Below are 186,547 nucleotides of genomic sequence, written 5' to 3'. Positions count from 1 at the left end.
CGTTGCACGAGTTCGCGGGTGTTGCGGCATCCGTGCCGGGTGGTGATCCGGTCGCCATGCGCGGCCGACCCGTCACGGTCGGTGATCACCGCGACCGCCTCCACCATCACCCCTTCCGCGGACCGCCGGATGTGCCCGGCCGCGGCGAGCGCCGCCAAGACCTCGGGGTCGTCCGCGCCGCGCAGCCCGCCCTCCGCGATCGCCGCAGCGGTCACTCGCGCGAGCGCGTCGCCGAGCTCGTCCAGAGCGTCGGCGAGGCTGGTCATACCTCCATTTTGGCGAGGGCCACCGACATCCAAACCCCCAGATCAACCGATCAATCCACCCTGTGGACAACCGCAGAAGCCGCCACCCGGATCACCCCTGTGGAGGAACCGGCGCCCTCAGCGTCGACGCGACAAGGTCGGAGCAGAGACGCGCCGTGGGAAGATTGATAGTTGATAAACTCAACCATCAACTTTTATGATGTTCTTGTGGTCACCCGGCCACGACCCGATCTGCACAACGATGTGGAGTCCTCATGCGCACCAAGAGCATTGCCGCCCTCGCCCCCCTTCTCGTGATCGGCCTCATCGCGGGCTGCTCTTCGTCCTCGACTCCCGACAGCGAGCCGGCAGAGACGGATGCCGCGACCGAGGCGCCGCTGTACGACCAGCTGCCCGACGCGATCAAGGAGGCCGGTGTCATCAAGATCGCCGGTGACACCCACCCCCCGTACCGCACGATCGAAGAGGGCGGCGAGATCACCGGCATCGACCCCGATCTGCAGGCCGCGCTCTCCGAGCAGCTGGGCGTGCCGTTCGAGATCATCACGTCGTCGGGTCTGGACGCCATGCTCACCGGCATGCTGTCGGGTCGCTTCGACGCCTTCAACGGTCCGGTGCGCACCACCCCCGAGCGTGAGGCGGACTTCGACGCCGTCGTCTGGATGACCACGCGCACCTCGTACGTCTACCTCGCCGAGCGCGCAGACGAGCTGGGAGACCCCGAGGCCCTGTGTGGCGCGCGGGTCGCGGGAGTCACCGGCTCGGTGACCGAGAGCCAGCTCGCCCGGTACAACGAGTGGTGCGCTGCCGAGGGTCTGGACCCCGCCGAGTTCATCGGCCTGGAAGACAGCAACGCGACCTTCCTCGCGGTCAACTCCGACCGGGCCGACTACGCCGGTACCACGCAGTCCGCCGCGATCGACCTGCAGGCCTCCGATCCCGACACGTACGAGTTCATCATCCAGTCCGACGAGCAGGGTGCGGGCGTCGACCAGCTCGCGATGTTCATGCCCAAGGGCAACGGCCTGGCTGAGCCGATGCTCGCCGCGTTCGAGGCGATCTTCGAGAACGGCGAGTACGAGCGGATCATGACCGAGTGGGGCATCGAAGACGCCGCCGTCGACGCACCCACGCTCAACCCGATGACCAGCGAGTGACGATGACAGACCTCACCACCCAGCCGGTGCGCAACCCATCGGCCGACAGATCGATCGACGCCGCGAGGGCACGACGCCGGATCCATCCGTGGCGGGTGGTGGTCGGCATCCTGCTGGCGCTCGTCACGGTCCAGATCGCCGTCTTCCTCGTGACCAACGAGCGGTTCGACTGGCCCGTTGTCGGCGAGTACCTCTTCAATCCGAGCGTGCTCATGGGGCTGGGCATGTCGATCATGCTCACGATCGTGGGCATGGTTCTCGGGTCGCTCCTGGGGACCGCGCTCGCCGCCGGGCAGTTGGCCGAGTTCGCACCGCTGCGGTGGGCCTGCATCGTGTTCGTCGGGGTGTTCCGTGGGGTTCCGCCGCTCGTGCAGCTGATCTTCTGGTACAACCTCGCGTACCTGCTGCCGCGCCTGGCGGTCGGAGTGCCGTTCGGGCCGGAGCTGTTCAGCTGGCCGACCAACGATCTCATCACGCCGCTCACCGCCGCGATCATCGGACTCTCTCTCCACGAGGCGGCGTACATGGCCGAGATCATCCGCGCCGGCATCCTGTCGGTCGACTCCGGACAGCGGGATGCCGCGGCCGCCATGGGCTTCAGTCGCTGGCATTCGTTCACCCGCGTCGTGCTGCCGCAGGCGATGCGGGTCATCATCCCGCCGACGGGCTCGCAGGTGATCGCGCTCCTGAAGGGAACGTCGCTCGTGAGCGTCATCGCGATGGGCGACCTGCTGCACTCGGTGCAGGTCATCTACAACCGCACGTATGAAGTGGTGCCCATGCTGCTCGTCGCCGTCATCTGGTACCTGGTCGTCGTCACCGCACTGACGCTCGTGCAGCGCAGGGTGGAACGGCACTTCAGCAAGGGCATGTCGCGAGCCGCCGTCGCCCGCCGCGTCGTCGAGCGGACGGAGGCGGTGGCATGACCGGCCAGAACACGAGCGTGACTCCGGTGCTGCAGGTCGTCGGGGTGCGCAAGGAGTACGGCGACAACGTCGCCCTCGACGGCGTCGACTTCGAGGTGCACGCACAGGAGGTCGTCGCGGTGCTCGGGCCGTCGGGCTCGGGCAAGTCGACTCTGGTGCGCTGCATCGACCAGCTCGAGTCGATCGAGGGCGGCGCGATGTACCTCGACGGAGAGCTGCTCGGCTACGAACGCCATCGTGACGGCATCCGTCCCCTCACCGACGCCGATGTGAAGCGGCAGCAGCGTCGCATGGGCATGGTGTTCCAGCAGTTCAACCTGTTTCCGCACTGGACGGTGCTGCGCAACATCACCGAGGCGCCGATCAAGGTGCACGGCGTGCCCGCGGGTGAGGCGAAGGCCCGCGCGCTGGAGCTGCTGAACCGGGTCGGCCTCGCCGACAAGGCAGACGCCCACCCGCGCCAGCTGTCGGGCGGCCAGCAGCAGCGCGTGGCGATCGCCCGCGCGGTGGCCACGAACCCGCGCATCCTGCTCTTCGATGAGCCGACGAGCTCGCTCGACCCGGAGCTCGTCGACGAGGTGCTGCAGGTGATGAAGGACCTGGCAGAGTCCGGCATGACGATGATCGTCGTCACGCACGAGCTCGACTTCGCCCGCCACGTCGCCGACCGGTGCGTGTTCATGGCCGACGGACAGGTGATCGAGGACCGCCCGTCGACGGAGTTCTTCGACGCCCCGCGGTCGACACGACTGCGGACCTTCCTGACGCGCACCGCGGCGACGCCCGCGCGCGAGGTGGGCGCGTGACGACGATCCGCGCCGTCGGCGACCTGGTGCTCGAGCGCGAGGACGCGCGACCGCTCCTGGCGCCGGCCCGAGAGCTGCTGCGCGAGAGCGACCTGCTCATCGGGCAGCTCGAGATCCCGCATCTGGACGTCGAGGCCGATGGGGCGGTGGTGCAGACGACGGATGTCCCGGCGCTGCCGGGGCCGCCGTCGGCTCTGGACGCTCTCGCCGAGGCCGGGTTCGGCATCCTGACCCTCGCCGGCAACCACGTGTACGACTTCGGGCCCGAGGGCATCCGCGACACCGTGCGCCACTGCGCCGAGCGCGGCCTGCGCACGGTCGGCGTCGGCGAGAATCTCGACGAGGCGTTCACGCCGGTGATCGCCGACGTGGACGGCACTCGTGTCGCGGTGCTGAGCGTCAACTGCGTCGGTCCGCGCGAGACGTGGGCGTCGAGTCTCAAGCCGGGCGCCGCGTACGTCGAGGTCATCACGCATTACGAGGTGCGAGGCGCGAACCCGGGCGGACCGCCGCGCGTGCGCACGTATGCGGAGCCCACGAGCCTGGCCCGACTCCGCGAAGCCGTCGAGGTCGCCGCCGCCCACGCGGAGATCGTCGTCGTCGCGCTGCACAAGGGCCTCGTCCACGTCCCCGCCGACATCGCGGACTACGAGATCGAGGTCTCGCATGCGGTGGTGGATGCCGGAGCCCACGCCGTGATCGCGCATCACGCGCATATCGCGAAGGGCGTGGAGGTCTATCGCGGTCGCGCGATCTTCCACGGCCTCGGCAACTTCGCGACCGTGACGAGCGCCCTCTCGGTCTCGCCGGAGGGGTCGCCCGAGCGCGTGGCGTGGGCGCGGCAGCGGCGGCGTCTGTTCGGTTTCGAACCGGATGCCGCGATGCCCGAGTATCCGTTCCACCCCGAGAGCCGGCAGACCGCGATCGCCGAACTGGTGATCGAAGGCGGCGAGGTGCGCGCGGCGCTCCTGCCGTGCTGGATCGACGACGAGGCGCGCCCGGTGCCCGTCGGGCGCTCCGAGCGCGGCGAGCAGGTCGCCTCTTACCTGCGCACGATCACGGCACACGCCGGTTTCGCCACTGATCTCGCGTGGGACGGCGATCGACTCGTCGTCCGCGCGGGGGAAAGCACACGATGAGCAATCCTGACGCCCCCCTTGCGGGCAAGACCGTGATCGATCTGACCACCGCGCTCGCGGGCCCCTACGCGACGCTGCTGCTCGCGAGCCTCGGCGCACGCGTCATCAAGGTCGAGAACCCCGAGCGCGGCGGGGACTCGTCGCGCAACAACTCGCCGTATGTCACCGCCGACGGGCTGCAGCTGCGCCGCACCGGGCCCGACGACATGTCGGTGTCGATGATGGCGCGCGGCCGCGGCAAGGAGAGCATCACGCTCAACCTCAAGCACGCCGCCAGCCGCGAGGTGTTCTTCGATCTCGTGCGCCACGCCGACATCGTCGTCGAGAACTACAGCGCCGGCGTCACGCGGCGCCTCGGCATCGACTTCGCCGCCGTGCAGCAGATCAACCCACGCATCGTCTACACCTCGATCAGCGGGTTCGGCGCGCAGGGCGTACCGGGCGAGGGCAAGGCGATGGACACGATCATCCAGGCCTTGAGCGGCGTCATGATGACCGCCGGCGAGCCCGGCGACGCTCCGGTGCGGTTCGGCCTGCCGATCGGCGACCTGGTGGCGCCGCTGTTCGCGGTGATCGGAACGCTCGCCGCCGTGATGGATGCCGAGCGCACCGGTGAGGGCCAGCACGTCGACGTCTCGATGCTCGGCAGCCTCACGTCGCTCGTCGCCTGCGAGCCGTTCGACGCCCTGGAGTCGGTCGGGTTCCCGCTGCGGACGGGCGCGGTCGTGCCTCGCCTGGCACCGTTCGGCACGTTCCAGTCCGTCGACGGGTGGTTCGCGATCTGCGCACCGACCGACGCCTTCGCCGAGGGCACGCTCGCCGCGATCGGCCGGCCCGAGCTCGTCGACGACCCGCGCTTCTCCTCGCGTGATGCGCGCGTCGACAATGCCGACGAGCTGCACGCGCTGGTGAGCGAGTGGGCACGTACCCGGTCGTCGGCGGAGGTGCTGTCGGCCTTCGAGCACAACGGCGTCCCCGCGGCCCCGGTACGCGACACGGCGACCGCCGTGCGCGACGACATCGTGACCGGCAGAGGCGAGGTCGTTCCGCTGGTGCACCCGCAGTTCGGCCACTTCGAGGGGCTGTACGGCACGGGGCTCCCCGTGGTCTTCTCGCGCAGCCGCGCCGACCTGTCCAAGCCCGCGCCCGGACTGGGCGAGCACACCGACGGGGTGCTCGGCGACCTGCTCGGCTATGACGCCGAGCGAGTGGCGCAGCTGCGTCAGGACGGGGTGCTGTGACCGCGAGCGCACCCGTGATCGGCGTCGTGGGCAACGATGTGCCACGGCAGCTGCTCCTCGCGCTCGGCGCCCGCCCGTATCGCCTGACGGGGTCATGGACCGGCGCCATCGACCCCGGTGCGCAGCAGCTTCTCGGCGCGACCGATGCGGCCGTGGCGCGCCTGCTCACCGAGCTGCGCAACGGCGCGGAGCCGCTGGACGCGTTGATCGTGTGCAACGACTCCCAGGCCCACCTGCGCCTCTTCTATGTGCTGCGCGCCACGACGTCGAAGGTCCCGGTGCACCTGCTCGACATGCCGAGAGAAGCCTCCGAGCCTGCGCGCCGGTTCGCGCGCTCTCAGCTCGAGACGCTCGCCGCGTTCTGCGGCACCGTGACGGGGCGCGCCTGGGACGACGCATCCCTCGCCGCCGCGGCGGACGCGGAGGCGGCCGTCGGCGAGGCGCTGGGCCGCTTGCGTTCCCGCCGGCGAGCCCACCCTTCGCTGTGCACGGGCGCCGACGCGCTCGCCGCGATCCATGATGCGGCGCGCCTGGCGCCCGCCGACGCCGTGACGCGCCTCGACAGCGCCGGAGCGCAGGCGGGACCCACCCCGCCGGGTGCGATCAGGGTCCACGTGACCGGCTCCTCCCACCCTGACGCCGCGTGCTATCGCGAGCTCGAGAGCGATGGCCGCTGCGTGATCGTCAGCGAGGACCACGACACCGGCGATGCGGCGTGGCTGGGCGAGGCGGTGCGCGGCGAGACCGCGGAGCACGTGCTCGATGGGCTCATCGAGGCGCACTCCGCCCGCGTCACCACGTCGGCAACCGCGCCGGCTGGGGTGCGCGCCGCGTTCACCCGCGACCTCGCACGCGAGGCGGGCGCAGACGCCGTGGCCGCGATCATCCGCGAGCTCGACGAGGCGCCGCTGTGGGACCTCGCCGATCAGCGTGATGCGCTCGAGGGCATACCGTTCGTCAGCGTGCGCGTGGCGCCCGGGGGCGAGACGCAAGCGACCCAGGACCTCGTGCGCGAGATCGTCGCGAGGGCGGTGCCGGCATGAGTGGACCTCACCCCGCGGGCCAGCCGCGGCTCGAGAGCGCCGCCGCGGCGACGGCGTTCCAGAAGGAGTGGTTCCTGGGCCTTGCCGACCGGGCGCGCGAAGGCGAGCCCATCGCGCTGGCGAACGCGGATGCCCCGCACGAGCTGCTGCGGGCTCTCGGAATCCCGTACGTCGTGAACCAGTGGTGGTCGTCGATCATCTCCGCCAAGCGCGCGGGGGCAGCCAGCCTCGCCGCGGTCGCGGCGCAGGGGCTGCCCGACGACAGCCGCCAGTACGACGTACTGCCGCTGGGTGCTCAGGAGCTGCCCGCGGAGCTCGCGCCGTGGGGAGGGCTGCCCGAACCCCGCTTCGCGATCGCCGAGCGCAGCGGCGACGTCACGCACAAGATCTTCGAGCGGTGGGGCCGCCGCCCGGGCACCGAGACGTTCCTGCTGTCGCGCACCGCCGCCGTGCCCGCCCCGGCGGGCTGGTGGGACCGTGTGGCGCACGAGTGGGAAGACGTCTTCGGGGCGGCCCGCGTCGATCTGCTGGAGGGCGAGATCCGGATGCTGGCCGCGACGCTCGAGCAGCGCGTTCGTCGCACCCTCGACCTCGACGAGCTGGCCGCGATCATGGCGCTGGCCAACGAACAGGCCGAGTGGAACCGGCGCACGCGCGACCTGCTGGCATCCGCCCGCCCTCTGCCCGTCGAGGTGACGGACATCATCCCGGCGGTCATGGTGCCGCAGTGGCATCGCGGCACTCCATGGGCTGTCTCCGCCGCGCGGCGCCTCCACGACGAAGTCGCCCGTCGCATCGACGATGGCCACGCCGTCTGCACCGGCGAGCGGCGGCGCCTGATGTGGATCGGCCGCGGCCTGTGGTCGGACCTCGAGATGTACCGGTCGTTCCAGGACGAGTTCGGCGCGGTCTTCGTGTGGTCGATGTACCTCGCGATCGCCGCGGACGGCTACGTCCGCTACGGCGATGACCCCGTCAGGACGCTCGCCGCGCGGTTCGTGGGGCTCACCGACCTGCTGTACGTGCCGCCGATGTCGTCGTCGTGGTACGTCAAGGAGGCGCTCGCCCACGGCGTCGACGGCGTGGTGCATCTCGTCGCCGACGACACTCCCGCCCCCGGTGTGATCACGTCGGCGCTCGAGGAGCGCGGCATCCCGGTTCTCGAGATCCGCGCGAGCAACGCCGACCCGCGTGCGACGGGCGATGTGCGGGAGCGGATCGCGGGCTTCGTGCGGGAGCGCGTGCCGGCCGCGCGATGAGCCGGGCGCCGCACCTGCGCGTCTTCGGGCCGTTCGGCAACGGACGCTTCTCGCTGTACTTCAGCGGCCAGGTGATCTCGAACACCGGCACGTGGTTCCAGAACCTCGCGCTGTCGCTGGTCGTGCTCGAGGCGACCGGGAGCGCGCAGGCGCTCAGCGGTGTGACGATCGCGCAGTTCCTGCCGCTCCTCGTGCTGAGCATCCCGGCGGGCCGTCTCGCCGACCGGGTGCGGCCGCGCACGATCCTGCTGGTCACGTCGCTGGCGTCGGCACTCGTCGTGGCGGGACTGGCCGTCGTCACGCTCGCCCCCGAACCGTCGATCCTTGCGATCTACGCCTTGGTCGGCGCGCTCGGCACGGTGCACGCGTTCGAGCGGGTCGCCGCGCAGGCGATCATCTTCGAGATCGTCGGACCGGAGCGCCTCGGGCGCGCCGTCTCGCTCAGCACCATCGCGCTCGCCTCGGCGCGCTCCATCGGCCCGGGGCTGGCCGGCATCGCCTTCCAGGCCCTGGGCCCGACCGCGTGCATGCTGATCAACTCGGCGTCGTTCCTGCTGGTGTTCGCATCGATCGTGGCGATCCGCCCCGCGCGGCTGTTCCCGCGTGCTCGGCGCGCGGATCGGCCGGGCGGCGGCATCCGTCCCTCGTTCTTCTCTCGCGAACTGGTGACGCTCCTCGTCGTCAACGCGGTCGTGGCGCTGCTCGCCCTCAACCTCATGCTCGTGCTGACGTCGACCGTCACCCTCACGTTCGCCGGCGACGCCACGGCTGTCGGGGTGACGCACACGCTGAACGCTCTCGGCGCGATCGTGGGCGGCGTCCTCGCCGCAGGACGTGATCGCGTCACGGTCCGCTCGCTCATCGTCGCGTGCGGGGGACTGGGTGCAGCGCTGCTGCTGAGCGCCGCGGCACCCACGCTCGCCATACTGCTCGCGGTCGGTCCGCTGCTCGGGCTCGGCGTCGGGTACTACCAGGGCATCCTCAACGCGGCCGCCCAGGTCAGTGTGACGCCCGATCAGATCGGCCGGACGATGTCACTGGTGACGCTCGGCAACTACGGCATGGTCCCCTTCGGCGCGCTCCTCATGGGCTGGGTCATCGACGCCCAGGGCGGCCGGATGGCGTTGGGGATCGGCGGCCTCGCCGGCCTCGCGTGCGCGACGTTCGTGGCCGTCCGGCTGCGCAGGCGATGACGGATGCCGTCGGCCCGGCCGTCCGCGACGGTCACGGCCCGTCCGAGCCGGCGTTTCAGGCCGGAGCCAGCCCCGATCCCCTGCTGGGACGTCGGCGCTTGGCGACCGCCTCGGCCTCGGCATCCGCATCCCCGAAGTAGCCGCCGGCGAGCGTGTCGGCCGCGCGGTCCAGCACCTCGGCGAGCGTGCCGCCCAGGTCGGGGCCGATGATCTCGGCCAACCGGTCCTCGCGCTCGCGGATCTCGGCCTCGCACTTGGCGAGCGTGTCCCAGCCGGTCTCGCTCAGGCGCACCAGCCGCACACGCCGGTTCGTGGGGTGCTCCACCCGCTCGATCAGACCCGTGTCGAGCAGTTCGGCCGAGACCACGTGCGCGGCCTGGGAGCTGACGAACGTTCGCCGAGCGACCTGCGCGTTCGACAGCGGGACCCCCTCGCCGAGCACCTGAAGAATGAGGAACTGGGGGAGGGTCACACCGTGTGCGAGGGCGGTGTTCTCGGCGGCGCGGTTGAGGGCGCGGGCCAAGCGGTAGGCGGTGTAGTTGAGCCGGTCGGTGGCGGGGGTCCCCCGCGGATCTCGGCTCTCCGTCGACACGATCCCAGCCTAGCCCCGCCCGGTACGGGCCGGCCGCGGCGCACGTCGCCGACGCGGGCTCACGAGACCGGCCGGGATGCAGAGCCGTAGCCGGCGAACGTGTGGTGCGACGCGAACGGTGCCAGCTCGGGGGCGTGGCGCTCGAGCACGCGGCGGAACGTGTCCTCGGCGGGCGCACCCAGCGTGTCGTACACTGCCGAGCACACCGCGAGCGCCTCGTCGAACGGGAACGACTCGCCGAGCACCTCGCGCGGAAGCATCGGATCGGCGTGGCGCAGCTCGCGCCAGTCGCGCATGATCGACGTGCGCTGCTGCAGAGCCTGCCCGTCGGTGTCGCCCGTGCCGCGCTCGATCTGCCTCGCGACCGGCGACCACTCGTCGATGAAGTCCCGGTACGCGGCCGCCACTCGATCGAGGCCGAACGCCTGACCCACCAGCTCCGCCTCGGCAGGAGACGACAGGCGCGCGCCGACGAAGACGGCGAGTCGGTCGTCGGCGACCTCTCCGCCGAGAGAGCGGCGGATGCCGTCGACAACGGATGCCGCATCGCCCGGGCGCAGCCAGAGCGCATCGTGCAGCGTCCCGAATCTCGCCTGGCGCAGGAGTTCGCGCAGCAGGTTGCGGGTGCCGCGCTGCTCTTCGGGGAGGGAGTAGCTCAGGACCGTCCAGGTCCCGTCCCAATCCGGACCGACGTGGCTCTGGAACAGCAGCCGCACGTGGGCGTCGACGCTGTCGCGACTCATCGGCGACACGGCGTACCGGGTGGTCCGGCCGTCGCGCACCGGCACCAGGAACCCGCGCCGGGCGAGCCGCTGGATCGCGGCACGCGCTCCAGCCGGTGTGACGTCGAACAGACTGAGCAGCTCGACGAGCGCGGCCGAGGGCAGCGGTTCGGGGCGCAGGTGCCAGTAGTCGCCGAGGAGCACCGTGAGCCGCTGCTGGGAGCGGGCCCCCTGCTGGTCACGGGGAAGCAGGCGATCCGTCATACCGCGATTGTGCCAGCCTCGATCCGAAGCGGAACCGCGCGGGGACCGTACTCGAGCCAGTTCATCATCCGCACCTCGCCGTCGAGGTGGAAGGCGGTGGTGCGCGCGAGGAGTGTCTCGAGGGCGATGAGCAGTTCGACGCGGCCCATCGTCGCGGCCGGGCATCGGTGCGCGCCGCGCCCGAATGCCAGGTGAGAGTTGTTCTTGCGCCGCAGCACGAAGCTGTCGGGGTCGTCGAAGACGCCGGGGTCCCGGTTGGCCGAAGGGAAGACGAGCGCGATGGGCTCGCGTTCGCGCACCAGCCGGCCGTGCACGACGGTGTCTTCTGTGGGCGTGCGGGCGAAGACCCGGTACGGCGCGTGCAGGCGCAGGAACTCCTCGATGGCGGCCGGAAGGTCCTCGGGATGCCGGCGCAGGTGGGTCTGCAGCTCTGCGTCCTGGGCGAGGTGGACGATGCAGCTGCCCAGCACCGCCTGCGGTGCGGCCATGCCGGCGACGATCATCTGGCGGATCGTGGCGATGGCGGTGCGCTCGGTGATGTGGTTGTGCGGATCGGTCGCCGCGGCGTGCAGGCTCGCCACGAGGTCGGTCGCCGGGTCGGGCTCTTCTGCCACGCGCCCGCGGTACACGCCCTCCGCGAGGTCGTACAGCTCGGCACTGCACTCGGCGATGACCGCGTCATCCATGTCCTGGATCGCGAAGCCGTAGCGCACGCCGATCTCGCGCACCCGTGCGGCGAGCCGGGCCGAGACGCCGAGATAGGCGGCGAAGCAGTCGACGACGAACGGAGCGGCGAAGTCCGCCACGCCGTCGCCGCGGCCGCGAGCGACCATCGACGCGATGTGCTCCTCGGCGCTCGCCCGGAAGGCGGGTTCGTGTGAGGCCACGACGCTGCGACGCATCACGGGGTCGATCGCGTGCCGATAGGCGGTGTGCTCGGGTGGGTCGAAGTGCAGCGGCGGGCGCCGTGACGAGCGGGGCACGTGGGGGACGACGTTCTGCACCGAGGTGATGAATCGCTCGTCCTGCGTGATCCAGGCGACGTCCTCGTAGGTGGTGGCCGCCCAGAACCCGCCGAACTCCTCGCTCCACGGGAACGGACTGGTCGCTCGCAGCTCGGCGTACTGGTGGTGTGCGCTGCCGAACGTCTCGTCCTGCTCGGGCGTCCATTCGCTCGCGCGCTCCGCGCGGATGCGAGTGTCGACGCCGTCGTCCGCACCGGCCGAGTAGGGGCATGCACTCATGTCAGATCACCTTTCTCCTCGCCCACCGCGCGACGGCCTCCAGGCCGACCACGACGATGATGAGCGAGATGAGGATGCCGGCCGTCACGTCGTACTGCAGGGTCGCGACGGATTCGTCCAGGAGGAATCCGATGCCGCCGGCACCCACGATGCCCAGCACCGCCGACTCCCGCAGCGCCAGGTCGGAGGTGAAGAGGCTGTTGCCGATGAAGCTCGGCACGAACTGCGGCCACACCCCGCTGACAAAGACCTGCAGGCGGCCGGCGCCGGTGGCCTCGAGCGCACGGAGCGGGGAGGGATCCACTCGCACCAGGGCATCCGTGAAGAACTTCGCCGCGAGCGCCGTGCACGAGATCGTGAGAGCGAGGAAGCCCGCGAACGGGCCCAGCCCGAGGGCGGCGACGAACAGCAGCGCGAAGATGATGTCGGGCACGCCGCGAACCAGGACCATGAGGCCGCGCAGAGCGAGTGCGAGCGGCTCGAAGCGGACGAGGTGACGGGTCGAGAGCACGGCGATGACGACGCCGAACAGCACGCCGAAGGTCGTGGCCGAGAGCGCCATGATGACGCTCTCGAAGATGCCGTACGCCATCTCGAGCGAGAACACCGGAGGGAAGAAGCCGGCAAGCACGCGGACCGCGTTCTCCCACACCGTGGCGATGCGGGGAGGATCGGCGAGCACCTGGCCCACCGACCACACGAACACGGCGCCGGCGACGATGCCCGACTCCACGCGCAGGGCGCGCGAGCGGTTCCAGCCCGGGGACGACACAGCTCGGCCGGCGCCGTACAGCTGCGCCGTGGTGTTCTCCTCGGCGTGCTCGGCGAGGGCCCGCTGCGCGAGGTAGGAGACGAGCTCGAGGATGAGCAGCATGCCGACGATGACGAGGATGATGCCCAGCGCCCGCTGGTAGTCCAGCGAGCCGATCGCCGTCTGCAGCGCGAGGCCGATGCCGCCGGCACCTACGAGTCCCAGGACGGCGGACGAGCGGATGTTGATGTCGAGGCGGTACAGCACGATCGAGATCATGCTCGGCAGGGCACGGCTCAGCGTCGTCGCGACGAAGTTCTGCACGCGGCCGGACCCCACCGCGCGGACGGCCTCGCCGGGTGCCGGATCCAGCTCCTCGAAGACGTCCGCGAACATCTTGCCGATCATCCCGATCGAGTGCAGCCCGATCGCCATGGCGCCGGCGAGGGGCCCGAGCCCGACGATGCGCACCAGGATCAGCGCGAAGACCAGGGACGGGATCGCTCGGGTGACCACGATGATGCCGCGCGCGAGCCAGCCGATGAACCGCGGTCCGGTGAAGTGGCGGGATGCCGCGGCGCCGAGGAACACCGACGCGATCGTCGCGACGCCCGTGCCCGCGATCGCGATCCACAGGGTCTCGATGGCCAGGGCGGCCAGCGACGCGGGCTCGCCGATCGTGGGCGGCACCATCCTCTGCAGCAGCCGCGCGATGTCTTCGAGCCCCGCGATCAGGGCGCCCGGGCGGATGTCGAGCCACCACAGCGCGAAGAGGGTGACGGCGAGATACGCGAGCGGGATGCCGATCGTCGCTGCCGCGGGCCGCGGCGGCCGGGTCGCGGGCCGACGCCGGCTCGGGGGCCGCTCGAGCGTCTGCGACATCATGCCCGCTTCGCCTGGGCGTACACAGCCCGGATGTCCTCCTGGCTGGTCTGCGCCGTCGGCGTGTCGAGGATGAACGATCCGTCGCGCACCGCGACGACGCGGTCCGAGACCTCGAGTGCCAGCTCCACCTGGTGAAGCGAGCAGATCACCGTGAACCCGTCCTCCGCCGCGAGCTTGCGGAGCGTGTGCAGGACCGACAGGCTCGCATTCGGGTCCAGCGAGGCCACCGGCTCGTCGGCGAGCACGAGCTCCGCCTCCTGCATCAGCGTGCGCGCGATGGCGACGCGCTGCTGCTGACCGCCCGAGAGCGTGTCGCATCGCTGGTAGCGCTGCTCGAGCAGTCCGACGCGCTCGAGGTTGGCCGCGGCCCGCTCGCGAAGCGCCCGGGGATACGTCGAGACGCCGTAGCGCGGCATCCGGAGCGATCCCAGCGCGCCCATGAGCACGTTCTCCATCGCGCTCAGCCGGCCCACCAGACCGAACTGCTGGAAGACGAAGCCGGTGCGCGTGCGCAGTCGACGCAGTTCGCCACGCCCGCACGTGGCGGGGTTCACGCCCAGCACCGTCAGTGCGCCGCCGGTCGGCCGATGGCTGCCGTTGATCAGCCGGAGCAGAGTCGACTTGCCTGCGCCGGACGGACCGACGAGCGCCACGAACTGGCCGGGGGAGACCGTCAGATTCACTGCGTCGAGCACGACCTTCTCGCCGAAATGCATGCTCACGTCGCGCAGGACGATGCTGGGCTGCGGCGGAACAGCGACGGTGTCGGGCATCACGGGTGCTCCCTGGACGGCGGTCATCGTGCGCGTCAGCCCTCGCTGCGGCACACGTCGGTGTTCAGGGCCTCGCAGATCGCGCCGATGACGTCGTAGTCCGAGCTGTCGGCGGGTTCGAAGGCGAACGCTCCGGTGCCGCCCCACAGGCATGCGGTCTCGCCGGCGTACTCCGAGCCCCACTCCGGGGGCGCTTCCCGGGTGAAGTCGTCGCACAGCCCGGCCTCGTAGGCGGTGACGGCGTTGTACCCGGTGACGGCCTCGACGATCTGGTCGCGAAGCTCTTCGCCGAGCCAGTCTCCGACGACGATCGGGGTGCCGGGAATCGGGTCGGACGTCCACACGGTCTCGGTGTCGCCCTCGGCGATGAGGCCGCGCTCGGGGAGGATCGTGGTGACGAAGGTCTCGGCGACGAAGGCGATGTCGCAGTCGCCGGCGATCATCTGCGTGACGGCGACATCGTGCGAGCCGACGAAGACCGGGTTGATGTCGTCCTCGGGGTCGATGCCCGCGTCGGTGAGATCGGCCGCGGCGGTGAGGTACCCCGTCGTGGAGGCCGGGTCGGTGAAGCACACGTTCTTGCCCGCGACATCCTCGATCGACGTGATGTCGGAGCCCGGCACCACGACCCCCACCGAGCGAACGGCACCCGAGCCCGGCTCGGGTGTGCGCTGGTCCTTGGCGACCGGCGTGACCTCGGCCACGTCGGATGCGAGGTAGTACGAGAACGCGCCATACGTCGCGATGTCGACTCGCTCGGCGACCTGCGCCTCGATGACGCCGGCGTTGTTCGTCACCGCCTCGATACGAGTGGGGATGCCGGTGACCTCCTCGATGGCCGCGACGACCGGGCGGAAGGAGTTCTCGAGCTCTTCGCTGTCGTCGGTGGGAACGACCGCGAACACCAGCTCGGACGGCGCCTGCGTCGAGTCGCCGTCATCCGGTCGGGCGTTCGGGCTCGCACCGCAGCCGGTGAGGAGTATGCCGGCGGCCACGATCGCCGCCGCCGCACGGAGCGCCTGCTTCATCACTGCACCTTTCGCTAGACCTCGACGTCCGTGTAGCGAGTGCCGTCTTTGGCTTGTCGCAGTTTTCATTACGTCCGTCGTTGGAAGTGTCGTGTATCGAGGACACCATGAACCGTTGAGAAAGTCAACCATTGATCTTCTCTCGATTAACCGTTGACAGGCGCGCCGGATCGATGCCAAGGTCATGCGCAACAGATGTCAGGTCGAACGCACTGAGAAGTGTCGCTCGTTCCTCGATAGCCGGAGTCGGCGGCACGCCCCGAGCGCTGATGCTCGGAACGTGAGCGCGCCACCAGGGAGGACGTCATGTCATCACGATTCACCCGCGCAACGATCGCGGTCGCAGCATCCGTCGCGCTCGCGGTCTCGGCCGCGCCCGCGGCGACCGCCGTCCAGGCCGAGACCGAGCACCGCGGCACCCTGCCCGGAGGCGGGTCGTACGTGCTGTACGAGCCCGCCGACTGGAACGGCACGCTGCTGACGTGGAGTCCCGGGTACGGCGGAGGGGGCGGGGTCGCCACAGCCGGCCCGTCCGCCGAGGTGGTCGAGTGGCTCACCGATCAGGGATACGCCGTCGCCGGGGCCGCCGCCGGCTCGGGCTGGGCCGTCGAGGAGCTCCTCGACGCACAGCCCGACGTCGTGGCGCAGGCATCGGGTCTGCTCGGCGAGCCCGAGCACGTGATCGCGTGGGGCTCGTCGATGGGCGGCCAGATCTCCGTCGCGCTGCTGGAGCAGAACCCCGACGTCTTCGACGGCGCGCTGCCGCTGTGCGGGTCGATCGCCGGCGCGATCCCGATGCTCAACGCGTCGCTCGACGGGACGTATGCGCTCAAGACGCTGCTCGCGCCGGGCGACACCGCACTCGAGCTGGTCGACGTCACCGACGAGCCGGCACGCCAGGCGGCGTTCCGCGCCGTCGTCGAGACCGCGCAGCAGACTCCCGAGGGAAGGGCGCGCATCGCGCTGGCCGCGACGCTCGCGCAGATGCCCACGTGGTCGCAGGCGGGTACCGAGCGCCCCGCGAAGCACGACATCCATGCGCAGCAGGAGCAGCTGGCGCGCATCTTCCTGTGGGGTGCAGTGTCCCCGCGCCAGCCGCTGGAGCAGCGCGCGGGCGGCAACTTCTCTTGGAACACCGGCGTGGACTACGTACGCGCCCTGCGTGATTCGGGCCAGCACGCGCTCGTGCGCGACCTCTACCGCGACGCCGGCCTCTCGCTCGAGGCGGACCTCGCCGCGCTGAACGCGGGGGAGCGGATCGCCGCCGACCAGGACGCCGTCGCCTACATGCAGCGGAACGCCACGCCGACCGGCGACATCTCAGACCCCGTGCTGTCGCTGCACGAGACGGGTGACGCCGCGCCGACGATCGGGCAGGCGGGAACCTACGCCGACCGGGTGCGTGCGCACGGCGGCCAGGACCTCGTCCGTCAGGCGTTCGTCGACAGGCCCGGGCACTGCGCCTACGCCGATGCCGAAGTGGCCGCAATGGTGACGGCTCTGCAGGAGCGCCTCGACACCGGCCGATGGGCGAACGTCGCGCAGCCGCGTGCGCTGAACGTCCGTGCGGACGAGATCTCCGCAGCGAGCGGCCTCGAGCGGGGCGGATCCTTCGCCCAGCTCAAGCCCGGCGTGATGCTCCGCCCCGAGCGAGAGCCCGCGCCGTGATTCATCCGTGACGCGCCGTGCCGCGTTCAGAAGTCGAGGCCGAACACGCGCCTCGCCGTGAGCTCGAAGAACGCGGACTTCTCGGCGTCGCTGATGGGGAGCGCGTCCTGCGCCGCGACCTCGGATTCCTCGAACTGATACGGGTAGTCCATCGCGTACATGACGCGATCGGCGCCGACCACGTCACGGGTGAACATGATCGCCGGCTCCCACGGCATGCCCGACGTCGTCAGCCAGATGTTCGTGGAGAAATACTCCGATGGCCGCTGTCGCAGGGGTTGGATCTGCTCATACCTTCCCGATGCGACCTGCTTGGCGTGCATGTGGTCGATGCGGAAGAGCCAGAAGGGCAGACCTTCGCCCAGGTGCCCCACGACCACGCGCAGCCGAGGGTGACGATCGAAGACGCCGGACGTGATGATGCGCAGGAGGTGCAAGCCTGCGCTCGCGCCGAACCCGTGGATCGCCCCATCCAGCCCCGCCTCGCGATACGGGGCGATCATGCTGTTCGGCGGGCTGTGGGGATGAAGATAGAGCGGCACGTCCAGGGCCTCGAGTTCGGCGAGGATCGGCGCGAACCGGGGGTCGTCGATGTACGAGCCCCTGATGTGGTCGTTCAGGATCAAGCCCTTCAGCCCCAGGTCGGTGACCGCGCGTCGCAGCTCCGCCACCGCCGCGCCGACGTCCTCGTACGACACCGCGGCCAGAGCGGAGAACCGCGTCGGGTTGGCCTGGCAGATCGCGGCAAGCCGGTCGTTGGCCAGACGCGCCACGCGGGATCCCTCGTCGGCGTCCAGCACCTGGGTTCCGGGCGCCGTCATGGCCAGGACCTGGTGGTCGATACCCGTCGCATCCATATCGGCGAGGCGGCGGGCGGCCGCATCCTGCAGCCGCTCCACGACGGACCGGGGCTGAGGGTGGGACGAACCGAGGAAGTACCCCATCAGGCTTTCGAACCCGACATCGTCGATGGTCCGCTCGGACAGGTGCCGGCGATAGAGGTCGATCAGCTCCGGCGGCGCCCACGCTTCTTCGGTGGCGATTCGGAGATACGGGCGGGAGGCGTCGGTGACGTCGATGATGGTCGTCCTTTCTAGAGCGCTGCAGCGTTGTTCTGAGCAGTGATGGCAGCTACCCGCACGGTGACCACTGCAGGAGTGCCTGCGGTGACCTGTGCGAGCCCCTCTCGGAGCGCACCGTCCAGCTCCTCGAAGCGGGTGACGGTCGCGCTCCACGCCTGGCCGGCGGCGGATGCGATCCCACCGAAATCCGCGCTCTGCTCGAGGTTGACCCAATAGCGATCGGCGCGCACCGCGGCGCCCTCGGGGTGGAGCCGCTCCACATTGCGCTTCGTCGCGTTCCACCCGCCGTTGTCCAGCACGACGGTGAGGACAGGCAGCCCGTAGCGACCTGCGATCCAGTAGGTCGACGAGGGCGCGCTGAAGAAGAACGTGCCGTCGCCGACGATGCTCACCACCGTCCGATCGGGCGTCGCGAGCTTGATGCCCAAGGCTCCGCCGCCGGACCAGCCCAGCGATGTTCCCCGATTGCCGTACAGCGTGCCCGGCCGATTTCTCGGGAGGTGCTTCCACACGGTCGGCGCTTCCGAGATCGCCTCATTGATCACGATGGCGTCGTCGTCGAGGAGTCGATGGAGGGCTGTCGCCACGCTCGCCGGAGTGAGACGCCGCCCGCGTGCATCGGCGTCGGACTCGGCTGACCACGTCCGTTGCAGCGACTCCCCGTCTTCGGCAGCGCGCGCGGCGCGCTGTGCGGCGGCGGCATCGGGCTCGGCAGGGCACCTGTCGCCGAGCTGCTGGAGGACGAGGCCGCTGTCTGCGCGGATGAAGCGATCGGCCGGCACATACCAGAGAGGAAGGGTCTGCTGCAGAGGGTCCTCGTTCACGACGAAGACGGCGGCGTCGTTCCGAGGGCGGCGGATCGAGTCCACCCACGGGACGTCGGTGTCGATCGCCACGATCACATCCGCGTCGGCGAGAAGTCGATGAGGGTCGTCGCCGCCGTGCAGCGGATGGTCGCGGGGGAAGTTCATCACCTCGGCGTTGTGCTCGACCACGGTGACCCCGAGCCGTTCCGCGAGCGTGACGAGGTCGGGAACGGAATCCCGCGACCTGCCGAGGTAGGTGGTGATGATCACGGGATGAGCGGCGGTGGAGAGCGCCGTGAAGAGCTCGTCGACGGCAGCCTCCGGCGCAGGGGAGGCGTCGATCGGCCGCCATTGATCCAGCGCGAGGCCTGGATCCGTCGACTGCTCTTCGAGCACCTCGCGCGCGGCCGTGACGTACACGGGTCCGGCCGGCGCACTGCGGGCGAGCTGCAATGCCCGGTAGACGATCTGCGGAGCGTTGACCGCGGTGCGGATGTCGTAGCTCCATTTGACGTACGGGCGCACGATCCCGTGCTGGTCGGGAACATCCTGGAGGTGGTTGACGAACGAGTTGCGGCTCCCGGGCAGCTCACCCTCCAGCGTGTAGGGCGTCAGCCCCGCGAAGACGAAGACGGGCACACGCGAGCGCGCCGCGTTGTGGACGGCGCCGCCGAGGTTGGCGGTGCCGACATCGGTGTGAACGAAGACGGCTTGCGGCTTACCTGTCACGGCGGCATAGCCGTGCGCCGCGCTCAGCGCGCTGTACTCGTGGGGGCACAGGATGACGGCAGGCGTATCGATGCCTTGCGCGCGGTCGGCCGCGAGGGCTTCGATGATCGCGGGGTGGTCACTGCCGAAGTTCACGAAGAAGTGGGTGACGCCCGCATTGCGCAGCGCATCGACGATCAGCCGGCCTGCCGAACGTTGGGAGCCGGTCACACCGTGCTCCGTGGTGTGACGGCGTGCACGTCGATGCTGTGGAACTGCAGATACTCGTCGATGCCGTACGGCGAGCCCTCCCAGCCGATCCCGCTCTGCTTCCATCCGCCCATCGGAATCTCGCGCGTCCCGGCCTCGGAGAACATCGCGCTGTTGATGAAGGTGACGCCCGCTTCGATCCGCTCAGCGGCGGCGAGTGCCCGCTCGTGGGAGCTCGACCACACCGATGAGCAGAGCCCGTACTCGGTGTCGTTCGCGAACGCGATCGCCTGCTCCTCGTCTTCGCAGACCACGACGGGGAGGATCGGGCCGAACTGCTCTTCACGAACGACCTCGTCGTCGTGCTGCGCGTCGAGAACGAGTGCGGGCAGGAGGAAGTGGCCGTCGGCCCACGTGGACTCGTCGAGCTTCGACCCCAGCACTCGGACATCCCGCCCGGCGGCGCGTGTCCGCTCGAGCAGACCTCGGACACGTTCGAACTGGCCCTCGTTGTTCACCGGGCCCATCGAGGCACGCTCGTCGGCAGCGTTCCCCACGACCATCCGATCGACCCGTTCCACCAGCAGGCGCCGGAACTCATCGGCGATGGCGCGGGGCACGTACACCCGCTTGGTGGCGAAGCAGACCTGACCCGCACGGCGGAAGGCGGACAGGGCGATGCGATCGGCCGTCTCGCGAAGGTCGGCATCCTCCAGGACGACGGCGGGATCGTTCCCGCCGAGCTCGAAATGCACCGGCAGGAGCGAATCGGCCGCCTGCCGCATGATGTGGCGCGCGGTGGCGCCGCCGCCGGTGAAGGAGACCTTCCGCACGCGGGGGCTGTCCACGAGCGCCCTCGCGATTTCCGCATCGCCGTTGACGACGTTCACCACACCCGCGGGGAGCTCGGCGGCGGCCAGAGCCGCGAGAAGCGTCACCGCGAGCGGGGCGAACGGCGACGGCTTGAGGACGACCGCGTTTCCGGCGGCGATCGCGGGAGCGAGCTTGTTCGCCGTCAGCAGGACGGGGGCGTTCCAGGGGACGATGCACGCGACCACGCCATAGGGGCGCCGCTCGATCCTCACCTCCTCACCCGCCGACGCGCCCGCGACGGTGCGCGACTGGAGGGATGCCGGCAGGTAGTCGGCAACGAGGCGGAAGGACTCGGCGGCGGCGGCGACCTCTCGGCGGATCGTCGAGACGATGCTCCCGTTCTCGCGCGTGGCGAGATCGATGAGATGATCCGCGTGGGCGTCGACCGCGTCAGCGATCCTGCGCAGGCGCGCGACGCGCTCGGGCACCGATGCCGCCGCCCAGGATGCCGCGGCTTCGGCCGCCGCGTCGACGGCCGCCCCGGCATCCGCTGCCGTCCCCTCTGCCACCATGCCGACCACGTCCTCGACGCGGCTCGGGTTGCGCACCGCGAATCTGCGGTCTCCGGCCGACCGGACGCCGGCGATGAGGTGGCCGACCACGGCCCCGTCTGTCATGTCGTCGATCATCGTCATCCCTTGCTCCGGACTGCTGGTGTGCACGGTCGCTCACGCATCCTTCGGCATCACCAGCGACAGCAGGTGCCGACGCAGCGACAGGAACTGCTCGCTCGCGCGCGTCTCGACCTGCGTGCGCTCGTCCCCGAGATCGACGTCGACCACTTCGCGCACGACGCTGGGGTTCTTGGAGAGCACCACGATCCGGTCGCTGAGATAGATGGCCTCATCGATGTCATGAGTGACGAGCACCACCGTGATCCCCAGCTCGCGGCGCACCTCGAGGATCAGATCCTCGAGGTCGAATCGCGTCTGGGCATCCACCGAGGCGAACGGCTCGTCCATCAGGAGCAGTTCCGGCCGATAAGACAGAGCCCGGGCGATGGCCACCCGTTGCTGCATGCCGCCCGAGAGCTCCCACGGATACTTCCGCTCGACGTGCCCGAGGCCCACGCTCTGCAGAGACTCGGCGACCCGGGCCGCCCGCTCGGCCCGCGGCATCCGGCGAGCAGAGAGCGGCAGCGCCACGTTGTCGCCGTTCGTGAGCCACGGGTAGAGCGACCGGCCGTAGTCCTGGAAGACCAACCCCAGCTGCTCCGGCACATTCGTCAGCGGTCGTCCCTCGAACGTCACTGCACCGGCGCTGGGGGAGGCGAGGCCCGAGATGCACCGCAGCAGCGTGGTCTTGCCGGCACCGCTGGGCCCGACGATGCAGACGAACTCGCCCTTGTCGACGTGGAAGGAGACCGCGTCGATGGCCATGTTGGCCTGATCGGTCCCCTCGTTGTAGATCTTGCGGAGCCCGTCGACGGTGAGAACCGTCTCGGTCGCGGTCGGAGTGAAAACGGCTGCAGAAGACATGCGATTCCTTAGGACGATCCGAGAGCGCGCGAGCGGTAGTACCAGCGGAGCACGCGACGCTCGACGAACACGAACAGATAGTTGAGCGCTGTCCCGATCAGGGCGAGGACCAGGATGCCGGTCCACATCTTCTTGATCGCGAACTCCGCCTGCGCTTGAAGGATGAAGAACCCGATTCCCGAGTTCGCCGCGACCATCTCGCTGACGACCATCAGCACGATGCCGACGGTGAGGCTGGCACGCATGCCGGCGGCGATCTGGGGCGACGCCCCCGGAAGCACGAGCCGCGTGTACGTGCGCCAACCGCCCAACCGCAGGCCGCGGGCCGTGTCGAACTTCACCGTGTCGATGCCGCGCATCCCGTCCAGCGTGTTCAGCAGGGTGGGCCAGATCGACCCCAGTGCGATCAGTGCGATCTGGCGCATGTCGCCGATTCCGAAGATCGCGATCATCGCCGGCAGCAGCGCCGGGGCGGGCAGCACGTAAAGGAAGTAGATGATCGGATTCACCGCGATCCGCAGATAGCGCAGTCGCCACAGGAGGGATCCGCCGACGATGCCGATCAGGACGCCGAACAGGTAGCCGATGAACAGATTCCGGAGGCTCACGACCGCGTTGGTCCACGCTCCGAGCACGACCCACTGGTTCCACGTCTCGACCAGGATGTCGCCGAGGGGCGGGAAGAACGGCGACGAGGAGTTCGCGGTGGCGAACCACCAGATCCCCACGAGCAGCACGGGCAGCCACAGCGAGGTGAGCACGGCTCCCACTCGCCGCATCCCGGTGCTGCTGCCGCGAGCGCGCACCGTCGGCACGAGGCTTGTCGTCACCCGGGTCATGCGGCGCCCACCTTGTTCGACTCGCGGATGTTCCGCTGCGACTCGTGCCAGTGCATGACCCTCTTCTCCAGAAGGAAGAATCCGCCCGTCAGTGCGACGCCCAGGATGCCGGCCACCATGATGTAGGCGTACATGGTCGGGTAGGCGACGACCCCGGTGTTCTCGGCCAGGAGGATGTTGCGGCCGATCCCCGCCGCGCCGCCTACGATCTCGGCCACGATGCACAGGATCAGAGCTTGCGCAGACGCGATGCGCATCCCCGTCACCAGATACGGCGATGCGCTGGGAACGCTGATCTGGAGGAACCGGCGTGCCCCCCGCACCCCGAGCGCCCGGGCGGTGTCCAGGACGATCGGATCCATCGAGCGCACGCCGTAGATCACCTGAATCAGGAACGGCCAGAACGCCGCGAAGCACACCAGGAAGACCTTCATCGGCAGGGTCGATCCCGCGATGAGGATCACCAATGGAAGGATGGCGATCGCCGGGATCGCCTTGAAGATCTCGATCACCGGGGCGGCGCTTCGCTGCGCGAAGTCGTTGAAGGCGAGCGCCGTGCCGATGATCACGCCGAGCACGATGGTGATCACCATGCCGATCAGCCACCCGATGAGGGTCGCTCCGATGGCCGGCCAGACCCGGCCGGTGGAGATCTCACGGCCGAGGGCCGCCATCGTGTCGGTCATCGTGGGGAACTGCGTCGCGCTGACCATGCCGCCCGCTGTCACGAACTGCCAGGCGAGCAGAACCACACCGACGGTGACGACCGGCAGCGCCCAGTTCAGCCACGATCGCGAACGGTCGAGCATCGCTTCTCCTCTCTTCGTCGTCGCGTCGCACGCATGAGCCGGCCGTTACAGCGCGCCCGGCCACACGACGGTGGAGACGTCGAGGTTCTCGAGCGCCGTCTTCGCCGATTCGTCGGTGCTGAACTTGACCAGGAGATCGCGTGCCACCTCGAACGCGTCGAGGTTCAGAGCCGGGTCGCCCCCGATGTTCCAGCGCGCGCCGGCGGCCTGCTCGGCCGTGATGCCGAGGCCCTCGATGAGCGACTCCTTCGCCACATCGGGGTTCTCCGTGGCACCCACGATCGACTCGGCCATCGCGTCGGCGAAGGCGCGTACCGTATTGGGGTTCTGATCGATGAAGGACTGCGAGGTGTTGAACAGCGTCGTGGCTGTATCGACGAACAGCTCGCGGTTGTTGTACCCGAGCTCGACGCCTCCGGCGGCGAGGGCATCGGCGGCGAACGGCCACTGCATGATCGCGGCGTCGACATCGCCGCTCGCGAGGGCAGCAGCCATCTGCCCGAACGGCAGCTGCACGAGCTCGATCGACTCGGTGTCGGCACCCGCGCGGTCGGCGAGCTCCCACATCGTCATCGTGTTGTGAGACGAGAGCCCGACCGTGGCGACGCGTTTGCCTTCCAGCCCCGCGAAGTCGGTGATGCCCGACTCGGCCGACGCGATCGTGACGGTGCCCTCGTCGTCCTCCTGGATCTGACCCTCGATCGTGGTGATGGCGCGGATCGGGATGCCGTTGGCGTTCGCCGTCACCGCGTGCACCACGGTGGCGAACCCGATGTCGTAGGTGCCGCTGGCCAGGCCCGACACGATCGCGGCGATGTCGGTCTGCGGCGTGATCTCCAGCTCGAGCCCGTGCTCCTCGAAGATCCCCTCCTGGATGCCGTAGTAGAGCGGCGCGAACTGCGTGGAGGGGTTGATCGCGACCGTGAGAGTGGATTTCTCCGGTGCGCCGCCGTCGCCCTCGCCGCCCGCATCGGCGGGCGCTCCTCCGCCCGAGCAGGCGACGAGTGAAGCGAGCACCGTGCCCACCGCGGCCAGGCCGCCCAGACGGCGTGCAATGGATTTCCTCATGATGAAACCTCCGATTCAGCGAGCGTGTTCAGCGCGGCAGCGCTGTCCAAGCCGAGCAGATCCGTGACGTTGCCGTGGTAGATGCGCGCGCGGTCGGCGTCGGTCAGGATGTCCATGTCGTTCAGGTTCGCGATCGTGTCGCGGATGTAGCCCGGTCCCTTTTCGGGATCGAACGGGGTATCGGACGCGAAGAGCGTGTGGTCCACGCCGAAGAACCTGATCGCGGTCCGCATGGCGTCGCCGGCACCGAAGTACGCCGTGTCGACATAGAACTTCTTGAAGTACTCGATCGGACGCAGGGTCAGCGGGTATCCCGCGATGTCCTCCGCCTGATCCGCCGGCGTCCGGGTGCCCAGCTGGTCCCATCCCTGCCCCACGCGTCCGGCGAAATGCGGGATCATCGCGCCGCCGTGGTGGATCAGGATCTTGATGTCGGGCAGTCGCTCGAAGACGCCAGAGAAGACGAGGCGGGACATGAACGCCGAGAGGTCGTACTCCCAGCCCAGCGTCCACCAGATCTCGAACTTCGAGCGTTCCTCGGTCTTGTAGTCCGACCAGCTGGAGTCGCGGCAGGGGTGGACCTGGATCATCTTGTCGCCGCGGCGCGCCACCGCCTCGTAGAACGGGAAGAAGCGCTCCTGGTCCATCGGTCCGCCGTGGACATGCGTGTAGATCTGCACCCCGACGGCGCCGAGCTCGTCGAAGGCACGATCCGCCTCGGCGATGGCGCCGTCGACGTCATCCAGCGCGACGGCGGCGCAGAACCCCGCGAAACGATCAGGATGGTCGGTCACGAGCTCTGCCATCCCGTCGTTCGCGATACGGGCCAGTTCGGCCGTCCGCCGGCGCGGCCCGAGATCGTCGAGCGGCGGTGCCGCTGTGTTGATGATCTGGCGATAGTCCGAGCCGAACTCGTCCATCCCTCGGAATCGCTCGTCGAGGTCGACGAGCGCGGGGACGCCGCTCACGCGTTTCTGGATGTTCCGTGCGACGGCACTGTCCGTGATCGCGAACAGACGCTCGGCATACGCCGCTGGCAGGAGATGGCAGAATGCATCGATCTTCATCGAGACTGTTCCCTTCGACTCGGCGCGCTTCGTCGCGGCGCGAGTGGGTCCGAGCCAATCAACGTGGCACCCGCCGGTAAAGACTCGACGACGCGTGATTCCGCACCGCGGAATCGGAGGGGATGCCGCTCACCGTGCGAGGTGCGATCTGATGCTCGCGGCGCACCTGCGCAGCTGCACGACGATGTCGCGCACCCGATGCGAGGACAGCCTCGAGCTGGGCGCCGACATCGCCACCGCGGCGATGGCGATCCCACCGCGATCTCGAAGCGGCACGGCGATCGCGCTGAGCCCTTCGACGCTCTCGTCCTGATTGATCGCGTACCCCTGCATCGACACGAGTGACAGCTCGTCGAGGAGCTGCGTGAACGTCCGTGTGTGCGGAGTCAGGCGATGCAGTGCTCGTGGGTAGAGCCTGCGCAGCTCTTCGCGCGACAGTTCCGCGAGGAGCACTTTCCCGCCCGACGTCGCGTAGGCCGGGAGCAGGGTGCCGGTCAGCACGTGGGTGCGGACACGCTGGTCCGCCTCGAAGCCGGCGACGAATCTGATCGACGACTCCTGCAGCACCATGAGATTCACGGTCTCGCCGAGGCTGATGCTCAATTCGCGCAGGTGAGGCTCACTCAGACTCCGCAGGTCGATCGCGCGGGTGCTGGAGAATCCGAGCTCGATCAGCGCTGGGCCCACTCGATATGCGCGTGTGATCCGGTCCTGCGTGACGAATCCTCTGTGCTCCAGCGTGCTCAGATGGCGGTGCGCCGTCGACGGAGCGACGCCGAGCGCATGTGCGACGTCGCTGACGCGCAACTCGGGCTGGGACCGCAGCAGAAGAAGCAGCCGCAGTGTCTGGTCGACAGCCCCCACAGGGTGGCGCGGGCCCGCCGCATCATCCTCGATGGTCATACGCTGAAGCTACTGGCGGGTCGATCACTCCGGACCAGGCTGCGTCGTCGGGGACAGCCCGCTACGCGTCGAGCCGGTCGACGAGGGCGAGGCCGCGCTCGGCCCAGGCGATCTCGATGCGGGCGCGCTCGACGAGGCCTTCGTAGGCGAATCGCTTGAACTCGATGGTGCGCTCGCGGTCGTCGTCGGGCAGGACTTCGAGCCGGCGTACCAGCATCGGGTTGCTCAAGTGCTCGATGTGCGTGAGCTCGCCCTCCCACTGCGCGAGCTCGCCGCGCCACACCTCGATGTGGCGCTCGAGGAAGGCTCGCGCGGCCTCGGGCGTCGTCGCCTCCAGGTAGGCGGCGCGCAGATGGGCGGGGTCGCGCACGCGCTGGTAGTCCAGGGGAGCGGCCATCCACTCCGCGAACGCCTGCTCTCCGGCATCCGTCACGTGGTAGATGCGTCGCGTCCCGCGCTCGCCGCGCGCCTGCTCCTCGCCCTCGATCAGGCCGGCCTGCTCCATCTTCCGCAGTTCGGGATAGATCTGCGAGTCGGGGGCGTGCCACACGTGCCCGACGGACTGGTGGAACTGCTTCTGCAGGTCGTAGCCCGACAGCGGTCCGACCCGCAGGATCGCCAACAGCGCGTAGCGCAGACTCATGCGACTCCTTTCGTTCCCGAGCGTACCGACCCGCCCGTTCGTCAGACGCCAACGGGGCGCCGAGACAGCGGGTTGTCGCTGCCTCGGCGCCCCGATGGTCATTCGCCGGTGAGGTGGGTCAGGACGCGGCCTGCTGGTACCCCGTGCGCCAGCCGCCGTGATAGGTCTGACGGGCGACCGTCGAGTACGGAACCGGGCTGACGACGACGCGGACCTCGGTCTGCTCGTGCGGCTCGACGGATGCCTTGCTGCTGCCGCCGTTGGGCTCGCCCCACACCACGCGCAGCTCGCTGCCCTCGGGGACGTCGGGGTTCACCGTCGCCAGCGACAGGCCGCGGCGCTCGTTGGCCGAGTAGCCGGTGAACATCGAGTAGCCCACGACGTTGCCGTCGGCGTCGATGATCGAGTCGTAGTTCGCCGAGCCGTAGTTCGCCAGCGGCAGGTCGAAGAACTTGTAGTTGGGGCCGTCGACGTTCAGCAGCGACGTCCACACCTTTCCGAGGTCTTCGGCGTCCCACGCGAGCGTGACCTTCTTGCGCTGCGTCGCCGGGTCGATCTTCTCGAGCGCGTCGCGGCCGATGAAGTCGTGATCGAACTTGACGAAGTTGCCGTAGCCGAGCTCCCACGGGGTGAGGTAGTAGTCCTCGATGTTGTCCGACACGAACGAGCCGGCGAGCGTCCCGGTCGCCTCGTAGCTGTCGATGCCGAGCCACTCGCGGTACCCGCGCTCAGCCTCGCCCGTGTAGATGGCGGGCAGCGGCGAGGGGATCCAGCCCGACTCGAGCGTGTTGGACGGGTATGCGCGCGACCCGACCGGCACGAGGCCGAACTCGGCGCCCGCCTCGACGATCGCGTCTCGGATCTCGTCGTGCTCGGCGTACGGACCCCAGATCTCCAGGCCCGGCGCTCCGGCCATGCCGTGACGGAGGGTGCGCACATCCTTGCCGGCGATCTTCATCGTCGACATGTTGAAGAAGCCGATCTTCTCGAGCGGGCCGCCGTTGAGCTTCTCGATGACGTCCCACGCCTTCGGGCCCTGGATCTGGAAGCGGTAGTACTGACGCGTCACCGGGTGACCGTAGGGCCGCGAGGGCGAACGGCGGTCGACCGTGACCTCGAGGTTCGAGTAGCCGCCGGTCTCGCCGTGGTACAGCAGCCAGTTCGACGCGGGCGCGCGGCCGACGTAGGTGTACTCGTCCTCGGCCTCGCGGAACAGGATGCCGTCGCCGATGACGTGGCCGGCGGCGGTCGTCGGCACATACTGCTTGGCCTTGTTCACGGCGAAGTTGGCGACCGAGTTGATCGCGGTGTCGCTGATCAGCTTGATGGCGTCCGAGCCCTTGAGGAACACATTGTCCATGTGGTGCGACTGGTCGTAGAGCACGGCCGTGTCACGCCACGCCTTCTGCTCCTTGATCCAGTTCTGGAAGTCCGCGGGGACGACCGGATAGATGTAGGAGCCGATCTGCGAGTTGCGCAGGAGCTCGACCGGGTTTATCTGGTCGAGCAGCTGCTGGAGATTGTCGGCCATGCGAACCTCTCTGTTCTGTGAGCGGATGCCTCGGCGAGGCGTCCTGGGTCTGGTCAGTCGGTCTGGTGAATCGGTCTGGTGCGGGTCAGCTGAAGACGATGGTGTGGTTGCCGTGTTGGATGACGCGGTCTTCGGCGTGCCATTGGACGGCGCGGGAGAGGACGGCGCGTTCGACGTAGGCGCCGCGGGCTTGGAGGTCGGCGGCGGTCATGGTGTGGTTCACGCGGGCGACGTCCTGCTCGATGATGGGGCCTTCGTCGAGGTCTTTGGTGACGTAGTGGCTGGTGGCGCCGATGAGTTTCACGCCGCGTTCTTTGGCTTTGCGGTAGGGCGCGGCGCCGATGAAGGCGGGCAGGAAGGAGTGGTGGATGTTGATCACCGGGACGCCGACCTGGTCGAGGAAGTCCTCGGAGATGATCTGCATGTAGCGGGCGAGGACGACGAAGTCGACGTTGCCTTTGAGCAGTTCCAGGATCTTCGCTTCGGCTTCGGTCTTGTCGGGGCCTTGGGAGTGGACGTGGAAGAACGGGATCCCGAAGGAGCGGACGTCTTCGGCGGTGTTGGTGTGGTTGCTGATGACCATCGGGATGGTCACGGGCAGTTCGCCGCGGCGGTGGCGCCACAGCAGTTCCAGCAGGCAGTGGTCGCTGGTGGAGGCGAGCACGGCCATCCGTTTCGGGATGGACTGGTCGGTCAGTGCCCACTGCATGCCGTAGGGGGTGAGGGTCTTGTCCAGGTCGGCTTCGATCTCGGGGATCGCGGCGGCAAGGTCGGGGCGGTGGAACACCACGCGTTGGAAGAACGCGCCGCCCTCGGGGTTGTCGGAGTACTGGTCGAGGGTGACGATGTTGCCGGCGTTGCGGGCGATCAGCGCGGTGACGGCGGCGACCAGGCCGGGCTGGTCGGGGCCGTGGACGATCAGGCAGGCCTGGTCGCGGAGGGCTTCGGTGTGCGGCGACATGGGTGTGGCCTGCCGTTCAGGACTGCGCGGCGATGTAGTCGCGGGTCCACTGGGACGTCGCGAGCAGCCCGCCGAAGGTGTAGAAGTGCAGCTTCACCGGACCCGATGCCGGGTCCTGGGCCAGCAGCTCGGACAGGTCGGACACGAACCGGTCGGGGCCGGCGGTGCCCATCAGGTTGGTGAGGGAGAACCCGTACTTCTTCACGATCATCGCGTTCGCGCCGACACCGAACCGGCGGGCGAAGTTGATCAGCCGCTTGATGCCGGCGGGGCCGGGAGTGCCGATACGGATCTGGGTGTCGATGCCACGGGCGCGGACCTCTTTGATCCACGCCATCACCGGGTCGGTGTCGAACGCGAACTGGGTGAGGATCACCGAGTCCAGACCCTGCTGCGCCAGCGACAGCGCCTTCTCGTCGAGGTGACGCCACAGCACGTCGCCGGGGATGTCGGGGTGTCCCTCCGGGTACCCGGCGATGGACACCTCCTTCACTCCGTACTTCTGCAGCAGCCCGGTCTGGATCACGCTCAGTGAGTCCGGGTAGGGCCCTTCCGGCTCTGCCGGGTCGCCGCCGACGGCGAACACGTGCTCGCTGGCACCGACCTCCTGCAGGCGGCCCAGGAACTCCTCCAGCTGACCCTGCGACGCCAGCCGCCGCGCCGAGATGTGCGGCACCGGGATGAACCCGAGATCCTTCACAGCCTTGGACGCCGCGACCCGCATCTCGAGGTCCTCGTTGCCCAGGAACGTCACATTGATCTTCGTCCCCTGCGGGATCACCGACGCCGCCTCCTGCAGACCAGGGACATCCTTCCCCGTCATCTCCAACGAGAAGCCCTCGACCAAATCGACGGCTGCGGCCTTGTTCATTGCGGGTGCGATGTGCGCCACGTGCGGATCCTTCCGGCTGACGGGGGAGTGCGGCTCTGCCCTTCCAAGAGGCACATTACCTATGGCCATAGGTAATGACAAGAGGGAATTCCGATCAAAAGAACCGGAGGATCGCCCGGCTTCCACAGCGTGGAAGCGCGGGTTGAGCGGTGCGTCCGGGGTGGGGATGGTTGCTCGACGCGGGCCGGGATCCCACCTGGAACGCGGCGGTGATCTCGCAGCAGAGGTCACCGTGACGACGATGTCGAGAGCGGAGAACGCCCGTGAAGTCCTACCTCCTTCACCTCGGCCGGCTGCTGCTGTCGTCGGTCATCCTCTTCCTCGTCGTGATCACCGTGCTGTTCTTCCTGCTCGAGCTCGCGCCCGGCGACCCGGTGCAGTCCCTCGTGGGCGACGTGCCGATCTCGCCCGAGTTCCGCGCGCAGATCACGGCGGCCTACGGACTGGATCTGCCCGCGTGGCAGCGCTACTTCGCGTACATCGCGAACGTGCTCACCGGCAATCTCGGGTACTCGTTCGGCACCAACAACGAACCCGTGCTGGATCTCATCCTCAGCCGCGCCGGCAACACGCTCGCGCTCGCGGTGCCGGCATTCATCCTGTCGACCGTCGGCGGCATCATCCTGGGTTCGATCGCGGCGCGCACGCGCCGCCGCTGGCTCGATGCCGGCATCTCGGGCATCGCCGTCGGGCTCTTCTCGGTGCCGAGCTTCTGGTTCGGGATGCTCCTCATCATGGTGTTCTCGCTGTGGCTGGGATGGTTCCCGACACAGGGGAAGGCGCCCTACGGAGAATCCGGCATCGCACTGCCGTACCTGGTGCTGCCGGTGATCACGATGGCCACGAGCGAGCTCGCGTACAAGACGCGGATCATGCGCTCGTCGATGATCGAGTCGCTCGGACAGGACTTCATCGACACCGCGCGCTCGAAGGGCCTGAATCCCCGTCGGGTGCTGTGGGGACACGCCCTGCCCAACGCGCTCCTGCCGATGGTCACCGTCGCCGGCTACAGCCTCGGCTTCATCTTCGCCGGCTCGACGCTCGTCGAGAGCGTCTTCGGCTGGCCGGGCATGGGCCTGCTGTTCGTCGACGCCATCAACTCGCAGAACAACATGGTCGTGCTGGGCGTGGCGATCGTGCTGACCGTGACCATCATCATCGTCAACTTCCTCACCGACATCGTGTACGGACTCGTGGATCCACGCCTGCGGGCGAGGTTCACCCGCAAGGCAGGAGCGCCCGCATGACGACGCAGAACAGCATCGACCGCGACAGCACCGACCGCGTGCGGGCCGACAGCGTCGAACTGCCCGACCTCGAGGTGCGCATCGACATCCCCGCGACCGAGCCCGTCGCCATCGCGGGCCGGCGCAGCCAGGCGTCGCCCTGGCGGGTCTTCTTCCGAAAGCCCTCCACGCTCTTCTTCGGCCCGCTGCTCGTGGTCATCGCACTCGTGTCGTTCGTCGGGCCGTTCTTCGTCGGCGACCCGGTCTCGACGGCGCACCCGGTGCTGGCGCCGCCGAGCCTGGAATATCCGCTGGGCACGGATCAGCTGGGCCGCGACTATCTCGCGCGGGTCGTCTACGGCGGCCAGGTATCTCTGCTGGTGGGCTTCAGCGTCGCCTTCCTCTGCATGACGTTCGGGCTGCTGGTCGGCGGGCTCGCGGGCTACTACGGCGGGGCCATCGACACCGGTCTGGTCAAGATCGCCGAGTTCTTCCAGGTGCTGCCGGGGCTGGTGCTCGCGCTGGTGGCTGCCGCGCTGCTGGGCTCGAACATGCTCATCATCGTGTCGATCCTGGCCATCACGATGTGGCCCGGTGTCGGACGCATCGTGCGCGCCGAGGCCATGCGCATCTCGCAGCTCGGATACGTCGAGTCGGCCAAGGCCGCCGGATTCAGCGGCGCGCGGATCATCTGGTCGGACGTCATCCCCAACGCGATGCCGCCCGTGCTGGTGGCCACGAGCATGACGGTCGGTCGCGCGATCCTCATCGAGTCGGGGCTGGCCTACCTCGGCATCGGCGACACCAATCGCCCGAGCTGGGGCGCTTTGCTGAACTCCGCGCAGTCCTACATGCAATCGGCCTGGTGGCTGGCGGTGTTCCCCGGCGCCCTCATCTTCTTGACCGTGCTGGCGGTCAACATGCTCGGCGACGGCATGAACGATTCCTTCAACCCGACAGCGGGGAGAGTCAAATGAGTGCGACAGTCCCCACGCCCCCGCAGCGAGCGCTGCTCGAGGTGACCGGGCTCCACGTCCGGCTGCCGACGGGGCCGCGCAGCGAGGTCGAGGCGGTGACCCGGGTGGACCTGGTCGTCCGCGACGGCGAGCGGGTCGGCATCGTGGGCGAGTCCGGCTCCGGCAAGTCGGTGACCGGGCGTGCGATCGCGGGCCTGCTGCCCACCTCGCCCCGCGTGAAGGTGAGCGGCTCGATCCGCGTGCGCGGCAGCGAGATGGTCGGGGCTCCCCGCAGCGCATGGGACGAGGTGCGCCGGCGCACCGTGGGCATGGTGTTCCAGGATCCGCTCACGTTCCTGAACCCGACGATGAAGATCGGCCGCCAGGTCGCCGAGGCCGTGCGGGTTCGCGACGACGACGAGCGGGCCGACATCGCGGGCGACGTGCACGGGCTCCTCACCTCGGCCGGACTGGACCGCGTCGAGGACGTCGCCGCCCGGTTCCCGCACGAGCTCAGCGGCGGCATGCGCCAGCGCGTGCTCATCGCGATCGCGCTGGCCAAGCGACCCGACCTGATCATCGCGGACGAGCCCACTACGGCCCTGGATGCCACGGTGCAGAAGCGCGTGCTCGACACGCTCGATCAGGCTGTGTCGGGAGCCGGTGCTTCGCTCGTGCTCATCTCGCACGACCTCGCCGTGGTGGCCGGCATGACCGACCGCATCTACGTGATGTACGACGGCTGCGTCGTCGAGGACGGCCCCACGTCCGAGGTGCTGCACGAGCCCCGGCATCCGTACACCCAGGCTCTCCTGCGCAGCGTCCGCAGTCTCACGGACGACGGCGTCGAGCTGTACTCCATCCCACCCGCGCTGCGGCGCGAGCTCACCGCGGAGGTGGCCCATGCTTCTTGAGGCCAAGAACGTCTCGAAGGTCTTCCGCGCCCGCCGTGGTGGCGGCGAGACAGTGGCGGTGAAGGATGCCACGCTCCGCGTCGAGCCGGGCAGGTTCATCGCCATCGTGGGCGAGAGCGGGAGCGGGAAGAGCACACTGGGCCGGCTGCTGCTGAACCTGCTCGCGCCGACCAGCGGGACGGTCGAGCTCGACGGCGCGCCCGTCGCCGGCATGGATCGGCGGGAGGCGTTCGCCTATCGGCGGCAGGTGCAGGCGGTGCTGCAGGATCCGGCCGGCTCGCTCAATCCGCGCAAGCGGGTCGACGAGACGGTGGGCGAGGTCATCCGTCTGCACGGCATGGCACGGGGACGCACCGCGGTGCGCGACCGCGTCGCCGAGGTGCTCGAGCAGGTCGGCATGACGCCCCCTGGACGATTCCTCGACCGCTATCCGCACGAGCTCTCGGGCGGTCAGCGCCAGCGGGTGCTCATCGCGCGGGCCATCGCGCTCAACCCCCGCATCATTGTCGCCGACGAGGCGGTATCAGCCCTGGACGCCTCGGTGAAGGCCGGTGTGCTCAAGGTGATGCGCGACCTGCAGGACCGGCTCGGCGTCGGCTACATCTTCATCACCCACGACCTCCCCGTCGTGCGCAAGGTCGCCGACGAGGTCTACGTCATGAAGGCCGGCGAGATCGTCGAGCACAACACCAAAGCGGCGATCTTCGCCGCGCCGCAGCATCCGTACACCCGTGAGCTGCTCGCCGCCGCACCGGTTCTCACCTGAACCCGGTCGCGCGGCATCCCACCCGAACAACGACAGACGCAGAGAGGCGGACGACCGTGAAGAACAGGAACGCAAGGAGGACGATCGGGATCGTCGGGGCGCTCGCCGCGGCGGCACTGGTCATGGCGGGATGCACCGGCGGCAACGCCGACGCCGCCGGCGAGGAGAAGGTCTATGTGCAGGCGATCGGCGACGATCCGATGGGCCTCAACGCCCAGCTGGTCAGCGGCGCGGCCGCGTCGATGTTCAGCGCGCAGATCTTCGACACCCTCATCCGCATCGACGACGCCGGCGAGCTCAGTCCCGGTCTGGCCGAGGAGTGGGAGCTCTCGGATGACGGCCTCGAGCTGACGCTGCAGCTGCGCGACGGCGTCACGTGGCACGACGGCGAGCCGTTCACCGCCGAGGACGTCAAGTTCAACCTCGAGGAGATCGTAGAGCTGCAGACGTTCGGCGCCGCGCTCGCCTCCCGCATCGCGGGGGTCGAGGTCGTCGACGAGACCACCGCCGTCGTGCGCTTCACCGAGGTGTTCGGGCCGGTGCTCGAGACGCTGGCGCAGCAGTTCATGATCCCGAAGCACATCTACGAAGGCACCGACTACGTCACCAACGAGGCCAACATGGAGCCGATCGGCACCGGGCCCATGGTGTTCGACTCGTACGAGTCGGGTCAGCAGGTCGTGCTGGTGAAGAATCCCGACTACTGGGAGGGCGAGGTGCAGGTCGACCGAGCCGTCTATCCGGTGATGACCGACCCGAACAGCCGCGCGTCCGCGCTCTTCGCCGGCGAGGTCGACCGCGCCGAGCTCGACCCGTCGCAGCAGAAGCGCGTGGAGCAGGACCCCGACCTCGAGCTGATGACCGAAGGGTTCTTCGCGCAGGCGATCACCGTGATGATGAACGGGCTCAGCCCCGAGCTGACCGACCCGACGGTGCGGGCCGCGGTGTTCGCGGCACTCGATCGCGAGGCCATCACAGACGTGGCGCTCTCGGGACTCGGCGAGCCGACGACGGGCTTCTTCCCGCCGTCGCTGGAGTGGGCGCTCAACACCGATGTCGACTTCGAGCGGGACTTCCCGCGCGACATCGACGCGATCAACGAGGCCCTCGACGAGGCCGGGTTCCCGCGCGGCAGCGACGGACTGCGCTTCACACTCGACGTGCGGTACATCTCCGAGCTGTCGGAGGTCGCGGCGACCGCCGAGATGGCCAAGTCGCAGCTCGAAGAGGTGGGCATCGGCCTGAACCTCGTCGGCACGTCGGCGAGCGTCTTCACCGAGAAGGTGTACACCACCAGCGAGTTCGATCTGTCGTTCCTGCGCTCGACGGTGGGTGCCGACCCCAGCACCGGAATCGTGCGCTGGTACGCGTGCAATCCGAACCGGGCCGCGGCATCCAACCCGTCGCAGATCTGCGACGAGCAGATCCAGGCGGCCGCCGACGGTGCGCTGGGCACGACCGACCGCGCACAGCGCGGCGAGCACCTGAAGGACCTGCAGCAGCGGGCGAGCGAGCTGATGTTCTACGCGCCCCTCAGCTGGTACTACGGGTCGTTCCCGACCGTGAGCAGCAAGCGCTGGGAGGGCCAGCTCGACGCCGTGTCGACCACCAACACGGTGCCGTGGACCACGATGACCCTCAAGTAGGAAACCGAATCCGGATGCCGGCCGTGGGGTGCCTCCGTGCACCGTGCGGCCGGCATCCGTCCTTCCGGTCAGCGAAAGAGTCGTGGATCCGGCCCGGCGCGCCGTTCTAACCTCGGGGCACGGTGACGCGGGGCTGCGCGCCGCGGACCCGTGCGAGCGGCGGGAGGAGTCGGGATGTCGATGCAGACGGTGGACGGCGAGCACAAGCTGACAGCGGCGGGCCGCGTGCTGGCGCTGCTCGGAGCCTTCGCGAAGGGCGACGGACGGCTGACGCTGTCGGAGATCAGCCGGCAGGCGGGGCTGTCGCTGTCGACGACGCACCGGTTGGTGCACGAAGTGCTCGCGTGGGAGGGGCTCGAGGTCGACGAGCGCGGGAGATACCGGCTCGGCCCGAAGATCCTCGAGCTCGCGTCGTCCTCGACCGAGGGACTGCGCCTGCGCGAGAAGACGCTGCCGTTCCTGACCGACCTGCATCGGCGCACCAACATGACCGTCCACCTCGCGGTGCGTGACGGCAGCGAGCTGATCTACCTCGAGGCGCTGCGCCCGCATGCCAACTACACCGGAGAGAACCGCATCGGCGGACGGCTGCCCATGCACGTCGGCGGCACGGGACTGACGCTCCTCGCCTTCGCGCCCGACGAGGTCATCGACGAGTACCTCAGCCGGCCGCTGTGCCGCTACACGCCGCAGACGATCGTCGAGCCCGACCGCCTGCGCGCCGTGCTCGACGATATCCGCCGGCAGCGGTACGCCATCACGCGCGGCCTGCTCACGACCCGGGCCGGGTCCGTGGCCGCGCCGGTCTTCGGCCCCGACGGCGAGGTGTGCGCCGCGGTCGGGCTCGTGTGCCTTCTCGGACGGCACCAGCCCGAGGACTATGCCGGACTGGTGCGGGGCGCCGCCGCGCGGGCATCCCACGCGCTGCTCGACCGCCCGGCGCCCCTGTCTCCCGGAGCGCAGGAGTTCCATCGGCGCCACGTCGCGCAGGCCTGACCCGGGCTTCCGTCGCGCAGCTCGACGCGGGCTTCCGTCGCGCGGAAGCAGGGGGCGACCGCAGGCGGGACGGCATCGCAGAGTGGTGCCACCACGAGACGCAGGAGGTCGCGATGACCATGACGATCATCGATCCCACCATCAGCAGCGCGCCGAGCCCTCGCGCCGGCCGTGCGCAGCGCGCGCCCCGCCCCTCGGGGCTGGACGGGCTGCGGGTCGGGCTGCTCGAGAACACCAAGCGCAACGCCGCCGTCATCCTCGACGCGCTCGGCCAGGGCTTCGTCGAGCAGCACGGTGCCGCCTCGCTGGTGCGCCGCACGAAGAAGCAGTTCGCGCTGCCCCTGTCGGACGAGCTCCTCGACGACCTGCGCGCCCACTGCGACGTCGTCGTGATCGGGGTGGGGGACTGCGGATCCTGCAGCGCGGCGGCCGTGGCCGACGGGATCGCGCTCGAGGCCGCCGGCGTGCCGACCGCCGTCATCTGCACCGACGCATTCGAGGCCACGTCCCGCGCGATGGCCGACATCAAGGGCGACCCGGACTACCCCTTCGTGCTCACCGCGCACCCGGTCGCCAACCTCTCGCGACCCGAGATCGACGTTCGCGCCGGGGAGCTCCTCGACGCGGCGGTGCAGCGCGTCACCCTGCGGCACAAGGCCGTCGCGTGACCGCACCGGCACCGGGGCTGCTCGACCCCGAGGTCGCCGAGGCCGTCGCCGAATACCTCTACGGCCGCGACTGGTCGGACGGCCTGCCGATCCTGCCTGCGACCGAGGCATCCATCGACCGCTTCCTCGCGCAGACGGACCGTGACCCGGATGAGGTCGTCGCACGGCACGCCGGGCTCGATCGCGCGGCGACCGTGCGCGACGTCGCCGTGCACGCCGTCATGGCGGGATGCCTGCCGGAGCACCTGCCGGTGGTCCTCGCGGCATGGGATGCGCTCTCGGCCGACCGCGCCGCGCGCGGAGGCGGCTGGCAGAGCACGAGCGGACCGGCGCCGCTGGTCGTCGTCAACGGGCCCGTCCGGTCCGAGCTCGGGTTCAATGCGACCGCCGGCGTGCTCGGCCCGGGCTTCCGCGCCAACGCCACGATCCCGCGCGCGATCGGACTGACGGTGCGCAACGGGTTCGGCATCCGTCCCCATGGGTTCGAACAGGCGACGCAGGGTCTTCCCGGTCGCTGGACGATGGGCATCGCCGAAGACGAGGAGAACAGCCCGTGGGAGCCGTTCTCGGTGGACGGCGGTCTTGCGGCGGGCGAGAGCGCGGTGAGCGTGATGCTCGTGCGAACATGCGAGTTCGTCGACAACCGGCACTTCACCGACCCGGTCGAGGTGCTGCGCGACTTCGCCGACACCATCCAGCGCTCCGGCTCGTGGATCTTCCGGCATTCTTCGGTCGGGATCGTGATGAATCCCGATCATGCCCGCATCTTCGCCGAGGCGGGGATGTCGAAGCAGGATGTGCGCGACTGGCTCGTGGCGAACTGCGGCAAGACCGAACGCGAGCTCGCCGCTGTGGGCAAGGGCCTCAGCCGCCTGCCCGAAGGGCCCTTCGAACCCGATCATTTCCATCCCGTGTTCGCCGACTCGCGGCCGGTCGACCTGCCGATCATCGTCGCGGGATCACCGAACGCCGCCATGTCGATGGTGTTCCGCGTGTTCGGCGAGTGGTCCGGCCGCGCCTTCACGCCGCGCTGAACCGCCGGCTTCCGCGGGGCGAAATCGGGGGGACGGATGCCTCGTCCCGTCGGCCAGAGTGGAGCCGAGCACGAAGGAGTCCATTCGATGAGCACTGACCCGACCACGTGGGAGTTCCCCGTCACCGACGCGCTGGCGACCGCCGGGCCGCCCTGGCTGAGCGGCAAGGTCGCGGTCGTGGCCGGCGGCGGACTGAGCGGGCCCGAGGGCGGCGTCGGGTTCGCGATGGCGTGGCTGTACCACCGCAACGGGGCCGCGGTCGCGGTGCTCGACCGTGATGAGGCCGCCGCGCAGCGCACCGTCGACGGCATCCGCGAGGCCGGCGGAGAGGCCGAGGTCTTCGTGGTGAACATGATCGACGACGAGGATGTCGCGCGCACGGTCGCAGCCGTCATCGAGCGCTTCGGGCGCATCGACGTGGTCGCCGACTCGATCGGCGGCGGGGGCGTCGAGGGCATCTTCGAGACGTCGGTCGACGCGTGGGATCTCGCCATGGAGGTCAACCTGAAGTCGGCGTGGTACCTGCTGCGTCACGCGCAGAAGCACATGACCTCGGGTGGCGCGGCGGTGCTGATCTCGTCCGGTGCGGCCGAGGGCCGCGGGCCCGGGCTGCCGTACAGCATCGCCAAGACCGCGCTCGAGAAGCTGACCACCGGAGCGGCCACGACGCTCGCGCCGCGTGGCATCCGGGTCAACTGCGTGCGCGTCGGCATGATCTGGGGTGCCTTCGCGGCCAAGGGCATGACACAGGAGCAGCGCGAGATCCGACGGCAGAACGTCGCGATGGGCGTCGAGGGCAACAACTGGGACATCGCGTCCGCCGCCCTCTTCCTCTCGACCGACCAGGCGCGCTGGGTGTCGGGCCAGATCCTCTCGGTCGACGGCGGCGGCATGGCGATGCGCAACTTCGGCCAGGCCGGCGCGAAGTAGCCCCCGCGCCGAGCAGCTGCGTTGCGCGCCGAGCCGGTGCCACCCTCTCGTGCGAGGGCTCAGCGGGTGTGCTCGGCGAACGGGTGCGCGTCTGCGGCTTCGGCCGGATCCTGTGCCTCGCGCACGCGGTCGATCATGCGGCGCAGGAGCGCGTTGAGCTGAACGATCTGCTCCGGTGTCAGCTCGTCGAGGATGATGTCCTGGCCGCTCATCGAGATGGGCAGCATCGCATCGTGCATTCGCGCGCCGGAGCGTGTGAGGTACATCGGGCGTGAGCCACGCGGACCGTCGACGAGCGTGATGAGTGCCCGGGCCGTGAGCGTGTAGACGCTCTTGGAGACCACGGCCTTGTTCACCCCGATGAACTCCGAGACCTCGGTGGCCGAGGCCCCCGGCCGGATCGCGAGCGCCGAGATCACCCGCCAGTCGTTGGTTCCGAGACGGAACTGCCGACGCAGTTCGTGGGATTCCCTCCACACCAGGGCATTCGACAGGAGCGCCAGCAGCCGGGGCGTGAAGTTCTCGGGGTCGATGGTGTCTCCGAGCGGTTCCGTGACGAGGTCTTCGTCGGCTCGGGCCGCGACCGGCATGTCATCGGTGGCCATGGCGTCTCCTTCGTGTGACGAGTGTCTCAGACATGGCAGGATCCGGCCGAGCGCCTCGGCCGGATCCTGCCTGTCTGCGTGCGAACGGGGGTCAGTGGGCCATGGCGGCGAGCGCCTCGGGATCGATGGTCGCGATGGAGCGGGTGTCCTGGAACGACCGGATGCCCTCGATTCCCTGCTCTCGCCCGATGCCCGACTGCTTCATGCCGCCGAAGGGGGCGCGCAAGTCGCACCGCGTCGCGCCGTGGTCGTTGATCCAGACGTAGCCGCACACCAGCTGCGAGCCGACCCGCTGCGCCGCTGCCGGCGAAGCCGTCCACACCGAGCCGCCCAGCCCTGCCCACGTGTCGTTGGAGGCACTGACGGCTTCATCCTCGGTGTCGAACGGGAGGATCGGGATGACCGGCCCGAACTGTTCCTGAGTGACGACACGCAACTGCGGGGCGGGGTCGATGACGATTGCCGGTCGCACGAAGTTCCCCTCCGCGAGATCTCCGCCCGGGAGCTCGCCGAACTCGCGGACATCGGCTCCGGCAGCCTTCGCCTCGTTGATGAGATCCTGCACGAAGGCCTTCTGGACGGGTGAATGCAGCGGACCCATCGTGGTGCCCTCATCGAGGCCATAGCCGAGCACCGTCCGCTCCAGCCGCGCCGACAGCCCGGCGACGACTTCGTCGAGCCGCGAACGATGGACGTACAGCCGCTTGGCGTTCATGCAGATCTGGCCCGTGGTGTCGTAGATGGCGGCGAACAGCCGGTCCAGGTGAGCGTCGTCGAGGATCGCGTCCTCGAGGATGACCGCGGCGTCATTGCCTCCGAGCTCGAGAGTCACGCGGGTGAGCGTCTTGGACGCCATCTCCATCATCCGCTTGCCGCCGTTCACCGACCCGGTGAAGCACACCTTCGCCACATCGGGGTTCTGGATCAGGCCGGCCATGTGCTGATCTTCACCGGCGATGACGTTCAGCACGCCCGCAGGAAGCTTCTCGGCCACCCGCTGCGTCAGCCGGGCGGTGGCGAGCGGTGCCGAAGGCGGAGCCTTGACGATGACGGTGTTGCCCGCCAGAAGAGCGTGGGGGAGGGATGCCGCCAGGATCGCGATCGGCCAGTTGAACGGCACGATGATCGTGACGACCCCGAGGGACTGGTACGAGACCTCGGTCGACACCGGGATCGCGCCCGGCACCACAGGCAGCGTCTTCGAGTCGTCGACCTCGTCGGCGAGCATCAGGGCGAGGTTCCATCGCAGTTCGAACACGAGAGCGTCGACCCACGCCTCCATGCGCACCTTGCCGTTCTCCTGCGAGAGGATCGCGGCATCCTCGTCCCGGTCGGCGGCGATCTCTGCGATGGCCTGGCTCATGTGCGCTGCGCGCTGTTGTGGTGTGAGCGCCGACCAGGCCGGATAAGCCGCCTTGGCTGCGGCGACCGCATCGGCGACGTCCTCCGCCGACGCGGCGGCGGCCTCTCCGACGATCACGCCCTTCTTGCCCGGATCGGCCACGCGGAGCACGTCTGTCGTGAACCGCTCCTCCCCGCCGATGAACAAGCCCGTTCGCACTTCTGTCGCGATATTCGACATCGTTCTGCACCTCTCTGTGAGCCGAGTCCGTGCGCGCACCCCTTGCGCATCACTTGTCAACAAGTTTACGTGCATTCCTGTTTACATGTAAAGCAGGCCGTGCTACGTTCACTCGCAGCCTTCCGCTCCGGCGGAGGGGAACTGGTCGAATCCGACGCGCGGAAGCATCGGACGAGGCATCCGTGTCATTCAATGAGGAGGCATGCGGTGAGTACGCAGACCCTGCACACCGGCGAGCGGCACAGCGTCGAGGAGCTGGAGGAACTCGCGTTCGAGTTGCGCGCGAAGCTCCTGCACCTGTGCGGCACCTACGAAGGAGCCGTCCACATCGGCGGTGACCTGTCGGCCGCCGACATCTTCACGGCTCTGTTCGGCTACGGACTGCGCGTGGACCCCGACGACATCGCCAATCCTGAGCGCGATCGATTCGTGCTCAGCAAGGGCCACGCCGCGGTGTGCATGTACATCGCGATGGCCATCCGCGGGTTCTTCTCCTACGAAGGCATCGTCGAGACATACGGCCAGCTCGACAGCGCCTACGGCATGCACCCGTGCAAGGTGCAGCTGCCCGGCGTCGAGTGCTCGACCGGCTCGCTGGGCCACGGGCTGCCCCTTGCGGTCGGCATGGCGCTGAGCGCTCGCCACCGCGGCGACGACCACCGCATCGTGTGCCTGCTCGGCGACGGTGAGACCGGCGAGGGCTCGGTCTGGGAGGCGGCGATGGCCGCCCGCAGCAACCGACTCGGCAACCTCGTCGCCTTCATCGACCGCAATCGGCAACTGATGACGAGCTTCGCCGAGGAGCGGGTCGTCTTCGAGCCCTACCCCGACAAGTGGCGAGCATTCGGCTGGAACGTCGTCGAGATCGACGGCCACGACATGTCGCAGCTCGTCGCAGCGATCGATGCCCTCCCTGACACGGACAGCGACCGTCCCACCGTCGTCATCTGCGACACCGTCAAGGGCAAGGGCGTCGACTTCATGGAGCACAACCTCGCGTGGCATGCCGGTTCGCTGGGTGCTGCAGACCTCGAGCGCGCGATGGTGGCGCTCGAGGCATCCCGTCAGAAGGAGACCGTCTGATGCCCGTCACATTCACGTTCGGAGAGATGCTCTCGGCCCGATCCGTCATCGGCACGACGCTCGCCGAGCTCGGCGAGGAGCACGAGAACCTGTGGGTGCTCACGCCCGACATCGGTGCGACGCTCGTCGAGTTCCGCGACCGGTTCCCCGACCGCTTCCTGGATGTGGGGCTCGCCGAACAGGTGTGCGTCGGCATCGCCGCGGGCCTCGCCTACGACGGGAACATCCCCGTGGTGTCGGGGATGCTGCCGTTCCTGAGCATGCGCGCGCTCGAGCAGGTGCGCACCGATGTCTGCTACCCCAACCTGCCGGTCAAGATCATCGGCACGCACGGCGGACTCGTCGGCAACGGCGGATCGACCCACTACGCGGTCGAAGACCTCGCTCTCATGTGCGCGCTCACCAATATGACGGTGACGTCGATCGGCGACCCGCTGATGGTGGGCGAGATCATCCGGCAGTCGATGACCATGCCGGGGCCGATCTACATCCGCCTGGCCGTGGGTAAGAAGGACAAAGTGCTCTATGAGCCCGGTGAGCACGATGTACGCATCGGCAAGGGCATCGTCGCGCGCGCCGGTGAGGACATGACCATCTTCACGCATGGCACGACGGTCGCCCAGGCGCTGGACGCGGCCGACGTCCTCGCGGAGGACGGACGGGCGGTGCGGGTCGTCGACATGTTCACCCTCAAGCCGATCGACGACGACCTCATCGTCCGCTGCGCCGAAGAGACCGACGGCCGGTTCGTGGTGCTCGAAGACCACCTCGCCTACGGCGGGCTGGCGACGCGCATCGCGGACGTGGTCGCCGATCGAGGCATCCGCCTCAAGGCCTTCGAAAGGCTCGGCATCCCGCAGGTCTACGCCGGCTTCGGCGAGGACGAGCAGCTGCGAGACAAGCACGGCTACGGGCTCGAAGCGACGATCGCGGCAGCTCGTCGCGCGATCGCCGCCCGGGCATGAGCTCCCGCAAGGACCGGAGGTCGACATGAGAACCGTCGCCGTCACGAGGATCGGCAGCCTGCGCGACCCGGACGAGGCAACCCGCGGCCGGATCGGAGTCGTGGATCTTCCCGAACCGCCGCTGGGCCCCGAGGATGTCCGAATCCGGGTCGCGTACTCCGCGATCTGCGGCTCGGATCCGCATCTGGCTGAGGGATACTTCGGCACCGACGTGCCCATCGGACTCGGCCACGAGCTGTCGGGAGTCATCGAGGCGCGCGGTGAACGCGCGACCCGCAACGGGCTGAAGGTCGGGGACCGGGTCGCAGGCAACTTCCTCCGCTTCTGCGGCACGTGCCGCCCGTGCCAGGCGGGCAAGCAGCAGTTCTGCGAGAACATCCAGGAGTACAACCGGCCCGGCATGGCCGAGACGGTCACGTGGCATGAGTCGCAGGTCTACCGGCTGCCCGGCGGCGTGTCGCTGCTGCACGGCTGCCTGCTCGAGCCGACCTCTGTGGCGGTGCGCATCGCCGACAAGACGAACGTGCGCGTGGGCGACCGGGTCGCCATCTGCGGCGGCGGACCCATCGGCCAGCTCGCACTGCAGGTGATGCGGATGCACGGAGCGACAGCGCTCACGATGATCGAGCCGATCGCCGCCCGTCGCGAGATGGCCGCGCGCCACGGTGCCGAGCACGTCATCGACCCGGTCGCGGAAGACCAGCGCGCCCGGGCCGCCGAGATCACCGAGGGTGGTGGCTACGACGTCGTGATCGACGCGTCGGGCTCCACGCGCGCGGTCTCCGGTCTGCTCGACATCGCTGCCAAGGGAGCGACCGTCGTCTACGGGGCCATGTACCCGGAGCGCTTCGAACTGCCGCTGAACCTGTCGGACTACCTGTACCTCAAGGAGCTCACGCTCACCGGCGTCTTCGTGTCGCCGTACGCCTTCCCCCGCGCGCTGCAGATCCTGCCGCGCCTCGAGCTCGACGAGCTGACCGCTGCCGTCTTCGACCTGGAGGACGCGCCCGCTGCCTTCGACGCGCACGTGAGCGGCCGGCATCCGAAAGTCCTCATCCGGTGCAACGACATCGTGGACGAAGGGGTGGCGTCATGACGCTCGCCGAAGGGCGCCCGGAGGTGGCGGCATCCGTCTCCAGCACGGCGCCGGCCCTCGAGGCGGTCGACATCGTCAAGAGCTTCGACGGCGTCCACGCGCTCAAGGGCGTGCGGCTCTCGGTCGCCCCGGGCGAGATCCACGCGCTCCTCGGCGAGAACGGTGCCGGCAAGTCCACACTCATCAAGATCGTCACCGGCCTGTACGCGCCGGACTCGGGCGAGATCCGCCGTGAAGGCCACGCCGTCGGCTTCGCCAACGTGCGGGCGGCGCACCACGCCGGCATCGTGGCGCTGTACCAGGAGCTCTCGATCGTCCCGACGATCTCGGTCGCCGAGAACGTGCTGCTCGGCGAGCAGCTTCCGGGGCGTGCGGGGATCGTGGACGGCCGCGCGCTTCGCCGTCGCGCCAAGGAGCAGCTCGAACGGCTCAACCAGCGGATCTCGCTGCGCAAGCTCGCCGGCGACCTGTCGCCCGTACAGCAGACGATGGTCGCGGTGGCGCGTGCGCTGGCGACGGATGCCCGTGTGCTCATCCTCGACGAGCCGACCGCATCGCTCACCGACACCGAGATCCGCGAAGTGTTCGCCGTCCTGCGCTCGCTGCGGAACGAGGGGGTTGCGATCGTCTACGTGTCGCATCGCCTCGAGGAGGTCTTCGAGCTGTGCGACCGCCTCACGATCATGCGCAACGGCGAGACGATCGTGACGAAGGATGTCGCCGACACGACGATCGACGAGGTCATCTCGACGATGGTGGGCAGGTCGGCCGGATCGCTCTACCCCGAGCGGGGCACGGCGACCACCGACGTCGTGCTGACCGCCGAGCACCTCGAGGGCCGCCGCGTCAAAGACGTCTCGTTCACCGCGCACGCGGGCGAGGTGCTGGGCATCGGCGGACTCGCGGGCTCCGGTCGCAGCGAGCTGCTGCGCCTGCTCGCGGGAGCGCAGCACTACCGCTCGGGCACCGTGACCGTCGACGGCGCGCCGCTGCGTCGTCGCTCGCCGGTCGGGCGGGTGCTCGATGCCGGCGTCGCGCTCGTGCCCGAAGAGCGTCGCAGCCAGGGCGTGATGCTCGGGGCCTCGATCCAGGACAATGTCGCCCTCGCCAACATCGCCACGATCAGCCGTGCGGGCTGGGTCTCGGGCAGCCGGATCGCTCAGATCGCGAAGCACGGCATGGCCGATCTGCAGATCAAGGCCCGCAGTGCAAGACAGCCGGTGGGGGAGCTGTCGGGCGGCAACCAGCAGAAGGTGGTGCTGGCGAAGATGCTCGCGCGACGGCCGAAGGTCCTGCTGATGGACGAGCCGACGCGCGGCATCGACGTCGGGACCAAGGCGGAGATCTACCGCCTGATCCGTGAGCTCGCCGACAGCGGCACTGCCGTGATCGCCGTCAGTTCGGAGCTGCCGGAGCTCATCGGCATGAGCGATCGGATCCTCATCATGCACGAGGGCTCGATCGCCGGCGAGGTGCCGGCCGACGGTGCCGACGAAGAGCTCCTCCTCTCTTACGCGTATGGAAGGTCCCACGAACATGAGCAGGCAGAGTGACATGACCGTTGAGAAGGAATCCACGAGGACCGCCGCGGTCGTCGTCCAGCAGTCGTCGAGGACCGCCGGGCGGGTGCTGCTCAGCGGCGGCACCGTCGTCGCACTCATCCTGCTCGTGCTGTTCTTCTTCCTGATGCGGCCGGATTCGTTCCTGTCGTTCGTGAATGTGCGGAACATCCTGTACCAGGTCTCGATCCTCGCGATCATCGCCGGGGCGCAGACCATCGTCATGGTCGTGGGCGATTTCGACCTCTCGGTCGGGGCGACATCGAGCCTCGCCGGATCGGTCGCGGCGGCGCTCATGCTCGACGAGCACTCGGTGGGCGTCGCGATCCTCGCCGGTCTGGCCGTCGGGCTCGCCGTGGGGCTGGTGAACGGGGTGCTGATCGCATACCTCAACCTGTCGGCATTCGTCGCGACGCTCGCCACGATGACCTCGGTGATCGGGTTGGCGTACCTGGTGACGGCAGGCACGACGCTGTTCGGGATGCCGCCCGAGTTCACGCAGCTCGGACAGGGGCGCCTGCTGACCATCCCGATGCCGGTGTACTTCGCGATCGCCATCTCGCTCGTCATCTGGGCCATGCTGCGCTTCACCACGGTCGGTCGTCGCTGGCACGCGATCGGCGGGAACGTCGAGGTCGCTCGGCTGTCGGGCGTGAACGTGCGTTTCGCGAGGCTGCTGGCGTTCACGCTCGCCGGCTTCGTGTCGGCGATCGGCGGCATCCTGCTCGCAGCGCGCCTCGGCAGCGCCAGCGCCGAGCAGGGCGGCGACAACATGATGTTCTCGGTCGCCGCCGTCTTCCTCGGCATGACCGTCATCCGATCCGGAGCGGCCAACCTCGGCGGAACGATGATCGGCGTCGCGATCATCGGCGTCATGAGCAACGGCCTGAACATCCTCGGCGTCAACGCCTACGTGCAGCAGGTGGTGACCGGACTCATCATCATCGCCGCCGTCACGCTGTCGTCCCTCAAGACGCGGGAGAGATAGCGGATCCCTCCCACGCCGACCATGCGGAGAGGCATCCGTACGGTCGCACACACCCAGTACCGCGATCACACAAACGACACAAAGGAGTAGTCACGTGCGTACCAGATTCAAGGTTGCGGCGGCCCTCGCCGCGGCGGCGGCAATCGCCCTGACCGGATGCTCGGGCGGGGACTCGGGCGGAGGGACCGGCGACGGCGACGAAGCCCTCAAGGTCATCGCCTTCACCTCTGGCAACCAGACGCCGGTCGGTGCCTGGTGGGTCAAGGCGGTGCAGGAGAAGGCCGACGAACTCGGCTGGGATCTGACGATGATCCAGGGTGACTTCGACTTCCAGAAGATGAACCCCGCGGTCGAGAGTGCGATCGGCCAGGGCGCCGACGTCATCCTCGACGGATACACCGACGTGTCTTCGATCGGCTCGATCGTCACGGCCGCTCAGGATGCCGGCATCCCGATCTTCTCAATCGATGCCGGCACGGAGCCGAGCGACGCGTTCGCCGTCAACATCACGACCGACCAGCAGCAGATCGTCGACCAGACGGTCGAGGCGCTCGACGAGTCGGTGGGCGGGCTGGACGGCAAGACGGTCATGGTCATCGGCCACGACCCGCACGCCGGCATCCGGATGCGGGCAGGGCTGGCCGTCGAGGCTCTCGAAGAGGCGGGCGCCACGGTCGTGGGCGGTGAACCGCAGCAGGTCACGAGCCCGGCGACGGGTCGCACCGAGGCGCTGAACTTCGTGTCGGACTATCTGTCAGCCAACCCCGATGGTCTCGACGCCGTGTGGGCCGGGTGGGACGACGCCGCGCTCGGCGCCGCGCAGGGCCTCGCCGAAGGCGGGTCGTCCGCGAAGGTGACGGGCGTCGACGCGTTGAGCGAGTCGATCGCCGCGATCGAGGCCGACGGCAACATGCTCGCCACGATCGAGCAGCCGTGGCCGAGCATCCTCGACCAGCTCGTGGAGCTGGTGCAGGCGTACGAGGCGGACGGGACGCTGCCGGACGAGAACTTCGTCGCCGTCGACGCGACGCTCGTCACGAAAGACAACGCCGCCGAGATCACGCCGTCCGACAAGTTGGGCTGATCCGCGAGACGGCCTTCGTGGGAGAGGTGCTTCCCACGAAGGCCGTCCCGACCAGCACCAGACACTCACCCACTACAAGGAGGAACACCATGCGTCTGCAAGGCAAAGTCGCGCTCATCACCGGCGGCGCGAGCGGAATCGGGCTCGCGACGGTACGCAAATTCGTCCGCGAAGGCGCGAAGGTGATGATCGCCGACATCAACCTCGAGCAGGCAGAGGCGGCCGCGGCCGAGATCGCGGGTGAGGGGCACGAGGGCTCCGTCGCGGCGGTGGGGGTGAACGTCTCGGTGTACGCGGAGGTCGAAGCCGCTGTTGCTCGCACCGTCGAGATCTTCGGGTCGTTGGACGTGATCTTCAACAACGCCGGCATCGCAGGGGGCAGGCCACTGCTCGAGCACGACCCCGCGGTGGACTACGAGCCGATCATCCGCGTCGATCAGGACGGGGTGTATTACGGCATCCTCGCGGCCGGCCGGCAGTTCAAGCAGCAGGGAACCGGCGGCGTCATCATCAGCACGTCTTCGATCTACGGCGAGCAAGCCGCGGAGCTGTCGTTCACGTACAGCGCGGCGAAGGCCGCGGTGATCTCCTTCACCCGATCGGCGGCGTACGAGCTTGCCGAGTACGGCGTGCGCGCCGTCGCGATCACGCCGGGACGAGTCGGTACGCCGATCATCAACCAGTTCAGCGAGGAGCTGAAGGCCACCTTCGCGGCCGAGCAGCTGCGCAACAAGCTCACGAGGCCCGAAGAGATCGCGGATGTCGTCGCGTTCCTCGCCTCCGATGAGGCGAACGCGATCAACGGCACGGTCGTGAGTGTCGACGACGGGTATTCGGTGTTCAAGCAGCGCCTGGATCTCCCGGTCTTCTGATGGCGGGGGATGAGCGCGTGAACCTCGATCTCGACCTGGACCTCGACGTGGCGTTCCACGTCAGCATCGCCCTGGCCGACGCGTCACCCGTCGCCCTCGCGCCGCTTCTGGGCGAGTTGCGTGGGGCTGGCTATCGGCGCGCTGTGTTGCCGCCCATGAATCCGCAGGAGGCGGATGCCGCCGGCCTGAGGCGCGTCTTCGACGAGGCGGACATCGTCCCCATCGCGATGACCGGTCAGCAGCCCGGCGCGGACGTCTCGTCAGAGGACTCGACGGAGCGCCGGGCGGGAGCGGACGCTCTGCGCGCGGCGGTGGAGTTCGCCGCGGCGATCGGTGCCGACCAGCTCAACGGGGTGCCGTACGGGCTGTTCGGCCCACCGGGTGGGCCGACCCCCTTCGCCGCAGTGGAGCGCGCCGCGCGCGAGGTCGGCGTGGTCGCCGACGAGGCCGCCGCGCGAGGCATCACGATGACCTTCGAGGTGCTCAACCGATACGAGACGTCCGCTCTCAACACGGCGGCGCAGGCACTGGACTTCGTGGTGTTGAGCGGCTCGGAGAATCTGCGCATCCACCTGGACACCTTCCACATGGCCGTGGAGGAGGCCGACATGTCGGCGGCGATCCGCGCCGCTCTGCCCAAGCTCGGGTATCTCGAACTCGGGCAATCGGGCCGCGGACACCTCGGCTCGGGTGCTGTGGATATCCCGGCGGTGGTGCAGACCGCGATCGACGACGGCTACACGGGGCGCTGGGGCGTCGAAGCCTTCTCCCGCGGGCTCGTGGGCCAACCTGCGGCCGACATACTCGCCATCTGGCGGGATCCGTTCGACGACGGTCTGGAACTCGCATCTGAGGCGATCCGCGTGATCAGGCGCGGCTGGGCCGAGAGCACCGCCGGTCGTCGCGCGCAGCGCCTGGCGCGCAGCGGCGCCGCCTGAGCGGGCCCGGAATCAGGGCGCGCTCGCGGCCGGCGGGGACCAGAACTGGCGCGGTGCCGACTTCACGGCCGCGACGACGGTCCGCTGGAACCAGCTCAGGGCCGGGCTCTCGTGACTGGTGGCGCGGGCGTACAGCCGCACCTCGATCGGATCCAGCTCGACGGGAAGCCGGCGGGCGACGAGAGGCCATGTCTGGACCCAGTTCTCGGCGAGGCTCGACGGGACGACCGCGACCCAGGGGCCGGTGTGCAGCAGGCCCGGGATGGTCGAGAAGTGGCCGACCACCAGGCTCGGCGAGTACCGCAGCCCGACGCGGTCGAGCGCGGTGCTGATGCCCGGCGCCGCGGAGTCGCCCGACGTGGCCAGGTGCTGAGCGCTCAGGAACGCCGCACGCGGGACGCGCGTGTGACGGGCGAGCGGGTGCGAGTCCGACATGAGCAGCACATAGCGCTCGGATTTGAGGATCTCGCCGACGAACTCGCCGGGTGGCGGCGTCGAGGCGATCGCGAGATCCACCTTTCCGCGAGAGAGCCACTCCGGCAGCGCCCGCACGTCCAGCGGCACCACTTCGAGCGTGATGCCCGGGCCGGTGCGGGCGAGCGCTTCGAGGATGGCGGGCAGGAAGCCGACCTCGCCCAGCTCGGAGAGGGCCAGCCGGAACCGATGCGTCGACGTACCGGGGTCGAACTCCGCCACTCCGGCGATCGCAGTCTCGATACGGGCGAGCGCGGCGTGGAGCTCCGGATAGAGGCTCTGAGCGGCCGGAGTGGCGCGCAGCACGCGGCCTTCGCGGCGGAACAGTGGGTCGCCGAGCTCGCGCCGCATTCGCGCCAGCGATTGACTCACCGCCGACTGCGTCACGAACAGCCGCTGCGCCGCTGCTGTCGCGGTCCCGGTCTCGTAGACGGCGACGAAGACTCGCAGCAGGTTCAGGTCCATCGGCGGAGCACCGTTCGGTCGAGTCAGCGCGGACTATTAGCGCAACTGATTCTAACTGTGACGAATGGTAAGTGCAGGTTCATCTCGACCTCGCAAGAATGGCACGAAGCCGGTCGGCAACGAGGCCGTCGGCGTCGATCAAGGAGGCTCGACCGATGAAGACGCGTGAGATGTGGATCCGGCGACTGGCCGCCCCGGCGTTCGCGGGAGTGGTTGCGGCCGGGCTGCTGGCCGGCTGTTCGTCGGACGCCGGGACCGCACCGTCGGAAGCCGCTGAGTCCGGCGCCGGCGGTGAGACCGAGGTCGTCGAAGTCGCGGTGCTGCCGACCTCGAACATGGCCGCCGTGCACCTCGGCGTGCAGGAGGGCTTCTTCGCAGACGAGGGCCTCGAACTGAACATGACCACGGTCGGCGGCGGCGCCGAGATGGTCGCCGGACTCCAGGCGGGCTCGTTCGACTTCGTCGCCGTCGGCTACGTGCCGCTCTTCACCGCCGCGGCCAACGGACTGCCGCTCGTGATGATCTCGGCCAACGATGTCGGCGGTGCCACGGCAGAAGAGGAATGGCAGACCGTCGTGGCCGGGGCCGACTCCGACGTGCAGTCCGTCGAGGATCTCGAGGGCGCGACGATCGGGGTGAACGCGCTCAAGGGCGTCGCCGAGGCGACGATCCGCGCATCGCTGCAGCAGCAGGACGTCGACGACTCCACCGTGCAGTTCGTCGAGGTTCCCTTCTCGGAGGTGCCCGCGGCGGTCGCGAACGGGACGGTCGACGCGGCGTTCGCGAGTGAGCCGTTCATCACGCAGACCCTCGCGGACGGAGGCCGGATCGTGGACACCCCGTCGTACAACCTGGGGGAGAACTTCCCGAACGGCGTGTGGGCGACCACGCGTGACCTCGTCGAGTCATCTCCTGACGTCGTCGATCGATTCGCCCGGGCGATCGCCGCATCGATCGATTACGCCGTGGAGAATCCGGATGCCGTGCGTGAGATCCTGCCGACGTACACGGCGCTGACACCCGAGCTCGCGGACGAGATCCGCCTCCCGATCTTCCGGTCCGAGCTCGACCGCCCGCAGCTGGAGAAACTCGGGGAGCTGCTCATGGACTTCGGGGTCATCGACGAAGCTCCGAACCTCGACGAGCTCACTCGCGACTGAGTCGCCGTCGTGACTGTGTCCGCACCGCAGCAGCGCGCGAAGGAGGACGTGCGCCCGCTGCGGGGGCCCACGGAGGCGGGCCCCGTCGCCCGGGCATGGCGCGGGATCTCATCGCTGGGCGGTGCTCTCGTGATCGTCCTGACGGTCGAGGTGCTGGCACGGCTCGATGTGCTGCCGTCCCGGTACCTGCCGCCGCCGAGCGTGGTGCTGACCCGCCTCTTCGAAGCGATGGCGGAGCCCGTGTTCTGGCAGGCCACCGCGATGACCGTGATCGGCTGGTTCCTCTCGCTCACGATCGCCACGCTGGTGGCGGTTCCGCTGGGCGTGCTGCTCGGCACGAGCGAGCTCGCCCACCGTGCGACCCGGCCGATCGTCGAGTTCCTGCGTCCGGTGCCCTCCGTCGCGCTGATTCCCCTGGTCTTCCTGCTCTTCCGGCCGGGCTCGATGGACGGGAAGGTGTTCCTCGCGGCCTTCGCGGCGACGTGGCCGCTCCTCATCCAGGTCATCTACGGGGTCCGGGCGATCAATCCGATCCAGCTCGCGACCGCGCGATCCTTCCAGATCGGTCGCGTGCGCTCGTTCTTCCGCGTCGTGATCCCCGCCGCCACCCCGTACCTGGCGACCGGCCTGCGCATCGCGTCGTCGGTGGCGCTCATCCTGACCGTCACCGGCGAGATCATCATGGGCGCACCCGGGATCGGGCTCGAGATCAACCGTGCACGCGAGGGCGGCGACGTCCCGCTGATGTACGCCTACGTGATCGTGGGCGGCGTGCTCGGTGTGGTGCTCAACCTGCTGTTCGCCGCCCTCGAGCGGAAGGTGCTGCACTGGCACGTCTCACAGCGGAGCGCGCGGCGATGAGACTCAAGAGCGGTGTCTACATCGCGGCCGAGGTGCTCACGCCCATCGTCGTGGTGCTCCTCGTCCTGTGGTTCACCAACGCGCAGTCGAACTTCTTCCTGCCGCCGCTGCAGGACGTCGTCGGCGCCTTCATCGACAACTGGCTCTTCACGCTCGTGCCCAGCGAGCTCCTCCCGAGCCTCTTCCGGCTGTTCACGGGATACCTCATGGCGGTCGTGCTCGGCGTGGGCGTCGGCATCCTGATCGGCAAGGTGCCGGCGATCCGGCGCCAGGCCACTCCGGTGATCGAGTTCCTGCGTGCGATCCCGCCGCCCGCTCTCCTGCCGTTCACGCTGATCGCCTTCGGCACCGGCGACGAGGCGAAGATCATCCTGATCGCACTCGTGTGCGTCTGGCCGATCCTGCTGAACACGGTGGACGGGATCACCGGCGTGGACGCCACGCTGCGCGAGACCGGTGCCAGCTATCGGATCGGCCGCTGGGACACGCTGTGGCGCATCGACCTCCGCGCCGCCGGCCCGCAGATCTTCGCGGGCATGCGGGCCGCGCTGCCGCTCGCCCTCATCATCATGGTGATCAGCGAGATGGTGGGAGCGACCAACGGGGTCGGGTTCTTCATCGTCCAGTCCCAGCGCACCTTCGCGATCCCGGACATGTGGTCGGGCATCATCCTGCTCGGCATCCTCGGCTACACGCTCAACCTGCTCTTCACCCTCATCGAACGCGGCGTGCTCGCGTGGCACCGCGGCTCGCGTGCCGAGGCCCGTTGACCCATGGAGGAACACTGGTGCTTGCTCTGAAGAACGTCTCCAAACGCTACGGGGATGCCGCGACCGGAACACTCGCGGTGAAAGATCTGACCTTCACCGTCGGTGAGAACGAGGTGGTCACGATCGTCGGTCCGTCGGGCTGTGGCAAGACCACCGTGCTGAAGCTGATGGCGGGTCTGCTCGAACCCAGCAGCGGGAGCATCACCGTCGACGGGCAGGAGGTCGTCCGGCCTCCGGAAGCGGTCGCGCTCGTCTTCCAGGACTACGTCAACTCGCTCTACCCGTGGATGACGGTCGGGCAGAACGTCGAGTTCCCGCTCACGCGCAAGGTGCGCGATCGGGCCGCCCGTCGCGATCGCGTCGCGACGGCGGTGGAGTCGGTCGGGCTCGCGGGCTTCGAGGACCGCTACCCCTGGCAGCTCTCCGGCGGGATGCAGCAGCGCGTGGCGATCGCGCGCGGGCTGGCGTACCAGCCGCAGATCCTGCTGATGGACGAGCCTTTCGGCGCGCTCGACGCCCAGACCCGCGCCGACCTGGAGGATCTCGTGCTGCAGGTGCGCCACGCCTTCAAGATCACGATCGTCTTCGTGACACATGACATCGACGAGAGCGTCTATCTCGCGGACAGGGTCCTGGTGATGGGTCCGCGGCCCACCTTCATCGAAGCGGATCTCGCGGTCGACCTCCCGTCGCCGCGCGACCAGATCGAGACCAAGGAACTCAGCGAGTTCGCCCGCGTCCGCGGCGACGTCTATCGCCGCATCCGTCGCTCCAGCGAATTGATGCGCACCGGGAACACGCAGGCCACGACGTGAAGGCGTCGTCGCCGAAGACCAGCCCACTTCGAGGAGGAGCAGAAGGATGATGGACACACTCACAGTCGGCGAGGCGGTCGGCCGAGCCCTCGCCGGGCGTGGCGTCGCCCACGTCTTCGGCGTCGTGGGCAGCGGCAACTTCATGGTCACGCACGGTCTCGTCGCGGCGGGCGTTCCGTTCACCGCGGCACGGCACGAGATGGGCGCGGCCTGCATGGCGGATGCCTACACCCGTCTGACCGATCGAGTCGCCGCGGTGAGCGTGCATCAGGGCTGCGGCCTGACCAACGCGATGACGGGGATCGGCGAGGCGGCGAAATCGAACACGCCCATCCTGGTGATCTCGGGCGACGCTGCGGTCGGTGACACGATCGGCAACTTCGCGATCGATCAGGACGCCCTGGTCGCGTCCGTGGGGGCGGTGCCCCGACGCATCCATTCGGCGAAGACCGCCGTCGCGGACGCCGTCGCGGCCTACGACTACGCCGTGCGCCACCGCGCCGCCGTCGTGCTCTCGCTACCGGTCGACCTGCAGGCGGAGCCGTGCCCCGAGATCCCGGAGATCGACGCGGCGCCCCGAGTGATTCCCGCCGGCGCATCCACGGCAGGACTCTCCGAACTGGTGGAGGTGCTGGCTCTCGCCGAGCGCCCGGTGATCCTCGGGGGGCGAGGCGCCCGCCACGCCGCGACGGAACTGAGCGCCCTCGCGGCTCAGACGGGTGCGATCCTCGCACCGTCGGCGGCGGCGCGAGGTCTCTTCGCCCACGAGGAGTGGGGCCTGGACGTCATGGGCGGGTTCGCCAGCCCTGTCGCACGGGAGTTGATCCGTGACGCCGATGTGCTCGTCGCCTTCGGCGTCGCGCTCAACCAGTGGACGGCGCACCGCGGAACGCTGACGGTGCAGCCCACCCTGGTGCAGATCGACGACCGGCCGGAGGCGTTCGGCAAGCACCGCGACGTGACGTTCGGCGTCATGGGAGACACCGCCGCCGTGGCCGCGGCCGCCACGGCGCTCCTCGCAGAGCGCGGACCCGCGCGCGTCGGCTACCGCACCCCGCAGACGGCCGAGCGACTGCGACGCGGCCGGTACTGGGTGCAGGACCTTCCCGAAGAGCAGGAGCACCCGGACCGGATCGGACCCGCCGCGCTCAGCGCTGCCCTGGACGCCATGCTGCCGATGGAGCGGGTCGTCGTCCCCGACGGCGGGAACGTGAATTTGTATCCCGGGGCCTTCCTGCGCGTGCCGGATGAGCGCGGGTTCGTCATGCCGCTGTCGTTCCAGTCGATCGGCCTGGGGCTGGCCAACGGAATCGGCGCGGGGATCGCCCGTCCCGACCGCATGGCCGTCGTGGGCACCGGGGACGGCTCGTTCCTGATGGGAGCCGTCGAACTCGATACCGCGGTGCGTGCCAGGCTGGGCATGGTCGTCATCGTCTACAACGACGACGCGTACGGCGCCGAGGTGCACATCTTCGCTGACCAGCCGGAGAAGCACGGCATCGTGCGCTTTCCCGAGACCGACATCGCGGCGGTCGCCCGCGGGTTCGGATGCGACGGCGTGACGGTGCGCACTCTGGGCGACCTCGGCGCGGTGCAGGAATGGCTCGACGGCCCGCGAGACCGGCCGCTCGTGATCGACGCGAAGATCGCCGGCGACCCGTCGCCGCTGATGGCCGAGCACGCGATGCACTGACGGACGCGCGGCCTCAGAGGACGGCGTCGAGGAAGGCCGTCAGGTCCGCGGCCCACAGTTCCGGCTCCTCCCACGGGCCGAAGTGGCCACCTTGGGCGACGACGGTGAAGTGCCGGACGTCGAAGAACCGCTCCGCGTACTCCCGCGGCGGACATGCGATGTCGTGGCCGAAGAGTGTGAATCCGGTCGGCGCGGACGGCCGACGCGTGTCGTCCCGGCGCTCGAGCGCGCCCTCCCGGTAGTGGCGCGCCGCCGACCCGGCCGTCTGGGTGAGCCAGTACAGCGAGACCCAATCCGCGATCTCGTCAGGAGTGAATCTGCGGAAGACGTCGCCGGAGCAGTCGCTCCACGCGCGCAGCTTCTCGATGATCCATGAGGCCAGGCCGATCGGAGAGTCGTTGAGCGCGAAGGCCAGGGTCTGCGGCTTGGTGCGCTGCAGTGCCGCGTAGGCGCCTTCGTCGGCGAACCACGACGCCATGCCGTCCAGAAAGGCACGTTCGGCCGGGGAGGCCCTCGCCGGGTCGACGGTATAGCGATGCCAGGCGGGTACGTCGCCGAGGTGCAGCGCCGTGACCCGATCCGGATGCCTCGTGGCGAGCGCTTCCGCGACGGTGCTGCCGAGATCGGCGCCGTGGACAGCGAAGTGATCGATTCCCAGCGCGGACATGACCGTGGCGAATCGGTCGGCGATCCGGCTCGGGCCGGCGCCGGGGTGGCGAGGGCGGTCGGAGAACCCGAAGCCGGGGAGCGAGGGGATCACGAGGTCGAACCGGTCGGCGAGCAGCGGGATGGCCTTCTCGAACCGGGGGAATCCGTCGGGCCACCCGTGGATGAGCATGAGAGGGGTGCGCCCCGGCGTTCCCGCGCGCATCACGTGGACCTGTCCTCCCTCCGTCGGGACGAGGTACTGAGCGAACCCGTTCCACCGTTCCTGCGATGCGCTCCAGTCGTATTCGTTCTGCCAGTGGGCCGCGAACTCGCGGAGCACGGCCGGCGGCGTGCCCCACGACCAGTCCGCCGCCGCGCCGGTGACGTCGTCCGGCCAGCGCGTGCGTGACACTCGCGAGCGGAGATCGTCGACGGCCGTCGCGGGAACCTCGATGCGGAACGGGATCACGGTGCCACCGTAGCGGTGGCACCCGAAGCGGCCCCGGGCGACGGCATCCGATATTCAACGATTTCATGACGGGCGTCACGAAACACTTGACAATTGGGAGGGTGTGGGCGCACCATGACTTCAGTCCGGCACGCCGTGGTGAGGACCCGACACACGTCGAGAGCACCCGGCGGCCGGTGAACCCGAGCACCGTCCCCGAGAGGCCCGTCAATGAAGAAGAGTCTTGCCGTCATCGGCGTCGTCGCAGCCGCCGCACTCGCCCTGGCCGGCTGCACCGATTCCGGTGCACCCGCCAACACGTCCACCGCTGAGCCGGACACCGACTCCGGCGAGCTGACGACCGTCCGCGTCGCCGCGCTGCCCATCGCCGAGACGGGGGCCCTGTGGGCCGCCATGGAGGAGGGGATCTTCGAGGAGCACGGACTCGAGATCGAGGTCGTGCCCGCCCAGGGCGGCGCGAACGCCATCCCGGCGCTCATCAGCGGCGACATCCAGTTCGCCATCGGCCAGCCCTTCGGGCCCATCCGCGCCGACCTGCAGGATCTCGGCGTCGTCATCGTCGGCAACTACGCCAACAGCCTCGCCGAGGGCACCGACGTCAACGCGGTCGTCGCCCTGGGCGACTCCGGCATCACGCGTCCCGCCGACCTCGCCGGCAAGAAGGTGTCGGTCAACACACTCGGCGCCGCGGGTGACCTGACCATCCGCAAGGCCGTGCAGGACGACGGCGGCGACCCCTCGACGATCGAGTTCGTCGAGGTGGCGTTCCCGGACGTTCCCGCTCAGCTCGAGGCCGGCACGATGGACGCCGCGTGGGCACCCGACCCGTTCCGCGGCATGATCGTCGGCGCCGGTGGCGTCGAGGTCGTCGCGCCGTACCAGGCCACCATCCCCGGTCTCACAGTGCTCACGAGCATCACGACGCAGGCGCTCCTCGACGAGGATCCCGACCTGGTCGCGGCGTACTCCGAGGCGATGGCCGAGGCGCTGGAATGGGCCGCCGGCAACGAAGAGGCCGTGCGCGCCGCGATCGCCACCAACCTCGAGATCCCCGAGGAGGCCGCCGCCGGCATCACCCTGCCGGAGTTCACGTGGGACCTCGCCGACGCGGGCATCGAAGAACTCGGCACGCTGGCCGTCGAGTTCGAGTACATCGACGCCGAACCGGAGTGGGACCGCCTGCTGCAGCAGCAGTAGGAGTGAAGACGACCGGTCCCCACACCCCTCCGAGGCGCCGCTGGCGCGTCGCCCGGAGCCTCCGGGCCGCGTGAGCCCAGCCTCGCGCGGACCGGAGTGTGAGGCATCCGGTCGCCCTCCCGCCCCCGATCGTGCTCCCGACGTAGCGAAACCGAACGGATCGACCTTCATGGCCACCGCTGACGCTCCGATGATCGTCGCCGCCCCGCCCGAGCCTCTGCCCCGCGGGCGTCGTGCCCGGCGCAACCGCGGCCTGCGCAAGCTCGCGCTCGGCGTCGCCGGAATCGTGGGATTCCTGCTGATCTGGCAGCTGCTGCCGATCCTAGGGATCGTGAACCCGGCGTACTTCCCGACGGCGACCGAGACGATCGCGCAGCTGTTCGTCGAGTTCCGCGATCTGGAGTTCTGGCGCAACGTCGGCCGCACGCTGACCTCGTGGGGCATCGGACTGCTGATTGCGACGGTGCTCGCTGTCGTGCTGGGCACGGTCATCGGCCTGGTGCCGTTCCTGCGGCGCGCGACCCACACGACGGTGGAGTTCCTGCGGCCGATCCCGTCGGTGGCGCTGATTCCGCTCGCGATCCTGATGTTCGGCTATCAGCTGCAGGCGGCGCTGCTGATCATCGTCTTCGCGAGCTTCTGGCAGGTGTTCATCCAGGTGCTCTACGGCGTGGCCGACGTGGATGCCGTCGCTCGCGACACGGCACGCAGCTTCGGGCTGTCGCGGGGTTCGCGCATCGTCAACCTGGTGTTCCCGACGGCGCTGCCGTACCTCATGACGGGTCTGCGCCTGGCCGCCACCGTCGCACTGATCCTGGCCATCACGGCGGAGATGTTCATCAACGTCCCCGGGCTGGGCCGCGCGATCATGTTCGCGCGCGAAGCCGGCCAGTGGACCACGGTCTACGCGCTGGTGATCGTGACCGGCATGCTCGGGCTGCTCGTCAACCTGGTGTTCCGCGCGATCGAGCGCCGTTCGCTGTCGTGGCACCAGTCGGTGCGAGGGGAGGAGGTCCTGTGACCCTTTACACGAGCACGGTCATCACCCCGCGCCGCCCGTCCCGCGCGTGGGCGAAGTTCGGCGAGAACACCGCCTACGCACTCGGGCTGCCGATCCTCCTCCTGGTGATCTGGGGGATCTGGTCGTCGGTCTCGCCGGCGCCGTTCTTCCCGAGCCCTCTGGTCATCGCCGAGGCCTTCGTCGAGACGTGGGTCGGGCCGGCGTTCTTCGCCGACGTGCTGCCGAGCCTCGGGCGCCTGGCGATCAGCATCGTGCTGGCGGTCGTGCTCGGCATCGCGGCGGGCACCGTCATCGGGCTGGTGCGCTGGCTGCGCGAACTGCTGGAGCCGATCTTCGAGTTCTTCCGCGCCGTGCCGCCGCCGGTGCTGATCCCCATCGTCGCGGTGCTGGTCGGAGCCAACGACACGATGAAGATCGTGGTGATGGTCACCGGCGCGGTGTGGCCGGTGCTGCTCAACACGATCGAGGGCGTCCGTGCGACCGACTCGGTCATGACCGAGACGGCGCGATCCTTCGCGATCACGTCGGGGGAGCGGCTGCGGTACCTCGTCCTTCCGTCGGCGAGCCCGCGGATCATGACGGGCGTGCGGCAGTGCCTGTCGATCGCGCTCATCCTGATGGTCATCTCGGAGATGTTCTTCTCCTCATCCGGACTTGGGTACCGGATCGTCTACTTCCAGCGCAACTACCTCATCGCCGAGATGTGGAGCGGCATCGTGCTGCTCGGGCTCATCGGCGTGCTGCTCGCGGTGATCTTCGGGTTCGCCGAGCGGCGCGTGCTGCGCTGGTACCACGGAATCAAGGAGGTCGAGCGTGCCTGAAGCGCTTCTCAAGGTCGAGCACCTGCGCAAGGTCTACGAATCCTCGACGGGCAACGTCGAGGCGATCGGCGACATCAGCTTCGAGATGGATGCCGGCGAACTGGTGTGCATCGTCGGTCCGTCGGGCTGCGGCAAGACCACGCTGCTGAAGTGCATCGCGGGGCTGCTGAAGCCCACGGACGGGCTGGTCGAGCTGGACGGCAAGCGCGTCACGGCGCCGCCGCCGAACATGGCGCTGGTGTTCCAGGAGTACGGCCGAAGCCTCTACCCGTGGTTGACCGTGCGCGGCAACGTCGAGCTGCCGCTCAAGCACAAGAAGCTCTCGCGCACCGAACGGGACCGGCTGATCGACGACGCGCTCACCGCGGTCGGGCTCGAACACGCCGCCCGCAGCTACCCGTGGCAGCTGTCGGGCGGGATGCAGCAGCGCGTCGCGATCGCCCGCGCGGTGGCGTACCAGCCCGAGGTGCTCATCATGGACGAGCCGTTCGCGGCGGTCGACGCGCAGACCCGCGCCGACCTCGAAGACCTCGTCCGCACCCTGCACCGCGAGCGGGGCATGTCGATCCTGTTCGTGACCCACGACATCGACGAGTCTGTCTACCTCGGCCAGCGCGTGGTGGTGCTGTCGAAGTCACCGACGTGGGTGCAGGAAGACCTCGCGATCGACCTCGCTCCCGAGCGCGACCAGATCACCACGCGTGCCCTGCCCCGGTTCACCGAGCTGCGCACGCACGTGTACGAGCAGATCCAGCGTGCGAAGCGGGGCGAGGCCATCCGCCCGGGTGCGGCGTGACTTCCTCCCTCGCATCGCAGATGCTGGGCGAGACGGATGCCGAGACCTCCGTCCTCACTCGCAAGCCACGCCAGCTGCTGCTCGCCTTCTTCGGCGAGTACGTGTGCGATCGCTACTTCGAGCCGCTTCGGGCGAGCGTCCTCATCGGGGCGCTCGAGAGCGCCGGCGTCGCGGCATCCGCGGTCCGCACCAATCTCGACCGCATGGTGCACAGCGGAATGCTCGAGCGGCGGCGGCTCGGCCGTGAGATCGGATTCGAGCTGACCTCGCACGGCAGCGAGGTGCTGCGTGAGGCATCCGGTCGCGTCAACGGACCGACCCCGTTCGAACCGCAGGGGGAAGGCTGGACCGTCGTGACCTTCAGCGTGCCCGAGCACATGCGCACGCTGCGGCACCGTCTCCGCGCGGCGCTCACGTGGTCGGGATTCGCGGTGCTGCGCGACGGTCTGTGGATCGCGCCCGGCGCCGTCGATCTGGCGAGCGCCCTCGACGCGATCATCCCCGATCTGCCGCCCGGATCGGTCAACGCGTTCGCCGCGTCCGAGCTCGACGGCTTCCCGATGGCAGAAGCGGTGCGCACGGCCTGGGATGTGGAGCGCATCCGCGACGCCCACCACGAGTTCATCGCGCACTGGGAGCGTGAGGACTCGGCATCCGATCTTCCCCCGCTCACCACGCGGACGGTCCTGGTCGCCGACTGGCTCGCGCTGCTGCGGATCGACCCGCGGCTGCCGCGTCAGTACATGGGCGAGGACTGGCCCGCCGATCGCTCGTACGAGCTGTTCACCCGCCGCCACCGCGAGTTCGCATTCCCCGCCGTGCGCGACTTCGCCGCCCTCGTCGGCTGAGCCGGCGCCCCTCAGTCGCTGCTGAAGCGAGCGCGCAGGTCGGCCTTGCGCACCTTGCCCGAGGCGGTGCGGGGCAGATCCTCGACCACCACGACGTTCTTGGGCAGCTTGTAGCGTGCAAGCAGGCCGTCCAGGTGGGAGCGGACCTTCTCGGTGTCGACGTCGGCGCCCTCCTTGAGGGTGACGACCGCCCACGGCACCTCGCCCCATCGGTCGTCCGGCACACCGACGACGGCGACACCCGAGATGCCCTCGATGTCGGAGATGAGGTTCTCGACCTCGGCGGGGTAGATGTTCTCACCGCCCGAGATGATCATGTCTTTCAGGCGGTCGGCGATGTAGAGGTAGCCGTCGGCGTCGAGGTAGCCCAGATCGCCGGAGCGGAACCACCCGTCGTCGGTGAAGGCCTCGGCCGTCGCCTCGGGCAGTCCGTGATACCCGAGGAAGACGTTCGGTCCCGTGATCTCGATCTCGCCCACGGTGCCGCGCGGAACCATGTCGCCGTGCTCGTCGGCGATCCGCACCTCGGTGAAGAAGTGCGGCAGACCGACGCTGCCCTGCTTCTCACGGGTCATCGCCGGAGAGAGCGAGGTCGCCCCGGGGGAGGTCTCGGTCATGCCGTAGCCCTGCGAGAACGACAGCCCGCGTTCCTCATAGGCGTTCAGGATGCGTGTGGGTACGGCCGAGCCACCGCACGTCAGCTTCTGCAGCGTCGACAGGTCGGTGCGGGCCCAATCGGGGTGGTCGGCCATCATCTGGTAGGTCGTCGGCACGCCGCTGAGCATCGTGATCCCGTGCTGCTGGATCAGCCCGAGCGCCCGGCCGGGTTCGAACCCCTTCTCGAGCACGAGCGTCGCGCCCTTGAGGATGACGGGCAGCGCACCCATGCCGAGCGACGCGACGTGGAAGAGGGGCGAGATCATGAGCGACACGTCCGTCGAGACGACGTCGTAGTCCACGATGCAGTTCAGCGCGACCCAGGTGAGGTTGCCGTGCGTGAGCACCGCGCCCTTGGGGCGTCCGGTCGTACCCGAGGTGTAGATGATCGCGGCGGGATCGTCGAGGTCGACATCGGCGACGGTGTGACCGGCGGTCGCCTCGGCGACCAGGCGCGCGAGGCCCGGGCTCTCGGGAACACCCTCTCCGGTCACGATGACCTGGGCGATCCGCCCGGCCTCGACGCCCGGCATCGCCCGGTCGAGGAACTCCGGGTCGAGGACCAGCGCTCGAGCGCCGGAGTCCACCAGCACGTGCTGCATCTCGGGGGCGGCGAGCCGGGTGTTGATCGGCACGAACACGGCGCCCAGCTGCGCCGCCGCGAACATGACCTGCAGGAACTGCGGGCTGTTCTCGCCGATGTAGGCCACCGCGTCACCCTTGCCGATGCCGCGGTGGGCGAGCACCGCGGCGACGCGGTCTGCGGCATCCGCGAACTGCCGGTACGTCAGCTGCGCGCCATCGAAGATGACGGCGGGCTTGTCGGGGTTGCGCAGCCGCCGCTTGGCGAGCCAGAAACCCAGTCCCTTGTTGTGCATCGTTGCGGGGTCCTCTCCTTCGAGGCGCGAGCGACGGTGGATCAGGCGTAGAAGCGGTACAGGCCTCGTGCCACGACCGCGGGCTTGTCGGCGCCCTCGATCTCGATGGTCTGGTCGACGGCGAACTGATAGCCCCCGCGGACCTCGGTGACCTCGGCGATGATCGCGTTCATCCGGACGCGAGCCCCCACCTTCACCGGGGAGACGAAGCGCACCTTGTCCAGCCCGTAGTTGACCCTGGTGCCGACGCCGGTCACATCGAACAGCTCGGACCAGAACTTCACGGTGAGCGACAGCGACAGATAGCCGTGTGCGATGGGTCCGCCGAACGGACCGGAGGCCGCACGCTCGGGATCGACGTGGATCCACTGGTGGTCGTCGGTGGCGTCGGCGAAGAGGTTCACGCGGTCCTGCGTGACCTCGAGCCACTCCGACCAGCCGAGGTCGGTTCCGGCCATTCCGGCGACATCGGCGTAGGCGACGGTGGTGGTCATGGGGTGTCCTTACTCTGTGGGGCGTGAGGTTTGCGGGGTGGCGGATGCTGTCAGCCCGAGCAGACGCGCGGCGTTGGCCTTGAGGATGCCGGGCATGACCTCGGGCTTGAGCGTCGTCTGCTCGACGTCGCGTCGCCAGCGGTCGGGGGTCAGCAGCGGAAAGTCCGAGCCGAAGAGGACGCGGCTCTTGAGGTAGGAGTTCGCCGCGCGCACGAGCTGTTCGGGGAAGTACTTGGGGCTCCAGCCCGACAGGTCGATCCAGGTGTTGTGCTTGTGGGTCGCCACCGAGAGGGCCTCGTCCTGCCACGGGACGGAGGGGTGGGCCATGATGATCTGCAGCTCCGGGAACTGCGCGGCCACCGGGTCCAGCAGCATCGGGTTCGACAGGCCGAGGCGGAAGCCCCGCCCTCCTGGCAGCCCGGCGCCGATCCCGGTCTGGCCGGTGTGGAACAGGGCGACGACGCCGGCCTGCTCCAGCGCGCCGTAGAGCGGGAAATGAGCCTCGTCCGACGGGTCGAACCCCTGCACGGTCGGATGGAACTTGAAGCCGCGTACGCCGTGGTCTTCGATGAGGCGCCGGGCGTCGTCGAGCGCGGACGCCTTGCGAGGGTCGACTGAGCCGAACGGGATCAGGACATCGTTGTTGCGTGCGGCGCCCTCGGCCACCTCGGCGCTCGAGATGGGTGCGTGCCCGAGGTTCGTCTCGGCGTCGACGGTGAACACCACGGCCGCCATACGGCGCTCGCGGTAGTAGGCCGCGATGGAGTCGAGGTCGGGGTTCGGTCCGTCGGTCGAGAAGTACTTCGCCGCTGCCGCCGACAGATCGTCGGGCAGCGACGCGTGGCCGTGCCCGTCGACCTCGATGTGCACGTGGACATCGATCGCGTCGATCGCGTCGACGTCGATGGCGGATTCGTACCGGGTCATGTCAGGATGCCGGGCGCTGCAGCTCTTCGGGCAGCGGCGGGAACTTCTCGCCCACGGTCTGCAGGTCTCCCAGGGCGTCGGCGAAACCGGTGATGAGGTCGTCGTACGACCAGCCGCCGTCGCTGTAGGCGGTGGCGACGGGCTCGGGGTGCGACCACAGCTGCAGCCTGTCGCCGCCGATGCCGATGGCCTGGCCGGTGACCGAGGCGGCGGCATCCGATGCCAGATAAGCGATGAGCCCCGCGACATCGTCCGACGTCCCGAAGCCCAGGTCGTGGCGGAAGAACGGGGGCATGGCCTCGCCCTTCTCGTCGGCCTCGACCGCGGCGGCGAAGTACGGGACCGTGGCCGTCATGGCCGTCGCGGCGACGGGGATGACCGCGTTCGCCGTGATGCCGGCCTTCTTGAGCTCGAGCGCCCACGTGCGGACCATGCCGACGATGCCGGCCTTGGCGGCGGCGTAGTTGGTCTGGCCGAAGTTGCCGCGCTGCCCGGTGGGGGAGCCGATGCAGATGATCCGCCCGGGGATCTCGTTGGCGCGCATATAGGTGGCCGCCTCGCGCACGCACGTGAAGGTGCCGCGCAGGTGGACGCCGATGACCGTGTCGAAGTCGTCGTCGCTCATCTTCCACAGCACCGTGTCGCGCAGGACGCCGGCGTTGGTGACGAGGATGTCGAGCCGCCCGTACGTGTCGACGGCGGTCTGCACGAGCTGCTTCGCGGTCTCGGTCGGACCGACCGGCGCGACGACGGCGACCGCCTTGCCCCCGGCGGACTCGATCGAGGCGACCGCGTCGGCGGCCGTGGCCTCGTCGACGTCGTTCACGACGACCGCGGCGCCCTGGCGTGCGAGTTCCTGCGCGTAGGCGAGGCCCAAGCCGCGACCCGAGCCGGTGACGATGGCGACTTTGCCTTCGAGTGACATGCGTGACTCCCTTGTGTCCTGCGCAGCGCGTCCTGTCTACGTGTCGGTGCCTATTGAAGTCGCAATGGTTGAGATTGTCAATCGTTTGCTTCATCCACGAAGTGGGCTACGATCTGTGCATGCCGAAACCCGCCGACGTCGCCGCGACCGGACTGCGCGCATCGGCGCTGACCGACGACCTGAGCTTCCTGCTCGCCCGCGCCAATGCGATCGCACTGTCGGCCGGCAACGCGGCGCTCGCCGAGCACGGGTTGAAGGCGCGTTCGTACTCCGTGCTGTCGCTCGCCGCCGACGGCGCGGGCCCCTCGCAGCGCGAGCTCGCCGAATTCCTCCGGCTGGATCCGAGTCAGGTCGTCAGCCTCGTCGACGATCTGCAATCCCGCGGCCTCGTCGAGCGTCGCCCCGACCCCGCGGACCGGCGTGCCAACGTCGTCATCGCGACGGACGCCGGCCGCTCTCTCGCCGCCGCCGCGCGCGACTCGGCCCGGTCGGCCGAGGAGCGCGTGCACGCGCAGCTCTCTGCCGACGAGCGTCAGACCCTCACCGACCTGCTGCGCGCCCTGGCCTTCCCCGACGCCTGAGGCCGCGGCATCCGTTCTCTCGGCTACCGGCTGTCGAGGACGTACCGGTCGCGGCCGGCGAAGACGCCCACCACCGTCAGCAACACGAGCACCGCGAGCAGGAGCGACAGCGAAGCGGTCCAGCCGCCGGTGAGGCTGTGCAGCCAGCCGAACACGACCGGTCCCATCGCGGCGATGACGTAGCCGACCGACTGGGACATGCCCGACAGCGCCGACGCGGCGTCGTGGTCCCGGGCGCGCTGCGCCATCAGGGTGAGCGACATGCCGAGCGTCGCGCCGGACGACAGGCCGAGCAGCGGCGTCCAGACGAGGATCGCGCCGGGCGCGAGCATGAGCCCGGCGGCGCCGACGATCGCGAGCGACGGGATGAGGGCCGGTGCGAAGCGCTCGATGCGCCCGCGCAGCACCAGCGGGAGCAGGAGCGATCCGGCCAGCGAGAACAGCTGGTAGACCATCACGTCGACGCCCGCGACGACCTCGCTGCGCCCGGTGGACATCGAGATCGCGGCGAGCCACGTGACGAGCATGTAGAACATGGACGCCTGCAGTCCCATGTACGCGGCGACGAGCCAGGCCAGCGGATCCGTCCAGATGCCGGTGCGACCGTGCTGCGACGCCGACCGCGAGTGCGCCCGGCGCCCTCGGTGCGCCCACCACCAGACCGCGATCGCGAACGGGAGCAGGATGCCGCCGGTCACGAGCAGTGCGATGCGCCATCCCGCCGGGTCGCCGCCCAGCTCGACGTGCGAGATCGGCACGACCACGCCCGACGAGATCGCTCCGAATCCCGCGAGCAAGGCGGTGTACAGCGCCGTGACGGCCGGCACGTGACCGGCGAAATCGCGCTTGACCACCGATGGCATGAGCACGTTGATGATGGCGATCCCGATGCCGATGACGGCCGTGCCGATCCACAGGCTCACGACGGGCCCCGGCAGGGATCGCACCACGGTGCCCGCCAGCAGCACCACCAGCGACCACAGCAGCACGCGCGGCTGGCCGAAACGGCGGCTCAGATCGTGTGCCAGCGGTGAGAACAGGGCCCAGGCGACGAGCGGCACCGCCGCGAGCACACCCAGCGTCGAGATTGTCATCCCGGTGTCGGCGCCGATCTGATCGAGCAGCGGGCCGAGCCCGGTGATCGTCGGGCGCATGTTGGCGGCCACGAGGCACACCGCGGCGATCAGCAGCGCGGCCGAGGTCGCACGCGATCCGGAGGGCGGCGGGATGATCCGCGACGGTGAGGCCATGGATACCGGACTATAGCCGAGCCCCATCGCCGCGCCGCGCGCGGTTCTCGCTGAGCGGCAGTGGGCGTCACCGCGGCCCCGCCGGCTCGATAGCCTGGCGCGATGCGACCGCCCCGCCGTACCCCGCACTCGTGGTACATGATCGGCGTGACGCTCACGATCCTCCTCACCGCGGCGGTGCTGCGCTCGCCCATCGTCGCGGTAGCGCCCGTCGCCCGTGAGGTGGGTGCAGACCTCGCCGTCAGCGCCGGAGTCGTGGGTCTGCTGACGAGCATCCCGGTGCTGGCGTTCGCGGTGTGCGCCCCGCTCGCGGTCGTGCTCATCCGCCGGTGCGGTGCCGACCTCGCCCTCACGATCGCCCTGGCGGGGTCGGTGACGGGATGCCTGGTCCGCTCGTTCGGCGGTATCGCGGCGGCGATGATCGGCACCGCGATGATCGGCCTGTTCCTGACCATCGGCAACGTCGTCGTGCCCATCATCATCAAGCGCGAGTACGCGCCGGGGCGCGTGGCCTTCATGACGGGCGTCTACACCTCGGCAATCAACGTCGGCACGATGATCGTCACGCTCGCCACCGCACCGCTGGCCGCCGCGACGGACTGGCGGGTCGCGCTCGCGGTGTGGGGCGGCTTCGGTCTTGCGGCGCTCGCGACCTGGATCGGAACGCATGGCGTGCGAGCCCTCGTGCCCGTCGCAGCTCCCCGCACCGCCGATTCCGCCGACGGCACGCGCTCGGGGGCCTGGGCGCCGAGCACCTGGTTCCTCGCCGTCGCGTTCGCCGGGCAGGCGTTCGCGTTCTACGCGACGACGGCGTGGCTGCCCTCGCTGCTGATGGACGAGGGGATGCCGGCGGCACAGGCCGGGGCCGTGGCATCCGTCTTCCAGCTCGCCGGGGTCGCCGGCGCCCTGGGCATCCCGCTGTTCGCGCACCGCACCTCACTCGCCACCGGCGCCGTCGTCATCGGCGTCGCGTGGCTCGCGATCCCGCTCGGCTTCTTGTTCGCTCCCGGGGCGTGGGTGGTGTGGTGCGTCGTCGGCGGCCTGGCGCAAGGGGCCGGCATCACCTGGGTGTTCATCATGCTCAACGCCCTCGGCGGCGACGAGCGCGCAGTCGCGGGCCGGTCGGGCACGGTCCAGGCGGTCGGCTACGCGGTCGGGGCGAGCGGTCCGATCGTGCTCGGGGCGCTGCACGAGGCGTCGGGCTCATGGGCCGCGCCGCTGCTCGTGCTGATGGTCGCGGTGCTGGCGCTGCTGGTCGCCGGGTGGGCGGCGGCGCGACCGTTGTCGCGCGTGCCGACGGAGTGACGCGAGGGCCGTCGACGCGACGGCGCCTCCGTCAGGAGAGCCCCTCGAGCGGCCACCCGGTGTACGCCTCGGCGAGGTAGGTGCGGCCGGCCTCCGACTCGACGACCGAGCGCAGCTCGCCGAGCTGCCGCTGCCGGTCGAAATCCGAGGCATCCGGTGCCACGTGGAGCATGTTCGTCATCCACCACGAGAAGTGCTGCGCCTTCCAGATGCGGTGCAGCGCCGTGTCGGGGAAGGCCTCGAGCAGGCGCTCGTCACCGTCGAGCAGCAGGGCCCGCAACGCGCGCTCGAGGACGATGACGTCGGCGACGGCGAGGTTCATCCCCTTCGCGCCGGTGGGGGGCACGGTGTGCGCGGCGTCGCCGATGAGCGCGACGCGACCCCGCAGCAGCTCGTGCGCGACGAAGCTGCGGAACCGCAGCACATCGCGCTGGAAGATCCGGCCCTCCTTGAGCGTCGTGCCGGGCACGCGGTCCTGGAGCTGCTGCCACAGCTGCTCTTCGGTGAGGGCCTCGGGATCGGCATCCGGATCGCACTGGAAGTACATGCGCTGCACCGTGGCGCTGCGCTGACTGATCAACGCGAATCCGTTCGGCGAGTTCGAGTAGATGAGCTCGTCGGCGCTGGGAGGCGCCTCGCACAGGATCCCGAACCAGGCGAACGGGTACTCGCGGAAGTAGCCGCCGGTCGGTGAGCCCGTGACCGCCTCGCGCACGACGCTGCGGGAGCCGTCGGCGCCGACCACGAAGTCGGCCTCGATCTCGAGACGACGGCCCTCGGCATCCGTCGCGATGACTCGCGGGCGAGCGGATGCCGCGTCCTCGACGCGTTCGGCCGTCACGCCGAATCGCAGGTCCTGGCCCTTGCCCAGGCGCACCGCGATGAGGTCCTTGAGGACCTCGTGCTGCGGGTAGAGCCACACACCGCGGCCGACCAGGCTCGCGAAGTCGATGCGGTGGCCGTCGCCGGCGAAGCGCAGTTCGATGCCGTCGTGCCGGTTGCCGACCGTGCGCACGCGGCTCGACGCGCCCGACGAGTCGAGGATCTCGACCGTGCCCTGCTCGAGGATGCCGGCGCGGATGGTGGTCTCGATCTCTTCGCGCGTGCGCTGGTCGATCACGACCGACTCGATGCCCGCGTGGCCGAGCAGGTGCGACAGCAGCAGCCCGGCGGGACCGGCGCCGACGATCGCGACACGGGTGCGGATCGTGGTCATGGCGTCTCCTTCGGCGGATGCGGATGCTTCGGCCCAGTGTGCCCCGCGGGCCGGGCTATCGCTCGACGATTCCCGTTCAACGAGAAGCGCCGTCCGGCTCGGTTCAGTGGCGGTGGAGGTTGAGAAACCATGCGCCGGTTGAGACATCACGACGGGCGCGGTTCCTCAACCTCGATGTGGTTTCTCAACCTCTGTGCGGTTTCTGGAGCTCGAGCGACGGGGACGGATGCCGCAGCTCGAGGTGCGCGCGGAGGCGCCCGGTCAGCGGCGGTCGGCGCGGAGTGCGAGCTCGATGTCGCGAACGGCGGCGCGGAGGGCGGTGATCGCAGGCTCGGGCGGGGCCTCACGAGGCAGCACGACCGAGAGGGCGGCGACGACTTCTCCGGCGTCACGGATCGGCACGGCCACGCCGGTCGAGACGGACTCGATCCAGCCCGGCGCGACGGCGACGCCGGCGCGGCGCACCTCGGCCAGGATCCGGCGCAGGCGCGCGGCATCCGTCACCGTCTCGGGTGAGACGGCGCGCAGCGGGCTCGCGAGCACGCGGTCGCGCAGCTCGCCCGGCGCGTGCGCGAGCAGCACGATGCCCGACGACGACGCATGCAGCGGCAGCCGGCCGGCCACGCGCGTGATGTTCGCGCCGGCGTCGGGGTGGGAGAGCCGTTCGAGGAAGAGCGCTTCGTCCTGCTCGAGCACCGCGAGCTGCGTGTGCTCGCGGATCAGCGCCTGCACCGCCTCCATGTGCGGCAGTGCCGCCTGGCGCAGGCGCAGCGCGGTCGAGCCGCGGAGCGCGAGCTCCCACAGCCGCATCCCGAGGTGCACGCGCCGATCCTCGTCGCGCTCGAGCAGTCCCGCCGCGACGAGCTCGTCGACGATGCGGTGTGCCGTCGACGACGGCAGCCCGGCGCGGCGGCCGATCTCGGACGCCGACTGCATCGACCGCTCGGCGGTGAACGTCTCGAGCACGCGCACGATGCGGTCGGTCATCGAGTCGCCGGAGGGCGAGTTGGCCATGCGCCCACTGTGCCACGCCCGGCCACGGCCCGGCGCCCCGTCCGGGCCGGTAGCCTCGCACGGGGAGGAGCCATGGGCGAGGGCGAAGGCGTGCTGGAGCGCACGCTGCGCGTGCTCGGATGCTTCAGCGACGACGAGCCGGCAGTGACCGCCGCGGTGCTCGCGGAGCGGACCGGCCTGGCATCCTCGACGCTGCACCGCCTGCTCGCCACGCTCGTCGCGGAGGGACTGCTGTCGCGCGGGCCGGGGCACACCTACGCGATCGGCCCGCGGCTGTGGGAGCTCGGCGAGCTCTCGCCGCTGTCGCTGCGCCTGCGCGAGACCGCGCTGCCGCACATGGTGCGGCTGTACGAGGCGACGGGCGAGAACGTGCATCTCGCCGTTCTCGACGGCGCGACGCCCGAGACGACGAGCGCGCTGTACGTCGGCCGGCTCACCGGCCGGCAGTCCATCCCGACCCTGAGCCGGATGGGCGGACGTGGCCCCTTGCACACGACCGGCGTCGGCAAGGCGCTCCTCGCGACCCGCGACGAACCCTGGCTGGAGCGGTACTTCCGCGCGCCGCTGGAGCGCGAGACGGTCCACTCGATCACGACCGAGTCGCAGCTGCGCGCCGACATCGCGCGCACGCGGGCCGTGGGCTTCGCGACGACGCGCGAGGAGATGACGCTCGGCAACGTGTCGGTGGCCGCCGCGCTGCCACGGGTGGAGGGCCTGCCGCCGATCGCGGTGGGCCTGGTCGTGCACCTGCAGCGCGCCGACGAGCGCCGGCTGGGTCCGCTCGTGGTGCAGGCCGCGAAGGACCTCCACCACGACCTGCGACACGGCTGACGGATCCCGGATGCCGGGCGCCCCGCATCCGTCGCCCCCGATGCGTGCGAAAACACGGGCCCGTCGCGCCACACGCCGGGGTGAGGTGTCCGTCGCCGGCGTGTCGCCGTCTTCGACTGGTGTTTTCGCACAGCGGTTGCCGGGGATGCCGGGCGCCCCACATCCGGCGCCCCCGATGCGTGCGAAAACACGGGCCCGTCGCGCGACACGCCGGGGTGAGGCGTCCGTCGCCGGCGTGTCGCCGTCTTCGACTGGTGTTTTCGCACAGGGGATGCCGGGGATGCCGGGCGCCCGGCATCCGGAATCCCACTGAGCGGGAATCCGCGGTGCCGGTGCGAGGCCGCGGTGTCACGCTGGACACGACCGTTCCGTGGTGAACACGTGTGTCGAAGGAGACCTCATGACCTCAGCCGAACCCGATCCCCGGGGCGAGGAGGCGTTCTCGTCCTCGGTCGTGCTCGAGCAGGCCGCCGCACCCGAATCGCTGCTCGCCTCGCCCGATCAGCTCACGCAGGGTGAGATCACGCAGGAGATCGTCGACTATCACGCCGCCGCGGCACGCCGCGAAGCGGCCGGCGAGAAGCTGAACATCAGCCTTCACGACTTCCCGCCGTACCGGTCGACGCTGCTGCGCCACCCCACCAAGAACCCGAAGCTCGTCGACCCCGAGACCATCGAGCTGTGGTCGCCGGCGTTCGGGCAGCGCGATGTCGCCGCGATCGAGTCGGATCTCACTCTTCAGCACATCGGCGAGCCGCAGGGCGAGCGCATGACGGTGGAGGGCCGCGTTCTGGACTCGTGGGGCCGCCCGGTCGCGAACCAGCTCGTCGAGATCTGGCAGGCGAATGCGGCGGGTCGGTACATCCACCAGCGCGACCAGCATCCGGCTCCTCTCGACCCCAACTTCACCGGCGCGGGGCGCACCGTCACCGATGACGACGGGTACTACAAGTTCACGACGATCAAGCCGGGCGCCTACCCGTGGAAGAACCACGTCAACGCGTGGCGGCCGGCGCACATCCACTTCTCGATCTTCGGTTCGGGCTTCACCCAGCGCCTCGTGACGCAGATGTACTTCCCGGGCGACCCGCTGTTCCCGCTCGACCCGATCTACAACACGATCTGGCGCCAGAAGGACCGCGACCGCCTGATCGGCCTCTACGACCACGACCTGTCGGTGCCCGAGTTCTCGATGGGCTACCGCTTCGACATCGTCGTCGACGGCCCGGATGCCACGTGGTTCGAGCCCGAGGAAGGGGAGCACTGATGGCTGCCAAGCGTGACCTGGGCCCCAAGACCCACGAACCCACGGGCGGGCAGACCGTCGGGCCGTTCTTCGCCTTCGGCCTGGACTATCCGAAGAAGCACGAGGTCGTCTTCCCGCACAGCCCCGGCGCGATCGTGCTCGGCGGCACCGTGTTCGACGGTGCCGGAGCACCGATCCCCGACGCCGTTGTCGAGATCTGGAGCGCCGACGAGAACGGCGAGATCCCGCGCGCGCACGGCGCGTTCCGCCGTGACGACCACTCGTTCACCGGCTTCGGCCGCGCGGCGACCACCGACGTCGGCCGCTACGAGTTCTGGACCCGCAACCCCGGCTCGGTCGGCGGCGGTGCGCCGTTCTACTCGGTCGTGGTGTTCGCGCGGGGCCTGCCCGACAAGCTCGTGACGCGCATCTACCTGCCCGAGAACGAGGACCTCCTCGCCGCGGATGCGCTGCTGTCCTCGCTCGAGGCCGATGAGCGCGCTACGCTCGTCGCGACGCGCCTGCCGAACGGACACCTGCACCACGACATCCACCTGCAGGGCGAGAAGGAGACCGTGTTCCTTGCCTTCTGACGCATCCGCCGGCCCTCCCTCCGTGGGGGATGCCGGACTGCTGTCGCCGGTGACCGTGGGTCACGACGAGGCTGTGACGGATGCCGCGATCCTCGACGCGCTCGTGACCGCCGAGGTGGCGCTGGTCCGCGCGTACGGTGCTGCGGGCCTGGCGCCGGCCGAGGTGGTCGACGAGATCGAGACCGAGTTCGGCTGGGAGGGCGAACTGCGCGGATGCCGCGGCCACGGCATCGACCTCGATGCGCTCGTCGCCGCGTCGGTGTCGGGCGGCAACCCCGTCATCCCGCTGGTGCGCGTGCTCAAGGACCGCGTCTCGGAACCGGCGCGCGTGTGGGTGCACCGCGGCGCGACGAGTCAGGACATCGTCGACTCTGCGCTCATGGTGGTCGGCCGGCGCGCCGCGATCCACGTGGCGGCGTCGCTGCGGCACACCGAGATCGCCCTGCGGGGCTTCGCGCGCTCGCGCCGCGACGAGGTGGGCGCGGCGCGCACCCTGACTCAGCACGCGGTGCCGACGACGATCGGCCTGCGCGCAGCGACGTGGCTGCGTGGCGTGCGACGCGCCGCGGACCGGCTCGACGCCGCATGGCGGCAGCTGCCCGCCCAGCTCGGGGGCGCCGGCGGAACCCTCGCCTCGTTCGTCGAGATCGCGGGGACGGATGCCGCGTCCACCCTGCCGGCGACTTTCGCGCATGAGCTCGCCCTGGCGGCACCCGACGCCCCGTGGCACACGACGCGCTGGCCGGTGACCGAGCTCGGCGACGCCCTCGTGCAGGCGATCGACGCCGTCGGCGTCATCGCCGCCGATGTCGCGACGCTCAGCCGCACCGAGATCGGGGAGCTCGCCGAGGGTGCGACCGGCGGATCGTCGGCGATGCCGCAGAAGCAGAATCCCGCGGCATCCGTTCTCATCCGCTCCGCCGCGCTGCGGGCGCCCCAGCTCGGGGCGACCCTGCATCTCGCGTCGGCGCTCGCGGTCGATGAGCGGCCCGACGGCGCCTGGCACGCGGAGTGGCCGACGCTGCGCGAGCTGCTGCGGCTCGCGCTCGGGGCGACCGCGAACGCTCAGCGCCTGGTCGAGGGGCTTCACGTCGACACGGTCGCCGTCGCCCGCAACCTGGCAGCCACGCACGGGCTCGTCGTGGCCGAGCGGCTCTCACTCGTGCTCGGTCCGCGGATCGGCTCCGACGGCGTCGCTGCCCTCGTCGCGGCGGCCGGCGCCGGCCGCGATCTGAGACAGCTCGTGGTCGCCCTGCCCGAGGCGGCAGACCTCGACGTGGACGCCCTCCTGGATCCCGCCTCGTACACGGGCCTCGCCGCACAGCTGGTCGACCACGCCGTCGCGGGGCGCAGCGCCGCCACACCCGCGGACGCGGATGCCGACGAGCGCGAGGAGGACGCATGAGCAGGCCGTCGATCGCGCTTACACCGCTCGGTCGTCCCGCTGCGGGAGCGGACACCGCGCCCCTTCTCGTGCTCGGCCCGTCGCTGGGCACGTCCGCGATCCTGTGGGAGGACGTCGCACCGGCGCTCGCCGGCGAGTATCGGGTCGTGGCATGGGACCTGCCTGGCCACGGCGCGTCGTCGCCCGCCACCGCTCCCTTCACGGTGGCCGACCTTGCCGACGCGGTCGCGGAGGCCGTGGACGGACCGTTCCTCTATGCCGGGGTCTCGCTCGGCGGGGCCGTCGGACTCGCCCTCGCCCTGAGGCATCCGGATCGCGTGACCGCCGCCGCGATCGTGGCGTCCGGAGCGAAGCTCGGCGAAGCCGACGCCTGGCGCGAGCGCGCCGCCCAGGTGCGCGCGCAATCGACCTCGAGTCTCATCGTGGCCTCGGCGCAGCGCTGGTTCGCCCCCGACTCGGTCGCGCGCCGCCCCGAGCTGTCGGGACGGCTGCTGCACGCGCTCCAGGATGCCGACGACGAGAGCTATGCGCTGTGCTCCGAGGCGCTCGCCGAGTACGACGTGCGCGGCGACCTCGGCCGCATCGACGTTCCGGTCCTCGCGGTCTGGGGGACTCACGACGCCGTCGCGCCCGAGTCGAAGGCGGTCGAGATCGCGGACGGCGTCACCCGCGGTGCCGTTCGCGAGATCCCGGATGCCGCGCACCTGCCACCCGCCGAGCAGCCCGAGGCCGTGGCATCCGTCCTCTTGGACTTCTTCAGCCAGCAACGACAGGGGACGCGCGCATGACCAGACCCGCCGGCGAGGGGCTCTCTGACGAGGAGCGCTACGACCAGGGCATGGCGGTGCGCCGCGAGGTGCTGTCGAACGAGCACGTCGATCGCGCGATCGCCTCCACCACCGGACTGACCGCGGACTTCCAGGACTTCATCACCCGTGTCGCGTGGGGCGACATCTGGTCGCGACCCGGTCTCGACCGTCGATCCCGGTCGGTCGCCGTGATCACGGCGCTCATCGCGCACGGGCACCACGAGGAGCTCGCGATGCACCTGCGAGCCGGCCTGCGCAACGGGCTCACGGTCGACGAGATCCGCGAGCTCATCCTGCAGTCGGCGGTGTACTCCGGGGTGCCTGCCGCGAATACCGCCTTCCGCATCGCGAACGAGGTCTTCGCGTCGGAGTGACAACGCCCCAGCCGCGTGCCGCCGCCGCGAGCTCGCGGGCTTGCCACGCCGCCTGGCCCTCCGTGGTCACGAGGTCACCGACGCGGTGACGGGCCACGGGCGTCCGCGAAGCTTCCGCTGAGGGATCCGCTCGCGTAGACTGGTCGCAGAACGTACATGCGTTCGCAGAGCGAACACGGAGGCACTGTGATCGACAAGACCGTGGCATCCGTCGACGAGGCGGTCGCCGGCATCCAGGACGGTTCGACCGTCATGATCGGCGGCTTCGGGCGCGCCGGGCAGCCGGTGGAGCTCATCGACGCACTCATCGCACAGGGAGCGACCGACCTCACCGTGGTGAACAACAACGCCGGCAACGGCGACACCGGACTGGCCGCGCTGCTGGCGAAGAAGCGCGTGCGCAAGATCCTGTGCTCGTTCCCCCGCCAGCACGACTCGTGGGTGTTCGACGAGCTGTACCGCGCCGGTGAGATCGAGCTCGAGCTGGTGCCGCAGGGCAATCTCGCCGAACGGATCCGCGCCGCGGGCGCCGGCGTGGGTGCGTTCTTCTCGCCCACCGGCGTCGGCACGCAGCTCGCCGAGGGCAAGGAGGAGCGCGTGATCGACGGCCGCACGTATGTGCTCGAGTACCCGATCAAGGCAGACGTCGCCCTCATCAGCGCGCGGCAGGCCGACCGATGGGGCAACCTCGTCTACCGCGAGACCGCGCGCAACTTCGGCCCGATCATGGCGTCGGCCGCGGCGACCACCATCGTGCAGGTCGACCAGATCGTGCCGCTCGGGTCGCTCGAGCCTGAGAACGTGGTGACGCCGGGCATCTTCGTCGATCGTGTCGTCGCGGTGGGCGAGCGCGCCTGGCTGCGCGGCGGCGAGTTCGTCGGCGGTGTGGACATCGAGGGGCGGCCGCTGGCGAGACCGGATGCCGCAGCCACAGCGGAGGTGGACCAGTGAGCACCCAGCAACCCAGCGCGGCGGCGACCCGCATCACCCGCGAGCAGCTCGCCGCGCGCATCGCGGCGGACATCCCCGAGGGCTCGTACGTCAACCTCGGAATCGGTGCGCCCACGCTCGTGGCCAACTTCCTGCCGGACGACCTCGAGATCATCCTGCACACCGAGAACGGACTGCTGGGGATGGGCCCGGCTCCCGAGCCGGAGCGGATCGATCCCGACCTCATCAACGCGGGCAAGCAGCCCGTCACCGCGCTGCCCGGGGCGGCGTACTTCCACCACGCCGACTCGTTCGGCATGATGCGCGGCGGCCATCTCGACGTGTGCGTGCTCGGCGCGTTCCAGGTGTCCGAGCGCGGCGACCTCGCCAACTGGTCCACCGGCGCCCCCGGTGCGATCCCCGCCGTGGGCGGCGCGATGGACCTCGCGATCGGCGCGAAGAACGTCTACGTCATGACCGATCTGCTCACCAAGTCGGGTGAGTCCAAGCTCGTCCAGGACTGCACGTATCCACTCACGGGCGTGGGCTGCGTGACCCGCGTGTACACCGATCACGCGATCTTCGATGTGACACCCGAGGGCTTCGCCGTACGGGAGGCGTTCGGCGACAACACCGTTCAGTCACTGTCCGAACTGACCGGCCTGCGCCTGCGCGATTCAGCTGCGGCATCCGGAGAAGGGAACTGACATGTCTGCCACCGTGATCTATGACGCGGTCCGCACACCGTTCGGCCGTGCCGGCGGCGCCCTGTCCGGCGTGCGTCCTGACGACCTCGCCGCCCTCGTCATGAAGGCGACCGTCGAGCGGACCGGCCTCGATCCGGCTCGCATCGAGGAAGTCGTGTTCGGCGACGCCAACCAGGCCGGCGAAGACAACCGCAACGTCGCGCGCATGGGAGCCCTGCTCGCGGGGTTCCCGACGAGCGTTCCCGGCGTCACCGTCAACCGCCTGTGCGGGTCGAGCGTCGAAGCTGTCATTCAGGGGTCGCGCGCGATCGAGGCAGGAGATGCCGACATCGTGCTCGCGGGCGGCGTCGAGTCCATGAGCCGTGCGCCCTTCGTCGTCGAGAAGTCGCCGAAGCCGTGGCCGGCCGTCGGCAACCAGACGCTGTGGAACACCTCGATCGGCTGGCGCATGGTCAACAAGGCGCTGCCGGCGGAGTGGACGATCTCGAACGGGCAGTCGGCCGAGAAGCTCGCCGAGATCTATGACATCTCACGCGAGGCGCAGGACGAGTTCTCGCTGCAGAGCCACACCCGCGCCGCGCAGGCGTGGGCCGACGGGGTCTTCGACGACGAAATCGTCCAGGTGCCCGGGGCCGAGTTGACCCGTGACGAGGGCATCCGCGCCGACACGACGCTCGAGAAACTTGCCGGCCTCAAGGCACTGTTCGCCGCGGACGGCACCGTGACGGCCGGCAACTCGTCGTCGATCAACGACGGCGCGTCAGCCGTGCTCCTCGGCCGGGAGGGGGCGATGGATGCCGAGCCGCTGGCGCGCGTCACCGGCCGAGGTGTGTTCGGCAACGCCCCCGATGTCTTCGGGGTGGCACCGGTCGAAGCCGCCAACCGCGCTCTCGCTCGTGCCGGCCGCACGTGGGCGGACGTCGACTTCGTCGAGCTCAACGAGGCGTTCGCGTCACAGAGCCTCGCGTGCCTCAAGCTGTGGACCGAGCTGGACCCGGCAAAGCTCAACGTGTACGGCGGCGCGATCGCGATCGGGCATCCGCTCGGTGCTTCTGGCGGTCGCATCATCGGGCGCGCCGCGCACGAGCTCAAGCGCCGAGGCGGCGGCGTCGCCGTCGCCGCGATCTGCATCGGCGTGGGCCAGGGGCTCGCGGTCGTGCTCGAACGGTAGATTTCTTCCGTGGTGGCCACGAGCGCGAGTGACGAAGACGGTCGCGCGTCGTCCGGCGATTTCGTGCAATCCCTCGCGCGCGGGCTGGCCGTCATCCGGGCCTTCGACGCCGAGCATCCCGAGCTCACTCTGAGCGACGTGGCTCGGCGCGCGGACATGCCGCGCGCCGCGGCCGGACGATTCCTCCGCACGCTCGAGCAGCTGGGCTACGTGCGCGCCGACGAGCGGCGGTTCGCGCTGACTCCTCGCGTGCTCGAGCTGGGCTTCAGCTACCTCAGCGCGGTCTCGATCCCCGAGATCGTGCAGCCGCACCTCGAGCGCCTCTCGCACGAGGTCGACGAGAGCGTTTCTGCCGCCGTGCTCGACGGCGCCGACATCGTCTACATCGCCCGCGTCCCGACGCGGCGCATCATGAGCGTCCGCATCACGATTGGCACCAGGTTCCCCGCCTACGCGACCTCGATGGGACGGGTGCTCCTGGCAGGCGTGCCGGATACCGCGCTCGACGCCGTGCTCGAGGCATCCCCTCTCCTGACACTCACCGAGCGCACCGTCACCGACCGGGCGGCGCTGCGTGCGGAGCTCGTGCGCGTGCGCGAGCAGGGGTGGTCGCTGGTCGACGGCGAACTCGAGCCGGGACTGCGGTCGGTGGCGGCGGCCGTGCACGACCGGCGCGGCGCGGTGGTGGCGGCGGTCAACGTCTCGACCAGCGCGACGCGCGACAGCGTCGAGCACGTGCGCGACGCCTACCTCCCGCGGCTGCTCGAGACGTGTCGCGCGATCGACGCCGAGCTGCGGCTCGTCTGATCCTCTTGCTCGCCCGCGCGCCGGGGCGACTGCCGGACCGCGCGGCTTCGGGTGGGGCAACACGCGGGATGACCCGTCCGATGCCGCGTGTCGCGACCCCGAAGGCCGGATCTCGAGGATACACGCGTAGCGATAGGGGATTCGGGAGGTTCCGGCCGACGGTCGCGCCGCCGCGGTCAACTCGTGTAGACACGTCTCGATGCCCGACGTCGATCGCACCCGGGCGAGCCGTGACACGAAGGAGAGTCATACGTGGCAAACCGCACAGCGCTCATGCCCGAGCCGTCGAGAATCGAGATCGTCGACCGCGAAGTGCCTGCCGTCACCGGCCGGCAAGCGCTCATCCGCACCGAGTCGGTCGGGGTGTGCGGCTCAGACACGACGTACTTCACCGTGGGGCGCATCGGGGATTGGGTCGTGCGCCAGCCGATGGTGCTCGGGCACGAAGTGGCCGGCTCGGTGATCGCCGTCGGCGGCGACGTGACTCGCGTGCGTGTAGGTGACCGTGTCGCGATCGAACCCGGCACACCGTGCCGCGACTGCGAAGACTGCACGGCGGGGGACTACCACCTCTGCGCGGATCTCGTATTCCTCGCGACACCGCCGCACGACGGCGCCCTCACCCAGTTCATGGTGCTCGACGAGCGGAACCTGTTCCGGATGCCGGACGACATGAGCTTCGACGAGGGGGCCATGCTCGAGCCGCTCTCTGTCGGGATCTGGGCGTGCCGTCGGGCGGGTATGCGGCCTGGCGAGCGCGTCCTGGTCTCAGGTGCAGGGCCAGTCGGCATCCTCGCCGCGCAAGTCGCCCGCGCCTTCGGCGCCGCCTCCGTGAGGCTCACAGACCTGTCCACGTATCGCCTGGATCTCGCAGCCGGGCTCGGCTTCGACGTCGAGACGGTCGGCTCCGGAGGGTCCCATCCCGAATTCGATGTGCTCCTCGAGTGCTCGGGTGCGCCGTCTGCGCTCGCCGACGGACTCTGGAGATTGCGCAACGGCGGTCGTGCGGCGATGGTCGGTATGCCGAAGCAGTCCGTGGAGCTGCCGCTGTCGCGGTTGAACGCGCGCGAGCTCTCGCTCGCGCTCGTCAACCGGTACGCCCACACGTGGCCCACGGCGATGTCCCTCGTCGCCTCCGGCCGTGTCGACGCGGCCGCCATCGTCACGCACCACTTCTCTCTGGACGATACGGCCGACGCGCTCATGCTCGCGAAGACCGAACCACGGTCCATGAAGGCCGTGATTCACCCGCAACACTGATCAACTCGTGTTGAATTGCTTCTTGCGATCGTCATTCAACTCGTGTTGAATGGCGCCGTACTCGATGATGAGGAGGGTTCGGAGTGGAACGAATAGTGCTGGACGTGGACCTAGCGATGGGCGCGCCCGGAAGTGACATCGACGATGGCTTCGCCCTGGCGCTGGCCCTGGCCGACCCCGGTATCGCGCTGGAACTGGTCACCACCGTGAACGGCAACACCGACGTCGACACCGCCACGGCGCTGACGCTCGAGTTGCTGCAACGTCTCGGTAAGCCGGATGTGCCGGTGGTGCGGGGAGCGACGAGACCGCTGGTCCGACCTCGTGCCCGGCAGGGCTCACTGCCCGCGGATGTGACAGTCCGAGAGCCTCGGGAGGGGTCGGCGGCCGTGGCGATGGTGGACCTCGTGCGCGCGAACCCTGGAGAGATCACCGTCGTCGCGGTCGGACCGCTCACGAACGTGGCGCTCGCGCTCCGGATCGATCCGGACTTCGCCGAGTCCTTGAAGTCGCTCGTCATCATGGGTGGTGTCTTCGAGGGCCAGACGAACAACGCAGCCATGCCGGGCGAGTTCAACATCTGGTGCGACCCGGAAGCCGCCGCGGCGGTACTCGACTCCGGGGTCAAGGCCAACTGGGTAGGACTCGACGTGACCCTGCAGGTGCGGATCGAGCGCGAGCAAGCGCTCAGGATGGCCGCCAGCGAACGCCAGTTCACCGCGTTCGCCGGCGAATACACCGCCGCGTGGATCGATCATCTGGCTGAGATCGATGAGCCGGGGATCACTTCCTGTGCCATGCACGACCCGTTGGCGGTCGCTGCCGTGACGCGTCCCGACATCCTCGTGTGGCGTGATGCCCACGTCGCGGTGAGCACGGCTGACGTCACGCGCGGTGTGATGGTCTGCGATTTCCGCTGCGCAGGCAGCGGACCGGACGGGACACCGCGCCCCGCCGAACCCAATGCCTCGGTTGCCGTCGGTGTCGACGTCGCCGAGTTCAACAAGCATTTCCTGGAGAATCTGGAGGCAATCGCATGACCCGTGCCACTCTCGGCAAACTCCTCGCGCTCGGTGCCGCCGCAACAGTGATGTTGGCCGGCTGCGCCTCAGAGTCGTCGGGCGGCAGTCCGTCCGATGACTGGAGCATCCCTGACGAGGACCCCACTGCCACCATCAACGTCGTCGGCATCGTCGATCCCGTCGCCGAGAATATGGACGAGGTCGTCGCCGCTTTCGAGGAGGCTCACCCGACGATCGACGTGAACTACCAATTCGTGCCGTTCGACGACCTCAACAGCGTCCTCGATACGCGCATCACGTCCAAGAGCGGCGATCCCGATGTCTTCTGGGTCGATCAGCCCCGGGTGCCCGCGCTCTCGGCCCGTGGCTACCTTGAAGATCTGACCGAGGCCTTCGAAGGTCGTCTGGACGGACTGGTACCCGCGACCGTGGAGTCGAGCTCTTACGACGGCAAGCTCTGGTCTGTGCCGATCGCGAACTCCACCCAGGTGCTGTTCTACAACAAGGACATCCTCGACGCGGCCGGCATCACCCCGCCCGGCTCGGCCGGGGAGCGGGTCACCTGGCAGCAGTTGAAGGAACTGGCGGCGCAGGCGCAGCAGTCGGGCGGCGCCGACCACGGGCTGATGGTCGGCCAGCCCAATCGCTACTACCAGCTGGAGCCACTTCCGGTCTCGGCGGGCGGAGGCGTTGGTGTGACCGGTGACGACATGCTCACGCCCGACTTCACGAACGACGGCTGGGTAGAGGCGATGACGTACTACGGGTCGTTGTTCGCCGACGGAGTCTCCCCGAAGGGGATCACGCCCGAACAGACGGATGCCACGTTCCTTGCCGGCAAGACTGCATTCTTCGTGGAAGGCAACTGGATGGTGCCGAAGATGCTCGATGCGACCTTCAACTGGGGCGCGGCCCTCAACCCGGTGTGGGAGGGCGGCGACCCCGCGACGCCGACTGGTTCGTGGTCACTCGGCATCAACCCCTTCTCGAAGAACAAGGAGGCCGCCGCGATATTCATCGACTGGATGGCCATCGACGGTGAGGGTGGGTATGGCGAGCATCGAGCCTTTGCCGAACTGCCCGCCAACACGAAGGGACTCGAGACCTACCTCGCCGGTCCAGCCTTCACCTCGTCGGAGGGCGGCGCGCAGGCGGCAGAGGTGATCGCCGAAGAGACCGAGAGCAGCGCTGTAGCGCGGGCGTCGACGGTCGGATATATCGAGTTCGAAGAGATCCTCGGGCGCGCGTTCTCGGACATCGCGAACGGTGCGGATCCCGCGGAGGCGCTCGCGGCCGCCGAGGCGGAGCTCACGAACGCATGGAAGCAGTACCAGTGAGGCAGGAGGTGGGGACCGTCGAAGCGGCGGCCCCCACCTCTCCCCGAGGGCCACGCTCTTCGGCGGCGTGGCTGGGAGCTCGTCGTGGCAAGGCCTCCGTGAGGCGAACGACCGGGAAGCATCGGCGCACATGGTTGCTGGTGACGGCGTTCCTCGCGCCGGCGCTCGTCACCATCCTGTTGATCCGGGTGATCCCGTTCCTCGGCGCCATCTGGTCCACATTGCATGTGCGAGACGGAGTGGGTCTGCTTGCAGACGAGCGGTTCGCGGGGTTCGAGAACTACATCGACCTGCTGTCGGATCCGCTGTTTCAGGCGACGCTCGGACGTACGCTCGTGTTCAATCTCGTCATCAACCCCCTCCAGATCGCGCTTGCGCTGGCGATCGCGGTCCTGTTGACGCGTCGTCTTCCCGCGCGCGGCCTGTGGCGGATGGCTGTCTTCATCCCGTGCACGATCCCGCTCGTCGGATCGTCGATCGCGTGGGGGGTGGCGCTCCGGGCCGACGGCCCGGTCAACGGCATCCTGGAGTTCCTCGGTCTCCCCGCGCAGCCGTTCCTCACGTCGCCCACTCAGGCCCTCGCGAGCATCATGCTCGTGGCCTCGTGGGTCGGAATCGGGTACTGGATGGTCTTCCTGGTGGCCGGGATCAACGACATCCCCGATGAGCTGTACGAGGCTGCCGCCCTGGATGGCGCTGGCGGCTGGCGCAGTTTCTGGTCGGTGACGCTCCCGATGCTGCGACGCCCGCTGCTGTTCGTCCTCGTCGCGGACACGGTGGCCAACTTCGTCCTGTTCGTACCGATGCAGATGCTCACCGACGGTGGGCCGCAGAACTCTACGACGATGCTGATGTTCGACGCATACCGGCGCACCTACACGTATTCGCAGCCGAACCAGGGCGCGACGGCGACCGTCATCCTGACAGTCATCATGCTCGTCATCGTGTTCGTGCAGTTCCGGCTGCTGAAGGAGGACAAGTGATGTCTGCGGTTGCCCTCGCCACGTCCCGCGGGTTTGAAAGGCGTCAGCGCACGCAGCGACTGATCCTCGGCGTCTTGGCCGCACTGGTCGGCATCCTGTTTCTGCTGCCCGCGATCTGGATGTTGTTCGGCTCGTTCCGTCCCGGCGGTGACATCATCGGCAGCGTCAGTCCGCTGAGCTGGAACACACTTTTCCCCGACGTCTGGACGCTCGACAATTACGCAGCGCTGTTCGGTCCGCTGCGCTTCGGCCAAGCCCTCATGAACTCACTCATCGTCGGCTTCGCGAGTGTGATCCTCGGACTCATCATCACGATCCCCGCGGCGTACGCACTGAGTGTCTTCCGGTTTCCCGGTCGCGAACTCGTCTTCGCCGTACTCGTCGTCGGGTTCATGATCCCCTTCGAGGCGATCGCCATCCCGCTGGCGCAGATCTTCACCCAGTGGCAGCTCGACAACACCTATGTCGGGCTGATCCTGCCCGGCATCGGCAACGGTCTGGCGATCTTCAACCTCCGTCAGTTCTTCCGAGGCATTCCCACTGAACTCCACGAAGCAGCCCGCGTCGACGGCGCGTCGGAGCTGCGCACGATGACTCAGGTCTACTTGCCGTTGAGTGTCACGCCGGTGATCAACTCCGCGCTCCTCATCTTCCTGGCGCAGTGGAGCGCCTACCTCTGGCCTTTGCTGATCGTGTCGGACGAGAATGTGCAGGTCGCCGCGATCGCGTTGTCGCGCACCTTCACTGACACCAGCTTCAACTTCGGCCAGATGTTCGGCGGGGCGCTGGTCATCTCGGTGGTGCCGGCCGTGATGTTGCTCCTTCTGCAGCGCTACTTCACGCAGTCGGTGGCGACGAAAGGATTGAAGTGACGGATGTCGTCGTCGTCGGCTCGGTCAACTACGACCTCGGGCTCCGCGTTCAGCGCCTGCCGTGGGCGGGGGAGACGGTCCTGTCATCGTCTTTCACGAGGAGTCCTGGGGGGAAGGGGGCCAACCAGGCCGCCGCGATACACGAGGCTGGCGTGTCGTGCGCGATGGTGGCGGCGGTCGGAGCAGACGGGAGACCGCTCGTCGACCAACTCCGGCAGCAGGGAGTCGACACCTCGCGTATCCGGGAGGACGCAGCAGCGATGACCGGCACGGCGGTGATCATGATCGACGATCAAGGTCAGAACTCGATCATCGTGTCACCGGGAGCCAATGAGTCGCTGACGCCGGGCGAGGTGCGGGCCGCGATCGAGGCCTTCGCCGAGGCTCGAGTGGTGCTGACTCAGGGAGAGTCGCCGGCGGCCGCCATCGTAGCGGCCGCGATTGCGGCGGAGGCGGCATCGGTCCGCTTCGTGGTGAATCTCGCGCCCGCGATCGACATTCCGAGGCACGTCATCGAGCTCGCCGATCCGCTGGTGGTCAACGAGATCGAAGCAGAGGAGACGGCTCTCGCCCTCGGCATTGCGGTCGACGGTGTTGCTAGCGCAGATCTCGCCCCGGTACTCGCCGGAGTTGCGCGATCCGTTGTCATTACACTGGGCGCCAGCGGGGCCGTGTGGTCTTCCCGCGGGAAAGGCGGCCGAGCAGATGCGGAACGAGTCGAGGTCGTCGACACCACCGGAGCGGGCGACGCCTTCGTGGGTGCCATGGTGGCGCAGTTGACGCGCGGCGGGGATCTCGCGAGCGCGGTCCGCAGCGGGGTCGCCGCGGGCACTCGTGCCGTCCAGGTCGTCGGCGCCCGTGCAGTCGGGCAGGCGGTGCGATGACGCAGGTCCGGCGTTCTGATGTGGCCCGCGCTGCAGGGGTCTCCCCGGCAGTGGTGAGCTACGTGCTGAACGGCGGTCCGCGTCCTGTCTCGACTGACGCCCGACGCCGGGTCGAAGCCGCGGTCGCCGAACTGGGCTACCGCCCGAACAAGGTCGCCCAGGCGCTGCGCGGCACGCGGACACACTCCATCGCCATGCTCATGCCCGATCACCTCAACCCGCATTTCGCCGAACTCGCCCAGGCGATGGAGGACGAGGCGCAGCGACGAGGCTACGTGTTGATCATCGGCACCGCCGCGAACGACGTGGAGCGCGAGCAGAGCTACTTGAGATCCTTTCTGGACCGTCAGGTCGATGGGGTCGTCCTGATCAGCGCATCAGCGAAGCCCGATGTGCACGAACTGGAGCGGGCACGGATCCCCTTGGTCCTTCTCGATCGAGCCGCCGGCGGCTCGTCCCATTCCAGCGTGGTCACCGATAACCGCGCGGCTGCCGCGCTAGGTGTCCGTCATCTGCAGGAGCACGGACGCACGCGGTTGCGGTTTCTGTCGGGGCCGGCCGATCTCGAGCCTGTCCGCGACAGAGACCGCGGATGGAGCGACACCACGGGCGATACCGGTCACGCGCGCATCTGGCGGAGCGACTTTTCGCGTGAGGCGGGGTACCGGGCGGTTCGCCATGCCCTGTCCGGCACCGGCCCGGACTTCGACGGACTCTTCACCGCCAGCGATGCTCAAGGAATCGGTGCGCTCAAGGCACTTCGGGAGGCGGGGGTGCGCGTGCCCGATGAGGTCGCCGTCGTTTCGCTGGACGGCACGGAAGCCGGCCAGTACACACTTCCGACGCTGACCGCAGTCGTGCAGGACGTGAGCAACCTCGCCGCCGAGGCCGTGAAGATCCTGGTGTCACATTCCAGCGATCCCGCGACCGGGCCGGTTCACCACATTCTGCAGCCGTCGCTGCGCCGACTCGATTCGTGCGGGTGCGGCTCGTCGCTCGCTTGACGCGCGGGATGGGTCCGCTGCAGGTGGCGCAACACGCGGGATCACCTGTCCGATGCCGCGTGTCGTAACCCCCGAAGGGCCGATCCCGCGGGATCAGAACACGATCGTGTGGTTGCCGTGGCGGATGACGCGGTCCTCGGCGTGCCACAGCACCGCCCGTGACAGCACCTGGCGCTCGACATCGGCTCCGCGACGGGCGAGCTCCGCAGCCGAGTCGGCATGCGTGACGCGCACGGTGTCCTGCTCGATGATTGGCCCCTCGTCGAGATCGTCGGTCACGTAGTGCGACGTCGCGCCGATCAGCTTGACGCCGCGCTGCTTCGCCTTCTTGTACGGCTCGGCGCCGATGAAGGCCGGCAGGAACGAGTGGTGGATGTTGATCACCGGCACGCCGAGCTGCGCGAGGAAGTCGCCCGAGAGGATCTGCATGTAGCGCGCCAGCACGACGAAGTCGACGTTGCCCTTCAGCAGCTCGACGATCTTCGCCTCGGACGCGGACTTGTCCGGCCCCGGGACCGACGGCACGTGGAAGAACGGCACGCCGAACGAGCGCACATCGTCGGCCGAGGTGGTGTGGTTCGAGATCACCATCGGGATCGTGACGGGAAGGTCACCGCGGCGGTGCCGCCACAGCAGATCGAGCAGGCAGTGGTCCTGCTGCGACGACAGGATCGCCATGCGCTTGGGCACCGACTGGTCGGTGAGCGACCATTCCAGGTCGAAGTCCCGGAGCACCCGACCGATCTCGGCTTCGATCGTCGGACGGTCCGCGGCGAACCCGGGCCGGTGGAAGACGACGCGCTGGAAGTACGCGCCGCCCGTCGGGTCGTCGGAGTACTGGTCGAACGCGACGATGTTGCCGCCGATCCTCGTGATCATGGCCGAGACCGCCGCGACGATCCCTGGACGGTCGCTGCCGTGGACGATGAGGCAGGCGTGGTCGGCGATCAGGTTCGGAGACGCGGGCATTGTTCGATTCTGCCGTGTCGCCGCGAGGGCCGCGCACCGGGCGTCAGACCCGCGGTGAACCGTCCCGCAGCGGCAGCGCTCGGCGCACGAGCTCCTCGGACTCGGTCCATAGTTCCGAGGCCCGCGCCCGGTCGTACGACTCTCGCGAGGAGGGCTTCTCCGACGCTCCGGCCACGTAGCGGCCCTCGGGTCGCTGAACGCCATCGGCCACCAGGTCGGCAAGCATGCCGGCCGCTGTCCGCGCCGAGCGGGCGCCTGGGACGAAAGCCGCGACCGCGGGTGCGAGCGCAGCGTAGAGGCGACGTATCGACGGCGGGTATCCGCGCGAAAGCCCGGTCGCTGGCATGAGGCCGGGATCGAACGCTTCGACACGAAGGCGCGGATGCCGACGCGCGAGCTCGTAGGCGAAGTACACGTTCGCGAGCTTCGACGTGGAGTAGCGCACCCGCCCTGCTCGTGGTGAAGGATCCGCCCGGTCCGGGTCTGCCAGGCGTGCCGGGCTCTGCCATGCAGGCGCGGGGAATCCGAGGGACTCCCGCGGGCCGGCGTGCGTGCCGCTGCTGACCACTGTCAGCGAGCCACCGTCGGGCAGCACGTCGAGCAACCCCGTCACGAGTGCGAAGTGGCCGAGATGATTCGTCGCGAATGTGAGTTCGAAACCGTCCGCGGATCGTCGCACACCATCGACGATCTGCACCCCGCCGTTGCAGACGACACCGGCCAGTCCGGCCGGTGCGAGTCGGCGGAGCTGAAGTGTGGCGGCGGCGACCGATCGCAGGTCGGCAAGATCGAGCTCGGCTCCCTGCACGCGGACTTCGTGCTGAGCGCTCAGTGCTTGCGCGACCTCCGCTGCCCTGCCCGCGTCTCTACCGGTCACGATGAGCGTGCGACCCCGTCCGGCGAGGGTGCGCGCCAGTTCGAGGCCGAGGCCCGACAGTGCCCCGGTGATCACGACCGGCCGGGTCATCGGACTGGCTCCGGTTCGAATGCAGACGTCGGGGGAGCCGCGCCGGCACTCTCGTGCCACCCGATGCGGCGGTGCAGGCGGCGCAGCGGCGCAGGCGCCCACCAGTTCGCGCGTCCGGCCAGGCGCATGAACGCGGGAACCAGGACGCCGCGGATCACGGTCGCATCGACAAGGACGGCCAGCGCCATGCCGACGCCGAGCTGCTGCAGGAACGACACCTCACTCGTGGTGTAGACGAGGAATGAGACCGCCAGGATGCCGGCCGCGGCGCTGACGAGCGGCGCAGAACGTCCGATGCCTCGCGCGACCGAGCCGATGGGGTCGCCGGTGCGATCGAAGTCCTCTTTGATGCGTGCCAGCAGGAACACCTCGTAGTCCATCGACAGTCCGTACGCGACGCAGAACATCAGCAGCGGGATGCTCGGCTCGATGACCCCGGTGGGCGTGAAGCCGAGCAGCCATGCGAGTCCGCCGTCCTGGAAGCCCCACACGAGGACGCCGAACATGACCGACAGCGAGAGGAGATTGAGCACCGATGCCTTCAGCGGCGCGATGACACTGCCTGTCATCAGGAACAGCACGATGAACGTCACGAGGAGGATCAGCCCGGCCACCAGTGGGAGTCGCTCCCCGACGCCGGCGCGATAGTCCGCCAGCTCGGCGGGGTACCCACCGACCAGAGTCTCGAACGGCGCCGGCTCACCGCGAATGTCGTCGACGAAGCCGATGGGCTCGGCGGCGAGCCGTTCGGATGTCGGCAGCACGGCGAGCCACGTCGAATCGGCATCCTGATATCGATCCGGCCCGCCGCGCGCCGCGTCTCCGGTGCGGCGCCCGTCCACGAAGGCGCCGGCCGCGGAATCCACCCTTTCCACACCCTCGATCCGTGAGAGCGAGGCGGCGTAGTCCGAGACGTCCTCACCGGCCGCGCCGGGCGCGACGACGTACACCGCGTCGGCGTCCTCAGCGCGGTAGTCCGCTCTGATCGTGTCGTACATGTCTCGCACCGACTGCCCGGCCGGGAGGATCCGGTCGTCGGGTGATCCGAACTGGGCGCCGAGTGCGGGGGCCCCGAGCCCCAGCAATACGACCAGCCCCAGAGACCCGGCGATGACGGGGCGGCGCATGACAGCAGCCGCCAGCCGTTCCCAGAAGCCTGCGGCCGGCAGCGGACGCTCGCGGCGCGGGAGGGCGCGCCTGCCCAGCACGCGAAGGGCGGCCGGCAGCAGAATCGTCGACGCGAACACCGCGGTCAGGACCACGCCGATGCCGGCGTAGGCGAAGGAAGACAGGAACGGGAACGGGAACACGAAGAGCACGGCGAGCGACGCCGCCACGGTCGCTCCGCTGAAGACGATGGTCCGCCCTGCGGCCCGCATCGCCGCGCGCGTGGCCGCCGCGGCATCGCTGCCCGAGCGCAGCTCCTCGCGAAACCGGAAAGTCATGAACAGGCCATAGTCGACACCGAGCCCGATGCCCATCACCAGCGCGATGTTCGACGCGAATGTCGAGACGTCCGTGAAGAGGCTCACCAGGCGCAGGATCGCCAGGGTGCCCGCCACGGAGAAGAGCCCGACCGCGGTCGTGACGAGCGCCAGCCGCAGGCGCCGGAAGACGAGCCAGAGGAGCGCGACGACGACGGGGAGGATGATGAGCTCCGCCCGCAGGAAGTCGGTGCGCGCCTGCGCCGCGACCACGCGGAAGATCTCGTCGCTTCCGCCCAGCGTGACCTCGATGGCCGGATCCGTGGACGAGTCGACAAGTTCCGTCTGCAGGAGCGGCAGCACCTCGCCGCGCACATGGTCGGCGTCCCCGGGCGCCCACGCCAGAATCAAGGCGGACGAGCCGTCCTCGGCTGCAAGGGTCTCGGGCGCGCCCGCGGACCAGTACGACCAGGCGTCGCCGATCCCCGGTTGCGAGGCGAGCGCCTCGGTGAGAGCTGCGCCGGCGGATGCTGCACGTGGGTCGTCCACACTGCCCGACGCCGGCCGCACGAGCATCGCGATGTTCGGACTTCCCGTGCCGAACGCCTCTGCGAGGACTTCCCTCGCCTGCACGGATTCCGAGCCCGGGGCGTCATAGCGATTGAGGGAGAGAGCCTCCATCGCCGTGGCTGCGACCATGATGAGCACGACGAAGAGGAATGAGCCTGCGATCAGGACGAGACGCGGGGAGTCGGATGTGAGCCGGGGGATCATGAATGCCTCCGCTAGAATGCGAGCAACTAGTCGTATTTAAAACGCGAGTAAATACTCGCATTCATGGGAGTGTTGCGCAACATGGCGGAAGTGCAGGCGCGCAGGCGTCAGGAGCGCGGTCGCGCGCGGATCGATCAGATCCTGGCGGCAGCGGCGACGAGCTTCGACGAGCTGGGCTACGAAGGGACCACGACCAACGCGATCGCGGCCCGAGCCGGGATGTCTCCCGGCTCGCTCTACCAGTTCTTCGCGAACAAGGACGACATCGCGCGGGCGATGGCCGAGCGCTATGCCGACGAGCTCGCACACCTCGACAGCGTGGCCGTGGTGCCCGAAGGTGAGGACCTCGGGGCGGCTGTGCGCGCGGCGCTCGAACCGATCGTGGCGTTCAATCTGCAGCATCCGGGATTCAAGGCGCTCTTCGCGCGAACCGATATGCCAGCGGCGATGAGGGATGCCGTCGCCCCCGTGCATCAGCGCATGGAAGCGCGCGTGGCGGCCTTGGTCTCAGCGCTGATCCCCGGCCTCGACGGCGCGGGCGTCTCGACCACCACGACCGTGGTCCTCCACATGGTGCGCGGGCTCATGCCTGCCATCACGGCGGCGGCGAGCGACGGGTCGCGGGCGACGCTCGCGCGCGAACTGGAGCGGAGTCTCACCGCATACCTCCAGGCCGTGGCCGCCGAGGTCCCGGCACGCTGACGACCCCGCCGACTTCCTGGGCGTGCTCAGGCGGGAGAGGATCGATCCGGATCGGCGATCACGTGGGCCCCGGCATCCACGATCCGTCCGGCCTCGACGAAGAGGTCGCGCATCCACGCGTGCTCGGGGTCGCGGCCGTGCACCGGATGCCACCACAGCGCGTTGGTCAGGGGTGTGGGCTCGAACGGGAGTCGTACCGTGCGTACGCCTCCGGTGCGCAGCGCCAGCGGCGCGATCGCGGTCTGGATGATGGCGATGCGGGAGGTGCCGGCCACGAAGTGGGTCATCGACAGGAAGCTCTCGACGACCACCTCGATGCGGGGCTCGATGCCCAGCTGCTGCACCTGCCGCCCGGCCGACGTGAAGGCCGAGCGGGACTGGTAGGTCATCGCCCACGGCAGCTCGGCCAGCTGCTCCATCGTCAGGGCGTCGCCGACCGCGTCGTTCGAGTCCGACACGAGCGCGACCCAGTCGTCGTGCCACAGATCCGCGTAGGGAAGATCCGACAGCGGCCCGTGCGGGATGATGATGCCGTCGGCCGACCTCAGGCGGGCGGCCGCGTCGTCGACGATGGCGGGGTTGTGCAGCATGAACCGGAACCGCACGCCCGGCGCCCGTTCCGCGGCGAGCCTCGACACCACGCTGCCGACGGTCACGAAGCCGTAGTCCGATCCGTAGATCGAGAACTCGCGGGTGGATTCCTCGGGCGACCACGTCGCCTGACTCTCGAAGACCCGGCGCGTGGCTTCGAGGGCCGCGGCGGTGTGGTCGGCGAGGTGCACGGCGAACGGCGTCAGCTCATAGCTGTTGCCGCGGCGCGCCAGGATCGGATCGTTGAAGTGCGTCCGCAGGCGCGCGAGCGACGCGCTCAGCGCGGGCTGGCTCAGATGCAGCCGCTCGGCGGCGCGGGTCACGCTGCGCTCGGTCAGCAGCGCGTCGAGCGCGACGAGCAGATTGAGGTCGAGTCGAGACAGAAGCGGTCGGTCGGACACGTCGGCGTGTTCCTCCGGGTCGGGCGCCGAGGATATAAACAGCGCTGATTGAGCATATAGCGGGAATCCGCTTTGCTGATAGACCGCGGATGATCACGATGGAGGGACAGGGCACAGCTGCCCGAATGGCTTCCGAAAGGATCGAAGATGATCAAACTCCTGTCCCATCTGTCGTACGTGGCGATCACGTCGCCCGATGTCGAGGCGTCCGTCCGCTTCTACGAGGAGCAGGTCGGGCTCACCGTGGTCGACCGGATCGACGGCGCCGTCTACCTCCGCTGCTGGGGCGACTACTACGCGTACTCGGTCGTCGTCGTGCCGGGCGACGAGCCGTCCCTCGAGACCATGGCCTGGCGCACCTCGAGCGCGGAGGCGCTCGAAGAGGCGGCGAAGCGCATCGAGGCCGCCGGCGTGCAGGGCGAGTGGCTCGAGAGCGTGCCGCACATCGGCCGGGCCTACCGTTTCGTCGGGCCCTTCGGCCACTCGATGACCCTGCACTGGGACGTCACCCGGCACCAGGCCTCGCCCGAATCGGCGTCGACGTACCCCGACCGCCCCGAGAAGCGGTCGAAGGTCGCGGGCGCTCCGCGCCAGCTCGACCACGTCACCATCGCCACCAGCGACGTCGACGCCTTCGTGCAGTGGTACGTCGATGTGCTCGGCTTCCGCTTCATGGCCCGCACGGTGCTCGACGAGGCGCCGATCTCGGTCTTCTCGGTGCTCACGACGAACGAGAAGTCGCACGACCTCGGGGTCGTTCTCGACGGCTCGACCCGCGCCGGTCGCGTCAACCACTACGCGTTCTGGGTCGACACCCGCGAGGAGCTGCTCATCGCCGCCGACGTGCTGATCGAGAACGGCATCCCCATCGAGTACGGCCCGTCGATCCACGGCATCGGCGAGCAGAACTTCCTCTACTACCGGGAGCCCTCGAGCCTGCGCATCGAGCTCAACACCGGCGGCTACCGCAATTACGTCCCCGACTGGGAGGCGAACACGTGGAAGCCGTCCCAGGGGTCGAACAACTTCTACCGCAACAGCAGCATGCCGATGTCGATGACCGAGTCCTTCCCTCCCGCCGACGGTCCGAGCGCGACCGAGGAGGGCGTGCCCGACGAGATCAAGGACGCACTGTTCAATCCCTACGCCAAGCACGGCCAGGGCTGACAAGACCCGGCGGGGGCGGCCGGTCGACCGGCCGCTCCCGCCGCACCACACTTCAGGAGATTCCATGACGACGACGTCGCACGGTCCGGACGCCCCCTTCGCCCTCGCCCGCTTCCGGCAGCGCGATTCGCCGCGTCTGGGCCTGGTCGCCCGTGACCGCATCCGCCCCTTGACGCCCGAGGATCTCGGCGCGGCATCCCTCAACGACTTCCTCGCCGATGCCGCCTGGGACCGCCTGGCTGCGTTGGCGGAACAGGACGGCGAATGGATGCCGCTGGCCGGCGTCACCCTGACGGCTCCGGTCGAGCCGCGCCAGGTGCTGCAGACCGGCGCGAACTACCGCCAGCACGTGATCGAGCTGGTCGCCGCGGGGCTCACCAACAGCACCGACCGCACCATCGACGAGGCGCGCGAGGCTGCGGCGAGGATGATGGACGACCGCGCGGCCCACGGCGAGCCGTACTTCTTCATCGGCCTGCCCGCGTGCGTCGTCGGCGATGACGTGCCGCTCGTCCTCCCCGGCTACAGCGAGGTGCACGACTGGGAGCTCGAACTCGCCGTGGTCATCGGCCGGGAGGCGTTCCGGGTCTCGCGCGAGGAAGCCCTCGACCATGTCGCCGGCTACACGATCGTCAACGACATCACGACGCGTGACCTGGTGTTCCGCAAGGACATGAAAGAGATCGGCACCGACTGGTACCGCGCGAAGAACGCACCCGGCTTCCTGCCGACAGGGCCCTTCCTCGTGCCCCCGCCGTTCGTCGACGGCTCGAACCTGAACGTGCGTCTCGAGCTGAACGGCGAGGTGATGCAGGATGCCTCCACCAGCGATCTGCTGTTCGACATCCCGGCGCTGGTCTCGGGGGCGTCGCAGACGATGCCGCTGCTCCCCGGGGACATGCTGCTGACCGGCAGCCCGGCAGGCAACGGCCAGCATTGGAAGAGGTTCCTGCGCGACGGCGACGTGATGACGGGAACCATCGAAGGTCTCGGCACTCAGGTCGTCCGCTGCGTCGCGGAGACCGGCTGACGGCCGCCCGGTACGAAGCAAGCATCCCGAAAGAACAGAGAGGTTCTGACATGACCGCCGTACGCAAGGTCGCCGTCATCGGCGCGGGAGTCTCGGGACTCGCCGCCGCCATCCAGCTCGCGAAGGCGGGCGTCGAGGTCGATGTCTTCGAAGCGAAGCCCGAACTGAGCGCGCTCGGCTCCGGCATCTCGCTGCAGGGCAACGCCCTGCGAGTCTTCGACGCCCTCGGAGCGTGGGACGACATCCGCGCCGCCGGGTACCCGTTCGAGGGGCTCAACCTGCGGGCTCCCGGCCCGGACGCCCCGATCGTCGCCGAGCTGCCCGACATCAAGACCGGCGGGCCGGACTACCCCGCGGGGATGGGGATGCCGCGTCCCGCGCTCGCGCGGATCCTGCTGGCACACGCACGGAACGCAGGCGCCGACGTCCGCTTCGGGTCGAAGCTCTCCGGCCTCGAGACCGGCTCCCCGGACGCGGTCGAGGTGATTGTCGACGGCCGGGGCGCGGGGGAGTACGACCTCGTCATCGGCGCCGACGGCCTGCACTCGACAGTGCGCGACCTCATCGGCATCGAGCAGAAGCCGCAGCCGACCGGCATGGGCATCTGGCGGACCTTCGTCTCGCGTCCGGCCGACGTCGTGCGCAGCGAGCTGTACTACGGCGGCCCGGTCTACATCGCCGGCTACACGCCGACCGGCGACGACACCATGTACGCGTTCCTCGTCGAGAAGGCGCAAGACCGCTTCGCCGTCTCCGCGGAGGAGGCCACTCGCATCATGCTCGACGAGTCGCGCGCGTACGGCGGCCCGTGGAACTCCATCCGCGCCGATCTCGAGAAGGGCGCGCGCGCCCACTACACGTGGTTCACGCAGCACCTGGTGACCGCGCCCTGGAACCGCGGCCGGGTCGTGATCGTCGGGGATGCCGCGCACTCGTGCCCGCCGACGATCGCGCAAGGCGCGGCGCAAGGTCTCGAGGACGCCCTCGTGCTCACGGAGCTTCTCACCTCGAGGGATGCCGTCGATCAGGAGCTGTGGGAAGAGTTCCACACACGGCGCCTGCCGCGTGCGCAGGCAGTGGTCGAGGCATCCGTCCAGCTCGGCCAATGGCAGATCGACGGCAACCGCGACGCGGACGCCGGCGGTCTCATCTTCGGCATCGCTCAGAAGATGGCGCAGCCGGCATGAGTGACAGCACGACGGCCAACGGCATCACCGACGTCCACGCCCATCTGCTGCTGCCTTCGGTGCACGCGGAGGTGGAGAAGCGCGCGCCCGAGCTGGTGGCCGAAGCCGCTGCCCTCGAACGCCGGCGCAGCGGTGCCGAGAGCATGAGGGTATCCGGACCCATGGTGGGGGCGCGCATCCCGAAGCTCACCGACGTGCGCGAGCGACTCGCCGCGATGGATGCCCAGGGCGTCCGGACACAGTGGGTCAGCGTCTCGCCGAACCACTTCTACCCGTGGGCGCCGGAAGGCCTCGCGGTGTGGGTCGCGGGTGAGACGAACCGGCTGATCGCCGAGCACGTCGCCCAGGCGCCGGACCGCCTCGTCGGTCTCGGCGTCGTTCCGCTGCAGCATCCGTCCCGCATCGTCGAGTATCTGGACGACGCGGTGCTCGGACGCGGCCTCGCCGGCGTCGAGATCTCGTCGTTCGCGGGGGACGTCGAACTGTCGGATGAGCGCCTCGAGCCCCTCTGGGCGCGCGCGGCCGAGCTCGGCTGCGTCGTGTTCCTCCACCCGTTCGGCTGCAGTCTCGACGAGCGGCTCGACCGGTTCTACCTCTCGAACACGGTGGGGCAGCCGGTCGAGAACGCTGTGGCGCTGTCGCACCTGATCTTCGCCGGGGTGCTCGACCGGCACCCGGGGCTGAAGATCGTGGCTGCGCACGGCGGCGGGTATCTGCCCACCGCGATCGGCCGTTCCGACCACGCGTGGCGTGTGCGGCCCGACGCGCAGGGCTGCGCGCACGAGCCGTCGAGCTACCTGAAGAAGATCTGGTTCGACACCGTCGTGCACGATGCCGGTGCCCTGCGGCATCTGATCGAGGTCGCGGGTGCGTCGCAGGTCGTGCTCGGCAGCGACTTCCCGTTCGACATGGGTCTGGACGACCCGGTGGCCTTCGTGCGCGCGGCCGGCCTGACCGACGAGGTGGCCGATCGCGTGCTGGCGGGCAATGCCGAGGCGCTGCTGCGCACCAGGGTGCGCGCATGAGGCTCATGCCGGACTGAGCTCCGCGCAACGAGAGAGGGCCGGATCCCGTCAACGGGATCCGGCCCTCTTCGTCTGCCTCAGTGGGTGGCGGGCGCCGGCTTCGCGGCGCGCCGCATGGTGAGCGCGAGCACCACGGCCACGACGGCCGCCGCGATCCCCACCGCGCCGACGGCGACGGGCAACGGGGCACCGGTCGCGCCGGTGATCACGCCCATGATGATCGGGGTGACGAACTGGCCGAAGAAGAACGACGCCGTCCACCAGCCGGTGGCGCGGCCGCGCTCCTCGAAGCGGGTGCGCGACACGACCCACGTGACCAGCGACGGCAGCAGGATGCCGGAGCCGAAGCCCACGATGATCGCGCCGATGAGCACGCCGACGAACCCACTGAACAGCCAGACCACGATCATGCCGACCGCCTGCAGACCGAAGGCGAGAGGGAGCAGCACCGCGGTACCTCGGCGTGCGATGCGCGGGAAGGTGAGCGCGCCGGCAGCCGTCGCGAGGGAGGCTATGGCCGCGACCAGACCGATCGTCGCCGTGTTGTCGGCGGCGACTCCGGTCGCGACGACGAGGTAGCTCACCTCGATCACCATGACATAGAACGTGAAGCCGCCGAAGACGGTGACCACGAGCGGAAGCCCGAGGATCCGCCACGGGACCCGTGCCTTCTCGCCGGCCGTGATGTGCGCGTCGGTGGGGTCGCCACGACCCGGTTCCCACAGCGCGAAGATCATCACGACCGCGATGGGAGCGGCGATCGCATAGATCCAGAAGGGCGCGTGCCAGCCGGCCGAGCCCACGGCGCCGCCGAGTGCGATGAACAGGGTCGCGCCGAGCGTTGTCGCGACCGTCTGCAGGCCGAGGTACTTGTTGCGCCGGCGCTCCTCGTGGAAGTAGTCGACGATGAGCGTCGTGCAGACGGTCATGATGGCGGCTTCGAAGACGCCGACGAACGCGCGGCTGATGAGGATGCCGGTGAGGCTGTCGATCCACGCCGGCACGGTGCCCGCGATGGCGTATGCGAGCATCGCGACGATCAGCAGGTTCTTGCGCCCCAGCCGGTCGACGATCTGTCCGGCGAACGGCGCGAAGATCGCGATCATGAGGGCCGGGATCGCCACGATCATCGGCACGAGCACGTCGGCGCCCGGCTGATCGCCGAAGTGCTGCGAGAGCTGGGGCAGGACGGGCGTGATGAGGACCGACCCCATCACGGGCATGCAGCTGCCGGCCAGCAGGAGGGCCGCCTGCCAGGCTCCGGCGCGTCGGGTGGACGTCTTCTCGACGTCGAGAATGGGCTTCGTCATTGAATCTCCTTCGACTCACCCTCATTGAAGGGCGTCGAAGGGCATCAGCGAAGACCGATTAGGTTATCGCGCTCATCGATGCCGGTTATGGCCGGGCCGCGGCATCCGCTCTCGCACACTACCTACTGGGGCCCCGCTCCGGACCTCCAGGCGCTAGCGCACGCCCTTCATGAGTGCGAGCACCGGCTTGACCGAGAACCACAGCGCGATTCCGAGACCGATCGAGATGAAGCCGAGGATCGTGAAGTACGGCACCTCGTTCTTGGGATCGTAGAACTGCGCGAGCCAGCCGGCGATCGACGTGCCGAGCGCGACCGACAGGAAGTACAGCGCCACCATCTGCGTGTGGAAGCGCTGCGGCGCGAGCTTGGTCGACGCCGACAGGCCAACGGGCGAGATGAAGAGCTCGGCGATCGTGAACACCAGCAGGATGCCGACGATCGCGAGGAGCGGCGTGGAGTTCGCGGCGCCGTTCGCCCACGGGAGGAAGAGCAGGAACGCGATGCCCATGATGATGGCGCCGAGGGCGAACTTCACGGGGGTCGAGGGCTGACGCGTGCCCATCTTGGTCCAGATCGCGGCGAAGACTCCCGAGAGGATGATGACGAAGATCGGGTTGATCGAGTTGACCCACGAGACCGGCATCTCCCACCCGAGGATGTTGCGGTTCAGCTGCTGGTCGGAGTAGATCGTCAGCACCGTGAACTGCTGCTGGTACAGCGACCAGAAGCCGACGTTCACGATGAACAGCGGGATGAAGGCGAAGAGGCGTGAGCGCTCGACCGCGGTGATGGCGCGGGATGCCACGATGACCGCGAAGTACGCGACGGTCGCGGCGAGCGTGACGATGATCACGATGCCGGCGAGGTTGTCGGCGCGGATGACACCCACCAGGACGAGGGCAGCGATGACGACGAGCCCGCCCACGGCGATGCCGACCACGAGCAGCCGGCGGTTCGCGGGCAGCGGGTTGGGCACGATCCGCGACGAGGCGGGGAGCTGCTTGCGGCCGAACGAGTACTGCAGCAGTCCGAGCGCCATCCCGACGGCAGCCGCGGCGAAGCCGGCGTGGAACCCGACGGACGACTGGAGTGCGCCGGTGACGATCGGGCCGAAGAACGCGCCGAGGTTGATGCCCAGATAGAACAGCGAGAAGCCGGCGTCGCGGCGTGGATCCTTCTCGGCGTACAGCGTGCCGACGACCGAGGTGGCGTTGGCCTTGAGCCCACCGGAGCCGACCGCCACCAGCACCAGGCCGACGCCGAGGACCCACACGTTGGGCAGCACGGCCAGCCCGATGTGTCCGAGCATGATGACGATCGCGCTGTAGAACAGCACGCGCTCCGAGCCCAGCAGGCGGTCGGCGACCCATGCGCCGAGGATCGTCGAGAGGTACACGGTGCCGCCGTACGCGCCGACGATTCCCGTCGCGACGGCCTGGTCGATGCCGAGGCCGCCCTCGGCGACCGTGTAGTACATGTAGATGAGCAGGATGCCCTGCATGCCGTAGAAGCTGAACCGCTCCCACATCTCCACGCCGAACACGTGCGCGAGCGCCCACGGCTGGCCGAAGAACCTGGTGTCGTGGTCCGACTCGTCATCGACCGCCGTGGCGGTGGTGGCCGCGGCATCCGTTCCGCTCGCCTCTGCCGCCCGCTGCCCGGCGCGCGTCGACGCGTACGGCTCGCCCGCCGCCGTGGCGCCTTCGGGCGGCCCGACCGGCATCTGCTCGGGCTCGCGCTCGTCGTGCCGATCCCCGTCGTCTCGCCGATTCATGCGCCGCTCCTGTCCCCCGTGACAATGACGTCAGGCTAGCGGCCCCATCGGTCCCACGTCAGTAGGGGGCTCGCCTGTCACGATCCGCGCCCGGCGCTCAGCTGATGTCCGAGGTTCGCGACGTCACTCCGGGAGGGACGGATGCCGCTCCTCCGGCGCGCGCCGGGACGGGATGAACAGGGCGATGACCAAGGCGATGATCGCCGCGGCGCCGCCGAGGATGAGCGACACCGTGAAGCCCGTCGACGTCGGAACCGGGACGCCCTCGAAGTCGATGGCGTAGCTGGCCAGCACCGCCCCGATGACGGCCGCAGCGGTGCTCGTTCCGAGCGAGCGGAACAGCGCGTTCAGCCCGTTCGACGCGCCTGTCTCACTCTGCGGCACCGAGCGCATGATCAGCATCGGCATCGACGCATAGCCGAAGCCGATGCCCGCCCCGATGAGGATGTTCGCGACCACGAGGTGCCAGACCTCGGAAGAGAACAGCAGGGTGAAGCCGTACGCCACGATGAGCGAGACTGCGCCCAGGAGCAGCAGCAGCTTGGGGCCCGTGCGCTGCGCGATGCGCCCGGCGATCGGGGAGAGCAGCATCATCACGATCCCCGACGGCATCACCACGAGACTCGCGGCGAGCAGCGACAGCCCGAACCCGGCGCCTGTCGCGACCGGCAGCTCGAGCATCTGCGGATAGACGACGTTCGATGCGAACAGCGAGAACCCCATCGCGACCGACGCGATGTTGGTGAGCAGCACCGCCGGTCGCGCGGCGACCCGCAGGTCGAGGAGCGGCTCGGGGATTCGCAGCTCGAACCACCCCCACAGCAGCAGCACCACAACCCCGCCGAGTCCCGACACGAGCACGGCGGGCGAGGTCCATCCCCACTCGTTGCCACGCGAAATCGCGAGCAGGACGCCGACCAGACCCACCGCCAGCCCCGCCGCGCCGATGAAGTCGAAGCGTCCGGCCGTGCGCAGCACGCTGACCGGCACCACCCACACCACGAGTCCGAACACCACGACCCCGAGGCCCGCGGCCAGCCAGAACAGCACGTGCCAGTCGCTGCGCTCGGTGACCACGGCGCTGATCGGCAGTCCGAGAGCGCCGCCGACGCCGAGCGTCGCACTCATGAAGGCGATGGCAGAGTCGACGCGGTCCTCGTGCAGCACGTCGCGCATGATCGAGATGCCCAGGGGCACGACGCCCACGATGGCGCCCTGCAGCGTCCGCCCCACGATGATGCCGACGATGCCGGGCGAGAACGCCGCGATGACGGAGCCGACGACCATGACGGCCACCAGCACCAGGAGGATGCGGCGCTTGCCGTACATGTCGCCCAAGCGCCCCGAGATCGGCGTGATGACCGCGGCCGCGAGCAGCGTCGAGGTCACGACCCACGCGGTGTCCTCCCGGCTGGCGTCGAGCAGCTCGGGCAGTTTCGACTGGATCGGCACCATGAGCGTGAACATGAACGACGAGCACAGCCCCGCGATCGCCAGGACCGCCACGATCGCGCCCTGCCGAGGCATCCGGGTGAGTCGTCTTCTCGCGTCCTCGTCCCGATCAGCCATCCGTCCAGGCTATCGGCGCCGTGAGGGAGAGGCTCTGCGGGTGCAGACTTGGGGGATGGCCGATACAGCGACTCCGCCGGGCATCGGGATCCGTCCTCTCGACACCGTCGAGGAGGTGTTCCGCGCCTCGGAGGTGCTCGCCGCGGTGTGGGGCAGCGACCGCGGCGGTATGCCGCCGAACCTGCTGCGGGCCCTCGCCCACGCCGGCAACTACGCCGTCGGCCTCTACGACGGCGACCGCATGGTCGGGGCATCCGTCGCCTTCTTCTCCGCGCCCGCCACGCGATCGATGCACAGCCACATCACCGGGGTGCTGCCCGACCACCAGTCGCAGGGGCTCGGGCGGGTGCTCAAGCAGCACCAGCGCGAGTGGGCGCTGGCCCGCGAGGTCGGGCACATCACGTGGACGTTCGATCCTCTCGTCGCCCGCAACGCGCACTTCAACCTGCGCGTGCTCGGCACGCGCGTGACCGAGTACCTCGTGAACCACTACGGCCCGATGGACGACGGCGTCAACCGCGGCGACGAGACCGATCGCATCATGGTGTCGTGGGCCCTCGCGGCGCCTCCCGTGCCGACCCCGGCAGCCGAGCGCGTGGTCGCGTCGGTCGAGATTCCGCACGACATCGAGGCCCTCCGGAGGGAGGCGCCGACGGATGCCGCGGCGTGGCGCGTCCGCGTACGCGACGAGCTCGGCGCGCACCTGGCGCAGGGCCTGCGGATCGGCGGCTTCGACGACACGCGCGGCTACCTGCTCGTCCGCGACTAGAGGGCCGGCTCAGGCCTCGGGATCCTTCGTGGGATCGCCCGGCCTCACGTCGGCGTCGTCGCGGATGTCGATCCGCGTCACGCCCGGCCTATGCGTCACGTCGATGCGCGGGTCGGCGTCGGATTCGACAGCGCCGGGCGCGGCCAGCAGCTGGTCGCGGCGCTTCTCCTCGTGCGTCATGCCGGTCGTGTCGTCCGGCGACTGTTCCTGGCCGGTCTGTCGCTCGCTGTCCATCGTCATCCCTCTCGCCACGAGTCGTCGGTCAAGTGCGACCCTGCCTGCGGTCCCATCTGCAGCATCCCGCCGTCCACACTCCAGCTCGCACCTGTGACATAGCTCGCCGCGGGCGAGGCGAGGAACGCGATGACGGCCGCCACCTCTTCGGGCTTGCCGGGCCGGCCGAGCGGGATGCCGGGGCGGTGGGTGTGCTCGGCATCCTCGGACTCCATGCGGTTGATGGGGGTCGCGATCTCGCCCGGAGCGACGGCGTTCGCGGTGATCCCGTGCTCGCCCAGCTCTTGCGCCATCGTCGCGATGAGTCCGCCCAGGCCGTGCTTGGCGGCGACATAGGCCGCCGAGCCGACGCGCGGCTGCGTCTCGTGCACGCTCGTGACCGCGATGAGGCGCCCTCCGCGGCCCGCACGGACCATGTGCCGGGCGGCGGCCTGCAGCCCGGCGAACGCGCCATCGAGGTTGAGCGCGACGATCTGCCGCCAGTCCGCGATGCCGACATCGAGGAACGGCCCGCCCGATCCGCCGCCGGCGTTGTTGACGAACACGTCGATGCCGCCCAGCCGCTCGATCAGCTCGTCGAGCGTGGGGCCGACGCGGTCGAGGTCGGTGGCGTCGAACCGCGCCACCTCGGCCGTGCGCCCGCGTTCGCGGACGGCCTCCGCGGTGCGCTGAGCGCCGTCTTCGTCGGAGTGCCACGTGATGCCGACGTCGAGGCCCGCGTCGGCGAGGGCGAGCGCGGTCGCCTGACCGATGCCGGAGTCCGAGGCGGTGACGATCGCGCGGCGGGGTGCGAAGTCGAAGGTCTCCATGGCCTCGACGCTAGGCGTGCCTCGCCGCCGTCGGCACGGGGTTGCCAACGCACCCTGGAGCGGCTATCGCGGGGCTCCGCCGGGCGGAGAAGTGCCGCTCCGCCGGGCGGAGGATGGCGTAGCGGGCGGAGGATTTCTGCCAGATGCTCCGGCATCGGCGCCAATGTCCGCCGGGCGGATGATCAGCGATCGCCCGGACCATAGTCTGGCGCCATGCCCGCCGACACCGACTACCGCGCCCACTTCGACTTCGACATCCGCTTCGCCAACGGCGGGGGCCTCGCCGGCACCGGCTTCCGGCTCGACCTGCCCTCGGCCGACCTCGGCGAGGCAGAGGTCGCGACCCTGCTGATCCAGCATCTCGGGCTCGCGCTGGTGGACGAGGTCGAGCTGCGCGGCCTGCGCATCGTCGAAGAGCCCCACCGCGGCAGCCGCGGGGTGGAGACGGTCCCGGGCGCGCCTACGGCATCGCGTCGCGTCGTCGATCTCAGCCACCCGATCCGCGCCGGGCTCGTGACCTACCCGGGGCTTCCCGCGCCCACGATCACGCCGCATCTGACCCGCGAGGACTCACGGGCGCGCTACGCGCCCGGCACGGAGTTCGCGATGGACGTGATCACGATGATCGGCAACACCGGGACGTACCTCGACTCGCCGTTCCACCGCTACGCGCAAGGCCCTGACCTTGCCGGTCTCGACCTGGCGTCGCTCGTCGGCCTGCGCACCGAGGTGTTCCACCTGGAGGACGCGTGGGATGCCGCGCGCCGAGGCATCCGTCCCGAGACGCTGGCCGATCGCGACGTGCGGGGCGCTGCCGTGCTGCTGCACACCGGCTGGGACCGCTGGTTCGGGCAGCCGGAGTACGGCACCGGTGCGCCGTTCCTGACGGGCGAGGGAGCGCAGTGGCTCATCGACGCGGGCGCGGTGCTCGTGGGCATCGACTCGCTCAACATCGACGACACCGAATCCGGGGGCGAGCGGCCCGCGCACTCGCTGCTGCTGGGCGCCGGCGTCCATGTCGTGGAGCACTTGACGAACCTCGGCGAGCTGCCGCCACGAGGTGCGCGCTTCACCGCCGCGCCGCCCGCCGTCGAGGGATTCGGCACGTTCCCGGTGCGCGCGTTCGCCGAGATCGACGGGCTCTGACCAGCCCGCACAGAACCTGCCATTCCGCCGACGTATCTGGCGGACATCATCGTGCTCCTCCACTCCGAACAGAGGAGGAGCGCCATGCGCGAGCACATCGAGACACTCATCGCCTCATTGGGCGGTGCCCGACCGGCAGCACGTCGCGTTCCGCGTCGGCGGCGGCCCCGTCGCGCCCGGTCGACCTACGTGGTCGTGCCGCGCGAGGGGACCGGCCTGCGGTTCGCACACTGACACGTCGGATCGGCCGCGTGCTTGCCCGGCCGGTGCGCCGGGACGATAGTGCGCGACTCGAACGGCCCGGCGTACGCTGACCGCATGCCCATCGCCCGGCCCGCCGCATCCGTCGCCCTCGAAGGGTTCGAGCTGCGCGTGCTGCACCTGCCGCTGGTGTCACCGTTCACGACATCGTTCGGCACCGAGACCGTGCGCGAGGTCATCGTCGTGCGTGCCCTGACGTCGAACGGGGACGGCTGGGGCGAGATCGTCACGCAGGCCGACCCGCTCTATTCGAGCGAGTACACGCAGGGAGCGTGGGACGTGGCGCTGCGGTTCCTCGCGCCCGCCCTGCTCGATCGCCGGCAGCTGGCGCCGGAGGACGTCGCCGGCGTGCTCGAGCCTTTCAAGGGGCACCGCATGGCGAAGGCGGGGCTCGAGCTGGCGGTCCTCGATGCGGCGCTGCGCGCAGAGGGACGCCCGCTCGGCGAGTACCTGGGCGCGGTGCGCGATCGCGTGCCGAGCGGGGTGTCGGTCGGGATCCAGCACGATCCCGCGGCGCTCGTCAACACCGTCGCCGGCTATCTCGACGAGGGCTACGTCCGCATCAAGATCAAGATCAAGCCGGGCCGCGACATCGCCGACACCGCCGCCGTGCGGGACGCGTTCGGCACGATTCCGCTGCAGGTCGACGCGAATTCCGCCTACACGCTGGCGGATGCTGCGACCCTGGCCGAGCTCGACCGCTTCGACCTGCTCCTGATCGAGCAGCCGCTGCAGGAGGACGACCTCGTCGACCACGCCGAGCTCGCGCGCCGGCTGCGGACCCCGGTGTGCCTGGACGAGTCGATCGTGTCGGACAAGGCCGCGGCCGATGCGCTGGCGCTGGGCTCGGCGTCCGTCATCAACATCAAGGCCGGGCGCGTCGGCGGGTACCTGGAGGCGGCGCGCATCCACGACCGCTGCCGGGACGCGGGCGTGCCGGTGTGGTGCGGCGGCATGCTCGAGACCGGGATCGGCCGCGCGGCGAACGCCGCCCTGGCCGCCTTGCCGGGCTTCACGCTGCCCGGCGATGTGTCGGCGTCGAGCCGCTTTTACACGCGCGACATCATCACCGAGCCCGCGGTGCTCGAGGACGGCCACGTCCGCGTGCCGACCGGCCCCGGCCTCGGCATCGAGATCGACCCCGTCGCGCTCGAGGACTTCACCGTCGCGCGCGAGACGCTCGCTCGGTAACGCCTCGGAGCCGTCGTCATGCGCCTGAGTCGTCCGCAATTCAGTCTCCGCGCGGGCAAGGTGCCGCGACACGCGGTCGTTCGGGCTCGTTGGCGTGCGAAGGGACTGAGTTGCGAACGGGGGATGCCGTGTGCCCGCGCGGGGCGCGGCGTCGCGGTGCTGCTCGCGGGCGCACTCCTGCTCGCTGGTTGCGCGGTCGGCCCGACCGGGACGAGCGGTGCCCGGGGGAGGGGGAGCCCCGAGGCGACGACCTCTGGAGTCGCACCGACGCTGCCCGCCGGGGTCACCGTGGAGCTGGTGCAGCTGCGCGCCGACGTCGCGCCGCGACAGGCGCAGGTGCATGTGACGAACGGGTCGAACCAGACGCTGACGATCGGCGACGTCCGCGTGGAGGATCCGCGGTTCGACGGTCCCGCGACGCGGGTGGTCGCCGGTCGCACGAGCACGGTGCCAGCCGGGCGCAGCGTCGACGTGCGGGTGCAGCTGCCCGCCGTCGACTGCTCAGCACCCGAGGAAGGCGAGCCCGAGGTCATGCTCGAGCTCGTCGGAGAAGGCGAGGTGACGGCATCTGCGACCGACCCGCTCGGTTTCGTCGCGCCGCTGCACGAGCGCGAATGCCGGGAAGAACGACTGACGGATGCCGCAGCCCTGGCATTCACCGGATTCCAGGAGTCGGCACCGGGCGAGGCGGCTGTGCTCGAACTGACCGTGACTCCGACGGGCAAGGGGGAGGCGACGGTCGCCGGAGTGCAGGCGACGAACCTGCTCGACTTCGGGCCGGCGAGCGTCGACGGCGCGTATCCGCTCGACCTCCCCATCGCGGCGATCGGCACCGAGCCGATCGTCGTGAAGCTGCCGCTCGTGCCGTTCCGCTGCGACCCGCACGCCGTGCAGGAGGACAAGCGCGGCACGATCTTCGACGTGCGCGTCGTCGTCGATGGCGAGCCGGGCGAGATCGAGCTGTTCGTCGGCGACGAGCTGCGCGGCCGCATCCTGTCGTGGGTCGCCGCCTGGTGCGGCTTCGGCTAGTCCCTCGCAACACCTCGCCGCCTAGGCTGTGCGCATGGCTCAGCGCAGCGCCGGAGGCAATGTCGCCCCGCAAGATCCCGTCGCGACGTCGCGGGGCATCTCGCGCCGGACGCAGTCCGACATCTACCGGGCCGGCATCAGCGGTGCGCGCCCTCGCGTGCCGGTCGACGCCGACGCGCTCGAGGCGGCGGCCCGCAAAGCCCTCAGCGCCGAGGCATTCGCGTACATCGCGGGCGGAGCGGGAGCCGAGCGCACCGTCGCGGCCAATCGCGCGGCGTTCGGTCGATGGCAGGTGTGGCCGCGTCCGCTCCGGGATGTCTCTGAGCGCGATCTGTCGATCGACTTCCTCGGCGCGCGTCGCCCGACGCCGTTGCTGCTCGCACCTCTCGGCGTGATGGAGCTCGCGCACGCGGGTGCCGATGTCGCGGTCGCCCGGGCCGCGGCGTCCCTCGGCGTCCCGTACGTGCTGTCGAACCAGGCCTCCGTGCCGATGGAGGATGTCGCGGATGCCGCGCCGACGGTTCCGCGCCTGTTCCAGCTGTACTGGTCGGCCTCGGACGAGCTGAACGCATCGCTGCTTCGCCGGGCCGAGGCATCCGGATGCGAAGCCGTCGTCGTGACGCTCGACACGCACGTGCTCGGCTGGCGCACGCGCGATCTCGACCTGGCCTACCTGCCGTTCACGCGGGGACTCGGCATCGCCCAGTACACGAGCGATCCGGTCTTCCAGCAGCTCGTCCGTGAGCGGGTGAAGTCGCAATCGGCGGCCCCGACCGACGCCGCACCGGCGGTCAGGCTCACGCCCAAGACGGTGGTGGCCGGCGTGAGCATCGCCCGCAAAGGCGAGGCGCTGACCGGGTCGAGCAGCGTCAGAGACAACCTGCGCTCCCCGTTGCCGCGCGCCGCCGTCGAGACGTTCCTCGACGTCTTCTCGACGCCCGCCCTCACGTGGGACGACCTCGCGAAGGCCCGGCAGTGGACGAGCCTGCCGATTCTGCTCAAGGGCATCGTGCATCCCGACGACGCGATCCGGGCGCTGGACGCCGGCATGGACGGCATCTGGATCTCGAACCACGGCGGACGCCAGCTCGACCAGTCCGTCCCGACACTCGAGGTGCTGCCGACGATCGCCGACCGCGTCGCGGGGCGGGTGCCGATCGTGTTCGACTCCGGCGTGCGCCAGGGGTCCGACGTGCTCATCGCGCTCGCGCTGGGCGCGACCGCCGTCGCCCTCGGCCGCCCTTACGCATACGGCCTTGCCGTCGCAGGGGAGGAGGGGGCGCGCGAGGTGGTGCGCAACGTCCTCGCCGAACTCGACATCACCCTCGGGCTGTCCGGCCACACCTCGGTCACGGAGCTCGGACGCGAGGCGCTCCGGCAGGTCTGAACCCCGGCGGGATCCGCCACGCCGTGTGGATTTCGTGAGGATGACCGGGGCAGTGCCGTGAGGATTCCGTGAGGGCACGCCGGCGCCATGCCTCGCGCACCTAACGTGTCGGAGTGACTCGTCCTGCTCCACAGCTGCCCGCTCGCCGGCGCGTCACTTCGCGACCGTTCCAGCTGAAGCCTGCGCAGGCGGTCGTGGGCGGCTTCGCCGCAACCATCGCCGTCGGAACGGCGCTGCTCATGCTGCCGATCTCGCGGACGGGTCCGGGCGGCGCATCCTTCGTCGAGGCGCTCTTCACCGCGACGAGCGCCGTGTGCGTGACGGGTCTGACGGTCGTCGACACGCCGGTGTACTGGACCGGCTTCGGCCAGGCGGTGATCCTCCTGCTCATCCAGCTCGGCGGTCTCGGGATCATGATCTTCGCGTCACTGATCGGCCTGGTCCTGGCGCGCAAGCTGTCGGTCCGGTCGCGGCTGTATGCGGCGACGGAGGCGAAGGCCCCCGGCCTGGAGGATGTGCGCGGCGTCGTGCGGGGCATCGTGCTCATCTCGCTGACCATCGAGGCGGCCGTGTTCGTCCTGCTGTTCCTCCGGTTCTCAGTGCACTACGGATACTCGATCGGCGACGCCGCCTGGCACGGGCTGTTCCACTCCGTCTCGTCGTTCAACAACGCGGGCTTCGCGCTCTACAGCGACAACCTCATGCCCTTCGTCGCCGACCCGTTCATCTGCCTGCCGATCGCGGCCGCGGTCATCCTCGGCGGGCTCGGCTTTCCGGTGATCATGCAGCTGCGCAAGGAGTTCCGGCGTCCGCTGCACTGGGCGATGAACACAAAGATCGTGCTCGCTGCGACCGCCGTCCTCCTCGTGGCGGGCACCGTGTACATCGGCGTCATCGAGTGGAGCAACCCCGCGACGCTCGGACGGCTCGACCCGTGGGCTCGTGTGCTGGCGGCCTTCTTCCAATCCGTGCAGACCCGTACCGCCGGCTTCAACTCCGTCGACATCGGTGCCCTCCACGATGAGACCTGGCTGGGCATGGACGTGCTGATGTTCATCGGCGGCGGCCCGGCGAGCACCGCAGGCGGGATCAAGGTCACCACGTTCGCGGTCCTCTTCTTCATCATGCTCACCGAGCTGCGGGGCGAGGGCGCCGTCAACATCTTCGGCAAGCGGCTCTCGCGTGCCGTGCACCGGCAGGCGATCACCGTGGTCCTCATCGCCGTCGCGGCCGTGGTCGCCGGAACCGGCGCCATCATGCTGCTCTCCGGACAGAACCTCGATCGTGCGCTCTTCGAGACGGTCTCGGCGTTCGGCACCGTGGGGCTGTCGACCGGTATCACCGCGGACCTGTCCGATCCCGCGCGGATCGTGCTCGTACTCATGATGTTCCTCGGGCGGCTGGGGCCGCTCACCCTGGGATCGGCGATCGCACTCCGAGAGCGCCGCATCCTCTACGAACTCCCGAAAGAGAGGCCCGCAATTGGGTAGGTTTTCGCACTTCGGTGCCATCGATCGGTCTCGGCGCGTCGCCGAGGCAGGCTCCGTCGCCGTGATCGGCCTCGGGCGGTTCGGACGTGCGCTCGCCCTGGAGCTGATGGCCGGTGGGACCGAGGTCCTCGGGATCGACCTCGACGAGGATCTGGTCCAGTCGCTCAACGGAGAGCTCACGCAGGTCGTGCGCGCCGACTCGACCAAGCGGGAGGCTCTCGAGCAGCTCGCGGTCGAAGAGTTCGACCGGGTCGTCGTGGCCATCGGGGGCGACGTCTCGGCCTCGATCCTGACCTGCTCGGTGCTGCTGGCAATGGACATCCCGGCGATCTGGGCCAAGGCCGTGACCGACCAGCACGGGCTCATCCTCGAGCAGCTCGGCGTGCACAAGGTGATCTACCCCGAAAAGGACATGGGGCGCAAGGTCGCGCACCTGGTGCGTGGCGCTGCGCTCGACTTCATCGAGATCGCCGCCGGATACGCGATGGTCAAGGCACCGGCGCCGTCGTCGATCCAGGACGTGCCGTTGGGTGAGACCGGCTTGCGGCGCAGCCACGGCGTCACGGTCGCAGCCTTCCAGCATGCCGGCGAACCGTGGGACAACGCCGACAACCGCACCGTGCTGCACGCGGGTGACACGATCCTCGTCGTGGGCAAGACGCGCGACGCGGAGGCTTTCGCCCAGCTTCTCTGAACCGATGGACGGCCGCCGGCTCTGAGCGCCCCGGCGCGGGAGCAGGACGCGGATAGAATCGACGGATGCCGCGCTCGCGGCATCCCGCACCTTCGTGCAGCCCCCACCCGACCATTGGAGCCACCGTGGCCGAGCAGTCCCGCCTCGACAAAGTCATCGCCCTCGCCCGTCACCGCGGGTTCGTGTTCCAAGCGGGTGAGATCTACGGCGGATCCCGGTCGGCGTGGGATTACGGACCCCTCGGCACCGAACTCAAGGAGAACATCCGCCGCCAGTGGTGGCAGACGTTCGTCCGCGGTCGTGGTGACATGGTCGGCCTCGACTCGTCGATCATCCTGCCCAAGCGCGTGTGGGAGGCATCCGGTCATGTCGCGACCTTCACCGACCCGCTCGTGGAGTGCCTGCAGTGCCACAAGCGGTTCCGCGCCGACAACCTCATCGAGGACTTCGAGGCGCGCAAGGGCCGCAAGGCCGAGAACGGGCTCTTGGATGTCCCGTGCCCGAACTGCGGTACGAAGGGCCAGTACACCGAGCCCAAGGCGTTCTCAGGGTTGGTGAAGACCTACCTGGGTGTCGTCGACGACGAGTCCGGCCTCTACTACCTGCGGCCCGAGACCGCGCAGGGCATCTTCGTGAACTTCGCGAACGTCCTCACCGCCTCGCGCAAGAAGCCGCCCTTCGGCATCGGCCAGGTCGGCAAGGCGTTCCGCAACGAGATCACGCCGGGAAACTTCATCTTCCGCACGCGCGAGTTCGAGCAGATGGAGATCGAGTTCTTCACCCCACCGGCCGACGCCGACGAGTGGTTCAAGGCGTGGGTCGAGGACTGCTGGAACTGGTTCATCGACCTCGGCATCGACCCGGCCAACATGCGCCGTTACGACGTGCCCGAGGATGATCGCGCGCACTACTCGGCGGGCACGATCGATGTCGAGTACCGCTTCGGCTTCCCCGGCAAGGAGTGGGGCGAGCTCATGGGCGTCGCCAACCGCACCGACTACGACCTCTCCAGCCACGCCGAAGCTTCCGGCCAGTCGCTGTCGTACTTCGACCAGGCATCCGGCGAGAAGTACGTGCCGTACGTGATCGAGCCGTCGTTCGGGCTCACCCGCGCCATGATGGCGTTCCTCGTCGATGCGTACCACGAGGAGGAGGCGCCCAACGCGAAGGGCGGCACCGACACCCGGACGGTGCTCAAGCTCGACCCGCGCCTGGCGCCGGTGAAGGCGGCGATCCTGCCGCTGTCGCGCAACGAGCAGCTGTCGCCGATCGCGCGCGAGGTGGCGGAGGATCTCCGCGGCGAATGGAACGTCGACTTCGACGACGCCGGTGCCATCGGCCGCCGCTACCGCCGTCAGGACGAGATCGGCACGCCGTTCTGCGTCACCGTCGACTTCGATTCGCTCGACGACCGCGCCGTCACCGTGCGCGACCGCGACACCATGGGCCAGGAGCGTGTCCCGCTCGAGGGCCTGCACGCCTACCTCGCGGAGCGTCTCAAGGGCGCCTGAGCCTCCGCGCCGCGGGAGCCGCCGCGCGGACGGCAGCCGCAGCGGCGCGGGCCGACGGGGCCGGCGCGACGGCTCCGTCAGTGCCGGGCGGCCGCGATCAGTCGGTGCCGCCCAGTGCGCCGGTCGCGGTCTTGGCGCCGTCGCCGGCGACAGCCTCGGCGCCCACGGCCTTCAATGCGAAGGCCTGCATGAGGGTGTTGAGGTCGAGCCCGGTGAGGTTCTTCACCACCTCGGTGCCCTCGCCGAGCACCTTGCCCACGGTCTTGGTCATCTCGGACGCGCCGTCGGTCGAGATGACGGTGAGCTTGTCGATCGACGCGATCGGCTCGGCGGCGGCGCGCACGATATCGGGCAGGCGCGAGATGATCTCCTGCGCGAGCGCGGCCTCGCCGTACTTCTGCAGCGCCATGGCCTTGGCATCCGTCGCCGCCGCCTCGGCGAGGCCCTCCGCCTGGATCGCCGAAGCGCGCGCCTCACCCTCGGCCTTGACACCGGCGGCCAGAGCGACCTGCTTGTCGCGCTCGGCCTCACCTGAGAACCGCACGGCGGTCGCCGCCGCTTCGGCATCCTGGACGGCGGCCACCTTGTTCGCCTCGGCGATCTTGGTGCGCTTGTAGGCGTCGGCCTCGGTCGCGGCGTTCGCGGCGTCGCGCAGTGCGGTCGCACGCTGGACCTCGGCGTACGCCTCGGCCTCGGCGGGCTTGCGGATCTCGATGTCGAGGCGCTCCTGGGTCACCAGCGCCTGCTCGGTGAGCGCCTCGCGCTCCTGCATGGCGACGAGCTTGTCCTGCTCGGCGGTGGCGAGCTGGCCGGAGGCCTGCGCCTCCGCGTTCGCACGGTCGGTCTCGGCCTTGATGATCGCCTGCTTCAGACTCAGTGCCTTCTGGCGCTCGGCGATCTGCTCGGCGGCCTCGATCCGGGCGAACTCGCTGGCCCGCGCGGCCTCGGCCTCGCTGATCTCGGCGACCTGACGGGCGCGTGCGGCTTCGGCGCGACCGAGGTTGGCGAGGTAGTCGCTTCCGGGCGTCGAGATGTCGCTGATGTTGAGCAGGTCGACCTGAAGGCCCTGCTCCACCAGGTCGGTCTTGGTCTCGGCGACGACGCGGTCCGACAGGCCCTTGCGGTCCGAGATGATCTGCTCGATGGTCATGTCGCCGATGATCGAGCGCAGCGAGCCTTCGAGCGACTCCTTGATGATCTCGGTCAGGGCGCCCTGCTGCGACAGGAATCGCTGGGCCGCGCGGCGCACACCGTCCTCGGTGCCCGAGACCTTGAAGTTGATCGACGCCTTGATGGCGATCTTGATGCGGTTCTTGTCGACGCCCTCGACGGTGATGCCGATCTGGCGCTGCTCGAGGGAGATCGAGAAGCCCTGCTGAAGGATCGGCCACACGAACGTGCGTCCGCCGATCACGACGCGCTGGCCGGTGCCCGTCTCGCCCGGCGCGGGCCTGCCGGCCCCGCGGCCGACGATCACGAGCGCTTCGTTGGGTGGAACGCGCCGGATGCGGCGCGCGATGAAGGTGATGAGGCCGAGCACCGCGATGACGAGGGCGACGACTGCGATGACCTGGATGAGGGTCGAATCGAGCATGGGTGACCTTCCGGATGCCGGGCGGCCCGGCGGATCGAGGGTGGAGGTTATTCGGCGACGACTTTGACGCGCGTGCCCGAGTGCTCGACGACGCGGATGCGGACGCCTTCGGGAATGGGGGCGTCCGAGTACGCGAGGCGCCGCTCGACCTCGCCGGGTCCGTCGAGGCTCACCTCGCCGCCGGCGGGCGAGATGTCGGACCGGGAGACGCCGCTGAGCCCCATCGCCGAGAGGGGGACGCCGTCGGACGAGCGCGTCAGCCGCTTCACGAAGAACACGGCGACGAGGTAGGCGAGCGCGGCCAGCACCGCCGCGAGGACGTACGCCCACACGGTGTCGAGCCCGGCCGTGTACGTCAGGACGCCGGATGCCCCGAACACGACGGCCGCGACGCCCAAGGCGGTACCCGAGATGGCGCCGTCGCCGATCTCGAAGTGGTCGAAGATGTCGCCGACGATGAGCGAGATCAGCAGGACGGCGAGGCCGATCCCACCGACGATGAGGAAGGGCAGCATGTGGACTCCACGGCGAGGGGCGGGTGCCCCCACCCTATCGACGGGCGCCGCTGCCGTGCGGACCTGTGGAGAAAGCGATCCGCCGCGCCGGTCAATCCGTGACGGTGAAGGTGACGTTCTCGACGTCTCCTTCGAGGACTCGCCGGTAGTCCTGCTCGATGATGTCCCGCAGGACTCGGGTGTCGACCGTCTCGAGATCCTTGAGGTACAGGCATCCGACGCCGGTCTCGTGCGGTCCGAGTTCCGCGAGCTGCGGCGAGTGCTCGGCGGTGCTGAGCAGGTACAGGGTGGTCGCCTGCTTGCGAGGCGCGAACCCGGCGATGGGCGCGTCCCCCTCGGTGCCGGTCGGGTAGCGGTAGTGGCATGAGCCGAACCCGATGATCGTGCCCCACAGCTCGGGATCGCGGCCGGTCACCTCCGACATGAGGGCGATCATGGTCTCGGCATCCCGCTGTCGTTTGGCGGGCGTCACTCCCGCGACGAACGCGGCGACGCTGCCACCGGTCTTCTTCATGCCTTCTCCTTCGCGGCGGCCTTCACCGCGCGCTTGTGCTCGCGCACGAGAGCGAGCGACTCGGGCGACACGATGTCGGCGACGCTGCGATGCGAGCCGTCCTCGCCGTACGGAGCGGATGCCTCGCGCCAGCCGTCGCCGGTGAATCCGTACTGCTTGCCGAGCAGCGCCAGGAAGATCTTCGCCTTCTGCTCGCCGAAGCCCGGAAGCGTCTTCAGCCGCTTGAGCACCGTCGGCCCGTCCGGTTCGTCACGGCGCCAGATCGCGGCGGCGTCGCCCGCCCAGTCCTGTTCGATCGCTGCGCACAGCGCCTGCACGCGACCGGCCATGGACCCCGGGAACCGGTGCACCGCCGGGGTCGCCTTGAACAGCTCGGCGAACGCGTCCGGATCGAACGAGGCCAGCGCCGAAGCATCCAGCGTCCCTGCGCGCTCCGCGATCTTGAGCGGACCGGCGAAGGCGGTCTCCATCGCGACCTGCTGATCCAGCAGCATGCCGATGAGCAGTGCGAGCGGGTCGTCGGTCAGCAGCTGATCGGCGGCGGCATCGCCCGTGATGTGCAGCGTCATGTGCCCAGTCTCGCACCGCCGCTGTGGGTAAGTCACGGCGCACGTGAGGCGGTCGGATAAGTTGGCAGGATCACGTCAGCGCCCGACGAACCGCGGAGGACCGAGCCCATGCCCGATCGCCGCGCGCTCTCGTCGGCCCGCCTGCTCGCGGTCCGGGCGCGTGCGCGGTCCGGTCTGCTGGCCAGTGCCGCTGCGACCGTCGCCGTCGCGATCGCCACCGTCTGCCTTGTGCTCGCCTGGCTCGCCCGGGCGGTCGCCGTCGCGGGCGATCCGCCCCCTCCCGGCGTGCCGGCCGAAGAGGTCGCCGCCCAGGTCGAGGCAGGCGCCACGGCGCTGGCTTCCGCGTCGCCGGCCCTCGTGCTCCTCGTCGTGCTTCTCGCGGGCACCGCCGTCGCCCAGCTGGCGGGCCTCATCGCCGCGGCGCGCGAGCACGAGACGGCCGCGATCCGCGCTCGCGGGTTCTCACGGGCGCAGGCGTGGCTGGCGGATGCCGCAGAGGGCGTCGCCCCCGCGCTCGCGGGCGCGGTGGCGGGGGTGATCCTCGCCGTCGTCGTCTCGCTTCTCGCGGGCGCGGCTGTTGCCGATGTGCTCGCTCAGTGGCTGTGGGCGACGGGGACAGCGCTCGCCCTCGCCGCGGTGTTCGCGGTCGCACTGCGTCGCGGCGAGCGCCGCCGCACCTCCGCCCGCGGTGCGCGGACGACCGCCGCGGCGCTCGTCGTGCTGGTGCTCCTGGCCTCCGCGCTCGTCGTCTGGCAGCTGCCGCTCGCGCGCGGCGCCGGCTTCGACCCGATCGTCGCGGTCGCTCCGGCGGTGGTGCTCATGGCCGGCGCGATCGTCGCGCTGGCGGTGTTCGGCGCCGCCGCCGTCGCGTGGTCGCGACCAGCCGCGGCGGCTGCGGGTCTGGAGCCGGGCTACCCGGCACGGCAGGTGGCCCGCCGCATCCCGATCTATGCCGCCGCCGTGGTGCTGGTGGCGCTCACTGTGGCGCAGGCGGTGTTCACGTCCGCCTACGGTGCGACGTGGCAGACGATGACCACCGACTCCGCAGCGGTGCGGGCAGGCGCCGACCTTCGCGTCGACACGGCGCCGCAGACGGTCGACTCCGAAGACGTGGCCGTCTCCAGCGACGTGGAGGGGGTGGATGCTGCCGCCTCCGCCCTCGTGACCCCGGTCGAGATCGGCTCGACCGAGGCGCAGCTCGTCGCGGTGCCGTCCGAGGCGATCGAGCCCGTGGTCGCCTCGGCGGGCGGGCTCATCGACAAGGAAGCGCTCGCCGCAGCGGTCACCGCCGGGGGCACGGAGGTCGTCGCGTCGGAGCCGGTGCCGCTCGGCGATGCCGCGACCGGGCTGGCGGTCACCGCGACGCTGATGTCCTCGTCGCAGACCGTCGGCGCTGTGTCACTCCACGCGCTGCTGCTCGACGGCACGGGCACGCCGGAAGCGGTCTCGCTCGAGGGCGAGCTGGCGGTGGACGGCGAAGGCACGGTGACACTCGCCGCTGATGCGGAACTGCCCGCCGGTGCCGCGCCGTGGCGTCTGGCCGCTCTTCTCGCCTCGTCCGGTCCGAGCATGGCCGGCGCCGAGGTCGTGGTGACGATCGCGGGCATCGAGGCGGTGGGCGCCGGTCCGCTCGAGATCGCGGGACAGACCGTGCTCGACGGGGGCGGCGACGATGCGGTCGTGTGGCTCGGCGACGGTGGCGTCCTCGCCGACGCGCCTGCGATCGAGGATGCCGCGCTTCCGCCCGTGGCGGCCGTGGTCACGTCGGCGCTCGCGTCCCGCCTCGGGATCGGCGTGGGCGATCCCGTCGAATTCCGCTACGCCGGCACCGGACGCCAGGGTGGCGCGGTCGTGTCGTCCGTGGTGGCGGCGGTGCCCGGGGCGACCTCGGAGCTCGCGCTGTTCGTGCCGATGGAGACGCTCCTGATCTCACAGCTGCAGCGCGGCACATCGATCGTGCCGCCGGGCTCGGTGTGGGCCGCGGGTGACCCGTCGGCCGACGACGAGCTGAGCGCCGCGCTGCGCGACCGGCCGGTCACGACATCCGCTCCCGGCGTGACCGCGAGCGTCGTGGGCGCCCTCGTTCCCGGGTGGTGGATCGCCACCGCAGGCTCGGCCGTGCTGTCGCTGGTCGCGGCGTTCGCGATCGTGCAGACGCTCGCCATCGCGCGGCGCCGCGAGCTCGGGGTCCTCCGCGCGCTCGGCGTCGGGCATCGACGCCAGGCCCGCATGCGCGCGGCCGAGCTCGGCGGGGTGTTCGGCGCGGCCGTGCTGCTCGGCGCGGCGGCCGGAGGGCTCGTGTCGTGGCTGATCGTGCCCGAGCTCGTGCGCGCCGTGACCCCCGGCATCCTGTCGATCGTGGGCGGGGTGACGATCGCGTGGGTCCCGCTCGCAGCGGCGGTGGCGGCGCTCGTCGCTGGTCTCGCGGTGATCGTGGCAGCGGCCGCGGCAGGCGTCGGGCGGGCGGCGCGATCGGCGACGGTGGGGGAGGAGTCCCGATGACCCGTCGCGTGTCGACCCGTGCTCTCGTCGCGCACCATCTGCGCTCCCGTGCGGGCGGCGGTGCGATCGTCGCAGCGCTCGTCTTCGTGCTCGCGCTCCTCGCGACGGCTGCGCCGATCGCGCTGGGACTGCTCGGGGATGCCGCGCTGCGCGACCGGCTCGACGGTGTGCCGGCGACCGAGCGTGACGTGGTGTCGAGCTCGGTGGGCGTCCCCCAGATCTCGGACGTGAGCGACCCGCTCACGACCGACGGCATATGGGACTCGTTCCTCGAGGCCCTCGACGGCATCCGGGAGTCCGCTGAGGAACCGCTGCCGGAGCTGCTCGGGGAGGCGCACGCCATCAGCCGTACGTCTGAGCACGGTCTCGAGGAAACGCAGACCCGGGAGCTGGAGGTCGCGTTCTCACCCCAGTACGAGGGCCACGTCCGCGTGGTCGACGGGCGGCTTCCCGAGCCCGCCCCGGGCTTCGAGAACCTGACGCAAGCCGAGGCCTCGGCGGTGCGCCTGGAAGTCGTCCTCTCGGTCGCCACCGCCGCGGAGATGGAATGGGCGGTCGGAGACACCCGTTCGATGCGCACCTTCTCGAACACGGTGGAGTTCCTCCTCACGGGCACGTTCGAGGCAGTCGACGCGTCGGGCGACTACTGGCAACACGTCCCCTCGGTGCTCGAACCCAGCATCTTCGACGACGGCAACCGCCCCCGCGTCGTCACGGCCACGGCGTTCGCGCACCCGGCATCGCTGCCGTACGTCTATCTCTTCTCCACGTCGCAGACCACCGACACGTGGTATCCGCTCGACACCGACCGGATCGAGGCGCGTTCGGCGGCGCAGACCGCTGCAGCACTGAACAAGCTCACGGCCGTCTCGCACACGGTCGCCTCGTCAGCCGGCGGTCCGGCCGGCATCCTCGGCGTGAAGTTCGACGCCGACATCACCGGAGAGATCGAGCTCGCCCTGGCGCAGGAAGCCTCGACCGCCGGCGTGATCGCGATGCTGATCGCCGGACCGGTCGGCGTCGCCGCCGCCGTGCTGATCCTGGGATGCCGGCTGATCCTCGAGAGCCGCCGGCCGAGTCTGCGCCTGCTGTCGGCTCGCGGGACGTCGATCGCCCAGCTGCGCGGGCTGCTCGCGATCGAGGGTGTGTTCGTCGGTGCCATCCCCGCGATCCTCGGTGCCGCGGTGGCAGTCGTCGGAGGCTTGCTCCTCTTCGGGGCAGCGCCGGGCCCGGCGGCCCTGATCCCGGCGCTGCTGCTCGCGCTTGCGCCGGTCTCGATCCTCGCGGCGCTCGCCCCGTCGGTCGCCGAGCGTCAGGTGCGCACCGACCTCGGGCGCCGCGGCTCGCGGCTGCGGCTCATCGTCGAGGGCGCGGTCACCGTGCTCGCGCTGGTCGCTCTCGTCCTCCTCTTCCTCCGTGGCTACAGTGCCGGGGCCGACCCGCTGCTCGCCGCGACGCCGCTCCTCCTCGCCCTGGTCGCGTGCCTGCTGACGCTGCGCCTGTATCCGATCCCGCTGCGGGCGGTGCTCGGACGAGCGCGCGCGTCGGCGGGACTCGACGCCTTCCTCGGCTCGGCCCGCGCACTGCGCGAACCGTCGATCGGTCTCACGCCGGTGCTGGCGCTCGTGGTGGGCGTGTCGGTGGCGGTGTCTTCCGGCATCCTGCTGTCCGCCCTGCAGACCGGGATCACCGAGGCCTCGAACGCCCAGGTCGGCGCGGACGTGCGGGTCAGCGGCGCGGGCTTCACCCGCGAGCAGCTCGACCAGGCGGCGGCCGTCGACGGGGTCGACGCTGCTGCCGGCATCTCGGGAGCCGAGCCCGAGACGCTCGACATCGGCGGCGTCAAGCGCGGCACGTCGGTGTTCGTCGTCGACGCGGCCGACCTGGCGGCCGCGCAGGGAGACGGACCCGGGATGCTGCCTCCCGGCGTCTCGCTCGAGCCCGTCGAGTCGGGCCCCATGCCGATCGTCGTCTCCGGATCGGTCGCCGACCTCATCGACGGCTCCGACGAAGTCGACCTGGGCGGAGTCGCGGCGGAGGTCGTCGGGGTGACGCGGGGACCGGTGCCCATCGGGACGAGAGAGAACTGGATCGCGATCGACTCCTCGTACGCCGAAGAGGTGCTCGGCCGGGATCCGTCCGACCGCACCCTCCTCGTCAGCCTCGCGCCGGGGGCACCGCGTGACGCGGTCGACTCCGAGCTGCGCGCCATCCTCGGTGCCGAGGTGCGCATCGACACCGCAGACGAGATCGCGGCCTCGATCCAGTCCAGCCCCGCCGTGCAGGGCGTCCGCGCCGCGTTGCTCGCGGCGACCGCGGTGGCGGCGCTGCTCAGCGCGCTCGCGATCGTCATGACCCTCACCCTCGCCGCCGCCCCGCGTGCGCGCGTGCTCGCGCTGCTGCGCACACTCGGCGCCCCGTCGCGCTCGGCCACGTCGCTCGCGCTGTGGGAGATCGGCCCGCCGGCCGTTGCCGCCGTCGTCGCCGGAACGGTCTTCGGCGCGCTCGTGCCCCTGGTCGTGCTGGCCGCCGTCGATCTGCGTCCGTTCACCGGCTCGTCCGTCGCGCCGGCGTACCAGGTGGACGGCGGGATGCTGGCGCTCACACTGGGCGGCTTCATCGCGCTCGCCGTGCTGCTCACCGCGATCGCCTTGCTGGTGTCGCGCCGTATCCGTGCTGCGGGCGCACTGCGCACCGTGGAGGAAGGATAGGACCATGGCCGCTCTCCCGGACGCCGACATCCTGTGCGTGGATCTCGTGCGCATCTTCAAGGTGCAGGCGGCGAACGGCGCCGGCGTCGAGGTGCAGGCGCTGCAGGGGCTGAACCTGCGCATCGACCCCGGCGAGCTCGTCGCCGTCGTCGGCGCCTCGGGTTCGGGCAAGTCGACGCTCCTGTCGATCCTGTCGAGCCTCGACCAGCCCACGGCCGGCGTGGCGTGGGTCGCCGGGCACGACCTGCTGACCATGAAGGAGAAGGAGCGCGTGGCGTTCCGACGCCGCAGCGTCGGGTTCGTGTGGCAGCAGACGTCGCGCAACCTGCTTCCCTACCTCTCCGCGAGCGAGAACGTGGCCGCGGCGCTCGCGATCACGGGCGAGGCGAAGGGTGCGGCAGCGCGACGCACGAGGGTCACGGAGCTGCTCGACCTGCTCGAGGTGTCGCACTGCGCCGACCGCCGTCCCCCGGAGATGTCGGGTGGCGAACAGCAGCGCGTCGCGATCGCGGTCGGGATCGCCAACCGCCCGCGCGTGCTCCTCGCCGACGAGCCCACCGGAGAGCTCGACGACACCACGAGCGCGCACGTCCTCGAGGCGATGCGCTCGGTCAACCGCGAGCTGGGCGTGACGACCCTCATCGTCACGCACGACCCGGCGGTCTCGGAGCACGTCGCCCGGACCGTGCAGATCCGCGACGGGCGCACGTCCACCGAGGTGCTGCGCTCCACGAGACTCGATGAGCACGGTGCCGAGCAGCACGTCGCCGAAGAGTACGCCGTGCTCGACCGCGTCGGCCGGCTGCAGCTGCCCGACGACTTCGTGGCGGCGCTCGACCTGCGCGAGCGCGTCCGCCTCGCGCTCGAGCCCGACCACGTCGGTGTCTGGCCCGGCCAGCAGGCCCGGCCCGAGGCATCCGTCTTCCCCGACGAACCGCCCACAGAGGAGCCCTCATGACCCTTGCCCTGCGCGGGGAGAAGCTCACCCGCACCTTCGCGTCGGCTGCCGGCGAGGTGCACGCGTGCGTCGACATCGACATCGAGGTCGCCGCGGGCGAGCTGGTCGTGGTGCGAGGCGCCTCGGGCGCCGGAAAGACGACGCTGCTGAACCTGCTCGGCGGCCTGGACCGGCCGACGTCGGGCAAGGTGTGGATCGGCGACGTCGAGGCCACCGCGCTCGACGAGGACGCCCTCGCCGAGCTGCGCCGCGAACGGCTGGGCTTCGTCTTCCAGTCGTTCGGACTCATCCCGATCCTCTCCGCCGCCGAGAACGTCGAGCTGCCGCTGCGGATCGTGAAGACGCCGCCCGCCGAGCGCGAGGAGCGCGTCGCCGAGGCATTGCGGCTCGTCGGTCTCGCCGATCACGCGGCGCAGCGCCCGACCGAGCTGTCCGGCGGCCAGCAGCAGCGCGTCGGCATCGCACGTGCGATCGCCGCGCGACCGCATGTGCTGATCGCGGACGAGCCGACGGGTCAGCTCGACTCCCGCACCGCCGCGACGGTCATGGATCTGATCAGCGAGCTCGTGCACTCCCAGGGCCTCGCGGCCATCGTCTCCACGCACGACCCGCTGCTCGTGCAGCGGGCCGATCGGGTCATCGAGCTGCACGACGGCCGCGTCACGTCGGTGGCCGGGGCGACGGCATCCGTCGCCGAATCCGCCGCCGTCGCGGAGACGGATGCCGCAGCCGAGCCCGCGACGGTCTCGGAGGAGCCCCCGCACGCTCCCCTCACCCGCGCCGAGGCGCGCGAGCAGCGCCGCTCCGCCGACTGACGCGGCGGCGCTCGACGCGCTCCGAGCGCGACCGGCACCGGTGGGAGGATGGATGCCGTGACCGGTGCGCCTGAACCCCTCGACGAACTGGTCGCCCACGCGCGTGAGACGCACGTCGTCGTGATCGGCGGCGGGATCGCGGGACTGGTGGCGGCGTGGGAGTGCGCCAAGCTCGGCATGGCGGTGACCCTGGTCGAGGCGTCCGGTCGTCTCGGCGGTGTCGTCGGCATGGCGGAGGTCGCGGGTCTCGAGCTCGAGACCGGCGCGACGTGCTTCTCGACGCGCGACGGCGTGGTGCGCCGGCTGATCGAGGAGGTCGACCCGGATGCCGTCATCGTGCGCCCCGGCGATGACCGCGAGTGGATCGCCGGGCTGCCGAAGGACGCCGCCGCTCCGCTGCCCCGCGAGAACGTGCTCGGCATCCCCGCGAATGCGTGGGATGAGAGCGTGCGGAACGTGATCGGCTGGGGCGGTGCGTGGCGTGCCTACCTCGACCGGCTGCGTCCGCCGCTCACGATCGGCTCGCAGCGCAGCCTCGGTCGCCTGGTGCGGGGCCGCATGGGCGCGCGGGTGCACGACCGCCTGGTCGCGCCGCTGAGCATCGACCGCTTCGGGCTGGCACCCGACGACGTCGACGTCGAGATCGCGGCGCCAGGTCTCAACCCGGCCCTCACCCGTACCGGATCGCTGGGCGCCGCGGTCTCGGAGCTGCGTCTCGGCGCCGACCGGGCGCCCGCGATCGAGGGCATCGACGGCGGAATGCCCAGGCTCGTCCACGCCCTGCACGAGAAGCTCGTCGGGCGAGGCGTCGACGTGCGCACCGGCACGCGCGCCGTCGGGCTCGAACGGTTGGACGCGCGCTGGACCGTGAAGCTCGAGCCGGACGCCGCGGGCGTGCAGGACGTTCAGGGGGCAGTCGCTGCGGGTTCGGGCGCGGGGTTGCCGCACGAGGTGCCCCCCGAAGCGCAGGGGCACGGCTCGGGCGCCGTTCAGGGGGCAGGCGCTGCGGGTTCGGGCGCGGGGTTCCCGCACGAGGTGCCCCCCGAAGCGGCGGGTGGCAGCGCGCGGGCGGCTCTCGTGGCCGACGCCGTCGTGGTCGCGACCGATGAGGAGAGCGCACGGATGCTCCTCGCCGGCCTTCTCGCGGACGAAGCCGTCGAATCGGCCGTGCCGGCGGGCATCGCTCGCGAGGTCGTGACCCTGGTCGTCGACGGATCCGAACTCGACGCGGCGTCGCGCGGCGTGCACGTGCACGCGGTGCCGGGCGCGTATCGAGCCGTCGGCGTGGCGCACGACACCGCGCGGTGGCCGTGGCTCGCGCAGGCGACGGGTCCGGGGCGTCACGTGGTGCGCGTCGCCTTCGGTGCCCCCGATGACCCGCCCGCGACGGCGGATCTGGACGACGCGGATGCTGCGGAACTGGCCCTGGCCGAAGCATCCGCCCTCCTCGGCGTGACGCTCGGCGCCGATCGCCTCGTGGGTGCGCACCGGGCACGGTTCACGCTCGCGCCGCCCGCGTCGGCGCGGGGCCGGCTCGACGCCGCCTCAGCGGTGCGGAGCCGGATCTCCCGCGCGAACGGAGTCGCGGCCGTCGGGGCGTGGCTGTCGGGCAGCGGGCTCGCGCAGGTCGTCTCCGACGCCCAGGACCAGGCCGATCGGCTGCGCCGCGCACTGCTCTTCGGGGCCGACGCGCGAGCGTGAGTGCGCTCTTTCCGCCCGTGTCAAGGGCGGATGCCGGAATCGGAATACAGGGCTACCCTGGGGAGATCGTCAGGTGCATCACCGAGTGTGAGGAGACCCCAATGAGGGGCAAAGCAGGACTCGTCGTCGGAATCGCCATCGGATACGTGCTCGGCACGCGCGCCGGCCGGGAACGCTATGAGCAGATCAAGGCCCAGTGGCTCAAGGTCTGGAACCTCGACCCGGTGCAGGAGCAGGTCGGCAAGGTCAAGGACTTCGCCAAGACGCAGGCGATGGCGCTTCCCTCCACCCTGTGGGACTCGGCAGTGAAGGTCGCGCAGGCCGCCGGTTCGAAGGGCACTCCCGGGCAGAAACTGGATGCCGCGATCAAGGCGGGCGAGGAATCGGCCGACGACGTCGGCCAGGCCGCCAAGAAGTCGGCGTCGGCCGTGAAGGACGCCGTCGACGAGGCCGTGGACGACGCCTCCGACGGTCGTGGCGGAGCATGACATGACGACGCCGCGTGGATTCCGCGACCGCGCGGATGACGGTCTGCTGACCCTGCTCGGCGAGATCCCGGAACTCATCCGCAACCTCGTCATCGCCGAGATCGACGCCGCCAAGGTGTGGCTCTCGCGCACCGCGAAGGACGGTGGCTGGGGTGCCCTGTGGGTGTTCGCCGCTCTGTTCGTGCTCTTCTGGTCGGTGCCCGCGCTGGGAACCTGGGCCATCGCCGGCCTGTCGTCGTGGTGGCCGGTGTGGCTGTCGGCGCTCGTCGTCTTCTTCGCGATGCTGATCGTCGCCGTCTTCCTGGCGCTGCTCGGCATCCTCCGCTTCCGCAAGATCGGCAAGCGCCAGAACCCCGCCCAGTCGATCGCCCAGGATGTGAAGGAGGTGCGCGATGAGCTCTGACGCGCCCGTGCCGGTGCCCCGCACCGCCGTGCCGCTCGGCATCGCCGACCCGGTCGAACAAGCCCGCGCCGAGCTGAAGGCGGCACTGGCCGCCATCGAAGAGAAGGCCAACGTGCCCAAGCGGCTCGGGATCGCCGTCGACGACGGCGTGACCAAGGCACGCGCGTTCCGGCGTCGCAACCCCGTCGCCGCCTCCGTGGCGGTCGTCGTCGGTGCCGTGGCGATCGGCGCCGCCGTCTGGGGAGTCGTCCGCCTGTACACACGCTGAACGGCCCCCGATCACACCTTTCGCGATGAGGGGTATGCTCGGGAGGCGAGGCAGTGCAATGGTGCGTATGCTGCCGACGCGCGAACCCGATTCAATCGCGCTTCGGCTGCTCGAACGTCCTGGGCGGCCGACTGAGCACCACGAGAGTCGACCCCTTCATGAACACCGCTACCCAATGAACGCCGGCGTGCAGCATCCCACCGCCAAGCCTTTGACCGGCTGGCGCGTTCTCGTGCCCCGAGGCGGGCCGTGGGGCGACGGCGTGGCCGCGTCCCTGCGGCGCCAGGGGGCGACGCCGGTGATCGCGCCGCTCATCAACTTCGCGCCCACGAACGACCAGGCCGCGCTCGAGCAGTCGCTCGCAGACCTCGCCGCCGGAGCCTTCGACTGGCTCACCGTCACGAGCGCCACGACCGTGGACGTGCTGTACGCCTACCGGGCGATCGTCCCGCCCAAGACGCGCGTGGCCGCGGTCGGCGAGACGACCGCTGCGGCACTGCTGGCCGTCGGCTACCGCGTCGACCTCGTCCCCGAGCAGGACAACTCCGCCGCCGGCATGGCCGAGCAGCTCATCGCCCTCGAGCCGGAGGCGCGCGACATCCTCACGCTGCGCAGCGAGATCGCCAAGCCCGTGCTGACCCGCAAGCTCTCCGAGGCGGGGCACCGGGTGCGCAGCGTCGTGGCCTACCGGACCGTGGGCGTGCCGGTCACCGAGCGCATCGCCGAAGATGTGCGCTCCGGCCGCATCAACGCGATCCTCGTCACGAGCGGGTCCGTCGCCGAGCAGGTCCACGCGCAGTTCCCCGACGTGCCCGAGACGACGCTGATCGCGGCGATCGGACCCCGCACCGCCAAGGACGCCAAGCGAGCCGGCCTCGAGGTCGACGTCGTCGCCCCGACGCAGACGGTCGACGCGCTGATCGATGCGGTCGCGACCTTCTCGCTGCCGCACGCGGCCGACGAGTTCGCGCCCCGCACCGGCGCGCTGCCGCTTCCGGGAGCCGACCGCCGTTGACCCGCCCGCCCCGCGTCGTCGTGCTCGCCGGTGGCGTCGGCGGCTCGAAGTTCGTCCTCGGCGTGCGCGGCGCACTGCGTGCCCGCGGCGACGACGACACGGCATCCGCCCTCACCGTGGTGGTCAACACCGGCGATGACCTCTGGCTCTCGGGTGTGCGGCTGCAGCCCGACGTGGACTCCGTGACCTACGCGCTCGCCGGCGTAAACGACAGCGAGCGTGGCTGGGGCCGCCGGGGGGACAGCGAGCGCGTGAACCACGAGCTCCAGCAGTGGGGCGCCGGCTGGCCCTGGTTCACCCTCGGTGATCTGGACCTCGGAACTCACCTGGCTCGCACCGGATGGCTGAGGGAGGGGCTGACACCGACCGCCGTGCTGGAGCGCATGTCGCACCGCTGGGACCTCGGCGCTCGCCTGCTGCCGATGACCGACGCCGAGGTCGACACGATCGTCGAGCTCGAAGACGGCGCGCGCCTTCACTTCCAGGAGTGGTGGACGCGGCACCGGGCGACCCTCCCGCCGGCCGGCTTCCACAACCCCGGGATCGACCGGGCCGCACCTGCTCCGGGCGTGCTCGAAGCCATCGCCGCCGCCGACGTGGTGCTCCTCGCGCCGTCGAACCCCGTCGTCTCGATCGGTCCGATCCTCGCGGTGCCCGGAATCCGCGATGCGCTCACCCGCACCCCCGCCCGCGTCGTCGGCGTCTCGCCGATCATCGGCGGCAAGGTCGTGCGGGGCATGGCGGACGTCTGCCTGACCGCGATCGGCGTCGAGACGTCCGCGGCCGCAGTCGCCGCGCACTACGGTGCGCGCGGCGCCGGTGGCCTGCTCGACGTGTGGCTCATCGCCGAGGAGGACGAGGCCGCCGCCGGCGACGTGGCCGGCCTCGGCATCCGTCCCCTCGTCACGCCGCTGTGGATGACGGATGCCGCGCGCTCCGCCGCCCTCGCCGAGACCGCGCTCGGCGCAGCCGACGTGTGACGTGCCCGAGCTGACCTGGTTCGCATGGGCGCTGCTCGCGCTCGCCGCGGTCATCGTGGGACTGTCGAAGACCGCCGTGCCCGGCGCCGGCACGCTCGCCGTCGCGATCTTCGCGGCCGTGCTGCCGGCACGGGAATCCACCGGCACACTCCTGCTGCTCCTGATCGTCGCCGACCTGTTCGCGGTGACGATGTACCGTCGGCACGCGAACTGGCGGGCGCTGCTGCGGCTTGCCCCGGCCGTCGTGGCCGGCGTGCTGCTGGGCGTCGTGTTCCTCGCGCTCGCCGGCGACATCTGGGTCAAGCGGACGATCGGCGTGATCCTGATCCTCGTCATCGCGATCACCCTGCTGCGCCGCCGCTTCGGCGCAGGGGTGTCGGACGACGGTCCCCACCGCGTCGCCGCCGCGATTTATGGTGCGCTCGGCGGCTTCACGACGATGGTCGCGAACGCCGCCGGGCCCGTCATGTCGATGTACTTCCTGGCGGCGCGGTTCCCGGTGAACGAGTTCCTCGGTACCGCCGCATGGTTCTTCGCGATCGTCAACCTGTTCAAGGTGCCGTTCTCGATCGGGCTCGGCATCATCACCCCGCCGGGCCTGCTGCTGGACCTCGTCCTGGTGCCGCTCGTGGTGGGCGGCGCGCTGGTCGGCCGGCGCCTGGCCGACCGGCTCGACCAGAAGCTCTTCGAGCGGCTCGTCATCGGCTTCACCATCGTCGGGGCGGTGTACCTGCTCGTCGCGTGACGACGCCGTGGGATGGGGCGAGGTCGCGGCCCCATCCCGCGAAGCGTCTCAGCTCCAGGGGGAGGGGCGTTCGGGCCCCCGTTCCCCGTCGTCGGGCAGGTGCGGCAGCTCGGTGCCGCCGGCGCGGATGCACAGCCACCGCAGCTGCTCGGGGCTGTCGGGCACCGCCCGCCACGTGCGCCACACGTCCTGACCCACGCGCACCACGGTGCCCGGGCCGACGTCGACGATGTCGTCGTCGAGGGCCATCTGGCCGCGGCCCGCGAGGAACACGTACAGCTCCTCGATGCGAGCGTGGCGGTGCCAGTAGCCGGCCTCCTCGCCGGGCTCGTAGGCGTTGGCCGTCATGCCGATGTACTGCATCGTGATGTCGTGATCGACGACCCGCCGTCCGTCGCGCGAGCTGTCGGGCCGGAACCCGCCGTAGTGCTCCCGCCACTCGTCGAGTCCGCCCATCTCCAGCACCTGGTAGTCGCTCATCCCGCCAGGCTATCGGCGGGCGGAGGGCGATGGCTCGATGATCCGGGCAAGCGCGGGAATGCCCGTGCGACGAATCAGCGGCGGGCAAGCAGGGCGGCGGTCCGGGGGCCGAGCCCCAGCGCCGAGGCCACGTCGAGCTGATCCGCGGTGTCCACGTCGCGACGCAGGGTCGAGGCATCCGGAATCTCGAGCGCCGTGCACCCGAGCGCGAGGTGCCGTGCGAACGACCCCTCGCCGAACGACGACTGCCACGCCGCACCAGGCGCCGCGGTGACCAGGGTCGAGCCGGTGCCCTCGGCGTCGGCGACCACGGAGCGGGGGACGGATGCCGCGGCCCGCAGCGCGTCGGCGAGGTCGGACGGTCGCAGCGCCGGCAGGTCGCCGAGGAGCGCGGCCCGCGGCATGCGCGCCGCCGGATCCATCGCGGCGACCCCGGTCGCGACCGCGGCGTCGAGTCCGCGGGCCTCGCCCTCGGGCACGAACCGCAGTGCCGGAATCGTGCCGGACTCACGAGCGAGCGCGGGATCGTTCGTCACGACCACGACCTGTGCCACCGCCTCGCACGCCGTCGCGGCCTCGAGGGTGTCCAGGGCGATCGCGTGCGCGAGTGCGGCGCGGTCGATGCCGGGCACGTCGAGGCGCGACTTGCCCCGTGCGGGCGGCTTCACGGGGACCACGACGATCCACCGCCTGCGCCATGACTCCGGATCGTCGCCCGTCCGCGCCGCCGACACGCCGGGATCGCGATGGCCGGGCGCCGTGCGATCCGGAGCCGCGACCCGCTGCGCCCGTCCGAACAGCCGCCTCACGCGCCGTACTTCGCGCGCAGTCGCGGCAGGATCTCCTCGCCGTACATGCGCAGGAATGTGGCCTGGTCGTGCCCGGGGTCGTGGAACACCAGATGGCGGAACCCGTGGTCGACGTACCAGCCGATGCGCTCGACGTGCTCGTCGGGATCGGTCGACACGATGAAGCGGGATGCTGCCCGCTCGATCGGCAGCTGCTCACCGAGGCGCTGCATCTCGACCGGGTCGTCGACGCCCATCTTCTCGTCGGGCGTCAGTGCGAGCGGAGCCCAGAACCGCGTCTTCTCGCGGGCCGCCTCCACGGAATGGTCGAACGAGACCTTCACCTCGATGAGCGTGTCGATGTCCTCGCGCGTGCGGCCGGCCTTCGCCAGGCCCTCGTCGAGCGCCGGAAGGAGCGTCTCGGTGTACAGCTCCGGCTTCTTGCCCGAGGTGGTGATGAAGCCGTCGGCGGTGCGCCCGGCCAGCCGGGTCGCGGCCGGACCTGCGGCGCCGATGTAGATCGGCACCGGCTCGTCGAGCTTGTCGTAGATCGTGATGTTGCGCGCGGTGTAGTACGTGCCGTCGAACGTGACGCGGTCCTCGGACCACAGCCGACGAATGAGCCCGATCGCCTCCTTCAGCCGCTGGAACCGCTCCGGCGGACCGGGCCACGCGATTCCGAGGTTCGCCTCGTTGAGCGCCTCTCCCGTGCCCACGCCGAGGATCACACGGCCGGGGTACAGCACGCCGAGCGTCGCGAAGTCCTGCGCGACGACGGTCGGGTTGTAGCGGAAGGTCGGGGTCAGCACCGATGTCCCGATCAGGACCCGCGACGTCTTGGCGCCCAGTGCGCCGAGCCAGGGAACGGATGCCGGGGCGTGGCCGCCCTCGTGCAGCCAGGGCTGCAGGTGGTCGGAGATGAAGACCGAGTCGAAGCCGACCTCTTCGGCGAGAACGGCGTAGTCGAGCAGCTCGGCCGGGCCGAACTGCTCGGCGGAGGCCTTGTATCCGAAACGCAGCGGGACGGTCATGCGACTCCTTCGAGCGGGGCGCGCAGCGCCGAGGGGACGGGAAGCGGAACGGGGCCGGGCAGGAACTCCGAGCCGTCCGCGCGGGACAGGCGCGCCCGGAACGCATCGACGGTACCCGGCCACAGCAGGGTGAGACGGCCGGAGCGTCCGTCGACGTACCAGTTGCGGCATCCGCCGGTCATCCAGGGGGTGGATGCCGCCGCCGTGGCGATCTCATCGGTGTAGGCGAGCTCGGCGACCGGGTCGACCCGCAGCACACCTCCCACCGCGGCGCGGCGGTCGAGCACACGAGCCACGTACGCCGCCTGCTCCTCGATCATGAGCACGGAGGAGGAGTGGCCGAGCGACGCGTTGGGCCCGTTGAGCACGAACAGGTTGGGGAATCCGGCGACGACGGTCGAGCCGAACGAGGTCATGCCGCCCGACCAGTGCGCGGCGAGCCGCTGGCCGCCCTCGCCCACGACGAGCTCGGCGTACGGCTGCTGCGTCGACGCGAAGCCGGTCGCGAGCACGAGCGCGTCGACCTCGTGGCGCGTGCCGTCTGCCGCGATGACGGTCGAACCGTCGACCGCGGCGAGGGCCGACGGCACGAGGGTGACGGCGTCGGACGCGACGGCGGGGTAGAAATCGTCCGACAGCAGAACGCGCTTGCACCCGAACGCGTAGTCGGGCGTGAGTGCCGCGCGCAGCGCCGGGTCGGTCACGTGCGCCTCGAGGTGGGCGAGCGCCTCCGCGGTCGCGCGGGCGGAGGCGACGGCGTCTCCGGACCGCGACGCGAAGCGCGCCTCGCCCTCGGCGTAGAGGTCGGCGCGCAGGCGCGCGAGCTCGTCGGGATGCGCGGTGAAGCGGTCGCGGTCGGCCGCGGAGTATGCGGTCCCGCCGCGGGGCACAATCCACGCCGGGCTGCGCTGGAAGAGCGTCACGTGCGCCGCGTCGTGGGCGAGCTGCGGCACGATCTGCACGGCGCTCGCCCCGGTGCCGACGACGCCGACCCGCAGGCCGTCGAGAGGGGAGTCGTGGTCCCAGCGCGCCGAGTGGAAGAGCGGCCCCGGGAAGGTCTCGAGCCCGGCGATCGCGGGGATCGACGGCTCGGTCAGGCGGCCGCACGCCAGCACCAGCGCGTCCGCGACGACGGTGCCGGTCGAGGTCCCGATGCGCCACACCTCGTGCTCGGCATCCCAGTCCGCCCATTGCATCGCGGTGCCCAGGCGCAGGCGGTCGCCCAGGTGCTCCATCTCGACGACGTGCTCGAGGTAGGCATGGATCTCGTCGCCGCGTGCGAACGTGCCCGACCACGACGGGTTCGGGTGGGAGGCGAAGCCGTAGAGGTGCGACGGCACATCGCACGCGACCCCGGGGTACGTGTTGTCGCGCCACGTGCCGCCGACGGAGGTGCCGCGCTCGAGCATGACGAAGTCGTCGCGGCCGGTGCGCCGCAACGCGAGTGCCATGCCGATGCCGGCGAAGCCCGCGCCGACGATCGCCACTTCGACCCGTGCCGCCGTGCCGGCGACGGTCATCGCCATGCCGCCTTGCGGTCGGGCGCAGGCTCGCGGTAGTCGGTGGTCCGCTGGCGGAACGGCCGGAACAGGCGCCCGACGAGGGCCGCGGCATCCGTCACCGGCAGTTCGAGGCCGTGCTCGATGCCGGCTTCGGGTTTCACGCGGCCGTCGAGCAGCGTGCCGCCGAGGTCGTCGCCCCCGGACTGCAGCAGGACGGCGGATGCTTCGCGTCCGACGCGCGTCCACGGGATCTGGATGTGAGGGATGCTGCCCGAGAGGAGCAGCCGCGACACGGCCACCACCGCGCGGTGCTCGTCGAGCGGGCTGCGGCCGGCTACGAGCGGCACGCCGCCCGCGGGTCCGGGCAGAGGGATCGGCACGAACTCCGTGAAGCCTCGCGTGTCGGACTGGATCGCGCGCAGCCGGCGCAGGTGCTCGACGCGTTCGGCGGCGGTCTCGACGTGGCCGTAGAACAGGACGCCGGTCGAGCGGAGCCCCGCGCGATGCGCGGCGGTGATCCCGTCGATCCAGCGGTCGATCTCGAGGTCGCCGGGGGCGACGAGGCCGCGAACCCGTTCGCTCAGCACCTTGACGCCCGTGCCCGGCACGGTGTCGACGCCTGCCTCGCGCAGAGCGCTGAGAGCGCCGTCGAGGCCGTATCCGCCGCGGTCGGCGAGGTCCCGCACGTCCTGCGGGCGGTAGGCGTGCAGGTGGATGCGCGGGGTGGCGGCCTTCACGGCACGGGCGATGTCGAGATAGCGCTCGGGGCCCTCGGTGGCCGGCAGCAGGCCCTGCACGCACAGCTCCGTCGCGCCCAGCTCCCATGCGTCGGCCGCCACGGCGGCGACGTCGTCCATGGTGAAGGTCTGCGGGTCGGGGGTGGGACCGGGCCGAAGGCCGCTCGAGGTGAGGTTGCGGTTGACGACGAGGCTCACGGCCTCGCCGACCGTGTACCGGCGCACGTCGTCGGCCGTCGCCGCGAGCGCGTCGAGGTCGTCGCCGGTGGCCTCGAGCAGCGCCACCCACTCCGCGTCGTCGAGCGCCAGCGGGTCGGCCGCCGCGGACTCCGCGAGCCGCCGGATCCCTCCATCGGTGGACCCACCCCGCGGTTCGTTCGTCACCTGTGTACGCGAAACGCCGTCCGCGGCGTACACAGGTGACGAATGAACGAGGGGCGAGGGGGCGGGGGCGGAGGGGGCGGATGCCGCGGCCAGGCCGGTCGCGGCATCGGCGAGCGCGGCGACGGCCGGACGTAGAGCGGGGTCGATCCAGGTCTCGGCGTCGAGGACGAACTCGGGCTGCGCGGTGAGGCGCTCGCGAAGCTCGAAGCCCAGCTCGGAGGTCATGCGCGCGAGGTCGTCGAGGTGCGGCCACGGGCGCTCGGGGTTGACGTGGTCCGCCGTCAGCGGCGAGACCCCGCCCCAGTCGTCGGCACCGGCGCGCACGAGCAGCCCGAACTCGGCGGGATCCGAGAGGTTCGGCGGCACCTGGATCCGCATGTGCGGGCCCATCACCAGCCGTGCGACGGCGACGGCGGCGACGTACTCCCGCAGCTCGGCGTCGGGTGCGCCCTGCATCGCCGTGCGGGGCTTCGCGCGGAAGTTCTGCACGATGACCTCTTGCACATGCCCGTGCCGCTCGTGCGCGTCGCGGATGGCGACGAGCGAGTCCGCGCGGTCGCGCAGCGTCTCGCCGATGCCCACGAGGATCCCCGTCGTGAAGGGCACGTGCTCGCGCCCGGCGGCGTCGATCACTTCGAGACGCAGGTCGGGGTCCTTGTCGGGCGAGCCGAAGTGCACCTGGCCGGGCTCCTCGAAGAGCCGGCGAGAGGTCGTCTCGAGCATCATGCCCATCGAGGGAGCCGTGGGCCGCAGCATCCGGATCTCGTCCGCACTCATGACGCCCGGGTTCAGGTGCGCGAGCAGCCCTGTCTCAGCCGTCACCAGGCGTGCGATGTGGCCGACATAGTCGAGGGTCGATGCGAAGCCGTGCTCGTCGAGCCACGCGCGCGCCTCGGGCCAGCGGTCCTCCGGACGGTCGCCGAGGGTGAGCAGCACCTCTTTGCAGCCCATCGCCTGCCCCTGTCGCACGACGGCGAGCACCTGCTCGGGCGACATATACGCCGGCTTGTGCTTCTTGAGCAGCTGACCGGGGGTGTCGACGAACACGCAGTAGTGGCACCGGTCGCGGCACAGCGTGGTCAGCGGCACGAAGACCTTGCGCGAGTAGGTCAGGATTCCAGGGCGGCCGGATGCCGCGAGCCCCGCGTCGCGGACGGCTCCGGCAAGCTCGAGAAGCCGCTCGAAATCGGCGCCCGAGACCCCCAGCAGCGCCTCAGCGTCCGCGGCATCCGGGCGCTCGCCCGCGGCAGCGCGCGCCAACGCCTCGGCGGGTGCGGGGGTCGTGGTGACGGAGGGGGACACGGCGGTCACCGATCCAGTCTCGCACCGCGCACGCTGTCCAGGGTCGCGGATCGTTGCCCTCCTGTAAGCAAATGAGCCCGGATCGGCCCGGCAGCGCTGGCAGACTAGTGCCATGGTGACGCTGCTGCTCGACTCGACGCAGCTTGAGGTCGTGCTGTCGGGAGCCGAGCGCGCCATGGCATTCCGCAAGGGGAATGTGGCGATCGAGCGTTCCACCATCACGAAGGTGCAGCTGACCGAGGACGCCTGGACCTGGTTGCGCGGCGTCCCGAGCCCCGGCACCCACCTGAAGGGCGTCGTCGCGATGGGCACCTGGCGCTCCGCCGGCGGCGACGATTTCGCCGTGATCCGCCGCCGTCGTCCGAGCGTCGTGATCGATCTCGAGGGCCACCCCGAGTTCCAGCGGGTCATCGTGACGACCCGTCACGGGCTCGCGCTCGTGCAGGCGCTGCGTCTCGAGGTCGACGAGGAACCGGCGGATGTCGCCGACATCGCGTCCGAGACCGGCTCGACGCCCACGGCCCCTGCGAAGAAGTCGCGGCCGCGCAAGGCGCCCGCCCCCGCTCCCGCCGTCTGACCTCCCCGCGCATCCTCCGCTCCGCGCCAGCTCCCGCCCCCGCCCCGCCCCCGCGCCCGCTCCCCGCGCTCGCTCCCGCGCCGCCCCCGCTCCCGCCCGCGCGGTCCAGGTTTCGCAGGTTCGGGATGCCGTGAACCTGCGTTTCCTGGACCGATGTCAGCTGACGTCGCGCCGCCAGCTCAGCAGTTGTCCGAGCAGGATCAGCACGACGGCGTAAGCAAGCAGCACCAGCGCGCCGACCCACCACTCGAGCTGCACCAGCGAGCCCTCGGGCACGCCCATGAGGAACACGCTCGCGCCGACCAGCGCGTCGCTCGCCGCGCCGGGAAGGTACTGCGTGACGTTCGCGAGGCCGTCCACGAAGGACGACGCCGCCCGGCCGATCGGCTCGAGGAACTGCGTGAACACGAGCACCCCGACGATCGCGCCGACCTGGTTGCGCACCAGAGCGCCGACCCCGACGCCGATGAGCGTCCACAGGACGTAGGCCAGCAGCATCCGCCCGATCATCGCCCACGTGTCGATCGAGTCGAGCTGCGTGTCGAGCCCGAATGCCGCGAGGAAGGCGGCCGACGCGCCGACGGAGGCGACCGTGCCGATCGCGCCGAACAGCGCGCCCATGAGGACGCCGACCGCGAGTTTCGCGGCGAGCACACGCCCGCGGCGCGGAGTCGCGAGGAACGTGGGCGTCAGCGTCTTGTGGCGGAACTCGGCCGTCACCATGAGCGTCCCGATGAGCAGCGGGAAGACATAGCCCACTGCGGTCGCCGTGCTGTAGAGCACGGGGGCGAGGCCCTCCTCCGCCATCGGCGGTCCGTCGCCCAGAGCGCCGGTCGCGGCGGCGGCGAACACGCCGGCGAGCACCGACGCGGTGAAACCCACGTACACGACGAGGACGATCGCGAGGATCCACCACAGCGATGTCGTGAACTGCTTGGTGGTCTCGGCGCGCGTGGCCGCTGTGAGGCTCATCGCTGCTCACCGCCTTCGGCGTCGTCGCGCTGGTCGTGCTCGGTGTCGGCATCGGCATCGGCGACGCCGGACTCCGGTTCGGGAGGGGATGCCTCGACGCGTTCGCCGTCCGGTTCCGGTTCGGCCTCCGGCTCCGCCGCCTCGGCTTCAGGCGCGGGGGCGTTCACGGCGCCGGGTTCGGGTTCGGGCTCCTGCTCCGCCGTGGGGTCTGTGCCGGCGCCCTCCTCGGACGGCTCGGGGACCGATTCCTCCTCGTCGTCGAACCGTCCGAAGAAGCGGTCCGCCTCGACATCCGATTCCGTCTTGACGTGGTTCTCCCACGGGCGCTCGGACGACAGCTCCTCGTCGATCTCACCGAGGGCCTCGACGTCCTCGTCCGGGTCGGGCGGCAGGTCGCCCTGGGGGACGATGTCGATGATTCCGGTGCTCGCGACCGCGAACGACGCGTGCGCTTCCGCCGGAGGGGCGATTCCGGATGCCGCGTCCGCGGCGTCGTCGGGATCGTCCGCGGGCTGGGGAACGGGCTCGGGCGACTCGGTCGCCGCAGACTCGTCGTCCGCGGGCGTCTCGTCGCCCGTCGGCTCGGCCGGGGTGGCTTCGGTCACCGGCTCCGGCTCCGGCTCCGGTTCCGGTTCCACCACGGCAACGGGGGCGGCGTCGGTCTCCGGCTCGACGTCCGGCGCCTGCGCGGGCTCGCTGCCGGCCACGGCGTCCTCGCCGGGAACGGGTTCCGGTTCCGCCTCGGTGACCAGGACCGGGGTCCCTGCCGCCACGCCCTCCTCGACCATCGCGAGACCACCCGCCGCGCTGGCGTGCACGCGGGTGCCGTTGACCAGGTCGAGGAACACCTCCTCCAACGCCGGCCCGCGCCGCTGCAGCGACGACAGCGCCACGCCCGCCGCGGCTGCGGCGGCGCCGACGGCCACCGGATCCATCCCGCGCACCGTCAGGCCGGAGCGCAGGACTTCGAACCCCACACCGGCGCGCTCGAGGGCGGCCGTCAGTGCGGCCCGGTCGGGGGCGTCGACCACCGTCGCGTGCTCCGTGGGGTCGGAGAGCTCGTCGATCGTCCCCTGGAACACCAGCTGACCGCGCGAGATGATCAACAGCGCGTCGGCCGTCTGCTGAACCTCCGCCAGCTGGTGCGACGACACCAGGACGGTGCGCCCCTCGCGTGCCAGCTGCTGCAGGAAGCCGCGCATCCACCGGATGCCCTCGGGGTCGAGTCCGTTGGCGGGCTCGTCGAGCACGAGCACGCCGGGGTCTCCGAGCAGCGCGTATGCGAGCCCGAGGCGCTGCCGCATGCCGAGGGAGTATCCGCCGACCTTCCTGCCCGCGGCATCCGTCAATCCCACCAGCCCGAGCACCTCGTCGACGCGCGCCTTGCCCAGCCCCGCGGCCTGCGCGTAGATCTGCAGGTGGTTCGCCGCCGTGCGGCCGGGGTGGAAGCTGGAGGCCTCGAGCACGGCGCCCACGGAATGCAGGGGCTTCTCGATGCGGGCGTAGGGCACGCCGCCGATCGTCGCCGTGCCGTCGGTCGCGCGCACGAGGCCGAGGAGGATCCGCAGCGTCGTGGTCTTGCCGGCGCCGTTCGGCCCCAGGAATCCGGTGACGCGGCCGGGCTCGACGCGGGCCGTGAGCCCGGAGACAGCCGTGACGGCGCCGAAGCGCTTGGTGACGTTCGAGAACTCCAGCGACTGTCCGTGGGGCATGCCGAACCTCTCGTCATCGTGAGCCGATCCTCCCCATCATGGCGGAACACGCATGCACAGCGCGAGACGCTCCCTGCTGCATGCCTTGCGCTCGGCGCGGGGAGCGAGGGCGGTAACGTGGCGCTCGTGACCGATGCCGACGCCGAGCCCACCGTCCTCGCCCGCGCGAGCGGGGGACTGGGACAACTCACGCTCAACCGCCCGCGAGCCATCAACGCGCTCGACCTCGGCATGATCCGGCTGGCGCACGAGGCGCTGGACGCGTGGGAGCACGACACCGAGGTCGACATCGTGCTGCTCGACGGCGCCGGTGAGCGCGGGCTGTGCGCCGGCGGTGACGTTCGCGGGCTCGCCGAGCGCGTCAACGACGGGCGTGCCGAGGAGACCGCGCAGTTCTTCCGTGAGGAGTACGCACTCAACGCGCGCATCGCCGAATACCCCAAGCCGTTCGTCGCCTTCGCCGACGGCATCACCATGGGCGGCGGCATCGGGGTCGCCGGGCATGCCGCGATCCGCATCGTCACCGAGCGCTCGCAGCTGGCGATGCCCGAGACCCGCATCGGCTTCACCCCCGACGTGGGCGGAACCTGGCTGCTCGGCCGCGCGCCGGGGCGAGTGGGGGAGTATCTGGGGCTGACAGGAGCGGTGATGGATGCCTCCGACGCGGTCTACGCCGGATTCGCCGACCACTTCGTGCCCTCCGAGAATCTCGACGGCCTGCGTGATGCGCTCGAGACGCGTGCCGATCCGTCGAGCCCGACCGAGCTCGTGCTGCTCTTCGACGAGACGCCGCCCCCGCCGAAGCTGGCCGAGGCCCGCGCGTGGATCGACGACGCGTTCGCCGCTGAGACCGTGCCCGAGATCGTCGAGCGCCTGCGGGCGCTCTCGGCGGATCGGTCGTTGAGCGAGCGCCAGCGAGACGAAACGCGCGCCACGGCCGACCTGCTCGGCGAGCTGTCGCCGACCGGACTCGCCGTGACCCTCGCCTCGGTGCGCCGCTCGCGTGAGCTGCCCGGTCTGCGCGATGCGCTGGCGCAGGAGTACGGGCTCGTGATGTGGTTCGCGACGACCCAGCCTGACCTGCCCGAGGGCATTCGCGCGCAGGTCATCGACAAGGACCGTTCGCCGCGCTGGACCCCCGCGACGCTGGCGGAACTGGATCCGGATGCCGCGGCATCCGCCCTCGCCTTCCAGCCCGAGACGCCGCTCTGGGACTGAGCATGATGGACGACGAGAACCGCTCGCAGGCCCGTCGCCGGCGCGCGTACTCGGTCGGGATCGCGATCGACTGGTTCTTCTTCGTCTTCGCCGGCGTCGCCGCGCTGTGGCTGGCCTACCTGAGCTTCACCGAGACGTTCCACGTCGGCTGGTGGGGCATCCCGTTCTTCGTGGCCTTCTGGGTGCTGCTGGCGTACCTGGTGCTGCCGCGGCTGCACCGGATCCTCACCACGATCTACGTCCCCGACTACTTCATCGGCCGCACGCGGACCAGCGACGGGCTGCTCGGCGACCCGGTGAACCTCGCGTTCCTCGGCGAGGGCGAGCAGATCGAGACCGCGCTGCGCGAGGCGGGCTGGACGAAGGCGGATCCGGTGACGCTGGCATCGTCGTGGCGCATCATCACGTCGACGATCCAGCGGCGCAGCTATCACCAGGCGCCGGTCAGTCCGCTGTTCCTCTTCGGGCGCCAGCAGGACTTCGCCTACCAGCAGGAGGTCGACGGCAACCCGGCGCAGCGACATCACGTGCGGTTCTGGAAGTGCCCGGACGGGTGGCTGCTGCCGGGCGGCCGCCGCGTCGACTGGCTCGCCGCGGGCACGTTCGACACCAGCGTCGGGCTGTCGCTGTTCACGCTGCAGGTGACGCACCGCATCGACGCCGACACCGACGTCGAGCGCGATCACATCGTGTCGTCGATCCGGGATGCCGATCCCCGCGTCGTCGTGGATGTCATCGCCGACTTCGCCACCGGTTACCACGCCCGCAACGGCGGAGGCGACAGCATCCGCACCGACGGCGACCTGCCGATCGTCGACGTCCGCGCGCTCTCGGCGGTGGACGCATGAGCGCCGTGCCGGGCGGTTCGGCGCCCGATATGCCCGGCGCGTCCGAGCCCGTGCAGTCCGCGTCGCCGTCGCCGCAGCCGATCGTGCAGCCGGAGAAGCGCCCGGCGTACGAGCCGGCCGCGCGGCTGCTCACCCCCACGGGATTCGCGCCCGACATGCCGCGGCCCGCCAGCACCGTCGCAGGTGCGGCGCTCGTGCTACTGCGGGTGCTGGCGGGTGTCGCCGTGCTCGTCGGGATCGCCACCGGCTGGGACGCGCTGCTGGCCGACCCCGACTCGGTGCTGGACGGCTTCGATCCCAGCCCGGAGGGGAGCCGGGCGGCACTGTGGTTCGTGCTCGCAGCGGGAGGCACGGTGCTGCTGGTCGATCTGCTGCTGGCGATCTTCGTGTTCCTCGGCCGCAACTGGGCGCGCGTGATCGTCATGGTGATCGCGGCACTGTCGATCGGCACGTCGTTCGTCGCGTGGTGGGCGCAGGGGCAGGAGATCGAGATCCACACCACATTCCTCTCCCTGAGCCTCGACATCCTCGTGCTGCTCGCGCTGTCGAGCCGCAGCGCGGCCGCATACGCCCGCCGGCACGAGCGGCGCTGAGAGCCACCCCGTCGTAGGTGTCGTAATCTGAACCTCCGGCCGCGTCCGCGTGGCGGATGGAGCCTGGGGAGGGTGCGTGTTCGACAGTCCGCTGTCCGCGTCGGCCTACGAGGTGCTCGCGGTCGAGCCGGGCGCCGACCACGAGACGCTGCGCAAGGCGTACCGCCTGCGGTTGCGCCAGACCCACCCCGACACCGGCGGTGACGCCGCCGTCTTCGTGCAGGTGCAACGGGCCTGGGAGCTCGTCGGCACACCCGAAGCGCGTGCCGCCTACGACCGCGGTCACGGATTCGGCGAAGCGCCCGCTCCGGAATGGTCGGGCTGGCGACCGCCGGCGGCGCGCACCGACACCCGGCCCCGCGCGCGGTCGTACGGGCATCCCGGAGGCTGGCGGCGTGAGCGGTACCTCGACCTCGTCCGCGAGTGGGTGGGCCGCGGAGTCTCGATCGCGGACCCGTACGACCCCGCGCTGGTGCGCTCGGCTCCGCACCATCTGCGACGACTGCTCGCCGACGCGCTCGCCGAGGAGGCCACGGCCCGCGTCGTCGCGGATCTCGGCATGGGCTACACGGTGTGGCACGACGTGCTGGCGGCGGGACGGGATGCCGACCCGGACGCCAAGATCGACCACATCGTGCTCGGCCCGAGCGGCCTGTACGGCATCCTGTCCGAGGATTTCGGGGGTCCCGTACGCCTGCGCCGCGGCGAGTTCGTGGGGGACGGCGTACCGGGTGCGCCCATCGCGGAGCTGCTGGCGAGCATGCGCTCGATCGCTCGCGCCGCGGGCGTGCGCTTCAGCGGGGCGATCGTCGTGCTGCCGGACGAGGACGTGCTCGAACCGATCGACGAGATCGGCAAGGTCCGCGGTGTGAGGGTCGCGATCGTCTCGCGCAGCGCGCTGGCCACGGTGCTGCGCCGCGGTGTCACCGGGGCGCGCGACATCGGCGGCAACGAGGTCTTCGACGTGCGCACGCGCCTGCAGCAGACCGTGCGCTTCGCCTGACAGCACGCCGGAATCGCGCCCCTTCGCCGAGAACAGGTGCTCTGGCCAGCACAGGCCGTGGCCGCGCGAAAGCGACCTGTGTACGCCAGAACACCTGTCCCGGGCGAACGGCCCTGCGGGGGAGCGTCAGCCGTTGAGGCCGAACAGGTCCAGCGGGTGCGTGAGGCGCCACCACGGCGACGGGTCGTCGATGTCGTCGGCGAGCTGCAGCTCGACGCTGGTCTCGTCGAGCGGGCCGGTGACGGTGAGCGAGCCGACCGCGTCGCCCTCATCGCGCTGATCGCCCAGGTCGTAAGTGATGCCGACGGTGCCGGCCCCGCTGTTCCACAGCACGACCGACGCGTCGCCGGCCGTGACGATGTCGGCCGCATCGCCCCACTTCGTCTCGACGCGCCCGGCGACCGTGCCGGCCGTCACCGACGGCTTGAGCTGCAGCTCCTGCTCGAGCTGGGCGTACAGAGCGCGGGATGCCGCGAGCCGGGCTTCATCGTCGGGCTGGCCGAGCACCGACGCGAACAGGCGGACGGTCGTGTCGCCGACGGTGATGTCCTTCGCTGAGAGCAGGTTCCAGGCATCCAGCGTGCCCGTCTTGATGCCGACGACGCCCGGATCGGCGAGCAGGCCGTTGGTGTTCTCGACCAGGCCCGCGCCCGGAAGCTCGACGACCGGCTTCGCGACGATCTCGGCGATGACCGGGTTCGCCAGCGCCTTCTGGGCGAGGGCGATGAGGGCCTCGGGGCTGGCGGTGTTGCCTTCGTCCATGCCCGTGGGCTCGACGACGGTGACGCCCGGCACGCCGTGGTTCGCGAGCCAGGTGTTCGCCGCCGACGCGAACACCGCGTCGGTCGGCCACAGGTTCTGCGCGAGGCGGTCGGCGTAGTTGTTGGCCGAGCCGATCAGCAGACCCTCGAGCATCTGGTACTGCGTGAGCGATCCGCCGACGGGAACGTCGAGCGCGGACTCGCCGTTGCTGCGGTACTGCCAGTAGCGCGTGCGGTCCGCAGCGGTGAAGCGGAACTCGGGACCCTGCTCGCCCACCGCGAGCGGCATCTCGTCGAGGACCACGAGCGCCGTGACGACCTTGGTGATGCTCGCCATCGTGTCGGGATCGGGAGCGGATGCCGGAGCCCCGGCGATGCCGCCCACCGAGATCGCCGCGCTGCCCTCGGCCGGCCACACCGGCGCGGTCGGGGGAGCCGGGATCGGCTGCACCTCGATCGCCGCCACGGTCGGCGCGACCGCGTGGAGCGGCCACAGGAGGGTCGTGGCCGAGTAGGCGCCCACGAGACCCGCGATCACGAGCGTGGGGACCACCACTCCCGCTCGCAGCGGTGAACGGCGTGGGGCGTCGGCGAGCAGGTCGGTGCCGACCTGGACGTACGGCGTCGAGGCGGCGCTGAGGTCGCCAGGGGCGGCGGTCCTGCCGATCGTCGTGTCGTCGACCCACGCGAGCGCGACCGGGCGTGTATCGTCGCCGGATGCCGCGGGCAGGGTCCCGACGGACGGAGCCGTCGTGAACGGCACGGCGGCGACGGTGGATGCCTCGGGGCCCGCGACGACCGGTGCGGTGCTGCTGGTACGGGTCGCGGCATCCGGAATCGAACTGTCGGTCACCGACGTGTCCGTCGCCGTGGCGTCGATGGTCAGGATGCCGCTTTCCGCATCTGCGGGCGGGACCACCGGCACGTCGCCGGTCTGCGTCCGGCGCGCGCGGCGCGTCGGGGCAGGAGCGTCATCCACAGTCACCCGCTCAAGATACCTTGCCGTCGCAGAGGTATACTCATCGCCACAACCACGGGAGTCCGGTGAGCCGGGCTGAGAGGAAGCGATCCACGCTTCGACCGTCGAACCTGATCCGGATCATGCCGGCGCAGGGAGGAGTTCACATGTACGCGTCCACGTCCGCACCCACGTCGCAGCAGACCGAGGAGCAGCGTCCCCGGCGCAGCCTCCGCTGGCGCGTCGTCGACATCGTCGTCGCCAGCGTCATCGGCGTCGCGGCCGGTCTCATCTTCCTTCTGTGGAACATCGGCTACCTGGGTCCCAAGACGCTCCTCGAGCCGCTCACGCCCGGTCTGCAGGGCCTCCTCGACGGACCGTGGCTCTTCGCCGGGGTCCTCGGCGCCCTCATCATCCGCAAGCCCGGCGCCGCGATCTACACCGAGACGCTCGCCGCGGTCGTGTCGGCTCTCGTCGGCAACACGTGGGGCGGCTTCCTCACGATCGAGGCGGGCCTCGTGCAAGGTCTCGGCGCCGAGCTGATCTTCCTGCTCTTCTTCTACCGCCGCTGGAGCCTGCCGGTCGCGATCCTCGCGGGCGCCGGCGCGGCGCTCGCCGGCGGCATCAACAACCTCATCCTGTGGTTCGCGGGCGCCGATGCGCTGTTCATCACGGTGTACCTCATCAGCACGATGCTCTCCGGGGCGGTCATCGCCGGCGCAGGGTCATGGCTCCTCGCGCGCGGACTCGCGGCGACGGGCGCGCTCGACCGCTTCGCGTCGGGCCGCGAGGCCCGAGCGCGCGTCTGATCCGTGACCCGGCGACCGTGAGCCCGCGCGAGTCCCCGCCTGCGGCCGTCGAGGCGCGCGGGTGGGGCTGGCGGCACGCGTCGCGGCGCGCGTGGGCGGTGACGGATGCCTCGTTCCGCATCGATCCCGGAGAGCGCGTGCTGCTGCTCGGCGCCTCGGGCTCGGGCAAGTCGACGCTCCTGCACGGCCTGGCGGGTGTGCTCGGCGGCGACGAGGAGGGGGAGTCCGCGGGGGCGCTTCTCATCGACGGGGCACTCGCGGCGCAGGCGCGCGGGCGGGCCGCGCTCGTCCTGCAGGACCCTGACTCGCAGGTGATCCTCGCGCGCGTCGGCGACGACGTCGCGTTCGGCTGCGAGAACCTCGGCGTTCCCCGCGACGAGATCTGGCGGCGCGTCGAGGAGGCGCTCGACGCCGTCGGGCTCGACGTGCCGCTCGATCGTCCGACCAAGGCGCTGTCGGGCGGCCAGAAGCAGCGGCTCGCGCTCGCGGGCGCCCACGCGATGCGGCCGGGGCTGCTGCTCCTCGACGAGCCGACCGCGAACCTCGACCCGGCCGGCGTCGCGGAGGTGCGCGATGCCGTGAGCGCGATGCTCGCGGCCACCGGCTCGACGCTCGTCGTCGTGGAGCACCGGGTGGACGTCTGGCTGCCGCTCGTCTCGCGGGTTATCGTGCTCGGCGACGGCGGTGTGATCGCGGACGGCTCCCCCGATGCGGTGCTCCGCGACCGCGGTGCGGAGCTCGCGGCCGCGGGTGTCTGGGTGCCCGGCATCCCGCCCGCCCATCCGGCGCCGCCACACTCGGCCGGTGGCGAGGTGCTGCTGAACGCTCGCGACCTCGCGGTCGAGCGCGTGAAGGGGCACCCCGTGGCGCGCGGGATCGATCTCGACGTACGGGCGGGTGCGGCGCTCGCGATCACCGGGCCCAACGGCGCCGGAAAGTCCACGCTCGGCCTGACCCTCGCCGGACTGCTGGCGCCTGCGGCGGGCCGGGTCGAGGCATCCGTCGCCCTCGCGTCGGGCGCCGGCGCGACACCGATCCGCTGGTCGTCCCGTCAGCTGCTGACCCGCATCGGCACGGTGTTCCAGGACCCCGAGCATCAGCTCCTCTCGCGCACCGTCCGGGAGGAGCTCGAAGTGGGGCCGCGCGCGCTCGGCCTCGCCGAGCCCGAGATTGCGCGTCGGGTGGACGAGCTGCTCGAGCGGCTGCGGCTCGACCGGCTCGCCGCAGCGAACCCCTACACGCTGTCGGGCGGCGAGAAGCGGCGGCTCACCGTCGCCGCGGCGCTCGCCACCGCACCGCGCGTGCTGGTGCTCGACGAGCCCACGTTCGGACAGGACGCGCGCACATGGGCCGAGCTCGTCGCGCTGCTCGCGCGGCTGCGCGATGAGGGCTCCGCGATCGTCACGATCACGCACGACCTCGACGTGGTCGAGGCGCTGCGCGCCGAGCGGTTCGAGCTGGCCGGAGGAGCGCCCGGATGACCCTGCTCGACTCGCACGCGCGGACCGGGACCGTGGCCCGTATCAACCCCGTCGCCAAGCTCGGCGCGAGCGCGCTCATCGCGATCCCGCTCGTGCTCACGCTCGACTGGCTGTCGGCGGCGATCGCACTCGTGCTCGAGCTCGCGCTCATCCCGTTCGCGGGCCTCGGCTGGCGCGAGTTCTGGGTGCGCACGTGGCCGGTGTGGCTGGCGGCGCCCCTCACCGGGCTCACGATCGCACTGTACGGCGAGGCATCCGGGACCGTGTACGTCGACTGGTTCGTCGTGCACGTGAGCGACGGCTCGCTCGAGCTCGCGCTCGCCACGATGCTGCGCGTGCTCGCGATCGCGCTGCCGTCGGTCGTGCTTTTCGTGACCGTCGACCCCACCGACCTCGCCGACGGGCTCGCCCAGGTCGTGCGCCTGCCCGCGCGGTTCGTGCTCGGTGCGCTCGCCGGGCTGCGGATGGTGGGGCTGTTCCTCGACGACTGGCGCGCGCTCGAGCTCGCGCGGCGCGCGCGCGGTGTCGCCGACCGGGGCCGGATTCGCCGGTTCCTCGGCATGGCGTTCGCGCTGCTCGTCCTCTCGATCCGGCGCGGCGCGAAGCTCGCGACTGCGATGGAGGCGCGCGGCTTCGGTGCGCCGGTGCGCCGCACGTGGGCGCGGGAGTCCCGCTTCGGGGCCCGGGAGTGGGCGCTCATGGCGCTCGGCCTCGGCATCGCGCTGACAGCGGTCGCAGCATCCGTCGTCTTCGGCACCTGGAACTTCATCCTCGGACCCGGCGCGTGACGACGGGCCGGCGGCCGGTTTCTGTCGCGGCGCACCAGATCCGTGCCGCGGCAGGGGAGTGCAGCCGTGGGACTCAGTCGGCGGCGACGAGCTTCTCGTATGCGGGCTGCAGCGCGGGGAAGTAGTCGTCCCAATCGACCGTGCCCGCGTCGAGACCGGCCTGCACCGCGACGAGCCGGTCGAGGTAGTACTCCCAGCCCGGCCCGATCGTGCCGACGTCCTCGCCGGGGTTCAGGCGCTGCCCGAAGGTCAGCACGGTGTCGCCCGGCGCCTCCTCGGCGAGCTCGAACCACAGGTGCCACGCACCGGCTCCCTGCGACGTGTCGCCTGCGAAGCGGCGGGGCCGGTCGCACTCGAGGATCGTGTACTCCTCAGGCTCGGCATCCGCGCTCTCCGACGTCATGAAGAACGTGACGTGGCCGGTCTTCGGGTCGCCCTCCCACCGGCCGATCCAACGCTCGAGCCGGTCGGACTCGGTCAGCTCACGCCACACCTCGTCGGCCGAGGCGGGGAATCGGCGCAGGATCACCAGATGCGGCGCGTCGTCGATCTTGGTCACGGTCCCGGTGATGCTGGTCATGTCGCGTTCCAGAGGTCTCGGTAGTACGACAGGCGCTCGCGGTCGGGTGCGACCCCGTACGCCTCGATGAGGGCGTCCTCCCATCCCTCGCCATAGTTCCACGCGGTCGACATCGACGCCACGGCTATGTCCGCCCACCGGTCGGCGACGCCGAGTCCACCGAGGTCGACGTGCCCGCTCCAGAGGCCGTCTTCGCCGATGAGCGTGTTGGGGCAGCAGGCATCCGCGTGGCACACCACGAGCCGCTCGACGGGCGGCGCCTCTCGCAGGGAATCCGGAACCCGGATGCCGCGGCCCGCGGCATTCGCGATGCGCGAAGGCACCGACCAGTCGAACGGGCAGTCCTCGACCGGCAGCGCGTCGTGCAGCGCGCGCAGTCCCTCGCCGACGGCGCGCACGGCGACCTCCGGCTCGGCCAGCCACCGCGGGTCGACCGCGGATCTCCCCGGCAGGGCCGCCGTCACCAGCCACTCGTGCGTCGCGTCGGCGCCGGCCTCGAGCAGACGCGGAACGCGCGCGAAGCGCGCCGCCCAGTCCAGCCGCGCCGCCTCGCCGGCGAACGAGGTTTCGGCGTTGAGCGGGCCGTACTTGATGTAGCGCTCGTCGTCGGTGCGGAAGGTCAGGCCGCCATAGTCATTGACCCACACCGGCTCGAGGGCGGCGCCGCCGGCGAGGCGCCGCACCTGCGCGGGCACCGCGACGGCTTCGAGCGGAATCGACACGCTCTTCATCCTGCCGCCTTCTGAGCCGGCCGGGCGCGAGCTGTGGGCGTCGTCGCGGGTCAGCGGCCGAGGGCGTCGAGCAGGAGGAGCGCGTGGTTGTGCTGCTCGTCGTGCACGCCGTACAGGAGCGTGGCGACGGGATGCCGCGCCAGTTCGTCGCGCAGCGCTTCGACGGCGGCGTGCGCCGGGCCGGCGAGCTCCGCGCGGTAGGCCTCGGCGAAGGAGTCCCACGGCAGGCCGTCGCGATGGAAGGCGCGGCGCAACTCGGTCGAAGGAGCGACCTCCTTGGCCCACAGATCGAGCGCGGCCCACTCCTTCGACAGCCCGCGTGGCCACAGCCGGTCGACGAGCACGCGGAATCCGTCCGCCGGCGCCGGGTCGTCGTAGACCCGCTTGGTACGCAGCTCCATGAGCCCATCCAACCCGCTCGACGGGGGAGACGCCACCGTGCGGGGCGGCAGCGCGGTGGGCGTGCAGTGGGTAGCGTGGGAGCGCACGCATGCGACGACGCTGACATGGGACGCAGTTCCACGTATGGTGGAACGCGATATCAGTTCGAAGGAGAACACATGGATCTGGGGGATGCTTCGGCCCTCGTCACGGGCGGTGCGAGCGGCCTCGGCCTGGCCACGGCCCGCCGGCTCGCCGCAGCGGGCGCCTCGGTCACGATCATCGACCTGCCCGCGTCAGCAGGCGCCGACGTCGCGGCGGAGCTCGGGGGAGCGTTCGCTCCGGCCGACGTCACGGATCCCGAACAGGTGGCCTCCGCGGTCGCGACGGCTGCGGCATCCGGTCCCCTTCGCGTCGTGGTGAACTGCGCCGGCATCGCGCCGCCGGCAAAAGTCCTCGATCGTGAAGGCGTGCCGACGCCCCTCGCGGACTTCGAGCGGATCATCCGGGTCAACCTCGTCGGCACGTACAACGTCATCGCGCAGACGTCGGCGGCGATGGCGAAGGCGGGCCCGACCGCGGACGGCGACCGCGGCGTCATCGTCAGCACCGCGAGCGTCGCCGCGTTCGACGGCCAGATCGGGCAGCCGGCGTACGCTGCGAGCAAAGGCGGCGTGCACGCGATGACGCTCCCGATCGCACGCGAGCTCGCCCGCTACGGCATCCGTGTCGTGACGATCGCTCCGGGCATCATGGAGACTCCGATGCTGATGGGCCTGCCGCAGGCGGCACAGGACTCTCTCGGACAGCAGGTGCCCTACCCGCAGCGCCTCGGCAAGCCCGACGAGTACGCCCGCCTGGTCATGTCGATCGTCGACAACGGCTACCTCAACGGCGAGACGATCCGCCTCGACGGAGCTATTCGAATGGCACCGCGATGACCGTCGGCTGACCCAGGACATTCCACGCTGCCATCCCATGTGTGGAGCACCGAAGTAAGGAACCCCATGACCGATTCGATCCTTCTGCACGTCGAGGGCGGGCTCGCCCGCGTGACGTTCAACCGTCCTGCGTACCTCAACGCGATGGACTTCGAGATGGGCGCGCGCTGGCGCGACGTGGCGCGCGAGGTCACGGCGGATCCGTCCGTGGGAGCCGTGATCCTGGATGCCGCGGGCCCGGCCTTCTGCGCCGGCGGCGATGTCGTCGCCATGGCGACCTCGGGCGCGTCCGGTGCCGACGTCACCGGTGCTGCCCACGTGATCCACGAGGGCATCCGCACGTTCGTGGAGTCGGACAAGCCCGTCGTCGCGGCGGTGCAGGGCGCCGTGGCCGGCGGCGGACTCGGCCTGATGCTCACCGCCGACTACATCGTGGCCGCCGACAACTCCAAGTTCGTCAGCAAGTACGCCAACATCGGGCTGACTCCCGACCTGGGTGTCTCGACCCTGCTGCCGGCCGCGATCGGCCAGCGCCGCGCGCTGCAGCTGCTGCTGCAGGATCGCGCGCTCGATGCGGCGACCGCGCTGGACTGGGGCCTGGTGACCGAGGTGGTCCCCGCGGCCGATATCGCGGGTCGCGCCGAGGAGGTCGCTCGATTCTGGCTCGACAACGCCACGGCGGCGTTCGGGCAGGCCAAGCGCCTGGTCCGCACCGGTGCCCACCGCTCGTTCGGCGAGAACCTCGAGGACGAGGCCGCCTCGATCGGCGCGCGCTTCGAGACGGACGAGTCCCGCGCGCGCGTCGCGGCCTTCGCCGCAGCATCCGCCAAATCCGCCGCCCGTTCGGCCGGTTCCTGAACGCGTGTCGCAGAAGCGCATGCGAACAGCCACCGAATCCTGCATTTTCGAGACATCACCCGAGGAGACACGATGAGTGACAAGCCGCTGGCAGGCAAGACCATCCTGATGTCGGGCGGCAGCCGCGGCATCGGCCTCGCGATCGCGCTGCGCGCCGCGCGCGACGGCGCCAACGTCGCGCTGCTGGCCAAGACGGACACTCCGCACCCCAAGCTCGAGGGCACCGTGCACTCCGCGGCCGAGCAGATCCGCGCGGCCGGTGGGCAGGCGCTGCCGATCGTGGGCGACGTGCGCAACGACGACGACGTCACCGAGGCGGTGCTCAAGACGCAGGGCGAGTTCGGCGGCATCGACATCGTCGTCAACAACGCGTCGGTGATCGACCTCTCGCGCACGCTGGACCTCGACGCGAAGAAGTACGACCTCATGCAGGACGTCAACGTGCGCGGCACGTTCATGCTGAGCAGGGCGGCGATCCCGATCCTGAAGGATGCCGCGAACCCGCACATCCTCTCGCTCTCGCCGCCGCTCAACCTGTCGCCGAAATGGCTGGGCGGTCACACCGGCTACACGCTGGCCAAGTACGGCATGACGATGGCGACGCTCGGCATCGCCGCGGAGTTCGCCGCCGACGGGATCGCGGCGAACACGCTGTGGCCGCGGACGACGATCGCCACGGCCGCCGTGCAGTTCGCGCTCGGCGGCGACCGCATGATGAAGGTCAGCCGCACGCCGGAGGTGTACGCGGATGCCGCGTACGAGGTCATCACCAAGCCCGCGCGCGACTACACCGGGCAGACGCTCATCGTGGAGGATGTGCTCGAGGCGGCGGGCGTGACCGACTTCTCGGGGTACGCCGCGGTTCCGGGAACCCCCGACGACCAGCTGTTTCCCGACATCTTCCTGGACTGACGCGGGCGGCGTAGGGTGGCCGCATGGCGGTGCGGAGTCTGTTCCCCATCCTTCTGTCCCGGGATCTGCCGGGACTCGTGCGGTTCTACGAGAGCGCGCTGGGCGGTCGCGTCGACTACCACTTCGGCAGCGGCGAGGGCGATGACTACGTCTCGCTGAAGATCGGCTCGGTGGCGCTGGGCATCGGGCGCGATCCGGACGCCCTGCCGCCGCTGGTCGGCGACCGCATCGCCCTGTGGTTCTACGTCGACGACGTCGACGAGGCGTTCGCGGCGTGGCTGGCTGCGGGCGGTCGCGCCGAGCAGGAGCCCGCCGACATGCCGTGGGGAGAGCGCGTCGCTCAGGTGCGGGATCCCGACGGCAATCTGGTCAATCTGGGTTCCGAGGCACCGGAGGCCGCCTGAGGCCGAGACGCCGCCTCAGAGCAGTCCGAGGCGGTCGAACGCGTTCCACACGCCGTCGTCGAGGACGGCGGTCGTGACGAAGTCGGCCATGTGCTTCAGCTCGTCGTGGGCGTTGCCCATCGCGACGCTCGTGCCGCAGACCTCGAACATCTCCACGTCGTTCCAGCTGTCGCCGATCGCGACGGCGTCGGCGGCATCCCGCCCCAGATGCGCCAGCAGCAGCTCGATCGCGGTCCCCTTGTTGGTGCCGCGCTCGCCGATCTCGCCGTTCGAGCCGCCGGGCAGCGGGATGCTTCCGGGCACGATGAGGAACTCGTCGCCGAGGTCGGCGCGCAGCACGTCCAGTCCGTCGGCGTGATCGCTCACGAAGACGGCCTTGGCGATGCGCGAGAGATCGGCCTCCTCGATGCCCGGGAATTCCCGGTCGGCCAGGCCCGCGAGAGAGTCCTCGGGGCGGAGCCCGCGGGTCGCGTCACGATCGCGGAGCTCCTGCGCGTACGACGCCATCAGCTCGGCCATGTCGTCGCTCGCGTAGACGCCGTCGTGGGTCTGCAGGAAGAACCGGATGCCGTGGGTGCGCAGCACCGCGAGCATCCGGTCGGTCGCGGCCGGGCTGAGCGGCCGGTCCGCGATCACCGTGTCGCCCGCGGTCACGAGCGCTCCCGAGTTCGTGATGGCGCCGTCGAATCCGATCTCGGCCACCCGCGGGTGGATGTCGAAGGCCGAGCGCCCCGTGCTCAGATACACCTCGTGGCCGGCCGCGCGAGCCGAGCGCACGGCCTCGCCGGTCGAGGGCGCGACGTGCGAGCCGTGCTCGAGGATCGTGCCGTCCACATCGAGGAACACGATGCGGCGCCGGCCGTCGCCGCGCGGGTGCTCGCCGGTCGGGGTCGAGGGAGCAGTCGCCATATCAGTGCTCGTTCCCGGTGAAGAGGAGGATGCCGCCCAGCCCGATCATGAGACCGCCTCCGGTCGCCGAGAGCGTCGAGATGCGACGCGGCGAGCGGCCGAACCATGACCGGGCGCCGGCGGCGACGAGCGCCCACACGCCGTCGGAGATCAGGGCGATGACGAAGAAGACCAGGCCGAGTTGCACCATCTGCAGGGGAACCGACCCGGCCGAGAGGTCGACGAACTGCGGCAGCACCGCGACGAAGAAGGCGATGGTCTTGGGGTTGGTGATGCCGACGACGAAGCCCTCAGCGAGCTGTCGCACGGCAGAGCGGGGCGCGGCCGCGCCGGCGTCGGCGGCCGCGCGCCCGCGGTGGCGGATCGCCTGCACGCCGAGATAGATGAGGTAACCCGCCCCCGCGATCTTGAGGATCGTGAACAGCACCACCGACTGCGCGACGATGCCGCCGACACCCAGCGCGACGAGCCCGATCACGGGGAGGAGTCCCAGCGCGTTGCCCAGTACGCTGAGCAGCCCGCCGACGCGGCCGAGTGCGAGGGCGCGCCCGATCGTGAAGAGCACACTCGGCCCCGGGATCACGATCAGCACGACGGCGGCCAGCGTGAAGGCCAGCAGATTCTCGGGAGGGACCACGCACCGAGCCTAGCCGCGCGCCCCCGCGAGGGAGCAGGTCGCGCTCACGCGCGGAGGGCCTTGCGCAGGAAGACCTGCTCGACCCCGTCGTCGCCGGGTACCCGCTGCGTCTCGACGTAGCCCTCGCGGCGATACAGCCGCAGGTTGGCCTCGCTGAGCGATCCGGTGAAGAGCTCGGCCTCGGTCGCCCCGAGCGCCGCGCCCCGCTCCTCGACGGCGGCGAGGAGCCGCGTGCCGATGCCGCGGCCCTGCTGGTCCGGGGCGATCGTGAGGCGCCCGACCAGCAGCAGGTCGCCGTCGTGCCGGGCCCGGACCGCACCGACGATGCGTGTGCCGTCCACCGCGACGCAGCCGAGATTGTCCGCCAGTTCGGCCTCGAGCTCGTCGAGGGTCTGCGTCAGCGGCGGCAGCTGTGGCGTGCCGTAGATCTGCGCCTCCTGAACGAAGGCGGCGCGCTGCAGGGTCAGCACTTCGCCCGCGTCTTCGGGCCGGATCGATCGCACCGTCAGGTCATCCATCGATCCCACGCTAACGCGAGCGGGCGACGCCCGGTCAGGCATCCGTCCAGGCGGGTCCCCTACCCTGGATCGCATGACCGAGTCCTCGCCCGTCCGCGCGACAACCCCAGCCGTGCGCACCACGGGTCCCGGGAAGCAGGTGCGTCCCGCGACCGAGGGATGGACGCAGAAGAAGGATGCCGAGGGCCGGCCGGTTCTCCAGTTCGCCAGCCCGAAACGGGGCAAGCCTCCCGTCCATCTCGCCGACCTCACGCCCGAGCAGCGCGTGGCTCGCGTCATCGAGCTCGGGATGCCCGGCTTCCGGGCGAAGCAGCTCGAGAAGCACTACTTCCAGCACTGGACGCACGACCCGGTCGACATGACCGACCTCCCGGCCGCGGGCCGCGAGGAGTTCGTGCACGGCATGCTGCCGCCGCTCCTCACCGAGGTCCGCCGCCTCGAGACCGACCGCGGCGACACGATCAAGTTCCTCTGGAAGCTGCACGACGGCGCGCTCGTCGAATCCGTGCTCATGCGCTATCCCGGACGCATCACGCTGTGCGTGTCGAGTCAGGCAGGATGCGGCATGAACTGCCCGTTCTGCGCGACGGGGCAGGCGGGGCTCACGCGCAACATGTCGGCTGCCGAGATCGTGGAGCAGATCGTCCGTGCCAACCGCCTCATCGCCGACGGCGGCCTCGGCGACCCGCGCCGCGTCGGACACGAGGGCGAGCGCGTCACGAACATCGTCTTCATGGGCATGGGCGAGCCGCTGGCCAACTACGCCCGGGTCATGCAGGCGGTGCGCGTCATGACCGACAAGCAGCACGGCCTGGGCATGAGTGCTCGCGGCATCACCGTGTCGACGGTGGGTCTGGTCCCGGCGATCACGAAGCTCGCGAACGAGGACATCCCGGTGACCTTCGCGCTGTCGCTGCACGCCCCCGACGACAAGCTGCGAGACGAGCTCATCCCGGTCAACTCGCGCTGGAAGGTCGACGAGGCGCTCGATGCCGCCCGCGCCTACTTCGACAAGACCGGGCGCCGGGTGTCGATCGAGTACGCCCTCATCAAGGACATGAACGACCACGCCTGGCGCGCCGACCTCCTCGCCGAGAAGCTCAACGCACGAGGACGTGGCTGGGTGCACGTCAACCCGATCCCGCTGAACCCCACGCCCGGTTCGATCTGGACGTCGTCCGACGTGCCGGTGCAGAACGAGTTCGTGCGCCGTCTGAACGACGCGGGCATCCCCACCACGCTGCGCGATACCCGCGGCAAGGAGATCGACGGAGCCTGCGGCCAGCTGGTCGCGACCGAGGACGATCAGGCCGTCGCCGCCGCGACGCCGCTCGAGGTCTGACGAGGACGGATGCCGCTGCCGAGGCATCCGTCTCTTCACATCACGCGATATATCGTGTTAGGGTATCCGGCGGGTGCCGGGTCTGCGGCATCCTGATTCCGTTCTTTCGCCCTCCGCGAAACCCCCTGACGGAATGTCGCCGGCTTGTGGGAAGGTTTCCATCGGCCTCACCTCGCGCGCCCTCTGGCGCCCTCGCTCCGGGAGAAATCCGTGCTGGCAAAGCTCCTCGTCCGCTATCTCAAACCCTCCGGGTGGCTGCTGCTCGGCGTGCTCGTGTTCCAGTTCGCGTCGGCGCTCGCGATGCTCTATCTGCCGAACCTCAACGCCGACATCATCAACAACGGCCTGGTCCAGGGCGACACCCAGTACATCCTGAACACCGGCCTGCTCATGCTCGCCGTGTCGCTCGGTCAGATCGTGGCCTCGATCATCGCGACGTGGTTCGCGGCCCGCGCCGCCATGCGCGCCGGGCGCGACCTGCGCGATGACATCTTCGCGCGGGTTTCGGGCTTCTCGGAGCGCGAGGTCACCGGGTTCGGCGCGGGGTCGCTGATCACGCGCAACACCAACGACGTGCAGCAGGTGCAGATGCTCGCGATGATGTCGGCCACCTTCCTCGTGTCGGCGCCACTGCTCGCGATCGGCGGGATCATCCTCGCGGTCACGCAGGGCCCGAGCCTCTCGTGGATCATTGCCGTCGCCGTGCCGGTGCTGCTCGTCGTGGCGGGCCTCATCATCGGCCGCATGGTGCCGCTGTTCCGCGCCTTCCAGGTCAAGCTGGACGGCGTGAACCGCGTGATGCGCGAGCAGCTCACCGGCATCCGCGTCATCCGCGCCTTCGTGCGGGAGCCGATCGAAGAGGAGCGCTTCGGCGAGGCCAACACCGAGATCATGGTCGTCGGCCGCAAGGTCGGCTCGCTCTTCGTCGTGCTGTTCCCGGCGGTGATGCTGATCCTCAACGTCACGGTCATCGGCGTGATCTGGTTCGGCGGCATCCAGGTCGATGCCGGCGACATCCAGATCGGCACGCTGTTCGCCTTCATGCAGTACGTCATGATCATCCTGTCCGGTGTCATGATGGCGAGCTTCATGACCATGATGATCCCCCGTGCCGCCGTGTCGGCCGAGCGCATCGGCGAGGTGCTCGACACCCGCTCGACCCTCGACCGGCCTGCGGACGCGCAGGCCGACTTCCCCGAGCCCGGGGCGGTCGAGTTCCGCGACGTGACGTTCACCTATCCCGGCGCGGAGCATCCGATCCTGTCGGCCATCAGCTTCCGCGCCGCCCCCGGCGAGACGGTGGCGGTCGTGGGATCGACGGGTGCCGGCAAGACGACCCTGGTCTCGCTGATCCCGCGCCTGTTCGACGTGACCGACGGTGCCGTGCTCGTCGGCGGCGTCGATGTGCGCGAGGCCGACCTCGACGCGCTGTGGCGCACGATCGGCCTGGTGCCTCAGCGGCCGTTCCTGTTCTCGGGCACCATCGCATCGAACCTGCGGTTCGGCCGCGAGGAGGCGACGGATGCCGAACTGTGGCACGCGCTCGAGATCGCGCAGGCGAGCGACTTCGTCGCGCAGATGGAGGGTGGTCTCGACGCGCGCATCGCGCAGGGCGGCACGAACGTCTCGGGCGGCCAGCGCCAGCGTCTCGCGATCGCGCGGGCGATCGTGCACAACCCCCGCGTGCTCGTGTTCGACGACTCGTTCTCGGCGCTCGACCTGACCACCGACGCGAGACTCAGGCAGGCGCTGTGGCGCGAGCTGCCGCACGTGACCAAGATCGTGGTCGCTCAGCGCGTGTCGACGATCACCGACGCCGACCGCATCGTCGTGCTCGACGACGGCGGGATCGTGGGCCTCGGAACGCACGAGCAGCTGCTCGAGACGAGCCAGACCTATCGCGAGATCGTCGAATCCCAGCTCGGAGCGGAGGTCGCGCGATGAGCGACGACAAGAAGACCGGCCGCCGCGCTTCGCGCGGGGCACGCAAGCCCGTCGCCGGGATGGAGGCGGCCGTGGCCGAGCTCAGCCCCGAAGAGAAGCTCGAGCTCGAGCTCGCGGAGCAGGCCCGCCTCGCGGCCGACGACTGGAGCGGTGGCGTCGCCCCCGGCAAGGCCGCGAACTTCGGGACCTCGTTCCGCCGGCTGCTCGGGCTGCTCAAGCCCCACGCGTTCGCCCTCACCCTCGTGACCCTCCTGGGCGCGATCGGCGTCGTGCTCACCGTGGCCGCCCCGAAGGTGCTCGGCGAGGCGACGAACATCCTGTTCGAAGGCGTCGTCTCGGCGATGGCGCCCGCGGGCGCGACGAAGGAGCAGGTCGTGCAGGGGCTGGTCGACGCCGGCCAGCAGGATCTCGCCAACATCGTGTCGGCGATGCAGAACTTCGTGCCCGGTGCGGGTGTCGACTTCCTCGCGCTCAGCCGTGTGCTCCTCTTCGTGCTCGCGCTCTACTTCGCGTCGTCGCTGCTGATGTGGATCCAGGGCTACGTCATGAACGTCGTGATGGTCCGGGTGATGTGGCGCATGCGCGAGCAGGTCGAGGCCAAGGTCCACCGCCTTCCGCTGAGCTACTTCGATCGCGTCCAGCGCGGTGAGCTCATCTCGCGCGTCACGAACGACATCGACAACATCACGCAGATGATGCAGCAGTCGCTGTCGCAGGCGCTCACGAGCGTGCTCACGGTGATCGGTGTTCTCATCATGATGCTGTCGATCTCGTGGCAGCTGACGCTCGTGGTGCTGGTGAGCTTCCCGCTCATGGGCGTGCTGTTCGGCGTCATCGGCCCGCGCTCGCAGAAGGCCTTCGGCATCCAGTGGCGCAAGGTGGGCCGTCTGAACGCGCGCGTCGAGGAGTCCTTCTCGGGTCACGCGCTCGTCAAGGTGTACGGCCGAGAGAAGAGCGCCCGCGAGGCGTTCCGCGTCGAGAACGAAGAGCTCTACCAGGCGTCGTTCAAGGCGCAGTTCCTGTCGAACATCATGCAGCCCGCGATGATGTTCATCGGCAACCTCACCTACGTCGGCATCGCGGTGTTCGGCGCGCTCATGGTCGCGGGCGGACAGCTGCGCCTCGGTGACGTTCAGGCGTTCATCCAGTACTCGCAGCAGTTCACGCAGCCGCTCGCACAGCTGGGCGGCATGGCGGCCGTCGTGCAGTCCGGGACGGCATCGGCCGAGCGGGTCTTCGAGCTGCTCGACGTGCCGGAGGAGGAGCCGGACGCCGCGGACGCGCCGGCCCCCGTGGACGGCGACGGCACCATCGAGTTCCAGGACGTCGCGTTCGCGTACTCGCCCGACCGTCCGCTCATCCACGATCTGTCGTTCCGGGTCGAGCCCGGGCAGACGGTCGCGATCGTCGGCCCGACGGGCGCCGGCAAGACGACACTCGTCAACCTCATCATGCGGTTCTACGAGCTCGACGGCGGGCGCATCCTCCTCAACGGCCAGGACATCGCGACGCTCACCCGCCGTGACATCCGCGCCAAGACCGGCATGGTCCTGCAGGATCCGTGGCTGTTCGCGGGATCGATCCGCGAGAACATCCGCTACGGACGCGCCGATGCGACGGACGACGAGATCCTCGCCGCAGCCCGCGCGACCTATGTCGACCGGTTCGTGCACTCCCTGCCGGACGGGTACGACACGCTCCTCGACGAGGACGCGTCGAACATCTCGGCCGGCGAGAAGCAGCTGATCACGATCGCGCGCGCGTTCGTGGCGCAGCCCTCGGTGCTGATCCTCGACGAGGCGACGAGCTCGGTCGACACCCGCACCGAGCTGCTCCTGCAGCACGCCATGGCGGCGCTGCGCGAGGGGCGCACGTCCTTCGTCATCGCGCACCGCCTCTCGACGATCCGCGACGCCGACCTCATCCTCGTGATGGAGAACGGCGGGATCGTCGAGCAGGGCACGCACGACGAGCTCATCGCCGCCGAAGGGGCGTACTTCCGCCTCTACAACTCGCAGTTCGAGCAGGCGGCGACCGATCTCGACGAAGAGGCCCGCCTGGCCGCGGAGGCGGCGGGACAGCCCGCCGAGGGCGCCTCCGAGGACGAGGCCGCGACCGTCTCCTGACGCTGATCCCGCTCGTCCCGCGCTGCACCGGCGCGGGGCGAGCGGGATCGTCAGGCGGGCGGCACGGGTCTGGGCATCAGGGAAGGATCGCGGTGGGCGCCTTGCGCTCCCGGCGTCAGTTCAGGGCGGCCTCCGCCACCAGCTCGGCATCGCGTGACTCCCGCTCCAGGGCGAGGATGTCGAGCAGCCGCCCGGCGGATGGGTCGGCCGTGGGCGCCACGATCGCCGAGACCACCCACTGGGGTGTGGAGTCCTGCGGGAGTGAGATTCTCACCAGACCCTCGGCCTGAGGCTTCGACGCCACGTGCTCGGGGACGAGCGCGATCCCCAGGCCGCGGTGGACGAGGTCGAGCAGCGTGTGAACGTCGTCGACGGTGCACCGCACCCGCCGGCGCACGCCATGCGACGCGAACGCGGCATCGTTGAGCGACCGCACACCCCACGCCGGGCGAAAGTCGACGAACTCCCGGTCCTTCAGCTGTGACCACGCGATCCGGCCCGACCCGGCCACGGGATCGTCGGGCGGCGTGAGCAGCACGAGCGGGCGGCGGCCGAGCTCCGTCGTGCGCACCGTCGAGACGTGCTCGGTCGTCGCGACGAACGCCACATCGAGCTCGCCGCCGCGCACCTGCGCGGTCAGCTCGTGGGAGCCCGCCTGTGTGAAGTGGATGTCGACGAGCGGATGCCGGCGGTGGAAGCGCTCGAGCAGCGGGGGGACGTCGACGAACCCGAGACACTGCTCGGCACCGACCCGCAGGCTGCCCGACAGCTGGTGCGTCGCACGGACCACGGCATCCCGGCCCGCGGCGGACTGCGCGAGCATGCCGCGCGCATGCGGAAGCAGCGCAAGCCCCGCATCGGTCGGCACCACGCGGCGCGTCGTGCGCGAGAACAGGCTCGTGCCCAGCTCCTCCTCGAGGCCGCGGATCGCGGCCGACAGGCCGGACTGCGTGACACCGCAGATCGACGCGGCGCGCGTGAACTGCTGCTCGTCGGCGAGGGCGACGAAGTACTCCATCTGACGCAGATCCATTCATACACCGTACTTCTGAATCGCATCGTTCGCAGTTGTTGGACTTGTGGTGGCTCGGATGCCTAGGGTGAGAAGCCCACCCACTCCGGAAGGAACGACTCTCAAATGGTCGAATATCGGTACCTCGGCAACAGCGGACTCAAGGTCTCGGAGATCACGTACGGCAACTGGGTGACCCACGGCTCGCAGGTCGAGAACGACGCCGCCGTCAAGACGGTGCATCGCGCCCTCGATCTCGGCATCACCAGTTTCGACACCGCCGACACCTACGCGAACACCGTCGCCGAGACGGTGCTGGGCGAGGCCCTCAAGGGGCAGCGCCGTGAGTCGCTCGAGATCTTCACCAAGGTGTACTGGCCGACCGGTCCGAAGGGCCCGAACGACACCGGGCTCAGCCGCAAGCACATCTTCGAGTCCATCAACGGCTCGCTGCGGCGTCTGGGCACCGACTATGTCGAGCTCTACCAGGCGCACCGCTTCGACTACGAGACGCCGCTGGAAGAGACCATGCAGGCGTTCGCCGATGTCGTTCGGCAGGGCAAGGCGCTCTACATCGGCGTGTCGGAATGGACCGCCGAGCAGCTGCGCGAGGGTCACGCGCTGGCCAAGAGCTACGGCATCCAGCTCATCTCCAATCAGCCGCAGTACTCCGCGCTGTGGCGCGTGATCGAAGGCAAGGTCGTTCCGGCGTCCGAGGAGCTGGGCATCTCGCAGATCGTGTGGTCGCCGATGGCGCAGGGCGTGCTCTCGGGCAAGTACCTGCCCGGCCAGCCGGCGCCGGCCGGATCGCGCGCGACCGACGAGAAGAGCGGCGCCAACTTCATCTCGCGCTTCATGCGCGACGAGGTGCTCGAGGCGGTCCAGAAGCTTCAGCCGGTCGCCGACCAGGCCGGTCTCACGATGGCGCAGCTGGCCATCGCGTGGGTGCTGCAGAACAAGAACGTGGCCGCGGCGCTGGTCGGGGCCTCCCGGCCCGAGCAGCTGGACGACACCGTGAAGGCGTCCGGCGTGCGTCTGGATGCCGACACCATGGCGGCGATCGAGGCAGCGCTCGCCCCTGTCGCGACCACCGACCCCGAAGAGACCTACTCGGTCTCGCCCAAGACGCGCCCGGCCTGATCCGTCATGCCCACGACCAGCGCCGGCATCCTGCTCTACCGACTCGATCCGCAGCCCCGCGTGCTCATCGCGCACATGGGCGGACCGTACTGGGCGAGCAAGGATGCCGGCGCCTGGTCGATTCCCAAGGGCGAGTTCGCCGAGGGGGACGAGCCGGCACTGGATGCCGCCCGCCGGGAGTTCCGCGAAGAACTGGGCGTCGACGCGCCCGAGGGACCGTACGCCGAGCTGGGCACGTTCGCGTATTCGTCGGGCAAGCGCGTCACGGTGTTCGTCGCCGACGGCGCCGGGCTGTCGCTCGAAGACCTGGAGTTCGGCGAGTTCGAGCTGGAGTGGCCGCCGCGGTCGGGTCGCACCGCCTCCTTCCCCGAAGTCGACCGGGTGGAGTGGATGCCGCTGCCCGAGGCACGTGAGCGGCTCGTGAAGGGCCAGCGCCCCGCGATCGACGCGCTCGAGGAGCAGCTCGCGCAGGCGGGCGGCGCCTGACGCCGAGCCCCTTGTGGCCGTCGGCCCGGCGGACCAGACTGGCCGCGTCGGACCGACGAGAGGACCTCACGATGGCTCACGGCGACATCACGCACATCGACATCCCGGTGACCGACTTCAACAGGGCGAAGGGCTTCTACTCGCGGCTGTTCGGCTGGGAGATCGCGGACATGCCCGGGTTCGAGGACTACCCGATGTGGCGGGCGCCGAACCAGATCTCCGGCGGTGCGCTCGCCCCGCGCGAAGACGGGTTCACCCAGCCGCGCTCCTACGTCGAGGTGGATTCGATCGACGACACGGTCGCCCCTGCGCGGGACGCGGGGGCCACCGTGCTCCGGGAGAAGAGCCAGATCTCGCCGACGAGCTGGTGGGCGGTCATCGCCGATCCCGACGAGAACGTGATCGGTCTGTACGAGGGAACCACCGAGGCCTGACCGGCGGCGTCCGCCGCTGCCGGAGTCTGCGCGGCGGCCCGGGCGTCAGCGGCCGTTCTTCGGGCGCTCCGTGACGTCGATCTTCTCGTGCGCTCCGAGTGACGACCACGCGCTGGCGACGCCCTTCGCGGCATGCTCCGACGCGCGCACCGCGCGTTCGTCGGCCCACGCGTTCAGGATGTGGCCGGAGTGGCCGCGCACGTGCTCGAGCACGACATCGGGCAGCCCGGCGGCCCGCCGTGCGTCCCGGGCGACGATGAGCTGCTCGAGCAGGTCGACGTTCTTCGTGGGCGCACCGGTCGACGTCTTCCAGCCGCGGCGACGGTGGCCGTCCATCCACTTCTCGTACGTGTCGATCGCGTACCGCGAGTCGGCCTGCACGACGAGGTGTGCGACGTCGGCGTGATCTTCGATGGCCTTGAGCAGTCCGGTCAGCTCGCCGATGTTGTTCGTCCCCACCGGGATCGAGCCGGCCGCCCAGTGTCCGTCCTCGCCCACCCATGCCCAGCCGGTCGGTCCGGGGTTGCCTTTGCAGGCGCCGTCGGTGGCCACGGTGTAGGGCGCCTCTGAAAGGCCGTCTGCGTCGGTCACCTGAAGAGGCTACCCGCGCCGGGCCCGCCATTCGTCCGCGAGACCCGGCATCCGCTCGGTCAGGTAGCGCAGGAAGTCGGCGACCTCTCGTGCACGGGCGACCGAGGTCGGAGCATCCGTGTTCTCGTCGGCGATGCGGTCCATCTGCGTCGCGAGCGCGGAGTACAGCGGGGCGTTGGAGGTGATCATCCCGGCCCACGCGTCGTCGACGAGGTCGTACCGGGCGCGCCGGTCGCCCGGCCGCGAGAGCCGCTGGATCAGCCTCATCGAGATGAGGTACCGCACCGCCCCCGACACCGCCGCCGGCGAGACGCCCAGCCGCTCGGCCAGCTCGGCAGCGGTGTACCCGTCATCCGGTGAGCCGACCAAGGCCATCATGACGCGCGCGGGCATGCGCGCCATTCCCGCCGCCGTGAGCATGGCCGCGGCCTGCTCGGCCGCCTCGATTCCCGGATGATCCACATCGCCCCCCATCGCTCGAATCTATCCGCCGGCAGTGAGCTCGCGCCGTCGCATCAGGACGAGGGCGGCGCCCACGCCGGCACCGACCGCGAGGATGAGCCAGCCGAGACCCTGGAGGTCGACGTCATCCCCCTGCATGACCGGCGCGGAGGCCATCGGCGACAGCTGGGTGAGCCACTCCGGGAATCCGAAGATCGGACCGAACATCCCGAGGACCATACCCAGGATCACGAGCGTCCATCCCAGTGGGATGGTCAGTCGCGGTGCGAGCACGAAGGCGAGCGCGGTGAGCGCGAGGAAGACGGATGCCGCGGCCACCTGCCCGGCTCCGGTGACGAGCACCGTCTGCACCAGCTGGTCGTCTCCGCCCTGCGAGGCCAGGCCGGCCAGCGAGCCGGCGGCGCCTGCGACGATCACGGCCACCACGCCCGTCAGCGCGATGGTGAGATAGCCCGACAGCCACCGGACCCGGCCGACGACACCGGCCAGGACGACCTCTGCGGTGCCATGGGATTCCTCCTGGCGTGCGCGGCAGACGATCTGCACGGCGCAGCAGGCGGCGAGGATGCCGAGCATCGTGTAGAACGTGGTGATCGTGGCCTGCTGGAGGTCGCCCGAGCCCGAGATCTGCGCCAGCACCTGCTCGATCGCGGGGTTTTCGGCCCCGATCTCCTCCACCACTCCTGCGAGCGTGGTCGACAGCATCCCGACGAGCAGCCCGCCCACCGCCCAGCCGGCGATGCTGCCGCGCGTCAGCCGCCACACGAGCCCCGTCGACGTGGACAGACTGGCGGGGGCGGTGACGCGTCCGCCGCGCTCGGCGACGAAGCTGCCCCCGAGATCGCGTGCGGCCGTCAAGGCGACCGAGACCCCGGCCAGGACCAGCCCGAGCGCGAGGCACAGCCCGGCCGGCCACCACGCATTCTCGTCGAACGCGCGCGTGTTCTCGGCCCAGCCGAACGGCGACAGCCACGTCAGCCACGAGCTCTCCATCCGGGTGAGGTCGTCGCTGGGCGTGCCCAGGGCGTTGCCGATGCCGCAGACCACGAACGACACCAGCAGGGTCCACACCGACAGCGCATTGGCGCCCCGCGACGTGCGGATGAGCTGTGCGGCGAAGAGTCCGACGCCGAGGAAGGCGACGCCGACCGAGCCGGTGGCGATGCCGACGAGCAGGGAGCCCTCGACGTCGCTGCCCGTGAGGAGGAATGCGCCGGCCACGAGGGCGGCCAGTATCGCGTTGGCGAGGACGCCGTGCACGATCGTCGCCACGATGGGTGCGGCGCGTCCGGCCGGTGTCGCCGACACCAGCTCGGCGCGACCGGGCTCCTCCTCGCCGCGGGTGTGGCGGACGGCGAGGAAGGAGCTCATGAACGCGGCGAGCATCGCCAGCCACGGGAGGATGAGGAACACCATCAGCTCGCTCTGACCCACTCCCGACGGCAGTCCGCGGAAAAGCAGGATGACGGGATTGGCCAGGGCCGTCGCGACGAGGGCCTGACGCTCCTGCGTCGAACCGAAGGACTCGGCGACGCCGGTGAAGGAGAGGTAGGCCAGAGCGGCCGTGCCCACGATCCACAGGGCCAACTGCCGCCAGTCGCGGCGCACGCGCTGGCCGACGAGGACCCAGACCCGGTTCATCGTCCCGCCGCCGCGGGTGCTGCAGAAGCGTCCGCCGGCCCCGTCTCGCCGCCGAGTTCGTCGCCGTAGTGCCGCAGGAACAGCTCCTCGAGCGACGGCGGGGCGATGCGCAGCCCCGCGACGGCGCGGTTGCCGAGCTCGGGGAGGACCGCAGCCACCGCGTCGCTGTCGACGGTGAAACGCACGCGCCCGTCCTCGGCCGAGACGTCGTGGGCGCCCGTGAGACCGGCCGCGACCGAGGCATCCGTCCCTTCGAACGACACCTCGGTGCGCGTGAGGTGGCGGAGGTCGGCGAGGGTCCCCGACTCGACGATGCGGCCCGCACGGATGATCGAGACGCGATCGCACAGCTGCTCGACCTCCGACATGATGTGGCTCGACAGCAGCACCGTCGAGCCCGCCGCGCGCGCACGCAGGATCTCGCGGCGGAACATGACGTCCATCAGCGGGTCGAGGCCGCTCGTCGGCTCGTCGAGGATGTAGAGGTCGGCCGGCACCGAGAACGCCGCGATGAGGGCGACCTTCTGCCGGTTGCCCTTGGAGTACGCGCGGCCCTTCTTGCGGGGATCGAACTGGAACGCCTCCACCAGCCGTTCGCGCTCGGCGCGGTATGAGGTGTCGTGGCGCGAGACGCCGCGCAGACGGGCCATGAGGTCGATCGCCTCGCCGCCGGACAGGTTCGGCCAGACGCTCACGTCGCCGGGCACGTAGGCGATGCGCCGGTGCAGCGCGACCGCGTCGCGCCACGGATCGGAGCCGAAGACGGATGCCTCGCCGCCGGTCTTGCGGGCGAGCCCGAGGAGTATCCGGATCGTGGTCGACTTGCCGGCGCCGTTCGGCCCGAGGAAGCCGTGGATCTGCCCTTCGTCGACGGAGAGGTCGAGTCCGTCGAGGGCGTGGACGCGGCCGTAGTGCTTGCGGAGTCCGCTCGTGCGGATGACGGTGGTCATGGCGCTGACGCTACATGAGATTCATGAATTTGTGAATATTCGCTCACGGTTTACTCACGACGGTGCCACGGAATGGGCGGGATGTATACGTAGACGCGGAAAGAACACCTCCATTGGCATCTATGAAGTCTTTATGTATACACTGGGCCAAGTTGTCGGCAAGGAGGTGCATGACGGTGAGAGCCAGCGATCGCGCCTACGCGACACTCCTCGACGAGATCCAGTCCGGCGTCCTGCGGCCTGGTGCCGTCCTCGGCGAGGCCGAGCAGGCCGCCCGGCTCGGCGTCAGCCGCACGCCTCTGCGCGAGGCGCTCGGCCGGCTTGCCGCAGACGGACTCGTCGCCCAGCAGTCGCCCCGCGTCACCGTCGTGACCGCCATCGACGCCGACGACATCCGCGAGATCTTCGAGGTGCGCCGTGCGCTCGAGGAGTCCGCGGCCCGGCTCGCGGCGGGGCGGGGCGATGCTGCGGCGTTCGTGCAGCTCGCGCACGAGTTCGCGCGGGTGGATCTGGACGGAGCCGAGGGCGCGACGGATGGGCTGGACGCGTATTACGCACTCATCGCCCGCTTCGACGCGACGCTCGACGCCTCCCTCGCGAACGACTACCTCACCGCCGCCCTGCGCACCGTGCGCACCCATCTCGTCCGGGTGCGGCGACTCGCGCGCGACAATCCCGGCCGGCTCGCGGCATCCGTCGCCGAACACCGCCTGATCGCCGAGGCCATCGGTGCGCGCGACGCCGACCTCGCCGCCCATGCCACGCATGTCCACCTGCACAATGCTCTGGAGAGCATCCTGGGGGCGCTCACCAGCACCCCCGAACACCTGAAGTGAGGACCGCCATGACCGTCATCCACCACCTCCGCGTCCACCGCAGCGACGAGAACCTCGTGCGCGAAGGACAGCTCGCGTGGCACATCGCCGAGGTCGCCGCCGACCCGGTCGAGGTCGACTCCGAGGTCGTCGACATGATCGTCAACCGCGTCATCGACAACGCGGCCGTGGCTGCGGCATCCCTCACGCGCGCGCCCGTGAGTGCGGCGCGCCAGCAGGCACTCGACCACGCCGTGTCGGTCGGCGGCTCGGGGTCGACCGTGTTCGGGTGCGCCCTCGACCGCAGGACGAGCCCCGAGTGGGCGGCATGGGCGAACGGCGTGGCGGTGCGAGAGCTCGACTACCACGACACGTTCCTCGCGGCGGACTACTCGCATCCCGGCGACAACATCCCGCCGATCCTCGCGGTCGCCCAGCACGTCGGCGCCGACGGGGCGGCCCTGGTGCGCGGGCTCGCGACGGGGTACGAGATCCAGATCGACCTCGTGCGCGCGATCTGCCTGCACAAGCACAAGATCGACCACGTCGCCCACCTCGGCCCGTCGGCGGCGGCCGGCATCGGCACGCTCCTCGGCCTCGATGTCGAGACCATCTACCAGGCAGTCGGCCAGGCCCTGCACACCACCACCGCGACACGTCAGTCGCGCAAGGGCGAGATCTCGACCTGGAAGGCGCACGCCCCCGCGTTCGCAGGCAAGATGGCCGTCGAGGCGGTCGACCGCGCGATGCGCGGCGAGACGTCGCCGAGCCCGATCTACGAGGGCGAGGACGGCGTCGTCGCGTGGATGCTGGACGGCCCGGATGCCTCGTACGACGTGCCGCTTCCCGCTGCCGGCGAGCCCAAGCGCGGCATCCTCGATTCGTACACGAAGGAGCACTCGGCCGAGTACCAGGCGCAGGCCTGGATCGACCTCGCGCGCAAGCTCCACGGCGAGCACCCGCAGCTGACCGACCCTGCGAACGTCGAGTCGATCGTGCTGCACACGTCGCACCACACGCACTACGTGATCGGTTCGGGCGCGAACGACCCTCAGAAGTACGACCCGACGGCCTCGCGTGAGACGCTCGACCACTCGATCCCGTACATCTTCGCGGTCGCACTGCAGGACGGCGGATGGCACCACGTCGATTCGTACACCCCCGAGCGTGCGGGGCGCTCCGACACGGTCGAGCTGTGGCACAAGGTGACGACGGCCGAGGACGAAGAGTGGACGCGTCGCTATCACTCCGACGACCCGAACGAGAAGGCCTTCGGCGGTCGCGTCGAGATCCGCCTGACCGACGGCTCGGTCATCGAGGACGAGATCGCCGTGGCCGATGCACATCCCCTCGGCGCGCGCCCGTTCGCGCGCGAGGACTACATCCGCAAGTTCCGGATGCTCGCCGAACCGGTGCTGACCGCCGACGAGATCGAGCGCTTCCTCGACCTCGCGCAGCGCCTGCCCGAGCTCACGCCCGAGGAGGTCCAGCAGCTGACGATCGTCGCGGACTTCGGGGTGCTCGCCGCGGCGCCCGCACCGAAGGGCCTGTTCTGATGCTGTACTCCACCGTGCCTGCGCACGAGAAGCGGCGGGCGTTCCGCGAGCGGCTCGCATCCGGTGAGCTGCTGCGGTTCCCTGGCGCGTTCAATCCGCTGTCTGCCCGGCTCATCGAGCGCAAGGGGTTCGAGGGCGTCTACATCTCGGGGGCCGTGCTCTCGGCCGACCTCGGCCTGCCGGACATCGGGCTCACGACGCTGACCGAGGTCGCCGGCCGCGGCCAGCAGATCGCCCGCATGACGGACCTGCCGGCGATCATCGACGCCGACACCGGCTTCGGCGAGCCGATGAACGTGGCGCGCACGATCCAGACCCTCGAGGACGCCGGCATCGCCGGCACGCACATCGAGGATCAGATCAATCCCAAACGATGCGGGCACCTCGACGGCAAGGCCGTCGTGGACGAGGACGCTGCCATCAAGCGCATCCGCGCTGCCGCAGATGCACGCCGCGACCCGAACTTCCTCATCATGGCGCGCACCGACATCCGCGCGGTGGAGGGGATGGATGCTGCCATCCGGCGTGCGCAGGCGCTCGTGGACGCCGGCGCCGACGCCGTCTTCCCGGAGGCCATGCGGTCGCTGGAGGAGTTCGCGGCGATCCGGGCCGCAGTGGACGTGCCGATCCTGGCCAACATGACCGAATTCGGAAAGTCGGACCTCTTCAGCGTGGACCAGCTGCGCGACGTCGGGGTCAACATCGTGATCTGGCCGGTCTCGCTTCTGCGGATCGCGATGGGCGCGGCATCCCGTGCGCTCGATACGCTCATGGAGGACGGGCACCTGACCTCCAGGCTCGGCGAGATGCAGCACCGCGCCGACCTGTACGACCTCATCGACTACGAGCAGTACAACCACTTCGACCAGGACGTCTTCAACTTCACCGTTCCCGGTCGTTGAGCGAGGAGCGCAGCGACGAGACGAAACGCGTTTCGACTCGCTCCGCTCGCTCAACGACCGATCCCGACGAAGGGCACAACATGACCGACATCAAGAAGGGCCTGGCCGGCGTCGTCGTCGACTACACCGCTGTCTCCAAGGTCAACCCCGAGACCAACTCGCTGCTGTATCGCGGATACCCGGTGCAGGAGCTCGCAGCGACGCAGCCGTTCGAGGCGGTGGCGTACCTGCTGTGGCACGGCGAGCTGCCCACCGACGTGCAGCTGCGGCAGCTGCGCGCGACCGAGCGGTCGTACCGTTCGCTTCCCGCCGACGTGCGGGCCGCGATCGACCTCGTGCCGCTCGACGCGCACCCGATGGATGAGGTCCGCACGGCCGTGAGCCTGATCGGCGCGCGCGACCTCGCCGGCACCGGGTCGGTGCTGGATGCCAGCGGCAACCCGGACGAGAACCTGGCACGCAGCATCCGCCTCTTCGCGGTCCTGCCGGCGATCGTCGCCTACGGTCAGCGCCGTCGCCGGGGGCAGCAGCCGCTCGCGCCGCGCGACGACCTCGACTACTCGGCGAACTTCCTGTGGATGACGTTCGGCGAAGAGGCCGACGACATCGTGGTCGACGCCTTCAACCGCTCGATGATCCTGTACGCCGAGCATTCGTTCAATGCCTCCACGTTCACGGGCAGGGTCATCGCCTCGACTCTCAGCGACCTGTACTCGGCGGTCGTCGGAGCGATCGGCGCCCTCAAGGGCCCGCTGCACGGGGGTGCGAACGAGGCCGTGCTGCACATCTTCGACGAGATCGGCTCGGCCGAGAACGTCGGTCCGTGGCTCGACGAGGCCCTGGCGCAGAAGCGCAAGATCATGGGCTTCGGACACCGCGTCTACAAGCGCGGCGACTCGCGCGTGCCGACGATGAAGGCCGCGCTCGACACGCTCGTCGAGCACTACGACCGCCCCGAGGTGGCCGCGCTGTACGACGCGCTCGAGTCGCAGTTCGTCGAGCGCAAGGGCATCTACCCGAACCTCGACTACCCGTCGGGCCCGGCCTACAACCTCATCGGCTTCGACACCCTGACCTTCACGCCCCTCTTCGTCGCCGCCCGGGTGACCGGCTGGACGGCGCACATCATGGAGCAGCTGGCCTCGAACGCCCTCATCCGCCCGCTCTCGGAGTACAACGGCCCGGACGAGCGTCACGTCGAGGGCTATGTTCCGGATGCCGCGACACTGGCCGCCGCCGAACGCGCTGAGGAGTCGGCGGGGTGACTCTGTGGCACGGCGACGTGGTCGGCGTCGACCTTCCCGCGATGGCGACGGGCACTCTCATCGAGAGCCTCGGGATCGAGATCGTCGAGGTCCGTGATGACGCACTGGTGGGACGGATGCCGGTGGACCGGCGCACCGTGCAGCCCGCGGGCGTGCTGCACGGCGGAGCATCCGTCGCCCTCGCCGAGACGCTCGCGTCGTGGGCCGGCTACCTCGCCGTGGACCGCGAGCGGTTCCACGTGGTGGGCCAGGAGATCAACGCGAACCACATCCGGCCGGTCTCGTCGGGCTGGGTGACGGCGACCGTCACTCCGGCCAACATCGGCCGTCGCGCTCACGTGTGGGAGATCCGCATCGCGGACGAGGCGGGGCGCCTGGTCTGCATCTCGCGCTGCACGCTCGCGGTGATCGAGCAGCGCAGCACCTACGCGACGCCCGACCAGCGCGGGTGATGCCGCAGGTGCGCGGCCCGCGGCCCCGCGTGTTGCGACACTCGAAGGCACAGGCCGAGCCGGCCCGCGGCATCCGTCCCCGTCTTAGGCTCGTGAGCAGGAGGTTGTCATGCGTGAAGCCGTCATCGTCGACGTCGTCCGGACCCCGTCCGGTCGCGGCAAGCCCGGCGGCGCCCTGAGCGGTGTGCATCCGGTCGACCTCGCCGCCGGCGTGCTGACCGGCCTGCTGGAGCGCAACGGACTGGAGTCGCGCCAGATCGACGACGTGCTCATGGGGTGCGTCAGCCAGATCGGCGACCAGGCCATGAACATCGGCCGCCAGGCCGTGCTCGCCGCCGGGTTCGACGAGTCCGTGCCGGCGACGACCATCGACCGGCAGTGCGGTTCGAGCCAGCAGGCCGCGCATTTCGCGGCGCAGGGCGTGATCGCGGGTGCCTACGACATCGTGATCGCGGGCGGGGTCGAGTCGATGAGCCGCGTGCCGCTCGGGTCGTCCCGGCAGGGCGGCTCGCTCGCGCCGGGCCTGGCCGCCCGCTACCCCGAGGGTCTCGTGAACCAGGGCGTGTCGGCCGAGCTCATCGCCGACAAGTGGCACTTGTCGCGCGAAGACCTCGACTCGTTCTCGGCCGAGTCGCACCGGCGGGCGGCGGATGCCTGGACCCACGGCCGCTTCGACTCCCAGGTGCTGCCGGTGCTGGCGCCGGGTTCCTCCGACGCCGTGGCGTTCGACGAGACGGTCCGCCCCGGCACGACGGCCGACGGCCTCGGCGGGCTGAACCCCGTCTTCCGCACCGACGAGCTCGCGGTGCGGTTCCCCGGCCTCGACTGGCGCATCACGGCGGGCAGTTCGTCACCGCTCACCGATGCGGCATCCGCTGTGCTCATCATGAGCGCCGAGAAGGCGGCACAGCTCGGGCTCGAGCCGAGGGCCCGCTTCCACTCCTTCGCCGTCGTCGGCGACGACCCGCTGTTCATGCTGACCGGGCCGATCCCGGCGACCCGACGCATCCTCGAGCGCAGCGGGCTGTCGATCGACGACCTCGACGCGTACGAGGTGAACGAGGCCTTCGCGTCGGTGCCGCTGGCCTGGGCGGCCGAACTCGGCGCCGACCCCGCGAAGCTCAACCCGTGGGGCGGCGCGATCGCGCTCGGCCATGCCGTCGGCGCATCCGGCACCCGCCTGCTCGGCACGCTCGTGGCCTACCTCGAGGCCACCGGCGGACGCTACGGCCTGCAGACGATGTGCGAGGGCGGCGGCATGGCGAACGCGACGATCATCGAGCGCCTGTAGCCCTGCGCGTCACAAGACCGACCTCACGTACTGCTCCAAAGTGGTCGGGCCTCGCCACGGCGCCTCGGGAAGCTCCGGGCCGGTGATCGTCAGGCGGGTCATTCCGGCATAGGAACTCGCCGCGGCGGGACTGAAGCCCAGAGCCGCGAAGGCCGCTTCGAGCTCCTCCGGTGGGATCACCTGCGGCTGCACGTCGCGGTTCAGCTGTGCCGCGAGAACGCGCGCCACATCTGCCGCCGTGTAGCGCTGGGGGCCTTCGACGTACCGGACGCCGACATCGTCGACGTCCGACGTGAGCCGCTGTGCGGCCGCCTCGCCGACGTCGGCAGGAGCGACCATGGGCATCGTCAGATCCTCCGGCAGCATCGTCGGCAGCGCCCCGGACTCGCGAGCCGCCTCGATGGCACCGTCCCAGTTCGACAGGTAATACGCGCCGCGGTTCACAGCTGCCGGGATGTCCTGCTGCGCCAGGCCGTTCTCCATCCGCCAGAGTGTGCCGAGGTCGCCGATGCGGTCGCCGGGCGCTGCGCCATAGGTCGACACGGCGACGACCTTCTCGAGACCGGATCCCTCGAGTGCGTCGAGGATGTTGTCGACCGTCCGATGCTCCACCGCGTCGGTGTCTTCGGAGGGGTCCGCCGGCGGACTGAGCAACAGTGCCCGCCGTCCCTTCCGGAACACATCGCGGAGACCGTTCACATCGTTGATGTCGGCCACCGCGACCGAGGCGCCTCTGGCCCGCCAGGGCGCCGACTGCGCGTTTCTCGTGACGATCGTCACGTCCTCGCCGCCTCGCAGCAGCGCCTCGGCCGCGGCTGATCCGACGCGACCAGTTCCACCCATGATGACGAACATCTCCGCCTCCTCTGATCTGCTCCGTTCGCTCTCGCTCAGTCAACCCCGGGCCGGCGACATCGCGGAGGGCCCGATCACGCATCGAGCGATCCCCGCCCTGTCTCGCATCTCCGCCCGGCGGCGATCACGACTCTCCGCCCGGCGGTAAGTCGTGCCCGGGGCGGAGCTTCGTGCGGTGATCGTCCGACATCGCGGTGATTCTCCGCCCGGCGGGTGATCGCAGGGCAGGACATGCACGACTGCAAGCGGTTGCGAGATCGCGGTGGTGGGCGGATGCCGTGGCCGCAGCATCCGCCGAATGAAAGACTTCTCATACTGTAAGCGCTTGCAGAATCGTTGAAGCCGCTGCTAATCTCGGCGGCACACTGCACCATCGGCACGCTGGCGTGCCCACCGCCCCTCAGGAGCTCTCCGTGTCGAAGTCGACCGCCGCACGTGCCCGCCGTCTGACCGCCAGCCTCGCTGTGGCGGCCCTGATCATCACCGGGGGAGTGATCGCACCGGCGCTGATCGCGGCACCGGCCGCCGCCGCGGACCGCACGTTCGTCGTCGCCGGGAGCCTGCAGTCCGAGCTCGGCTGCGCCGAGGACTGGCAGCCCGCGTGTGCCCAGACCATGCTCGCGCCGACCGGCACCGCGAACGTCTACGCCGCGGTCTTCGACGTGCCCGCCGGCTCGTACGAGTACAAGGTCGCGGTCAACGGCACGTGGGACGAGAACTACGGTCTGGACGGCGCCCTCAACGGCGGCAACATCCCGCTCACGATCGACGGACCCGCGACGTTGCGCTTCGTGTTCGACGACACCAGCCACCGCGTCGGCGTCGAGGTGCAGTCGCTGCGTGAGGGCTACTCGGCCGACGACGAGGCACTCGTGGCGGCACCGGTGCGCCAGCCCGGCAGCGACGAGCAGTTCTACTTCGTCATGACCGACCGCTTCGCCAACGGCGATGCCGCGAACGACACCGGAGGAATCGAGGGAGACCGCCTCGCGCACGGGTTCGACCCCACCGACAAGGGCTTCTACAACGGCGGCGACATCGCCGGCCTCCGGGCGAACCTCGACTACATCAAGGGGCTCGGCACGAGTGCGATCTGGCTGACACCGAGCTTCACCAACCGGCCGGTCCAGGGCGAGGGCGCGAACGCGAGCGCCGGGTACCACGGCTACTGGATCACGGACTTCACGCAGATCGACCCGCACCTCGGCACCAACGCCGAGCTCGAGGCCCTCATCGCGGAAGCGCACGCCGAGGGCATCAAGGTCTACTTCGACATCATCACGAACCACACCGCGGACGTGATCGACTACGCCGAGGGTCAGTACGCGTACATCGACCAGGCCACCGAGCCGTACCGCGACGCGGGAGGCACGGCGTTCGATCCCGCCGACCACGCGGGCACCGGCAGCTTCCCGGCGCTCGATCCGGCGACGTCGTTCCCGTACACGCCCACGCTGACCGGCGCCGACGCGACCGCCAAGACGCCGGCCTGGCTCAACGACCCCACGCTGTACCACAACCGCGGCAACTCGACCTGGTCGGGAGAGTCGGTGACGTACGGCGACTTCGACGGTCTCGACGACCTCATGACGGAGCATCCCACGGTCGTCGACGGGTTCGTCGACGTCTACCAGCACTGGATCGACCTCGGCATCGACGGCTTCCGCATCGACACGGCGAAGCACGTGAACTTCGAGTTCTGGGAGCAGTGGTCCACCGAGGTGCTCGACTACGCCCACGCCGCAGGCAAGCCCGACTTCTTCATGTTCGGCGAGGTCTACGACGCCGACCCGGTCAAGCTCGCGCCCTACATCCGTGACACCGACATGAACAGCGTGCTCGACTTCACGTTCCAGTCCTCGGCGGTCAGCTTCGCGGCCGGCAACAGCGCGAAGGGCCTGCAGAGCCTCTATGCGGGCGACGACCGCTACACGACCCCGGACTCCTCGTCGACGGCGCTGCCGACCTTCCTCGGCAACCACGACATGGGCAGGGTCGGCTACCTGCTGCAGTCGGCGCCGGACGCGCTGGAGCGCGACCTGCTCGCCCACGACCTGATGTTCCTCGGGCGCGGACAGCCCGTCGTCTACTACGGCGACGAGCAGGGCTTCGCCGGCACCGGGGGCGACAAGAGCGCGCGCCAGACGCTGTTCGCCAGCCAGGTCGCCGAGTACCAGAACCAGCCGCTCATCACCGGCGAGAACGCCGGCTCGGTGGACCGGTACGCCACCGATGCCCCGGTGTACCAGCACATCGCAGGGCTCGCGCAGCTGCGCAGGGACCACCCCGCGCTCGTCGCCGGCGCGCAGATCGAGCGCCACGCCGACAGCGGCGCCGGTGTCTACGCCTTCTCGCGCGTCGACCGCGGCGAGAAGGTCGAATACCTCGTCGCGCTCAACAACACCGCGGCCGACAAGGCCGTCAGCATCCCGACTCTCACGGCGAGCACGACTTTCGCGCCGGTGTACGGCACCGAGACCGGGATCCAGACGGATGCCTCGGCCATGGCATCCGTCACCGTGCCGGCTCTGTCGGCCGTCGTGTACCGCGCTGACACCGCCGTGACCGCGCCGGCGGCGCCGCTCGCGCTCACGGTCAGCGCGCCGGCGGCGGGCGCCGGGGTGACCGGCTCGGTCGCGGTCAGCGCCGACGTCGACGACGTGACGTGGCACGAGACGAGCTTCGCGTGGCGGGTCGTCGGATCCGACGACTGGCACGCCCTCGGCACGGCCGAAGACACCGAGCCGCGCGTCTTCCATGACATCGACGGCCTCGCGAACGGCACGCTCGTCGAATACCGCGCGGTGACGACGGATGCCGCGGGCCATCACGCCGCCGCCTCGACCTACGCGTCGGTGGGCAACGCCGTGTCGCTCGACGTCCCCGAAGAGCCCGAGTCGCCGATCGACATGGTGACGGTGCCGGGCAGCCTCAACTCCGAGATGGGCTGCGCGGGCGACTGGGCGCCGGGCTGCGAGGCCGCGAAGCTGACGCTGCGCGCGGACGGCATCTGGGCGGGCTCGTTCGACCTGGCTGCCGGAGACTACGAGTACAAGGTCGCGATCAACGGCTCGTGGGACGTCAACTACGGTGCGAACGGCGCTCCGGGCGGAGCGAACATCGCCATCTCGCACCCGGGCGGACAGATCACGTTCTACTTCGACCCGCGCACGAACATCGTGCAGTCCACCGCGGAGGGTCCCATCGTGACGGTGCCCGGTTCGCACCAGAGCGAGAGCGGGTGCGCCGGTGACTGGGCGCCCGACTGCCTCGCGAGCCTCATGGCCGACGGCGACAGAGACGGCGTCTATGAGCTGACGCTCGAGCTTCCGGCCGGCGCGTACGAGGGCAAGGTCGCCCACGGCCTCAGCTGGGCCGAGAACTACGGTGTCGGCGGTGTGCGCGACGGTTCGAACTACTCGTTCACCGCGACCGAGGGCGTGCCGGTGCTCTTCCGCTACACGCTCGCGACCCACGCGCTGCAGATCGGTGACGGTCTTCCGGGGCTCGGCGAGCAGCGTGCTCACTGGATCGACGCCGGCACCATCGCGTGGCCGGCCGATCTCGGCACGGCTGCCGCGCAGGCGACGTGGCAGCTGCACGCCTCGGCCGACGCGACCCTCGCACTCGAGGGTGGCGAGGTCACCGGCGGCGACGCGATCGGACTCTCGCTCGTCGAGGGCGGACTCACCGCTGAGCAGAAGGAGCGGTTCCCCGCGCTCGCCGGGTTCACCGCCCTTCGCGTGGCGGATCCGGATGCCGCGGCCACGCTGCTGCGCGGACAGCTCATGGTGTCGCAGCGAAACGGCGAAGGCGCCGTGTCGGCGTTCACCGGTGTGCAGATCCCCGGAGTGCTCGACGATCTCTATGCCGACGCGATCGCAGATGCCGAGCTGGGGGTGACGTTCCGCGGCAAGAAGCCGACGTTCCGGCTGTGGGCCCCGACCGCTCAGCAGGCGACACTGCTCACGTGGGACGCCGGCGCCGAAGGCGACCCGCAGAAGCACGACGCGACGTGGGACGCGGCATCCGGTATCTGGACCGTCGAAGGCGGCAAGGGCCGCAAGGGAGACGAGTACGTGTGGGAGGTCGTGGTCTATGCGCCGACGACCGGTGCGATCGAGACGAACACCGTGACCGATCCGTATTCGCTCGCGCTCACCCTCAACTCCGAACGGTCGGTCGCGATCGACCTGCACGACAAGCAATGGCGGCCCAAGGTTTGGCAGACCAAGAAGGCGCCCGAGATCGAGCGTCCGGTCGACCGCGCCATCTACGAGCTGCATGTGCGCGACTTCTCGATCTCCGACGAGTCGGTGCCCGAGGCCGAGCGCGGCACCTACCGCGCGTTCACGCGCGACAGCGCGGGCACGCAGCAACTGCGGCAGCTCGCGGGCGCGGGGATCAACACCGTGCACCTGCTGCCGACCTTCGACATCGCGACGATCGAGGAGGACCGTTCGGAGCAGGCGCAGCCCGCGTGCGACCTGGCCTCGTTCGGCCCGGCAGACACCGCTCAGCAGGAGTGCCTCGAGGCGGTCGCCGACACCGACGGCTTCAACTGGGGTTACGACCCGCACCACTTCACCGTCCCGGAGGGCTCGTACGCCGTCGACGCCGAGGGCGGCGCTCGCGTCGCCGAGTTCCGCGAGATGGTCGGCGCACTGCACGGAATGGGACTGCAGGTCGTGCTCGACCAGGTGTTCAACCACACCGCGCAGTCGGGGCAGGACGAGAAGTCGGTGCTCGACAAGGTCGTGCCCGGCTACTACCACCGCCTCAATCTGGCGGGCGGTGTCGAGACCTCGACCTGCTGCCAGAACGTCGCGACCGAGCATGAGGCGGCCGAGAAGCTCATGGTGGACTCGGTCGTCACGTGGGCGCGCGACTACAAGGTCGACGGCTTCCGCTTCGATCTGATGGGCCACCACTCCAAGGCCAACATGCTCGCGATCCGCGAGGCGCTCGATGACCTCACGCTCGAGGAGGACGGCGTCGACGGCTCGAAGATCTATCTGTACGGCGAGGGCTGGAACTTCGGCGAGGTCGCGAACAACGCCCTCTTCGAGCAGGCCACGCAGGGCCAGCTCGGCGGCACCGGCATCGGGACGTTCACCGACCGGCTCCGCGACGCGGTCCACGGCGGCAGCCCGGTCGCGGCCGACTCGAAGTTCTTCCAGGGCTTCGGCACGGGTCTTGCGACCGACCCGAACGGCAGCGACCAGTCCGCTCCCGGCGACCCGTTCGCCGACCTCGCCCTCAAGACCGATCTGGTCAAGCTCGGTCTCGCGGGCAACCTGCGCGACTTCGAGATGACCGCGGCCGACGGCAGCGTGAAGGCCGGCGACGAGTTCGACTACAACGGCTCACCGGCCGGTTACGCCGACCAGCCCGACGAGATCATCACGTACGTCGACGCGCATGACAACGAGACGCTCTTCGACCTCGGCGTCCTGAAGCTGCCGGCCGACACCCCGATGACCGACCGCGTGCGCATGAACACGCTGTCGCTCGCGACCACCGCCTACGCGCAGACGCCGTCCTTCTGGCACGCCGGAACCGAGCTGTTGCGCTCGAAGTCCCTCGACCGCAACAGCTACAACTCCGGCGACTGGTTCAATCGCATCGACTGGACCGGACAGGAGTCGACGTTCGGCTCCGGCCTGCCGCGAGAGGCCGACAACGGCGACCACTGGGACGACCTCGCGCCGCTCCTGGCCGATCCCGCCAACAAGCCGGGCGCTTCCGACATCGCCGCTGCGGAGGCATCCGCTCTCGACCTGCTGCGCGTGCGGGAAGAGGTGGGGCTGCTGCGACTGGGGTCGGCGGAGCTGATCCAGCAGAAGGTCACGTTCCCCGGCAGTGGACCGGATGCTGCACCCGGCCTCGTCGTGATGCTCATCGACGACCTGATCGGCGACGACGTCGACCCCGAGCTCGAGGGTGCGCTGGTGGTGTTCAACGCGACTCCCGACACCGTGACCCAGGCCGTGCCGGAGCTTGCCGGCCGCGGATTCGCGCTGACGCCGGCGCTCGCGGACGGCTCGGACGCGGTCGTCAAGACGACGACGTGGGATGCCGCGAACGGGACGATCACGGTACCGGCGCGGTCGGCGGTCGTGCTCGTCGATCGCCAGCCGTGACCCCGGCTGCGGGTCAGAGCGGGCTGCCGACGCGCACGAGGTTGCCGTTGCGATCGACGACGGCGAACTCGCGCATGCCGTAGTCCGTGTCGACCGGCGCCTCGATACGGCTGCCGGTCGCGGCATCCGGAATCACCAGGCTCCGCCAGTCGACGAACAGCGACTGGGCATCGTCGACGTAGAGGTAGCACATCGAAGCGGTGCGGAGCGGGTCGACGGCCGGGTCCAGTGTGAAGTGCAGCTCGGCCTCGCCGCGGCCGATGATGAGGTAGCCCCAGTCCTCGGGCGGCGCGCCGCGATTCTCGAAGCCGAGCGTCTCGTAGAACGTGAGCGTCTCGGACAGGTCGCGGCTGAGGAGGATGGGGACGGCGCGCTCGGTCACACGCGAAGAGTACCGGCGTCCGCGGCCCGCGCGACAGGGCTTGACCCGGCGCCGGCTCGGAGCCGTCGCCTCAGAGGGCGTTCAGGATCTGCGGCCCGAAGACGACGGCTGCGGCGATCGCGACACCGGCGGCGCCGACGGCCGCGACCGCGAGCAGGAGGATGTTGCCTGCGATGGTGAGCAGGAGTGCGCCACCGGCCGAGATCTCTCGGCGGCGAGCGAGGCGGATCGGCGAGGTCGTGGCGGTCATGTCTTCGACGCTACGGCGGCGCTGCGGCGCGCGCGTCGGCCTCGGGGCCCATCGCCGTCATCCTGCAGGATGATCGTCGCGAGAAGAATCTCGGATTCCGTGAACCCGAAGTGTCGATCTGCGCGAGTGCCGTGCGACGGCCTGGTTGAGGGTGGCGTCCGGCCGCCCGGTACCGGAAGGATCAGACCATGAAGTTCATGATGTTCGTCGTCAGCGACGCCCAGCCCGACCAGCCGTCCGACGAGTCCGACATCGACCTGTGGGTCGACCCGCTCGACGCATCGGGCAAGCGGATCATCGGCGACATCCTCGCCCCGGGCTCGGAATCCACCGTCGTGAAGGTGCGCGGCGGCAAGGTGCTCACGACCGCCGGGCCGTTCGCCGAGACCAGCGAGGTGATCCTGGGCTTCGACATCCTCGACGTCGCCGACCTCGACGAGGCGATCGAGATCGCCTCGCGCCACCCGATGGCGCGCAACGGGCAGCTCGAGCTGCGTGCTTTCGCGCCGTGGGACGAGTCGGCCTGACGGACCCGCGAGACCCCCGGATGCCGGCATCCGGGGGTCTCGTCGCGCCGGGGGTCGTGCGCGCGGGTGGCCGGGTATAGATTTCTAGAGAACGCCTCGTTCTCTAGTTGGTTCGCGAGCACGCGGCGGATCAGGAAGGACCCCGCATGCCTCACGTCGCACCACTCGCTGCGTTCGGTCGCGAAGATCTCCCGCTCGCCGGTGGCAAGGGAGCAAATCTCGGCGAACTCGTCCGGATGGGCATGCCCGTGCCCGGCGGGTTCGTCGTGACCACCGAGGCGTACGCGTCGCTCCGCGCGACTTCGGCTGACCGGCAGGGGTACGAGAACGCCGCGATCCCGGGCGAGCTCCGCGACGCGATCCTCGCGGCCTACGCCGACCTCGGCCGCGGCGCGGTCGCCGTGCGTTCCAGCGCGACCGCCGAGGATCTGCCCGGCGCGGCCTTCGCCGGCCAGCAGGACACGTACCTCAACGTGCGCGGCGACGTCGGTCTGCTCGATGCGGTCCGCCGGTGCTGGGCGTCCCTGTGGACCGACCGCGCCGTGGCGTATCGCGCCCGGCTGGGCATCGACCCGGCCGAGGTGCGTATCGCCGTGGTCGTGCAGCGGATGGTCGACGCCGACGTCGCGGGCGTGATGTTCACGGCGCATCCCGTCACCGGCGACCGCGAGAGCATCGTCGTCGAGGCCAGCTCCGGACTCGGCGAGGCCGTCGTGTCCGGGCTCGTCACTCCCGACCACTACGTCCTCGACGCCCGCGGCACCGTGCGCGAGTTCGCTGCCGGCCGGCGCGAGGTGGTGGTGCGTGCGGCGGCGGGCGGCGGAGTGGTCCACGAGACGCCGGCGGATGCGGCATCCGTGGACCGTCTGCCCGGTGCCGTGCTCGCGGAGCTGGCGCGGCTGGGCACCGCCGTCGCGGCGCATTTCGGCCGCCCGCAGGACATCGAGTGGGCGGTCGCGGCCGGCCGCGTGCACCTGCTGCAGGCGCGCCCGATGACGGCGGTGCCGCCGCCGCCTCTGCGCGGGCGGGTGAACCCGTTGCGCCGGCGGCTGGCCGCCGTGCTGCTCGAGCTGCTGCCGACGCGGCCCTACCCGATCGACATGACGACCTGGATCCCCTACGGGCCGGCAGGGCTCATGGCGAAGGTCACCGAGAGCATCGGGCTGCGCGGCGCGTTCGAGGGGTTCCTGCGCGAGGAGGACGGCGTGGTGTACCGCTTCGTGCCTCCCGAGCCGCGTCCGACGCCGCGGCTGCTGCTCGCCCCCTTCGTGATCGCCCGCCGGGCGCGCCGATACGATCCCGCGCGCTGGCGCGATGACCCGCGGTACGCGACGTTCCGCGCGCAGGTGCGAGATCTCGCGGCGCGCGATGTGAGCCGGATGCCGTGGCAGGAGCTGGTGCGGATCCCGCGCGAGGCGCTCGCGCTGGTCGACCCGGTCGCCGGCCTGCGCATCGACTACCTTCCGGGTGCGGGCGTCGCCATCGCTCGCCTCTTCTTCGCACTGCGGCTCACGCGGCGCGGGAGGATGCTGGGCGACCTGCTGCTGGATGGACGGACCCGCACCGAGCAGGCCACGAGGGAGCTCGAGCAGATCGCCGCCGAGGTGCGGTCGGATCCGGTGCTGGCAGCGCGGCTCGTGGCCGAGGAGCCGGCCGCCGTGCTGCCGGCGCTGCGGCAGCTTCCGGCCTTCGCCGCCTTCCTCGATGAGCACGGTCACCGCGAGTCGTCGTCGCCGCTCCTGGTCACGGCGCCGACGTGGGGCGAGGCGCCTGAGACCGTGGTCGGCCTGCTCACGGTGCTCGCCACCGCGCCGCCTGCCCGTGCGGCGAGGCCGCCGCTCTCGGCGTTCAGCGCCCGCATGCGTCGCTGGATCGAGCGGGCCCGAGTGGGCACGGCCTTCCGCGAAGACACCCACTACGAGTTCACCCGTCCGCTGCCGATCCTTCGTCGCGCCCTGCTCGAGATCGGTCGGCGCCTCGTGGCCGAAGGCGTGCTCGAACGACCCGATGACGTCTTCCATCTGCGGCTCGATGAGCTCGAGGCGGGGCCCGACCGCCGTCTTCGCGACCTGGCGCGTACGAGAGCCGCGAGACGTGACGAGCTCGCCGGCGTCCGCATGATCGACCCGCGTGCGGTCTTTCCGGCCCGGGACTCCGGTGACGCGCTCGTCGCGGGAGAACCGGCCAGCGGCGGCCGGGTCACCGGCCCGGTGTGCATCATCCGCGGCCCCGAGGAGTTCGGGCGGCTGCACGCCGGCGACGTGCTGGTGTGCCCGTACACCAACCCGTCGTGGACGCCGCTGTTCCAGCGGGCGGCCGCCGTCGTCGTCGATTCGGGCGGCCTCGGATCGCACGCGGCGATCGTGGCGCGCGAGTACGGCATCCCCGCGATCATGGGCACCGCGGTGGGCACGACCGTGCTGCAGGACGGGCAGGTCGTCACCGTCGACGGTGACACCGGGCATGTGGGGGAGGCGTCATGACGGCGGGTACGGACGATCTCGATACGGGCGCGGGGCCTGCACTCGATCCGGCGGCCGCGTCGGGACCCGCCGCGTCGAATCACCGTGCTCAGCCGCGCCGCCGCGGCGCCGCCCTCGAGACCGCCATCCTGGAGGCGGCGCTCGACGAGCTCGCCGAACACGGCTACGCGGGGCTCGCGATGGAGCGAGTGGCCGAGCGCGCGCGCACCGGCAAGGCCTCGGTCTACCGCCGCTGGCCCTCGCGCATGGAACTGGCACTCGACGCCGTGCGCCACAGCATGGGCGACCCGGGCTCACCACGCGACACCGGCTCCTTGCGCGGCGACGTGCTCGCCCACCTCCGCCAGCACGCGCGGCTGCTCGACGGCGCCGCGGGGGAGGCGCTGCGCGGCCTGCTCAGCGATGTGCTGCGCGACCGGCACCGCATGCGGGAGCTCCGGCAGCGGTCGCAGGGCACCGGGCTGCGTGCGATGACAGAGATCGCACGGCGTGCGGTCGCCCGAGGCGAGATCGATGCGGCCGCCGTGACACCGGCACGCCTGGAGGTCGCCCACTCCCTTCTGCGCCAGCGGTTCCTCTTCGACGGTGCCCCGCCCGATGACGCCACGATCGTGGGCATCGTCGACGAGGTCGTGGTGCCGCTCTTCTCGGCCCGCGTTCCGTAACCGGAACAGAAGAGGAGCCCGGATGCCGTGGCATCCGGGCTCCTCTCATGCGATGTGCATCAACCGCGCGCGACGGGCCGCCGGCGCATGATCACGAGCATGCCGCCCAGCGCCACCAGGAGCGCCGCGATGAGCGCAATCGCCCAGGGCGCCTGCGCGCCCGTGACGGCCAGCTGTCCGGGCGCGACGACGGTCACCGACGCCGAGAGCGGCTCGAGGCCGGCCGACTCGATCACGAGCCGGTGCGCTCCCACCGGCAGATCCGACGGGATCCGGACCGTGAACGACACCGTGCCGTTCGCGTCCGCCGCCGGGATGCCCTGCACGACGATCGGGTCGCTGAACAGCGTCGCGCTGATCCGCTGTCCGGGCTCGAGGCCCGACACCTTCACCGGGAGTGATCCGCCCTGCTCCACCGTGCCGGAACCGACATCGATGGTGGCCCAGTCGTCTCCCGGCCCGGGCGTGGGCTCGTCGCCGACCGTCAGCGGGACGGTGACCGTCGTGCCCGCGACATCCGTCGTCAAGGTCAGCTCGGTGGCGCCGGCCGGGGTGCCCGCCGGCAGCGTCAGGGCGATGTCGACCGCCCCGTCCGCGACGGGGAACGTCCCGAGCACGTCGTCGCCGAGGCGTGCCTCGACCTCGGTGGCCTCCGGCGTGCCGCGGCTGGTCATGTTCAGCTTCGACACCGTGAAGGAGAAGTCCTCGCCCGGCTCCACCGACTCGGGGACGTCCTGCACCTGCACCGCGTGCTTGGCGTACGCCGGCGCGACGGGCGTGCCGTCGGACAGGTAGTCGATCCACGCCTCGTAGTCGAGCAGGCCGGTGTCGACGTAGCCGCTGCCCTCGGTGAAGGCGTGGAAGTTGTCTCCGCCCGCCGCGAGGAACGACAGCGTGCCGATGCGGTACTCGGCATCGGGGTCGAGCGGTGCGCCGTCGATCGTGACCGACGTGATCCGGTCGCCCTCGGCGCGCTCGGCGTCGTACGTGTAGGTCACGTTCTCCGACAGACCGAGCTGCAGATACGGGCGCGACGGGACGGTGCCGTCGGCCGCCCGCTGCCACTGCTGCTCGAGCAGGTCGGTGAACTGCGCACCGGTGAGGGTGATGAGCGCCATCGTGTTGTTGAACGGCAGCACGGCGTTGGCCTGCGAGAACGAGATCGCACCGTCGGCGAGCCCCGGGATCGCGGTGGCGCCGAACTCGGCCTGCGTGTCCCACAGGTCCGAGCGCAGACCGCCCGGGTTGGTCACGCCGATCTGGGCGCCGTCCGGCAGCGCCGACAGCGACGAGCGGATGGACTCGGCGACGAGGTTGCCCAGCGCCGACTCCGAGGCGCGGTCGTCGCGCGAGCCGCCGGTCCACACACCGTCCACGAATGAGCCGCCCGCGAAGGCCGTGGTGATGTCGTCCGAGACCTCGGCGACGCTGGTGTTGCCGATCTCGGCGGCGTTCGCCAGCGCCTCCTGCACGATGCCGCTGACCTCGGCCACGCGGGGGTACGCCGCGACGAGCTCTGCCGCGGGCGTCGTCGTGCGGGCGACGTTCTCCTCGGTGTGTGCGAGGACGTCTCCCGTGGCGGGGTCGAGCGTCAGCGTGATCTTGCCGATGCGGGCGCCGTACGAACCGGTCTGCACGATCGGGCGCGTCCGGTCGGTGCCGGGGATGGCGGCCGACCACGCGTATTCCTTGTGCGTGTGGCCGGTGAAGATCGCGTCGACCGACGCGTCGGTGTCTTCCACGATCGCGGCGAACACGCCGCCGGCGGCCACCTCTTCGTCCAGCGTGGCGCCGTCGGGCGTGCCGGCTCCGGCGCCCTCGTGGTACAGGGCCACGATGACGTCGGCCTCGCCGTTGGCGTCGTCGCCGTCGCTCAGCTGCCCGGCGACACGGTTGACCGCCGCGACGGGGTCGCCGAAGTCGAGGTCGGCCACACCGGCGGGCGACACCAGCGACGGGGTCTCGTCGGTGACGGCGCCGATGACGGCGACGGTCAGACCATCGGTCTCGAAGGTGTCGTACTCGTCGAATGCCGGGGTGTCGGTGCCCTTGTCGTAGACGTTCGCCCCGAGGTGGCTGAAGCCGGCGGCGGGCACGACGCGCCCCTCGAGGTCCGCGAAGCCCTGGTCGAACTCGTGGTTGCCGACCGCGGACGTCTGCAGCTCGAGCGCGTTCAGCACGTCGATCGTGGGCTGGTCCTTGGCGACCGACGACGCGAACAGCGATGCGCCGATGTTGTCGCCCGCCGACAGGAACAGCGACGGGCCGGTGGCCGCGGCGCGGAGCTCCTCGACCGTGCCGGCGAAGTTGACGGTGTTCGCGTCGATCCGGCCGTGGAAGTCGTTGATGCCGAGGAGCGTCAGCTCGACGGGCGCGAGGAGGTCCTCGATCGCCCACAGGGTCGTGGTGCCCGACACCTCATTGCCCACCGCGAGGAGCGGAGCGCCGGTGGCCGAAGAGTCCGCCGGGATGAACGCGATGCCCTCGGGGCCGAGGTCTCCCGCCGCGGCGACGCCGTCGTCCTCCGCCGAGACGGCGAAATCGCGATTGTTGACGTAGGTGACGAAGGTCG

Annotated in this window: 173 protein-coding genes, 1 pseudogene and 1 riboswitch (1 of these 175 only partly in view); of the genes and pseudogenes, 107 read left to right on the top strand and 67 right to left on the bottom strand. The window is 70.2% G+C overall.

All coding sequences use genetic code 11. From position 1 onward, the window contains the following. Nucleotides 1-266 (bottom strand): annotated as a pseudogene (locus HF576_RS07065) (HNH endonuclease signature motif containing protein); the annotation flags it as partial. Between the two features lie 254 nt (nucleotides 267-520). Here HF576_RS07065 and HF576_RS07060 point away from each other — a divergent pair. Genes HF576_RS07060 through HF576_RS07025 form a run of 8 tightly spaced genes read left to right on the top strand, consistent with a single transcriptional unit; the run spans nucleotide 521 to nucleotide 9,030 of the window. After that, nucleotides 521-1,423, top strand: coding sequence for a transporter substrate-binding domain-containing protein (locus tag HF576_RS07060; protein ID WP_168911992.1), 903 nt, complete (start codon nucleotides 521-523; stop codon nucleotides 1,421-1,423). 2 nt (nucleotides 1,424-1,425) lie between these two features. Then, a complete protein-coding gene (locus HF576_RS07055; protein WP_168911991.1) occupies nucleotides 1,426-2,349 on the top strand; it encodes an amino acid ABC transporter permease in 924 nt (307 codons plus the stop codon). Then, complete coding sequence (locus HF576_RS07050) at nucleotides 2,346-3,155, top strand: amino acid ABC transporter ATP-binding protein (RefSeq protein ID WP_168911990.1); 810 nt, start codon at nucleotides 2,346-2,348, stop codon at nucleotides 3,153-3,155. The genes HF576_RS07055 and HF576_RS07050 overlap by 4 nt, the downstream gene beginning before the upstream one ends. Continuing rightward, a complete protein-coding gene (locus HF576_RS07045) occupies nucleotides 3,152-4,294 on the top strand; it encodes a CapA family protein (protein ID WP_168911989.1) in 1,143 nt (380 codons plus the stop codon). The genes HF576_RS07050 and HF576_RS07045 overlap by 4 nt, the downstream gene beginning before the upstream one ends. Continuing rightward, on the top strand, nucleotides 4,291-5,535 hold the full coding sequence (locus tag HF576_RS07040) for a CaiB/BaiF CoA transferase family protein (protein ID WP_168911988.1): 1,245 nt from the start codon (nucleotides 4,291-4,293) through the stop codon (nucleotides 5,533-5,535). The genes HF576_RS07045 and HF576_RS07040 overlap by 4 nt, the downstream gene beginning before the upstream one ends. After that, nucleotides 5,532-6,578, top strand: a complete 1,047-nt coding sequence (locus HF576_RS07035; protein WP_168911987.1) for a 2-hydroxyacyl-CoA dehydratase — start codon at nucleotides 5,532-5,534, stop codon at nucleotides 6,576-6,578. The genes HF576_RS07040 and HF576_RS07035 overlap by 4 nt, the downstream gene beginning before the upstream one ends. Further along, nucleotides 6,575-7,837 carry a 2-hydroxyacyl-CoA dehydratase family protein gene (locus HF576_RS07030; protein ID WP_168911986.1) on the top strand — a complete coding sequence of 421 codons (1,263 nt, stop codon included), beginning with the start codon at nucleotides 6,575-6,577 and terminating at the stop codon, nucleotides 7,835-7,837. The genes HF576_RS07035 and HF576_RS07030 overlap by 4 nt, the downstream gene beginning before the upstream one ends. Beyond that, on the top strand, nucleotides 7,834-9,030 hold the full coding sequence (locus HF576_RS07025; RefSeq protein ID WP_168911985.1) for an MFS transporter: 1,197 nt from the start codon (nucleotides 7,834-7,836) through the stop codon (nucleotides 9,028-9,030). The genes HF576_RS07030 and HF576_RS07025 overlap by 4 nt, the downstream gene beginning before the upstream one ends. A gap of 55 nt (nucleotides 9,031-9,085) precedes the next feature. Here HF576_RS07025 and HF576_RS07020 read toward each other — a convergent pair whose 3' ends face one another. Genes HF576_RS07020 through HF576_RS06995 form a run of 6 tightly spaced genes read right to left on the bottom strand, consistent with a single transcriptional unit; the run spans nucleotide 9,086 to nucleotide 15,289 of the window. Beyond that, nucleotides 9,086-9,622 carry a MarR family transcriptional regulator gene (locus tag HF576_RS07020; protein ID WP_168911984.1) on the bottom strand — a complete coding sequence of 179 codons (537 nt, stop codon included), beginning with the start codon at nucleotides 9,620-9,622 and terminating at the stop codon, nucleotides 9,086-9,088. Nucleotides 9,623-9,681: 59 nt separating this feature from the next. Next, nucleotides 9,682-10,608, bottom strand: coding sequence for a PaaX family transcriptional regulator (locus HF576_RS07015; protein ID WP_168911983.1), 927 nt, complete (start codon nucleotides 10,606-10,608; stop codon nucleotides 9,682-9,684). After that, nucleotides 10,605-11,852 carry a cytochrome P450 gene (locus tag HF576_RS07010; protein ID WP_168911982.1) on the bottom strand — a complete coding sequence of 416 codons (1,248 nt, stop codon included), beginning with the start codon at nucleotides 11,850-11,852 and terminating at the stop codon, nucleotides 10,605-10,607. The genes HF576_RS07015 and HF576_RS07010 overlap by 4 nt, the downstream gene beginning before the upstream one ends. 1 nt (nucleotide 11,853) lies before the next feature. Next, nucleotides 11,854-13,488, bottom strand: a complete 1,635-nt coding sequence (phnE, locus tag HF576_RS07005) for a phosphonate ABC transporter, permease protein PhnE (RefSeq protein WP_168911981.1) — start codon at nucleotides 13,486-13,488, stop codon at nucleotides 11,854-11,856. After that, nucleotides 13,485-14,261: a phosphonate ABC transporter ATP-binding protein gene (gene phnC, locus HF576_RS07000; RefSeq protein WP_168911980.1), complete on the bottom strand. Its 777-nt coding sequence runs from the start codon at nucleotides 14,259-14,261 to the stop codon at nucleotides 13,485-13,487. The genes phnE and phnC overlap by 4 nt, the downstream gene beginning before the upstream one ends. Nucleotides 14,262-14,296: 35 nt before the next feature. Further along, a complete protein-coding gene (locus HF576_RS06995) occupies nucleotides 14,297-15,289 on the bottom strand; it encodes a phosphate/phosphite/phosphonate ABC transporter substrate-binding protein (protein ID WP_168911979.1) in 993 nt (330 codons plus the stop codon). A 306-nt stretch (nucleotides 15,290-15,595) separates the two neighbouring features. Between HF576_RS06995 and HF576_RS06990 the strand changes: the two genes are divergently transcribed. Beyond that, nucleotides 15,596-16,957, top strand: coding sequence for a hypothetical protein (locus HF576_RS06990; RefSeq protein ID WP_168911978.1), 1,362 nt, complete (start codon nucleotides 15,596-15,598; stop codon nucleotides 16,955-16,957). Between the two features lie 26 nt (nucleotides 16,958-16,983). Here the strand turns inward: HF576_RS06990 and HF576_RS06985 are convergent, their stop codons facing one another. The 13 genes from HF576_RS06985 to HF576_RS06925 form a co-directional block, all read right to left on the bottom strand. Next, entirely contained in the window at nucleotides 16,984-17,901 is a 918-nt protein-coding gene (locus HF576_RS06985) for an amidohydrolase family protein (protein ID WP_205834769.1), read from the bottom strand. Between the two features lie 149 nt (nucleotides 17,902-18,050). Further along, nucleotides 18,051-19,784, bottom strand: coding sequence for a thiamine pyrophosphate-requiring protein (locus HF576_RS06980; RefSeq protein WP_205834768.1), 1,734 nt, complete (start codon nucleotides 19,782-19,784; stop codon nucleotides 18,051-18,053). Beyond that, the gene (locus HF576_RS06975) at nucleotides 19,781-21,271 is read right to left on the bottom strand and encodes an aldehyde dehydrogenase family protein (protein ID WP_168911976.1); all 1,491 of its coding nucleotides are present in this window, start codon (nucleotides 21,269-21,271) and stop codon (nucleotides 19,781-19,783) included. The genes HF576_RS06980 and HF576_RS06975 overlap by 4 nt, the downstream gene beginning before the upstream one ends. Nucleotides 21,272-21,304: 33 nt before the next feature. After that, on the bottom strand, nucleotides 21,305-22,114 hold the full coding sequence (locus tag HF576_RS06970) for an ABC transporter ATP-binding protein (RefSeq protein ID WP_168911975.1): 810 nt from the start codon (nucleotides 22,112-22,114) through the stop codon (nucleotides 21,305-21,307). A gap of 8 nt (nucleotides 22,115-22,122) precedes the next feature. Further along, a complete protein-coding gene (locus tag HF576_RS06965) occupies nucleotides 22,123-22,953 on the bottom strand; it encodes an ABC transporter permease (protein ID WP_168911974.1) in 831 nt (276 codons plus the stop codon). Then, on the bottom strand, nucleotides 22,950-23,762 hold the full coding sequence (locus tag HF576_RS06960) for an ABC transporter permease (protein WP_168911973.1): 813 nt from the start codon (nucleotides 23,760-23,762) through the stop codon (nucleotides 22,950-22,952). The genes HF576_RS06965 and HF576_RS06960 overlap by 4 nt, the downstream gene beginning before the upstream one ends. Nucleotides 23,763-23,807: 45 nt before the next feature. Then, entirely contained in the window at nucleotides 23,808-24,830 is a 1,023-nt protein-coding gene (locus HF576_RS06955) for an ABC transporter substrate-binding protein (protein ID WP_168911972.1), read from the bottom strand. Further along, nucleotides 24,827-25,897 (bottom strand): amidohydrolase family protein, encoded by a 1,071-nt coding sequence (locus HF576_RS06950; protein ID WP_168911971.1) that lies wholly within the window; start codon nucleotides 25,895-25,897, stop codon nucleotides 24,827-24,829. The genes HF576_RS06955 and HF576_RS06950 overlap by 4 nt, the downstream gene beginning before the upstream one ends. Nucleotides 25,898-26,026: 129 nt before the next feature. Further along, nucleotides 26,027-26,800 carry an IclR family transcriptional regulator gene (locus HF576_RS06945; RefSeq protein ID WP_168911970.1) on the bottom strand — a complete coding sequence of 258 codons (774 nt, stop codon included), beginning with the start codon at nucleotides 26,798-26,800 and terminating at the stop codon, nucleotides 26,027-26,029. A gap of 61 nt (nucleotides 26,801-26,861) precedes the next feature. Next, a complete protein-coding gene (locus tag HF576_RS06940; RefSeq protein WP_168911969.1) occupies nucleotides 26,862-27,443 on the bottom strand; it encodes a PadR family transcriptional regulator in 582 nt (193 codons plus the stop codon). 118 nt (nucleotides 27,444-27,561) lie between these two features. Continuing rightward, the gene (gene ligM / locus HF576_RS06935) at nucleotides 27,562-28,974 is read right to left on the bottom strand and encodes a vanillate/3-O-methylgallate O-demethylase (protein WP_168911968.1); all 1,413 of its coding nucleotides are present in this window, start codon (nucleotides 28,972-28,974) and stop codon (nucleotides 27,562-27,564) included. 85 nt (nucleotides 28,975-29,059) lie between these two features. Next, entirely contained in the window at nucleotides 29,060-29,935 is an 876-nt protein-coding gene (purU, locus tag HF576_RS06930) for a formyltetrahydrofolate deformylase (RefSeq protein ID WP_168911967.1), read from the bottom strand. A 16-nt stretch (nucleotides 29,936-29,951) separates the two neighbouring features. Then, nucleotides 29,952-30,806 carry a methylenetetrahydrofolate reductase gene (locus tag HF576_RS06925; RefSeq protein WP_168912082.1) on the bottom strand — a complete coding sequence of 285 codons (855 nt, stop codon included), beginning with the start codon at nucleotides 30,804-30,806 and terminating at the stop codon, nucleotides 29,952-29,954. Nucleotides 30,807-31,090: 284 nt separating this feature from the next. Here HF576_RS06925 and HF576_RS06920 point away from each other — a divergent pair, with 284 nt between their 5' ends. From HF576_RS06920 to HF576_RS06880, 9 genes are all read left to right on the top strand, one after another. Then, on the top strand, nucleotides 31,091-32,074 hold the full coding sequence (locus HF576_RS06920) for an ABC transporter permease subunit (RefSeq protein WP_168911966.1): 984 nt from the start codon (nucleotides 31,091-31,093) through the stop codon (nucleotides 32,072-32,074). Next, on the top strand, nucleotides 32,071-33,030 hold the full coding sequence (locus HF576_RS06915) for an ABC transporter permease (RefSeq protein WP_168911965.1): 960 nt from the start codon (nucleotides 32,071-32,073) through the stop codon (nucleotides 33,028-33,030). The genes HF576_RS06920 and HF576_RS06915 overlap by 4 nt, the downstream gene beginning before the upstream one ends. Then, nucleotides 33,027-33,923 carry an ABC transporter ATP-binding protein gene (locus HF576_RS06910; RefSeq protein WP_168911964.1) on the top strand — a complete coding sequence of 299 codons (897 nt, stop codon included), beginning with the start codon at nucleotides 33,027-33,029 and terminating at the stop codon, nucleotides 33,921-33,923. Before HF576_RS06915 ends, HF576_RS06910 begins: the two co-directional genes overlap by 4 nt. After that, on the top strand, nucleotides 33,913-34,689 hold the full coding sequence (locus HF576_RS06905; RefSeq protein WP_168911963.1) for an ABC transporter ATP-binding protein: 777 nt from the start codon (nucleotides 33,913-33,915) through the stop codon (nucleotides 34,687-34,689). Before HF576_RS06910 ends, HF576_RS06905 begins: the two co-directional genes overlap by 11 nt. A 56-nt stretch (nucleotides 34,690-34,745) precedes the next feature. Further along, on the top strand, nucleotides 34,746-36,335 hold the full coding sequence (locus HF576_RS06900; RefSeq protein WP_168911962.1) for an ABC transporter substrate-binding protein: 1,590 nt from the start codon (nucleotides 34,746-34,748) through the stop codon (nucleotides 36,333-36,335). Between the two features lie 174 nt (nucleotides 36,336-36,509). Beyond that, on the top strand, nucleotides 36,510-37,331 hold the full coding sequence (locus HF576_RS06895; protein WP_168911961.1) for an IclR family transcriptional regulator: 822 nt from the start codon (nucleotides 36,510-36,512) through the stop codon (nucleotides 37,329-37,331). Between the two features lie 113 nt (nucleotides 37,332-37,444). Then, nucleotides 37,445-37,999 carry a UGSC family (seleno)protein gene (locus HF576_RS06890; RefSeq protein WP_168911960.1) on the top strand — a complete coding sequence of 185 codons (555 nt, stop codon included), beginning with the start codon at nucleotides 37,445-37,447 and terminating at the stop codon, nucleotides 37,997-37,999. Beyond that, entirely contained in the window at nucleotides 37,996-39,033 is a 1,038-nt protein-coding gene (locus tag HF576_RS06885) for a hypothetical protein (RefSeq protein WP_205834766.1), read from the top strand. Before HF576_RS06890 ends, HF576_RS06885 begins: the two co-directional genes overlap by 4 nt. Before the next feature lie 87 nt (nucleotides 39,034-39,120). Beyond that, the gene (locus HF576_RS06880) at nucleotides 39,121-39,963 is read left to right on the top strand and encodes an SDR family NAD(P)-dependent oxidoreductase (RefSeq protein ID WP_168911959.1); all 843 of its coding nucleotides are present in this window, start codon (nucleotides 39,121-39,123) and stop codon (nucleotides 39,961-39,963) included. A gap of 59 nt (nucleotides 39,964-40,022) precedes the next feature. Here HF576_RS06880 and HF576_RS06875 read toward each other — a convergent pair whose 3' ends face one another. Both HF576_RS06875 and HF576_RS06870 read right to left on the bottom strand, forming a co-directional pair. After that, entirely contained in the window at nucleotides 40,023-40,568 is a 546-nt protein-coding gene (locus HF576_RS06875; RefSeq protein ID WP_168911958.1) for a MarR family winged helix-turn-helix transcriptional regulator, read from the bottom strand. Between the two features lie 91 nt (nucleotides 40,569-40,659). Then, nucleotides 40,660-42,150 carry an aldehyde dehydrogenase family protein gene (locus HF576_RS06870; RefSeq protein ID WP_168911957.1) on the bottom strand — a complete coding sequence of 497 codons (1,491 nt, stop codon included), beginning with the start codon at nucleotides 42,148-42,150 and terminating at the stop codon, nucleotides 40,660-40,662. Between the two features lie 207 nt (nucleotides 42,151-42,357). On the opposite strand from HF576_RS06870, the gene HF576_RS06865 reads away from it, so the two are divergent. The 8 genes from HF576_RS06865 (at nucleotide 42,358) to HF576_RS06830 (ending at nucleotide 50,735) form a co-directional block, all read left to right on the top strand. After that, nucleotides 42,358-43,233: a thiamine pyrophosphate-dependent enzyme gene (locus tag HF576_RS06865; RefSeq protein WP_205834764.1), complete on the top strand. Its 876-nt coding sequence runs from the start codon at nucleotides 42,358-42,360 to the stop codon at nucleotides 43,231-43,233. Continuing rightward, a complete protein-coding gene (locus HF576_RS06860) occupies nucleotides 43,233-44,198 on the top strand; it encodes a transketolase family protein (protein WP_168911955.1) in 966 nt (321 codons plus the stop codon). The genes HF576_RS06865 and HF576_RS06860 overlap by 1 nt, the downstream gene beginning before the upstream one ends. Before the next feature lie 25 nt (nucleotides 44,199-44,223). Continuing rightward, on the top strand, nucleotides 44,224-45,294 hold the full coding sequence (locus tag HF576_RS06855; RefSeq protein ID WP_168911954.1) for a zinc-dependent alcohol dehydrogenase: 1,071 nt from the start codon (nucleotides 44,224-44,226) through the stop codon (nucleotides 45,292-45,294). Continuing rightward, nucleotides 45,291-46,847, top strand: coding sequence for a sugar ABC transporter ATP-binding protein (locus HF576_RS06850; protein ID WP_168911953.1), 1,557 nt, complete (start codon nucleotides 45,291-45,293; stop codon nucleotides 46,845-46,847). The genes HF576_RS06855 and HF576_RS06850 overlap by 4 nt, the downstream gene beginning before the upstream one ends. Before the next feature lies 1 nt (nucleotide 46,848). Then, a complete protein-coding gene (locus HF576_RS06845) occupies nucleotides 46,849-47,841 on the top strand; it encodes an ABC transporter permease (RefSeq protein ID WP_168911952.1) in 993 nt (330 codons plus the stop codon). A gap of 94 nt (nucleotides 47,842-47,935) precedes the next feature. Then, on the top strand, nucleotides 47,936-48,925 hold the full coding sequence (locus HF576_RS06840) for a substrate-binding domain-containing protein (protein WP_168911951.1): 990 nt from the start codon (nucleotides 47,936-47,938) through the stop codon (nucleotides 48,923-48,925). A gap of 89 nt (nucleotides 48,926-49,014) precedes the next feature. Continuing rightward, complete coding sequence (locus HF576_RS06835; protein ID WP_168911950.1) at nucleotides 49,015-49,797, top strand: SDR family NAD(P)-dependent oxidoreductase; 783 nt, start codon at nucleotides 49,015-49,017, stop codon at nucleotides 49,795-49,797. A 17-nt stretch (nucleotides 49,798-49,814) separates the two neighbouring features. Further along, nucleotides 49,815-50,735: a TIM barrel protein gene (locus HF576_RS06830; protein WP_168911949.1), complete on the top strand. Its 921-nt coding sequence runs from the start codon at nucleotides 49,815-49,817 to the stop codon at nucleotides 50,733-50,735. A gap of 12 nt (nucleotides 50,736-50,747) precedes the next feature. Here the strand turns inward: HF576_RS06830 and HF576_RS06825 are convergent, their stop codons facing one another. After that, nucleotides 50,748-51,674, bottom strand: a complete 927-nt coding sequence (locus HF576_RS06825; protein ID WP_168911948.1) for a LysR family transcriptional regulator — start codon at nucleotides 51,672-51,674, stop codon at nucleotides 50,748-50,750. A 155-nt stretch (nucleotides 51,675-51,829) separates the two neighbouring features. On the opposite strand from HF576_RS06825, the gene HF576_RS06820 reads away from it, so the two are divergent. Genes HF576_RS06820 through HF576_RS06800 form a run of 5 tightly spaced genes read left to right on the top strand, consistent with a single transcriptional unit; the run spans nucleotide 51,830 to nucleotide 56,973 of the window. Beyond that, a complete protein-coding gene (locus HF576_RS06820; protein WP_168911947.1) occupies nucleotides 51,830-52,834 on the top strand; it encodes an ABC transporter substrate-binding protein in 1,005 nt (334 codons plus the stop codon). Nucleotides 52,835-52,843: 9 nt separating this feature from the next. Then, the gene (locus HF576_RS06815) at nucleotides 52,844-53,695 is read left to right on the top strand and encodes an ABC transporter permease subunit (RefSeq protein WP_205834761.1); all 852 of its coding nucleotides are present in this window, start codon (nucleotides 52,844-52,846) and stop codon (nucleotides 53,693-53,695) included. After that, complete coding sequence (locus HF576_RS06810; RefSeq protein WP_168911946.1) at nucleotides 53,692-54,465, top strand: ABC transporter permease; 774 nt, start codon at nucleotides 53,692-53,694, stop codon at nucleotides 54,463-54,465. The genes HF576_RS06815 and HF576_RS06810 overlap by 4 nt, the downstream gene beginning before the upstream one ends. A gap of 17 nt (nucleotides 54,466-54,482) precedes the next feature. Next, nucleotides 54,483-55,280 carry an ATP-binding cassette domain-containing protein gene (locus HF576_RS06805; RefSeq protein WP_168911945.1) on the top strand — a complete coding sequence of 266 codons (798 nt, stop codon included), beginning with the start codon at nucleotides 54,483-54,485 and terminating at the stop codon, nucleotides 55,278-55,280. A 46-nt stretch (nucleotides 55,281-55,326) separates the two neighbouring features. Next, a complete protein-coding gene (locus tag HF576_RS06800; protein ID WP_205834759.1) occupies nucleotides 55,327-56,973 on the top strand; it encodes a thiamine pyrophosphate-binding protein in 1,647 nt (548 codons plus the stop codon). Nucleotides 56,974-56,986: 13 nt separating this feature from the next. Here the strand turns inward: HF576_RS06800 and HF576_RS06795 are convergent, their stop codons facing one another. After that, complete coding sequence (locus tag HF576_RS06795) at nucleotides 56,987-58,090, bottom strand: alpha/beta fold hydrolase (RefSeq protein ID WP_168911944.1); 1,104 nt, start codon at nucleotides 58,088-58,090, stop codon at nucleotides 56,987-56,989. Between the two features lie 210 nt (nucleotides 58,091-58,300). Here HF576_RS06795 and HF576_RS06790 point away from each other — a divergent pair, with 210 nt between their 5' ends. From HF576_RS06790 to HF576_RS06770, 5 genes are all read left to right on the top strand, one after another. Next, nucleotides 58,301-59,287 (top strand): ABC transporter substrate-binding protein, encoded by a 987-nt coding sequence (locus tag HF576_RS06790; protein ID WP_168911943.1) that lies wholly within the window; start codon nucleotides 58,301-58,303, stop codon nucleotides 59,285-59,287. 169 nt (nucleotides 59,288-59,456) lie between these two features. Then, complete coding sequence (locus HF576_RS06785; protein WP_205834757.1) at nucleotides 59,457-60,308, top strand: ABC transporter permease; 852 nt, start codon at nucleotides 59,457-59,459, stop codon at nucleotides 60,306-60,308. Then, nucleotides 60,305-61,129, top strand: a complete 825-nt coding sequence (locus tag HF576_RS06780) for an ABC transporter permease subunit (RefSeq protein WP_168911941.1) — start codon at nucleotides 60,305-60,307, stop codon at nucleotides 61,127-61,129. Before HF576_RS06785 ends, HF576_RS06780 begins: the two co-directional genes overlap by 4 nt. Beyond that, entirely contained in the window at nucleotides 61,122-61,925 is an 804-nt protein-coding gene (locus tag HF576_RS06775; protein ID WP_168911940.1) for an ATP-binding cassette domain-containing protein, read from the top strand. The genes HF576_RS06780 and HF576_RS06775 overlap by 8 nt, the downstream gene beginning before the upstream one ends. Beyond that, entirely contained in the window at nucleotides 61,922-62,773 is an 852-nt protein-coding gene (locus HF576_RS06770; RefSeq protein WP_168911939.1) for a PaaX family transcriptional regulator C-terminal domain-containing protein, read from the top strand. The genes HF576_RS06775 and HF576_RS06770 overlap by 4 nt, the downstream gene beginning before the upstream one ends. Nucleotides 62,774-62,784: 11 nt before the next feature. Here the strand turns inward: HF576_RS06770 and menE are convergent, their stop codons facing one another. Genes menE through HF576_RS06750 form a run of 4 tightly spaced genes read right to left on the bottom strand, consistent with a single transcriptional unit; the run spans nucleotide 62,785 to nucleotide 66,654 of the window. After that, a complete protein-coding gene (gene menE, locus HF576_RS06765) occupies nucleotides 62,785-64,308 on the bottom strand; it encodes an o-succinylbenzoate--CoA ligase (RefSeq protein ID WP_168911938.1) in 1,524 nt (507 codons plus the stop codon). A gap of 41 nt (nucleotides 64,309-64,349) precedes the next feature. Further along, nucleotides 64,350-64,802: a MaoC family dehydratase gene (locus tag HF576_RS06760; protein ID WP_168911937.1), complete on the bottom strand. Its 453-nt coding sequence runs from the start codon at nucleotides 64,800-64,802 to the stop codon at nucleotides 64,350-64,352. Nucleotides 64,803-64,811: 9 nt separating this feature from the next. Beyond that, entirely contained in the window at nucleotides 64,812-65,729 is a 918-nt protein-coding gene (locus HF576_RS06755; RefSeq protein WP_168911936.1) for an amidohydrolase family protein, read from the bottom strand. Between the two features lies 1 nt (nucleotide 65,730). Next, a complete protein-coding gene (locus HF576_RS06750) occupies nucleotides 65,731-66,654 on the bottom strand; it encodes an SDR family NAD(P)-dependent oxidoreductase (protein WP_168911935.1) in 924 nt (307 codons plus the stop codon). 119 nt (nucleotides 66,655-66,773) lie between these two features. On the opposite strand from HF576_RS06750, the gene HF576_RS06745 reads away from it, so the two are divergent. Beyond that, nucleotides 66,774-67,235: a MarR family winged helix-turn-helix transcriptional regulator gene (locus HF576_RS06745; protein ID WP_168911934.1), complete on the top strand. Its 462-nt coding sequence runs from the start codon at nucleotides 66,774-66,776 to the stop codon at nucleotides 67,233-67,235. A 23-nt stretch (nucleotides 67,236-67,258) separates the two neighbouring features. Here HF576_RS06745 and HF576_RS06740 read toward each other — a convergent pair whose 3' ends face one another. Beyond that, nucleotides 67,259-68,485, bottom strand: coding sequence for an MFS transporter (locus HF576_RS06740; protein WP_240948651.1), 1,227 nt, complete (start codon nucleotides 68,483-68,485; stop codon nucleotides 67,259-67,261). Nucleotides 68,486-68,587: 102 nt separating this feature from the next. On the opposite strand from HF576_RS06740, the gene HF576_RS06735 reads away from it, so the two are divergent. After that, nucleotides 68,588-69,790 carry an MFS transporter gene (locus tag HF576_RS06735; protein WP_168911933.1) on the top strand — a complete coding sequence of 401 codons (1,203 nt, stop codon included), beginning with the start codon at nucleotides 68,588-68,590 and terminating at the stop codon, nucleotides 69,788-69,790. A gap of 31 nt (nucleotides 69,791-69,821) precedes the next feature. On the opposite strand, the gene HF576_RS06730 is transcribed toward HF576_RS06735, so the two are convergent. Both HF576_RS06730 and HF576_RS06725 read right to left on the bottom strand, forming a co-directional pair. Continuing rightward, complete coding sequence (locus tag HF576_RS06730) at nucleotides 69,822-71,006, bottom strand: 4-hydroxybenzoate 3-monooxygenase (protein ID WP_168911932.1); 1,185 nt, start codon at nucleotides 71,004-71,006, stop codon at nucleotides 69,822-69,824. A gap of 261 nt (nucleotides 71,007-71,267) precedes the next feature. Beyond that, complete coding sequence (locus HF576_RS06725) at nucleotides 71,268-72,020, bottom strand: IclR family transcriptional regulator (protein ID WP_168911931.1); 753 nt, start codon at nucleotides 72,018-72,020, stop codon at nucleotides 71,268-71,270. Nucleotides 72,021-72,092: 72 nt separating this feature from the next. On the opposite strand from HF576_RS06725, the gene HF576_RS06720 reads away from it, so the two are divergent. The 17 genes from HF576_RS06720 to HF576_RS06640 all read left to right on the top strand — a co-directional run bounded on the left by HF576_RS06720 (nucleotide 72,093) and on the right by HF576_RS06640 (nucleotide 88,255). After that, nucleotides 72,093-72,851 carry an IclR family transcriptional regulator gene (locus tag HF576_RS06720; RefSeq protein WP_168911930.1) on the top strand — a complete coding sequence of 253 codons (759 nt, stop codon included), beginning with the start codon at nucleotides 72,093-72,095 and terminating at the stop codon, nucleotides 72,849-72,851. A gap of 400 nt (nucleotides 72,852-73,251) precedes the next feature. Continuing rightward, the gene (gene pcaH, locus HF576_RS06715) at nucleotides 73,252-74,118 is read left to right on the top strand and encodes a protocatechuate 3,4-dioxygenase subunit beta (protein WP_168911929.1); all 867 of its coding nucleotides are present in this window, start codon (nucleotides 73,252-73,254) and stop codon (nucleotides 74,116-74,118) included. Further along, on the top strand, nucleotides 74,118-74,690 hold the full coding sequence (gene pcaG / locus HF576_RS06710; protein WP_205834755.1) for a protocatechuate 3,4-dioxygenase subunit alpha: 573 nt from the start codon (nucleotides 74,118-74,120) through the stop codon (nucleotides 74,688-74,690). The genes pcaH and pcaG overlap by 1 nt, the downstream gene beginning before the upstream one ends. Next, entirely contained in the window at nucleotides 74,680-76,095 is a 1,416-nt protein-coding gene (locus tag HF576_RS06705; protein ID WP_240948650.1) for a lyase family protein, read from the top strand. The genes pcaG and HF576_RS06705 overlap by 11 nt, the downstream gene beginning before the upstream one ends. Then, a complete protein-coding gene (locus HF576_RS06700) occupies nucleotides 76,092-76,883 on the top strand; it encodes an alpha/beta fold hydrolase (RefSeq protein ID WP_168911927.1) in 792 nt (263 codons plus the stop codon). The genes HF576_RS06705 and HF576_RS06700 overlap by 4 nt, the downstream gene beginning before the upstream one ends. Then, nucleotides 76,880-77,278 (top strand): 4-carboxymuconolactone decarboxylase, encoded by a 399-nt coding sequence (pcaC, locus tag HF576_RS06695; protein ID WP_168911926.1) that lies wholly within the window; start codon nucleotides 76,880-76,882, stop codon nucleotides 77,276-77,278. Before HF576_RS06700 ends, pcaC begins: the two co-directional genes overlap by 4 nt. 186 nt (nucleotides 77,279-77,464) lie before the next feature. After that, nucleotides 77,465-78,229 (top strand): 3-oxoacid CoA-transferase subunit A, encoded by a 765-nt coding sequence (locus HF576_RS06690; protein ID WP_168911925.1) that lies wholly within the window; start codon nucleotides 77,465-77,467, stop codon nucleotides 78,227-78,229. Continuing rightward, nucleotides 78,226-78,915 carry a 3-oxoacid CoA-transferase subunit B gene (locus tag HF576_RS06685; RefSeq protein WP_168911924.1) on the top strand — a complete coding sequence of 230 codons (690 nt, stop codon included), beginning with the start codon at nucleotides 78,226-78,228 and terminating at the stop codon, nucleotides 78,913-78,915. The genes HF576_RS06690 and HF576_RS06685 overlap by 4 nt, the downstream gene beginning before the upstream one ends. A 1-nt stretch (nucleotide 78,916) precedes the next feature. Continuing rightward, the gene (locus tag HF576_RS06680) at nucleotides 78,917-80,086 is read left to right on the top strand and encodes a thiolase family protein (RefSeq protein WP_168911923.1); all 1,170 of its coding nucleotides are present in this window, start codon (nucleotides 78,917-78,919) and stop codon (nucleotides 80,084-80,086) included. Between the two features lie 12 nt (nucleotides 80,087-80,098). Further along, the gene (locus tag HF576_RS06675; RefSeq protein WP_168912115.1) at nucleotides 80,099-80,893 is read left to right on the top strand and encodes an IclR family transcriptional regulator domain-containing protein; all 795 of its coding nucleotides are present in this window, start codon (nucleotides 80,099-80,101) and stop codon (nucleotides 80,891-80,893) included. A 252-nt stretch (nucleotides 80,894-81,145) separates the two neighbouring features. Next, complete coding sequence (locus tag HF576_RS06670; protein WP_343234184.1) at nucleotides 81,146-82,153, top strand: NAD(P)-dependent alcohol dehydrogenase; 1,008 nt, start codon at nucleotides 81,146-81,148, stop codon at nucleotides 82,151-82,153. A gap of 95 nt (nucleotides 82,154-82,248) precedes the next feature. Continuing rightward, nucleotides 82,249-83,193 (top strand): nucleoside hydrolase, encoded by a 945-nt coding sequence (locus tag HF576_RS06665; protein WP_168911922.1) that lies wholly within the window; start codon nucleotides 82,249-82,251, stop codon nucleotides 83,191-83,193. Continuing rightward, complete coding sequence (locus HF576_RS06660; RefSeq protein WP_168911921.1) at nucleotides 83,190-84,512, top strand: ABC transporter substrate-binding protein; 1,323 nt, start codon at nucleotides 83,190-83,192, stop codon at nucleotides 84,510-84,512. Before HF576_RS06665 ends, HF576_RS06660 begins: the two co-directional genes overlap by 4 nt. A gap of 140 nt (nucleotides 84,513-84,652) precedes the next feature. Next, nucleotides 84,653-85,495, top strand: a complete 843-nt coding sequence (locus HF576_RS06655; RefSeq protein WP_343234183.1) for a carbohydrate ABC transporter permease — start codon at nucleotides 84,653-84,655, stop codon at nucleotides 85,493-85,495. Continuing rightward, complete coding sequence (locus HF576_RS06650; protein ID WP_168911919.1) at nucleotides 85,495-86,367, top strand: carbohydrate ABC transporter permease; 873 nt, start codon at nucleotides 85,495-85,497, stop codon at nucleotides 86,365-86,367. Before HF576_RS06655 ends, HF576_RS06650 begins: the two co-directional genes overlap by 1 nt. Continuing rightward, nucleotides 86,364-87,251 carry a PfkB family carbohydrate kinase gene (locus HF576_RS06645; RefSeq protein ID WP_168911918.1) on the top strand — a complete coding sequence of 296 codons (888 nt, stop codon included), beginning with the start codon at nucleotides 86,364-86,366 and terminating at the stop codon, nucleotides 87,249-87,251. The genes HF576_RS06650 and HF576_RS06645 overlap by 4 nt, the downstream gene beginning before the upstream one ends. Continuing rightward, complete coding sequence (locus HF576_RS06640; RefSeq protein ID WP_168911917.1) at nucleotides 87,248-88,255, top strand: LacI family DNA-binding transcriptional regulator; 1,008 nt, start codon at nucleotides 87,248-87,250, stop codon at nucleotides 88,253-88,255. The genes HF576_RS06645 and HF576_RS06640 overlap by 4 nt, the downstream gene beginning before the upstream one ends. Nucleotides 88,256-88,348: 93 nt before the next feature. Here the strand turns inward: HF576_RS06640 and purU (HF576_RS06635) are convergent, their stop codons facing one another. Genes purU (HF576_RS06635) through HF576_RS06625 form a run of 3 tightly spaced genes read right to left on the bottom strand, consistent with a single transcriptional unit; the run spans nucleotide 88,349 to nucleotide 92,389 of the window. Beyond that, entirely contained in the window at nucleotides 88,349-89,224 is an 876-nt protein-coding gene (purU, locus tag HF576_RS06635; RefSeq protein WP_168911916.1) for a formyltetrahydrofolate deformylase, read from the bottom strand. A 43-nt stretch (nucleotides 89,225-89,267) separates the two neighbouring features. Beyond that, complete coding sequence (locus tag HF576_RS06630) at nucleotides 89,268-90,191, bottom strand: SDR family NAD(P)-dependent oxidoreductase (protein ID WP_168911915.1); 924 nt, start codon at nucleotides 90,189-90,191, stop codon at nucleotides 89,268-89,270. Then, nucleotides 90,188-92,389: an MMPL family transporter gene (locus HF576_RS06625; RefSeq protein ID WP_168911914.1), complete on the bottom strand. Its 2,202-nt coding sequence runs from the start codon at nucleotides 92,387-92,389 to the stop codon at nucleotides 90,188-90,190. Before HF576_RS06625 ends, HF576_RS06630 begins: the two co-directional genes overlap by 4 nt. Before the next feature lie 63 nt (nucleotides 92,390-92,452). On the opposite strand from HF576_RS06625, the gene HF576_RS06620 reads away from it, so the two are divergent. Further along, the gene (locus tag HF576_RS06620) at nucleotides 92,453-93,091 is read left to right on the top strand and encodes a TetR/AcrR family transcriptional regulator (RefSeq protein ID WP_168911913.1); all 639 of its coding nucleotides are present in this window, start codon (nucleotides 92,453-92,455) and stop codon (nucleotides 93,089-93,091) included. A gap of 26 nt (nucleotides 93,092-93,117) precedes the next feature. Here HF576_RS06620 and HF576_RS06615 read toward each other — a convergent pair whose 3' ends face one another. Then, nucleotides 93,118-94,083, bottom strand: coding sequence for a LysR family transcriptional regulator (locus HF576_RS06615; protein WP_168911912.1), 966 nt, complete (start codon nucleotides 94,081-94,083; stop codon nucleotides 93,118-93,120). A gap of 147 nt (nucleotides 94,084-94,230) precedes the next feature. Here HF576_RS06615 and HF576_RS06610 point away from each other — a divergent pair, with 147 nt between their 5' ends. The 4 genes from HF576_RS06610 to HF576_RS06595 all read left to right on the top strand — a co-directional run bounded on the left by HF576_RS06610 (nucleotide 94,231) and on the right by HF576_RS06595 (nucleotide 98,492). Next, nucleotides 94,231-95,250 (top strand): VOC family protein, encoded by a 1,020-nt coding sequence (locus tag HF576_RS06610; RefSeq protein WP_168911911.1) that lies wholly within the window; start codon nucleotides 94,231-94,233, stop codon nucleotides 95,248-95,250. 64 nt (nucleotides 95,251-95,314) lie between these two features. Next, nucleotides 95,315-96,280 (top strand): fumarylacetoacetate hydrolase family protein, encoded by a 966-nt coding sequence (locus tag HF576_RS06605; protein ID WP_168911910.1) that lies wholly within the window; start codon nucleotides 95,315-95,317, stop codon nucleotides 96,278-96,280. A gap of 50 nt (nucleotides 96,281-96,330) precedes the next feature. After that, nucleotides 96,331-97,467, top strand: a complete 1,137-nt coding sequence (locus tag HF576_RS06600; protein ID WP_168911909.1) for an FAD-dependent oxidoreductase — start codon at nucleotides 96,331-96,333, stop codon at nucleotides 97,465-97,467. Next, nucleotides 97,464-98,492 carry an amidohydrolase family protein gene (locus tag HF576_RS06595; RefSeq protein ID WP_168911908.1) on the top strand — a complete coding sequence of 343 codons (1,029 nt, stop codon included), beginning with the start codon at nucleotides 97,464-97,466 and terminating at the stop codon, nucleotides 98,490-98,492. Before HF576_RS06600 ends, HF576_RS06595 begins: the two co-directional genes overlap by 4 nt. 77 nt (nucleotides 98,493-98,569) lie before the next feature. Here the strand turns inward: HF576_RS06595 and HF576_RS06590 are convergent, their stop codons facing one another. From HF576_RS06590 to HF576_RS06580, 3 genes are all read right to left on the bottom strand, one after another. Beyond that, complete coding sequence (locus HF576_RS06590; protein WP_168911907.1) at nucleotides 98,570-99,802, bottom strand: MFS transporter; 1,233 nt, start codon at nucleotides 99,800-99,802, stop codon at nucleotides 98,570-98,572. Between the two features lie 153 nt (nucleotides 99,803-99,955). Continuing rightward, a complete protein-coding gene (locus HF576_RS06585) occupies nucleotides 99,956-101,578 on the bottom strand; it encodes a peptide MFS transporter (RefSeq protein WP_168911906.1) in 1,623 nt (540 codons plus the stop codon). Nucleotides 101,579-101,701: 123 nt separating this feature from the next. Continuing rightward, the gene (locus HF576_RS06580) at nucleotides 101,702-103,105 is read right to left on the bottom strand and encodes an MFS transporter (protein ID WP_168912113.1); all 1,404 of its coding nucleotides are present in this window, start codon (nucleotides 103,103-103,105) and stop codon (nucleotides 101,702-101,704) included. Between the two features lie 97 nt (nucleotides 103,106-103,202). Between HF576_RS06580 and HF576_RS06575 the strand changes: the two genes are divergently transcribed. Then, on the top strand, nucleotides 103,203-103,916 hold the full coding sequence (locus HF576_RS06575; RefSeq protein ID WP_168911905.1) for a GNAT family N-acetyltransferase: 714 nt from the start codon (nucleotides 103,203-103,205) through the stop codon (nucleotides 103,914-103,916). A gap of 9 nt (nucleotides 103,917-103,925) precedes the next feature. On the opposite strand, the gene HF576_RS06570 is transcribed toward HF576_RS06575, so the two are convergent. Both HF576_RS06570 and HF576_RS06565 read right to left on the bottom strand, forming a co-directional pair. Next, entirely contained in the window at nucleotides 103,926-104,150 is a 225-nt protein-coding gene (locus tag HF576_RS06570) for a hypothetical protein (RefSeq protein WP_168911904.1), read from the bottom strand. Between the two features lie 2 nt (nucleotides 104,151-104,152). Next, on the bottom strand, nucleotides 104,153-104,959 hold the full coding sequence (locus HF576_RS06565) for an SDR family oxidoreductase (protein WP_168911903.1): 807 nt from the start codon (nucleotides 104,957-104,959) through the stop codon (nucleotides 104,153-104,155). A 213-nt stretch (nucleotides 104,960-105,172) separates the two neighbouring features. Between HF576_RS06565 and HF576_RS06560 the strand changes: the two genes are divergently transcribed. The 7 genes from HF576_RS06560 to HF576_RS06530 all read left to right on the top strand — a co-directional run bounded on the left by HF576_RS06560 (nucleotide 105,173) and on the right by HF576_RS06530 (nucleotide 113,668). Next, a complete protein-coding gene (locus tag HF576_RS06560) occupies nucleotides 105,173-106,105 on the top strand; it encodes a cyclase family protein (protein WP_168911902.1) in 933 nt (310 codons plus the stop codon). Between the two features lie 318 nt (nucleotides 106,106-106,423). Next, nucleotides 106,424-107,557, top strand: coding sequence for an o-succinylbenzoate synthase (menC, locus tag HF576_RS06555; RefSeq protein WP_168911901.1), 1,134 nt, complete (start codon nucleotides 106,424-106,426; stop codon nucleotides 107,555-107,557). A 123-nt stretch (nucleotides 107,558-107,680) separates the two neighbouring features. After that, nucleotides 107,681-108,586, top strand: coding sequence for a hypothetical protein (locus tag HF576_RS06550; RefSeq protein WP_168911900.1), 906 nt, complete (start codon nucleotides 107,681-107,683; stop codon nucleotides 108,584-108,586). 34 nt (nucleotides 108,587-108,620) lie between these two features. Beyond that, a complete protein-coding gene (locus tag HF576_RS06545; RefSeq protein ID WP_168911899.1) occupies nucleotides 108,621-109,973 on the top strand; it encodes an alpha-hydroxy-acid oxidizing protein in 1,353 nt (450 codons plus the stop codon). A gap of 134 nt (nucleotides 109,974-110,107) precedes the next feature. Next, on the top strand, nucleotides 110,108-111,463 hold the full coding sequence (locus HF576_RS06540) for a TrkH family potassium uptake protein (RefSeq protein ID WP_168912112.1): 1,356 nt from the start codon (nucleotides 110,108-110,110) through the stop codon (nucleotides 111,461-111,463). Between the two features lie 61 nt (nucleotides 111,464-111,524). Next, nucleotides 111,525-112,157, top strand: a complete 633-nt coding sequence (locus HF576_RS06535) for a potassium channel family protein (RefSeq protein ID WP_343234181.1) — start codon at nucleotides 111,525-111,527, stop codon at nucleotides 112,155-112,157. Between the two features lie 125 nt (nucleotides 112,158-112,282). Further along, a complete protein-coding gene (locus tag HF576_RS06530) occupies nucleotides 112,283-113,668 on the top strand; it encodes a glycine--tRNA ligase (RefSeq protein WP_168911897.1) in 1,386 nt (461 codons plus the stop codon). 97 nt (nucleotides 113,669-113,765) lie between these two features. Here HF576_RS06530 and HF576_RS06525 read toward each other — a convergent pair whose 3' ends face one another. The 4 genes from HF576_RS06525 to HF576_RS06510 form a co-directional block, all read right to left on the bottom strand. Then, nucleotides 113,766-115,262 carry a flotillin family protein gene (locus tag HF576_RS06525; protein WP_168911896.1) on the bottom strand — a complete coding sequence of 499 codons (1,497 nt, stop codon included), beginning with the start codon at nucleotides 115,260-115,262 and terminating at the stop codon, nucleotides 113,766-113,768. A gap of 47 nt (nucleotides 115,263-115,309) precedes the next feature. Beyond that, the gene (locus HF576_RS06520; RefSeq protein WP_168911895.1) at nucleotides 115,310-115,777 is read right to left on the bottom strand and encodes an NfeD family protein; all 468 of its coding nucleotides are present in this window, start codon (nucleotides 115,775-115,777) and stop codon (nucleotides 115,310-115,312) included. A gap of 91 nt (nucleotides 115,778-115,868) precedes the next feature. Then, nucleotides 115,869-116,291 (bottom strand): DUF1801 domain-containing protein, encoded by a 423-nt coding sequence (locus HF576_RS06515; RefSeq protein ID WP_168911894.1) that lies wholly within the window; start codon nucleotides 116,289-116,291, stop codon nucleotides 115,869-115,871. Next, nucleotides 116,288-116,860 (bottom strand): HhH-GPD-type base excision DNA repair protein, encoded by a 573-nt coding sequence (locus HF576_RS06510; RefSeq protein ID WP_168911893.1) that lies wholly within the window; start codon nucleotides 116,858-116,860, stop codon nucleotides 116,288-116,290. Before HF576_RS06510 ends, HF576_RS06515 begins: the two co-directional genes overlap by 4 nt. A gap of 108 nt (nucleotides 116,861-116,968) precedes the next feature. On the opposite strand from HF576_RS06510, the gene HF576_RS06505 reads away from it, so the two are divergent. From HF576_RS06505 to HF576_RS06455, 11 genes are all read left to right on the top strand, one after another. Next, nucleotides 116,969-119,362, top strand: coding sequence for an FtsX-like permease family protein (locus HF576_RS06505; protein WP_168911892.1), 2,394 nt, complete (start codon nucleotides 116,969-116,971; stop codon nucleotides 119,360-119,362). Then, nucleotides 119,359-122,073, top strand: coding sequence for an FtsX-like permease family protein (locus HF576_RS06500; RefSeq protein WP_168911891.1), 2,715 nt, complete (start codon nucleotides 119,359-119,361; stop codon nucleotides 122,071-122,073). The genes HF576_RS06505 and HF576_RS06500 overlap by 4 nt, the downstream gene beginning before the upstream one ends. 4 nt (nucleotides 122,074-122,077) lie before the next feature. Next, nucleotides 122,078-123,031 (top strand): ABC transporter ATP-binding protein, encoded by a 954-nt coding sequence (locus HF576_RS06495; RefSeq protein WP_168911890.1) that lies wholly within the window; start codon nucleotides 122,078-122,080, stop codon nucleotides 123,029-123,031. Continuing rightward, nucleotides 123,028-123,846, top strand: coding sequence for an ABC transporter ATP-binding protein (locus HF576_RS06490; protein WP_168911889.1), 819 nt, complete (start codon nucleotides 123,028-123,030; stop codon nucleotides 123,844-123,846). Before HF576_RS06495 ends, HF576_RS06490 begins: the two co-directional genes overlap by 4 nt. A 48-nt stretch (nucleotides 123,847-123,894) precedes the next feature. Beyond that, on the top strand, nucleotides 123,895-125,547 hold the full coding sequence (locus HF576_RS06485; RefSeq protein ID WP_168911888.1) for a protoporphyrinogen/coproporphyrinogen oxidase: 1,653 nt from the start codon (nucleotides 123,895-123,897) through the stop codon (nucleotides 125,545-125,547). A 101-nt stretch (nucleotides 125,548-125,648) separates the two neighbouring features. Continuing rightward, entirely contained in the window at nucleotides 125,649-126,035 is a 387-nt protein-coding gene (locus HF576_RS06480; RefSeq protein ID WP_168911887.1) for a hypothetical protein, read from the top strand. A 1-nt stretch (nucleotide 126,036) separates the two neighbouring features. Further along, nucleotides 126,037-126,438: a phage holin family protein gene (locus tag HF576_RS06475; RefSeq protein ID WP_168911886.1), complete on the top strand. Its 402-nt coding sequence runs from the start codon at nucleotides 126,037-126,039 to the stop codon at nucleotides 126,436-126,438. After that, complete coding sequence (locus tag HF576_RS06470; RefSeq protein WP_168911885.1) at nucleotides 126,428-126,706, top strand: hypothetical protein; 279 nt, start codon at nucleotides 126,428-126,430, stop codon at nucleotides 126,704-126,706. Before HF576_RS06475 ends, HF576_RS06470 begins: the two co-directional genes overlap by 11 nt. 175 nt (nucleotides 126,707-126,881) lie before the next feature. Next, on the top strand, nucleotides 126,882-127,721 hold the full coding sequence (locus HF576_RS06465) for a uroporphyrinogen-III synthase (RefSeq protein WP_168911884.1): 840 nt from the start codon (nucleotides 126,882-126,884) through the stop codon (nucleotides 127,719-127,721). Beyond that, nucleotides 127,718-128,701, top strand: coding sequence for a 2-phospho-L-lactate transferase (gene cofD / locus HF576_RS06460; RefSeq protein WP_168911883.1), 984 nt, complete (start codon nucleotides 127,718-127,720; stop codon nucleotides 128,699-128,701). Before HF576_RS06465 ends, cofD begins: the two co-directional genes overlap by 4 nt. A gap of 1 nt (nucleotide 128,702) precedes the next feature. After that, entirely contained in the window at nucleotides 128,703-129,446 is a 744-nt protein-coding gene (locus HF576_RS06455; RefSeq protein ID WP_343234180.1) for a sulfite exporter TauE/SafE family protein, read from the top strand. Nucleotides 129,447-129,494: 48 nt separating this feature from the next. On the opposite strand, the gene HF576_RS06450 is transcribed toward HF576_RS06455, so the two are convergent. The 5 genes from HF576_RS06450 to cofG form a co-directional block, all read right to left on the bottom strand. After that, nucleotides 129,495-129,926, bottom strand: coding sequence for a cupin domain-containing protein (locus tag HF576_RS06450; RefSeq protein ID WP_168911881.1), 432 nt, complete (start codon nucleotides 129,924-129,926; stop codon nucleotides 129,495-129,497). Nucleotides 129,927-130,000: 74 nt separating this feature from the next. Next, nucleotides 130,001-130,735, bottom strand: coding sequence for a 2-phospho-L-lactate guanylyltransferase (gene cofC, locus HF576_RS06445; RefSeq protein ID WP_343234179.1), 735 nt, complete (start codon nucleotides 130,733-130,735; stop codon nucleotides 130,001-130,003). Continuing rightward, nucleotides 130,732-131,745, bottom strand: coding sequence for a glucose-6-phosphate dehydrogenase (coenzyme-F420) (fgd, locus tag HF576_RS06440; RefSeq protein WP_168911880.1), 1,014 nt, complete (start codon nucleotides 131,743-131,745; stop codon nucleotides 130,732-130,734). The genes cofC and fgd overlap by 4 nt, the downstream gene beginning before the upstream one ends. Further along, nucleotides 131,742-133,271, bottom strand: coding sequence for a flavin-containing monooxygenase (locus HF576_RS06435; RefSeq protein WP_240948649.1), 1,530 nt, complete (start codon nucleotides 133,269-133,271; stop codon nucleotides 131,742-131,744). The genes fgd and HF576_RS06435 overlap by 4 nt, the downstream gene beginning before the upstream one ends. After that, nucleotides 133,262-135,670 (bottom strand): 7,8-didemethyl-8-hydroxy-5-deazariboflavin synthase CofG, encoded by a 2,409-nt coding sequence (gene cofG, locus HF576_RS06430; protein ID WP_425522982.1) that lies wholly within the window; start codon nucleotides 135,668-135,670, stop codon nucleotides 133,262-133,264. Before cofG ends, HF576_RS06435 begins: the two co-directional genes overlap by 10 nt. 112 nt (nucleotides 135,671-135,782) lie before the next feature. Here cofG and HF576_RS06425 point away from each other — a divergent pair, with 112 nt between their 5' ends. Beyond that, a complete protein-coding gene (locus tag HF576_RS06425) occupies nucleotides 135,783-136,247 on the top strand; it encodes a hypothetical protein (RefSeq protein WP_168911878.1) in 465 nt (154 codons plus the stop codon). A 156-nt stretch (nucleotides 136,248-136,403) separates the two neighbouring features. Here HF576_RS06425 and HF576_RS06420 read toward each other — a convergent pair whose 3' ends face one another. Next, nucleotides 136,404-137,219 carry an ABC transporter permease gene (locus HF576_RS06420; protein WP_168911877.1) on the bottom strand — a complete coding sequence of 272 codons (816 nt, stop codon included), beginning with the start codon at nucleotides 137,217-137,219 and terminating at the stop codon, nucleotides 136,404-136,406. Next, a complete protein-coding gene (locus HF576_RS06415; protein ID WP_168911876.1) occupies nucleotides 137,216-138,931 on the bottom strand; it encodes an ABC transporter ATP-binding protein in 1,716 nt (571 codons plus the stop codon). Before HF576_RS06415 ends, HF576_RS06420 begins: the two co-directional genes overlap by 4 nt. 126 nt (nucleotides 138,932-139,057) lie before the next feature. On the opposite strand from HF576_RS06415, the gene HF576_RS06410 reads away from it, so the two are divergent. From HF576_RS06410 to HF576_RS06395, 4 genes are all read left to right on the top strand, one after another. Beyond that, nucleotides 139,058-140,149, top strand: a complete 1,092-nt coding sequence (locus HF576_RS06410) for a 3-hydroxyisobutyryl-CoA hydrolase (protein WP_168911875.1) — start codon at nucleotides 139,058-139,060, stop codon at nucleotides 140,147-140,149. A gap of 2 nt (nucleotides 140,150-140,151) precedes the next feature. Further along, complete coding sequence (locus HF576_RS06405) at nucleotides 140,152-140,997, top strand: LssY C-terminal domain-containing protein (protein ID WP_425522979.1); 846 nt, start codon at nucleotides 140,152-140,154, stop codon at nucleotides 140,995-140,997. Then, on the top strand, nucleotides 140,994-141,590 hold the full coding sequence (locus HF576_RS06400) for a hypothetical protein (RefSeq protein ID WP_240948648.1): 597 nt from the start codon (nucleotides 140,994-140,996) through the stop codon (nucleotides 141,588-141,590). Before HF576_RS06405 ends, HF576_RS06400 begins: the two co-directional genes overlap by 4 nt. A gap of 76 nt (nucleotides 141,591-141,666) precedes the next feature. Continuing rightward, nucleotides 141,667-142,593 carry a DnaJ domain-containing protein gene (locus HF576_RS06395; RefSeq protein WP_168911874.1) on the top strand — a complete coding sequence of 309 codons (927 nt, stop codon included), beginning with the start codon at nucleotides 141,667-141,669 and terminating at the stop codon, nucleotides 142,591-142,593. A 126-nt stretch (nucleotides 142,594-142,719) separates the two neighbouring features. Here HF576_RS06395 and HF576_RS20720 read toward each other — a convergent pair whose 3' ends face one another. Then, nucleotides 142,720-144,339 carry a D-alanyl-D-alanine carboxypeptidase gene (locus HF576_RS20720; RefSeq protein WP_168911873.1) on the bottom strand — a complete coding sequence of 540 codons (1,620 nt, stop codon included), beginning with the start codon at nucleotides 144,337-144,339 and terminating at the stop codon, nucleotides 142,720-142,722. A gap of 38 nt (nucleotides 144,340-144,377) precedes the next feature. After that, a riboswitch (TPP riboswitch) is annotated at nucleotides 144,378-144,489 on the top strand. Between HF576_RS20720 and HF576_RS06385 the strand changes: the two genes are divergently transcribed. The 3 genes from HF576_RS06385 to HF576_RS06375 all read left to right on the top strand — a co-directional run bounded on the left by HF576_RS06385 (nucleotide 144,480) and on the right by HF576_RS06375 (nucleotide 147,390). Further along, on the top strand, nucleotides 144,480-145,121 hold the full coding sequence (locus HF576_RS06385) for an ECF transporter S component (RefSeq protein ID WP_168911872.1): 642 nt from the start codon (nucleotides 144,480-144,482) through the stop codon (nucleotides 145,119-145,121). (Overlaps the previous riboswitch by 10 nt.) Nucleotides 145,122-145,219: 98 nt before the next feature. Then, nucleotides 145,220-146,602 carry an ABC transporter ATP-binding protein gene (locus HF576_RS06380; RefSeq protein WP_168912107.1) on the top strand — a complete coding sequence of 461 codons (1,383 nt, stop codon included), beginning with the start codon at nucleotides 145,220-145,222 and terminating at the stop codon, nucleotides 146,600-146,602. Continuing rightward, nucleotides 146,599-147,390, top strand: coding sequence for an energy-coupling factor transporter transmembrane component T family protein (locus HF576_RS06375; RefSeq protein WP_168911871.1), 792 nt, complete (start codon nucleotides 146,599-146,601; stop codon nucleotides 147,388-147,390). The genes HF576_RS06380 and HF576_RS06375 overlap by 4 nt, the downstream gene beginning before the upstream one ends. 73 nt (nucleotides 147,391-147,463) lie before the next feature. Here the strand turns inward: HF576_RS06375 and HF576_RS06370 are convergent, their stop codons facing one another. From HF576_RS06370 to HF576_RS06360, 3 genes are read right to left on the bottom strand one after another with little or no spacing between them, the layout of a single operon-like run. Next, nucleotides 147,464-147,970, bottom strand: a complete 507-nt coding sequence (locus HF576_RS06370; protein ID WP_168911870.1) for an SRPBCC domain-containing protein — start codon at nucleotides 147,968-147,970, stop codon at nucleotides 147,464-147,466. Next, complete coding sequence (locus HF576_RS06365; protein WP_343234198.1) at nucleotides 147,967-148,692, bottom strand: phosphotransferase; 726 nt, start codon at nucleotides 148,690-148,692, stop codon at nucleotides 147,967-147,969. Before HF576_RS06365 ends, HF576_RS06370 begins: the two co-directional genes overlap by 4 nt. A 59-nt stretch (nucleotides 148,693-148,751) precedes the next feature. After that, complete coding sequence (locus HF576_RS06360) at nucleotides 148,752-149,102, bottom strand: DUF488 domain-containing protein (protein WP_168911868.1); 351 nt, start codon at nucleotides 149,100-149,102, stop codon at nucleotides 148,752-148,754. Between the two features lie 159 nt (nucleotides 149,103-149,261). On the opposite strand from HF576_RS06360, the gene HF576_RS06355 reads away from it, so the two are divergent. The 4 genes from HF576_RS06355 (at nucleotide 149,262) to HF576_RS06340 (ending at nucleotide 152,197) form a co-directional block, all read left to right on the top strand. After that, on the top strand, nucleotides 149,262-150,023 hold the full coding sequence (locus HF576_RS06355) for an SDR family NAD(P)-dependent oxidoreductase (RefSeq protein ID WP_168911867.1): 762 nt from the start codon (nucleotides 149,262-149,264) through the stop codon (nucleotides 150,021-150,023). Nucleotides 150,024-150,089: 66 nt separating this feature from the next. Beyond that, complete coding sequence (locus HF576_RS06350; RefSeq protein WP_168911866.1) at nucleotides 150,090-150,881, top strand: enoyl-CoA hydratase/isomerase family protein; 792 nt, start codon at nucleotides 150,090-150,092, stop codon at nucleotides 150,879-150,881. 72 nt (nucleotides 150,882-150,953) lie between these two features. Next, the gene (locus HF576_RS06345) at nucleotides 150,954-151,793 is read left to right on the top strand and encodes an SDR family oxidoreductase (RefSeq protein WP_168911865.1); all 840 of its coding nucleotides are present in this window, start codon (nucleotides 150,954-150,956) and stop codon (nucleotides 151,791-151,793) included. Nucleotides 151,794-151,816: 23 nt separating this feature from the next. Further along, entirely contained in the window at nucleotides 151,817-152,197 is a 381-nt protein-coding gene (locus tag HF576_RS06340) for a VOC family protein (RefSeq protein ID WP_168911864.1), read from the top strand. A 15-nt stretch (nucleotides 152,198-152,212) separates the two neighbouring features. Here HF576_RS06340 and HF576_RS06335 read toward each other — a convergent pair whose 3' ends face one another. The 3 genes from HF576_RS06335 to HF576_RS06325 are packed head-to-tail and all read right to left on the bottom strand — an operon-like array spanning nucleotide 152,213 to nucleotide 154,261. Then, nucleotides 152,213-153,106 (bottom strand): HAD family hydrolase, encoded by an 894-nt coding sequence (locus HF576_RS06335; RefSeq protein ID WP_168911863.1) that lies wholly within the window; start codon nucleotides 153,104-153,106, stop codon nucleotides 152,213-152,215. A 1-nt stretch (nucleotide 153,107) separates the two neighbouring features. Continuing rightward, the gene (locus HF576_RS06330; RefSeq protein WP_168911862.1) at nucleotides 153,108-153,743 is read right to left on the bottom strand and encodes a LysE family transporter; all 636 of its coding nucleotides are present in this window, start codon (nucleotides 153,741-153,743) and stop codon (nucleotides 153,108-153,110) included. Nucleotides 153,744-153,787: 44 nt separating this feature from the next. After that, nucleotides 153,788-154,261: a GNAT family N-acetyltransferase gene (locus tag HF576_RS06325; protein ID WP_168911861.1), complete on the bottom strand. Its 474-nt coding sequence runs from the start codon at nucleotides 154,259-154,261 to the stop codon at nucleotides 153,788-153,790. A 73-nt stretch (nucleotides 154,262-154,334) separates the two neighbouring features. On the opposite strand from HF576_RS06325, the gene rlmN reads away from it, so the two are divergent. From rlmN to HF576_RS06310, 3 genes are all read left to right on the top strand, one after another. After that, nucleotides 154,335-155,603: a dual-specificity RNA methyltransferase RlmN gene (gene rlmN, locus HF576_RS06320; protein ID WP_168911860.1), complete on the top strand. Its 1,269-nt coding sequence runs from the start codon at nucleotides 154,335-154,337 to the stop codon at nucleotides 155,601-155,603. 210 nt (nucleotides 155,604-155,813) lie between these two features. Continuing rightward, nucleotides 155,814-157,547, top strand: a complete 1,734-nt coding sequence (locus HF576_RS06315) for an ABC transporter transmembrane domain-containing protein (protein WP_168911859.1) — start codon at nucleotides 155,814-155,816, stop codon at nucleotides 157,545-157,547. Between the two features lie 59 nt (nucleotides 157,548-157,606). Further along, a complete protein-coding gene (locus HF576_RS06310; RefSeq protein ID WP_240948766.1) occupies nucleotides 157,607-159,673 on the top strand; it encodes an ABC transporter ATP-binding protein in 2,067 nt (688 codons plus the stop codon). A 115-nt stretch (nucleotides 159,674-159,788) separates the two neighbouring features. Here HF576_RS06310 and HF576_RS06305 read toward each other — a convergent pair whose 3' ends face one another. Then, nucleotides 159,789-160,706 (bottom strand): LysR family transcriptional regulator, encoded by a 918-nt coding sequence (locus HF576_RS06305; RefSeq protein WP_168911857.1) that lies wholly within the window; start codon nucleotides 160,704-160,706, stop codon nucleotides 159,789-159,791. Nucleotides 160,707-160,811: 105 nt separating this feature from the next. On the opposite strand from HF576_RS06305, the gene HF576_RS06300 reads away from it, so the two are divergent. From HF576_RS06300 to HF576_RS06290, 3 genes are all read left to right on the top strand, one after another. Next, nucleotides 160,812-161,825: an aldo/keto reductase family protein gene (locus tag HF576_RS06300; protein WP_168911856.1), complete on the top strand. Its 1,014-nt coding sequence runs from the start codon at nucleotides 160,812-160,814 to the stop codon at nucleotides 161,823-161,825. A gap of 6 nt (nucleotides 161,826-161,831) precedes the next feature. Continuing rightward, a complete protein-coding gene (locus HF576_RS06295) occupies nucleotides 161,832-162,311 on the top strand; it encodes an NUDIX hydrolase (RefSeq protein WP_168911855.1) in 480 nt (159 codons plus the stop codon). Nucleotides 162,312-162,382: 71 nt separating this feature from the next. Continuing rightward, nucleotides 162,383-162,745 carry a VOC family protein gene (locus HF576_RS06290; protein WP_168911854.1) on the top strand — a complete coding sequence of 121 codons (363 nt, stop codon included), beginning with the start codon at nucleotides 162,383-162,385 and terminating at the stop codon, nucleotides 162,743-162,745. Nucleotides 162,746-162,790: 45 nt separating this feature from the next. Here the strand turns inward: HF576_RS06290 and HF576_RS06285 are convergent, their stop codons facing one another. From HF576_RS06285 to HF576_RS06270, 4 genes are read right to left on the bottom strand one after another with little or no spacing between them, the layout of a single operon-like run. Then, on the bottom strand, nucleotides 162,791-163,336 hold the full coding sequence (locus tag HF576_RS06285) for an RNase H family protein (RefSeq protein ID WP_168911853.1): 546 nt from the start codon (nucleotides 163,334-163,336) through the stop codon (nucleotides 162,791-162,793). A gap of 9 nt (nucleotides 163,337-163,345) precedes the next feature. Beyond that, nucleotides 163,346-163,810, bottom strand: a complete 465-nt coding sequence (locus HF576_RS06280) for a GbsR/MarR family transcriptional regulator (protein WP_168911852.1) — start codon at nucleotides 163,808-163,810, stop codon at nucleotides 163,346-163,348. 9 nt (nucleotides 163,811-163,819) lie between these two features. Beyond that, entirely contained in the window at nucleotides 163,820-165,439 is a 1,620-nt protein-coding gene (locus HF576_RS06275; RefSeq protein WP_168911851.1) for an ABC transporter permease, read from the bottom strand. After that, complete coding sequence (locus HF576_RS06270) at nucleotides 165,436-166,389, bottom strand: ABC transporter ATP-binding protein (protein ID WP_168911850.1); 954 nt, start codon at nucleotides 166,387-166,389, stop codon at nucleotides 165,436-165,438. The genes HF576_RS06275 and HF576_RS06270 overlap by 4 nt, the downstream gene beginning before the upstream one ends. 176 nt (nucleotides 166,390-166,565) lie before the next feature. Here HF576_RS06270 and HF576_RS06265 point away from each other — a divergent pair, with 176 nt between their 5' ends. From HF576_RS06265 to HF576_RS06240, 6 genes are all read left to right on the top strand, one after another. After that, nucleotides 166,566-167,225 carry a GntR family transcriptional regulator gene (locus tag HF576_RS06265; protein ID WP_343234197.1) on the top strand — a complete coding sequence of 220 codons (660 nt, stop codon included), beginning with the start codon at nucleotides 166,566-166,568 and terminating at the stop codon, nucleotides 167,223-167,225. 8 nt (nucleotides 167,226-167,233) lie between these two features. Beyond that, nucleotides 167,234-168,760: an MmgE/PrpD family protein gene (locus tag HF576_RS06260; RefSeq protein ID WP_168911848.1), complete on the top strand. Its 1,527-nt coding sequence runs from the start codon at nucleotides 167,234-167,236 to the stop codon at nucleotides 168,758-168,760. Continuing rightward, entirely contained in the window at nucleotides 168,760-169,662 is a 903-nt protein-coding gene (gene prpB, locus HF576_RS06255) for a methylisocitrate lyase (protein ID WP_168911847.1), read from the top strand. Before HF576_RS06260 ends, prpB begins: the two co-directional genes overlap by 1 nt. An 80-nt stretch (nucleotides 169,663-169,742) precedes the next feature. After that, entirely contained in the window at nucleotides 169,743-170,927 is a 1,185-nt protein-coding gene (locus HF576_RS06250; RefSeq protein ID WP_168911846.1) for a bifunctional 2-methylcitrate synthase/citrate synthase, read from the top strand. Then, nucleotides 170,924-171,379 carry a hotdog fold thioesterase gene (locus HF576_RS06245; protein ID WP_168911845.1) on the top strand — a complete coding sequence of 152 codons (456 nt, stop codon included), beginning with the start codon at nucleotides 170,924-170,926 and terminating at the stop codon, nucleotides 171,377-171,379. Before HF576_RS06250 ends, HF576_RS06245 begins: the two co-directional genes overlap by 4 nt. A 109-nt stretch (nucleotides 171,380-171,488) precedes the next feature. Beyond that, nucleotides 171,489-172,670 carry a thiolase family protein gene (locus HF576_RS06240; protein ID WP_168911844.1) on the top strand — a complete coding sequence of 394 codons (1,182 nt, stop codon included), beginning with the start codon at nucleotides 171,489-171,491 and terminating at the stop codon, nucleotides 172,668-172,670. A 9-nt stretch (nucleotides 172,671-172,679) separates the two neighbouring features. On the opposite strand, the gene HF576_RS06235 is transcribed toward HF576_RS06240, so the two are convergent. Beyond that, nucleotides 172,680-173,525 (bottom strand): NAD(P)H-binding protein, encoded by an 846-nt coding sequence (locus HF576_RS06235; RefSeq protein ID WP_168911843.1) that lies wholly within the window; start codon nucleotides 173,523-173,525, stop codon nucleotides 172,680-172,682. Nucleotides 173,526-173,938: 413 nt separating this feature from the next. On the opposite strand from HF576_RS06235, the gene pulA reads away from it, so the two are divergent. Beyond that, nucleotides 173,939-179,668 carry a pullulanase-type alpha-1,6-glucosidase gene (gene pulA / locus HF576_RS06230; protein ID WP_168911842.1) on the top strand — a complete coding sequence of 1,910 codons (5,730 nt, stop codon included), beginning with the start codon at nucleotides 173,939-173,941 and terminating at the stop codon, nucleotides 179,666-179,668. Between the two features lie 13 nt (nucleotides 179,669-179,681). On the opposite strand, the gene HF576_RS06225 is transcribed toward pulA, so the two are convergent. Together HF576_RS06225 and HF576_RS06220 are read right to left on the bottom strand one after the other, a co-directional pair. Beyond that, the gene (locus HF576_RS06225) at nucleotides 179,682-180,050 is read right to left on the bottom strand and encodes a bleomycin resistance protein (protein WP_168911841.1); all 369 of its coding nucleotides are present in this window, start codon (nucleotides 180,048-180,050) and stop codon (nucleotides 179,682-179,684) included. Between the two features lie 70 nt (nucleotides 180,051-180,120). Then, entirely contained in the window at nucleotides 180,121-180,300 is a 180-nt protein-coding gene (locus HF576_RS06220) for a hypothetical protein (protein ID WP_168911840.1), read from the bottom strand. Between the two features lie 188 nt (nucleotides 180,301-180,488). On the opposite strand from HF576_RS06220, the gene HF576_RS06215 reads away from it, so the two are divergent. From HF576_RS06215 to HF576_RS06205, 3 genes are all read left to right on the top strand, one after another. Further along, nucleotides 180,489-180,827 carry a YciI family protein gene (locus HF576_RS06215; RefSeq protein ID WP_168911839.1) on the top strand — a complete coding sequence of 113 codons (339 nt, stop codon included), beginning with the start codon at nucleotides 180,489-180,491 and terminating at the stop codon, nucleotides 180,825-180,827. Between the two features lie 146 nt (nucleotides 180,828-180,973). Beyond that, on the top strand, nucleotides 180,974-183,310 hold the full coding sequence (locus tag HF576_RS06210; protein WP_168911838.1) for a PEP/pyruvate-binding domain-containing protein: 2,337 nt from the start codon (nucleotides 180,974-180,976) through the stop codon (nucleotides 183,308-183,310). Then, on the top strand, nucleotides 183,307-183,975 hold the full coding sequence (locus tag HF576_RS06205) for a TetR/AcrR family transcriptional regulator (RefSeq protein WP_168911837.1): 669 nt from the start codon (nucleotides 183,307-183,309) through the stop codon (nucleotides 183,973-183,975). Before HF576_RS06210 ends, HF576_RS06205 begins: the two co-directional genes overlap by 4 nt. 59 nt (nucleotides 183,976-184,034) lie before the next feature. Here HF576_RS06205 and HF576_RS06200 read toward each other — a convergent pair whose 3' ends face one another. Further along, on the bottom strand, nucleotides 184,035-186,547 hold the 3' portion of the coding sequence (locus tag HF576_RS06200; protein WP_168911836.1) for a choice-of-anchor I family protein. It continues 1,480 nt past the right edge of the window; 2,513 of the gene's 3,993 nt are visible here — the last part of the coding sequence; its start codon lies off the right edge, out of view; it ends in the stop codon at nucleotides 184,035-184,037.

The organism is Microbacterium salsuginis (assembly GCF_012524205.1).
GTDB classification, from domain to species: Bacteria; Actinomycetota; Actinomycetes; order Actinomycetales; family Microbacteriaceae; genus Microbacterium; species Microbacterium salsuginis.
The sequence above is the reverse complement of the archived record's forward strand: the minus strand, read 5'-3'. Positions and strand labels throughout refer to the sequence as shown.

Excerpts from the sequence above, each read along its gene's own strand:
- HF576_RS06925 (WP_168912082.1), bottom strand. The coding sequence starts at position 30,806 with ATGAACAAGGCCGCAGCCGTCGATTTGGTCGAGGGCTTCTCGTTGGAG.
- HF576_RS06960 (WP_168911973.1), bottom strand. The coding sequence starts at position 23,762 with ATGCTCGACCGTTCGCGATCGTGGCTGAACTGGGCGCTGCCGGTCGTC.
- phnC (WP_168911980.1), bottom strand. The coding sequence starts at position 14,261 with ATGCCCGACACCGTCGCTGTTCCGCCGCAGCCCAGCATCGTCCTGCGC.
- purU (WP_168911916.1), bottom strand. The coding sequence starts at position 89,224 with ATGCCCGCGTCTCCGAACCTGATCGCCGACCACGCCTGCCTCATCGTC.
- HF576_RS06600 (WP_168911909.1), top strand. The coding sequence starts at position 96,331 with ATGACCGCCGTACGCAAGGTCGCCGTCATCGGCGCGGGAGTCTCGGGA.
- HF576_RS06605 (WP_168911910.1), top strand. The coding sequence starts at position 95,315 with ATGACGACGACGTCGCACGGTCCGGACGCCCCCTTCGCCCTCGCCCGC.
- HF576_RS06550 (WP_168911900.1), top strand. The coding sequence starts at position 107,681 with ATGCCGTGTGCCCGCGCGGGGCGCGGCGTCGCGGTGCTGCTCGCGGGC.
- menC (WP_168911901.1), top strand. The coding sequence starts at position 106,424 with ATGCCCATCGCCCGGCCCGCCGCATCCGTCGCCCTCGAAGGGTTCGAG.
- HF576_RS06760 (WP_168911937.1), bottom strand. The coding sequence starts at position 64,802 with ATGACCACCACCGTCGCCTACGCCGATGTCGCCGGAATGGCCGGAACC.
- HF576_RS06275 (WP_168911851.1), bottom strand. The coding sequence starts at position 165,439 with ATGAACCGGGTCTGGGTCCTCGTCGGCCAGCGCGTGCGCCGCGACTGG.
- HF576_RS06820 (WP_168911947.1), top strand. The coding sequence starts at position 51,830 with ATGAAGACGCGTGAGATGTGGATCCGGCGACTGGCCGCCCCGGCGTTC.
- HF576_RS07015 (WP_168911983.1), bottom strand. The coding sequence starts at position 10,608 with ATGACGGATCGCCTGCTTCCCCGTGACCAGCAGGGGGCCCGCTCCCAG.
- HF576_RS06305 (WP_168911857.1), bottom strand. The coding sequence starts at position 160,706 with ATGGATCTGCGTCAGATGGAGTACTTCGTCGCCCTCGCCGACGAGCAG.
- HF576_RS06310 (WP_240948766.1), top strand. The coding sequence starts at position 157,607 with ATGGAGGCGGCCGTGGCCGAGCTCAGCCCCGAAGAGAAGCTCGAGCTC.
- HF576_RS06895 (WP_168911961.1), top strand. The coding sequence starts at position 36,510 with ATGTCGATGCAGACGGTGGACGGCGAGCACAAGCTGACAGCGGCGGGC.
- HF576_RS06465 (WP_168911884.1), top strand. The coding sequence starts at position 126,882 with ATGAACGCCGGCGTGCAGCATCCCACCGCCAAGCCTTTGACCGGCTGG.
- purU (WP_168911967.1), bottom strand. The coding sequence starts at position 29,935 with ATGTCGCCGCACACCGAAGCCCTCCGCGACCAGGCCTGCCTGATCGTC.
- phnE (WP_168911981.1), bottom strand. The coding sequence starts at position 13,488 with ATGATGTCGCAGACGCTCGAGCGGCCCCCGAGCCGGCGTCGGCCCGCG.
- HF576_RS07060 (WP_168911992.1), top strand. The coding sequence starts at position 521 with ATGCGCACCAAGAGCATTGCCGCCCTCGCCCCCCTTCTCGTGATCGGC.
- HF576_RS06810 (WP_168911946.1), top strand. The coding sequence starts at position 53,692 with ATGAGACTCAAGAGCGGTGTCTACATCGCGGCCGAGGTGCTCACGCCC.
- HF576_RS06325 (WP_168911861.1), bottom strand. The coding sequence starts at position 154,261 with ATGGATGACCTGACGGTGCGATCGATCCGGCCCGAAGACGCGGGCGAA.
- HF576_RS07055 (WP_168911991.1), top strand. The coding sequence starts at position 1,426 with ATGACAGACCTCACCACCCAGCCGGTGCGCAACCCATCGGCCGACAGA.
- HF576_RS06955 (WP_168911972.1), bottom strand. The coding sequence starts at position 24,830 with ATGAGGAAATCCATTGCACGCCGTCTGGGCGGCCTGGCCGCGGTGGGC.
- HF576_RS06680 (WP_168911923.1), top strand. The coding sequence starts at position 78,917 with ATGTCTGCCACCGTGATCTATGACGCGGTCCGCACACCGTTCGGCCGT.
- HF576_RS06515 (WP_168911894.1), bottom strand. The coding sequence starts at position 116,291 with ATGAAGAAGACCGGTGGCAGCGTCGCCGCGTTCGTCGCGGGAGTGACG.
- HF576_RS06205 (WP_168911837.1), top strand. The coding sequence starts at position 183,307 with ATGACGGCGGGTACGGACGATCTCGATACGGGCGCGGGGCCTGCACTC.
- HF576_RS06485 (WP_168911888.1), top strand. The coding sequence starts at position 123,895 with ATGGATGCCGTGACCGGTGCGCCTGAACCCCTCGACGAACTGGTCGCC.
- HF576_RS06335 (WP_168911863.1), bottom strand. The coding sequence starts at position 153,106 with ATGGCGACTGCTCCCTCGACCCCGACCGGCGAGCACCCGCGCGGCGAC.
- HF576_RS06975 (WP_168911976.1), bottom strand. The coding sequence starts at position 21,271 with ATGACGATGATCGACGACATGACAGACGGGGCCGTGGTCGGCCACCTC.
- HF576_RS06415 (WP_168911876.1), bottom strand. The coding sequence starts at position 138,931 with ATGCCCCACGGACAGTCGCTGGAGTTCTCGAACGTCACCAAGCGCTTC.
- HF576_RS06910 (WP_168911964.1), top strand. The coding sequence starts at position 33,027 with ATGAGTGCGACAGTCCCCACGCCCCCGCAGCGAGCGCTGCTCGAGGTG.
- HF576_RS06610 (WP_168911911.1), top strand. The coding sequence starts at position 94,231 with ATGATCAAACTCCTGTCCCATCTGTCGTACGTGGCGATCACGTCGCCC.
- ligM (WP_168911968.1), bottom strand. The coding sequence starts at position 28,974 with ATGGCCGACAATCTCCAGCAGCTGCTCGACCAGATAAACCCGGTCGAG.
- HF576_RS06280 (WP_168911852.1), bottom strand. The coding sequence starts at position 163,810 with ATGGGGGGCGATGTGGATCATCCGGGAATCGAGGCGGCCGAGCAGGCC.
- HF576_RS06525 (WP_168911896.1), bottom strand. The coding sequence starts at position 115,262 with ATGCTCGATTCGACCCTCATCCAGGTCATCGCAGTCGTCGCCCTCGTC.
- HF576_RS06565 (WP_168911903.1), bottom strand. The coding sequence starts at position 104,959 with ATGGAGACCTTCGACTTCGCACCCCGCCGCGCGATCGTCACCGCCTCG.
- HF576_RS06875 (WP_168911958.1), bottom strand. The coding sequence starts at position 40,568 with ATGGCCACCGATGACATGCCGGTCGCGGCCCGAGCCGACGAAGACCTC.
- HF576_RS06360 (WP_168911868.1), bottom strand. The coding sequence starts at position 149,102 with ATGGAGCTGCGTACCAAGCGGGTCTACGACGACCCGGCGCCGGCGGAC.
- HF576_RS06300 (WP_168911856.1), top strand. The coding sequence starts at position 160,812 with ATGGTCGAATATCGGTACCTCGGCAACAGCGGACTCAAGGTCTCGGAG.
- pcaG (WP_205834755.1), top strand. The coding sequence starts at position 74,118 with ATGGCTGCCAAGCGTGACCTGGGCCCCAAGACCCACGAACCCACGGGC.
- fgd (WP_168911880.1), bottom strand. The coding sequence starts at position 131,745 with ATGACCGTCCCGCTGCGTTTCGGATACAAGGCCTCCGCCGAGCAGTTC.
- HF576_RS06890 (WP_168911960.1), top strand. The coding sequence starts at position 37,445 with ATGACCATGACGATCATCGATCCCACCATCAGCAGCGCGCCGAGCCCT.
- HF576_RS06215 (WP_168911839.1), top strand. The coding sequence starts at position 180,489 with ATGAAGTTCATGATGTTCGTCGTCAGCGACGCCCAGCCCGACCAGCCG.
- prpB (WP_168911847.1), top strand. The coding sequence starts at position 168,760 with ATGCTGTACTCCACCGTGCCTGCGCACGAGAAGCGGCGGGCGTTCCGC.
- HF576_RS06755 (WP_168911936.1), bottom strand. The coding sequence starts at position 65,729 with ATGACCCGGTACGAATCCGCCATCGACGTCGACGCGATCGACGCGATC.
- HF576_RS06590 (WP_168911907.1), bottom strand. The coding sequence starts at position 99,802 with ATGACGAAGCCCATTCTCGACGTCGAGAAGACGTCCACCCGACGCGCC.
- HF576_RS06880 (WP_168911959.1), top strand. The coding sequence starts at position 39,121 with ATGAGCACTGACCCGACCACGTGGGAGTTCCCCGTCACCGACGCGCTG.
- HF576_RS06985 (WP_205834769.1), bottom strand. The coding sequence starts at position 17,901 with ATGGGGTACTTCCTCGGTTCGTCCCACCCTCAGCCCCGGTCCGTCGTG.
- menE (WP_168911938.1), bottom strand. The coding sequence starts at position 64,308 with ATGCACAACAAGGGACTGGGTTTCTGGCTCGCCAAGCGGCGGCTGCGC.
- HF576_RS06570 (WP_168911904.1), bottom strand. The coding sequence starts at position 104,150 with ATGGACAGCGAGCGACAGACCGGCCAGGAACAGTCGCCGGACGACACG.
- HF576_RS06905 (WP_168911963.1), top strand. The coding sequence starts at position 33,913 with ATGCTTCTTGAGGCCAAGAACGTCTCGAAGGTCTTCCGCGCCCGCCGT.
- HF576_RS06940 (WP_168911969.1), bottom strand. The coding sequence starts at position 27,443 with ATGAGTCTGCGCTACGCGCTGTTGGCGATCCTGCGGGTCGGACCGCTG.
- HF576_RS07030 (WP_168911986.1), top strand. The coding sequence starts at position 6,575 with ATGAGTGGACCTCACCCCGCGGGCCAGCCGCGGCTCGAGAGCGCCGCC.
- HF576_RS06855 (WP_168911954.1), top strand. The coding sequence starts at position 44,224 with ATGAGAACCGTCGCCGTCACGAGGATCGGCAGCCTGCGCGACCCGGAC.
- HF576_RS06860 (WP_168911955.1), top strand. The coding sequence starts at position 43,233 with ATGCCCGTCACATTCACGTTCGGAGAGATGCTCTCGGCCCGATCCGTC.
- HF576_RS07050 (WP_168911990.1), top strand. The coding sequence starts at position 2,346 with ATGACCGGCCAGAACACGAGCGTGACTCCGGTGCTGCAGGTCGTCGGG.
- HF576_RS06470 (WP_168911885.1), top strand. The coding sequence starts at position 126,428 with ATGAGCTCTGACGCGCCCGTGCCGGTGCCCCGCACCGCCGTGCCGCTC.
- HF576_RS06825 (WP_168911948.1), bottom strand. The coding sequence starts at position 51,674 with ATGGACCTGAACCTGCTGCGAGTCTTCGTCGCCGTCTACGAGACCGGG.
- HF576_RS06345 (WP_168911865.1), top strand. The coding sequence starts at position 150,954 with ATGAGTGACAAGCCGCTGGCAGGCAAGACCATCCTGATGTCGGGCGGC.
- HF576_RS06505 (WP_168911892.1), top strand. The coding sequence starts at position 116,969 with ATGCCCGATCGCCGCGCGCTCTCGTCGGCCCGCCTGCTCGCGGTCCGG.
- HF576_RS06740 (WP_240948651.1), bottom strand. The coding sequence starts at position 68,485 with ATGGCCTCACCGTCGCGGATCATCCCGCCGCCCTCCGGATCGCGTGCG.
- HF576_RS06500 (WP_168911891.1), top strand. The coding sequence starts at position 119,359 with ATGACCCGTCGCGTGTCGACCCGTGCTCTCGTCGCGCACCATCTGCGC.
- HF576_RS06785 (WP_205834757.1), top strand. The coding sequence starts at position 59,457 with ATGGCCACCGCTGACGCTCCGATGATCGTCGCCGCCCCGCCCGAGCCT.
- HF576_RS06620 (WP_168911913.1), top strand. The coding sequence starts at position 92,453 with ATGGGAGTGTTGCGCAACATGGCGGAAGTGCAGGCGCGCAGGCGTCAG.
- HF576_RS06480 (WP_168911887.1), top strand. The coding sequence starts at position 125,649 with ATGAGGGGCAAAGCAGGACTCGTCGTCGGAATCGCCATCGGATACGTG.
- HF576_RS06475 (WP_168911886.1), top strand. The coding sequence starts at position 126,037 with ATGACGACGCCGCGTGGATTCCGCGACCGCGCGGATGACGGTCTGCTG.
- HF576_RS06355 (WP_168911867.1), top strand. The coding sequence starts at position 149,262 with ATGGATCTGGGGGATGCTTCGGCCCTCGTCACGGGCGGTGCGAGCGGC.
- HF576_RS06490 (WP_168911889.1), top strand. The coding sequence starts at position 123,028 with ATGACCCTTGCCCTGCGCGGGGAGAAGCTCACCCGCACCTTCGCGTCG.
- HF576_RS06420 (WP_168911877.1), bottom strand. The coding sequence starts at position 137,219 with ATGAGCCTCACAGCGGCCACGCGCGCCGAGACCACCAAGCAGTTCACG.
- HF576_RS06405 (WP_425522979.1), top strand. The coding sequence starts at position 140,152 with ATGATGGACGACGAGAACCGCTCGCAGGCCCGTCGCCGGCGCGCGTAC.
- HF576_RS06790 (WP_168911943.1), top strand. The coding sequence starts at position 58,301 with ATGAAGAAGAGTCTTGCCGTCATCGGCGTCGTCGCAGCCGCCGCACTC.
- HF576_RS06800 (WP_205834759.1), top strand. The coding sequence starts at position 55,327 with ATGATGGACACACTCACAGTCGGCGAGGCGGTCGGCCGAGCCCTCGCC.
- HF576_RS06250 (WP_168911846.1), top strand. The coding sequence starts at position 169,743 with ATGACCGACATCAAGAAGGGCCTGGCCGGCGTCGTCGTCGACTACACC.
- HF576_RS06990 (WP_168911978.1), top strand. The coding sequence starts at position 15,596 with ATGTCATCACGATTCACCCGCGCAACGATCGCGGTCGCAGCATCCGTC.
- HF576_RS06625 (WP_168911914.1), bottom strand. The coding sequence starts at position 92,389 with ATGATCCCCCGGCTCACATCCGACTCCCCGCGTCTCGTCCTGATCGCA.
- HF576_RS06945 (WP_168911970.1), bottom strand. The coding sequence starts at position 26,800 with ATGACCATCGAGGATGATGCGGCGGGCCCGCGCCACCCTGTGGGGGCT.
- HF576_RS06520 (WP_168911895.1), bottom strand. The coding sequence starts at position 115,777 with ATGCTGCCCTTCCTCATCGTCGGTGGGATCGGCCTCGCCGTCCTGCTG.
- HF576_RS06915 (WP_168911965.1), top strand. The coding sequence starts at position 32,071 with ATGACGACGCAGAACAGCATCGACCGCGACAGCACCGACCGCGTGCGG.
- HF576_RS06400 (WP_240948648.1), top strand. The coding sequence starts at position 140,994 with ATGAGCGCCGTGCCGGGCGGTTCGGCGCCCGATATGCCCGGCGCGTCC.
- HF576_RS06750 (WP_168911935.1), bottom strand. The coding sequence starts at position 66,654 with ATGTCACTCGAAGGCAAAGTCGCCATCGTCACCGGCTCGGGTCGCGGC.
- HF576_RS06350 (WP_168911866.1), top strand. The coding sequence starts at position 150,090 with ATGACCGATTCGATCCTTCTGCACGTCGAGGGCGGGCTCGCCCGCGTG.
- HF576_RS06220 (WP_168911840.1), bottom strand. The coding sequence starts at position 180,300 with ATGACCGCCACGACCTCGCCGATCCGCCTCGCTCGCCGCCGAGAGATC.
- HF576_RS06290 (WP_168911854.1), top strand. The coding sequence starts at position 162,383 with ATGGCTCACGGCGACATCACGCACATCGACATCCCGGTGACCGACTTC.
- HF576_RS06375 (WP_168911871.1), top strand. The coding sequence starts at position 146,599 with ATGACCCTGCTCGACTCGCACGCGCGGACCGGGACCGTGGCCCGTATC.
- HF576_RS06595 (WP_168911908.1), top strand. The coding sequence starts at position 97,464 with ATGAGTGACAGCACGACGGCCAACGGCATCACCGACGTCCACGCCCAT.
- HF576_RS06870 (WP_168911957.1), bottom strand. The coding sequence starts at position 42,150 with ATGTCGAATATCGCGACAGAAGTGCGAACGGGCTTGTTCATCGGCGGG.
- HF576_RS07010 (WP_168911982.1), bottom strand. The coding sequence starts at position 11,852 with ATGAGTGCATGCCCCTACTCGGCCGGTGCGGACGACGGCGTCGACACT.
- HF576_RS06385 (WP_168911872.1), top strand. The coding sequence starts at position 144,480 with ATGTACGCGTCCACGTCCGCACCCACGTCGCAGCAGACCGAGGAGCAG.
- HF576_RS06295 (WP_168911855.1), top strand. The coding sequence starts at position 161,832 with ATGCCCACGACCAGCGCCGGCATCCTGCTCTACCGACTCGATCCGCAG.
- HF576_RS06965 (WP_168911974.1), bottom strand. The coding sequence starts at position 22,953 with ATGACCCGGGTGACGACAAGCCTCGTGCCGACGGTGCGCGCTCGCGGC.
- HF576_RS06950 (WP_168911971.1), bottom strand. The coding sequence starts at position 25,897 with ATGAAGATCGATGCATTCTGCCATCTCCTGCCAGCGGCGTATGCCGAG.
- HF576_RS06210 (WP_168911838.1), top strand. The coding sequence starts at position 180,974 with ATGCCTCACGTCGCACCACTCGCTGCGTTCGGTCGCGAAGATCTCCCG.
- HF576_RS06735 (WP_168911933.1), top strand. The coding sequence starts at position 68,588 with ATGCGACCGCCCCGCCGTACCCCGCACTCGTGGTACATGATCGGCGTG.
- rlmN (WP_168911860.1), top strand. The coding sequence starts at position 154,335 with ATGACCGAGTCCTCGCCCGTCCGCGCGACAACCCCAGCCGTGCGCACC.
- HF576_RS06575 (WP_168911905.1), top strand. The coding sequence starts at position 103,203 with ATGGCCGATACAGCGACTCCGCCGGGCATCGGGATCCGTCCTCTCGAC.
- HF576_RS06235 (WP_168911843.1), bottom strand. The coding sequence starts at position 173,525 with ATGTTCGTCATCATGGGTGGAACTGGTCGCGTCGGATCAGCCGCGGCC.
- HF576_RS06835 (WP_168911950.1), top strand. The coding sequence starts at position 49,015 with ATGCGTCTGCAAGGCAAAGTCGCGCTCATCACCGGCGGCGCGAGCGGA.
- HF576_RS06745 (WP_168911934.1), top strand. The coding sequence starts at position 66,774 with ATGCCGAAACCCGCCGACGTCGCCGCGACCGGACTGCGCGCATCGGCG.
- HF576_RS06995 (WP_168911979.1), bottom strand. The coding sequence starts at position 15,289 with ATGAAGCAGGCGCTCCGTGCGGCGGCGGCGATCGTGGCCGCCGGCATA.
- HF576_RS06495 (WP_168911890.1), top strand. The coding sequence starts at position 122,078 with ATGGCCGCTCTCCCGGACGCCGACATCCTGTGCGTGGATCTCGTGCGC.
- HF576_RS06450 (WP_168911881.1), bottom strand. The coding sequence starts at position 129,926 with ATGAGCGACTACCAGGTGCTGGAGATGGGCGGACTCGACGAGTGGCGG.
- HF576_RS06850 (WP_168911953.1), top strand. The coding sequence starts at position 45,291 with ATGACGCTCGCCGAAGGGCGCCCGGAGGTGGCGGCATCCGTCTCCAGC.
- HF576_RS06630 (WP_168911915.1), bottom strand. The coding sequence starts at position 90,191 with ATGACCCGGCCGGTCGTGATCACCGGGGCACTGTCGGGCCTCGGCCTC.
- pcaC (WP_168911926.1), top strand. The coding sequence starts at position 76,880 with ATGACCAGACCCGCCGGCGAGGGGCTCTCTGACGAGGAGCGCTACGAC.
- HF576_RS06240 (WP_168911844.1), top strand. The coding sequence starts at position 171,489 with ATGCGTGAAGCCGTCATCGTCGACGTCGTCCGGACCCCGTCCGGTCGC.
- HF576_RS06970 (WP_168911975.1), bottom strand. The coding sequence starts at position 22,114 with ATGTCTTCTGCAGCCGTTTTCACTCCGACCGCGACCGAGACGGTTCTC.
- HF576_RS06845 (WP_168911952.1), top strand. The coding sequence starts at position 46,849 with ATGACCGTTGAGAAGGAATCCACGAGGACCGCCGCGGTCGTCGTCCAG.
- HF576_RS06585 (WP_168911906.1), bottom strand. The coding sequence starts at position 101,578 with ATGAATCGGCGAGACGACGGGGATCGGCACGACGAGCGCGAGCCCGAG.
- HF576_RS06510 (WP_168911893.1), bottom strand. The coding sequence starts at position 116,860 with ATGACGCTGCACATCACGGGCGATGCCGCCGCCGATCAGCTGCTGACC.
- HF576_RS06340 (WP_168911864.1), top strand. The coding sequence starts at position 151,817 with ATGGCGGTGCGGAGTCTGTTCCCCATCCTTCTGTCCCGGGATCTGCCG.
- HF576_RS07040 (WP_168911988.1), top strand. The coding sequence starts at position 4,291 with ATGAGCAATCCTGACGCCCCCCTTGCGGGCAAGACCGTGATCGATCTG.
- HF576_RS06700 (WP_168911927.1), top strand. The coding sequence starts at position 76,092 with ATGAGCAGGCCGTCGATCGCGCTTACACCGCTCGGTCGTCCCGCTGCG.
- HF576_RS06260 (WP_168911848.1), top strand. The coding sequence starts at position 167,234 with ATGACCGTCATCCACCACCTCCGCGTCCACCGCAGCGACGAGAACCTC.
- HF576_RS06370 (WP_168911870.1), bottom strand. The coding sequence starts at position 147,970 with ATGACCAGCATCACCGGGACCGTGACCAAGATCGACGACGCGCCGCAT.
- HF576_RS06720 (WP_168911930.1), top strand. The coding sequence starts at position 72,093 with ATGGGCGAGGGCGAAGGCGTGCTGGAGCGCACGCTGCGCGTGCTCGGA.
- HF576_RS06425 (WP_168911878.1), top strand. The coding sequence starts at position 135,783 with ATGGTGACGCTGCTGCTCGACTCGACGCAGCTTGAGGTCGTGCTGTCG.
- HF576_RS06640 (WP_168911917.1), top strand. The coding sequence starts at position 87,248 with ATGACGCAGGTCCGGCGTTCTGATGTGGCCCGCGCTGCAGGGGTCTCC.
- pcaH (WP_168911929.1), top strand. The coding sequence starts at position 73,252 with ATGACCTCAGCCGAACCCGATCCCCGGGGCGAGGAGGCGTTCTCGTCC.
- HF576_RS06435 (WP_240948649.1), bottom strand. The coding sequence starts at position 133,271 with ATGGCGATGACCGTCGCCGGCACGGCGGCACGGGTCGAAGTGGCGATC.
- HF576_RS06730 (WP_168911932.1), bottom strand. The coding sequence starts at position 71,006 with ATGACCACGATCCGCACCCGTGTCGCGATCGTCGGCGCCGGTCCCGCC.
- HF576_RS06660 (WP_168911921.1), top strand. The coding sequence starts at position 83,190 with ATGACCCGTGCCACTCTCGGCAAACTCCTCGCGCTCGGTGCCGCCGCA.
- HF576_RS06580 (WP_168912113.1), bottom strand. The coding sequence starts at position 103,105 with ATGCCTCGGCAGGGCGCGATCGTGGCGGTCCTGGCGATCGCGGGGCTG.
- HF576_RS06545 (WP_168911899.1), top strand. The coding sequence starts at position 108,621 with ATGGCTCAGCGCAGCGCCGGAGGCAATGTCGCCCCGCAAGATCCCGTC.
- HF576_RS06560 (WP_168911902.1), top strand. The coding sequence starts at position 105,173 with ATGCCCGCCGACACCGACTACCGCGCCCACTTCGACTTCGACATCCGC.
- HF576_RS06270 (WP_168911850.1), bottom strand. The coding sequence starts at position 166,389 with ATGACCACCGTCATCCGCACGAGCGGACTCCGCAAGCACTACGGCCGC.
- HF576_RS06650 (WP_168911919.1), top strand. The coding sequence starts at position 85,495 with ATGTCTGCGGTTGCCCTCGCCACGTCCCGCGGGTTTGAAAGGCGTCAG.
- HF576_RS07025 (WP_168911985.1), top strand. The coding sequence starts at position 7,834 with ATGAGCCGGGCGCCGCACCTGCGCGTCTTCGGGCCGTTCGGCAACGGA.
- HF576_RS06725 (WP_168911931.1), bottom strand. The coding sequence starts at position 72,020 with ATGGCCAACTCGCCCTCCGGCGACTCGATGACCGACCGCATCGTGCGC.